Annotated in this window: 205 protein-coding genes and 2 pseudogenes (1 of these 207 cut by a window edge); 89 read left to right on the top strand and 118 right to left on the bottom strand. The window is 68.4% G+C overall.

Annotated features, from left to right (window positions below):
* From VPA02S_RS17450 to VPA02S_RS17435, 4 genes are all read left to right on the top strand, one after another.
* Positions 1 to 825, top strand: the 3' portion of a protein-coding gene (locus VPA02S_RS17450) for a GNAT family N-acetyltransferase (protein WP_027730866.1). It extends 54 nt beyond the left edge of the window; the window shows 825 of its 879 coding nt (coding positions 55-879); the start codon falls outside the window, past its left edge; it ends in the stop codon at positions 823 to 825.
* A 305-nt stretch (positions 826 to 1,130) separates the two neighbouring features.
* Positions 1,131 to 2,063, top strand: coding sequence for a 2-hydroxyacid dehydrogenase (locus VPA02S_RS17445; protein ID WP_062364950.1), 933 nt, complete (start codon positions 1,131 to 1,133; stop codon positions 2,061 to 2,063).
* A 163-nt stretch (positions 2,064 to 2,226) separates the two neighbouring features.
* Entirely contained in the window at positions 2,227 to 3,630 is a 1,404-nt protein-coding gene (locus tag VPA02S_RS17440; RefSeq protein WP_062364949.1) for an aspartate aminotransferase family protein, read from the top strand.
* Between the two features lie 71 nt (positions 3,631 to 3,701).
* Entirely contained in the window at positions 3,702 to 4,196 is a 495-nt protein-coding gene (locus tag VPA02S_RS17435; RefSeq protein ID WP_015865681.1) for an Lrp/AsnC family transcriptional regulator, read from the top strand.
* Positions 4,197 to 4,220: 24 nt separating this feature from the next.
* Here VPA02S_RS17435 and VPA02S_RS17430 read toward each other — a convergent pair whose 3' ends face one another.
* Positions 4,221 to 4,991 carry a helix-turn-helix transcriptional regulator gene (locus tag VPA02S_RS17430; protein WP_062364948.1) on the bottom strand — a complete coding sequence of 257 codons (771 nt, stop codon included), beginning with the start codon at positions 4,989 to 4,991 and terminating at the stop codon, positions 4,221 to 4,223.
* A gap of 107 nt (positions 4,992 to 5,098) precedes the next feature.
* Here VPA02S_RS17430 and VPA02S_RS17425 point away from each other — a divergent pair, with 107 nt between their 5' ends.
* The gene (locus VPA02S_RS17425; RefSeq protein ID WP_062364947.1) at positions 5,099 to 5,542 is read left to right on the top strand and encodes an ester cyclase; all 444 of its coding nucleotides are present in this window, start codon (positions 5,099 to 5,101) and stop codon (positions 5,540 to 5,542) included.
* A gap of 18 nt (positions 5,543 to 5,560) precedes the next feature.
* On the opposite strand, the gene VPA02S_RS17420 is transcribed toward VPA02S_RS17425, so the two are convergent.
* From VPA02S_RS17420 to VPA02S_RS17410, 3 genes are read right to left on the bottom strand one after another with little or no spacing between them, the layout of a single operon-like run.
* Entirely contained in the window at positions 5,561 to 7,009 is a 1,449-nt protein-coding gene (locus VPA02S_RS17420; protein ID WP_062364946.1) for an MFS transporter, read from the bottom strand.
* A gap of 11 nt (positions 7,010 to 7,020) precedes the next feature.
* Positions 7,021 to 7,986 carry a tripartite tricarboxylate transporter substrate-binding protein gene (locus tag VPA02S_RS17415; RefSeq protein WP_062364945.1) on the bottom strand — a complete coding sequence of 322 codons (966 nt, stop codon included), beginning with the start codon at positions 7,984 to 7,986 and terminating at the stop codon, positions 7,021 to 7,023.
* 40 nt (positions 7,987 to 8,026) lie between these two features.
* A complete protein-coding gene (locus VPA02S_RS17410) occupies positions 8,027 to 9,478 on the bottom strand; it encodes an amidase (RefSeq protein ID WP_244883564.1) in 1,452 nt (483 codons plus the stop codon).
* A gap of 6 nt (positions 9,479 to 9,484) precedes the next feature.
* On the opposite strand from VPA02S_RS17410, the gene VPA02S_RS17405 reads away from it, so the two are divergent.
* Positions 9,485 to 10,447 (top strand): LysR family transcriptional regulator, encoded by a 963-nt coding sequence (locus VPA02S_RS17405; RefSeq protein WP_244883562.1) that lies wholly within the window; start codon positions 9,485 to 9,487, stop codon positions 10,445 to 10,447.
* 72 nt (positions 10,448 to 10,519) lie between these two features.
* On the opposite strand, the gene VPA02S_RS17400 is transcribed toward VPA02S_RS17405, so the two are convergent.
* From VPA02S_RS17400 to VPA02S_RS17380, 5 genes are all read right to left on the bottom strand, one after another.
* Entirely contained in the window at positions 10,520 to 11,152 is a 633-nt protein-coding gene (locus tag VPA02S_RS17400; RefSeq protein WP_015865674.1) for a DUF4337 domain-containing protein, read from the bottom strand.
* A gap of 94 nt (positions 11,153 to 11,246) precedes the next feature.
* Positions 11,247 to 11,945 (bottom strand): HAD-IA family hydrolase, encoded by a 699-nt coding sequence (locus VPA02S_RS17395; protein WP_062364943.1) that lies wholly within the window; start codon positions 11,943 to 11,945, stop codon positions 11,247 to 11,249.
* Between the two features lie 219 nt (positions 11,946 to 12,164).
* On the bottom strand, positions 12,165 to 12,899 hold the full coding sequence (locus tag VPA02S_RS17390; RefSeq protein ID WP_062364942.1) for an amino acid ABC transporter ATP-binding protein: 735 nt from the start codon (positions 12,897 to 12,899) through the stop codon (positions 12,165 to 12,167).
* On the bottom strand, positions 12,896 to 14,164 hold the full coding sequence (locus tag VPA02S_RS17385; protein ID WP_062364941.1) for a M20/M25/M40 family metallo-hydrolase: 1,269 nt from the start codon (positions 14,162 to 14,164) through the stop codon (positions 12,896 to 12,898). Before VPA02S_RS17385 ends, VPA02S_RS17390 begins: the two co-directional genes overlap by 4 nt.
* A 9-nt stretch (positions 14,165 to 14,173) precedes the next feature.
* Positions 14,174 to 17,128 (bottom strand): FAD-dependent oxidoreductase, encoded by a 2,955-nt coding sequence (locus VPA02S_RS17380; RefSeq protein ID WP_062364940.1) that lies wholly within the window; start codon positions 17,126 to 17,128, stop codon positions 14,174 to 14,176.
* A 100-nt stretch (positions 17,129 to 17,228) separates the two neighbouring features.
* On the opposite strand from VPA02S_RS17380, the gene VPA02S_RS17375 reads away from it, so the two are divergent.
* The 5 genes from VPA02S_RS17375 (at position 17,229) to VPA02S_RS17355 (ending at position 22,008) form a co-directional block, all read left to right on the top strand.
* Positions 17,229 to 18,125 (top strand): dihydrodipicolinate synthase family protein, encoded by an 897-nt coding sequence (locus VPA02S_RS17375; RefSeq protein ID WP_062364939.1) that lies wholly within the window; start codon positions 17,229 to 17,231, stop codon positions 18,123 to 18,125.
* 52 nt (positions 18,126 to 18,177) lie between these two features.
* Positions 18,178 to 19,008 carry an ABC transporter substrate-binding protein gene (locus VPA02S_RS17370; protein WP_062364938.1) on the top strand — a complete coding sequence of 277 codons (831 nt, stop codon included), beginning with the start codon at positions 18,178 to 18,180 and terminating at the stop codon, positions 19,006 to 19,008.
* A gap of 45 nt (positions 19,009 to 19,053) precedes the next feature.
* Positions 19,054 to 19,779, top strand: coding sequence for an amino acid ABC transporter permease (locus tag VPA02S_RS17365; RefSeq protein ID WP_015865655.1), 726 nt, complete (start codon positions 19,054 to 19,056; stop codon positions 19,777 to 19,779).
* A 13-nt stretch (positions 19,780 to 19,792) separates the two neighbouring features.
* Positions 19,793 to 21,247 (top strand): dihydropyrimidinase, encoded by a 1,455-nt coding sequence (hydA, locus tag VPA02S_RS17360; RefSeq protein ID WP_062364937.1) that lies wholly within the window; start codon positions 19,793 to 19,795, stop codon positions 21,245 to 21,247.
* Between the two features lie 74 nt (positions 21,248 to 21,321).
* The gene (locus VPA02S_RS17355; protein WP_015865653.1) at positions 21,322 to 22,008 is read left to right on the top strand and encodes a GntR family transcriptional regulator; all 687 of its coding nucleotides are present in this window, start codon (positions 21,322 to 21,324) and stop codon (positions 22,006 to 22,008) included.
* 35 nt (positions 22,009 to 22,043) lie between these two features.
* Here VPA02S_RS17355 and VPA02S_RS17350 read toward each other — a convergent pair whose 3' ends face one another.
* Complete coding sequence (locus VPA02S_RS17350) at positions 22,044 to 22,730, bottom strand: RraA family protein (protein ID WP_018905955.1); 687 nt, start codon at positions 22,728 to 22,730, stop codon at positions 22,044 to 22,046.
* A gap of 92 nt (positions 22,731 to 22,822) precedes the next feature.
* On the opposite strand from VPA02S_RS17350, the gene VPA02S_RS17345 reads away from it, so the two are divergent.
* The gene (locus tag VPA02S_RS17345) at positions 22,823 to 23,593 is read left to right on the top strand and encodes a FadR/GntR family transcriptional regulator (RefSeq protein ID WP_062364936.1); all 771 of its coding nucleotides are present in this window, start codon (positions 22,823 to 22,825) and stop codon (positions 23,591 to 23,593) included.
* On the opposite strand, the gene VPA02S_RS17340 is transcribed toward VPA02S_RS17345, so the two are convergent.
* Positions 23,550 to 23,957: a RidA family protein gene (locus tag VPA02S_RS17340; RefSeq protein WP_018905960.1), complete on the bottom strand. Its 408-nt coding sequence runs from the start codon at positions 23,955 to 23,957 to the stop codon at positions 23,550 to 23,552. The two genes, VPA02S_RS17345 and VPA02S_RS17340, sit on opposite strands and share 44 nt — an antisense overlap.
* A 136-nt stretch (positions 23,958 to 24,093) precedes the next feature.
* Between VPA02S_RS17340 and VPA02S_RS17335 the strand changes: the two genes are divergently transcribed.
* The gene (locus VPA02S_RS17335; RefSeq protein ID WP_062364935.1) at positions 24,094 to 25,020 is read left to right on the top strand and encodes a LysR family transcriptional regulator; all 927 of its coding nucleotides are present in this window, start codon (positions 24,094 to 24,096) and stop codon (positions 25,018 to 25,020) included.
* 1 nt (position 25,021) lies between these two features.
* On the opposite strand, the gene VPA02S_RS17330 is transcribed toward VPA02S_RS17335, so the two are convergent.
* The 18 genes from VPA02S_RS17330 to VPA02S_RS17245 all read right to left on the bottom strand — a co-directional run bounded on the left by VPA02S_RS17330 (position 25,022) and on the right by VPA02S_RS17245 (position 41,910).
* Positions 25,022 to 25,699 (bottom strand): aspartate/glutamate racemase family protein, encoded by a 678-nt coding sequence (locus tag VPA02S_RS17330; RefSeq protein ID WP_062364934.1) that lies wholly within the window; start codon positions 25,697 to 25,699, stop codon positions 25,022 to 25,024.
* Positions 25,700 to 25,712: 13 nt separating this feature from the next.
* Positions 25,713 to 26,174 (bottom strand): Lrp/AsnC family transcriptional regulator, encoded by a 462-nt coding sequence (locus tag VPA02S_RS17325; protein WP_062364933.1) that lies wholly within the window; start codon positions 26,172 to 26,174, stop codon positions 25,713 to 25,715.
* Between the two features lie 38 nt (positions 26,175 to 26,212).
* A complete protein-coding gene (locus VPA02S_RS17320) occupies positions 26,213 to 26,599 on the bottom strand; it encodes a GFA family protein (protein ID WP_062364932.1) in 387 nt (128 codons plus the stop codon).
* Positions 26,599 to 27,402: an amino acid ABC transporter ATP-binding protein gene (locus tag VPA02S_RS17315; RefSeq protein WP_062364931.1), complete on the bottom strand. Its 804-nt coding sequence runs from the start codon at positions 27,400 to 27,402 to the stop codon at positions 26,599 to 26,601. Before VPA02S_RS17315 ends, VPA02S_RS17320 begins: the two co-directional genes overlap by 1 nt.
* A gap of 1 nt (position 27,403) precedes the next feature.
* A complete protein-coding gene (locus VPA02S_RS17310; RefSeq protein WP_015865644.1) occupies positions 27,404 to 28,198 on the bottom strand; it encodes an amino acid ABC transporter permease in 795 nt (264 codons plus the stop codon).
* Between the two features lie 9 nt (positions 28,199 to 28,207).
* Positions 28,208 to 28,948 carry a transporter substrate-binding domain-containing protein gene (locus VPA02S_RS17305; protein WP_244883560.1) on the bottom strand — a complete coding sequence of 247 codons (741 nt, stop codon included), beginning with the start codon at positions 28,946 to 28,948 and terminating at the stop codon, positions 28,208 to 28,210.
* 330 nt (positions 28,949 to 29,278) lie between these two features.
* Complete coding sequence (locus VPA02S_RS17300; protein ID WP_062364929.1) at positions 29,279 to 30,535, bottom strand: NAD(P)/FAD-dependent oxidoreductase; 1,257 nt, start codon at positions 30,533 to 30,535, stop codon at positions 29,279 to 29,281.
* Between the two features lie 61 nt (positions 30,536 to 30,596).
* Complete coding sequence (locus tag VPA02S_RS17295; protein ID WP_062364928.1) at positions 30,597 to 32,348, bottom strand: thiamine pyrophosphate-binding protein; 1,752 nt, start codon at positions 32,346 to 32,348, stop codon at positions 30,597 to 30,599.
* Between the two features lie 97 nt (positions 32,349 to 32,445).
* Positions 32,446 to 33,576: a saccharopine dehydrogenase family protein gene (locus VPA02S_RS17290; RefSeq protein WP_062364927.1), complete on the bottom strand. Its 1,131-nt coding sequence runs from the start codon at positions 33,574 to 33,576 to the stop codon at positions 32,446 to 32,448.
* Between the two features lie 135 nt (positions 33,577 to 33,711).
* Positions 33,712 to 34,638, bottom strand: coding sequence for an SMP-30/gluconolactonase/LRE family protein (locus tag VPA02S_RS17285; RefSeq protein WP_062364926.1), 927 nt, complete (start codon positions 34,636 to 34,638; stop codon positions 33,712 to 33,714).
* Between the two features lie 70 nt (positions 34,639 to 34,708).
* Complete coding sequence (locus tag VPA02S_RS17280; RefSeq protein ID WP_062364925.1) at positions 34,709 to 35,596, bottom strand: amidohydrolase family protein; 888 nt, start codon at positions 35,594 to 35,596, stop codon at positions 34,709 to 34,711.
* Between the two features lie 7 nt (positions 35,597 to 35,603).
* The gene (locus tag VPA02S_RS17275) at positions 35,604 to 36,560 is read right to left on the bottom strand and encodes a Bug family tripartite tricarboxylate transporter substrate binding protein (protein WP_062364924.1); all 957 of its coding nucleotides are present in this window, start codon (positions 36,558 to 36,560) and stop codon (positions 35,604 to 35,606) included.
* A gap of 54 nt (positions 36,561 to 36,614) precedes the next feature.
* Positions 36,615 to 37,592, bottom strand: a complete 978-nt coding sequence (locus VPA02S_RS17270) for a tripartite tricarboxylate transporter substrate binding protein (RefSeq protein WP_062364923.1) — start codon at positions 37,590 to 37,592, stop codon at positions 36,615 to 36,617.
* Positions 37,593 to 37,621: 29 nt separating this feature from the next.
* Positions 37,622 to 38,548 carry an NAD(P)-dependent oxidoreductase gene (locus tag VPA02S_RS17265; protein ID WP_062364922.1) on the bottom strand — a complete coding sequence of 309 codons (927 nt, stop codon included), beginning with the start codon at positions 38,546 to 38,548 and terminating at the stop codon, positions 37,622 to 37,624.
* Positions 38,545 to 39,234: an RraA family protein gene (locus VPA02S_RS17260; protein ID WP_062364921.1), complete on the bottom strand. Its 690-nt coding sequence runs from the start codon at positions 39,232 to 39,234 to the stop codon at positions 38,545 to 38,547. The genes VPA02S_RS17265 and VPA02S_RS17260 overlap by 4 nt, the downstream gene beginning before the upstream one ends.
* Before the next feature lie 47 nt (positions 39,235 to 39,281).
* Positions 39,282 to 40,295 (bottom strand): Bug family tripartite tricarboxylate transporter substrate binding protein, encoded by a 1,014-nt coding sequence (locus VPA02S_RS17255; protein ID WP_062364920.1) that lies wholly within the window; start codon positions 40,293 to 40,295, stop codon positions 39,282 to 39,284.
* 135 nt (positions 40,296 to 40,430) lie between these two features.
* A complete protein-coding gene (locus VPA02S_RS17250; RefSeq protein ID WP_062364919.1) occupies positions 40,431 to 41,330 on the bottom strand; it encodes a LysR family transcriptional regulator in 900 nt (299 codons plus the stop codon).
* 85 nt (positions 41,331 to 41,415) lie between these two features.
* Positions 41,416 to 41,910: a pentapeptide repeat-containing protein gene (locus VPA02S_RS17245; protein WP_062364918.1), complete on the bottom strand. Its 495-nt coding sequence runs from the start codon at positions 41,908 to 41,910 to the stop codon at positions 41,416 to 41,418.
* 370 nt (positions 41,911 to 42,280) lie between these two features.
* Between VPA02S_RS17245 and VPA02S_RS17240 the strand changes: the two genes are divergently transcribed.
* From VPA02S_RS17240 to VPA02S_RS17205, 8 genes are all read left to right on the top strand, one after another.
* On the top strand, positions 42,281 to 42,514 hold the full coding sequence (locus VPA02S_RS17240; RefSeq protein ID WP_062364917.1) for a hypothetical protein: 234 nt from the start codon (positions 42,281 to 42,283) through the stop codon (positions 42,512 to 42,514).
* 183 nt (positions 42,515 to 42,697) lie between these two features.
* Positions 42,698 to 43,180: an Hcp family type VI secretion system effector gene (locus VPA02S_RS17235; protein ID WP_012745360.1), complete on the top strand. Its 483-nt coding sequence runs from the start codon at positions 42,698 to 42,700 to the stop codon at positions 43,178 to 43,180.
* A gap of 14 nt (positions 43,181 to 43,194) precedes the next feature.
* On the top strand, positions 43,195 to 45,456 hold the full coding sequence (locus tag VPA02S_RS17230; RefSeq protein ID WP_062364916.1) for a type VI secretion system Vgr family protein: 2,262 nt from the start codon (positions 43,195 to 43,197) through the stop codon (positions 45,454 to 45,456).
* A gap of 9 nt (positions 45,457 to 45,465) precedes the next feature.
* Entirely contained in the window at positions 45,466 to 46,806 is a 1,341-nt protein-coding gene (locus VPA02S_RS17225; RefSeq protein ID WP_062364915.1) for a DUF2169 family type VI secretion system accessory protein, read from the top strand.
* Entirely contained in the window at positions 46,803 to 47,159 is a 357-nt protein-coding gene (locus VPA02S_RS17220; RefSeq protein ID WP_062364914.1) for a DUF4150 domain-containing protein, read from the top strand. Before VPA02S_RS17225 ends, VPA02S_RS17220 begins: the two co-directional genes overlap by 4 nt.
* 2 nt (positions 47,160 to 47,161) lie before the next feature.
* Positions 47,162 to 48,349, top strand: a complete 1,188-nt coding sequence (locus VPA02S_RS17215; RefSeq protein WP_155736590.1) for a hypothetical protein — start codon at positions 47,162 to 47,164, stop codon at positions 48,347 to 48,349.
* 23 nt (positions 48,350 to 48,372) lie between these two features.
* On the top strand, positions 48,373 to 48,855 hold the full coding sequence (locus tag VPA02S_RS17210) for a hypothetical protein (RefSeq protein WP_062364912.1): 483 nt from the start codon (positions 48,373 to 48,375) through the stop codon (positions 48,853 to 48,855).
* Between the two features lie 25 nt (positions 48,856 to 48,880).
* Entirely contained in the window at positions 48,881 to 49,888 is a 1,008-nt protein-coding gene (locus VPA02S_RS17205; RefSeq protein WP_062364911.1) for a hypothetical protein, read from the top strand.
* Between the two features lie 51 nt (positions 49,889 to 49,939).
* Here the strand turns inward: VPA02S_RS17205 and VPA02S_RS17200 are convergent, their stop codons facing one another.
* A complete protein-coding gene (locus VPA02S_RS17200; protein ID WP_062364910.1) occupies positions 49,940 to 50,587 on the bottom strand; it encodes an ATPase in 648 nt (215 codons plus the stop codon).
* Complete coding sequence (locus tag VPA02S_RS17195; RefSeq protein WP_062364909.1) at positions 50,587 to 50,934, bottom strand: type II toxin-antitoxin system prevent-host-death family antitoxin; 348 nt, start codon at positions 50,932 to 50,934, stop codon at positions 50,587 to 50,589. Before VPA02S_RS17195 ends, VPA02S_RS17200 begins: the two co-directional genes overlap by 1 nt.
* Positions 50,935 to 51,139: 205 nt before the next feature.
* Between VPA02S_RS17195 and VPA02S_RS17190 the strand changes: the two genes are divergently transcribed.
* The gene (locus VPA02S_RS17190; RefSeq protein ID WP_062364908.1) at positions 51,140 to 51,964 is read left to right on the top strand and encodes a universal stress protein; all 825 of its coding nucleotides are present in this window, start codon (positions 51,140 to 51,142) and stop codon (positions 51,962 to 51,964) included.
* Positions 51,965 to 51,994: 30 nt separating this feature from the next.
* Complete coding sequence (locus VPA02S_RS17185; protein WP_062364907.1) at positions 51,995 to 53,347, top strand: MBL fold metallo-hydrolase; 1,353 nt, start codon at positions 51,995 to 51,997, stop codon at positions 53,345 to 53,347.
* A gap of 18 nt (positions 53,348 to 53,365) precedes the next feature.
* Here the strand turns inward: VPA02S_RS17185 and VPA02S_RS17180 are convergent, their stop codons facing one another.
* The 9 genes from VPA02S_RS17180 to VPA02S_RS17145 form a co-directional block, all read right to left on the bottom strand.
* The gene (locus VPA02S_RS17180; protein ID WP_062364906.1) at positions 53,366 to 55,465 is read right to left on the bottom strand and encodes a PAS domain S-box protein; all 2,100 of its coding nucleotides are present in this window, start codon (positions 55,463 to 55,465) and stop codon (positions 53,366 to 53,368) included.
* Positions 55,466 to 55,469: 4 nt separating this feature from the next.
* Entirely contained in the window at positions 55,470 to 56,216 is a 747-nt protein-coding gene (locus VPA02S_RS17175; protein WP_062364905.1) for a response regulator, read from the bottom strand.
* A 129-nt stretch (positions 56,217 to 56,345) separates the two neighbouring features.
* Positions 56,346 to 57,404 (bottom strand): alcohol dehydrogenase AdhP, encoded by a 1,059-nt coding sequence (adhP, locus tag VPA02S_RS17170; RefSeq protein ID WP_062364904.1) that lies wholly within the window; start codon positions 57,402 to 57,404, stop codon positions 56,346 to 56,348.
* Positions 57,405 to 57,415: 11 nt separating this feature from the next.
* Positions 57,416 to 58,069 (bottom strand): BON domain-containing protein, encoded by a 654-nt coding sequence (locus VPA02S_RS17165; protein WP_062364903.1) that lies wholly within the window; start codon positions 58,067 to 58,069, stop codon positions 57,416 to 57,418.
* A 41-nt stretch (positions 58,070 to 58,110) separates the two neighbouring features.
* Entirely contained in the window at positions 58,111 to 58,563 is a 453-nt protein-coding gene (locus VPA02S_RS17160; RefSeq protein WP_062364902.1) for a universal stress protein, read from the bottom strand.
* A 152-nt stretch (positions 58,564 to 58,715) separates the two neighbouring features.
* Positions 58,716 to 58,886, bottom strand: a complete 171-nt coding sequence (locus VPA02S_RS31750) for a hypothetical protein (protein WP_155736589.1) — start codon at positions 58,884 to 58,886, stop codon at positions 58,716 to 58,718.
* A 52-nt stretch (positions 58,887 to 58,938) separates the two neighbouring features.
* A complete protein-coding gene (locus VPA02S_RS17155) occupies positions 58,939 to 59,313 on the bottom strand; it encodes a TraR/DksA family transcriptional regulator (RefSeq protein WP_018905982.1) in 375 nt (124 codons plus the stop codon).
* The gene (locus VPA02S_RS17150; RefSeq protein ID WP_062364901.1) at positions 59,310 to 60,818 is read right to left on the bottom strand and encodes a trypsin-like peptidase domain-containing protein; all 1,509 of its coding nucleotides are present in this window, start codon (positions 60,816 to 60,818) and stop codon (positions 59,310 to 59,312) included. The genes VPA02S_RS17155 and VPA02S_RS17150 overlap by 4 nt, the downstream gene beginning before the upstream one ends.
* Positions 60,815 to 61,342, bottom strand: a complete 528-nt coding sequence (locus VPA02S_RS17145; RefSeq protein ID WP_018905984.1) for a flavodoxin family protein — start codon at positions 61,340 to 61,342, stop codon at positions 60,815 to 60,817. The genes VPA02S_RS17150 and VPA02S_RS17145 overlap by 4 nt, the downstream gene beginning before the upstream one ends.
* A 137-nt stretch (positions 61,343 to 61,479) precedes the next feature.
* Between VPA02S_RS17145 and VPA02S_RS17140 the strand changes: the two genes are divergently transcribed.
* The 3 genes from VPA02S_RS17140 to VPA02S_RS17130 are packed head-to-tail and all read left to right on the top strand — an operon-like array spanning position 61,480 to position 62,694.
* Positions 61,480 to 61,902, top strand: a complete 423-nt coding sequence (locus VPA02S_RS17140) for a universal stress protein (RefSeq protein WP_062364900.1) — start codon at positions 61,480 to 61,482, stop codon at positions 61,900 to 61,902.
* A gap of 16 nt (positions 61,903 to 61,918) precedes the next feature.
* Positions 61,919 to 62,332: a hypothetical protein gene (locus tag VPA02S_RS17135; RefSeq protein ID WP_081247571.1), complete on the top strand. Its 414-nt coding sequence runs from the start codon at positions 61,919 to 61,921 to the stop codon at positions 62,330 to 62,332.
* Between the two features lie 20 nt (positions 62,333 to 62,352).
* On the top strand, positions 62,353 to 62,694 hold the full coding sequence (locus VPA02S_RS17130; protein ID WP_062364898.1) for a hypothetical protein: 342 nt from the start codon (positions 62,353 to 62,355) through the stop codon (positions 62,692 to 62,694).
* Positions 62,695 to 62,843: 149 nt separating this feature from the next.
* On the opposite strand, the gene VPA02S_RS17125 is transcribed toward VPA02S_RS17130, so the two are convergent.
* The 4 genes from VPA02S_RS17125 to VPA02S_RS17110 all read right to left on the bottom strand — a co-directional run bounded on the left by VPA02S_RS17125 (position 62,844) and on the right by VPA02S_RS17110 (position 65,841).
* Positions 62,844 to 63,833, bottom strand: coding sequence for a zinc-dependent alcohol dehydrogenase family protein (locus tag VPA02S_RS17125; protein WP_062364897.1), 990 nt, complete (start codon positions 63,831 to 63,833; stop codon positions 62,844 to 62,846).
* A 3-nt stretch (positions 63,834 to 63,836) separates the two neighbouring features.
* Positions 63,837 to 64,610 carry a beta-ketoacyl-ACP reductase gene (locus tag VPA02S_RS17120; protein ID WP_218002180.1) on the bottom strand — a complete coding sequence of 258 codons (774 nt, stop codon included), beginning with the start codon at positions 64,608 to 64,610 and terminating at the stop codon, positions 63,837 to 63,839.
* Entirely contained in the window at positions 64,556 to 65,209 is a 654-nt protein-coding gene (locus VPA02S_RS17115) for a BON domain-containing protein (RefSeq protein WP_062364895.1), read from the bottom strand. Before VPA02S_RS17115 ends, VPA02S_RS17120 begins: the two co-directional genes overlap by 55 nt.
* Before the next feature lie 122 nt (positions 65,210 to 65,331).
* Positions 65,332 to 65,841 (bottom strand): Rossmann-fold NAD(P)-binding domain-containing protein, encoded by a 510-nt coding sequence (locus tag VPA02S_RS17110; RefSeq protein WP_062364894.1) that lies wholly within the window; start codon positions 65,839 to 65,841, stop codon positions 65,332 to 65,334.
* Positions 65,842 to 66,053: 212 nt separating this feature from the next.
* Between VPA02S_RS17110 and VPA02S_RS17105 the strand changes: the two genes are divergently transcribed.
* Positions 66,054 to 66,845, top strand: a complete 792-nt coding sequence (locus VPA02S_RS17105) for a Crp/Fnr family transcriptional regulator (protein ID WP_062364893.1) — start codon at positions 66,054 to 66,056, stop codon at positions 66,843 to 66,845.
* Between the two features lie 48 nt (positions 66,846 to 66,893).
* On the opposite strand, the gene VPA02S_RS17100 is transcribed toward VPA02S_RS17105, so the two are convergent.
* The 5 genes from VPA02S_RS17100 to VPA02S_RS17080 all read right to left on the bottom strand — a co-directional run bounded on the left by VPA02S_RS17100 (position 66,894) and on the right by VPA02S_RS17080 (position 71,582).
* Entirely contained in the window at positions 66,894 to 67,775 is an 882-nt protein-coding gene (locus tag VPA02S_RS17100) for a ChbG/HpnK family deacetylase (protein ID WP_062364892.1), read from the bottom strand.
* The gene (locus VPA02S_RS17095) at positions 67,768 to 69,381 is read right to left on the bottom strand and encodes an ArnT family glycosyltransferase (RefSeq protein ID WP_062364891.1); all 1,614 of its coding nucleotides are present in this window, start codon (positions 69,379 to 69,381) and stop codon (positions 67,768 to 67,770) included. Before VPA02S_RS17095 ends, VPA02S_RS17100 begins: the two co-directional genes overlap by 8 nt.
* Positions 69,378 to 70,412, bottom strand: a complete 1,035-nt coding sequence (locus VPA02S_RS17090; RefSeq protein ID WP_062365390.1) for a glycosyltransferase family 2 protein — start codon at positions 70,410 to 70,412, stop codon at positions 69,378 to 69,380. The genes VPA02S_RS17095 and VPA02S_RS17090 overlap by 4 nt, the downstream gene beginning before the upstream one ends.
* On the bottom strand, positions 70,409 to 71,035 hold the full coding sequence (locus VPA02S_RS17085; RefSeq protein WP_280512840.1) for a phosphatase PAP2 family protein: 627 nt from the start codon (positions 71,033 to 71,035) through the stop codon (positions 70,409 to 70,411). Before VPA02S_RS17085 ends, VPA02S_RS17090 begins: the two co-directional genes overlap by 4 nt.
* Before the next feature lie 97 nt (positions 71,036 to 71,132).
* Positions 71,133 to 71,582, bottom strand: a complete 450-nt coding sequence (locus VPA02S_RS17080; protein ID WP_062364889.1) for a hypothetical protein — start codon at positions 71,580 to 71,582, stop codon at positions 71,133 to 71,135.
* A 319-nt stretch (positions 71,583 to 71,901) separates the two neighbouring features.
* Here VPA02S_RS17080 and VPA02S_RS17075 point away from each other — a divergent pair, with 319 nt between their 5' ends.
* The 3 genes from VPA02S_RS17075 to VPA02S_RS17065 all read left to right on the top strand — a co-directional run bounded on the left by VPA02S_RS17075 (position 71,902) and on the right by VPA02S_RS17065 (position 73,810).
* The gene (locus tag VPA02S_RS17075) at positions 71,902 to 72,315 is read left to right on the top strand and encodes a hypothetical protein (RefSeq protein ID WP_244883558.1); all 414 of its coding nucleotides are present in this window, start codon (positions 71,902 to 71,904) and stop codon (positions 72,313 to 72,315) included.
* A 209-nt stretch (positions 72,316 to 72,524) separates the two neighbouring features.
* A complete protein-coding gene (locus VPA02S_RS17070; protein WP_062364887.1) occupies positions 72,525 to 73,106 on the top strand; it encodes a cytochrome b in 582 nt (193 codons plus the stop codon).
* Entirely contained in the window at positions 73,103 to 73,810 is a 708-nt protein-coding gene (locus VPA02S_RS17065) for a VIT1/CCC1 transporter family protein (protein ID WP_062364886.1), read from the top strand. Before VPA02S_RS17070 ends, VPA02S_RS17065 begins: the two co-directional genes overlap by 4 nt.
* 3 nt (positions 73,811 to 73,813) lie before the next feature.
* Here VPA02S_RS17065 and VPA02S_RS17060 read toward each other — a convergent pair whose 3' ends face one another.
* From VPA02S_RS17060 to VPA02S_RS17050, 3 genes are read right to left on the bottom strand one after another with little or no spacing between them, the layout of a single operon-like run.
* Complete coding sequence (locus VPA02S_RS17060) at positions 73,814 to 74,251, bottom strand: DUF6691 family protein (protein ID WP_062364885.1); 438 nt, start codon at positions 74,249 to 74,251, stop codon at positions 73,814 to 73,816.
* A 12-nt stretch (positions 74,252 to 74,263) separates the two neighbouring features.
* Positions 74,264 to 74,698, bottom strand: a complete 435-nt coding sequence (locus tag VPA02S_RS17055) for a YeeE/YedE family protein (RefSeq protein WP_062364884.1) — start codon at positions 74,696 to 74,698, stop codon at positions 74,264 to 74,266.
* Between the two features lie 2 nt (positions 74,699 to 74,700).
* Positions 74,701 to 75,027, bottom strand: coding sequence for an ArsR/SmtB family transcription factor (locus tag VPA02S_RS17050; protein ID WP_062364883.1), 327 nt, complete (start codon positions 75,025 to 75,027; stop codon positions 74,701 to 74,703).
* 69 nt (positions 75,028 to 75,096) lie between these two features.
* On the opposite strand from VPA02S_RS17050, the gene VPA02S_RS17045 reads away from it, so the two are divergent.
* On the top strand, positions 75,097 to 75,990 hold the full coding sequence (locus tag VPA02S_RS17045) for an MBL fold metallo-hydrolase (protein WP_062364882.1): 894 nt from the start codon (positions 75,097 to 75,099) through the stop codon (positions 75,988 to 75,990).
* 80 nt (positions 75,991 to 76,070) lie between these two features.
* Positions 76,071 to 77,579: a thymidine phosphorylase family protein gene (locus VPA02S_RS17040; RefSeq protein WP_081247569.1), complete on the top strand. Its 1,509-nt coding sequence runs from the start codon at positions 76,071 to 76,073 to the stop codon at positions 77,577 to 77,579.
* A gap of 108 nt (positions 77,580 to 77,687) precedes the next feature.
* On the opposite strand, the gene VPA02S_RS17035 is transcribed toward VPA02S_RS17040, so the two are convergent.
* From VPA02S_RS17035 to VPA02S_RS17010, 6 genes are all read right to left on the bottom strand, one after another.
* The gene (locus tag VPA02S_RS17035) at positions 77,688 to 79,445 is read right to left on the bottom strand and encodes a PHA/PHB synthase family protein (protein ID WP_155736588.1); all 1,758 of its coding nucleotides are present in this window, start codon (positions 79,443 to 79,445) and stop codon (positions 77,688 to 77,690) included.
* Between the two features lie 49 nt (positions 79,446 to 79,494).
* A complete protein-coding gene (locus tag VPA02S_RS17030) occupies positions 79,495 to 79,767 on the bottom strand; it encodes a hypothetical protein (RefSeq protein ID WP_310649292.1) in 273 nt (90 codons plus the stop codon).
* A gap of 62 nt (positions 79,768 to 79,829) precedes the next feature.
* Entirely contained in the window at positions 79,830 to 80,180 is a 351-nt protein-coding gene (locus VPA02S_RS17025) for a hypothetical protein (RefSeq protein ID WP_062364879.1), read from the bottom strand.
* Between the two features lie 148 nt (positions 80,181 to 80,328).
* Complete coding sequence (locus VPA02S_RS17020; protein WP_081247568.1) at positions 80,329 to 80,532, bottom strand: YgaP family membrane protein; 204 nt, start codon at positions 80,530 to 80,532, stop codon at positions 80,329 to 80,331.
* Between the two features lie 108 nt (positions 80,533 to 80,640).
* Positions 80,641 to 81,537 (bottom strand): ribose-phosphate pyrophosphokinase, encoded by an 897-nt coding sequence (locus VPA02S_RS17015; protein ID WP_062364878.1) that lies wholly within the window; start codon positions 81,535 to 81,537, stop codon positions 80,641 to 80,643.
* Positions 81,534 to 82,049 carry a universal stress protein gene (locus VPA02S_RS17010; RefSeq protein ID WP_062364877.1) on the bottom strand — a complete coding sequence of 172 codons (516 nt, stop codon included), beginning with the start codon at positions 82,047 to 82,049 and terminating at the stop codon, positions 81,534 to 81,536. The genes VPA02S_RS17015 and VPA02S_RS17010 overlap by 4 nt, the downstream gene beginning before the upstream one ends.
* 140 nt (positions 82,050 to 82,189) lie before the next feature.
* On the opposite strand from VPA02S_RS17010, the pseudogene VPA02S_RS31420 reads away from it, so the two are divergent.
* Positions 82,190 to 82,324, top strand: a pseudogene (locus VPA02S_RS31420) (universal stress protein); the annotation flags it as partial.
* Positions 82,325 to 82,341: 17 nt separating this feature from the next.
* Here the strand turns inward: VPA02S_RS31420 and VPA02S_RS31415 are convergent.
* Together VPA02S_RS31415 and mgtA are read right to left on the bottom strand one after the other, a co-directional pair.
* Positions 82,342 to 82,425: pseudogene (locus tag VPA02S_RS31415) on the bottom strand (universal stress protein); the annotation flags it as partial.
* A gap of 71 nt (positions 82,426 to 82,496) precedes the next feature.
* A complete protein-coding gene (gene mgtA, locus VPA02S_RS17005; protein WP_244883556.1) occupies positions 82,497 to 85,085 on the bottom strand; it encodes a magnesium-translocating P-type ATPase in 2,589 nt (862 codons plus the stop codon).
* A 225-nt stretch (positions 85,086 to 85,310) separates the two neighbouring features.
* Between mgtA and VPA02S_RS17000 the strand changes: the two genes are divergently transcribed.
* The 3 genes from VPA02S_RS17000 to VPA02S_RS16990 are packed head-to-tail and all read left to right on the top strand — an operon-like array spanning position 85,311 to position 87,385.
* A complete protein-coding gene (locus VPA02S_RS17000; RefSeq protein ID WP_062364875.1) occupies positions 85,311 to 86,135 on the top strand; it encodes a universal stress protein in 825 nt (274 codons plus the stop codon).
* A gap of 15 nt (positions 86,136 to 86,150) precedes the next feature.
* Positions 86,151 to 86,549 carry a hypothetical protein gene (locus VPA02S_RS16995; RefSeq protein ID WP_062364874.1) on the top strand — a complete coding sequence of 133 codons (399 nt, stop codon included), beginning with the start codon at positions 86,151 to 86,153 and terminating at the stop codon, positions 86,547 to 86,549.
* Positions 86,546 to 87,385 (top strand): universal stress protein, encoded by an 840-nt coding sequence (locus VPA02S_RS16990; protein WP_062364873.1) that lies wholly within the window; start codon positions 86,546 to 86,548, stop codon positions 87,383 to 87,385. The genes VPA02S_RS16995 and VPA02S_RS16990 overlap by 4 nt, the downstream gene beginning before the upstream one ends.
* 168 nt (positions 87,386 to 87,553) lie before the next feature.
* On the opposite strand, the gene VPA02S_RS16985 is transcribed toward VPA02S_RS16990, so the two are convergent.
* A complete protein-coding gene (locus VPA02S_RS16985; RefSeq protein ID WP_062364872.1) occupies positions 87,554 to 90,262 on the bottom strand; it encodes a bifunctional acetate--CoA ligase family protein/GNAT family N-acetyltransferase in 2,709 nt (902 codons plus the stop codon).
* Between the two features lie 171 nt (positions 90,263 to 90,433).
* On the opposite strand from VPA02S_RS16985, the gene VPA02S_RS16980 reads away from it, so the two are divergent.
* The 7 genes from VPA02S_RS16980 to VPA02S_RS16950 all read left to right on the top strand — a co-directional run bounded on the left by VPA02S_RS16980 (position 90,434) and on the right by VPA02S_RS16950 (position 101,926).
* Positions 90,434 to 91,891: an efflux transporter outer membrane subunit gene (locus VPA02S_RS16980; protein ID WP_062364871.1), complete on the top strand. Its 1,458-nt coding sequence runs from the start codon at positions 90,434 to 90,436 to the stop codon at positions 91,889 to 91,891.
* Positions 91,888 to 92,958, top strand: coding sequence for an HlyD family secretion protein (locus tag VPA02S_RS16975; protein ID WP_062364870.1), 1,071 nt, complete (start codon positions 91,888 to 91,890; stop codon positions 92,956 to 92,958). Before VPA02S_RS16980 ends, VPA02S_RS16975 begins: the two co-directional genes overlap by 4 nt.
* Positions 92,925 to 95,744, top strand: a complete 2,820-nt coding sequence (gene rbbA / locus VPA02S_RS16970) for a ribosome-associated ATPase/putative transporter RbbA (protein WP_081247566.1) — start codon at positions 92,925 to 92,927, stop codon at positions 95,742 to 95,744. Before VPA02S_RS16975 ends, rbbA begins: the two co-directional genes overlap by 34 nt.
* A gap of 4 nt (positions 95,745 to 95,748) precedes the next feature.
* Entirely contained in the window at positions 95,749 to 96,879 is a 1,131-nt protein-coding gene (locus tag VPA02S_RS16965) for an ABC transporter permease (RefSeq protein WP_062364868.1), read from the top strand.
* A gap of 118 nt (positions 96,880 to 96,997) precedes the next feature.
* Positions 96,998 to 97,843 (top strand): universal stress protein, encoded by an 846-nt coding sequence (locus VPA02S_RS16960; RefSeq protein WP_062364867.1) that lies wholly within the window; start codon positions 96,998 to 97,000, stop codon positions 97,841 to 97,843.
* 62 nt (positions 97,844 to 97,905) lie between these two features.
* The gene (locus VPA02S_RS16955) at positions 97,906 to 100,398 is read left to right on the top strand and encodes a cation-translocating P-type ATPase (RefSeq protein ID WP_062364866.1); all 2,493 of its coding nucleotides are present in this window, start codon (positions 97,906 to 97,908) and stop codon (positions 100,396 to 100,398) included.
* 16 nt (positions 100,399 to 100,414) lie between these two features.
* A complete protein-coding gene (locus tag VPA02S_RS16950; RefSeq protein ID WP_081247565.1) occupies positions 100,415 to 101,926 on the top strand; it encodes a bifunctional aminoglycoside phosphotransferase/ATP-binding protein in 1,512 nt (503 codons plus the stop codon).
* A 43-nt stretch (positions 101,927 to 101,969) separates the two neighbouring features.
* Here VPA02S_RS16950 and VPA02S_RS16945 read toward each other — a convergent pair whose 3' ends face one another.
* Genes VPA02S_RS16945 through VPA02S_RS16920 form a run of 6 tightly spaced genes read right to left on the bottom strand, consistent with a single transcriptional unit; the run spans position 101,970 to position 107,779 of the window.
* Positions 101,970 to 103,166: an NnrS family protein gene (locus VPA02S_RS16945; RefSeq protein ID WP_062364865.1), complete on the bottom strand. Its 1,197-nt coding sequence runs from the start codon at positions 103,164 to 103,166 to the stop codon at positions 101,970 to 101,972.
* A 2-nt stretch (positions 103,167 to 103,168) separates the two neighbouring features.
* Complete coding sequence (locus VPA02S_RS16940; RefSeq protein WP_244883552.1) at positions 103,169 to 104,287, bottom strand: DUF8744 domain-containing protein; 1,119 nt, start codon at positions 104,285 to 104,287, stop codon at positions 103,169 to 103,171.
* Positions 104,288 to 104,322: 35 nt separating this feature from the next.
* Positions 104,323 to 104,667, bottom strand: coding sequence for a metal-sulfur cluster assembly factor (locus VPA02S_RS16935; RefSeq protein WP_062364863.1), 345 nt, complete (start codon positions 104,665 to 104,667; stop codon positions 104,323 to 104,325).
* On the bottom strand, positions 104,664 to 105,131 hold the full coding sequence (locus VPA02S_RS16930; RefSeq protein WP_062364862.1) for an Rrf2 family transcriptional regulator: 468 nt from the start codon (positions 105,129 to 105,131) through the stop codon (positions 104,664 to 104,666). The genes VPA02S_RS16935 and VPA02S_RS16930 overlap by 4 nt, the downstream gene beginning before the upstream one ends.
* Positions 105,132 to 105,149: 18 nt before the next feature.
* Positions 105,150 to 107,453, bottom strand: coding sequence for a nitric-oxide reductase large subunit (locus VPA02S_RS16925; RefSeq protein ID WP_062365387.1), 2,304 nt, complete (start codon positions 107,451 to 107,453; stop codon positions 105,150 to 105,152).
* A 35-nt stretch (positions 107,454 to 107,488) separates the two neighbouring features.
* A complete protein-coding gene (locus VPA02S_RS16920; RefSeq protein WP_062364861.1) occupies positions 107,489 to 107,779 on the bottom strand; it encodes a DUF2249 domain-containing protein in 291 nt (96 codons plus the stop codon).
* Positions 107,780 to 107,908: 129 nt separating this feature from the next.
* Between VPA02S_RS16920 and VPA02S_RS16915 the strand changes: the two genes are divergently transcribed.
* Positions 107,909 to 108,325 carry a hypothetical protein gene (locus VPA02S_RS16915; protein WP_062365386.1) on the top strand — a complete coding sequence of 139 codons (417 nt, stop codon included), beginning with the start codon at positions 107,909 to 107,911 and terminating at the stop codon, positions 108,323 to 108,325.
* Between the two features lie 12 nt (positions 108,326 to 108,337).
* Here the strand turns inward: VPA02S_RS16915 and yihG are convergent, their stop codons facing one another.
* The 15 genes from yihG to VPA02S_RS16840 all read right to left on the bottom strand — a co-directional run bounded on the left by yihG (position 108,338) and on the right by VPA02S_RS16840 (position 127,575).
* Positions 108,338 to 109,210, bottom strand: coding sequence for a 1-acylglycerol-3-phosphate O-acyltransferase, YihG family (gene yihG / locus VPA02S_RS16910; protein ID WP_062365385.1), 873 nt, complete (start codon positions 109,208 to 109,210; stop codon positions 108,338 to 108,340).
* Positions 109,210 to 109,848, bottom strand: a complete 639-nt coding sequence (locus tag VPA02S_RS16905; RefSeq protein ID WP_062364860.1) for a nitroreductase family protein — start codon at positions 109,846 to 109,848, stop codon at positions 109,210 to 109,212. Before VPA02S_RS16905 ends, yihG begins: the two co-directional genes overlap by 1 nt.
* Entirely contained in the window at positions 109,845 to 112,235 is a 2,391-nt protein-coding gene (locus VPA02S_RS16900; protein ID WP_062364859.1) for an adenosylcobalamin-dependent ribonucleoside-diphosphate reductase, read from the bottom strand. Before VPA02S_RS16900 ends, VPA02S_RS16905 begins: the two co-directional genes overlap by 4 nt.
* On the bottom strand, positions 112,232 to 113,464 hold the full coding sequence (locus VPA02S_RS16895) for an NAD(P)H-dependent flavin oxidoreductase (protein WP_062365384.1): 1,233 nt from the start codon (positions 113,462 to 113,464) through the stop codon (positions 112,232 to 112,234). The genes VPA02S_RS16900 and VPA02S_RS16895 overlap by 4 nt, the downstream gene beginning before the upstream one ends.
* Before the next feature lie 46 nt (positions 113,465 to 113,510).
* Positions 113,511 to 114,338 (bottom strand): peptidylprolyl isomerase, encoded by an 828-nt coding sequence (locus VPA02S_RS16890; protein ID WP_244883550.1) that lies wholly within the window; start codon positions 114,336 to 114,338, stop codon positions 113,511 to 113,513.
* A 53-nt stretch (positions 114,339 to 114,391) separates the two neighbouring features.
* Positions 114,392 to 115,186, bottom strand: coding sequence for a respiratory nitrate reductase subunit gamma (narI, locus tag VPA02S_RS16885; RefSeq protein ID WP_062364857.1), 795 nt, complete (start codon positions 115,184 to 115,186; stop codon positions 114,392 to 114,394).
* Positions 115,183 to 115,866, bottom strand: coding sequence for a nitrate reductase molybdenum cofactor assembly chaperone (narJ, locus tag VPA02S_RS16880; protein ID WP_062364856.1), 684 nt, complete (start codon positions 115,864 to 115,866; stop codon positions 115,183 to 115,185). The genes narI and narJ overlap by 4 nt, the downstream gene beginning before the upstream one ends.
* A 16-nt stretch (positions 115,867 to 115,882) precedes the next feature.
* Positions 115,883 to 117,415 carry a nitrate reductase subunit beta gene (gene narH / locus VPA02S_RS16875; protein ID WP_026284171.1) on the bottom strand — a complete coding sequence of 511 codons (1,533 nt, stop codon included), beginning with the start codon at positions 117,413 to 117,415 and terminating at the stop codon, positions 115,883 to 115,885.
* A gap of 14 nt (positions 117,416 to 117,429) precedes the next feature.
* The gene (locus VPA02S_RS16870; protein WP_062364855.1) at positions 117,430 to 121,218 is read right to left on the bottom strand and encodes a nitrate reductase subunit alpha; all 3,789 of its coding nucleotides are present in this window, start codon (positions 121,216 to 121,218) and stop codon (positions 117,430 to 117,432) included.
* A gap of 33 nt (positions 121,219 to 121,251) precedes the next feature.
* Complete coding sequence (locus VPA02S_RS16865) at positions 121,252 to 122,904, bottom strand: MFS transporter (protein WP_062364854.1); 1,653 nt, start codon at positions 122,902 to 122,904, stop codon at positions 121,252 to 121,254.
* Complete coding sequence (locus tag VPA02S_RS16860) at positions 122,901 to 124,160, bottom strand: MFS transporter (protein ID WP_062365383.1); 1,260 nt, start codon at positions 124,158 to 124,160, stop codon at positions 122,901 to 122,903. Before VPA02S_RS16860 ends, VPA02S_RS16865 begins: the two co-directional genes overlap by 4 nt.
* Positions 124,161 to 124,453: 293 nt before the next feature.
* Positions 124,454 to 125,674, bottom strand: coding sequence for a 5-demethoxyubiquinol-8 5-hydroxylase UbiM (ubiM, locus tag VPA02S_RS16855; protein ID WP_062364853.1), 1,221 nt, complete (start codon positions 125,672 to 125,674; stop codon positions 124,454 to 124,456).
* Between the two features lie 66 nt (positions 125,675 to 125,740).
* Entirely contained in the window at positions 125,741 to 126,409 is a 669-nt protein-coding gene (locus tag VPA02S_RS16850) for a hemerythrin domain-containing protein (RefSeq protein WP_062364852.1), read from the bottom strand.
* Between the two features lie 33 nt (positions 126,410 to 126,442).
* Positions 126,443 to 126,910, bottom strand: a complete 468-nt coding sequence (locus tag VPA02S_RS16845) for an OsmC family protein (protein ID WP_062364851.1) — start codon at positions 126,908 to 126,910, stop codon at positions 126,443 to 126,445.
* An 86-nt stretch (positions 126,911 to 126,996) separates the two neighbouring features.
* On the bottom strand, positions 126,997 to 127,575 hold the full coding sequence (locus VPA02S_RS16840; RefSeq protein ID WP_062364850.1) for a Rossmann-fold NAD(P)-binding domain-containing protein: 579 nt from the start codon (positions 127,573 to 127,575) through the stop codon (positions 126,997 to 126,999).
* Between the two features lie 155 nt (positions 127,576 to 127,730).
* On the opposite strand from VPA02S_RS16840, the gene VPA02S_RS16835 reads away from it, so the two are divergent.
* On the top strand, positions 127,731 to 127,961 hold the full coding sequence (locus VPA02S_RS16835; protein ID WP_155736587.1) for a hypothetical protein: 231 nt from the start codon (positions 127,731 to 127,733) through the stop codon (positions 127,959 to 127,961).
* Between the two features lie 29 nt (positions 127,962 to 127,990).
* Here VPA02S_RS16835 and VPA02S_RS16830 read toward each other — a convergent pair whose 3' ends face one another.
* Positions 127,991 to 128,740 carry a Crp/Fnr family transcriptional regulator gene (locus tag VPA02S_RS16830; RefSeq protein ID WP_018906049.1) on the bottom strand — a complete coding sequence of 250 codons (750 nt, stop codon included), beginning with the start codon at positions 128,738 to 128,740 and terminating at the stop codon, positions 127,991 to 127,993.
* A gap of 22 nt (positions 128,741 to 128,762) precedes the next feature.
* Positions 128,763 to 129,305: a hypothetical protein gene (locus tag VPA02S_RS16825; RefSeq protein ID WP_081247564.1), complete on the bottom strand. Its 543-nt coding sequence runs from the start codon at positions 129,303 to 129,305 to the stop codon at positions 128,763 to 128,765.
* A 446-nt stretch (positions 129,306 to 129,751) separates the two neighbouring features.
* Here VPA02S_RS16825 and VPA02S_RS31745 point away from each other — a divergent pair, with 446 nt between their 5' ends.
* The gene (locus VPA02S_RS31745; protein ID WP_155736586.1) at positions 129,752 to 129,910 is read left to right on the top strand and encodes a hypothetical protein; all 159 of its coding nucleotides are present in this window, start codon (positions 129,752 to 129,754) and stop codon (positions 129,908 to 129,910) included.
* A 27-nt stretch (positions 129,911 to 129,937) separates the two neighbouring features.
* Here the strand turns inward: VPA02S_RS31745 and VPA02S_RS16820 are convergent, their stop codons facing one another.
* From VPA02S_RS16820 to VPA02S_RS16805, 4 genes are all read right to left on the bottom strand, one after another.
* A complete protein-coding gene (locus tag VPA02S_RS16820) occupies positions 129,938 to 130,771 on the bottom strand; it encodes an OmpA family protein (protein ID WP_018906052.1) in 834 nt (277 codons plus the stop codon).
* Between the two features lie 30 nt (positions 130,772 to 130,801).
* Positions 130,802 to 137,992: an ESPR-type extended signal peptide-containing protein gene (locus VPA02S_RS16815; protein WP_062364847.1), complete on the bottom strand. Its 7,191-nt coding sequence runs from the start codon at positions 137,990 to 137,992 to the stop codon at positions 130,802 to 130,804.
* A 731-nt stretch (positions 137,993 to 138,723) separates the two neighbouring features.
* Complete coding sequence (locus tag VPA02S_RS16810) at positions 138,724 to 139,158, bottom strand: DUF4019 domain-containing protein (protein WP_062364846.1); 435 nt, start codon at positions 139,156 to 139,158, stop codon at positions 138,724 to 138,726.
* A gap of 203 nt (positions 139,159 to 139,361) precedes the next feature.
* Entirely contained in the window at positions 139,362 to 141,182 is a 1,821-nt protein-coding gene (locus VPA02S_RS16805; protein WP_230537899.1) for a sensor histidine kinase, read from the bottom strand.
* Between the two features lie 223 nt (positions 141,183 to 141,405).
* Between VPA02S_RS16805 and oxlT the strand changes: the two genes are divergently transcribed.
* A complete protein-coding gene (oxlT, locus tag VPA02S_RS16800; protein ID WP_062364844.1) occupies positions 141,406 to 142,758 on the top strand; it encodes an oxalate/formate MFS antiporter in 1,353 nt (450 codons plus the stop codon).
* An 81-nt stretch (positions 142,759 to 142,839) separates the two neighbouring features.
* Here oxlT and VPA02S_RS16795 read toward each other — a convergent pair whose 3' ends face one another.
* Positions 142,840 to 143,601: a response regulator transcription factor gene (locus tag VPA02S_RS16795; protein WP_062364843.1), complete on the bottom strand. Its 762-nt coding sequence runs from the start codon at positions 143,599 to 143,601 to the stop codon at positions 142,840 to 142,842.
* 79 nt (positions 143,602 to 143,680) lie between these two features.
* On the opposite strand from VPA02S_RS16795, the gene VPA02S_RS16790 reads away from it, so the two are divergent.
* A complete protein-coding gene (locus VPA02S_RS16790) occupies positions 143,681 to 143,905 on the top strand; it encodes a VOC family protein (protein WP_218002179.1) in 225 nt (74 codons plus the stop codon).
* Positions 143,906 to 144,077: 172 nt separating this feature from the next.
* On the opposite strand, the gene VPA02S_RS16785 is transcribed toward VPA02S_RS16790, so the two are convergent.
* Both VPA02S_RS16785 and VPA02S_RS16780 read right to left on the bottom strand, forming a co-directional pair.
* Positions 144,078 to 145,154, bottom strand: coding sequence for an alkene reductase (locus tag VPA02S_RS16785; protein ID WP_027729722.1), 1,077 nt, complete (start codon positions 145,152 to 145,154; stop codon positions 144,078 to 144,080).
* A gap of 62 nt (positions 145,155 to 145,216) precedes the next feature.
* The gene (locus tag VPA02S_RS16780) at positions 145,217 to 146,017 is read right to left on the bottom strand and encodes an SDR family NAD(P)-dependent oxidoreductase (RefSeq protein WP_062364842.1); all 801 of its coding nucleotides are present in this window, start codon (positions 146,015 to 146,017) and stop codon (positions 145,217 to 145,219) included.
* A gap of 111 nt (positions 146,018 to 146,128) precedes the next feature.
* On the opposite strand from VPA02S_RS16780, the gene VPA02S_RS16775 reads away from it, so the two are divergent.
* The 3 genes from VPA02S_RS16775 (at position 146,129) to fusA (ending at position 149,319) form a co-directional block, all read left to right on the top strand.
* Positions 146,129 to 146,656 (top strand): MarR family winged helix-turn-helix transcriptional regulator, encoded by a 528-nt coding sequence (locus VPA02S_RS16775; protein ID WP_062364841.1) that lies wholly within the window; start codon positions 146,129 to 146,131, stop codon positions 146,654 to 146,656.
* Positions 146,657 to 146,777: 121 nt separating this feature from the next.
* Positions 146,778 to 147,131, top strand: coding sequence for a GFA family protein (locus tag VPA02S_RS16770; RefSeq protein WP_062364840.1), 354 nt, complete (start codon positions 146,778 to 146,780; stop codon positions 147,129 to 147,131).
* A 127-nt stretch (positions 147,132 to 147,258) separates the two neighbouring features.
* Positions 147,259 to 149,319, top strand: coding sequence for an elongation factor G (gene fusA / locus VPA02S_RS16765; RefSeq protein WP_062364839.1), 2,061 nt, complete (start codon positions 147,259 to 147,261; stop codon positions 149,317 to 149,319).
* 150 nt (positions 149,320 to 149,469) lie between these two features.
* Here fusA and VPA02S_RS16760 read toward each other — a convergent pair whose 3' ends face one another.
* A complete protein-coding gene (locus VPA02S_RS16760) occupies positions 149,470 to 150,366 on the bottom strand; it encodes an AraC family transcriptional regulator (protein ID WP_062364838.1) in 897 nt (298 codons plus the stop codon).
* Between VPA02S_RS16760 and VPA02S_RS16755 the strand changes: the two genes are divergently transcribed.
* Together VPA02S_RS16755 and VPA02S_RS16750 are read left to right on the top strand one after the other, a co-directional pair.
* Positions 150,325 to 150,927: an ester cyclase gene (locus VPA02S_RS16755; RefSeq protein WP_244883545.1), complete on the top strand. Its 603-nt coding sequence runs from the start codon at positions 150,325 to 150,327 to the stop codon at positions 150,925 to 150,927. The genes VPA02S_RS16760 and VPA02S_RS16755 overlap by 42 nt on opposite strands.
* A gap of 245 nt (positions 150,928 to 151,172) precedes the next feature.
* On the top strand, positions 151,173 to 151,682 hold the full coding sequence (locus VPA02S_RS16750; protein ID WP_018906066.1) for a DUF1993 domain-containing protein: 510 nt from the start codon (positions 151,173 to 151,175) through the stop codon (positions 151,680 to 151,682).
* Positions 151,683 to 152,089: 407 nt separating this feature from the next.
* On the opposite strand, the gene VPA02S_RS16745 is transcribed toward VPA02S_RS16750, so the two are convergent.
* A complete protein-coding gene (locus VPA02S_RS16745; RefSeq protein ID WP_062364836.1) occupies positions 152,090 to 153,538 on the bottom strand; it encodes an IS1182 family transposase in 1,449 nt (482 codons plus the stop codon).
* Positions 153,539 to 154,108: 570 nt separating this feature from the next.
* Here VPA02S_RS16745 and VPA02S_RS16740 point away from each other — a divergent pair.
* Entirely contained in the window at positions 154,109 to 154,444 is a 336-nt protein-coding gene (locus VPA02S_RS16740; RefSeq protein ID WP_062364835.1) for a hypothetical protein, read from the top strand.
* Between the two features lie 221 nt (positions 154,445 to 154,665).
* Here the strand turns inward: VPA02S_RS16740 and VPA02S_RS31740 are convergent, their stop codons facing one another.
* On the bottom strand, positions 154,666 to 155,049 hold the full coding sequence (locus VPA02S_RS31740; RefSeq protein ID WP_155736585.1) for a hypothetical protein: 384 nt from the start codon (positions 155,047 to 155,049) through the stop codon (positions 154,666 to 154,668).
* An 811-nt stretch (positions 155,050 to 155,860) separates the two neighbouring features.
* On the opposite strand from VPA02S_RS31740, the gene VPA02S_RS16735 reads away from it, so the two are divergent.
* Positions 155,861 to 157,306 carry an IS1182 family transposase gene (locus tag VPA02S_RS16735; RefSeq protein WP_062364834.1) on the top strand — a complete coding sequence of 482 codons (1,446 nt, stop codon included), beginning with the start codon at positions 155,861 to 155,863 and terminating at the stop codon, positions 157,304 to 157,306.
* A gap of 239 nt (positions 157,307 to 157,545) precedes the next feature.
* Here the strand turns inward: VPA02S_RS16735 and VPA02S_RS16730 are convergent, their stop codons facing one another.
* Positions 157,546 to 157,989 (bottom strand): hypothetical protein, encoded by a 444-nt coding sequence (locus VPA02S_RS16730; protein ID WP_062364833.1) that lies wholly within the window; start codon positions 157,987 to 157,989, stop codon positions 157,546 to 157,548.
* A gap of 133 nt (positions 157,990 to 158,122) precedes the next feature.
* The gene (locus VPA02S_RS16725; RefSeq protein WP_244883543.1) at positions 158,123 to 158,869 is read right to left on the bottom strand and encodes a FadR/GntR family transcriptional regulator; all 747 of its coding nucleotides are present in this window, start codon (positions 158,867 to 158,869) and stop codon (positions 158,123 to 158,125) included.
* Positions 158,870 to 159,039: 170 nt separating this feature from the next.
* On the opposite strand from VPA02S_RS16725, the gene VPA02S_RS16720 reads away from it, so the two are divergent.
* The 8 genes from VPA02S_RS16720 (at position 159,040) to VPA02S_RS16685 (ending at position 167,182) form a co-directional block, all read left to right on the top strand.
* Positions 159,040 to 160,230 (top strand): ABC transporter substrate-binding protein, encoded by a 1,191-nt coding sequence (locus VPA02S_RS16720; RefSeq protein WP_062364832.1) that lies wholly within the window; start codon positions 159,040 to 159,042, stop codon positions 160,228 to 160,230.
* An 88-nt stretch (positions 160,231 to 160,318) separates the two neighbouring features.
* On the top strand, positions 160,319 to 161,419 hold the full coding sequence (locus VPA02S_RS16715; RefSeq protein ID WP_062364831.1) for an ABC transporter ATP-binding protein: 1,101 nt from the start codon (positions 160,319 to 160,321) through the stop codon (positions 161,417 to 161,419).
* Positions 161,416 to 162,279 (top strand): ABC transporter permease, encoded by an 864-nt coding sequence (locus tag VPA02S_RS16710; protein WP_062364830.1) that lies wholly within the window; start codon positions 161,416 to 161,418, stop codon positions 162,277 to 162,279. Before VPA02S_RS16715 ends, VPA02S_RS16710 begins: the two co-directional genes overlap by 4 nt.
* 2 nt (positions 162,280 to 162,281) lie before the next feature.
* Positions 162,282 to 163,124 carry an ABC transporter permease gene (locus VPA02S_RS16705; RefSeq protein WP_015865589.1) on the top strand — a complete coding sequence of 281 codons (843 nt, stop codon included), beginning with the start codon at positions 162,282 to 162,284 and terminating at the stop codon, positions 163,122 to 163,124.
* A gap of 11 nt (positions 163,125 to 163,135) precedes the next feature.
* The gene (locus VPA02S_RS16700; RefSeq protein WP_062365382.1) at positions 163,136 to 164,338 is read left to right on the top strand and encodes a mandelate racemase/muconate lactonizing enzyme family protein; all 1,203 of its coding nucleotides are present in this window, start codon (positions 163,136 to 163,138) and stop codon (positions 164,336 to 164,338) included.
* Between the two features lie 22 nt (positions 164,339 to 164,360).
* Complete coding sequence (locus tag VPA02S_RS16695; RefSeq protein ID WP_244883541.1) at positions 164,361 to 165,317, top strand: aldose 1-epimerase; 957 nt, start codon at positions 164,361 to 164,363, stop codon at positions 165,315 to 165,317.
* A complete protein-coding gene (locus VPA02S_RS16690) occupies positions 165,310 to 166,215 on the top strand; it encodes a dihydrodipicolinate synthase family protein (protein ID WP_062364828.1) in 906 nt (301 codons plus the stop codon). The genes VPA02S_RS16695 and VPA02S_RS16690 overlap by 8 nt, the downstream gene beginning before the upstream one ends.
* 1 nt (position 166,216) lies before the next feature.
* Entirely contained in the window at positions 166,217 to 167,182 is a 966-nt protein-coding gene (locus VPA02S_RS16685) for a Bug family tripartite tricarboxylate transporter substrate binding protein (RefSeq protein WP_062364827.1), read from the top strand.
* 61 nt (positions 167,183 to 167,243) lie between these two features.
* Here VPA02S_RS16685 and VPA02S_RS16680 read toward each other — a convergent pair whose 3' ends face one another.
* The 4 genes from VPA02S_RS16680 to VPA02S_RS16665 all read right to left on the bottom strand — a co-directional run bounded on the left by VPA02S_RS16680 (position 167,244) and on the right by VPA02S_RS16665 (position 170,177).
* Entirely contained in the window at positions 167,244 to 167,813 is a 570-nt protein-coding gene (locus tag VPA02S_RS16680) for a dihydrofolate reductase family protein (protein WP_062364826.1), read from the bottom strand.
* Between the two features lie 415 nt (positions 167,814 to 168,228).
* Positions 168,229 to 168,732, bottom strand: a complete 504-nt coding sequence (locus VPA02S_RS16675) for a hypothetical protein (RefSeq protein WP_062364825.1) — start codon at positions 168,730 to 168,732, stop codon at positions 168,229 to 168,231.
* Between the two features lie 239 nt (positions 168,733 to 168,971).
* Positions 168,972 to 169,367, bottom strand: a complete 396-nt coding sequence (arr, locus tag VPA02S_RS16670) for an NAD(+)--rifampin ADP-ribosyltransferase (RefSeq protein ID WP_018907183.1) — start codon at positions 169,365 to 169,367, stop codon at positions 168,972 to 168,974.
* Positions 169,368 to 169,496: 129 nt separating this feature from the next.
* The gene (locus VPA02S_RS16665; RefSeq protein ID WP_062364824.1) at positions 169,497 to 170,177 is read right to left on the bottom strand and encodes a hypothetical protein; all 681 of its coding nucleotides are present in this window, start codon (positions 170,175 to 170,177) and stop codon (positions 169,497 to 169,499) included.
* Between the two features lie 195 nt (positions 170,178 to 170,372).
* Here VPA02S_RS16665 and VPA02S_RS16660 point away from each other — a divergent pair, with 195 nt between their 5' ends.
* Positions 170,373 to 172,010 (top strand): alpha-amylase family glycosyl hydrolase, encoded by a 1,638-nt coding sequence (locus VPA02S_RS16660; RefSeq protein ID WP_062364823.1) that lies wholly within the window; start codon positions 170,373 to 170,375, stop codon positions 172,008 to 172,010.
* A 4-nt stretch (positions 172,011 to 172,014) separates the two neighbouring features.
* Here the strand turns inward: VPA02S_RS16660 and VPA02S_RS16655 are convergent, their stop codons facing one another.
* Genes VPA02S_RS16655 through VPA02S_RS16640 form a run of 4 tightly spaced genes read right to left on the bottom strand, consistent with a single transcriptional unit; the run spans position 172,015 to position 178,746 of the window.
* Entirely contained in the window at positions 172,015 to 174,303 is a 2,289-nt protein-coding gene (locus VPA02S_RS16655; protein ID WP_062364822.1) for a CocE/NonD family hydrolase, read from the bottom strand.
* Complete coding sequence (locus VPA02S_RS16650; RefSeq protein ID WP_062365381.1) at positions 174,300 to 176,063, bottom strand: ABC transporter ATP-binding protein/permease; 1,764 nt, start codon at positions 176,061 to 176,063, stop codon at positions 174,300 to 174,302. Before VPA02S_RS16650 ends, VPA02S_RS16655 begins: the two co-directional genes overlap by 4 nt.
* Entirely contained in the window at positions 176,060 to 177,451 is a 1,392-nt protein-coding gene (locus tag VPA02S_RS16645; RefSeq protein ID WP_062364821.1) for a glycoside hydrolase family 15 protein, read from the bottom strand. Before VPA02S_RS16645 ends, VPA02S_RS16650 begins: the two co-directional genes overlap by 4 nt.
* Positions 177,448 to 178,746 (bottom strand): glucoamylase family protein, encoded by a 1,299-nt coding sequence (locus VPA02S_RS16640; RefSeq protein WP_062364820.1) that lies wholly within the window; start codon positions 178,744 to 178,746, stop codon positions 177,448 to 177,450. Before VPA02S_RS16640 ends, VPA02S_RS16645 begins: the two co-directional genes overlap by 4 nt.
* Positions 178,747 to 178,880: 134 nt before the next feature.
* Here VPA02S_RS16640 and VPA02S_RS16635 point away from each other — a divergent pair, with 134 nt between their 5' ends.
* Positions 178,881 to 181,025 (top strand): glycoside hydrolase family 3 N-terminal domain-containing protein, encoded by a 2,145-nt coding sequence (locus VPA02S_RS16635; RefSeq protein ID WP_062364819.1) that lies wholly within the window; start codon positions 178,881 to 178,883, stop codon positions 181,023 to 181,025.
* A 113-nt stretch (positions 181,026 to 181,138) separates the two neighbouring features.
* The gene (locus tag VPA02S_RS16630) at positions 181,139 to 181,474 is read left to right on the top strand and encodes a cupin domain-containing protein (protein ID WP_062364818.1); all 336 of its coding nucleotides are present in this window, start codon (positions 181,139 to 181,141) and stop codon (positions 181,472 to 181,474) included.
* A 1-nt stretch (position 181,475) separates the two neighbouring features.
* Here VPA02S_RS16630 and VPA02S_RS16625 read toward each other — a convergent pair whose 3' ends face one another.
* On the bottom strand, positions 181,476 to 182,621 hold the full coding sequence (locus tag VPA02S_RS16625; RefSeq protein WP_062364817.1) for a mandelate racemase/muconate lactonizing enzyme family protein: 1,146 nt from the start codon (positions 182,619 to 182,621) through the stop codon (positions 181,476 to 181,478).
* The gene (locus VPA02S_RS16620) at positions 182,618 to 183,343 is read right to left on the bottom strand and encodes a GntR family transcriptional regulator (protein ID WP_062364816.1); all 726 of its coding nucleotides are present in this window, start codon (positions 183,341 to 183,343) and stop codon (positions 182,618 to 182,620) included. The genes VPA02S_RS16625 and VPA02S_RS16620 overlap by 4 nt, the downstream gene beginning before the upstream one ends.
* 92 nt (positions 183,344 to 183,435) lie before the next feature.
* Between VPA02S_RS16620 and VPA02S_RS16615 the strand changes: the two genes are divergently transcribed.
* The 10 genes from VPA02S_RS16615 (at position 183,436) to VPA02S_RS16570 (ending at position 203,734) form a co-directional block, all read left to right on the top strand.
* A complete protein-coding gene (locus VPA02S_RS16615; RefSeq protein ID WP_062364815.1) occupies positions 183,436 to 184,206 on the top strand; it encodes an ABC transporter permease in 771 nt (256 codons plus the stop codon).
* 17 nt (positions 184,207 to 184,223) lie between these two features.
* Positions 184,224 to 185,039, top strand: coding sequence for an ABC transporter ATP-binding protein (locus VPA02S_RS16610; protein WP_062364814.1), 816 nt, complete (start codon positions 184,224 to 184,226; stop codon positions 185,037 to 185,039).
* Between the two features lie 33 nt (positions 185,040 to 185,072).
* A complete protein-coding gene (locus tag VPA02S_RS16605; protein WP_062364813.1) occupies positions 185,073 to 186,077 on the top strand; it encodes an ABC transporter substrate-binding protein in 1,005 nt (334 codons plus the stop codon).
* Positions 186,074 to 187,699: a GMC family oxidoreductase gene (locus VPA02S_RS16600; RefSeq protein ID WP_018907197.1), complete on the top strand. Its 1,626-nt coding sequence runs from the start codon at positions 186,074 to 186,076 to the stop codon at positions 187,697 to 187,699. The genes VPA02S_RS16605 and VPA02S_RS16600 overlap by 4 nt, the downstream gene beginning before the upstream one ends.
* Positions 187,700 to 187,912: 213 nt before the next feature.
* Positions 187,913 to 189,598: a ShlB/FhaC/HecB family hemolysin secretion/activation protein gene (locus VPA02S_RS16595; protein ID WP_018907198.1), complete on the top strand. Its 1,686-nt coding sequence runs from the start codon at positions 187,913 to 187,915 to the stop codon at positions 189,596 to 189,598.
* Positions 189,599 to 189,619: 21 nt separating this feature from the next.
* The gene (locus VPA02S_RS16590) at positions 189,620 to 198,460 is read left to right on the top strand and encodes a hemagglutinin repeat-containing protein (protein ID WP_062364812.1); all 8,841 of its coding nucleotides are present in this window, start codon (positions 189,620 to 189,622) and stop codon (positions 198,458 to 198,460) included.
* Between the two features lie 68 nt (positions 198,461 to 198,528).
* Positions 198,529 to 199,191: a response regulator transcription factor gene (locus tag VPA02S_RS16585; RefSeq protein WP_018907199.1), complete on the top strand. Its 663-nt coding sequence runs from the start codon at positions 198,529 to 198,531 to the stop codon at positions 199,189 to 199,191.
* Positions 199,101 to 201,062 carry a sensor histidine kinase gene (locus tag VPA02S_RS16580; protein ID WP_062364811.1) on the top strand — a complete coding sequence of 654 codons (1,962 nt, stop codon included), beginning with the start codon at positions 199,101 to 199,103 and terminating at the stop codon, positions 201,060 to 201,062. Before VPA02S_RS16585 ends, VPA02S_RS16580 begins: the two co-directional genes overlap by 91 nt.
* A 61-nt stretch (positions 201,063 to 201,123) precedes the next feature.
* The gene (locus tag VPA02S_RS16575) at positions 201,124 to 202,422 is read left to right on the top strand and encodes an aspartate carbamoyltransferase (protein WP_018907201.1); all 1,299 of its coding nucleotides are present in this window, start codon (positions 201,124 to 201,126) and stop codon (positions 202,420 to 202,422) included.
* A gap of 100 nt (positions 202,423 to 202,522) precedes the next feature.
* A complete protein-coding gene (locus tag VPA02S_RS16570) occupies positions 202,523 to 203,734 on the top strand; it encodes a CaiB/BaiF CoA transferase family protein (protein WP_062364810.1) in 1,212 nt (403 codons plus the stop codon).
* A 28-nt stretch (positions 203,735 to 203,762) separates the two neighbouring features.
* Here VPA02S_RS16570 and VPA02S_RS16565 read toward each other — a convergent pair whose 3' ends face one another.
* From VPA02S_RS16565 to VPA02S_RS16545, 6 genes are all read right to left on the bottom strand, one after another.
* The gene (locus tag VPA02S_RS16565) at positions 203,763 to 204,089 is read right to left on the bottom strand and encodes a type II toxin-antitoxin system RelE/ParE family toxin (RefSeq protein ID WP_018907203.1); all 327 of its coding nucleotides are present in this window, start codon (positions 204,087 to 204,089) and stop codon (positions 203,763 to 203,765) included.
* The gene (locus VPA02S_RS16560) at positions 204,086 to 204,355 is read right to left on the bottom strand and encodes a ribbon-helix-helix domain-containing protein (RefSeq protein ID WP_015865565.1); all 270 of its coding nucleotides are present in this window, start codon (positions 204,353 to 204,355) and stop codon (positions 204,086 to 204,088) included. The genes VPA02S_RS16565 and VPA02S_RS16560 overlap by 4 nt, the downstream gene beginning before the upstream one ends.
* A 121-nt stretch (positions 204,356 to 204,476) precedes the next feature.
* Positions 204,477 to 204,635, bottom strand: a complete 159-nt coding sequence (locus VPA02S_RS31995; protein WP_018907205.1) for an HHHH-motif protein — start codon at positions 204,633 to 204,635, stop codon at positions 204,477 to 204,479.
* Between the two features lie 102 nt (positions 204,636 to 204,737).
* Positions 204,738 to 205,061 (bottom strand): BrnA antitoxin family protein, encoded by a 324-nt coding sequence (locus tag VPA02S_RS16555; RefSeq protein WP_018907206.1) that lies wholly within the window; start codon positions 205,059 to 205,061, stop codon positions 204,738 to 204,740.
* Positions 205,048 to 205,230 carry a hypothetical protein gene (locus VPA02S_RS16550; RefSeq protein ID WP_018907207.1) on the bottom strand — a complete coding sequence of 61 codons (183 nt, stop codon included), beginning with the start codon at positions 205,228 to 205,230 and terminating at the stop codon, positions 205,048 to 205,050. The genes VPA02S_RS16555 and VPA02S_RS16550 overlap by 14 nt, the downstream gene beginning before the upstream one ends.
* A gap of 90 nt (positions 205,231 to 205,320) precedes the next feature.
* On the bottom strand, positions 205,321 to 206,280 hold the full coding sequence (locus VPA02S_RS16545) for a Bug family tripartite tricarboxylate transporter substrate binding protein (protein WP_018907208.1): 960 nt from the start codon (positions 206,278 to 206,280) through the stop codon (positions 205,321 to 205,323).
* A gap of 138 nt (positions 206,281 to 206,418) precedes the next feature.
* Here VPA02S_RS16545 and VPA02S_RS16540 point away from each other — a divergent pair, with 138 nt between their 5' ends.
* Complete coding sequence (locus VPA02S_RS16540) at positions 206,419 to 207,300, top strand: SMP-30/gluconolactonase/LRE family protein (RefSeq protein ID WP_062365380.1); 882 nt, start codon at positions 206,419 to 206,421, stop codon at positions 207,298 to 207,300.
* Positions 207,301 to 207,432: 132 nt separating this feature from the next.
* Here VPA02S_RS16540 and VPA02S_RS16535 read toward each other — a convergent pair whose 3' ends face one another.
* Positions 207,433 to 207,669, bottom strand: coding sequence for a DUF2281 domain-containing protein (locus VPA02S_RS16535; protein ID WP_018907211.1), 237 nt, complete (start codon positions 207,667 to 207,669; stop codon positions 207,433 to 207,435).
* Between the two features lie 256 nt (positions 207,670 to 207,925).
* On the opposite strand from VPA02S_RS16535, the gene VPA02S_RS16530 reads away from it, so the two are divergent.
* Entirely contained in the window at positions 207,926 to 209,059 is a 1,134-nt protein-coding gene (locus tag VPA02S_RS16530) for an AAA family ATPase (RefSeq protein WP_027730955.1), read from the top strand.
* Positions 209,060 to 209,433: 374 nt separating this feature from the next.
* On the opposite strand, the gene VPA02S_RS16525 is transcribed toward VPA02S_RS16530, so the two are convergent.
* The 3 genes from VPA02S_RS16525 to VPA02S_RS16515 all read right to left on the bottom strand — a co-directional run bounded on the left by VPA02S_RS16525 (position 209,434) and on the right by VPA02S_RS16515 (position 212,281).
* Entirely contained in the window at positions 209,434 to 210,243 is an 810-nt protein-coding gene (locus tag VPA02S_RS16525) for a hypothetical protein (RefSeq protein ID WP_155736583.1), read from the bottom strand.
* A 10-nt stretch (positions 210,244 to 210,253) separates the two neighbouring features.
* Positions 210,254 to 210,601: a TA system antitoxin ParD family protein gene (locus tag VPA02S_RS16520; RefSeq protein WP_018907170.1), complete on the bottom strand. Its 348-nt coding sequence runs from the start codon at positions 210,599 to 210,601 to the stop codon at positions 210,254 to 210,256.
* Positions 210,602 to 211,372: 771 nt separating this feature from the next.
* Positions 211,373 to 212,281 (bottom strand): LysR family transcriptional regulator, encoded by a 909-nt coding sequence (locus tag VPA02S_RS16515; RefSeq protein WP_018907169.1) that lies wholly within the window; start codon positions 212,279 to 212,281, stop codon positions 211,373 to 211,375.
* Positions 212,282 to 212,383: 102 nt separating this feature from the next.
* Between VPA02S_RS16515 and VPA02S_RS16510 the strand changes: the two genes are divergently transcribed.
* The 11 genes from VPA02S_RS16510 (at position 212,384) to VPA02S_RS16460 (ending at position 223,634) form a co-directional block, all read left to right on the top strand.
* Entirely contained in the window at positions 212,384 to 213,475 is a 1,092-nt protein-coding gene (locus VPA02S_RS16510) for an LLM class flavin-dependent oxidoreductase (protein WP_018907168.1), read from the top strand.
* Positions 213,476 to 213,500: 25 nt separating this feature from the next.
* Positions 213,501 to 214,436 carry a flavin reductase gene (locus VPA02S_RS16505; protein ID WP_018907167.1) on the top strand — a complete coding sequence of 312 codons (936 nt, stop codon included), beginning with the start codon at positions 213,501 to 213,503 and terminating at the stop codon, positions 214,434 to 214,436.
* 30 nt (positions 214,437 to 214,466) lie between these two features.
* Positions 214,467 to 215,627: an acyl-CoA dehydrogenase family protein gene (locus VPA02S_RS16500; RefSeq protein WP_018907166.1), complete on the top strand. Its 1,161-nt coding sequence runs from the start codon at positions 214,467 to 214,469 to the stop codon at positions 215,625 to 215,627.
* Between the two features lie 3 nt (positions 215,628 to 215,630).
* Complete coding sequence (locus VPA02S_RS16495) at positions 215,631 to 216,743, top strand: acyl-CoA dehydrogenase family protein (protein ID WP_018907165.1); 1,113 nt, start codon at positions 215,631 to 215,633, stop codon at positions 216,741 to 216,743.
* A complete protein-coding gene (locus tag VPA02S_RS16490) occupies positions 216,740 to 217,501 on the top strand; it encodes an enoyl-CoA hydratase/isomerase family protein (protein ID WP_018907164.1) in 762 nt (253 codons plus the stop codon). The genes VPA02S_RS16495 and VPA02S_RS16490 overlap by 4 nt, the downstream gene beginning before the upstream one ends.
* A gap of 1 nt (position 217,502) precedes the next feature.
* The gene (locus VPA02S_RS16485; RefSeq protein WP_062364809.1) at positions 217,503 to 219,635 is read left to right on the top strand and encodes an acetate--CoA ligase family protein; all 2,133 of its coding nucleotides are present in this window, start codon (positions 217,503 to 217,505) and stop codon (positions 219,633 to 219,635) included.
* Positions 219,632 to 220,390: an SDR family NAD(P)-dependent oxidoreductase gene (locus VPA02S_RS16480; protein WP_018907162.1), complete on the top strand. Its 759-nt coding sequence runs from the start codon at positions 219,632 to 219,634 to the stop codon at positions 220,388 to 220,390. Before VPA02S_RS16485 ends, VPA02S_RS16480 begins: the two co-directional genes overlap by 4 nt.
* Entirely contained in the window at positions 220,387 to 220,761 is a 375-nt protein-coding gene (locus VPA02S_RS16475) for a VOC family protein (protein WP_018907161.1), read from the top strand. The genes VPA02S_RS16480 and VPA02S_RS16475 overlap by 4 nt, the downstream gene beginning before the upstream one ends.
* Positions 220,762 to 220,834: 73 nt before the next feature.
* Entirely contained in the window at positions 220,835 to 221,383 is a 549-nt protein-coding gene (locus VPA02S_RS16470; protein WP_018907160.1) for a nuclear transport factor 2 family protein, read from the top strand.
* Positions 221,383 to 222,621, top strand: a complete 1,239-nt coding sequence (locus VPA02S_RS16465; RefSeq protein WP_062364808.1) for an SDR family NAD(P)-dependent oxidoreductase — start codon at positions 221,383 to 221,385, stop codon at positions 222,619 to 222,621. Before VPA02S_RS16470 ends, VPA02S_RS16465 begins: the two co-directional genes overlap by 1 nt.
* Before the next feature lie 23 nt (positions 222,622 to 222,644).
* Complete coding sequence (locus VPA02S_RS16460) at positions 222,645 to 223,634, top strand: Bug family tripartite tricarboxylate transporter substrate binding protein (RefSeq protein ID WP_062364807.1); 990 nt, start codon at positions 222,645 to 222,647, stop codon at positions 223,632 to 223,634.
* Positions 223,635 to 223,998: 364 nt separating this feature from the next.
* Here the strand turns inward: VPA02S_RS16460 and VPA02S_RS16455 are convergent, their stop codons facing one another.
* Entirely contained in the window at positions 223,999 to 224,337 is a 339-nt protein-coding gene (locus tag VPA02S_RS16455) for a type II toxin-antitoxin system RelE/ParE family toxin (protein ID WP_038108164.1), read from the bottom strand.
* Positions 224,325 to 224,612: a CopG family ribbon-helix-helix protein gene (locus VPA02S_RS16450; protein WP_018907156.1), complete on the bottom strand. Its 288-nt coding sequence runs from the start codon at positions 224,610 to 224,612 to the stop codon at positions 224,325 to 224,327. Before VPA02S_RS16450 ends, VPA02S_RS16455 begins: the two co-directional genes overlap by 13 nt.
* Positions 224,613 to 224,803 lie beyond the last annotated feature (191 nt).

Below are 224,803 nucleotides of genomic sequence, written 5' to 3'. Positions count from 1 at the left end.
ATGACGGCCGCCGACCTTCCACAGGCGCATGCGCTCTCGGCCGAACTGCGCTGGCCGCACCGTCCCGCGGACTGGGAGCAGGTGTTCCCGCATGCCGATGGCATTGCAGTGGAGCGCGACGGCGAGATCATCGCGACCGGCCTGCGCTGGCGCTGGGGCCAGCGCCACGCCACCATCGGCCTGGTGATCGTCACGCCCGCCTGCCAGGGCCGCCGCATCGGCCATCGCCTGATGAGCGCGCTGCTCGATGGGCTCGAGGACCGCACGGTGCTTTTGCACGCCACCGCGGAAGGGCGCGGACTTTATGAGCGGCTCGGTTTTGTGCGCGCCGGTGAGGTGCGGCAGCACCAGGGCATTGCGCAGCCCGCGCCGCTGGTTGCGCTGCAGCCCGGCTGGCGCCTGCGGCCGGCGGGCCTCAACGAGCTGCCGGCGCTGCAGGCGCTCGACGCGGCCGCGCGAGGCATGCCGCGCGATGCGCTGGTCGCCGAGCTGCTGCAAAGCGCCGATGCCTGCGTGGTGCTCGACCACGACAACGAGCCGAAGGGTTTTGCGATGCTGCGGCGCTTCGGCCGCGGCCATGCGATCGGCCCGGTGGTCGCGCCCGATGCCGAGGGTGCGAAGGCGCTGATCGCGCATCTTGCAGGCTTGAACGCCGGCCACTTCACGCGCATCGACATCGACTTCGACAGCGGCCTGGCCGAATGGCTCGAGAGCATCGGCCTGCTGCGCGTGGATGCGCCGACGACGATGGTGCGGGGGGAGCCGCTTGCTGTTGCATCGCAGGGGCCTTCGCTGTTTGCTCTTGTTACTCAGGCTGTTGGATAGTTTTTTTCAGGGCGCGCTCCCGCCGACGGGGTATCTTGCTCCGCGAATGTCCCCCGCCTTCGGCTCCTCCTTGATTTCGCTGCGCAAGGCACCCCATCGGCGGGAGCGTGTTCAGAGCACTGGTTGATCAGCGGTGCACAACGAGCGTGCCCCGGTGCACAGGGCATCGGGTGCTCCCCGCAGCGAAATCAAGGAGGAGGGCGAAGCCCGGGGGACATTCGCGGAGGGGAGTACCCGGTGGCCTGTGCACGCGCCCCCGAACAGAAGACCCCTGAACACAACAAGCACACCCAATACACCTCACCATGAAGACCACCTTCCTCTACAAGTCCGACCCCGTACGCGGCCGCCAATGGGCCGAAGTGTTCGGGCAGCGACGCCCCGACATCGACTTCCGCATCTGGCCCGACATCGGCGATCCGGCGCAGGTGCGCTTTCTCGCAGCCTGGGTGCCGCCGGAAGACATTGCAGAACGCTTTCCGAATCTGCAGGTGCTGTTCTCTTCGGGCGCAGGTGTGGACCAGTTCGACTTCGCGGCGCTGCCCGCCGCATTGCCGGTGGTGCGCATGGTCGAGCCCGGCATCGTGCAGGGCATGGTCGAGTATGTGACGCATGCCGTGCTCGGCCTGCACCGCGACATGCCGCAGTACCGCCGCCAGCAGTTGGAAGGCCAGTGGCAGCCGCTGCCGGTGCGGCCCGCGAGCGAGCGGCGCGTGGGCGTGCTGGGGCTCGGCTCGCTCGGCCAGGCCGTGCTCGCGCAGCTGGTCTCATTGGGCTTCGACTGCGCGGGCTGGAGCCGCTCGCAGCATGAGGTCGATGGCGTGCAATGCCACGCGGGCACCGACGAGCTGCCCGCCTTTCTGGCGCGCAGCGACATCCTCGTGTGCCTGCTGCCGCTCACCGATTCGACGCGCGGCTTTCTCGATGCCAGGCTCTTCTCGATGCTGCCGATGGGCGCCGGCCTGGTGCACGTGGGCCGCGGGCCGCACCTGGTCGAACATGACTTCCTCGAAGCGCTCGCCAGCGGCCGCATCGGCGATGCGGTGCTCGACGTGACCGACCCCGAGCCGCTGCCGCCCGCGCACGCCTTCTGGCGCCATCCGCGCATCCAGCTCACGCCGCATATCGCGAGCATGACGCAGCCGCTGAGTGCCGCCGAAGCCGTGCTCGGCAACCTGCGCCGCCTCGAGGCCGGCGAGCCAATGGTCGGCCTCGTGGACCGCGCCAGGGGCTACTGACGAGAAGCAAGAGAAATGGCCCGCCGCATGATGTGCCGTGGCGGAGCGCATAACCGCAGCCTGCTTCGCGCAGCACCCCCAAAGCAGCACCATGCCATGCGGCACGCGGCCTAAGCTCGAGGCATCGAAAGCTTCCTTCGCTCTCGCTTCACTCGACACCGCCATGACGCACCCCACCGCATTGCCTCGCCACGCCACGCTCGACGCCATCGACCGTGCCCATCTCATCCACCCCGTCTCGCCCTGGCGCACGCACGAGCAGCGCGGACCCACCGTGCTGGCCTCGGCCCGCGGCGCATGGCTGACCGATGCCAACGGGCATGAACTGCTCGACGCCTTCGCGGGCCTGTGGTGCGTGAACGTGGGCTATGGCCAGGAGAGCGTGGTGCAGGCCGCGGCCGAGCAGATGCGGCGCCTGCCGTACGCCACCGGCTACTTCCACTTTAGCAGCGAGCCGGCCATCCGCCTCGCGGAAAAGCTGGTGCAGATCGCGCCCGCATCGCTGACGCGCGTGTACCTCACGCTCGGCGGCTCGGAGGCGGTCGATGCCGCCGTGCGCTTCATCGTGCAGTACTACAACGCCATCGGCAAGCCGTCAAAAAAACAGTTCATCGCACTGGAGCGCGGCTACCACGGCTCCTCGTCCACCGGCGCGGGCCTCACGGCCTTGCCCGTTTTCCATCGCGGCTTCGACCTGCCGCTGCCCACGCAGCACTACATCCCGTCGCCCAACCCGTACCGCCATGCCCATGGTGCCGATCCGCAGGCGCTGATCGCCGCGTCGGTGGCCTCGCTGCGCGCCAAGGTGGCCGAGCTCGGCGCGGACAACGTCGCCGCCTTCTTCTGCGAGCCGATCCAGGGTTCGGGCGGCGTCATCGTGCCGCCCAAGGGCTGGTTGAAAGCCATGCGCGATGCCGCGCGCGAGCTCGATATCCTGTTCGTCGTCGACGAGGTCATCACGGGATTCGGCCGCACCGGTCCCATGTTCGCCTGCGAGGCCGAAGGCGTGGAGCCCGACCTGATGACCATGGCCAAGGGCCTGACCTCGGGCTATGTGCCGATGGGCGCGACCATGATGTCCGAGAAGGTCTATGCCGGCATTGCCGACGGCACGCCGGCGGGGGTGCCGGTCGGCCATGGCGCGACGTACTCTGCCCACCCCGTGAGCGCCGCGGTCGCGCTCGAGGTGCTGCGGCTGTACGAAGAGGGCGGGGTGCTCGCCAACGGCCAGCGCGGCGCGGCGCACTTCGCGGCCGGCCTCGATGCGCTGCGCGCGCATCCGCTGGTGGGCGATGCGCGCCACCGCGGCCTGCTCGGTGCGCTGGAGCTGGTGAGCGACAAGCAAGGCAAGCGCGGCTTCGATCCGGCGCTGGGCCTCGCGGACCGCATCTTTGCCGCGGGCTACCGCAACGGCCTGGTGTTCCGCTCCTTCGGCGACCACATCCTGGGCTTTGCGCCGGCGCTCACCTTCACCGAGGACGAGTTCGCCCAGATGTTCGCGCGCCTGAAGAAAACGCTCGACGAGGTGCTGGACGCCGCCGACGTGCGCGCCGCGCTGGCGGCCTGAGCGGGAAAGCACTGCCCCGCGGCTGCGCCGGCAAAGCAGAATCGGATCCTCCTTCGTTTTTCAGGACCGCCATGTCTGAAGCTTTCAAGATCGACCGACTCGACCTGCGCATCCTGGCCCAGCTGCAGCAGAACGGGCGCATGACCAACGTCGACCTCGCGGATGCGGTCGGCCTGTCGCCCAGCCCCTGCCTGATCCGCGTCAAGCGCCTGGAGCAGGCCGGCTACATCGCCGGCTACGGCGCGCACCTGCGGCTCGAGAAGCTCGGCGACACGCTCACCGTGTTCACCGAGGTCACGCTGCAGGACCACCACCGCGAGGACTTCGTGCGCTTCGAGGCCGCGATCCGAGAGGTCGACGAGGTGCTCGAATGCCACCTGGTGAGCGGCGGCTACGACTACCTGCTGCGCTTTTTGACGCGCGGCGTCAACCACTACCAGGAAGTGATCGAGGAACTGCTCGAGCGCAACATCGGCATCTCCAAGTACTTCAGCTACATCGTCATCAAGTCGCCGTTCATCAAGACGCATTGCCCGATCGAGCGGCTGTTTCCGCATCCGCGCTGACTGGCGAATGGCTGCGAGGCCAGATCAGCAGTACTCGCCGCCTTTCAGCAGGCGCCGAGGCGCCTGGCCGGTCACGGAACGGAACTCGCGGATAAAGTGCGACTGGTCGGCATAGCCAGCCTGGACAGACAGCTGTGTGAGGCTGGGTGCCTCGTCGTACAGCGACAACGCATGGCGCATGCGGATGATGGAGGCGAGTTGCTTTGGTGTCGCTCCGACAGTACGGCGGAATCGTTTTGCCAGCCAGTCGACGCTGACGCCCAGATCCGACGCAAGCGCTGCGATGCGGATCGTACCGACGCTCTTCTCGATGGCTCGCAGGGCCTCGCTCACCAACGTGTCGGCGGGCCGCCTTCGTCGGGCGAGAAGAAAGCGCTCCAGGCAATTCACGCGCTGCAGATCGTCCCCGGCCGCAGTCATGGCCGAGCAAAGACCTGCCAGGTCGGCATCCGCCACCAGGGAGGCAAGATCGATCGTGGTGCCGAACAGGCCTTCTGCGGGCAGGTCGAAGAACTGCGCAGCGCCCGCAGGACGGAAAGCAGCAAGCACGATGCCACCGCCGGCCGAGGTGTGCATCGAACGTGCGGTGTCGCGCAATCCCGTCAGCGTGGTCTGGGGCAGGCGGCGTGTCTTCGGCCCATCCAGTTGCTCGGCATAGCCGCCGTAACGAATGCCAAGCAGGATGCTTGGCTCCGGCATGAGCAGGCGAGTGGCGGCCTCGGTGGTTTCGACGATCACGAAATTCCGCACCTGGTCTGCGAGGGCGAGGGTGGTTGGCAGCAAGCGCATGCGCATTGGCCGATGGTAGCGGGGCGCCCTTTTTTTGTGTGACTCACTGATTTTGTTCAATTGCCGAACGCGCGTGCTGCCTAGCATGGAGTTCCACCCATTCAGGAGAAACCATGCAAGACGATGTGAAGGCCCGAAACAGCCAACTGATCCGGGCACTCTATGAAGACTGGTTGTCGCACGGGCGCTTCGAGGAGCTGCAGGACTCGATCGCGGATGACTACGTGGGGCCCAACGGCGAAAGAGGCGCCGCAGGCTTTGCGACGACCATGAACGGCTTGCGCAGCGCCTTTCCGGACATCCGCTTCCAGGTCGAGGACCTGCTCGCCGAGCCGGACAAGGTCGCAGTGCGCTGGCGCTGGCAGGCCATTCACGCAGGCGAGTTCCGCGGCCTGGAAGCGTCGCACCGCCGAGTGGAGAACACAGGCATTGCCATCTACCACTTGCGCCACGGCAAGATCGTGCGCTCCTGGCTGGAAACCGACCGGCTGGGTGCGCTGCAGCAGATTGGCGCACTTCCTGCCGGCGTGGGTGCTTCGCCTCCGCGCAGCAACTAGGGCCTGTTGCCGTGTCCTTCACGCTGATTGCAGCCGGCCGGCTTGACGCCGGGTATTCGCGATCAGGGCCGCGCCGGCAAAGCAAAGGACCGCAAGCAGCACCAGCGCAGAACTGGCCCCTTGGGTAAAGGCCGCCACATCCAGGTTCGAAAGCCCCGGGCCGCCATTTCCCAGAATCATGCGTTGCGAACCGGAAGGAAGCTGCGCCATCGCCACGCTCAGCGTCAGCGCGGTGCCGATCATGATGCCGGTGTTCTGCAGCGTCGACCGGACGCCGTTGGCGATGCCCCGGCGCCGGGGCGCCACGCTCTGGAGGATCGATGTGTTGTTCGGTGTCACGAAGCTCCCGATGCCCAGGCCGAGCAGCCAGAGGCACAGCGACAGCTGCACGGTGCCGATCGCCGGCTGCAGCAGCGCGGCCAGCAGCGCCAGGGCGCATCCTGCGAGCAGCATGCCGGCCACGCAGATGGATTCGGGCCTGAAGCGCCGCGTCAGGGCGCCCGCCAGCGGCGCAGCCATCAGCATGCCGAATGCCACCGGTGCAATGCGCAGGCCCGCCTGCGATGGCTGCAGGCCCGCGCAGGCCTGCAGGTACAAGGCCACCAGCAGCAGGGGCGCCGCCTGCGTCATCGACAGCAGCAGGATGCCCGCGTAGGCGGTCCGGCGTCCCGGGTCGCTGAACAGCGAGGGGTCGACCAGCGGGCTGGCCACGCGCATCTGAACGCCGGAGAAGAGGGCGATGGCGCACAGCCCCGCGAGCATGAAGACCCACACCGGCGTGCTGGTCCAGCCGCGGGTGCCTGCCATCGAGAGCGCATAGGTCACGCATCCGATGCCGACGAGCGACAGCGCCGCGCCTGCGAGGTCGAAGCGTTCGGCCCCGGCGGCCGCGCTGTGGGGCAGCACCTTCCAGGACCACGCCAGCACGCCAAGCCCGATCGGCACGTTGAGCATGAAGAGAACGCGCCAGCCCCACCACGACACGACGAAGCCGCCCGCCAGCGGGCCGACGACCTGGGCCAGCGCCGCGACCATCGCGAGCACGCCCAGTGCCAGCCCCATCCTGCGGCGGCCGAAGGCGTCGCCCACCAAGGCGCTGGCGTTGGCCATGACGCCGGCCGCGCCGACGGCCTGGGCGATGCGGCTCGCCAGCATCAGTTCTGCGCTGGGTGCGAGGGCGCATGCCGCGCAGGCGGCCACGAAGAGCCACAGCCCCGCGAGGAAGAGCCGGCGCCGTCCCCAGAGATCGGCCAGGCGTCCGAAGCTCAGGATGCAGACGGTGCTGACCAGCATGTAGGACAGCAGGATCCAGCTCGCCTGCGCGGGCGAAGCATGCAGGCTGCGCGCCACGGCCGGCAGCGCGACGTTGAGCGCGCTGAGATTGAGAAAGCACAGCAGCGCGCCCGAACTCGCGGCAACGAGCACCGCCCAATCGGCCCTGCCGGCGTCGTGATCCTCGTCGGCCATCGTCGGTCGATTCAGTCTTCGCTCCTGAACCCCGAGGCCTTCACGATGGGGCGCCAGTACGCGCGGTCCTCGTTCATGATCCGCGTCACTTCCGCGCCAGGGAGCCCCGTCGGCTCCAGGCCCATGCGATGGACCTGCGCGCGCACCTGCGGATTGCGCATGGCGGCGAGCAGGGCCGCCTCCAGCCTGGTGGCCACCTCCTTCGGCGTTCCTGCCGGCACGAAGGCGGCATAGGCGGCGTTGGCGCGGTCGAAGGCGTCGTAGCCCGACTCCTTGATCGTCGGAACGTCGGGCAGCCAGCTCAGCCGCCGGGTGCCTGCAACGCCCAGGATCCGCAGCTTGCCCGCGCGGTGGAGCTCGAGCTGGCTGGCGAGCGCGTCGGCGGCGAGCGGTACGTGGCCGCCGACGATGTCGGTCGCGAGCGGCGCGCCGCCCTTGTAGGTGACCGGCGCGAGCGGCACGCCGATGGCCTTGGACAGCTGCAGCACGCTGAAGTGCAGTCCGCCGCCGAGGTTGGTCAGCCCCACGCTGGCGCCGGCGGGGTTCTTCTTGATCCATGCGACGTATTCGGGGACCGTCTTGAACGGCTGGTCTGCGCCGGCGGAAAGGACGCTGGGCACGATCGCCAGGTGCGCGACCGGGATGAAGTCCTTGTCGACGTCGTAGTTCAGCCGTGCATAGGTCATCGGAAAGAGAACGAAGGGCGGCGTCGAGCCCAGCAGGATGGTGCGGCCGTCGGGCCGCGCGGCCTTGACGGCCTCGATGGAAATGCGCGTCGAGGCGCCGGGCCGGTTCTCCACCAGCACGGGTTCCTTGAGCGTGGTGCGCAAGTCCTCGGCCAGCGAACGCGCCAGGCTGTCGAGCGCGCCACCGGGCGGAAAGCCGATGACTAGCCGGATGGGCGCATCGGCATGCGCGGCGGCACCGGCCAGGGAGATCGACGCAGCGAGAAGAAGTGTCTTGAGGAAAGAGGCCATGGTGGGTACCTGCTGGGTTGAGAACGAAACGGGGGCGGACTCAGAAAGCGAGGGTCGGCAGCGCGTTCGCCGGACGGTGCGCGGCTTCGAAGGACGACGCGGCCTGCAGCAGCTGCTGGTCTTCGCGGAACCGGCCGACGAGCTGCATGCCGATGGGCAGGCCGTCGCGGCCCGCACCGCACGGCAGGCTGATGGCGGGGTGGCCCGTGAGGTTGAAGGGCATCGTCCATGGGAACCAGTTCGCCCGCACTTCGGCATACGCCTCGCCGTCGATCTCGATGCTGCCGAACAGGTCCTGGTCGATCGGCAGCGCCGTGCGCGAGAGCGTCGGCGTGAAGATGAAGTCGTGGCTCTCCAGCTGGGCCTGGACCTTGCGGAAGAGCACGGTCCTGGCGAACATGGCCTGCTGGAAGGCGACACCGTCGACGTGCTCTGCGAGCGCGAGCTGCTGCAGCAGGGACGGGCTCAGCTGGTCGGCATGCGCAGCGGCCAGCGGCGCGAAGCGGCCGCGCCAGCTGGTGTGGTTGATCACCCGCCACACCGGCTCGACGTCATAGCCGTCGCCGGGCATCTCTTCGAGCTGCGCGCCCATCGAACGCAAGGTGGCCAGCGCAGCTTCGAAGGCGGCGGCGACGTCGGCGGAGATCGGGCGTCCCGCGGGTGTTGCGCAGTAAAGAATCCGCTTGCCGCGCAGATCGCCGCCGGGCTGCAGCGCGTCGAAGTAAGGCTGCGCCGGCACACCCAACGACCAGGGATCGGACCCATGGGCGCCGGTCATGGCCTGCAGCATGAGCGCGGTGTCGGCCACGTTGCGCGTGGTGGGCGTCACGTAGGTGTAGTTGCCGAAGGCATCCTGCACCTGGCTGTGGGGCACCACGCCCAGGCTCTGCTTCAGGCCGACCACGCCGTTGCAGGCGGCGGGAATGCGCGTCGAGCCGCCGCCGTCGGTGGCAATGGCCAGCGGCGCGATGCCGGCCGCAATCGATGCGGCCGCCCCGCCGCTCGAGCCGCCGCTCGTGCGCGTCGCATCCCATGCGTTGCGGGTGCTTCCGAACAGGGGCGCGTCGGTCAGGCACTTGGCGCCGAACTCGGAGGTGGTCGTCTTGCCGATGAGGATGGCGCCGGCCTGGCGCATGCGCGCCACGGCCACGGCGTCCTGCGTGGGGACGTGGTCGCGATGCAGCAGCGAACCGTAGGTCGTCCTGACGTTCGCGGTGTCGACGATGTCCTTCACCGTGAAGGGCAGGCCGTGCAGCAGGCCCAGCGGCTCGCCCCTCATCACGGCGCTTTCCGCCTCGCGGGCCTGCGCCATCGCCTGCTCGTGGCACAGCGTGATGAAGCAGTTCAGCTGCGGCTGGACGGCGTCGGCGCGGCGCAGGACTTCCTGGGTGATCTCCACCGGCGAGAGCTTTCGCTGCGCGACCAGCGTGCGCAGCGCCACGGCGGACAGCTCGCAGATTTCAGACTTCGGAAGACGCGGAAACTTTTTCATGCGCAAATGATTGATGCGCGGCAACATCGAGTCCAATACTGTTTTCTTGAAAAGGCATACGACCAGCGTATGGCAGCACCGGATTTCAGAACGCTCCGCTACTTCGTGGCCGTGGCCGAGGAACGCGGCGTGGGCAAGGCGGCACGCCGGCTCAACATGGCCCAGCCGCCGCTGTCGGTCCACATCAAGAACCTGGAGGCCGCGGTGGGTACGCCGCTGTTCCGCAGGGCGGCGCGCGGCATGGAGATCACCGATGCCGGCCATGCGCTCTTTCAGCGTGCCAAGGAGGCGCTGCTGCTTGCCAACGAAGGCTTCGATGCGGCACGGGCGATCGGCTCGGGCAGCAGGGGCCGGCTCACCGTCGGCACCATGGTCGTGCTGTCCTACCTGGTGCTTCCTCGCCTGGAAAACACGCTTCGGGCGAAGCTGCCGGACGTGGAGATCCAGTATGTGGAGCTGAACGCTGCCAACAACGTCTCGGCCCTCACTGATTCGGAGGTGTCGGTGGCGATCTGCATCCCGCCCATCGCCCACGCGGGCATTGCGACCGAACGCATCGGAACCCAGCCGCTGATGCTCGCCGTGCGCGCGGATTCGCCGCTGGCCCGCATGTCCAGCATTCCGATGGAGCGGCTGTCAGGCATGCCCCTCATCGGGCTGCCCGTGCCCGATGGCGACGTCGACAAATCGCTCATTGCCTCGATGCTTCGGCGGCACGATGTCAGCATGCCGATCGCGCAGCGAGTCGAGACCATGGTGTCGGCGTTGGCGCTCGTCCTTGCAGGCAGGGGCGTGGCCATCCTGCCCGCCTGCGCCCGGATCGGCCGGCCTCCGGGCGTGGTGTTCCGCCCCTTGCGGAACGTCGATGCAAGGATGGACATCGCTGCCTGCTGGCGCAGCGATTGGCAGAGTCCGCTCATCGAACCCTTCCTGGCCTGCGCGCGCGCCTCGCTGCGGCAAGCTGCGTAGCGAAGCGGAGGGCCGGGAGGAAGCCGGGGCGGCAGCTGCATGCCTCGCCTCCGGCTCGCGCCGGCCTGGCTGCTAGATGTGAAACGCAGCCAGCACCCCCACCACCAGCCCCCCGGCCGCCACGCCGAACATCGCGCGCTCCAGCCATTTCTTCTTCGTCAGCAAGGCAATCGCGGCCAGCGCGATCGACACCTGCAGCACGGTCGTCGCCTGGGCCCAGCGATGGTGCTGGTGCATTTGCTCTTCCGACTGGGCGTCCCATTGGCTCGCCTCGGCTTCCAGCTTCTTCGCGGCGGCCTGGATGTCGGTCTTCTCCTGGTCGTAGCGCGCCACCTTGAGCTGCCAGTCCTGCCTGCGAGCGTCGTCGGCCGCGGTGTCGCGCGCGAACTCCGCGAGCGCCTGCTTGGTGCTTTTCGACTGGAAGTAATTCCACTGGTTCGACGCCTCGGTCTTCTTGATCGCGGCGTTGTTCTTGTAGAGGCCGGCGTTCGCCTGCGTGGCCCCGCCCATGTACGAGAAGATCGCACCGACGGTGGCGATCACGGCGGTACACACCGCGATCTTGCTCGTCATGCTCATGCCACCGGAAGGCGAGGCTGCCCCGCCGTCCGCATGGCCATGGCTGTCGCCATGGCCGCTGCCGGATGCCGCGTGTTCAAGTTCGTGGTCGTGCGGGCCGTGCACGTGAAAGCCGTGTCCTGACATGGGATCCTTGCTGAAATGGGTTTTCGGAGCGCGTGCGAGTATGCCTTGCCAGCAGGCGAAAGCATTCATTCGCTGCGCGCGGAGACCCAAATGGTCAGCGGCCCGCCTCGACCGCATCCGCCAGTTCGGCCAGCGTGTGGAAGTGGTAGTCAGGCTCGGTGCGTTTCGACTCGATGGTGCCTCCGGAGCCCTTCTGCGCATGGCGGCGCTCGATCCAGCAGGTGGTGATGCCCAACTCTTTGGAGATGCCGATGTCGTGGTACTGGCTTTGCGCCACGTGCAGGTTGTCGGCCTGCCTGAAGCCCCAGGCGCCCTCGAAGCGGCCGCGTGCGTAGGCGAAGTAGCGTGCGTCGGGCTTCTCGCACAGCGCATCGTCGCAGCTGAGCAGCATGTCGAAGGGCGAGCCCAGCGTCTTGTCGAAGTGGGCCAGCGCCCATTGCTGGGCATTGGTCATCGTCACCAGCTTGAAGCGCTTGCGCAGCCGCTTCAGTGCCTCCACCGAATCCGGGAAGGCCGGCCATTGCGCCACCGAATCGCGCAGGCCGCGGGCCAGCGCATCGCTGTCGGGCAGGCCCAGCGCGGGGGCGATGGCGTGCCAGCAGCGCTCCAGGTCGTCGGGGTACCAGCCGGCGTGGCCGTCGGCGCGGGCCTGGCGGTAGGCGCCCAGGAATTCGTCGTCGCTCACGCGCGCATCCGGCACGGCCGAGCGCAGGTAGGCGAGCATGCCGCCCTCGAAGTCGATCAACGTGCCGACCACGTCGAAGGTGAGGACCTTGAAATCTTGCAGGGACATACGAGAGAAGCTCCAGTGGGAGGGGCAGGAAATCGCCGCGGCGGCAACGGGCGAGGGGGCTGCCGGGCGTCTGTACGTCACGAGCATAGGAGCTTCGGCGGGGCGGGGCAGGCCGAACTCGGCGTGCGATCCAGCACAGGATGTCGCAGTCTTGCCGAAGACGGCATCTTCTTTGGCACGGCCGCGTGTGCGGAGCGGAAGCCGGGTGCCGGACGCTGCTCAGTGCTGCAGGATCTTCGAGAGGAACTGCTGCGCGCGGTCGGAGCGCGCAGCCGCGTTGCCAAAGAACTCCTCCTTCGGGCAATCTTCGACGATGCTGCCGCGGTCCATGAAGATCACGCGGCTGGCCACCTTGCGCGCAAAGCCCATCTCGTGGGTCACGCACATCATGGTCATGCCTTCGCACGCCAGCTGAACCATCACGTCGAGCACCTCGTTGACCATCTCCGGGTCGAGCGCGGAGGTGGGCTCGTCGAACAGCATGGCGATCGGGTCCATCGCCAGTGCGCGTGCGATGGCCACGCGCTGTTGCTGGCCGCCCGAAAGCTGCGACGGAAACTTGTGCGAATGGGCTTTCATGCCGACGCGCTCGAGCAGTGCCATGGAGCGGGTGCGCGCCTCGCTCGACGAGCGCTTGAGCACCTTGACCTGCGCGATCGAGAGGTTCTGCTCGATCGAGAGATGAGGAAACAGCTCGAAGTGCTGGAACACCATGCCCACGCGCGAGCGCAGCCGGTTGAGGTCGATCTTCGGATCGCCCACCGAGGCCCCGTCGACCGTGATGCTGCCCTGCTGGAAGGGCTCCAGCGCGTTCACGCATTTGATCAAGGTGGACTTGCCGGAACCTGAAGGCCCGCAGACCACGACGACCTCGCCTTTGCGGATACGCGTCGTGCAATCGGTCAGCACCTGGAACGCGCCGTACCACTTGCTCACCTGGTTGATGTCGATCATCGGGTTTCCTTTGGCAGGACCATGAGATGCAACAGCGTGTTCGCAACGACGAGGGTCGCCTTGCGCAGCTCGTCGAGGGGAACCCGTTCGTCGGCGCGGTGGCCGTTGGCTTCGAGCAGCGACTCGGGGCCCGCGCCGTACATCACGGTCGGGATGCCAGCTTCGCTGTAGAGGCGCGCGTCGGTGTACAGCGGCACGCCGATGGGCGTCACCGGCTTGCCCATGACCGCGCTCGCCTCGCGGCACATCAAGGCGGCAAACTCAGCCGCACCGGGTGCGGGCGCGAACGGGCGGGCCAGCAGGATCTGCCGGATCTCGACGGCGATGCCCGGCAGCGTGGCGCAGGCGCCTTCGATGACCTGCCGCAGTTCCGCCTCGACCGCTTCGGGCGTCTCTTCCGGCACGATGCGGCGGTCGATGCGCAGGCTCAGCGTGTCGGCGACCACGTTGGTGTTGATGCCGCCCTGGATCAGGCCGACCACCATCGTCGGATGGGTGATGCCGGGGGTCTGCGAGGGCCGTGCGGCCAACTGGTCACGGTAGCGGTAGAGCGCGGGCAGCAATGTCGTAGCAGCCTCGATCGCGTCGGCGCCCGTGTCGGGCCGCGCGGCGTGCGCCGACTTGCCGCGCAGGATCACTTCCAGGTGCAGGCAGCCGTTGTGCGCCACGACCACGTGGTGCGAGAAAGCGGCGGAGATCACGTAGTCGGGGCGGCTCAGGCCCTGCGAAAGAATCCAGCCGGGTCCGGTCATGCCGCCGGTCTCTTCGTCATAGGTCAGGTGCAACTCGACCGTGCCGGCCAGCGGTGTGCCGCTGGCGCGCAATTGCTTCAGCGCGCGCAGCGCGAAGGCGTAGGTGGTGAAGTCCGACTTGGAAACCGCCGCACCGCGCCCGTACAGCCATCCGCCGCGCACCTCGCCGCTGTAGGGCGAGCCGGTCCAGCCCGAGCCCGGCGGCACCACGTCGCCGTGCGCGTTCAGGGCAATCACCGGCCCGTCGCCGAAACGCTCGCGCACGATGAGGTTGGTCACGCTGCGCATGCCGTGCTGCTGTGCGAACGCGGGCGGCACGACATGGCGTTCGACCACCAGGTCCATGCCCTCGAGCAGGCGGGCCGCCACTTCGGCATGCGGCGCGCAATCACCGGGCGGGTTGTCGGACGGGCATTGCACCAGCTGCGCCAGGGTCTCGACCTGTTCCTGGAAGTGGCTGTCGATGAATTGGCGCAGCACGTCGCGCGCTGGGGCTTGGGAGTGGTCAGTCATGGAGTTCTGTCAAAGAAACCGGTCGATCCGGAAAGGCGTGATGTCGATGTCCGTGCGCCCGTGCACGATCAGGTCGGTGACCAGGCGCGCGGCGATGGGCGCCAGGGTGTAGCCGTTGGAGGTGACGGCGTTGTAGAAGCCGGGCACACCGGGCACGTCGCCCAGGATCGGAGCGCCGTCGATGTTGACGTTCATGCCGGCCCAGCAGCGCACCATGTGCAGGCCGCACACAGCTGGCAGCACCTGCCGCGCGACCCACAGCCCGCCCTCGATGCTGGCGCGTTCGGCGCGGTTCAGCCGCATGCCTTCATGGAAGGCCGCGGTCCAGCCGCCGCCGATGATCAGCCCGCCGGTGGCCGCCTGCTTGAGGCTCAGGTGCCGGTCGGCATGCGCCACCAGGTGGTTGACCAGCGGCGGCGCGGGCTCGGTCACGATCATCTGCAGCGGTGCGCCCTTGACGGGAATCTGCACGCCGAGCATGTCGCCCACCGTGCTGGACCATGCGCCGCTGGCGTTCACCAGGCGGCCCGCGTGGATGACGCCGCGCGAGGTGTGGACCACGAAGCCGCCGCCGTCGCCCGGACGGCGTTCGATCCGGCGTACATCGCAGCCTCGCAGGAAGCGTGCGCCCTGCTGCTGCGCGAGAGAAGCCACGGCATAGGTCGCGCGCAGCGGGTTGATCTTTCCCTCCATGGGACAGAGTTCGGCCCCCAGCAGCTGCGGCGACAGCGCGGGCGACAGGCGGCGCAGCGTGGCCGCGTCGATCACCTGCGCCTCGATGCCGTGGCTGCGCTCCAGCGCGGCCTTGGCCTCGATGAAGCGCATGCCGGCTTCGGTGTCGGCCACCATCAGTCCGCCGGTGATCTTGATTTCCAGGTCTTCGCCGCTCTCGGCCTCGATCTCCTGCCACAGCCGCACCGACATCGGGCCCAGCGGCAGCGTGGCCGCGGCCGGACCGCCGCCTTGCTGCGCCTTGGCCCCGAAGTCGAAGGACAGCAGCTGCACGTGCAGGCTGCCCGCATTGGCGCCCGAGGCCTGGAGGTTGATGTCGTCGCGGTCGACCACCGTCACGTCCTGGCCCGCCTTCGACAGATAGTGGCCGAGGCAGGAGCCGAGCACGCCGGCGCCGATGACCAGCACGTCGGTGCGCAGGGTTTCGAAGGGTGCGTGTTCGACCGGGCGCGCGAGATTCGGCGTGATGGCCGGCTTGTGGCCGCCCCATTCGGGCTTCTCGAAGCCCAGCGCGCCGGCCGGCACGGGCTTGGCCGGCGGGCGCGGCGCGAAGTACTGCTCGACCTCCAGCGGCCGCCCCGTCATCTCGCTCACCAGCTTGGCGGCCGTGACCGCGCAGTAGCGCCCCTGGCAGCGGCCCATGCCGAGCCGCGTGTTGCGCTTGAGCGCTGCCAGCGTGTCGCGGCCCGCGCGGATCTGTTCGCGCACGGAGCCGAAGCTGATTTCTTCGCAGCGGCACAGCAGCGTGTCGTCGCTGACGGCAGCCAGTGCCACGGGCGGCGCGTTGTACAGCGACCAGAGGGCCTGCTGGAAGCACTCGGCCCGCTGGAGCTGGGCCGCCGTCCGGTCGGGTGCGGCCGTTGGCTTTGCCGGCAGTCCGAGCTTGCGCGCCGCGGACCGCCCGGCCAGCGTGCCGCGTGCCAGCGCGACGCGCGAACCGCCGAGGTCCGCGCCGTCGCCGGCCACGAAGACATCTTCCAGGCTGGTGGCGCCGTCGCCGGCGGTCACGGTCGCGAGATAGCCGAGGTGCCGCTCGACCACGCGATGCTCGCAGCCCAGCATGCGTGCGAGCTCGGTCGAAGGGATGAAGCCGTAGCCCAGGCACAGCGTGTCGGCCTCGAAGCGCCGCATCGGCGCTGCCGTGCGCTGGCCCTGTGCGTCCAGTTCAACCACATGCACCGCCTGCAATTCGCCGTCGCCTTCGGCCGCTGCCACCGCGTGGCGCCACAGCACAGGCACCTTGTGCGCGCGCAGCTGCCGCAGGTAGCCCCAGCCCTGGCGCACCAGGTCGGGCGCGGTGCGGGCAGTGGTCAGCAGGTGGCGCCAGTCGCGCACCGAGGGGCGGGCCGCCGATTCGAGCACCGCGACCACGTGCGCACCGCCGGCCAGCAGTTCCGCGGCAAGTTGCAGGTTGAGCGGACCGTTGCCCGCGACCACCACGCGCCGGCCCGGCGCGACGCGGTAAGCCCGCGCCAGCGTTTGCGCGGCGCCGGTGGTCATCACGCCGGGCAGCGTCCAGCCCGGAATGGGAACGGGCCGCTCGTAGGCGCCCGGGGCGATCACGAGTTGCCTGCATCGGATGTGGGTGGCGCGCCCGGCGATCAGCGCGCTGACTTCATGCGCCGAGAACGCAGCCCAGACCTGCGCGCCCTGCGCGATGGCCACGCCGGCCGCGCGCACGTCACGCTCGAGCGCGAGGCCCTTTGCGAACTGGCGATCGACGGGGCGGGGCGCGTGGTGCGAGGGGGCCAGCGGCTTGTAGAACTGGCCGCCGGACTGCAGCCGCTCGTCCAGCACCAGCACGCTGGCGCCGGCCTGGCGTGCGGCCAATGCCGCCGACAGGCCGGCCGGTCCGGCGCCCACCACCAGCACGTCGACGTCTTGCGCGGCCGGCTCCGCATCGGCGGGTGGCGTGAGCGGCTGCAGGGGGTCGGCCGGTGTGCCCGCCGGCATGGCGGAGCGGATCTGCTGGCCCTCCGCCACCTTGGCCAGGCAGGCGCGCTGGCTGGCCACGCCGTCGATCGTCACCAGGCAGTCGAAGCACGCCCCCATGCCGCAATAAAGGCCGCGGCGCCCGCCGCCGCGCGTGTGCCGCATCTGGCGGATGTGGCTGGCCGCCAGTGCAGCTGCCACGGTCTCGCCCTCGAGGCCGTCGATGGCCTGGCCGTCGTACCAGAAGCGGATCGTCCGGCCACCGGCGGCAATGGAGCTGTGGGTCAGTCGGGCGCTCATGAGCAGGTGCGATGAAAAACTGCTTGGATATACTGAATGTATACGTATACTAATCGTACACGATCATTCAGTCATCCGATTTTTCACCGAGGACCGACCCATGGCAGCGTTTCGAGGCACCTATACGGTGCTGATCACCCCGATGACCGCCGACGGAAAGCACGTGGACGTGCCTGCGCTCAAGAAGCTGGTCGACTGGCAGATCGAAGAGGGCATCCACGGGCTGATTCCGCTGGGCAGCACCGGGGAGTTCCTCTCGTTGACGCCCGAAGAGCGGCAGCTGGTGATCGAGACCTGTGTGCAGACGACCGCAAAACGCGTGCCCGTTCTGATCGGCACCGGCGCGGAGTGGACCGACGAGTGCGTGCGGCTGAGCCGCGAAGCCGAGGGCATGGGCGCCGACGGCGTGATGATCATTCCGCCGTTCTACAGCTCGCCCACCGACGACGAGCTGTTCGAGCACTACCGCAAGGTGGGCGAGGCGATCAACGTGCCGATCATGGTCTACAACAATCCGGCCACGGCCAATGTGGACCTCAAGCCCGAGCTGGTGGCGCGCCTCTCGCGCATCGACAACTGCAGGTACATCAAGGAGTCGACGCTCGAGGTCACGCGGGTGCGCGACATCATCGAACTCTGCGGCGACCGCATGACGGTGTTCGCGGGCATCCTCGGCTACGAGTCGTTCTGGCTCGGCGCCCAGGGCTGGGTGGCGGTGTGCTCCAACCTGATTCCGAAGATGTCGGCCCGCCTGTTCGAGCTGGTGGCCGACGAGCACGACATGCCCGCCGCGCTGGCGCTCTACAAGCAGATGCTGCCGATCGTGCGCTGGGTCGGCGGCCACCGCTACGTCGCCGCATCGAAGGACGGCCTCTCGATGATGGGCCTGCCCGTGGGCAAGCCGCGCGCGCCGCGCCTGCCCCTGCCTGAGGCCGATGCCGCCGACCTGCGGCGCGCGCTCGGCCAGCTCGGCCTGCTGGACTCCATCGCGCCTTGAGCTCCCTTTTTGCCACCACGCCGCCTCGTCCAACCTCCACCAGGAAATCACCATGAAACTGCTCCCCGCTCTCGCTTCGGTCGCTGCTCTTTTCATTCTCGGGATCGGGGCCGCGAACGCCCAGGCCTGCAAGTCGCCCGTGCCTGATGCCGCGCTGGTGAAGAAGGGCACGCTGACGATGTCGATCAACCCGACCCTGCCGCCGATGCAGTTCGTCGACCAGACCGGTGCGCTCAAGGGCATGCGGGTCGAACTGGGCGAGGCCATTGCCAAGCGGCTGTGCCTCACGCCCGAGTACGTGCGCATCGAGTTCTCGGCCATGATCCCGGGCCTGCAGGCCGGCCGCTGGGATGTCATCAACACCGGCATCTTCTACACCGATGAGCGCGCCAGGCTCATGCAGATGCTGCCCTACGAAGACCAGGCCATCAGCATCAGCACCGCCAAGGGCAACCCGCTGAAGATCGGCAAGCCCGAGGACCTGTCGGGCAAGAGCATCGGCGTGGAGATCGGCGGCTTCGAGGAGCGCAAGGCGCGCGAGCTCGACAAGCAGCTGACCGACAAGGGCCTGAAGGGCATGACCATCCGCACCTTCGAGAACTTCGCGATGGCGTTCCAGGCGCTGCGCGCCGGCCAGGTCGAGGTGGCCCTGTCGATCGACTCCACCGGTGCCGAGTACCAGAAGCGCGGCGACTTCGACCGCGTGCTGCAAGGCCTGTTCCCGACGCCGGTCGCGCTGGCCGCCAAGAACAAGGAACTGTCCATTGCGGTGGCCAAGGTGCTCAACGACATGAAGGCCGACGGCTCCTTCAACAAGCTGCTCGACCAGTACGGCGTCAAGGCGACCGACGGCGCCGTCGTCGTCAAGGGACCGGCGAGCTGAGCGCCCTCGCTGCGCACCATTGACTTCGGCAACCAAGGAACTTCCATGGGACAAGGCTGGAACTGGTCGGGCTTCTTCGGCTATCTGTTCAACCCCTACATCCTGAGCGGTGCGTTCACCACCCTGTGGCTGACGCTGGCGGCCATTGCAGGCGGATTGGTCGTGGGATGCGCCCTGGCCCTGGCCAGGCTGTCGCGCCATGACTGGCTCGCCGCGCCGGCGCACTTCTACATCTGGGTGTTCCGCGGCACGCCGCTGCTGGTCCAGCTGATCATCATCTACACCGGGCTGCCGCAGCTGGGCCTCAAGCTGTCGGTGGTCGAGTCGGCGCTGCTCGGGCTGATCCTCAACGAGGCGGCCTACCTCGCCGAAGTGGTGCGAGGCGGCATCCAGTCGGTGCCGGCCGGCCAGACGAATGCGGCGCGCGCCGTCGGCTTCAGCAGCGCACAGAGCATGCGCTACATCGTGATGCCGCAGGCGATGCGGCTGATCATCCCGACGCTGGGCAACAGCATCAACGGCCTGCTCAAGACCACGTCCATCACTTCGGTGATCTCGATGGAAGAGCTGCTGCGCCGCACCCAGGTGCTGATCCAGGAGAAGTTCATGGTGCTGGAGCTGTTCATCGTGGCCGCCATCTACTACCTGCTCATGACGACGGTGTGGGACGTCATCCAGCGCCGCATCGAGCGCCACTATGGCCGCGCCTACGGCAATGCGAGCGAGCCCGTGGCGGCAGCCACGGCCGACGTCGTGCTCGAGCAACGCTAGCCGGGAGCCCGTCATGCAGCCCTACGACCTGATCCTTCGCAACGCCGACATCGCTACCGTGGGCGACCGCTACCGCGCCGACATCGGCGTTCGCGACGGACGCATCAGCGCCATCGCCCGGCAGCTCGACGGCAGTGCCGCGCGCGAGATCGATGCGGCCGGCCGGCTCGTCACGCCCGGCGGCGTCGACGGCCATTGCCACTTCGACCAGCCCACCGGCGACGGCTCGCGCTTCTCCGACGACTTCTTCACCGGAACGCGCTCGGCGGCCTGCGGCGGCACCACCACCGTGCTGCCCTTCGCCGCGCAGCAAAAGGGCGGCAGCATCCAGGACGCGGTCGACGACTACCACCGCCGTGCCGACGGCAAGGCAGTGATCGACTACGCCTTTCACCTGATCGTCGCCGACGCCACCCGGGACGTGACGCAGCGCGAGCTGCCCGCGTTGATCGAGAAGGGCTACACCTCGTTCAAGATCTACATGACCTACGAGGACCTGAAGCTGGACGATCGCCAGATCATCGAGGTGCTTGCGGTGGCGCGCCGGCAGGGCGCAATGACGATGATCCACGCGGAGAACAGCGACTGCATCGCCTGGCTCACCGAGCAGCTGCTGGACGCGGGCCTCACCGCACCGCGCTACCACGCGAGTTCACGGCCGATGGCCGTGGAGCGCGAAGCCACGCACCGCGCGATCGCGCTGGCGGAACTGATCGACACGCCGGTCCTCATCGTGCATGTTTCGGGCCGCGAGGCCGTCGAGCAGATCCATTGGGCGCGCGGGCGCGGGCTGCCGATCTTTGCCGAAACCTGTCCGCAGTACCTGTTCCTGAGCGCGGAAGACCTGGGCATCGATCCCGACGATCCCATGCACGGTGCGCGCTGCATCTGCAGCCCGCCGCCGCGCGACAAGGCCAACCAGCAGTTCATCTGGAACGCCCTGGCGAGCGGCCTCTTCACGGTCTTCTCATCCGACCATGCGCCGTTCAACATCGACGGCCCCGACGGCAAGCGCGTGGCCGGCGACGACGCTTCCTTCGATCGCATTCCGAACGGCATTCCCGGCGTCGAGACGCGCATGCCGCTGCTGATGAGCGAGGGCGTGCTGGCCGGGCGCATCGACGTGCACCGCTTCGTCGAACTCACGGCCACCAACCCGGCGCGCATGTACGGCCTGTATCCGAAGAAGGGAACGATCGCCGTGGGAGGCGATGCCGACTTCGTCGTCTGGGATGTCTTCGAGGCGGGAAGCGAGAAGGTCATCGCCAACGACATGCTTCATCACGCAGCCGACTACACGCCCTACGAAGGCATGCGGCTGCGGGCCTGGCCCGCAGTCACGGTCTCGCGCGGGCGGGTGGTGTGGCAGGACGGCGTCTTTTCGGCCGAACCGGGTTCGGGGCAGTTCCAGCCCTGCCTGCGGCCGCGCGCGCCGAACGCCGGCAGTCCGCTGGACAAATGGCTGTGAGACCATTCGTCCCCCGGCGGTCGGCCTGCTAAGCTTTTTCGACACCGCCTGTGGAAACCTTTTTTTGTCCTCGCATGCCCAGTCTTCCCAGTCCGGCCCAACCCGCCACCATCACCATCGCACCGCTCGAGGTGCGCTCTGCCAGCCTGGCCGAACAGGCCTATGCGCGCCTGCGCACCTTGATCCTGGATCGTCAGATCTCGGCCGGCAGTCCCCTGCAGGAAGGCCGGCTCGCGGAAGAACTCCGGATCTCGCGCACGCCGATGCGCGAGGCGCTGGTGCGCCTGGCCGGCGAAGGGCTGCTGGTGCGCCGCGATGCGCGTTCCTATGCGGTGCGCGCACTGGGCACCAAGGAATACTTCGACTGCATGCGAGCGCGCGAGATCATCGAGGGCGAAGCCATCGTGCTCGCCATCGACAAGATCAGCGACGCGCAGATCGATGCGCTCGAGGCCGACCTGAAGTCCCTGGACGCCGGTGAGCATGACGAGACCGAACACTGGCATTTCGATGACAGGTTCCACCTGCTCATTGCGGCGGCCAGCGGCAACGTCGTGCTGCCGAGGCTGGTCGAGGAGCTGCGCGTGAACGCGCGTCTGTTCCGGCTGCACAGCCCGCTGCATCGCCAGCGCGAAAACCACGACGAGCACGGCGAGATCATCCATGCGCTGCGAGCGCGCGATCCGGCGCTGGCACGCAACGCCATGTGCGCGCATTTGCGCAGCCTTCAGGAGGACGTCAAGCGCGCGATCGTCGGTTGACGGCGCCGGTGCGGCCGATGTGCGGCCGCCCCTCCTCACATCACCCCGAAGGTCTTGAACGCCTCGACCGTGCTCATGCCGTTCTTGATGGCTTTTCTCACGCTGCTTTCCGTATCGGCCTTCTCCAGCGCGAGGCTGATCGCCTCTTTCTCCGCCTCGCGCGGAATGATCAGCACGCCGTCCTGGTCGCCGAAGACGATGTCGCCGGGGCGAACTCGAATTCCCCGGATCTCCACCGGCACGCGATAGTCGACGACCTTGCCTCGCGGGCCCTGGTCCTGGGCATAGCCGCCAAGCGAAAACACCGGGAGGCCCAATTCGAGCACCTCCGCCGTATCACGGGAATACCCGTCCAGAACGGCGCCGGCTGCTTTCAGATGCAGGGCGCGCGTGGTCATCAGGCCTCCCCACAGCGCGAACTCGGGAGCCGACCCCGTTGCCACGTAGACCTCGTTCGGCGCGAGATCGTCCAGCGCCTCGAAAAGCAGACCGAAAGCCTGCCGGCTCAGCGGCGACTTGCCCTCGGGTTCGGAGCGCGCAAAGCAGTGGGTCTCCAGCACGGGCATGGCGCGGCCCGCCACGACCATGGAGCGTTCGACCGGCTTGATGGCCGGGGGCAGGAACTGGTGCATGAAACCCAGGGTGTCGAGGATGTCGCCGACCACTGCAGGGAACAGGCGCGCGCGCATCAGGGCGAACAGTTCGTCATCGTCTTTCCACATTGCTTCTTGCCTCCTGAAGAAATGCGGATTGGACCCATGGCGGCACGCGTGCACAACCTGTCCACCTGTATGATAGGTAAGGAGACCGACGCATGACCGCACACCCCTTCGTCCTGGGCCGACTGGAGAGAACTTCCCTCGCAGAGCAGGCCGTTCAGAGCCTTCTGCAGCGCATACAGGACGCGAAGCTCGGCCCGGGAGCATCGCTGCCTTCGGAAGCGCGCCTGGGTGAGTTGCTCGGAGTGAGCCGAACCGTCGTGCGCGAGGCGCTGAGGACCCTCAAGGGCTTGGGTGTGATCGACATTTCGAACGGCAAGAGCCCGACGATTCGCCGCGAGCTGGACGCGGCTGCGCTGGCCGTCTACTTTTCGCGCGCCGTGCAGGTTCTGGACAATTCCACGGAGGACTTGATGGACGTGCGGGCAAGCCTCGAGGGCCGCGCTGCAGCATTGGCAGCGCTTCGCCGCACGCCGGAGCAACTGGCCCGGATGTCTGACCTGGTGATCCGGATGCAGGCGCAGCTTCGCCGTCCCGCGGCGTACGCGTCGCTCGATATGGAGCTGCACCTGGAAATCTCGCGGGCGAGCGGAAACCTGCTGCTGTTCCAGATCATCGGATCGATCCGGGCCTCGCTGGAAGCGCAGGCGCGCCAGGGCATGGAACGGCGCAAGACGCAAGCAAGCCTGCAACAGGTGCAGGATGCCCACGTCGAACTCGTCGAGCGGATCGGCAACCGGGACGCAGAGGGTGCGAGCCGATGCATGCTCTCGCACATGGAGAGTGCGCTGAGGGTGCTCCCGGTCCAGGGCAGACCGTCCGTCAGCCACCCGCGCGCTCGTCCGGAAGCTTCGCGATCACCTTGATCTCGAACTGGAAGCCATAGAGCCAGGTCACGCCGATGCCCGTCAGCGTCGGGTGCGGCGCCTCGCCCCAATATTCCCCAACCACCTTCCAGATGGTTTCGAACTTCGATTCAGGGTCGACGATGAAGACCGTCACGTCGACCACGTCGTCGAAGCTGCAGCCCGCGGCCGAGAGGATCGCGTTGAGGTTGTCGAACGCGAGCCGGACCTGCGCCTCCAGGTCGGGCTCCGGCGAGCCATCGGGCCGGCTGCCGACCTGCCCCGACACGAACAGAAAACCGTTGGAGCGGATGGCGGGCGAATAGCGGTTGCGTTCATAGAGCGCCTGGCGGCCGGCGGGAAAAACAACGTTGCGTGCAGACATGGTTCGGCTTTCTTTCTTTCTTTCTTGGAAAGGGAGGTTGCGATCGATGGACTCTAGAAGCGCGCGGTCGCCAGATAAACAGGCAGGACGCACAATGACTGTTTGCTCAGCCCAAACAATCGACCGAGGCACAGCGATGGACCGATTCGATGCGTTGCAGGCCTTCGCCCGCGTGGTGGAGGCGGGCAGCTTCACCAAGGCGGCGCAGACGCTCCACATGAGCAAGACCACCGTGACGCAGCTGGTCCAGCAACTGGAGGCGCGGCTGCGCGTGAGGCTCTTCAACCGCACGACGCGCCAGGTCAGGGTCACGGCCGAGGGCGCGGCCTACTACGACCGCGTGGTGCGGCTGCTGGCCGACCTGGAGGACGCGGACGCCAGCCTGCTGGGCGCCTCGGCCTCGCCGAGGGGGCGCCTGCGCGTGGACGTGCCCACCCCGTTCGCCCGCATGATCCTGGTGCCTGCGCTGCCGGCGTTCCATGCGCGCCATCCCGAGATCCAGCTCGAACTCGGCGTGAGCGACCGCATGGTCGACCTGATCGGCGACAACGTCGATTGCGTGCTGCGCGGCGGCGAGCTCACCGATTCATCGCTGACGGCGCGCCGCGTGGGCGAGCTGCGGCTCGGTGTCTTTGCGGCGCCGTGCTACCTGGAACGTGCCGGCACACCCGCGCACCCGAGCGAGCTCGAGGGCACCCACCACCGCATCGTGGGCTACCTGAGCACGCGCAGCGGCAAGGTCGCGGCGCTGCGCATGCAGCGTGGCGCCGAGCACATCGAACTGCAGGGCCGCTACGTGGTCGCGGTCGACGACGGCAATGCCTACCTCGCGGCCGGCGTGGCGGGCATGGGCGTTCTCTGGCTGCCGCACTACATGGCCGCGCCCCACGTGGCCCAGGGCGAGCTGGTGCCGCTGTTCGAGGGCTGGCACTGCGGCGCGATGCCGATGTACGTGATGTTCCCGCCGAACCGGCATGCCAGCGCGAAGCTGCGCGTGTTCATCGAATGGATCGACGAGCTGATGGCGCGCCATGCGCCGATTGCTGCGCTTGGGGATGCCTGAATCACTCCGGCGAGCGTTCGCGCCAAGCCTCCAGGATCATCGTCTCGATGTCATGCACTTCGCGCCCGACCGCCGCAGCCACGGCCTCCCGGTAGGGCGGCATGTTCGTGCATTCGAGCACGATGCGCTCGACGGAAGGGAAGGCCTGCACCAGGCGCACCGCCGCCTCGACGACATTGCGCTGCGCTTCGGCAAGGTCGAGCACGGTGTCGTTGTCCAGGATGCGGCGATGGAATTCGCAGCCCGGGCGCACGCCCATGACGGGCGTTCCCGCGGGCACGCCGGCAGCCTGCAGGATCTGCGGCGTCAGCGATTGCGCATCGAAGGTGACGATGCCCGGACGGGCGCAGTGCCGCACCTGCAGCAGGCTCGAGGTCAGCACGGGCACCGGCACCGCCTGCGAGAGCACGTCCTGGTAGGCAGCCAGGAAACCGCAGCTGGTGGTGATCATCGACGCGCCTTCCGCGGCCAGCCGCACCGCGGCGTCGACGAAAGGCTGGACCAGTCGCGGATCGGCTTCTTCGACGATGCGCCTGGGCGACGCACCCTGCACGGTGAGAAAGCGCACCGGGATGCCGGCCCGCGCATAGGTCTGCGCGTTGCCGACATCGCCCGGCGGCCGCGGAAAGCGCGTGTCGAGCATCAGCACACCGAGAAAGCCAGGCGCAGCGTCGTTCATGTCAAACAGGAACTCAGGAGACCGAGGGAAGGGCGCTGCGCCGGTCGATCTTCCGGCTCAGGACGATGGAGGTCTGCGTCTGGTTGATGCCCTCCAACTGGCCGAGCTGGTCGAGCAGGACATCGAGCTTTTCGGGCGTGTCGCAGCGCAGGAAGACCATGTAGTCGAACTGGCCGCTCACGGCCGAAAGCTCCTCCACTTCGGGCACGCGCTCGAGCGCCCGGATCACCGCGGGCGCATTCTTCGCATTGACGCTGAGCCCGCAGATCGCGCGAACGGCCGCATGCTCGAGCTTGTGGCCCAGGCGCACGCCATAGCCCGCCACGATGCCTTCGCGCTCGAGCCGCGCGATGCGCGCGACCACGGTGGTGCGCGCGATCTTGAGCTTTCGCGCCAGGTTGGCGGCGGGCTCCCTGGCGTTGGCCTGGAGCAGGCTCAGCAGGTGCCGGTCGAGGTCGTCAAGTTTTCCATCCATCGGGGTGTCTCGTGAAGTTCTGGCGTTTGACCGGCATGCTACGGCACTGCGGCCCAGCCGCGGCCGTCGTGCAGGGAAAGCTCGATGCGCACATCCTGCAGCGCGTCCACGCAATGCAGGTTGACATTGACCTCGTCGGGGGCCGAACGCGGGTGGCAGTGCGTATGGATGCCGCAGGTCCTGCAGAAGAGATGGCGTGCGCGCATCGTGCCGAAGCGGTAGCTCGACAGCTGCTCCGCGCCCGCGAGCAGGCGGAAGTTGTCGGCTGGCACGCGGTGGTGCAGCGCCGCCTTGCGCACGCAATAGCTGCAGTTGCAGCTCACGCCCTTGTGCGACGCCAGCACGAACTCGAAGCGCACCGCGCCGCAGTGGCAGCGCCCCTGCTGCCACGCGGGGGCCTCTGCGGGAGGAGCCTCGCCGGCCACTAGGCGATGGCGGCGGCAACGGCGGGCTCGGGCGTGCCGGCGGACGCCTTGAAGCGGCCGAGGAACGCGCGCGTCGACTCCTGCTGCGGGTTGTCGATGACGATGCCGGGCGGTCCGCATTCCGCGACAACGCCGTCGCGCATGAAGATCACCTGGTCCGCCACCTCGCGCGCAAAGCCGATTTCATGGGTGACCAGGATCATGGTCATGCCTTCCTTCGCCAGGCTCTTGATGACGGTCAGCACTTCTCCGACGAGCTCGGGGTCCAGCGCCGAGGTGGCCTCGTCGAAAAGCATCACGTTCGGCTTCATGGCCAGCGCGCGGGCGATGGCCACGCGCTGCTTCTGCCCGCCCGAGAGCTTGTCGGGGTAGTAGTCGGCGCGCTCGAGCAGCCCCACCTTCTGCAGCAGCGCCCGGGCCTCGGCTGCCGCCTGTGCCTTGGGCGTCTTGAGCACCGTGACCGGGCCTTCCATGACGTTCTGCAGTGCGGTCATGTGGGGAAACAGGTTGAAGTGCTGGAACACCATGCCGGTGGAGGCGCGGAACTTCGCGAGCTTGCGCTCGCTCGGCAGTGCGGTGTCGCGTCCGCTGAACTGGATCGCCTGGTCGCCGACGGCGATGCGTCCGCCGTCCGGAACCGTCAGCAGGTTGATGCAGCGAAGCAGGGTGGATTTGCCGGAACCCGAAGGCCCGATCATCGCGACCACCTGGCCGCGTTCGATCTTCAGCGAGATGTCCTTGAGGACCACGTGGGCGCCGAAGGACTTTCGAAGGCCTGCGATCTCGATCACGGCTTGTGTCATGTCAGGCTTCCTTGGCAACGCCGTATTCCATGCGCTTGGCCCAGATCGTGATGGGCAGCAGCACGGCGAAATAGGCGATGGCGATGAAGGTGTAGAGCTCCAGCGGCCGGTAGGTGTCGTGCGCGATCACCTGGCCCTGGTACAGCAGGTCCGGCACGGCCAGCACCGAGAGCAGCGAGGTGTTCTTCAGCTGCATGATCGACTGGCTCATCAGCGGCGGCACCATTTTCTTGAACGCCTGCGGCAGCAGGATGCGGCGAAGCAGCTGCAGGCGCGTCATGCCCAGCGCCTTGCCGGCCTCGGTCTGGCCGGCCTCGATGGAGATGATCCCGCCGCGCACGATCTCGGAATAGAACGCGCCGCCATAGAGCGTCAGGCACAGGGTGGCGGCGGCCGTGGCCGAGAGTTCGAGGCCGGTGAGCACGGGCAGCGCGTAGTAGAACCACACGAGCTGCACCAGCACCGGCGTGCACCGGAACACCTCGATGTAGGCGCGCAGCGGCGCCGTGATGTACGGGTTGGTGGACAGGCGCCCCAGGCCGGTGACCACGCCCACCAGCAGCCCGAGCACCACGCAGACCACCGTGAACAGCAGCGTGTAGAGCAGCCCGCTGATGAGCAGCGAGCGGTACTTCCACAGCACCGCGAAGTCCCAGTCGTAGCCCGCGGAAGCCGCGCTGGCGCCTGCGAAGTGCTTGACCAGCGCCCAGGCGCCGGCCAGCGCGAGCACCACCATCAGGGCCATGCCCAGGCGGGAGCGCGAGCGGGGCGCTCCCTGCGATTCGGCGTATTCCATGGCCCGGCCTCAGAACTTGATTTCGGACGGGAAGGCGCTGGCCGGAACGCCGGCGAGTTTTTCCATGTTCTTCAGGATCACGCTGCGGACCTCGCCCTTGGCGCGAACCTCGCCCAGCCAGGCGTTGACGGCTGTCTGCATGGCCGGATCGGCTTCCTTGCGCAGGCCGATGCTCACGGGTGCGGTGTAGATCGGCGTGGGGATCTGCATCACGCCCACGTTGGCGCGCTTGGCCAGCAGCGGCTGCGCCAGCAGGATCACCAGGATCTGGCAGTCGGCGCGGCCGGCCTGCAGCGCGAGCGTTGCGGAGCCCGAGTTCTCCAGCCGCTGGACATCGGCCTTCGGCAGGATGCGCGTGGCGAGCTGGTCATGGCTGGAGCCCACGTCGACCACGATCTTGTTCTCGGGTGCGTTCAGCTGCTCCCAGGACTTGGTCGGGAAGCCCTTCTTGCACACGGCGGTGTAGGTGTTGTCGAACAGGGTGTCGGAGAAGTTCACGACCTCCTTGCGCGCCGGCGTCGGCGCCATGCCGAACATCGCATCGATCTTGTTCGACTGCAGGTCGAGCACCGCGTTGCCCCAGGTGGTTTCCACATACTCGACCTTGGCGCCGAACTTCTTCGCCAGGCTCTCGGAGAAGTCGGGCCCGAAGCCTTCCCACTTGCCCGAGACCAGGTCCTTGCTGAAGTACGGAATGGCCCCGGCGATCGCGCCCACCCGCAGGACCTTGGTCCGTTGGACGCGGGTCATCGAGCTTTCCGGCTCCTGGGCGACGCTGAGGGTGAGGGTGCATGCGCTCGTCAGCGCGAGGAGGGTGCGAAGGATCGCTCGTTTTGTAGTCATGGGGTCTCCAAGCAAAAAGCTCGCCATTTGAATAAGAAGGAAGGCTTCGACTCGCGAATGAAGTCTAGGAGCCATGATAGTCACGAGCAATGCGGCACTTCGTCAGGATCGCGCGAAGTTTTCGTCATACCGTCATCGCGGTCATGCGAAACGACCGATTCCGTTGGACGGCCCTTGAATGTCCGGGTCGCACCATGGGCACGCCCCGGGTGCCAGATCGGTGCACCCCAGCCGGCTTCAGCCCAGGAAGCGTGAAGGCCGGAACGGCGCGGGATCGAAGGCACAGGCTTCGCCGGCCATCATCGCGCCGAGGAGCGAGGCCGTTCCGGGAGCGGTGTTGAAGCCGATGTGCTGGTGGCCGAAGGCGAGCCAAAGGCCTGGGCGGCCAGGGCATTCGCCGATCACCGGGCGGCTGTCCGGCAGCGTGGGACGGCTGCCGAGCCAGGCTTCCTTGTCAAGGCGCTCTTCGAGCGGAAACGCCTCGCGCGCTGCGCGCTCGGCCAGGTCGAGCTGCGCGAGGTTCCGGGGCGCCTCGCGATCGGTCAATTGCACACCGGTGGACAGGCGCAGGCCTTGTTCCATCGGCGACAGCACATAGCCGCCGCCGGTGTCGTAGACCGGCCGCCCGAGCGAGGCGCCGCCAGCGGCCCCGTAGTGCATGTGGTAGCCGCGCTCGCACGCCATCGGCACCGACAGGCCCAAGGCCTTCTTCGCGAACTCCCGCGTCCACGGCCCCAGCGCGAGCACGACGCGCGAGGCCTCGTGGAGCGTGCCGCCGTCTTCGCTGAGCTGCCAGGCATCGCCTGCATCCGGTCGGCGCAGGCCGCCGATCGATGCCTGCCGGATGCGGCCTCCGCGGGCAATGAAAAGCCTTGCATAGGCCTCGACCACCTGGCCCGGGCTGTCCACCGACGCCGTGTCCTGGATCCACAGCGCGCGCGGGAACAGCGGCTTCAGGTGCGGCTCGAGCTGCGCGAGCTCTCGCGCATCGAGCACCTGCGTCGCGATGCCGAATTTCTTGAAAGTGTCCCGCGAGCGCTGGCTGGCGAGAAAGCCTTCCTCGCTGCGGTAGAGAAAGAGCCACCCGTTCGTGCGCAGGCGGTGCGCCGCGCCCGCTTCGCCCAGCAGCCGCAGGTGCTCCTGCGTCGAAAGCCGGATCAGGGCATCGAGCGCCGCGGTCGTTTCATGAAAGACCGCCGCGCGCGCATTGGCCAGGAACTTCAGCGCCCACGGCAGGTTCTTCGCGAGGAAGAGCGGGTTGTAGCGAAAGCCCGCGGAGCTGTTCTTCAGCAGCCTGGGAAGCGAAGACCACAACCCCGGATGGTTGAACGGCATCAGCGAGCTCCGGGCGATCACGCCGGCATTGCCGTAGGAGGTTTCGCGGCCCGGCGCGGCGCGGTCGAAGACCGTCACGTCGAAACCCCGCCGCTGGAGCTCGAGGGCACACGACACGCCGACGATGCCGGCGCCGAGCACGGCAACAGTGTTCTTCATTCAGGCCAATCGGTTCATTCGCCGAAAAGTCTATCGCGAACCGCCGGCGCCGCGATCGGGTCTACAGATAGGCCACGTCCTCCGGCGCGAGCGCCAGCGGATCGAGCTTCTTCTTCGCGAGCCAGGAATACACGGGCGGCACGCGGTCCGCGAGCGATTCGATGTGGATGTCGATGAGGCAAGGGCCGTCATAGGCAAAGGCTTCATCGAGCGCCTGAATCAATTCACCGGGCGTGGCGGCCGTCCAGGCCTTGATGTCGAAGGCCTCGGCAATGGCCTGGCCGCGCGGCGGCAGGAAGTCCACGCCAAAGCATTCATCGTGGCCCTTGAGCCGGTGCAGCCCCTTGATCCAGCCGAAGCAGCCGTTGTTGAAGAGCATCAGCAGCGCCGGCACCTTCTTGCGAACCAGCGTCTCGAGCTCGCCGACGGCCATGTTGAAGGAGCCGTCGCCGAACATGCCGATCGGCCGGCGGGTCTTGTCGGCATACCAGGCGCCGACCACCGCGGGAATCGCCGAGCCCAGGCCGCCGAAGGCACGCGGAATGACGAAGCGCGTGCGGCGGTCGCCGATGCGCAGGAAGCGCGTCATGTAGGGCGTGGGTGTGCCGGCATCCGAAAGAATGTGCACGGCCTGGCCGTACTTCTCGAGCTGCTTGCCAAACTCGCGCACCACGCGCTCGGGCCGCAGCGGCACGTCGTCCAGCGAGAGCACGCCTTCGGCATGGTCCCAGAAGTTCGCGCGGTAGGTGTTGAGATGGTCGACCCAGGGCGTGTGTTTCGAGCCATCGAAATCGACGGGCGCTTCGTCCAGGATCTGCGTGAGGACCAGCTGCGCATCCGCGGCGATCGACAGCAGGTTCTCGTAGTTGTTGGCAAGGTGCTCGGGGTTGATGTCGATCTGCACCACGCGCTTGTTGAGCGTCGATTTGGGGAAGGTCCAGCCCACGGTGACGACGGAGCCCATGCGCGAGCCGACGAAGATCACCAGGTCCGATTCCTCGAGCGCGCGGTTGGCATGCGGATGAAAGCCGTTGTCGCCGATGACGCCGATGGCCAGGCGGTGATCGTCGGGCAGTGCGCCCTGGCCCGTGATCGTGTTGACCACGGGCACGTTGAGCTTGGCGGCCACCTCGGTGAGTGCGCTGCCCGCGCAGGAGCGGTTCACGCCGCCGCCCGCGACGAACAGCGGCTTCGAGGCTTTCCGCAGCAGGGCGAAGAACTCATCCACCTTGCCGGGCGCGGGTGCCATCGGAAAGGCTGGGAAGGTCTTGCATTCGGGCTCGGCGTGCAGCGAGATGGCGTCGGGGTCGATCTCCGCCAGCAGCATGTCTTCCGGAATCTGCAGGTGCACGGCGCCCGGCGTGCCGGAGCAGGCCACGCGGAATGCGCGGCGAATGATCTCGGGCAGCTTCTCGGGCGACTTCACCTGCACCGACATCTTCGTGACGGGTTCGAACAGCCTGGCGCAGTCGAGCTCGGTGATCATGCCGCGGCCTTCGCCGGGCAGCGGCAGGTCGATGGTCAGCAGGATGACCGGCACCGAAGAAGCATTCGATTCCGCCAGCGGCGGCAGCGAGTACATCGCGCCGGCGCCCGAGGGGCATTCGAAGATGCCGGGCCTGTCGGTCAGCCGCGCATAGGCGTCGGCCATGTAGCCGGCCGAGCGCTCGTCGCGGGCCATGACGTGCTCGATGTCGCCCTGGCGGCGCTGCAGCGCCTCGTAGAACGGCACGTTGGTGTCGCCGGGCACGCCAAAAAGCACGTCGACGCCGTAGTTGATCAACATCTGCACGAGCACGTCTGCACCACGCATGGCAAAACTCCAGTCCGGATTGAAAAAGAAGAAAGAGAGACAGGGGCGGGCCGGGGCCTTGCGCTCCCCGGCCGCGGCTTGCGCGAAGCACTCAGGCTCAGGCTTCAGCGAGCTCCTGCGGCGAAGGGCTGGAGGCGCTCACGCCGAGTCCCTGGTAGTAGTGGCCCACGCGCGTCGAGAGAAAGGCCTCGAGCGGCGCCTGCTCCTGCCCGACGAAGCCGGCGCGGGGCAGCTTGCCCTGCAGCAGCAGCTCGAACACGCCGACCACGCCGGCCGCCGTGGTGAGCTCGATGGCGGTGCGGTCCTTGCCGCGAAGCCTGGCGCCGAACACGCGGCCCAGACGGGTTTCCTGCTCGAAGCGGCCGCCGCGCATGCCCGAGGCCGACGCGAACACGATCACCACGTCTTCGCGGCTGTGCGGCACCGCATGCTCGAGCACCTGGCGCAGCAGGTCGCGGCGCTCGATCAGGCGCAGGTCGTGCAAGAGGAAGTTCATCGCATCGCGATGGCCCGGATAACGGATGGTCTTGTAGTCGAGGTTGCGCACCTTGCCGCGCAGCGTCTCGCACAGCGTGCCCAGCCCGCCCGAGGTGTTGAAGGCCTCGAAGGCCTCCGCGTCGAGCGTGAAGGTCTCATGGCCCTCGAGCGCCTGCACCGAGACGAGCTGGCCGTTCACGATCGCATCGCAGGCGTTGCAGTATTCGTTGATGACGCCGTCGATGCTCCAGGTGAAGTTGTAGCGCAGGCTGTTGGTGGCATTGCGCGTGAGCGCACCGACGCGCAGGCGCAGGTCGTAGAGCTCGTCGAAGTGCCCCGCCAGGTGGCCGCCGAGCATGCCGATCACGCCGGGCGCGAGGCCGCTTTGCGGCATCAGCACCGACGTGGCTTCGTCGGAAAGCTGGCGGATCGCATGCGTGGCCGCCACGTCTTCCGTGAGGTCGAAATAGTGGACGCCCAACCGCGCCGCCTGCGTGGCCACGCGCGCGGCCAGGAAGAACGGCAGCGCGTTGATGACCACGGTGTGCGCGGCCAGTTCGCCGGCCAGCGCGGCTTCGTCCTCCACGTTCAGCGTGATCTGCCGCACCAGCGGATCGTTGGACGGCGTGCCGGTGCGCTGGTCGGCCAGCGTCACCGGGATGCGGTGGTATTCGGCGATCATGTCCGCCACCGTGCTGCCCACCTTGCCCGCACCCAGCACCAGAACATTCTTGACTTGCAGCTTCGACATTTTGTTTCTCCAGAAAGGAGCGACGGCTCCGTAGAGAAAATGTAGAAGCGAAGGCTGGCAGGCGGTAGAGAGCAGAACGGCGAAGGCGGCAGTCTTCTCGACGTTTCGACGAAGGGGCGTGACGTTTCGGAGGACTCAGGCTCCGCGCCGCCCGCGGTGCAGCATCAATCCCGGCGCGTCCAGCTGCGTCATCAGAATGTTCCCATGGGTCGAATCGGTCACGTAGAGCGTGCACCGGTCCTTTCCGCCGAAGGCAAGGTTCGTCGTGGAAGCCCCCGCCGGTCCCCGAAGAACGACGATCGGCTCGGCACGGGCGTTCAGCAGCCAGACATAGCCCAGGCCCGGGTTGGCGACGATCACGCGTCCTTCCGCGTCGACCGCCAGGCCGTCGGGTCCGCTCGGACCGTACGAGGTGAAGAACTGGCTTACCTTGGCGACGCTGCCGTCGGCCAGCAGCGGCACGCGCCACACGCAGTTGCCGCGCGTCACCGCGAGATAGAGCAGCTTGCCGTCGGGCGAGAGCGCCACGCCGTTCGGGCTGGGCACGTTGCCCAGCAGCAGATCGAGCTGGCCGTCCGGCCGCAGCCGGTAGAGGCGGCCCGTGGGATCGTGCAGCCCGGTCTGGCCCTGGTCGGTGAAGTAGATGTTGCCCTGCGCGTCCAGCACCAGGTCGTTCACGCCCTTGAAGCGCTCGGTGTTGCGCCGCTGCAGGTGAGGCGTGACGGCGCCGCTGCGCACGTCGATGTGCATCAGGCCGTTCTTGTAGTCGGCGACGAGCAGCGTGTGCGCGTCCAGGAACTTCATGCCGTTCGGCTCGCCGTCGTATTCGGCCACCGGGGTCCACGCGCCGGCCGGATCGATGCGGAACACGCGGCCGAACGGGATGTCCGCCACGTAGAGGTTGCCGGCCTCGTCGAACACCGGCCCCTCGAGAAACGAGTCGGTGACCTGGCCGCCGCGGTTGGCGTCGGCCCAGGCGCTGGGCTCGCGCCGGCGCAGGGCGTCGGGCATGCGCGTGAACACTTCGAGTTCTCGGACTTCGGGGGGCTGCAAAAGGAACAAGGGTGTCTCCGTCGCGGCGCCGGCGCCGGCGCCGCAGGGTGTGAAGGAAGGTGCGGCGCGTTCGTGGCGGTCAGGCCTCGCCGAAGCCGTAGAGCCGTGCCGGGTTGTCGACGAGGATACGGTCCATCACGTCGTCGTCGCCGCACCAGGCGCGAAGCACGTTCACCAGGCCGGCGTCGTCGACCGTGCCCGGTGCCTCGGTGGTGTGGGGCCAGTCGCTGCCCCAGAGCATGCGCTCCGGCGCGGCCTGCACCAGCGCCCGCCCCAGCGCATGGGCGTCGCCATAGGCCGGCGCGCCCTCCCGCGAGCGCATGTAGACGCCGGACAGCTTCACCCAGGTGTTGCCCCTGTCGAGCAGCCGGCGCAGCGTGGCGAAGGCCGCGCCGGCCGGCCCTTCGGCGGGATCGATGCGCGCCATGTGGTCGATCACGAGCGAGGTGGGCAAGGTCTCGAGCACCGGCGCCAGTTCGACCAGCTGCCCGGGGTGGACGAAGACCTGGATGTGCCATCCCCGGTGCGCCGCCTTGCGTGCGAGCGCCGTCAGCATTTCCGGCGTGGTGGTGCCCCAGGATTGCGGCGTCACGAAGTTCACGCGCAATCCGCACACGCGCTGCGCCGCGAGGCGCTCGAGCTGCGCATCGTCCACCTCGGCGCCGACCACCGCGACGCCGCGCGCGCTCGTCCCGAACTGCGCCAGCGCGTCGAGCAGGCAGGCGTTGTCGGTGCCGTAGGTCGAGGGGTTCACGACCACTGCGCGCGACGTTCCCAGCCGCTGCTGGAGCTGGCGATAGGCGGCGACCTCGGCGCGGGGCGGCTGCCGCTTCCAGTGCCGCGAGGGCGCGAACCGCGGATCGAAGATGTGCATGTGGCTGTCGCAGGCGTTGGCGGGCAGCCTGCGCGACGGGCGATCGAGCCCGACCGAATGCGGCACGGGATGCGTGAGCGGAAGATCGGCCATCGGCGCGTCAGTCGAGCTTGATGTTGCCCTTGCGGATCACCTCGGCCCACTTCGCGTCTTCCTTCTTCAGGAAGGCCGCGAACTCGGCCGGCGTGGAGCCGACGGCCTGCACGCCGACGTCGGTGAAGCGCTGCTTCACCTCGTCTTCGTTCAGCACCTCGACCAGCGCCTTGTGCAGCTTCGCGGCGACGGGCTCGGGCGTGCCGGCCGGCAGCAGCAGGCCGTTCCACTCGAAGGCCTCGTAGCCCGGCACGACCGATTCGGCCACCGTCGGCACATCCGGCAGGCGCCTGGAGCGCTCGGGCGATGAGATCGCGAGCGCCCGCAGCTTGCCCGAGGACACCAGCGGATAGGACGCCGCGATGGTGCTGAACATGAAGTCGACCTGACCGCCGGTGACATCGACGATGGCGGGTCCGCCGCTCTTGTAGCCGACGTGCACCATGTCGAGGTCGAGCCGTTGGCGCAGCAGCTCTGCCGCCAGCCGCTGCACGGTGCCGCTGCCGCCGGAGGCGAAGTTCAGCTTGCCCGGCGCGGCCTTGGCCTTGGCGGCCAGGTCCTTCACGTCCTTGATCGGCGACTCGGCCCTGACGATGAGGATGTTCGGCGCCAGCGAGACCAGCGCCAGCGGCTGTAGCGCATTGGCCGCATACGGCATGCGCGGAAACAGGTGCGGATTGATGGAGTAGGGCGTGGCGTCGTAGAGCACGGTGTAGCCGTCGGCCGGGGCCTTGGCGGCAAAGCTCGCGCCGATGGTCCCGCTCGCGCCGGGGCGGTTGTCGACGATCACGCTGGTGCCCAGCTTCACGCCCATGCGCACGGCGAGCACGCGCGCCAGCGCATCGGCCGAGCCGCCGGGCGCGTAGGGGACGACCAAGGTGATCGGACGCTCGGGAAAGGCGGCATGCGCCGAGGCTGCAGCCAGGAAGTAGATCGCCAGCACGCGGCGGATGAAGGTTTTCATGTGTCGTCTCGATGAATGGTTGGGTAGGCAGGAGCAAGAGCGCAGCGCATCCGCTCACTCTGCTTTCAGGTCGAGGGCGCGTGCGAGCTCGCCATAGGCTTTCACTTCGTTGGCGAGCTGCGCGCCGAACTCGCCGGCACAAGTGCTCCGCGCTTCCATTCCAAGCATCCGGAACTTCTCCACCGTCGCGGGCGCGCTGGCAAACTCGGTCGCCACGCGCCGCAGCGCGGCCAGGACCTGCGGCGGCGTTTGCGCAGGTGCCAGCAGGCCATACCAGGCGTCGGCGGAGTAGCCTTTGATGCCGGCCTCCTCGAAGGTCGGCACGCCCGGTAGCAGTGCCGAACGCTTGGGCGCGGCGACCGCGAGTGCGCGCAGCTTGCCGGCCTGCACCTGCGGGAGGACCGACCCCAGGGTTGCAAAGGAACTGTCCACCTGTCCGCCCATCAGGTCGGTCATGGCCTGGGCTGCGCCCTTGTAGGGAATGTGGTTCATCGAGGTGCCGGTCAGCCGCGTGAACTGTTCGCTCGCGAAATGGCCGGAGCTGCCGCTTCCCGGCGTGGCATAGGTGCGCTTGCCGGGCGCTGCCTTCACCTCCCGCAGAAACTCGCTGACCGTGTTGGCGGCCATCGTCGGCCCGACCACCAGCACCGTCGGACTCACTGCCAGCGAGCACACCGGGGCGAACGAATGGACCGCATCGAATTTCACCCGATGGCTGTAGAGCGCCGGGATCATCGTGTGGTTGGTCGCGCCCAGCAGCAAGGTGTAGCCATCCGGTGCGGCTGCGGCCACGGCTTCCGCCGCCAGGATCGTGTTGGCGCCTGGCTTGTTGTCGACCACGAAAGGTTGGCCGAGCGCGCGTGCGGCATGCTCGGCGAAGGCGCGCGCGACGGCGTCGGTCGGGCCGCCCGCGGAAAAGCCCACAAGGATTCGTACCGGCTTGGCGGGCCACGCGGTCTGTGCAGCGGCGGGCAGTGCCGCGCACAGCCCCATTGAAACGGCCAGCGACACCGTCGCCAGATGGATCTTCATAGCTTGTCTCTCGTTGTTGGAAGCGGTGTTCAGTTCGTGGCCGCCTGCCGCGCGAGCACCTGCAACACGTTCTTCGCCGCACCGACGCCCATGTTCACATAGGCATCGCTGGTCACGCCGCCGATGTGCGGGCTCAGCACGAAGTTCTTCTCGCCCTGGAACGGATGGCCGGCGGCCATGGGCTCGACCGCAAAGCTGTCCAGGCCCGCCATGCCGACCTGGCCCGAGCGCACCGCGGCCAGCAGCGCCGCCTCGTCGACGAGGCCGCCGCGCGCGGTGTTCACCAGGATCACGCCGCGCTTGCACCGGGCCAGCGTGTCGGCGTTGACCAGGCCGCGGTTGTCTTCCGTCAGCGGGCAGTGCAGCGAGATCGCATCGGACTCCCGCCAGATCGCTGGCAGATCGACGGCCGTCACATGGGGCGGAAGATTCGCGGCATAGGGATCGAAGCCGATCACGCGCATGCCCAGCGCATCGGCCATGCGGGCAAAGCGCAGTCCGATCGCACCCAGGCCGATCAGCCCGATGGTGCGGCCGCCGAGCTCGAGGCTCTTGTGCGTGGCCTTGTCCCAGTGGCCGGCATGCATGCGCGCGTCCAGCGCCACCACCGACTTGGCGCAGGCCAGCAGCAGGGCCAGCGCCTGCTCGGCCACCGCGGCGGCGTTCGCGCCCACGGCCGCGACCACCTCGATGCCGCGCGCCTGGGCTGCGGCCTTGTCGATGGTGTCGGTGCCGCTGCCGTGCTTGGAGATCACGCGCAGCGAGGGCGCCGCGTCCATCACCGCGGCGCCGACCTTGCCGTAGCGCACGATGATGGCCACGGGGTCGTGCGCGCGGCACAGCGCCACCAGGTCGTCCTCGGTCGGCGTCTTGCCGGCGTAGACGATCTCGTGGCCCTCGAGCAGTGCGATGGCCTGCGGCGCGAGGTCGGCGCCGGTCACAAGGATGATGCTCACAGGGCCTCTCCCTCCTTGAGCACGCCGGCCGTGCGCAGCGCGCTGTTGAGCCACTTGGCCGCGGTGTCGCCTTCCTTGATGGCGGCAATGCGTGCGGCCTCGTCGCTGACCTTGCGGGCCGCAGCGGGCAGCAGCGCCTCGATCTTCTCGCGCTCCACCACCACCACGCCGTCGCCGTCGGCAATCACGAAGTCGCCCGAGCGCACGGTGACGTCTCCGACCGAGATGGGATGCCCGATGCGCCCCGCGATGTTCTTGGTCGGGCCATTCGGGTTGGTGCCCACGCAGAACACGGGGTAGTCCATCTCGTCGATCTCGAGGCTGTCGCGGCAGGCGCCGTCCATCACCACGCCCGCGATGCCGAGCTTCTGGCAGGCCGTCATCATGATGGTGCCCATGAGCGCCGAGCCCTGGTCGCCCTTGCCGTCGATCACCAGCACGTCGCCGGGCCTGGCCATCGCGATGGCGGCGTGGATCATCAGGTTGTCGCCGGGGCGCACCTCCACCGTGAAGGCGGGGCCGGCCAGCTTCATGCGCGGGCGCAGCGCCTGGATGCGGCCATGCATCGCGCCGCGGCGGCCGGCCACGTCGGCCAGGATGGCGGGCTGGAATTGCGCGGCCTGCGCCACGATGTGCGCGGGCACGCGCTCGAAATTGCGAATGATGTCGGGAGGGTTGGAGGACATGGTTTCTCTTGGAGGAATGAAGAGGGGAGTTCGGTGCGGCGTGCGCCTCAATCGACCTTGGCGCCCGAGTCCTTGACGACCTTGCCCCAGCGCACCGTTTCTTCGCGGATGTAGGCGCCGAACTCCTCCGGCGTGCTGCCCTTCACCTCGGCGCCCTGGCTCGCGAGCTTGCGCTTGACCTCGGGGTCTTGCAGCGCCTTGTTGAACGCCGCGTTGAGCCTTGTGACCACGTCTTTCGGCAGGCCGGCCGGGCCCGCAACGCCGAACCATGTCGCGGCCTCGAAGCCCTTGTAGCCCGACTCGTCCACCGTTGGCGCGCTCGGCAGGTCGGCGGTGCGCTTGCGCGAGGTGACGACGATCGGGCGCATCTTGCCGCTCTTGATGTGTCCGATCAGCGTCGGCACCGAGGACATGTACATCTGGATCTGGCCGCCGATCAGGTCGGTCGATCCCTGCGCGGCGCCCTTGTAGGGCACGTGCGTGAACCTGACGTCGGCGGTCTTCTGGAAGAGCTCGGTCGCCAGGTGCGCCACCGTGCCGCTGCCAGAGCTCGCGTAGTTGAGCGCCTCGGGCCTGGCCTTGGCTGCGGCCACCACGTCGGCCAATGTCTTGTACGGCGAGTCGGCCGCCACCACCAGCACCAGCGGTGCGCTGGCAACGAGGCCGATCGGCGCCAGATCCTTCTCGGGGTTGTAGGGCAGCCTGGCGTAGAGCGTGGGATTGATCGCCAGGTTGCTGGTCTGGCCGAGCACCAGCGTGTAGCCGTCGGGCGCCGCCTTGGCGGCCGCATCGACCCCGAGGTTGCCGCCCGAGCCGGGCTTGTTGTCGATGACGATCGACCAGCCGTTGCTGGTGGCGACCTTGTTGGCAACTTCACGCGCAATCAGGTCGGTGCCGCCCCCGGCTGGGAACGGCACGATCAGCCGGATCGGCCGCGACGGATAGGAGCCCTGCGCAAAGGCGCCGACGGGTGCGAGGAGGGTGGCGCCGGCAACCAGTGCTGCGGCGGCGATGGCGAGACGACGACGCGAAGCGCCGGCACGAAGCGGGAATGAGGGCATGAACTTGTCTCCTGTGGCCGAACTGCCCGGCCCTGTGAAGCGGGTCCGGTGCGTTCGATGGAGGCAAGTATTCGCGCTGGTTGGCTAGCGGTCCAATCGATAATTTCTTGGAATCGATAAATGCTGCTTGGGGTATCAGCGCGATCGAAAACGCCCGTGCCTGGCCAGCAGCACCACCAGGCGCTGCGCTGCCGGCGAGAGGTATCCGCTCTCTCGGTAGGTGACGACCATGCGCCGGCGCATGGTCACGCCCCGGACCTTGACCTCGCGCAGCGCCGCGCCCGAGCGGCCTTCCTGCAGGTGCAGCCGCGAGATGAAGCTCAGCAGGCCGGTCTCGTCGATCAGGCTCGGCAGCATCAGCAGCATCGTGCTTTCCACCTGCACCTGGGGCCGCGGCAGGTGGCTGCGGTCGAAGGTCTGGTCCAGCCAGTCGCGCGTTGGCGCGCCGGGCGGCTGCAGCACCCAGCGGTAGCCGGCCAGGTCCTTGAGCGTGGGCCTGGCCTTCTTGAAGATCTCGTGCGAGCTGGTCGCGGCAACGACGATCGGGTCCTCGGCGAGCAGCTTCGAGGTGAAGCCAGGCTCCTGCGTGCCCTCCGTGCCGACCATCAGGTCGATCTCGCCGGCCCGCAGCAGCGGCGTCAGGATGTCGCCCAGCGCCACCGTCGTGCGCAGCGTGATGCCCGGCGCCTCGCCCATCAGCTCACGCGCCGCCGGCGGAAGCAGGAACTGTGCGGCCGTGGGCACGATGCCGATGCGGATGTTGCCGGCCAGGCCGCGGCCGATGTCGCCGATCTCGCGGCGCGCGCTCTCCACGTCAAAGCGCGTGCGCTGCGCCCACTTGAGCAAGGCCTTGCCGGCGGCCGTGAGGCGGATGCCGCGGCCCGTTCGCTCGAACAGGGCCGCGCCGCAGGCCTCCTCCAGGCGCTTGACGCAGCTCGTCAGCGCAGGCTGCGTGCGGTGCAGCCGTTCCGAGGCGCGGCCCATGTGCTCGAGTTCGGCAATGACCTCGAAGTACTGCAGGTCGCGCAGGTCCAAAAAAACATCTCCTGGTTTGCTCTTGCGCGACGCGTGGCGTCGGCTGTTCGCAATATAGCGCCCTGCATCCTGGAAAGAAGGTGCGTCAGTTGATCCGGGCGTTGCGGAATTCCAGTTGCTCGAAGTTGCTGCCCGTGAAGTCGACCTGCTCGCCGAACAGGCCGTCGGCCTGTACGGTGGTTCCGGTGCAGCCCAGGATGGCAACCCGGGTCCAGTGGCTGCCGTCGAAATTCAGCCCCTCCCACTGGCAGTTGCTGAATCGGCAACCGCTGAGCCGGCTCTGCCGAAACTGGGATTGGGAGAACACGCAGTGGGTGAAGACGCAGTCGGTGAGGGCGATGCTCTCCAAGTCGCAACCGGAGAAGTTGCAGCCCGTGAACCCGCAGGAGCGCCAGACCGCCTGCCTGAAGGTGGTGGCCGTGAAGCTGCTGCCATTGAAAGTGGAATTGGCGAACTGGGCCAGGTTGAGATCGAGGCCGGCATAGGCAAAGCTGTCGGCCTGCCCGACCAGTCCGGCGGGCGCGCCTCCCATGCCTTTGCGCCAGAGGTCGTGGTCGGTGATGATTTGCTTGGAACTCATGAGTTGAAGAATGAGGGAGGAAATGGGCGCCAGCAACTGGCACGAACCGATCGTCGGGCCTCGCTTTATCGCATGCCGCCGCGTCAGCACACGAAAGTAGCAATGCATGCAGCTGGATGGATGCGCAACGCGTGAAAAAACGCACGCGCCAGCCGGGTGGATGAGTTTCGCTCGGTTACTCCGCAGTGCGCGGCCGTCCATCGCAAAGTCATCTGTCCTTCACGCCGGTGGGCAATACTGCAATGGATGCTCGTCGGCGCTGGTAGAGGTTGCCTTTGGCGCCCGCCTGCAGTGCGGGTCCTCGAGGCCGGCGGCATCCTCTTCATCGATCGCACATCAGGGCGATCACTGAACAAGGAAGGAGATTGCCATGACCATGGACCTGCTCCGAAGCATCGCATCGACCCGCCTGCCCAAATCGATCACCTCGCCTGAAGACATCGACAGGGTCAGGATTCTGAGAGCCGCCGGACTGGTGGTTGCATTCGTTCCCGCACCCTCGCGCCCACTGACTCTCTCGGGCATCGAGAAAGCCGCGCAGGTGCTGACCATCACGCAGAAGGGCTACGACGAGCTGCGGCGATCCTGCAATTCGCATGAATGAAGGCGCCGAAAAAATAATTCAAAAGCAATATCGCACCGGAAATTACTTCGTATTGCTGACGGAAAAAATTCACGAACGAGTTTTAAAAAAATCTTGAGGACAGTTTTGGTCATGCACGAGTAACGGACCCTTACTAGAGTCACGGCTGAGCAATGACTCTCAACGACCTCAGGAGAAATCACCATGGCAGTAGACATGTTCATGCGCGTCGAGGGCGCGAACGGCGAATCCAAGGACTCGAACCACAAGGACTGGACGGATATCAAGTCGTTCGCATGGGGAGCCACGCAGCCTGGCAACATGGTCAGCGGCGGCGGGGGCGGTGTGGGCAAGGCGAGCTTCAACGACCTGCAGGTGCTCGCACGCATCGACAAGGCGGCGCCGTCGGTGATGAAGAACTGCGCGAGCGGCAAACACCTGAGCAAGGTGGAAGTGTCGGTGTGCAAGGCCGGGGGCTCGCAGATCGAATACACGCGCGTCACGCTGGAAGAAGTGCTGGTCACCTCGGTGCAGTACTCGGCGGAGCAGGGCGGTGATGCGGTGCTGGTGCAGTTCGCCTTCCAGGCGGCCAAGGTCAAGCAGCAGTACTGGGAGCAGACCGACAAGGGCGGCAAGGGCGCCGAGACCGTGCTGGCCTGGAACATCAAGGAAAACCGGGAAGCCTGATTGATCCGGATCCCATGCCGACAGCTTCCGCGCAGCTGGCGCGTGTTCTCAGCATTTCATCGTCGGCCATGCCCATGCTGGGCGGCGAGCCGGCCCTGGAGCCCATCGCCATCGAAGGCGACGAAGGGCTCAGCAGGCTGTTCCACTACACCCTGACGCTGGCCACGCCCGAGCAGCCCGGCTACAACGAGCGCCAGGCCGCCAACGTGGCCATCAAGCAGCTGGTGGGCGAGGCGCTCACCGCGCACATCGTGCTCGACGGGCGCCCGGGCGCGGGCCCGCAGCAGCGCCACCTCTCGGGCCTCGTGACGCGCGTGCGCTTCCTGCGCCTGGAGAACCGGCGCGCGCTGTACGAAGCCGTGATCGAGCCCTGGCTCACCTTGGCCACGCGCACCAGCGACTACCGCATCTTCCAGAACCAGCACGTGCTGGACATCGTGCGCGAGGTGCTCGGCAAGTACGGCCTGCCCTTCGACGTGCGGGCGACGCGCAGCTATCCGGCGCGCGAGTTCCAGGTGCAGTACGGCGAGAGCGACCACGACTTCGTCGCGCGGCTGCTGCACGAGTGGGGCCTGTACTTCTTTTTCGAGCACGAAGAGAGCAGCCACAGGCTGGTCATCGTCGACGACATGGCGTCGCACCAGCCCTTTGCCCATGCAGGCTACCAGCGCATTCCCTTCCATGCAGCGGAAGCCACCGTGCGCGAGGAGCACTGCGACCGCTTCAATGCCTGCGAGGCGCTGCAAAGCGGCCGCTGGGTGACCAGCGACTTCGACTTCAAGCGCCCCAAGGCCGAGCTGCAGCAGGTCAGCGCCATGCCGCGCAAGACGGCGCAGGCCACCTGGGAGCGCTACGGCTGGCCGGGCGACTATGTGGTGGAGTCCGAAGGCGAGCAGCTGGTGCGCACGCGCATGGAAGAGACCGGCAGCCAGGGCGAGCGCGCCAGCGGCTCGGGCAACCTGCGCGCGGTGGTGCCGGGCTGCCTCGTCACGCTGGAGCGCCATCCCCAGAACGAGTCGAACCGCCAGTACCTGGTGACGGACGCCCGCCTGCGGCTGCAGGATGTGGGCGATGCCAGCGCGCAGCAGGAGTTCGAGTGCCGCGTCGATTTCGAGGTGGTCCCGGCGAGCAAGGTGTTCCGCGCACCGGCGCCGCCGGTGCCCAGGCCGCGCACCACCGGCCCGCAGACGGCGATCGTCACCGGCCCGGCCGGGCGCGAGATCTGGACCGACGAATACGGCCGCGTGAAGCTCAGCTTCCACTGGAACCGCTACTGCACGAAGGACGAGAACAGCTCGTGCTGGGTGCGCGTGTCCTCGCCCTGGGCCGGCACCAACTTCGGCGGCATCCAGATTCCGCGCATCGGCCAGGAGGTGATCGTCGACTTCGAGAACGGCGATCCCGACCGGCCCATCGTCACGGGACGCGTCTACAACGCCGACAACATGCCGCCGTGGACCCTGCCGGACAACGCCACGCAAAGCGGGCTGCTCACGCGCAGCTCCGAAGGCGCGACCGATGCCAACGCCAACGCGCTGCGCTTCGAGGACAAGAAGGGCCAGGAGCAGCTGTGGCTGCATGCGGAGCGCAACCAGGACATCGAGGTCGAGCGCGACGAGACGCACTGGGTGGGCAACGACCGCACCAAGACCATCGACCACGACGAGACCGTGCATGTGAAGCACGACCGCACGGAGACCGTCGACCACGACGAAACCATCACCGTGCACAACAACCGCACCGAGACGGTCGACGGCAACGAGACGATCACGATCCACAAGAACCGCACCGAGACCGTGGACCTCGACGAGACCATCACGGTGCACAAGAACCGCACCGAGACCGTCGACCTGAACGAGACCATCGGCATCGGCATGAATCGCACCGAGACGGTGGGCATGAACGAGACCATCGACATCGGCGACAACCGCGTGGTGACCATCGGCGGCAACAAGGCCGAGACGGTGGCCCTGGCCAAGGCCGAGACCATCGGCCTTGCCAAGGCGCTGACCATCGGCCTGGGCTACCAGGTGTCGGTGGGCGCGGCAATGAACACCAGCGTGGCGCTGATGCAGACCGAGCAGGTCGGGCAGTCCAAGCGCGTGGACGTGGGCCAGACGCTGACCCTGCAGGCCGGCGACCGCATCCAGCTGGTGTGCGGCAAGAGCTCGCTGGTCATGACCTCGGATGGCATGGTCACCATCAACGGCTCGTCGTTCGACTTCTCTGCCAGCGGGCCGGTGCAGGTCAGCGGCAAGGACATCGATCTCAATTGAGCGCGCTCCGTGGAGTTTCGCAATCTCACGCCCTTCGATGCGCTGTGCTTTCGCGCTGTCGATCAGGCCGATCGCGGCTACCGCGTCATTGCGATGAAGGTCGGCTATCGGCTGCGGCGCGATGCCTCGGGCCGCTGGAAGGCATGGGTCGACGACGATGATCCCGCGCCGCTGACGCTGGCCGATGAATACTGGGGCGAGGTCGGCGCCTCCAGCCCGCGCGAGGAAAGCGACCTGGCACCGTACAAGCCGCGCTGCGACGTGATCCTCAATGCCACGGCGCATGCGCCTGGCGGCATGGCGGCTTCCGAATGGGAAGTGCGCCTCAAGGTGGCCTCCAGGCGCCAGTGGATGCGGCCGCCCGAGCCGCCGAGGCCCTTGCACCCTGGCGCGCGATTGACGCCGCGCCAGCAGCAGGAGTGGGACGACGCGAAGCGCTGGACGCTGGCCCTGTCCACGCTCCACACGGTGCTCGACAAGAGGCTGTCGGTTCGCGGCCCGGCCGTGCTGTACCGGCGCGGCGGGCGCGAGTGGGCCCGCACCCATTCCGAACCCATTGCCAGCCTGCCGATGCGCTGGGAGCATGCCTTCGGTGGCCGCAGCCTGCTGCGCAAGGCCGATGCGCCCGAAGGCGAGCCGCCCCTTCGAGACGAGGTGTGCTTTTCCAACCCGCTCGGCCAAGGCTGGATCGAGCAGGGCTACCTCGAGCAGGCGCGCAAGGCGGGACGGCCGGACGTCGAGCGGCTGCTGGCGCCCCAGATCGAACCGGCCGGCATCTGCCTGCAGCAGCCGGTGGTCGCGCGGCATGCGGATGGCCCCCAGGACGCGCGCGCCATGGCCCAGGCGGCCGGCCGCTACGGCCAGGCCCCCGCGGGGCTCGGCGTGGTCGGGCGGGCATGGGCGCCGCGGCTCGCTCTGGCCGGCACCTGCGACGAGCAATGGCTGCAACACCGCCATCCGGGGCTGCCCGGGGATTTCGACTTTGGCTACTGGAATGCGGCGCCGGCCGATCAGCAGGTTCCCTATCTGTCGCCCGACGCCCGGATCGATCTGTGGAACCTCACCGATCCGGCCCTGACGCCGGACGGCCATCTCTCGGTGGCGCTGCCGGGGCATCGCGCCCTCGTGCTGCTGCGGCTCGACAGCGGCGCGCTCGTGCCTATGCCGATGATGACCGACACGCTGCTGGTGGATGCGCAGCAGCTGACGCTCACGCTGGTGCATCGGCTGTGCCTTCCGGCCGATGCGCCGCTGCGCGTCGCCGAGGCGCGGTTCGAGACCGACCCGCAGGCGCCGCTGGTTCGCCCTGCGCGTGCGGCCGGAACCGGTGTGCCGGAGCCCGTGCGATGAGCGCCAACGTCGTCGCGCGCAAGCAGGGAGGTTGGAAGGTCGTGAGCATCGCCCCCGACTTCTGCAAGACCCCCATGGGCAGTTCGATTCCGCCGGTTCCTTATCCGGTGACGGCGCAGCTCCAGGCCACGACGGGCATCGCCAGGAGCGTGCGCGCGAACGGACATCCGGTGGTGGTCTACGACATGAGCATCGTCCCCACGACGATCGGCGATGCCGCCGGAACCGCCAAGGGCGTCAAGAGCGGGACCGTGCAGGGCAAGTGCTATCCGAAGGATCACAGCAGCACCGTGCGTGCCGAGGGCAAGCTGGTCGTGCGCCATGACGATCTCTTCTGGATGAATGGGAGATAGCGGTGGTCGTAACCCTCAACGTTGGCAGAGGGAAGATTGCCCGAGCACTTCCAAATGGCAATACGCTGAACGTTCAGCCGAATGCAGACACAGTCAATGTTCAGGAATGGATTGGCCAGGACGGACTTGGAGAGCGGATTTCAGATCGCTATCTGAGCTATGACGAATACGACGAGTACCGGCGCCGGAATCCGGATCTCGATCTTCCCGAATACCACCCGCCCAAGATCCGCAAGCCCGGCACGAACGCCAACGGCAACACCGTCGGCGCCGTGGTGGGGGAGACGCCTTCGGCGAAAGTCCAGGCGGCGCAGGCCAACCCGCCCGTGCAGGCCGAGACGCCCAAGGAAGAGGGCTGGTGGGGCAGCTGGGGCAGCTCGGTGGTGCACACGGTGCTCGACGTCGGAGGTGCCATTCCGGTCGTCGGGATCTTCTCGGACGGCCTCAATGCGGGCATCTACGCGGCCGAGGGCGACTACGCCAATGCGGCGATCTCCGGGGTTTCGGCCGCCGCCAATCTGATCCCCGGCGGCGGAGCCGCCGCCAAGGCCGGCAAGCTGGCCTATGCCGGCGGCAAGATGGCCCTCAAGGAGGCGGAAAAGGAAGTTGCCGAAGGTCTTGCGAAGAAGACCGCAAGGGAACTCGAGGAAGCGGCTGCAAAGAAGACCGGAAAAGAGGCGCAGACCGGCGGCGGCGGGTCGAAGAACAACGACACGCAGGTCAAGAAGAAGGTCAAGCCCAAGCCGAAGTGCGGACAGCAAGGTCCTTACAAGGATCGCAACAATCACGACAATGCCGGGATGAACTGGGATCACGTGCCGTCCCAGGCAGCGCTGCTGAAGGCGGCCCGCCAGACCAAGGGCGCGGCCCTGACGCCCGCGGAAATCAAGGCCGTCGTCGACAACGCGCCGACCATTGCGATACCGGCCCAGCTTCATCAAAAGCACAGCGAAACCTATGGCGGGCGGCAGCATCAGAGTGTCGACGGCGTGAAGCGTCCCGCGCGGGACGCGTCGGATCTGCAGCGGGCCGCCAAGGAGAACACCGATAAGATTTTGGACGCCATCGACAAATACGATCCCGGCTGCAAGGGGGCCTATCGCGATGCCGCCAGGAAAATCACGGACATGACCAACGATGACTGGAAGAAATGGCTCAAGAAGACCATGAAATCCGCATCGGAAGACTGAACAGGACAGGAGCAGGAACGACCATGACGCTGAATGAACTATTGCCTTTCTTTGGTGCTTCAGAGCTGGATGCAGGGCTCGCGCAGCTGCTGAAATCCGCCGGCTCGGACATCGGCTCGATTTCCAAGAAGAAGCTTCGCGTGCAGGGCATGGAGGGCATCGAACTCCACGACAAGGGCCTGGCGCTGACATTCAATGAGCGAGAGGACTACATCGAGACCTACGGCACGCCCAAGGATGCGGGCGAGGCGATCCTGGTGGCCGCGTTTGCCTATGGCGCGGGCAGCAAGACCTTCAAGCCCTATGCGGGGCCGATTCCCTTCAGCAAGGGCCCGATCGCCAATCGGGAAGATGCGCTTCGCGAATTCGGTGCCCCGCAGCAAACCGAGGAAGAAGACGATGTGGTGGAGTGGGACCAATGGATCAAGGACGGGCTGCAGGTGCGCACAACGTACCGGGACGATGGTTCGGTGAAGAACATTTCGTTCTCGGTCCCCTTCAAGTAAAGCCTTGCGCGCACCGGTTCGATCGATGAACAGCCAGGCCAGCGCTTTCGAAGCCGCCAACTACCTGCTGGGCCGCGCCTGGGAGGACGCCCGGGTGCAAGCGCTGGTCGAAGGTTGGGAGCAACTCGACTGGATGGATGACGAAGATCTGAAGAAGGCTCGAACGGATCACCGCCTGTCCCTGATGAATCCGGCGCAAGGCATCTACCTGTTCTTTACCGATCCTGGCAGCCACGAAGCGTGCTACGGGGCACCTTCCGGCAAGGGCGGCCTGATACTGAGCCGGGTCTCGCTGCTTTTGCACTTTCATCCGCGATGGACCCCGTATGCGGGAAGCCTGCCGCTTGCGCTTCACGCGGACGACATTGCTGGCGACGTGCTGCAGCGCCTGGGCCAGCCGGCGGAGCTCTGGCGAGTCGGGCTGAACGTCTCGAAGGCGCGGTGGTCGTCGGCGCAGGCCGAGGTCGATGTGAGCTTCGAGCGCGGCACGGGGCGGCTCAAGCTCGTGACGATGACGCGGCCTCGCGTGGCGCAGGCGCCCGTCATTGCCGTGCCATCACCCGAGCAGCTGGCAAGGCAATTCGGGCGACCTCTGGCCGAGTTGCAGCATGACGCGCATTTCGCGCCTTTTTCCCTGGCCCGAAGGGCCCGCGAGATCGCGGAGTACGGCGAGGCCGACTGCTCGGAGGAGCTCGGCATCGAGCTTTATTTCAAGCCGGGCGCGGAGATGGCTGACACCGTGCCCGGCGCTCCCCGAAATGCCGAACCCTGTCTGAGTGGACTGCGCTACCGCGCAGACCTGGACTTTCAGAGCACCGGCTACGCAGGTCCCCTGCCGTGGGGCTTGCGGATGAGCGATACCCTGGATGTTGCGATGGCCAAGGCCGCATCGCGCCCGTTCAAGGAGGCCTTGAGCGACGTCGACGGCTATCAGCTGTGGCGCACCGAGCTTTGCGACGTCCACGTGCTCTACAGTTTCCTGGAAGACCGCATCTACCGCGTCACCTTGCTGGCGCATGGATGCTATGACTAGAAGCCCGGGCACGGTGCGACCGGCTGCCGGGGCACGCGCCGCGGCAACGCGTCAGCCCAGCAGCTCGATCGCCGCCTGAACAATGGGCCGTGCCCAGGCCGGCGTGGCCGCGAGCGCGGCCAGGTCGCCCGGCTGCGGAAAGACGGGCTCGCCCGCGCTCAGTTCGAGCACCAGCACCGGGTCCGCAATGTCGCCGCCGGGCGGTGCCTCCGCGCTGTTGTCGAAGACCTGCAGCCGCGTGAGCTTGGGCAGCAGCTTGATGAGGTTGGCGCGCGAGGCGATCCAGCGCTCGCGGATCTTGGCCTCCGGAATGTCGTGGCCGCCGCGCGCCACGCGCGCCCGCACGCGGGCGATGTGCTGCTCGGGCGAAGAGAGCCCGCAGAAGATCATGACCACGTCGTGGCTCGACGCGGCGCGCGCGAGCAGCGCGGGAATGGTGCTCGCGCCCAGCGTGGTCTCGAAGGCGTAGTTGGAACGCTGCGAGATCGCGGCCTCCAGCCGCTCGCGGCCGAGGTTCCATGCGCGGGCGTTCGCCTCTTCGGGCGTGAGTCCGAGCTGCGCGATGAGCTCCCGCGCGCAGGTGTCCGGGTTGAACCAGGTCAGGCCGTGCTCGGCGAGCAGGGCGCCGCCGACCGAGCTCTTGCCCGCACCGTTGACGCCGGCCAGCACCAGGATGAAGGGGCGGGCGGCCGCCGCCATCAGAAGGTGTCGCCTGCCTTGGGACGGCGCCCGAGCTTGCCCTTGGCGGCGAACAGCTTGCCCACCTGCGCGGCCGCTTCGGGCTGCTGCAGCACGCCCAGGCGCACGTCGAAGCGGCGCCCGAGTTCGTCGAGCACCGACTGCTCGCGCGCCTTGAGCGCCTGTGCGTCTTCCACCAGCTGGTTGTAGGTGGCCGCGGTCAGCAGCACCATCTCCACCGTCGAATGGTTGGTCACGGCCAGGCTGCCGGTCTTCTGGACCTGGCGGACCACGTCGCCCCAGCGGTTCTTGACCTGGGATGCGTTCTGACGCGGCAGTTCATCGAGATTGGGCAGGATGGCGGCCATGGGGTGCTCCTTTGGCGCCATTATGGCAAAAATAGCAAAAATGGACAAAAGGCCCGAGAGAAGCCATTTTTTGGCAGGCCGGATGACGCTGCCGTCGCCCGGATTGATATGGCGCAAGGCCCGCGCCGTCCGCGGAGCCTAAGGTCTGCGAATACGCCCGCACATGGGTCGCCACATGGGCCGCATTTCCTAAGGAGCTCCCGCCATGCAGACCCCCAAATCGATTCTCCTGCACCTCGACGGCTCGGCGCGCACCGCGGAGCGAATCGCCTTCGCGCGCAGCCTGGCCGAGGCTTTCGACGCGCAAGTGACGGGTGCGCCGTGCACCCTGCCCGCGCTCATGCGCTATCCGTTCGCGCTGGAGGGCGCTGCAGAGGCCGTCGCGATCATGCAGCAGAGCGACAAGGCCGCGCGGGACAGGATGTACGCGAGCTTCACGGCCCAGGCCGCCGGCTCGCCCCGCATGCACTGGACCGAACAGGAGAGCGACGCGCCATGGGGCTTCGCCCGCCGCGCCCTGTACGCCGACCTGGTGATCCTGGGGCAGCGCCATCCTGAAGATCCCATGGCCTCCGAACTGCCCGGCGACTTCCTGCCGCACCTGCTGGTGGAAAGCGGACGGCCCGCACTGGTGCTGCCCTATGCGGGGCCGCTGGTTGCGGCGCCCGGCACCGTGCTGCTGGCATGGAAGGAAACCCCCGAGGCCGCGCGCGCGGTGTCGGCCGCGCTGCCCTGGCTGCGCACTGCCTCGCGGGTCCACGCGGCCTGCTATGGCGAGGACGCCGGAGCATCCCTGAAGCAGCTGCAGCGCTATCTTGCCGGGCAGGGGGTTGCCGATGTCTCGCCGCATGCGGACGGCAGCGGCGAAGGGGACGCCGGCAACCGGCTGCTGTCCTTGGCTGCGGATCTTGGCGCGGGCATGCTCGTGATGGGCTGCTACGGCCACAGCCGGGCGCGCGAATGGATACTGGGCGGCGCCACGCGCACGATGCTCGAGTCGATGACGCTGCCGGTGCTGATGTCGCACTGACGGCGAACTGTCCCAACTGCAGGAGCAGCCATGCGCATCGATTTCCTGGGGGGCACCGGCACCGTGACCGGTTCCAAGTACCTGCTGACGCACGAAGGCCGGCGGCTGCTGGTGGACTGCGGTCTGTTCCAGGGGCTCAAGCAGCTGCGGCTGCGCAATTGGGACGCGCTGCCCTTCGACGCGTCGGCCATCGACGCCGTGCTGCTGACGCACGCCCACATGGACCACAGCGGCTTCGTGCCGCGGCTCGTGAAGCTCGGCTTCGATGGAAAGGTGTATTGCACGGCCGCCACGCGCGAGTTGTGCGAGCTGCTGCTGCCCGATTCGGGCCGGCTGCAAGAGGAAGAAGCCGACTTTTCCAACCGGCACGGGTTCTCGAAGCACAAGCCGGCGCTGCCGCTCTACACCGAGCAGGAAGCGCGTGCCGCGCTGAAGCGCTTCGAATGCGTCGCCTTCGACGAAGAATGCTCGCCTTGGCAGGGCTGGTCATGGCGGCTCGCGCGCGCCGGCCACATCCTGGGCGCGGGCAGCGTGCGCGTGGCATGGGAGGAAGGCAGCATCCTGTTCTCGGGCGACCTGGGCCGCAGCGACGACCTGGTGATGCGGCCGCCGCAGCAGGCCGCGCCGGCGGACTACGTGGTGGTGGAGTCCACCTATGGCAACCGCCGGCACCTGCAGGCGGATACGCTCGGCGAACTGGCCGCGGTGATCAACCGCACGGCCGCGCGTGGCGGGGTGCTGGTGGTGCCGGCCTTCGCGGTGGGCCGCGCCCAGACCCTGCTGCACTGCATCCAGCTGCTCAAGCGCGAAGGCCGCATCCCGGACATGCCGGTGTACCTGAACAGCCCCATGGCCGCGGATGCCACGCGCCTCTACAAGGCGCACCTGGACGAGCACCGCATGAGCGCCGAGCAATGCGCCGAGATGAGCGGCAAGACCATCATCGTCAACACGCTGGAAGAATCCAAGCGCCTGAACAGGCTGAGCTCTCCATCGATCATCGTGTCGGCCAGCGGCATGGCCGCCGGCGGCCGCGTGCTGCATCACCTGAAAGCCTACGCGCCCGATGCGCGCAACACGATCCTGTTCGCGGGTTTCCAGGCTGCGGGCACCCGCGGCGCGGCGCTGGTGGGCGGTGCGGATTCGGTCAAGATCCATGGCAGCTACGTGCCGGTCCGCGCCGAAGTGGCGAACCTCGAGACCCTGTCCGCCCATGCCGACCGCGAACAGCTGCTGGCCTGGCTCTCGCCGCAGAAAGCGCCGCGGCGTGTGTTCGTGACGCACGGGGAGCCCGTGGCCGCCGATGCGCTGCGGCTGGCGATCGAGGAGCGCTACGGCTGGCCGTGCACTGTTCCGGAATACCGCGAATCGCGGGAGCTGTGAAGGGGCTGCAGCCGCCGGCTAAGGCCGTGCGGCCGCCAGCACCCTGGCCAGGGCACGCGCGAGTTCGCCGCGCGTGTAGGGCTTGCGCAGCAGCTCCCAGCCTTGCGGCACGTCGCGGTCGGCGTCGAGCAGCTCCGACGAGAAACCGGACATCAGGAGAATGGCGAGCCGCGGAAAGCGCTGCTGCGCCTCGGCGGCGAGCCGGGTTCCGCGCATGCCGGGCCCGAGCGCGATGTCGCTGAGCAGCACGTCGAAGGAATCCGCATCCGTTTCCATGCTCAGCAGGGCCTGCTCGGCATTGGCCGCGGTCACCACGCTGCAGCCGAGCGTCACGAGGAAGGTGTGGACGACGCGGCGCACTTCGGCGTCGTCCTCGACCAGCATGACCCGCAGGCCGGCGGGAACCGCCTGCTCGCCGTCTTCTTCCTCCGGCGCCGCGGGGACCGGCTCGTACAGCTGGGGAAGATAGAGCGTCACGGTCGTGCCTGCGCCCGGCTGCGTGGCGATGGCCACCGCGCCCTTGGACTGCTTCACGAAGCCGTACACCGTGCTCAGGCCCAGGCCGGTGCCGCGGCCGGCTTCCTTGGTCGTGAAGAAGGGCTCGAAGGCGCGCTCCTTCACTTCCTCGGTCATGCCCGTGCCGCTGTCGGCCACCGAAATGGCAACGAAGCTGCCGTGTGCATCATGGTCGCTGAGTTCGTTGTGCACCTCGGGTGGCAGCGCGCCACAGGCTTCGGCGCGAAAGTGCAGCGTGCCGCCTTCGGGCATGGCGTCGCGCGCGTTGATGGCAATGTTCAGCAGTGCCGATTCGAGCTGTCCGGGATCGGCGAGCACCGGCGGGCAGCCCGGCGCGGTGTCGATCGCGATGCCGATGCGCTGGTCGAGCGTGCGCCGTAGCATGTCGGCCAGCGAGTGCAGCATCGCATGCGTGTCCACCGCGTTGGGCTGCAGCATCTGCCGGCGCGAGAACGCGAGCAGCTTGCCCGTGAGCTCGGCGCCGCGCCGCGAGGCCCGCGCCGCGGCGCCCACCAGCTGCTGGGCGTAGCCGTCCTGCGCGATGGCGGGCAGCTCTTCGAGCACCTGCAGATTGCCCTGGATGATGGTGAGCAGGTTGTTGAAGTCGTGCGCGATGCCGCCCGTGAGCTGGCCGACGCTTTCGAGCCGCTGGGCATGGCTGAGCGCCTCTTCGGTCTGCACCCGCTGCAGGCTGGTGGCCAGCAGGTTGGAAAGCGATTCGAGGAAGCGCAGCTCCTCGTCGCCGAAGCGCTTGGCCTCGCGTGATCGCACGGCCAGCACGCCGATGAACCGGCCCCGGTCGTAGAAGGGCACGGCCAGCGCGCTGACCAGGCCGGCATCGAGATACGCCTGCGGCACCGCGAAGCGCCGCTCCTGGGCGTAATCGGGCACCACCACCGGCTTGCCCTCGGCAAAGACGAAGCCCGGGGGCGTGTTCGCATGGCTGGCAATGCGCGCGCCGATTTCTTCTCCGGGCACCAGGCCCACGCCGCTGGCCACGCGGAATTCGAGGCGGCTGTTCTCCAGCAGCAGCACCATGGCGACCTCGACCTCCAGCGCTTCCGCCGCCATGGCGGGCACGTGGTCGAGCACCACCTGCAGGTCGCGGGTGTCCACGGCCAGCCGGCCGAGTTGCGCGAGGTAGTCGCTGTAGCGCGCCCGCTGCAGCGCCTGCTTCACGCGGGGATAGGCGCCGATGTCGCGGATGGCGGCCACCACGAAGGGCAGGCCCTGGCTCTGCAGCGGACTGAGCGCGATCTCGACCATCACCTCGCTGCCGTCCTTGCGCTTGGCGACCAGCTCCATCTGCGTGCCCATGGGCCGGGGGCGCGGCGCCCGGCCGTAGGCCTCGCGGTAGGAAGCGTGGCGCGGGCGGATGCTGTCGGGCACGAGCGCATCGACGTTCAGGCCCACCAGTTCGTCGACCGCGTAGCCCAGCAGGCTGGCTGCCGCGGGGTTGGCCAGCACGATGCGGCCGCCCTGGTCGACCAGCAGCAGCGAGTCGGGATAGGAAAGGAAGAGCGAACGGAAGACGCTGCTCTCTTCGACGCCCGAAGGCAGTCCCGGCAGGGTGGGGGTGATCGGGGAAGAGGGCGGGTTCATCGGCTCAGCCCTGGGTGACGGGCGGAACCAGGATGTAGCCCGCGCCCCGCACCGACTTGACGATCTGCGGATCGTCCGGATCGGCCTCGATCTTCTTGCGCAGCCGGCCGACCTGCACGTCGATGGTGCGGTCGAACGGAGCGGCTTCGCGCCCGCGGGTCTGCTCGAGCAGGAAGTCGCGCGAGAGCACGCGCCCGGGGTGGCGCGCAAAAGCGCAGAGCAGGTCGAATTCGCCGCCGGTGAGCGCTACGTTCTGTCCCTGCGGGTTCGTGAGGCTGCGCGCCGCCAGATCGAGCTGCCAGCCGGCGAAGCGCAGCCGGTCGGAAGTCCCTGCGGCGAAGGACGCCGGCGCGGCTGCCGGGACGGCAGGGGCATCGCCCGGCGCCAGGCGCCTGAGCACGGCCTTGACCCGCGCCACCAGCTCGCGCAGGTCGAAGGGCTTGGTCACGTAGTCGTCCGCGCCCACTTCCAGGCCGACGACCTTGTCCACCGCATCGCCGCGTCCGGTGACGATGACCAGGCCGCAGCGCCAGTTTTCGCGCATGCGCCGGGCAATGGAAAAGCCGTCCTCGCCGGGCAGCCCGAGGTCGAGCAGCACGAGGTCGGCCGGATCGCTGTCCATCAGCGCCATCAAGGAAGGGCCGTTGTGCAGCTGGGTCACGCGAAAGCCGTGGCTCTGGAGGTAGCTGGCCAGCAGTTGCGTGATGTCGATCTCGTCGTCGAGCACCGCGATGTGAGAGGCGGATTTCATCCGGGAAGCGTGGATTCGAAGCCGAATGTCACAGCATTGTTAAGAACTGTACAAGCGTAGCACGCACGCCTTGCACTTTGGCTCGTGCCGGGCAGGCTTTCGGGCTCCTGCCCAGTGCCTGCATCGCGGTCAGGGGTTCGCCGGCGCAGCCTCTGCTTGCCCACTGTCGGAGATCCGCATCACCACGCGGCCCTCGATGCGGCCCTGCCGCATGCGGTCGAGCACGGTGTTGATGTTGTCCAGGCTGTCCTCGGTGCAGACGGTTCGCACCTTGCCTTCGCCGGCGAACTCCAGCGCTTCCTGCAGGTCCTTGCGTGTGCCCACGATCGAGCCTCGCACCGTCTTCGCGTTGAGCACCATGTCGAAGATCGGCAGCGCAAAGTCGCCGGGCGGCAGGCCGACGAGGGCCATCGTGCCGCGCTTGTGCAGCATGCCCAGCGCCTGGCCGAAGGCGCTGCGCGACACCGCCGTGACCAGCACGCCGTGCGCGCCGCGCAGGCTGCGCTGCAGCTCCTTCACGGGATCCTGCGTGGCGGCATTGATGACCATGTCGGCGCCGAGCGACTTCGCCAGCTGGAGCTGGCCGTCATGGATGTCGACGCCCACCACGTGGAAGCCCATGGCCTTCGCGTACTGCACGGCCAGATGGCCGAGACCGCCGACGCCCGAGATCACCACCCAGTCGCCCGGCTTGCAATCGAGCTCCTTCAGGCCCTTGTAGACCGTGACGCCTGCGCACAGCACCGGCGCGATCTCGGTGAAGCCCACGTTGGTGGGCAGCCGCCCGATGTAGCCGGGGTCGGCCAGCACGTATTCGGCGTAGCCGCCGTTGACGGTGTAGCCGGTCATCTGCTGCTCGTCGCACAGCGTTTCCCAGCCGGTGATGCAGTGTTCGCAGTGGCCGCAGGCCGTGTGGAGCCAGGGCACGCCCACGCGGTCGCCTTCCTTCACGCCCTTGACGCCAGCACCGATGGCCGCGACGAAGCCCACGCCCTCGTGCCCCGGAATGAAGGGCAGCGAAGGCTTCACGGGCCAGTCGCCATCGGCGGCGTGCAGATCGGTGTGGCACACGCCCGAGGCGACCACCTTCACGAGCACCTGGCCGGGCGCGACCTCCGGAATGGCGACTTCCTCGATCTGCAGGGGCTGGCCGAATTCCCGTACGACGGCAGCCTTCATGGTTTGCATGGACTTGTTCCTCAGGCCTCGACGGCCAGTTCGTTGACTACCGAAACCACTCCTGGCGCGGACCAGGCGGCGCCGCGCACCGCGTCCAGCTCCGCCCAGGAACGCACCTTGCCGCGCAGCACGACCTGCGAGCCGTGCACGTCGACCGCCACCTGCCGCGGCGCGTCGTGGAACACGCGGATGAGCGCATCCTGCACCTGCCGTTCCACGTCCGCGGAACACGTCTGCAGCCTGATCTTCACCAGGTTCGTGATGCCGGTGACGCCCAGCAGGTTGCGAACCGTCGATTCCGCGGCCCGGCGCTGGTAGTCCCACTCGACTTCGCCGGTCAGCGTGACCCATCCGCCCTCGACCATCGGCCGGACCGCGTCGCGGGGCACCTGCACGTTCCATTCGAGCGCCTGTCCGGCGGCCTGTGCGATGTCGGCATCGGTGCGTTCAAAGCCGGCGGCCAGCTTCACCGAGGTTTCGACGGCCAGCGCCTTCACGCCGCTGACGCGCTGCACCGCCCGTTCCACCGCGAGTTTTTCGGCATAGCTGCCGATATGGCCCGTCAGCGTGACCACCCCGTGATCGACGATGACACCCACATTCGCCGAAGCGACGGCCGGATCCCATTCGAGTTCGGCCTGGATGTCGGCCCTGAGCTGTGTATCGGATTTCATTGGATTCCTGTTCCTTGATGAGTATTGCTGGGCTCTTGCGATCAGCCGCCCGCTTCCTGCCGCACCAGCAGCACGGGCACCGGACTGCCGCGCACGACGAGATCGGCGTCGCTTCCGAGCGCAAGGCGGCTGAAGCCGCGCCGGCCGTGCGTGCCCATCACGACCAGGTCACAGGCGGCTTTTTGCGCCTCCTCGATCACGACGTCGGCAATCCGTCCGCGCGTGACCTCGCGCAGGATGGTGTCGACCTCGACTTCCGACTGCGTTGCGGCGGCCTTGCCGGCCGTCAGCACGGATTCCCCGTACTCCCGCAGCTTCTGCAGGCTGGCATCGAAGCTGGAGATGGTCGACATTTCCATCAACATCGGAAAGTCGTCGATGACGTGCAGCAGGCGCAGTTTTCCTTTTTGCTCGGCCGCCAGGCGGATGGCCTCGCGCAACCCGCGTTCCGCAGTGGGGCTGCCGTCGATGGGTACAAGAATGCGGTGGTACATGGCGCTGTCTTCCTTTGGGCCGGGCTGAAGGGAGGTTCGCCACCGGCCGATCGGCGAACGCTTCGATTTTTCGGCCGGGCCGCAGGCGCGGGCTTGCGTCATGTCAAGCCAGCGGCAGGGAACTGTGCGGAGACTGGCAGCCACACTCCACTTCATGGTGGATCCGGCATGTACCAGCGCACTCTTCCCGCGGTCACGATGACCACGGCGCGGGTGCCGAGCGCGCCGGGTTCTCCGACCAGCCCGGCCACCGTGTGCGCCGGCGCGCAGAACACGGCGACCGAGGCCGGCGACAGCAGGCGATCGAGACGGCGGATGCTCAATGGAATCTCCGGATGGTTCGGCCCTTGCCCGGCTCGGCGAGGCCGGCACCGGTCAGCGGCGGTGGCCCGCCTCCGCCAGCGCCTGGCAGGCGGCGCAGCGGATGGCCATGGGCTGCGCCAGCAGGCGGTCGCGCGGGATGTCCTCGCCGCAATCGATGCACAGGCCGTAGCGGCCTTCGGCGATGCGTTGCTGCGCCTGTTCGATCTGGCTCAATCGCAGGCGGTCGACCTCGATCTCCGCGAAGCGCACGTCGTCCTGCCGCTCGCTCTCGGCCTCGTCGGCATGGCTTCGCACCTCGTGTGCATCGTCGGCCGTGCCTGGCTGCAGGCCCGGGGTGCTTTCGCGCAGCTCCTGCAGGACCTGGCTCTTCATGAGTTCGAGTTGCCGGGCCAGCATGTCGCGGTCGGTGGCGTTCAGATGTTTCATTGCGTTCTCGTTGAAATCGGCGTTCGAAGAAGAGGTATTGCCGCGGCGGCCCGTTGTTCCGGCATGCGCACCGCGACATACGCCAGGCGCCCGTCGCGCAGCACCAGCAGTGCGATCGGCCGGCCGGCCGGCATGCGCGACAGGGCCTGCCTGAACTGGTCGACGCGGTCGAGGCGCATGTCGTTGAGGGCCACGATGAAATCGCCGGCGCGGATGCCTTCGCTGCGTGCGAGCCCGGTGGCGTCGCGCACCAGCAGGCCGCTGTCGATGCGAAGCTGCGCTTTCTGCGCCGCGGACACTTCGCCCAGGCTCAGGCCCAGGCCATCGCTCCATTCAGGCGCGGCGGCGGGCAGCAGGGCGGTCCTGGCCACCGGCTGCTCCGAGGGCGTGATCCAGACGGTGCGCTGCGCGCCGTGGCGCCAGACCTCCATGCGGCTGCGGTCGCCCGGGACACGGTCCTCGATCTGGCGCAGCAGTGCGGTCAGGCGCGAGACCGCAAGGCCGTCGAAGGCCGTCACGATGTCTCCCTGCACGAGGCCGGCCGCATGCGCCGGGCTGTCGGCTTCGACGCGGACCACGAGTGCGCCGGCGGCTGCCGGCAGTGCGAACGACTGGGCCAGCTCGGGCGTGATCTCCTGGAACTCCGCGCCCAGGTGGGCGCGCCGGACGCTGCCGCGCGCGCGCAGCTGCGTCGCGATCCGCATCGCCAGGTTGATGGGCACCGCGAACGACAGGCCCATGTAGCCGCCGCTGCCGCTGTAGATCATCGAATTCATGCCGACGACCTCGCCGCGGCTGTCGAAGAGCGGGCTGCCGGAACTGCCCGGGTTGATGGCGACGTCGGTCTGGATGAAGGGGACGTCGCCGGCGCCGCCCACGAGGCGGTCCACCGCGCTGACCACGCCCGCCGTGACGCTGCCGTGGAATCCGAACGGCGCGCTGATGGCCGCCACCCAGTCGCCCGGCGCAAGCCGCGAGGAGTCTCCGATGACGGCGGCGGACAGGCCCGTGGCGTCGATCTTCAGCAGGCCGACATCGGTGCGCTTGTCGGCGCCGACCACGCGTGCCGTGAAGTGCCGGCCGTCGTCGAGACGGACCTGGGCCTCGTCGATGTTCGCGACCACGTGCGCGCTGGTGAGGATCAGGCCGTCGCTGCTGATGATCACGCCGGAGGCCAGGTCGCGGATCTGGCTGATGCGCACGCTGGCCGGCAGCGGCCAGGCGAGGCGGTCGGCGAAGTCGCGCTCGGGCGCGATCTCCAGTTCGATGTCTTCCGGATTCTGGTCGCGTCCGATGCGCAGCGTGCTGATGTCGACGACCGAAGCGCTGCGGCTTGCGACAAGCGAGGAAAAGGCCGGTGCCGGGGACGGGCCCGTGCCCGATGGCGGCGCCGCGACCGGTGCGGTTGCGGGCGCGGTGGCGCAAGCTGCGAGCACCGCGAGCAGGCCGCCGCATGCGGTGGCAAGAATGATGCGCCGGATCGACCGCACGGCAGGCCCGGTCAAACCGCCTGGGGCGACAGCACGACGGGCCGGACTGCCGACTGCGTGCCCTCGGCACTGCGCACGGCCGTGCCGAAGGCCTGCAGCCGGGTGGCGAAGCTGCCGCTGTCGACTTCGCGCGTGGTGAACGCCGTGTCCAGGATTGGCGCGCGGCCGATCAGCCGGCTGATCTCTGCCACGGCATGGGGCGCGCCGCTTCCCCCCATGACCGAGATCACCGCCACGTCGGGCAGGTGATGGCGCCGCGTGCCGACGAAGCTGCGCATCGGTCCGGCAAGGCGCTGTCCCCAGATCGGCGACACCAGCACCACGGCGTCGAAGTCCTTCGTCTTCGGACCGTCGCAGCGGATCGCCGGGTGTCGGCGAAAGAGTGAATCGAGCAGGCAACGAAAGCTGCCGAGGGCGCCGGCGCGCGGCCGGATCTCGGCGATCTCGGCCATGGGCCAGCCCTGCTGGCTGCACAGCAGCTGCGCCACCTTGCGCGACGTTCCCGTGTAGGAGTAGACGACCACGAGGATCTTGTTCATGGCTCACCCTTGGTGTGTGTTCATGGAGCAATCAATGTAGGCCGCGCGCGTCGCGACTGCCTTGATCTGGAACAAGACGCAGCTGCCGGCCGGCGGCGAACATCCGCTCATCTCCAAAGAGCCAACAAAGGAACCTCATGAAAATCCTTCTCGCCGTGGACGGCAGCGAATACACGGCTCGCATGCTCGACTACCTGGCTGCGCACAAGGAGTGGTCGAACGCAGGCCATGCCTTCACGGTCTTCAATGCGGTGCTTCCGGTGCCCCATCGCGCGGCGGCCTTCGCGGGGCCGGATCTCGCGCATACCTACTATGAAGACGAGGCACGCGTCGTCCTGGAGCCGGTGCGCGCCGCGCTCGCTCTTCACGGCATCGGGGCGGCGTTCGCCCACAAGGTCGGCCACGCCGCCGAAGAGATCGCCAACTTTGCGGAGCACGGAAAGTTCGACCTCGTGGTCATGGGATCGCACGGGCAGGGTGCGCTGAAGAACCTGGTGCTGGGGTCCGTGGCAATGAAGGTACTGGCCCGCTGCACGGTGCCCGTGCTGCTGGTGCGCTGAACACAGGAGAATCGCCATGAACACACTTCGCACATTGGGATCGATTGCACTGGTCTTCCTGGCCGGCTGCACCGCGCTGACTTCGGCGGACGATCAGAAGGACAAGGATCATCTGCTGCACCATCCGCCTGCAGCGACCGCGACCGCGCCCGCGCCCGCGGCGATGAAGTCGGACCAGCAGATGGCGCAGATGCGCGAGATGCACCGGAAGATGATGGCCGCCAGGACCCCCCAGGAACGCCAGGCGCTGATGGCCGAACACATGAAGGCCATGCAGGGCGGGATGTCGATGATGTGCGAGATGGGCGCCGCGCCGGCCCCGCAGTCCGGCGCGCCCTCCGACGACATGATGAAGCGCTGCATGGCCATGAAGGACATGACCATGCAGATGATGCAGGACCGGGAGCGCCTCCAGCCGCCTGCGCGGTAGGCCTGCGCACCGGCGCGATCATGTCCGGCGACTTCACCTTCCCGCTGGCGCTTTGCAAGGCGCAGTGGAGTGTTGGCCTGCACACGCCCGCGATGCTCGAGACCTGCGGCGCACAGTGCCTGTCGCTGGGCGCGCACATGCTGCAGGACCGCAGCGCCCAAAGCCGCGCCGCGCCGCTTCGCGGCCTGGACCCGCTGTCCTTCGACGTGCGCCTGCCGGAAGAAGTGATGCTGCATGCCGGGGGATCCGTGCTCATCCTGCCGCGCACAGGCCGCTTCGATGCGGTTGGAGACAAGGTGCTGGTGGCATGGCACGGGACGGGGACCGCGAGGCGGCGTTCTCGGTGCGCGGCGCTGCGGTGAAGCCGAGGGCTGGCTGCGGCGGCACGGCATCGAAGCCGCGGTAGAGCATCGCGCAGGCTGCGCGAGCGTCTTCTCGGGGGCGTCTCGCGCGATGTGCTGGCCCGCGCCTGCATTCCGGTGCTTTGCGCGAGGTCACCTGCGGCGCCCGTTCAGGGCACCAGGACCGCGGCCCCTTCGATCCGGCCGGCGCGCAGGTCGGCCAGTGCCTCGTTGGCCTGCAGCAATGGATAGGTCTTGACGTGCACCTGCAGCGGATGCGCCTGTGCGAAGGCCAGGAACTCGCGGGCGTCGGCGCGGGTCAGGTTGGCCACCGACACGATGCTGCGCTCTTCCCAGAGCCAGCGATAGGGAAAGGCCGGGATGTCGCTCATGTGGATGCCGCCGCACACCACCCGGCCACCCTTGCGCACCGCTCGCAACGCCGCCGGCACCAGCTCGCCGGCGGGCGCAAAGATGATGGCCGCGTCCAGCGGCTGGGGCGGGCATGCGTTCGAGCCGCCCGCCCATCGGGCGCCGAGGCTGCGCGCGAAGGCCTGCGCCTCGTGGTCGCCGGGCCGGGTGAATGCATGGACCTCGCGGCCCTGGACCACGGCCGCCTGCGTCACCAGGTGCGCCGCGGCGCCAAAGCCGAAGAGCCCCAGGCGGTGCGCGCCTTCGCCGGCCGCCTTCAGGCTGCGCCAGCCGATCAGGCCGGCGCACAGCAGCGGGGCGATGCGCGCGGCATCCGCTTCGGGCAGGGTCAGCGGCAGGCAGAACGCCGCCTCGGCGATCACGTGGCTCGCGAAGCCGCCGTCGCGGTGGTAGCCGGTGAAGCGCGGCGCATCGCACAGGTTCTCGCGGCCGTCGATGCAGAAGTCGCAGCAGCCGCAGCTGTGGCCCAGCCATGGCACACCCACGCGATCGCCGATGCGACAGCCCTCCACGCCGGGGCCGAGCGCCTCCACGACGCCGACGATCTCGTGCCCGGGCACGATCGGCAGAACGGGCAGCGGCAGGTCGCCATCGGCGATGTGCAGGTCGGTGCGGCAGACCGCGCAAGCCAGCACGCGCAGGCGCAGTTCGCCCGCACCGGGCACCGGGGTTTTGCGCCGCTGCAATTCGAGCGGCAGCATCGCCGCGCCCAGGACCATGGCGTGCATGGTTCAGGCCATGTACTTGCCGCCGTCGATCGACAGCGTGGTGCCGGTGATGAACCCTGCGTCGTCGGAGGCAAGGAACACGATGCCGCGCGCGATCTCGGCCGGCGTGGCCAGGCGGCCGGCCGGAATGCCTGCCAGGATGCGCGCCATCACCTGGGAATCGACCGCTTCGACCATGGCCGTGTCGGTGTAGCCCGGGGCCACCACGTTGGCCGTGATGTTGCGCGCGGCGCCTTCGAGCGCCAGCGACTTCGTGAAGCCGATCAGCCCGGCCTTGGTCGCTGCGTAGTTGGTCTGGCCCAGCTGGCCGGACAGGCCGTTGACCGAGCCGATGTTCACGATGCGCCCGAAGCGCCGCTCGCGCATGCCGCCGATGACCGCGCGGCACATGTTGAAGCAGCCGCCGAGGTTGACGTCGAGCACCTCTTTCCATTGCTCGAAGCTCATCTTGTGCAGCATCGCATCGCGCGTGATGCCCGCGTTGTTGACGAGCACCTCCACCGGGCCGAGCGCCGCCTCGACGCGCGCCACGCCCGCCGTGCAGGCGGGCGCATCGGCCACGTTCCAGGCAAAGGCGGCAATGCCGGTGCGCGCGGTGAATGCCTCGGCAACCTGGGAGCGGCTGCCGTGGTTGACCGCCACGCGATAGCCGGCAGACTGCAGCGCCTCGGCCGTGGCCGCACCGATGCCGGAGGTCCCGCCGGTGACCAGCGCGACGCGTGTCAATTGCCCACCACGAGATCGTTCACGACCAGCGACACGCCCGGCGCCGCCCATGCCGCGCCCTGCACCGCATTGCGCTCGGCCCAGGAGTGGACCCTGCCGCGCAGCGTGACCTGCGAGCCGGTCACCGTGATGGCCAGGTGCTTGGCCTCGCGCTCGGCCTGGCGCGCGAGCGCATCGTGGATCTTCTTCTCGACGTCGGCGGGGCTGACCTTGGGTGTGACCCTGACGAGGTTGGACACGCCCCTCACGCCCATGAGGCTGCGCACCGCGGTCTCGGCGGCGCGGCGCTGATAGTCCCAGTCGACCTCGCCGTTGAGCGTGAGCCAGCCCTTTTCCACCATCGGGCGGATCCTGCCCTCAGGCACCAGCACATGCCATTCGAGCGCACGCTCGGCGGCAATGGCGACGTCGGCGTCCGTGCGCTCGTGGTCGAACGGCAGCCTGACCGACACCTCGACGGCCATCGCCTTCACGCCGTGCACGCGCTGCACCGCGCGTTCGATGGCGTGCTTCTCGGCAAAGTTCGCCAGGTGGCCGCTCAACGTGACCACGCCATCCTTGACGGCCACGCCGACATCGGAGGCCTTGAAGGAAGGATCCCAGGCCAGCTCCGCCTGGATGTCGTCCCGCAATTGCGCATCGGTTTTCATGAGATTTCCTTGCAGTGAATGGGGCATGGATCGGGCCGCGAAGAATCGGCGGCGGCCGGGCACTCACTGTAGGAACGCCGTGCGCCCGCGGCATTGCGCTGGATCAACTCGCGCGTTCCGTCTCAGCCGACGCTGCCCAGCAGCAGCGCCTGCAGCACGAAGCGCCGGTTGTCCGCAGGGGAGGTCCGTTCGTCGAGCAGGTCGGCGAGCTGCGCGGTGGCGTGGCTTGCGCATGCAACGCCGTCGTAGACGGGGATGCCCGCATGCCGGCCGATCTGCCGCACGACGTCGGGTGCCATGCCCTGGCACTCCAGCGCGTCGTAGAAGCGGCCCAGCACGCGCGCGGTGTGTTCGACCTCGCCGGGGCTGCCGAGGCTCGAAAGCGCGGGCCGGATGGTCGCCACATGCGCGCCCAGCTCCTTGGCAGCTCCCAGGAACAGCACCTGGCTCTCGCTGCCGTCGTTGCTCTCGTCGCACAGGAGGCCGAGCTTCTTCCCCTTGAGTTGCGTCGAGGGAATGCCCCGCAGGCATGCCGTCTGCAGCAGGCGAGCGCGGCTCACCAAGGCCGTCTCGTCCTCGGGCGACAGTGCATGGAAGGCCGAGAAATTGTGATTCTCGAAGGGAAAGAGCATGGGCCCCCTGGATGTGAGCACCAAAGACTACCTCCGGAAGGCATGCCGGCCTTGATGCAGATCAAGGCCGGGCGCGCCGGCGCTGATACACGCCGGACACAAAGCATTCACCGAGCGTTACCCACCGATTCCGGCGGTTGTCACTGTGTTGCCTGGCGCTTCCTAGCATTCGTCCATCGACCCGCGACCAGACAACACCAGGAGTTCTTCAAATGTTCAACCCGTCACTGACCCAAGCCGCCGCACCCGCGATGAACGGATTCATCGCCGCACGCGCAGCAATGCCGAAGGCCGGCATCGCGGTCCACGAGCGGGCCAGCCGGAAGCTGGTGGAGACGCAGCAGCTGCTGAAGGAGCGCCTGGCCCCGCAGCGCCGCGTGGTGCATGCCGGCGACGTGATCTACCAGGCCGGCGAGCAGTTCGGCAATCTCTACATCCTGAACTCGGGCTTCTTCAAGATCGTGAATCTCTCCGCGGACGGGCGCGAGCAGGTGGTGGGGCTGAAGTTCCGCGGCGACTGGCTCGGCTTCGACGGCATCGCCGCCAACCATTACTCCTGCGACGCCGTGGCCATGGACACGGGCGAGGTCTGGGTCGTTTCCTACGAGGCGCTGCTGGCCGCATCCCTCGCGGAGCCTGCCTTGCTGCAGGTGTTCCACACCGCCATGAGCCGCGAGATCGCCCATGACCGCGATTCGCTAATGTCGGTGTGCACGCTGCCGGCCGATGCGCGGGTGGCCGACTTCCTGCGCTACTGGGCCGAATCGCTGGCCGAGCGCGGCATGCGCACCGACCAGATCACGCTGCGCATGACGCGCGCCGAGATCGGCAACTACCTGGGCATGACGCTCGAGAGCGTGAGCCGGGCCCTGTCGCGCCTGGCACGCGACAAGGTGATCGAGTTCGTCGAAAAGGGCCGCCGCGACGTGCAGATTCCCGACGTGGGCGCCTTGTCGGCCTTCGTGCAGCGCTGCCTGGCGCCGGCGCCCGCGATGCTGCAGTAAGGATCGGCGCTCGAGCGCTGCCGGCGGCCGGCCGGCAGGACCGCCGCGTTATTCGGCGGCCTGGGCAAAAGCGGGCTCATCGATCCGCAGCATGCGCGACAGCGGTGCGATGTCGACCTCGCCGGAGGGCGTGGACACCGGGACTTTCAGCTCCCGCAAGACGGCGTATTCGTGCAGCCGCGCGGCGCCGTGCGGGTCGCTTGGCAAGAGGCCGGCGGACGGGTGGCACATCAGCACGTCGCCGCTGCGGCTGGCGGCGATCCAGGCGGACAGGCGCTGCCGGTAGTCGGCCGCACTGCCCGAAAAATCGTAGACGCCGAGCAGGCCGCGGCTCACCGGAATGCCGTGCTGCCGCGCGAGCGCGCGCAGGCTGGCGCCGCCCAGCGCATGGATGATGCCGGCCTTGATGCCGCCGGCCGCAGCGCCCGGGGCCGCCGCGGCGGTGCAGCGCAGCCACGGCCGCGGCATCGGGTAGCGCCGCACGATTTCCTCGACCAGCAGCTCGCGCACCACCGGCAGCTGGTGCACATGCCGGTGCCCGTCGACGAAGGCGGGCGGGCATCCCATCGCATCCTCGAAGCGGTCCAGCTGGTTGCGGATGTCGGCGCGCAGCGCCTGGGCGTCGACGGTTCGCATGCAGGTCCTCGCGATCAGCCCCGCCAGCCCGGGCTCGGCGCCGTCGGCAACGGCCGGCCGCGTGAGGTCCAGGTGCAGGCCCACGTCCAGCCGGCTCGCATCGAAGCGTCTCAGCGTCCCCGCACCGCCCTGCCAGGCGCTGCGGCGCACCATGCCGCTGGTGGCGGAGATCTTGCCGTGCTCGGCGAGATCGAAGACGGCCGAGTTGATGCCCGCGCTCATGCCGAAATCGTCCGCGCAGATGCAGAGATGGCGCGAAGCCGCAGGCGGCTGCGTCCCCGTTGCCTCAGTCATTGCCGTCCGTCTTCTTGTCCGCCGGCTTGGGCATGGCGGCCGCGGGCGCCCCGGGCGAGAGCTCCAGGCAATGCGGATCGCGCGCCGTGCTGCCGGCGAATCGCCACACCGCGATGCGCTCGTTGAACGCGACCAGCTGCGCGCGCGCCAGCCACGGGTTCGCCAGCTGCGCGTTGCTGGGCCCGACCAGCCAGCTGGTGCGCGGGCTGCACAGCGTGCCTGCCAATCGCGACCGCTCGACGAGTGTGGCGGCCGCGCGTGCGGGATCGAAGCGGCCCGCGTCCAGCAGCTCCTTGTGCCAGTTGTCGCGGCCCTCGTCGCCGGCCGCCTTCCAGTCGGCCGAGACGAGCACCGGATTGCGCAGGCGCCAGTAGAACGGCAGTTCGTAGGTGTAGCTGTCGAGCATCACGACCAGGTCGCCGGGCGCCGCGGCCAGCTCCGCCGGAAGCCGCAGCCGCGCGCCGGGCGGCGTGGCGTAGGCCACGATCGCCGCGACGCAGGCCACGCATACGGCCGCAGCCGCGAGGGTCATGGCGCGCAGCCTGGGCAGCAGCGCTTCCAGCGGCCGGCCCGCCAGCACGCGCTGCGCGATCAGGTACGCCAGCGGCGGCAGTGCCGGCAGCACATAGCCGATCAGCTTGGAACGCGGGATCGAGAAGAAGACCACGATGACCGCGAGCCAGATCCACATCAGCCAGTCGATGTCGGAGAGCCGGCGTCCTGCAGGCGGCGCCTCCTGGCGCCGCGGCACGAGCAGCCAGCCGAACCAGGGCAGCGTGAGGCCCGCCAGCACCGGCAGGTAGAACCAGAACGGGTGCTCGTTGTTGAAGCCCGAGGACGCGAAACGCCGGAAGTGCTGCGTGACCACGAAGTAGTCGAAGAACTCCGGGTACTTCATCTGCATCGCGACGAACCACGGGCCGGCCACCGCCAGCAGCAACGCCCATCCCGGCAGCCAGGCGGCCAGGCGCAGCACGGCCCTCTTGCGCGTGACCGCGCACCAGGCCAGCAGCACCGCCGCCGGAAGCACCGCGCCGATCAGCCCCTTGGCGAGCAGACCGGCCGCGGCGAGCAGGTAGGCGCCCGCCAGCATTGCGCGCCAGGGTTCGCCGCGCTCCCGGGCCAGCACGGCGCCGGCGCCCAGCAGCACCGTGCCCGCGATGCAGCCGGCCACCAGCATGTCGAGATTCGCGAACTGCGCACCCAGGAAGAAGAAGGGCGTGGTCACGAGCACCAAGGTGGACAACAGGGCGAGCCGCACCGTCGACCAGCGGCGCAGGAAGAGGAACAGCGCCGCTGCCGCCGTGACCGCACCCAGGATGGAAGGCAGCCGGGCCGCCCATTCGACGGGGCCCGCCAGCGCCATCGCGCCGGCGCCGATCCAGTAGAAGAGCGGCGGCTTGTGGAAGAACGGCAGGCCGTCGAGCCGCGGCACCAGCCAGTCGCCGGAATACAGCATCTGCAGCGCCACGCCGGCGTAGCGCCCCTCGTCGGGCGCCATCAGCGGGCGAACCCAGGCGGTGGCGATGAGCCAGGCGAAAAGGGCCGCGGCGAGCCACAGCGGCTGGGGCGATGTCCACCCCGCGGCGTTGCCGGGCCGCTTCATGGCTGCTGCGCCTCGAGCCCGACGCCGCTTTCGCGGCGGACCACGTAGAGCGGCCGGCCCTTGACCTCTTCGTAGATGCGCGCCACGTACTCGCCCACGATGCCGGTGAAGATCATCTGCACGCCGATGAAGAACATCAGGCTGACCACGATCGTGCTCCAGCCCGAGACCGGATTGCCGAACATCAGGTGGTCGAGGATCACGTAGACGCCGTATGACAGCGCCGGCACGGCGAACAGCAGCCCCACCACGCTCACCATGCGCAGCGGCCAGGTGGTGAAGGCGGTGAGCCCGTCGATGGCCAGGGCGAACAGCCGCCGCGCGTTGAAGCTGCTGGCGCCCGCGGCGCGCGGCCTGGGCGTGTAGGGCATGGCCACGGCCCGGAAGCCGACCCATGCATACAGGCCCTTCATGAAGCGGCTGCGCTCGGGCAGGCTGATCAGTGCATCGACCACCCGCCTGTCCATCAGCCGGAAATCGCCTGCGTCCTGCGGCACCGCGAAGCGGTCCGACGCGTTGAGAAGCCGGTAGAAGATCCGGCTGCCGATCTGCTTGAGGCGGCTCTCGTCGCTGCGCTCCTGGCGCACCGCATAGACCACCTCCGCACCGGCCTTCCAGTGGTCCAGCATGGCGCGGATGAGCGACGGAGAGTGCTGCAGGTCGCCGTCGAGCACAACCACCGCGTCACCTGCAGCGGCTGCCAGGCCTGCGGAGAGCGCCGCCTCCTTGCCGAAGTTGCGCGACAGGGAGATGCACCGGAAGCCGGTCAGTTCGCACCAGGCCTGGGCCACGGCCGCGGTGTCGTCGGTGCTGCCATCATCCACGACGATGATCTCCCAGCGCATTCCCGTGGCCCAGAGTGTTTCTTCGAGCAGAGGCAGCAATTGCCGCAGGTTGGCCGCTTCGTTGAAGCACGGGATCACGCAGGAAATGCTGCGTTGCTGCGTCCCGGTCGCGCCCTGCGCGTGCGGGGCAACGATAGGCGCGGGCGCGGGCGCGGACGCGGGTTCGGCAGCGGTCGAGGAGATCATGAAGGCCTCCACAGCGAACCGGCCGCGTCCTTGCCGCCGGATGCGCCGCCGGTTCGCGGCAGGGCAAGATGCACGCACCATTGCACGAGGGCCAGCGCCGCGGCGATCACGCCGGCCAGCAACAGGCCCGCGATGATGTCGAGCGGGAAATGGACGCCCACGTAGATGCGTGCCCACCCGGTGGCGGCCGCCAGCGCAAGCAGCGGCAGGCCAAGCGCGCGCAGGCGGGGGCGCAGCAGGAAGGCCAGCGCCACCATGAACATGACGGCCGCATGCGCGCTGGGAAGGCTGCCGCGTCCCCCGTGTTCGATGTAGGCCGGCGACAGCGCCAGCACGAAGGGCCGCGGCATGTCCAAAGACAGTGCGATGGCATGCGCGATCGCCGATGTCGCGCCCGCGAGCGCTGCCACGATGCACAGGTAGGCGCGTTCGGCGCGATGGCGCCACAGGGCTGCGATGACGATTGCCCCGCAGAGCCAGCTGCCCCAGAGCGCGAGGGCGATTGCGAGGCCAAGGACCCACGGCGTGGGCCGGGGGCCGGCAGCGATCCATTGGAACGCGGCGAAATTGAGGGCGTTCACGGGCGCCCCCGCGCACGCACGGCGGCGCGGGATGCGTCGCATGAGCAGGAGAACGGAAACATCGCAATTACCTTTCGACGGAGCAGGAAGGCCCGCGCGCGGCGCGCAGCGGGAGGCCCGGCGCGCGAGGCGCCGCTTCTCAGATCGCCGAAGGGGGGGCGGTGGTGGGCGGCAGCCGCCGCCACGATTGCGCGGGCGGCGGCGCGCCGCTGTGGTGTGGCACGCGTTCGGGGATGTCGCGCGTGGCGGGCGCCGTCGGCCGCGCCAGCACCACCACCAGGGGGGCCAGCGCGAGAACCAGCGCAAGCAGGGTGTCCAGCGCGGAGCTCAGCGCATGGGGAAGGTCGATGCTGGCCGGGGCCTGAGCAAAGACCGTCGTCTCCCGGTCGGTCGCATGATCCGGCCGGTCATCGGCCTCGAACTGGGTCGTGGCGCTGGCGTTGCGCACCCTCAGCCCGGGCTCGTCTTCCAGGCCGTCGCACCGGAAATGAACCGCGATGAAGGGCTGCAGCAGAAGCAGCGCGATGCCCGCCACGCACCACAACCTGCGGTGCGCTTCGGTGAATCGGCGGATGCATGCCAGCAACATGCGCGGATGCTAGTTCCGCCAAGTGAACGGAACCTGAGCGGGCTCGTCAGCATCCCGCAAGGTCGCGCTGCTTCTTCCGGGGCATGCAGGCGACGGGGATCTGCGCCTTTGCGGATACACAACAAGACTGATTCCTTTTGGCATCCCAGGCCTATTGGCCGGCTTTGCTTTGTTCTTTGGTGCAACCCCCTTAGGCTTGGCGCATCGGGCCCCATTTCGCGGCTCGGCGAGAAGCCGCCGCCGAGGCGTGCTGAAAAGAACGGTCTCAGTAATGCGAGTGGAATTGTCGAACCAGCGCCAACGTCGACGTACGGGATCCGTGGCGTGGTGGTGGGTGTTCGCCCTGGTGCTGACGGCGCTGCAGCCCTTCATCGCCATTCATTTCCGCGACGATGGATGGGAGGACGAGCCGGGCTTTCGCATCCGCGCCGTGAGCTCCACTGTGCAGTTCGAACCCGACGAGCGGCCCGGTCACGCCGCCATTGCGGAAACCACCGTGTTCGTGCCGCCGGGCGCGAGCATCGAGCAGCCCGACGTATTCCGCGACGGGCTGTCCGGCTTGATGCTTCTTGTCCTGGCGCTGCTGCCGCTGATCCTGCCGCTGCTGCGGGTCCCGCGGCTCACGGCCTCGCGCGTGCCGCCCGAGCGCCTCGACGCACGCAACCGGGCACCTCCGCCGGCCACCGCCTGGCTGAGGCTCCCGCCCGGAACCGCGCCGCCTCTTGCGAGCTGACCCGCGGCTTCGCCATGCGATGCCGGTCCTGCTGCGCGCGTCCGCGCTGCGCGGCGACCTTGTTCATTTTCCAAAGGCTCTCTCGTGAATCCATCGTCAAACCCTGCCTGCGCCTACAGCGCTTCAGGCATCCCGCTTCCTGCCGCCACCGAGCCATTCGGCGCCGGTGTCCACGACGGCCGTGTCTTTCACCTGTGAAGGCGCTCGACATGGCCTGGAAAAACTCGACATCCCGCTACGGCGCAGCGGTCATCGGCCTGCATTGGCTGATGCTGCTGCTGCTCGCCGCCGTCTACGCCTGCATGGAACTGCGCGGCTTCGCGCCCAAGGGCAGTGAATTGAGAAGCGCCATGAAGTCCCTGCATTTCCTGCTGGGCCTGGGCGTGCTCGCGCTCGTGCTGCTTCGGCTCGCCGTGCGCTGGAGCGCGGGCGCCGCGCCCGGCATCCATCCCGCGGTGCCGGACTGGCAGGACAGGCTCGCACGGCCCATGCACTTCGCGCTCTACGTCTTCATGATCGCCACGCCCATCCTGGGCTGGATGACGCTGAGCGCGGAAGGCCAGCCGATCGTGCTGTTCGGCCTGCCTGTGCCGTCGCTCGTCGATGCCAACGAGGCCCTGGCCGACCAGCTGCAGGACGTGCACGAAGCCCTGGCCACCGCCGGCTATTTTCTGATCGGCCTGCATGCGGCGGCTGCGCTGGCCCACCACTACCTCTTTCGCGACGACACGCTCTCGCGCATGCTGCCCCGGCGCGGTTCGCGCCAAGAAGCCCATGGCAGGGACAGATGAAATCATTCCACTATCGCGCCCATCCCGAGCGCCACCGCACCGAACACATCGGCTGGCTTCGGGCGGCCGTGCTCGGCGCCAACGACGGCATCATCTCCACGGCGAGCCTGGTCGTGGGCGTCGCGGCGGCCCATGCCAGCCACGCCAACATCCTGACGACGGCCGTGGCGGGCCTCGTGGCCGGCGCCATGTCGATGGCCGCGGGCGAATTCGTCTCGGTGTATTCCCAGGCCGACACCGAAACCGCGGACCTGGAGCGCGAACGCCACGAACTCGCCTCGGAGCCCGAGGCCGAGCAGCGGGAACTGACCGCGATCTATGTGCGCCGCGGGCTCGACTACAAGCTCGCCAGCGAGGTCGCCACGCAGCTGATGGCGCACGACGCGCTGGGTGCGCATGCACGCGATGAACTGGGCGTCTCGGAAGCGCTGAGCGCGCGACCGCTGCAGGCGGCGCTGGCTTCCGCAGGCAGCTTCGCTGCGGGTGCGGCCATGCCGCTTGCCGTGGTGGTGCTGGCACCGCCGGCATCGTTGCTGGCGTGGACCATCGGAACCGCCATCGCCTTCCTGGCGCTGCTCGGTGCCATTGCCGCGAAGATCGGGGGCACACCCGTCGCGCGAAGCGTCTGGCGCGTGGCCTTCTGGGGCACGCTGGCCATGGGAATCACGGCGGGGGCAGGTGCCGTGTTCGGCGCGCCGGCCTGAACGTCACGGCGTCCTGGCCCGGGCGTCGCCGGGCAAGGCCTGGATCAGCTCGTATCCCATCATGCCCGCGAGCATCGCGGCGACGAAGACCAGCGCCTTCACCTCCCCCATGCCAGCGGCCACCAGCCCCGGGCCCGGACAGAAGCCCGCCACGCCCCAGCCGATGCCGAACAGCACGCTGCCCAGGACCAGGCGGCGATCGATCGCGCGCGCGGCCGGCAGCCGCATCGCCGCGCCGAGCAAGGAGCGTGTGCGGCGCCTCGCCACCGCGAACGCGACGGCGCCGACGGCGATCGCGCCGCCCATCACGAAGGCAAGCGACGGGTCCCAGCGCCCGCCAAGATCCAGGAAGCCGAGCACTTTGGCGGGGTTGGCCATGCCGGAGACGATCAGGCCCAGGCCGAACACCAGGCCGGCAAGAAACGAAGTGAAGAGGGTCACGATGGGTTCTCCTCAAAGATCCAGCAGATGGCGCATCAGGAACACGGTCAGGAAACCGGCACCCATGAAGACCGCAGTCGCCGCCAGCGAGCGCGGCGACAACCGCGAGAGGCCGCACACGCCGTGGCCGCTCGTGCAGCCGGATGCATAGCGCGTGCCCACGCCGACCAGCAGGCCGGCCGCGACGAGCGCAACGTAGCCGGCATCGATCTGCGGCCGGGGCCACGGCGCGACGACCGCATAGGCCATGGGCGCTGCGACCAGCCCGGCCACGAACGCCAGGCGCCAGGCCACGTCGCCGCGCACGGGGCGCAGCAGCCCGCCGACGATGCCGCTGATGCCGGCGATGCGGCCATTGAGCAGCACGAACATCGCGGCGGCCGCGCCAACGAGCACGCCGCCCGCCAGGGCGGTCCAAGGGGTGAATGCAGGCCAGTCGATCGTCATCGTCATTCTTCCTTCGGGCAGTAGATCCGGTAGAGCAGGGCAAGGATCTCGAGCAGCGCGGGGTCCGCCACGGCGTAGAAAACGTTCTTGCCCTGGCGGCGCGTGGTGACCACGCCCTCGTTGCGCAGCACGCCCAGCTGCTGGGACAGCGTCGGCTGGCGGATGTCGAGCTGCGCTTCGAGTTCGCTCACGCACATTTCGCCCTGGGACAGCTGGCACAGCAGCAGCATGCGGTCCTCGTTGGCCAGGACCTTCAGCATGCCGACTGCGCGCGCCGCGGCGCCGCGCAGGATCTCGGGATCGAAGACGGGGTGGTGGAGTGATTTCATGGTTGACGACATTATATAAACATATATATTATTAATCCATAGATCATTGGTCGACCCCGCGAGCTCTCCATGAACAACACCCCAGCTTCCATCCAGGCCTTCTTCGATCCCCGGACCGGCACCGTCTCCTACCTCGTGTGGGACCCGGCCAGCCTGCGCGCCGCCGTGATCGACCCGGTGCTCGACTACGACTTCAAGTCGGGCCACACCGGCACCGCGTCCGTGGACCGGGTGCTGGCCTGCGTGGCCGAGCACGGGCTGCAGGTCGACTGGATCCTGGAGACCCATGCCCATGCCGACCACCTTTCGGCAGCCAGCCATCTGCAGGAGCGGCTCGGCGGGTGCATTGCCATCGGCGAGCACATCCGCACGGTGCAGGCCACCTTCAAGAAGCTCTTCAACCTGGAGCGCGGCTTCCTGCCCGACGGCAGCCAGTTCGACCACCTGTTCAAGGACGGCGAGACCTTCCGCATCGGCGCCATCGAAGCCACGGCCCTGCTGGTGCCCGGCCACACGCCCGCCGACATGGCCTACCTGACCGGCGGCGCGGTGTTCGTCGGCGACACGCTCTTCATGCCGGACCTCGGCAGCGCGCGGGCCGACTTCCCCGGAGGCGATGCGCGCCAGCTGTACGCATCGATGCGCCGGCTGCTGGACCTGCCGCCCGAGACACCGGTGTATGTCTGCCACGACTACCCGCCGCCATCGCGGCCGGCGCAATGGCAGACCACCGTGGCCGAGCAGCGCGCCCGCAACATCCACGTGCGCGACGGCATCGGCGAGGACGAGTTCGTGGCCATGCGGCGCGCACGCGACGCCACGCTCGAAGTGCCGACGCTGATCCTGCCGTCGATCCAGGTCAACGTGCGAGCCGGCCGGCTGCCGCCGCCCGACGGCAACGGCGTGTCCTACCTGCGCATTCCGCTCAACGCGCTGCCGGTTCGCCGCACCGCCGCCGACTGAGCCCTGGAGACTGCGGGCTTGACGGGCATCAAGTCCCGGCTGTGCGGCGCATGCCAAGCTCCGTTCGGAAAAGGAGCGCCATGTCGTCACCCAACCGCCTGCTGGCCCGCCGCGCCGGCATCGACACGTACCAGCAGGCCGTGGTCTACATGCGCAGCGACTGCGCCGTGTGCCATGCCGAGGGCTTCCAGTCGCAGGCGCAGGTCGAGGTGATCGCCAAGGGGCGCCATCTGTTCGCGATCCTGCACCAGGTGAACAGCGACTGGCTGCGCGGCGACGAGATCGCGCTGTCGGAAGCGGCCTGGGCCCTGATGGGCGCCGCCGAGGGTGAAGAACTGGTGGTGCGTCACCCGCCGATCCTCGATTCGCTGGCGCACCTGCGCAGCAAGGTGCATGGCGGCAGGCTGGACTACGCCGCGGTGCGCGCGCTGATGGAGGACGTGAGCCGCGGACGCCTTCCCGACATCCACCTGGCGTCCTTCGTGACGATCTGCGCCGGCCGCGGCCTCGACCTGGACGAGACCGTGGCGCTGACCCGCGCCATGGTCGACGTCGGAGAGCGCATCGACTGGGGCACGTCGCCCGTGATGGACAAGCACTGCATCGGCGGCCTGCCGGGCAACCGGACCACGCTGCTGGTGGTGCCGATCATCGCGGCCTGCGGCCTGGTGATGCCCAAGACATCGTCGCGCGCCATCACCTCGGCAGCTGGCACGGCCGACGTGATGGAAACGCTCGCGCCGGTCGACCTGGACCTGCCGGCGATGCGCCGTGTGGTCGAGCGCGAAGGGGGATGCGTCGTCTGGGGCAGCGCCATGCGCGTGAGCCCCGCCGACGACGTGCTGATCCGCGTGGAGCGGCCGCTCGGCATCGACAGCGAAGGCCTCATGGTGGCCTCCATCCTGTCCAAGAAAGCCGCCATGGGTTCGCAGCGCGTGCTGATCGACATTCCAGTCGGCCCTCTGGCCAAGGTACGCAGCGATGTGGCCGCCGGCCAGCTCTCGCACAGCCTCGTATCGGTGGGCGCTGCGCTGGGCCTGCAGGTGCAGGCGGTGTTCACCGATGGCAGCCAGCCGGTCGGCCGCGGCGTCGGCCCTGCGCTAGAGGCGATGGACGTGATGGCGGTGCTCGAACGTGCCGCCGATGCGCCGGCGGACCTGCGCGAACGCGCGCTCCTGCTGGCTGGCCTGCTGCTCGAACTGGCGGGCAAGGCGGCGCCGGGCACCGGCAATGCGCTGGCGCGCGCGGTGCTGGACGACGGGCGCGCGCTGGCCCGCTTCATTGCCATCTGCGAAGCGCAGGGCGGGCTGCGCGTGCCGCCCAAGGCGGCCCACACGCACTGCGTGACCGCGCCTGCGGCCGGGGCGGTGGCGGGCATCGACACCCGCCTGGTGGCGCGCATGGCCAAGCTCGCCGGTGCGCCGCGCGATCCGGCGGCGGGCGCCTCGATGCACGTGCGCGTGCAGGACCGTGTCGCTCGCGGCCAGCCGCTCTTCACCTTGCATGCCGGGAGTCTCGGCGAGCTCCAGTACGCCTTGAGCTTCGTGCGCTCGCAGCTGCCCGTCGTGCGCATCGGGGCCGTTTCCTGAGGCGTGCCTGGGTGAAAGAGGGCGAGGGTGGCAGCGGCCCGGGCCGCGAACATTCGAGGAGCTTTCCAGGCCGCCCCGAGTGGCCCGCGGGCCGGCAAGGCCGGCTGGTCAGCGTGCAAGAACGTAGGTGCCCGGCGCGTCGCCGATCGGTGGGTAGCCGCGCCGCGGCGACCCCATGGCCGGCGGCCGGCGCCGGGGTCCCGAATGGTCGGCCAGCCACTGCTGGAAACAGGGCCACCAAGAACCCGTCGTTTCCTGTGAGCGCGCGAGGAACTCGTCCGGTGCGAGGTAGGGCGCGTTTTTCGTCCGCTTGAGCACCCGGTGGCTGCGATGCGGGTGGCCCGGTTCGCTCAGGATGCCGGCGTTGTGGCCGCCTTCGGTGAGCACGAAGCTGACTTCGGTGTCGCACAGCAGGTTGACCTTGTACACCGACCGCCAGGGCGCCACGTGGTCGGTGCGGGTGCCGAGCGCGAACACCGGCACGTCGATGTCGTTCAGCGAGACCGGCCGCCCGTCGACCAGGTAGTGCCCCTCGGCCAGCGCATTGTCCAGGAAGAGGCTGCGCAGGTAGTCGGAATGCATGCGGTAGGGCATGCGCGTGCCGTCCGCGTTCCACGCCATCAGGTCGTTCATCGGCACGCGTTCGCCCAGCAGGTAGTTGCGCACGAGGGGTGCCCAGAGCAGCTCGCCGGGGCGCAGCGCCTGGAAAGCCGCCGCCATCTGCCGCGCGTCCAGGTAGCCCTGGCGCGACATGATGTCTTCCAGGAACGCCAGCTGGCTTTCGTCGATGAACAGGCCCAGTTCTCCGGGTTCGGTGAAGTCGGTTTGCGCGGCCAAGAGGGTGAGCGTGGCCAGGCGGCCGTCCCGGTCCCGCGCCATGGCGGCCGCGGCGATGGCCATCAGGGTCCCGCCGAGGCAGTAGCCCACGGCATGGACGCGGCGTGCGGGCAACACGGCCTCGACCGCGTCGAGGCTCGCCATGATGCCCAGGCGCAGGTACTCGGCCATGCCGAGCCGCGCATCCGCCGCCCCGGGGTTCTTCCAGGAAATGGCGAAGACCGTATGCCCCTGGGCCACGAGATGGCGGATCAGCGAGTTGTGCGGCGAGAGGTCGAGCACGTAGTACTTCATGATCCAGGCGCTGACCACCAGGACCGGCTCGGCATGCACCGTCGGCGTGGCCGGGGCGTACTGGATGAGCTCGATCAGCTCGTTGCGCAGGATGACCTTTCCCGGCGTGAGCGCGACTTCGTGCCCGGGCCGGAACGATGCGGCCTCTGCGGGCGGCGGGCCCCATGCCGCGCGGCCCGCGTCCTCGAGCCAGTGCATGGCGCCATTCGCCAGGCTGGTGCCGCCGGTGGCCGCGGCCTTGCGCAGCACCTGCGGATTGGTGATCGCGCCATTGGCGGGCGAGAGCAGCTCCAGCCATTGCCTTGCCAGGAAGGCAACCAGCTGCTCGTGGTGGCGGTCCACGCCGGGCACGCCGTGAATGAAGGTGCGCAGGCGGTGGGCGGCAGCTTCGTGGGCCTGGCGGTAGAAGCTGAACGGCCAGGCGTCCCATTCGCCGCCCGACAGGCGCGGCTCGTGCGCCGGGTCGGGTGCCTGGACGACGGCCCCGTCGATACCGGCCCGCACTGCGCGCCCGGGCTGCGTCGCCAGGTGAATGGCCCAATCCGACCACGCCAGCATCTGTGCGGCGGGCGACAGGCCCCCGCCCAGGTGCCCCCAGAGCGCGTGCAAGGTTCTGTCCAGTTCGTCGGGCGCTTCGTTCATGGTGGTGTTCTTCGGGAAGGTTCGCGCGTCCGCGTGAAGGCCGGGACACCGCGTCGCCGGTGCGTCCGGCCTGGCCGAATGTAGGGACCGCATGCGGCGGTGGCCTTGCGCTGAATCAATCAAGACGCGCCGCGCCCGGAGCTCAGTGCGGCCGGCTCGCCCGCACCTCGGGCCAGGAAAGCTCCAGCCCCATCACTGCGCGTGCATACAGGTAGTTGTTGAGCATCCGCTCGCTGAGCGAGTCCATGTCGACATGGCCGATCGCGTCGCAGGGAAAGGCGAAGGCGCGCTGATTGGCGAACAGGGGTTGAAACCGCAGTTCGTAGCCGCAGGATGCATGAGGTGTGTCCATCTTGGTCTCCTTGAGCGCTTGCGTTGGCACCGGCCGTTGCAAGAGGAAGACGAACGGCGCCATCTCAATCTAGACCTCGTGCGTGGCGGCATCATCAATGCTGCGCATCAGACGGAAACAAGGTGTCAATCGTCGGTATCGGCGCGACCTGGCCTGTGCCGGAAACTGCTGAACCAGGCGGCCAGCTGCGCGAGATCCAGCGCCGCGCTGCCCGAGCGCGGGCGCCCCCGACACGGCGGCGGGAGCGGCGTGTCTTCCTCGACCACGTTCGTGCGCAGCGCTTCCCATCCGTGGGGTGTGATGTCGAGCACGGTGGCCGGGGCCTGCCGCAGACAGCGGTCGCAGCCGATGTGCGGCGATGGAATCAGCACCCTGATCAGACCGGCGGCGTCCAGCAGGCGCAACCTGTCGATCATCGCGGCATCGGCCCTGGCGCAGGGCAGCGGCGCATCGGACAGCTCCTTCAGGAGATTCATGCACATGGACGCGTTCCCGAGCGCTCAGTCGAGCGTGATCCAGAAGACGAACATGTTCAGCGCAAGCCAGGCTCCCGCTGCGAGCAGTACCGCAGCCAGCGCGACCGCGAGCCACTGGAGCGGGGGCATGGCCGGTCTCGCCACGCGTTCAGCGCCTGGCGCGAGCGCAGGTGCTGAAGCCGAAGAGCGAATAGAGCGGGCAGGTGCCGATCACCCCGGTCAGCAGCGGCACCACGCCGACGTAGCCCCACCGGCCTACGATTTCCGTGGCCGCCAGCACGATGAGCAGCGTACCGCCGCCCACGCGCGCCGTGCGCTCCAGGGGACCGATGTTTTTCGACAGGAAGGACATGCGTTTCTCCTTGTGGGCAGGAGAAGATCTTGTGCGGCGCAAGCCTGTCCGGTGTTGAGGCAGATCAAGGATTCGAGGTTCCGGACTGCATCGGACGCATCCGAGCCCTCAGGCGGGCAGCAGCGTGCGGACGCCCGCGGCAATGGCCGCGGCGAGCGGGATCCGGTTGGACGGGTGGCGGATGGTGTCGCAGCTGACGATCTCGCCCGCACCGGCCGCGCGCAGGTCCTCGAATGCGGTCTGCGCGAACACCGCATGCACCGCCACGCACACAGGGGCGGCGAGCCCCGCCTGGCGCAGATGGCCGACCGTCTCGATCATGGTGCGGGCGGTCGAGACGATGTCGTCCACCAGCACCGGCGTGCGCGAGCGCCAGCGCTCGACATCCGGCAGCGAGACCTCGACATCGCGGTCGCCTCGGCGCGTCTTGCGCAGCACGACGAAGGGGGCAAGGGCATGCTGCGCCACGGCGCCGACCCATTGGGCGCTTTCCTCGTCGGGACCGATCAGCAGGGGGTCGCGCACATGCTCTCGAATCCACTGCGCCATGCTCTGCGCGGCATGGACGGCGTGCGCCGGAACGCTGCAGACCTGGGACAGGTCGGTGATCCGGTGCAGGTGGGGATCGACGGTCACGAGCCAATCGACACTTCGCGAGATCCATGCGCCCACATGGTGGGCGCTGATCGTCTCGCCGGGCTGGAAGCGACGGTCCTGCCGCATGTAGGCCAGGTACGGCGCGACCAGGCCGACCGACCGCGCGCCGGCTTCCCGCAGCGCCGCCGCCAGCAGGAACAGCGGCACGAGCTTGTCGTCAGGCCGGTCGAGCGTGCAGACGATGAACGTCCCCCGGCCATCGACCGGCGACTCGATGCGCACGTAGGACTCGCCATCGGGAAAGCGCCGCACCGTGGCGACGCCGCGTTCCAGCCCGAGGCGGATCGCCAGCTCTTCGGCGAGCTGTTCGTTCCCGGGCATCGCGATCACGACGCCGGGCGCGGTCATTCGAAGGCCAGGGCTCCCGTCGGCAGATGCACGCGCAACGGCTTCTCCGCCTCGGGCTTCGATTGGGCTTCCGGCGCACGCACGAGCAGGACCGGCACGGGCGCGTAGCGCAGGATGTGTTCCGCACAGCTGCCCATGATCGCGCGCCCGACGCCTCGGCGGCCGTGCGTGCCGAGCACGATCAGGTCCGCAGGCCACGTGGCGGCTTCCTGGGCGACCAGTTCATGAACCGGTCCGGACCGCCTGTCGCACAGCACCGTCTCGACCCCGATGCCGGCCGTCTTTGCCGAGTCCCTGGCTTCCTCGAGGAGGCGATCGCCGTTCTCGCGCAGCACCTTCAGCAAATCCCCGGCGTAGCCATAGGCATCCACGGCAAGCGCGAACGAGAGGTCGTCGATCGCATGAAACACCCGTAGCCGTCCTTGCGTCAGCTTCGCGAGGCGGATGGCCTCGTCCAGCCCGCGCCGCGCCGTCGGGCTGCCGTCGATGGGAACAAGAATTCGCTGGTACATGGCGGACTCCTCGGATTGCGGGTTGAAAAGACCGTCAGTATCCGAAGGACGGCGCCCCGCGCCTTGAGGTGGCGCAAGACAGGTCGACAGCGCCGCGGCGAACATCAGGCCCTCCCGCATTTCGAACGGAAGGAGACGCCATGAAGATTCTGCTTGCAGTGGACGGCAGCGACTACACGCGGAGAATGCTCGGCTACCTGGCCACGCACCAGGAGACGCTGGGCTGCGGTCACGACTACACCGTGCTCCATGCGGTTCTCCCGCTGCCGCACCGGGGTTGAGGCGCCGCAGCCTGGGCGGCGAGCGCGATGGCACTCGTGACGGCCTTCTTCGAAAGCGCGGAACCGTCGGTGGCGACAAGGATGCGTTTGAACATGAGAGGTCTCCGAGCGTGTCTGCCGCGAGCTTAGGCAAGCCGCGGCCGCGGCTGCATCGCAGCGGGATGGATCAGGCCCGTGCCTTGCGGCGGGGCGGATGCCCGCGCGTCCTCGAAGGCGCGGCGGCCGCCAGCCGGGCGTAGAAGAATCGCTTGGCCATCTCCGCGAGCGCCAGGTACGCCACCAGCATGCCGGCCAGCCAGGCGAAGAAGATCGCGGGCGGCGGCTCGAAGTGGAAGAACCTGGCAAGCGGCGAAAAAGGCAGCAGCAGCGCGGCCCCCACGACGAAAAGCGATGCCAGCGAAAGCGCCGCGCCGGGCCGGCTGGCCCAGGGCTTGCCTCGCGTGCGGATCACGAAGATCACCAGCACCTGCGTGGCCAGCGACTCGACGAACCAGGCGGTACGGAACAGCGGCGCCTGTGCGTGCAGCACATGGATCAGCAGCCAGAAGGTCAGTGCATCGAAGGCCGAGCTGATCGCACCGAACAGCCACATGTAGCGCCGGATGAACTTCATGTCGAGGGTGCGGGGCCGGTGCAGGTCGGCGGCATCGACGCGGTCGAGCGGAATGGCCGCCTGCGACAGGTCGTAGAGCACGTTGTTGAGCAGGATCTGCGCCGGCAGCATCGGCAGGAAGGGCAGCAACAGCGAGGCGCCCGCCATGCTCAGCATGTTCCCGAAGTTGGAACTCGTGCCCATCATGATGTACTTCATGACATTGCCGAAGGTGCGCCGCCCTTCGAGCACGCCCTCGTGCAGCACCGCAAGGTCGGGGTCGAGCATGACGATGTCGGCCACCTCCCGCGCCACGTCGACCGCGCTGTCCACGGTCAGCCCCACGTCGGCCGAGCGCAGCGCGGGGGCGTCGTTGATGCCGTCGCCCAGGTAGCCGACCACATGGCCGCGCGCCCTGAGCGCCAGGATGATCCGGTTCTTCTGCGCGGGGTTGACGCGGCAGAACAGGGTGGTGCGGCCCACGCGGGCGCGCAGCGCGGTTTCGTCCATGGCCGAGATTTCCTGCCCGGTCAGCACGCCCGCCACGGGAATGCGCAGCAGGGTGCACAGGTGCTGGGTCACCAGCTCGCTGTCGCCGCTCACGATCTTCACGTGGACGCCGCTCCTGGCCAGCGCGGCCATGGCTTCGCCCGCGCCGGCCTTGGGCGGATCGATGAAGGCGGCGAAGCCGGCGAACACCAGCGCGCTCTCGTCGCGCACGTCGGCATGCGGATGGTCCGCGGGCACGTCGCGCCAGGCCACGCCCAGCACGCGCAGGCCCTGGCGTTCGAGCGCATGGCAGCGCTCGCGCAGCTGTACCAGGGCGGCCGCGTCCAGCGGCGCCAGCGACCGGCCTTCGTCGCGCTCGAAGCGGCTGCACAGGGCCAGCACGTCGTCTGGCGCGCCCTTCACCACCAGCCAGCGCGCATCGCCGCGGTCGAGCAGCACCGAGACGCGCCGGCGCTCGAAGTCGAAGGGCACCTCGTCGATCTTCTTCCAGGCCGCGGTGTCCATCGGGTGCGCCAGCACCGCCTCGTCGAGCGGGCTTTTCAGGCCGCTTTCGAAAGTGCTGTTGAGGTGGGCCAGCATCAGCACCCGTGCGCTGTCGCGGCCGTCCGCATCGGCGCATCGGGCGAGGCTGATGCGCGCTTCGGTCAGGGTGCCTGTCTTGTCGGTGCACAGCACATCCATCGCGCCGAGGTTCTGGATCGAGGCCAGGCGTTTGACGATGACGCGGCGCGCGGCAAGGCGCATGGCGCCGCGCGAGAGCGTGACCGACACCACCATCGGCAGCAGCTCGGGCGTGAGCCCGACGGCGAGCGCCACCGCGAACAGAAAGGCGTCGAGCAGCGGCCGATGCAGGATCACGTTGACCAGCAGCACGAACAGCACCAGCAGCAGGGTCAGCCGCATGATCATCATGCCGAAGCGGTGCATGCCGATCTCGAATGCGGTGGGCGGCGGTTCGGCCTGGAGGCTGCTCGCCACTTCGCCGAGCGCGGTGTGCGAGCCGGTGGCCATGACGCCGACGCGCGCGCTGCCGCTGATCACCGTGCTGCCCATGAACACCGCGTTGAGCGCGTCCTGCAGCTCGGCGGCGCGGCCCCCGGCTGCGCCCGGGTGCTTCTCCACGGGGTAGGACTCGCCGGTCAGCAGGCTCTGGTTGACGAAGAAGTCGCGCGCCTCCAGCACCAGGCCGTCCGCCGGCACCCGATCGCCCGCCGACAGCAGCATCAGGTCGCCCGGCATCACCTCGGTCACCGGAATCTCCCGCACGGCGCCGTCGCGCAGCACGCGCGCGCGCAGCGCCACCGAAGCGCGCAGCTTCTCGGCGGCGCTGCTGGCGCGGTGCTCCTGCACGAAGTCGAGCGTCACGCTCAGCAGCACCAGCAGCACGATGATCCCGGCGTTGGCGATGTCCCCGGTGGCCGCCGAGATCGTGCTGGCGGCCAGCAGCACGAGCACCAGCGGATTGCGCAGGCGCGCGAAGAATTGCAGCGCCAGCGAGCGCTTCGCCTGCGGCTCGAAGCTGTTCGGGCCCCAGCGCGCTCGCGCCTCGTCGGCCTGCAGCTGCGACAGGCCCCAGGTGGCGCCCGCGCTCGCGCCGCGCCACCATGGCTCGGGAACGGAGGCGTCGGGGCTGGCGTGCGAAGGGAGGGTCACTGCAACCGGATGTCGTCGCAACGCCGGGCTGGCGACGCGGAACATTCTTCCATCGAAGCTGGACAAGGCCCAAGACTAGGCATGCCTGCGCGCGCCGGCCTTGCGCCCGATCAAGCATCGGGCGCCGCGGTGCGCAAGCTCGCGGGCGGTTGATCCAGCGCAAGGCCGCGCGGGCGGGGCGGCCTAAGGTCGGCCCATCGCATTGCGCAAGCTCCAGGAGCCTTCATGCAGACCCCGAAATCCATCCTGCTTCACCTCGACAGCTCGGCGCGCACGGCGGAGCGCATCAAGGTGGCCGGCGAACTGGCCGAGGCCTTCGAGGCCGAAGTCACCGGCCAGCCGTGCACCCTGTCCGCGCTCGTTCGCTATCCGTTCGCCATCGAGGCCGCGGGGGAAGCCGTCGCGATCATGCAGGAGATCGACAAGGGGGCGCGCGACAGGATGTACGCCGCCTTCATGGCGAACAGCGCGGGCGCGCGGCGCCTGCGCTGGGCCGAGCCGCAGAGCGACGGCCCCCTGGGATTCGCCCGGCGCGCGCTCTATGCCGATCTGCTGATCCTGGGCCAGCGCGACAGGAACGGCCCGATGCAGGGCGAACTCCCCGGCGACTTCCTGCCCAGCCTGCTGGTGCAGAGCGGCCGGCCGGCGCTGGTGCTGCCGTATGCGGGGCCGATCCGCCCCATCGGGCGCACCGTGCTGGTGGCGTGGAAGGAAACGCGCGAGGCCGCGCGCGCGGTGAGCGCGGCGCTGCCGTGGCTGCGCACGGCGTCGCGCGTGCATGCCGTGGCCTACGGCGAGGACGCGCAGGCCTCCTTGCAGGACCTGCAGAACTATCTGCGGGTGCAGGGGGTCCGGAACCTCGAGCTGCACCCCGGCGGCGGCGATGACGAGAGTGCCGGCAGCAGGCTGCTTTCCTTCTCGGCCGACCTGAGCGCGGACCTGCTGGTCATGGGCTGCTACGGCCACGGCCGGGCGCGCGAATGGGTGCTCGGCGGCGCCACGAAGTCGATCCTGCAGTCGATGACGCTGCCCGTGCTGATGTCGCACTGAGCGGGACCCATCGCCATGAGCACCGAATTCACCTTTCCCTTGGCGCTTTGCAAGGCGCAGTGGAGCATCTGGCTGCACACGCTCGAAATGCTGGAGACGGCGGGGGCGCAGTGCCTGGCGCTCGGATCCCACGCGCTGCGCGACAGCGCGGCCGAAACCCGTGCCCAGACCGACGCGATCGCCCGGGCCGGGGGCTGGCAGGCCCTGGCCACGCTGCCGATGAATGCGTTGTGGTGCTCCGCGGCGCCACACGCCTCGGCGGCTTGTGCATTCGACCGGCCGGCGATCGGTCCGACGACGGCCGCGGCGCCGCACTTGGTTGCCGCGTCGGCGTCCCGGCGCGCCGTGGTGGCCGACGCACTGCGCACGCTGAACGCCGCGCTCGCGGCCACGCCCTCCCGAAAGAAGCCATGACGCTCTCGACCATCGCCGTGCACCTCGACCACACCGAGCGGTGCGAGGCCCGCACCTTGCTCGCGGTCCGGCTGGCAAGGCAGCACGGCAGCCATCTGCTCGGCCTCGTGCCCACGGGTGTGCCATCCGAGGCGGCGGCATTCGCACAAACGGGGGACGCCGTCTCCCTGGTGGCTGCGGCCGCGCTGTACCAGCGCCGGCGGGCCGAGGCCGTGGCGCACGTGTTTCGCTGCCGGCTGCGCGAGACGGGCCCGCTGCCCTGCGAAATCCGGCTGGCGGATGGCGACCCAGTGGAGGCCGTGCTGGCGCATGGCCACGCGAGCGACCTGGTCGTCGTCGGACAGGCAGACCGGCAGGCGGCGGTGGACGCCCGGGCCCGGCAGCTGCCCGAAGAGATCATGCTGCATGCGGGGCGGGCCGTTCTCATCGTGCCGCGTGCGGGGCGTTTCGAAGGTGCTTTGAGCCGGATCCTGGTGGCCTGGGATGGCGGCAGGGAGGCGGCGCTCTCGGTGTCGGGCGCGCTGCCGCTGCTGCGCGCGGCGAACACCGTCACCGTGGTGTCGATGCGGGAAGACGGCGGCGCCGACTCGGCCGGCACACCTTCTGCCGGCGAATTGGACGGCTGGCTCCTGCGGCACGGCATCCGGGCCGTTTTCGATTGCAGTGCGGTGGCCGGGAGAACCGGCGATGCCCTGCTGGCCCACGCTTCGGCGCGGAAGGCCGACCTGATCGTGATGGGGGGCTTTGGGCACGCCCGGTCGCGAGAGCGGCTCCTGGGCGGCGTCACGCACGACGTTCTTGCGCGCACTCCCATCCCCGTCCTCATGGCCCATTGAAGCGAAGCCGGCCCGCCAGATGCGGCCGAGCAGCGTGGCCTGCTTCCTGTGGGTGCCCGCGGCAAAGGCGATGCCGCCCAGCGCCATGGCGAGCGGGACCAGCAGGAAGCGAAGTCGTCCGGATGTCATGGTGTTCTCCTCGGTCGAAATGAAGCCATGGGAATTCGTTCATGCGCCACAGCGGCTGTCCGGCCGCGGCGGCGTTGCGGTGGCCGAAGTTCCGAGCCCCATCACCATCCGCCGCAGGCCGGAGCCCGGCGGCTCCGCCGGATCGGCCTTGAAGCCCATCGCGGTGGAAAGCTTCAGCATGCGGGTGTTCTCGCGCAGCACGAAGCCGACCAGGCGCTCGATGCCGCGGTGGCGCGCATGCTCGATCAGGCGCTCGAAGAGCAGCGTGCCCAGCCCTTGGCCCTTGAGCTCGGAGCGCACGATGATCGCGAATTCGGCTTCCACGCGGTCGGGGTCGCTCACCGTGCGCGCCACGCCCAGCGTCTCGGCGCAGCCCTGCGCATCGAGGCCCTCGGCGATGAAGGCCATCTCGCGGTCGTAGTCGATCTGCGTGAGGCGCGCGAGTTCGCTGCGCGGCAGTTCGCGGCGGGTCGAGAAGACGCGCATGCGCACGTCCTCCGGCTCCAGTGATTCGAGGAAGCGCCGGTGCTGCGCCTCGTCCTCGGGGCGGATCGGCCGCACCACGATCGGACGGCCGTTCCAGACCTGCGTACGCACCCACTGCGCCGGGTAGGGCAGGATGGCGAAGCGCTCGGCGCCCGCCACCGGCGTGCGCGAGAGCCGGACGCGCGCATCGAGCGCCAGCGCGCCGTTCTCGTCGACCCACAGCGGGTTGATATCGAGCTCGGCCAGCTGCGGCAGGTCGGCCAGCATCTGCGAGACCGCCACCAGCACGTCGTACAGCGCATCGAGCCGGGCGGGCGGGTGGTCGCGGAAGCCGGCCAGCAGGCGCGCGACGCGGGTGCGCGACACCAGCTCGTGCGCCAGCGCGCGGTTCAGCGGCGGCAGCGCGATGGCCGTGTCGCCGACCACCTCCACTGCGGTGCCGCCCTGTCCGCAGAGGATCACGGGACCGAACACGCTGTCGATGCTGGCGCCGACGATGAGCTCCTGTGCATGCGGGCGGTGCACCGCGGGCTGCACCGTGAAGCCGTCGATCCGCGCCAGCGGCCTGGCGCTGCGCACCGCATCGAGCATCTCGCGCGCGGCGGCGGCCAGCGCGGCGTCGCTGCCCAGTCCGAGCCGCACGCCGCCCACGTCCGACTTGTGGGTGATGTCGCGCGACAGGATCTTGAGCGCCACCGGATAACCCAGTCCGCGCGCCGCCTCGACGGCGGCCTCGGCCGTTGCCGCAACCGCCAGCGTGGGCACGACCTCGATCCCGTAGGCCTTCAGCAGGCCCTTGGCCTCCTGTTCGCCCAGCCACTCGCGGCCCTCGGCCAGGGCGGCGTCCAGCGGCGGGCGGACTGCGGCGCCGTCGGGCGCGGTGTGGGGGCTGGCGCCCGGCGCCTCCATCAGGACCTCCTGGTTGCGCCGATAGGTCTGCAGCATCGCGAAGGCGTGCACCGCCTCTTCCGGCGTGGCGTAGTCGGCGATGCCCGCGTCCTCGAAGAGCTTGCGCGCCTGCGCGACCGCGCTGTCGCCGAGCCAGGCGCTCATCACGCGCGAGGCATGGCTGCGCGCCAGCGGCAGGCAGGCGCGTGCGATGTCCTCGCTGCGCACGATGGCGGTCGGCGCATGCATGAAAAGCACGGCGCCCGCCGCATCGTCGGCCAGAAGGGCCGAGAGGGTTTGCGCATAGCGCTCGGCCGGCGCGTCGCCGATGATGTCCACGGGATTGGCGTGCGACCAGTGGACCGGCAGGACGGCATCGAGGCGGGCCAGAAGGGCGGCGTCGGGCTCCGCCAGCGCCACGCCTTCGTGCGCGGCCGCGTCGGCGGCCATGACGCCGGCGCCGCCGCCATTGGTCATGACCGTGAGCGTGGTGTGCCGGTGGCCGCGAAAGCGCGACAGCGTCTCGGCGGCAATGAACAGTTCCTGCAGGGTGTCGACGCGCAGCATGCCGGCGCGCCGAATGGCCGCGTCGTAGACCGTGTCGGAGCCGGCCAGCGCGCCGGTGTGCGAGGCGGCCGCCTTCACGCCGTTGCCGGCGCGCCCGGCCTTGACCACGATCACCGGCTTGTTGCGCGCGGCGGCCCGCGCGGCCGACATGAACTTGCGCGGCGATTCGATGGACTCCACATAGAGCAGGATCGAGCGCGTGCGCGCGTCGCTGGCCAGGTGGTCGAGAAGGTCGCCGAAGTCGACGTCGCAATGGTCGCCCAGCGAGATCAGGTGCGACAGGCCGATGCCGCGGCTGCGCGTCCAGTCGAGCACGGCCGTGACCAGCGCGCCCGATTGCGAGACGAAGGCCACGTCGCCCGCCAGCGCATCGCAGTGCGCGAAGCTGGCGTTCAGGCCGATGTGCGGGCTCAGCAGCCCCAGGCAGTTGGGGCCGAGCAGCCGCAGCGTGAACGGGCGCGCCGCGTCCAGCGCGGCCTTCTTCTGTTCTGCGCTCAGCCCTGCCGTGACGATCACCACCGCGCGGGTGCCGAGCGCGCCGAGTTCGGCGACCAGCGGCGCCACGGTGGCCGCGGGCGTGCAGATCAGCGCCAGGTCGGGCGCTGCGGGCAGATGGGCCGCCGCGGCGAAGATGGGCACGCCGTCCAGCGAGGAGTGCTTCGGGTTCACGCCGTGGACCGGCCCCGCGAAGCGGCCGGCGCGCAGGTTGCGCCAGACCGTCGCACCCACGCTGCCGGCTCGGTTGGAAGCGCCGAACACGGCGACGGAAGCCGGCGACAGCAGGCGGTCGAGATGGCGAATGCTCAAGGAAGGCTCCGAAGTGGGCGCCCATGGTGCCGCTCGGCACCGGCTGCCGGCTTGACGCATGTCAAGCTGCGGCGAGAGCGCAGGGCCAAGCCCGGGCACCCGGCTGCGAGCGGCGCCTCGACCTTGCGTTGGATCAATGCATGCCTCGCCCCTGTCCGCGACCATCGCCGCATGGCAAGCAAATGGCGAGGACGACACGGATCGGGAGGTGGCCACGCGGCCCGGTGGATCGCCGCCGTGGCGGCGGTGTGTGCACTGGCGGGCTGCGCGTCGCCGGCGCGGGATGATCCCGCGCCGCCCGCTGTGGTCCCGCTGTTCCCCGGCCAGGCGTGGCCGTCGGGCGCGGATGCGCTGCAGCTGAAATGGCAGGATTACTTCGTCGATGCAAGGCTGCGCGAACTGATTGCGCTGGCGCTCGAGAACAACAGGGACCTGCGCATGGCGCTGCATCGCTCGGCCCAGGCCCGCGCGGTGTTCGAGGCACAGCGCGCCGAACGCTTTCCGGTCATCGGCCTGTCGGCAGGGGTGGACCGCTCGCGCGTTCCGGGCGACCTGAACCTGACCGGAGCGCCTGTGATCGGCAGCAGGCATGAAGCGGGCCTGGGCGTCGCCAGCTGGGAGATCGACCTGTGGGGGCGCCTGCAGAACCTGCAGGGCGCGGCGCTGGAGAACTTCCTCGCCACGCAGGCCGGCCGGCGCGCGGCCGCGGCCAGCCTGGTGACGCAGGTCGCGGGCGGCTATCTTGCGCTGCGCGAGACCGACGAGCGCCTTGCGCTGGCGCGCCGGTTCACGGCCAGCCGCGCGGAGAGCCTGCGCATCTTCACCCGCAGGATGGAGGAGGGTGCCACCTCGCGCCTGAACGTCACGCAGGTCGAAACGCTCTGGATGCAGGCGCGCGCCCTCGGCGCGCAGCTGGAGCAGTCCCGCGCAGCCCAGGCCCATGCACTCGCGCTGCTGGTCGGCGCGCCGGCCGACCTGGCGCCAGCCGCCGACCTGCTCACAGAGCGCGACCCGGTGGGCGACGCGGACCCGGGCCTGACTTCGGACATGCTGCTGCACCGGCCCGACATCGCCGCCGCGGAACACCAGTTGCAGGCCGAGGACGCCAACGTAGGTGCCGCGCGTGCTGCATTCTTTCCGCGCGTTGTCCTCACCGCATCGGCAGGCACCGCCAGTGCCGAGCTCGAAGGGCTCTTCGCCTCGGGCAGCCGCGCGTGGGTCTTCTCGCCGCATGTGTCGCTGCCGCTCTTCGACGGGGGCCGCAGGCGTGCCAACCTCGGCATGGCCGAGGCGCGACGCCAGCAGGCGGTGGCCAACTACGAGAAGACCGTGCAGGAGGCCTTCCGCGACGTTGCCGATGCGCTCTCCGCGCGCCGCTGGACCGCCGAGCAGGCGGCCATCGCGCAGGGCGCGCTCGCCGTGCAGGCCGAGCGCGCCCGCTTGGCGCAGCTGCGCTACGACCACGGCGCCGCCGCCTACCTCGAAGTGCTGGATGCACAGCGCGACCTGCTGGCCGCCGAGCAGCAGCGGGTGCAGGCGCGCAGGCTCGCATTGGCCGGCCGGGTCGGCGTCTATGCGGCGCTCGGCGGCGGCTCGCTTTCCATGACCCTGGCATCGGAGGCCCCATGAAGATCGAACCGCGCAAGCTGCTGCTGATCGCGGTCGCAGCCGTCGTTGCGGCGGGCGCGGGCGGGTACCTCTGGACGCACCTGCACCGCAGCGGTCCGGGCAGTGGCTTTGCGAGTGGAAACGGCCGGATCGAGGCCACCGAGTTCGACATCGCGAGCAAGCTGGGAGGGCGGGTGCGCGACATCCAGGTCGAGGAGGGCGACGTCGTCGCGGCCGGCCAGGTGCTCGCCCACATGCAGGTGCAGACGCTCGAGGCGCAGCGCGACGAGGCCTGCGCTCGGCAGGCCCAGGCGATCGTCGGCATCGGCAGCGCCGAGGCGCAGGTCAACGTGCGCGAGAACGAGCGCGACGCGGCCATCGCGCTGGTGGTGCAGCGCGAAAGCGAGGTCGACGCCGCGCGGCGCCGGCTGAAACGTTCCGAAACCCTGGTGCAGGAGGGCGCCGCTTCGGCACAGGAGGTGGACGACGACCGCGCCCGCGTGCTGGGCGCGCAGGCTGCATTGGCCGCGACGCGCGCCCAGGTGCAGGCGTCGAAGGCGGGCCTGCTGGCCGCCCGCGCGCAGGTCAGCGCCGCACGCTCGATGGTCACGGCCGCCGAAGCGACCGTCGCCCGCATCGACGCGGACATCGACGACAGCGCCCTTGTCGCGCCGCGCGGCGGCCGGATCCAGTACCGGATCGCCGAGACGGGCGAGGTGGTCGGCCCGGGCGGCAAGGTGCTCAGCCTGGTGGACCTGTCGGATGTGTACATGACCTTCTTCCTGCCCGAGGCCATGGCCGGCCGGCTCGCCCCGGGTGCCGAGGTTCACGTCGTGCTCGACGCCGTGCCCGAGTACGTGCTGCCCGCGCGGGTCTCGTTCGTGGCCAGCGCGGCGCAGTTCACGCCCAAGACCGTCGAGACCGCGAGCGAGCGGCAGAAGCTCATGTTCCGGGTCAAGGCGCGGATCGACCGCGACCTGCTGCGCAAGCACCTCGCGCACGTGAAGACCGGCCTGCCGGGTGTCGCCTGGGTGAAGCTGGACCCGGCGGCCGAATGGCCGGACGGGCTGGCATTGAAGGTTCCGTGAGCCAGGCCGCCGCCGAGCATGCAGCGTCGGCGCCGTCCGACGTGGCGCGCCTGGAGCAGGTCGTGCTTCGGCATGGCCGCACGATGGCGCTGGGCGGCATCAGCCTTGCGATTCCGGCGAACCGGATGGTCGGGCTGATCGGGCCGGACGGCGTCGGCAAGTCGAGCCTGCTCTCGCTGCTGGCCGGCGCGCAGGCGGTGCAGCAGGGCCGCGTGCAGGTGCTCGGCGGCGACATGGCGGTGGCGAGCCATCGGCGCGGCGTCTGTCCGCGCATCGCCTACATGCCGCAGGGCCTGGGCAAGAACCTCTATTCCACGCTTTCCGTCGAAGACAACCTGCAGTTCTTCGGCCGCCTGTTCGGCCACGGCGCGGCCGAGCGCCGGCGCCGCATCGATGCGCTGGCCCGGACCATGGGCCTGGTCCCGTTCCTGGCCCGCCCGGTGGGCCAGCTGTCGGGTGGCATGAAGCAGAAGCTCGGCCTGTGCTGCGCGCTGATCCACGATCCCGAGCTGCTGATCCTGGACGAGCCGACGACGGGCGTCGATCCGCTGTCGCGCAGCCAGTTCTGGGCGCTCATCGCCGGCATCCGGCAGGAGCGCAGCGCCGCGGGCCGGCCATTGAGCGTGATCGTCGCGACCGCCTACATGGAAGAGGCCGATGCCTTTGACTGGCTCGTGGCCATGGATGCCGGGGCAGTGCTGGCCACCGGAAGCTCCGCCGAACTGCGCGCACGCACGGGCACGGCGTCGCTCGAGCAGGCCTTCATCGGGCTGCTGCCGGAAGGCAGGCGCGGCGAGCCTGGCGAACTGGTGGTGCCGGCGCTGCCTGCCTCGGGCGGCGAGGACATCGCGATCGAGGCCCAGGGCCTGACCATGCGCTTCGGCGACTTCGTGGCGGTGGATCGCGTGGAGTTCCGGATCCGCCGCGGCGAGATCTTCGGGTTTCTCGGCTCGAACGGCTGCGGCAAGACGACCACGATGAAGATGCTGACGGGCCTGCTGCCCGCCAGCGAAGGCGAGGCGCGACTGTTCGGGCGGCCGGTATCCTCCGGCGACCTCGATGCGCGGCGGCGCGTGGGCTACATGTCGCAGTCGTTCTCGCTCTACGGCGAGCTCACGGTGCAGCAGAACATCGTGCTGCATGCGCGCCTGTTCCGGGTACCGGAGGCGAAGGTGCTCCCGCGCGTGGCCGAACTGGCCGCGCGGTTCGGGCTGGAGGGCGTGCTCGACCGCCTGCCGGACAGCCTGCCGCTGGGCATGCGCCAGCGGCTGTCGCTGGCCGTGGCGATGGTGCACCGCCCGGAAATACTGATCCTGGACGAGCCGACCTCCGGCGTCGATCCGGTGGCGCGCGACATGTTCTGGCGTCTCATGATCGACCTGGCGCGCAAGGACGGCGTCACCATCTTCATCTCGACCCATTTCATGAACGAGGCGGCGCGCTGCGACCGCATCTCGCTGATGCATGCCGGCCGGGTGCTGGTGACGGACGCCCCCGCGGCCATCGTCGAGCGCAGCGGCATGGCGACGCTGGAGCAGGCGTTCATCGCGCGGCTGCAGCAGGCCGCGGGCATCGGCACCGAGCCGGCGGCCATGGAGCCAGCCCCGCCTTCCAAGGACCCGGGCGGCGAGCGCCCCGCGGCCCGCGCGCATGGCCCGCTTGGGTTCAGCGCCGCCCGGGCCTGGAGCTTCTCGCGCCGAGAGGCGCTCGAGCTGCGGCGCGATCCGGTGCGCGCCACGCTCGCGCTGCTGGGCACCGTGATCCTGATGTTCATCATCGGCTACGGCATCAGCCTGGACGTCGAGAACCTCAGCTACGCGGTGCTGGACCGCGACCAGACCGAGCTGAGCCGCAACTACGCGCTCGATCTGTCCGGTTCGCGCTATTTCCTGGAGAAGCCGCCGATTGCCGACTACGCCCAGCTGGACCGGCGCATGCGCAGCGGGGAGCTGGCGCTGGCCATCGAGATTCCTGCGGGCTTCGCGCGCGACCTGCAGCGCGGCCGCCCGGCGCAGATCGGCGCCTGGGTGGACGGGGCCATGCCCGCGCGTGCCGAAACCGTGCGCGGCTACGTCCAGGCCATGCACCAGGCGTGGCTGCTCGGTGTCGCCGAGCGCCGCCTCGGCCTGCATCCGGCGGCGTCCAGCACGATCGAGGTGCGCTTTCGCTACAACCCCGACGTGCGCAGCCTGCCGGCCATGGTGCCGGCCGTGATTGCGCTGCTGCTGATGATGATTCCCGCGATGCTCGCGGCGCTTTCCGTGGTGCGCGAGAAGGAGCTGGGCTCGATCGTCAACCTCTACGTCACGCCGGTCACGCGCGCCGAGTTCCTGCTGGGCAAGCAGCTGCCCTACATCGGACTGGCCATGTTCAACTTCCTGACGATGTCCGCGCTTGCGGTGACGCTGTTCGGGGTGCCGATCAAGGGCAGCTTCGCCACGCTGGCGCTCGGCGCGCTCCTGTTCACCACGTTCTCGACCGGCTTCGGCCTGCTGTGCTCGACCTTCACGCGGACCCAGATCGCGGCGATCTTCGTGACCATGATCGGGTCCATCGTGCCGTGCATCAAGTTCGCCGGCCTGGTCGACCCGGTGTCGTCGCTCGAAGGTGCCGGTGCGTTCATCGGCCGCATCTACCCCGCCGCGCACTTCCTGACCGTGAGCCGCGGCGTCTTCGGCAAGATGCTCGGCCTGTCTGATCTCGTTCCGCAGTTTCTCTGGATGCTTGCGGCCGTGCCGGTGGTCCTCGGGCTGTCGATCATGCTGTTGAAGAAGCAGCAGGGCTAGCCCCATGAGACTGCCATCGCTTTCGCATGTGCTGCGGCTCGGGGTGAAGGAGCTGTGGAGCCTGCTGCGCGACCCTGCGATGCTCGTGCTGATCGCCTATTCGTTCACCGCGGCCATCTACATCGCCGCCACGGCCATGCCCGAGAGCCTTCACCACGCGGCCATGGCCATCGTCGACGAGGACGGCTCGGTGCTTTCGGCGCGCATCGCCTCGGCCTTCTACCCGCCGCATTTCAAGACGCCGACGCTGATCTCGCTGGACGAGGTGGACGCGGCGATGGACAGCGGCCGGCAGACCTTCGTGCTCGACATACCGCCAGGGTTCCAGGCCGACGTGCTGGCCGGCCGCGCGCCGGCGGCGCAGCTGAATGTGGACGCCACGCGCATGAGCCAGGCCTTCACCGGCAGCGCCTACATCCAGCAGATGGTGGCGGCAGAAGTCGCCGAGTTCGTGCAGCGCTTTCGCGGCGATCCCGTGCTGCCGGCGGAGCTTGCGATGCGCATGCGCTTCAATCCGAACCTCGAGGCGGCGTGGTTCGGCTCGCTTTCCGAGCTCATCAACAACGTGACCATGCTCTCGATCATCCTGACCGGCGCCGCCCTGATCCGGGAGCGCGAGCACGGGACCATCGAGCACCTGCTGGTCATGCCCGTCACACCGGCCGAGATCGTGCTGGCGAAGATCTGGTCGATGGGGCTGGTCGTGATGGTGGCGGTTGGCGTCGCGCTGGCGGTGGTGGTGCGCGGCGCGCTGCGGGTGCCCGTGGAGGGCTCGATCGCGCTGTTCATGGCGGCCACCGCCTTGCATCTGTTCGCGACGACTTCGATGGGCATCTTCATGGCCACCGTGGCCAGGTCGATGCCGCAGTTCGGAATGCTGCTGGTGCTCGTGCTGGTGCCGCTGCAGATGCTCTCCGGAGGCAGCACGCCGCGCGAGAGCATGCCCTCGTTTGTCCAGGAGGTGATGCTCGCGGCGCCGACGACGCACTTCGTGTCGGCCGGCCAGGCCATACTTTTCCGCGGTGCGGGCATCGGTGTCGTGTGGCCGCAGTTCGCCATGCTCGCGGCCTTCGGCTGCGTGATGTTCGCAGCCGCATTGGCGCGATTTCGCAAGACCATCAGCCTGATGGCCTGAAGAATCCCCGCCGCGCTGGCTTGATCGGCATCAAGCCGCCCGAGCGGTGCGCGCCCGAAGATTCGTGCACCGCCCACATCCCGCGCCGGGGCGCGCGCATCACCGAGCAGGCTGCCTCATGAACTTCAGAACCATCCTCGTTCACCTGGACCGCTCCGGCCGCAGCGCGGCGCGTGCCGCACTGGCGGCCCAGTGGGCCAAGGCCCATGAAAGCCACCTGGTCGGACTGGTTCCCACGGGCTTGCATGGCGGCGTGGTCCCGGCCGGGACCGTCGCCGTGGGCATGACCGACTACATCGCCGATGCGGCCAGCCGCCTGCGGCTGCGGGCCGAGGCCGTCGCCCGGGAATTCAGGGAGGGCATCCAGGAGTCGGGCCCGCTGTCGTACGAGGTTTGCCTGGCTGACGGAGGGGCGGTCGATGCCCTGGTCCGGCACGGCCGCGCGAGCGATCTCCTGGTGCTCGGACAGGACGGCGACGGCTCGGATGCGGCGGACGCCACGGCACGCGGCCTGGTGCCGCAGGTGCTGGTGGAAGCCGGGCGCCCGCTGCTGATCGTGCCGTGCGTCGGGAACTTCAACGCACCCGCGAAGAATGTCGCGGTCGCCTGGGACGGTTCGCGGGAATCCGCGATCGCCATCCATGCGGGCCTGCCGGCGCTGCGGCGCGCAGCGCGCGTGACGCTGATCTCCTGCAGCCATCCGGGCGGTGCGGACGACGAGCGGCGGCTCCTCGTTCCAGAAATGCTCCAGTTCCTTCTCAGGCATGGCGTGCGCGCGAGTGCGCAGCGCGAGGTAACCGAGATCGACATTGCCGATGCGTTGCTGTCGCGCACCGCGGAGCTGGGCGCCGACCTGCTCGTGATGGGGGGATATGGCCATTCGCGCTTGCGCGAGCGGGTGCTGGGCGGCGTCACGCGGCGGATCCTCGCGCAGATGGCCGTGCCGGTCCTGATGGTGCACTGAGCCGGCCGCGGGCGCGCGCCGGCACGGCAGGCCCGCTCCCACGCAACCCAAGAAAGATCTCCGTGCGCGACAACCCGCCCCCGGGCCTGGCCGACGCCGAGGCCGCACGGCGCTTGCGCCGCGACGGCCCGAATGTCCTGCCCTCCGTTTCCCGCAAGGGCCTGGCCCGCATCGCCTGGGGCGCGCTGACGCAGCCGATGTTCATGCTGCTGCTGGCCGCCGCAGCGCTCTATGCCCTGCTCGGCGACCTGAGCGAGGCCGGCATGCTCGCGGTGTCCGTGCTGCTGGTGGGCGGACTGTCGATCTACCAGGAGCAGCGTACCGAGCGGGTCCTGGAAGCGCTCAAGGACCTGTCCAGTCCGCGCTGCACCGTCGTGCGGCAGGGGCGTCCCGTACGGATCGCGAGCCGCGAACTGGTGCGCGGCGACTGCCTGCTGGTGAACGAAGGCGACCGCCTGTCCGCCGACGCGCGGCTGGTCGAGGCCGTCGGGCTGCAGGTCGACGAATCCTTGCTCACTGGCGAGTCGATGCCGCTGGCCAAGCGTGCCGGTGGCCCGGGCGGCAGCGAGGGCCGGGCGGACGTGCTCCTCGCGGGCAGCCTGGTGGTGCGCGGCGACGGCGTGGCCGAGGTGACGGGCACGGGCGCCCACACCGCGCTGGGCGCCATCCACCGGTCCATCGCGCAGCTCGCGCCGCGCGCCAGCCGGCTGCAGGACGAACTGCAGCAACTGGTGCGGCGGGTGGCCTGGCTCGCGGCCTTCACCTGCCTGGCCGCGGCCACCGTGTTCGCGCTGCGGGAGGGCTCGTGGACCCAGGGCCTGCTGGTCGGGCTGACGCTGGCGATGTCGCTGATCCCCGAGGAGTTCGCGGTCGTCTGGAGCGTGATGCTGGCGCTCGGCGGCTGGCGTCTTGCGAAGTCGAACGTGCTTACCCGCCAGCCCCAGGCCATCGAGGCGCTCGGCACCATCACCGTGCTGTGCGTGGACAAGACCGGCACGCTGACGCGAAACCGCATGGCGCTGGCGGCCCTGCACGACGGTGCCGGCGAATGCGAGTTGCACGAAGCGGGCGAGGCGGCGGCGCAGCGCTTCCATCGCCTGCTGCAGGCCGCGGTCCGCGCCAGCAACGCGGAGGGCGTCGAACCGATGGACCGGGCGGTGCGCGCGGCCGCCGAGGCTGCGGGCCTGCGCTCCGATCCGGCCTGGGCGCCCGGCGTGCGCCGGGGGATCCGCGAGGGCTCGCCCTACGTGGTGCATTGGTGGCACGCGCCCGGCGTGCCCGGCGAGGCCGTGGCGGTCAAGGGCGCGGCGGAGGCCGTGCTCGGTCTTTGCGGCGCCGATCCGGCGCTGGCGCAACGGTTGCGCGAGGCGGCCGACCGCTGGAGCGCCGCCGGCCTGCGTGTGCTCGCGGTGGCCGAGGGCCGCGCTGCCGCGCCCGGCGACGACGCCGCGCTGCCCGAGGGCCTTCGGCTCACGCCGCTGGGCCTGCTCGGCTTCATGGATCCCTTGCGCGACGAAGTGCCCGCTGCCGTGCAGGCGTGCCGGCGCGCGGGCGTGCGCGTGGTGATGATCACCGGCGATGCCGCCCTCACGGCGCGGTCGATCGCGCGGCAGGCCGGGCTCGTCGATGGCGCCGCGGCGCATGTGATGACCGGCGCAGCGCTCGCCGCCATGGACGACGACGCGCTGCGGGATTGCGTGCGCGAGGTGCAGGTGTTCGCGCGGGTCGATCCGGCGCAGAAGCTGCGCATCGTGCAGGCCCTGCAGCAGCGCGGCGAGGTCGTCGCGATGACGGGCGACGGCGTCAACGACGCGCCGGCGCTCAAGGCGGCCGACATCGGCGTCACGATGGGCCAGCGCGGCACGGATGTCGCGCGCGAGGCCGCCTCGCTGGTGCTGACGGACGACAACTTCACCTCGCTGGTCGACGCCGTGCGCGCCGGCCGGCGCATCTTCACCAACCTGCGCAAGGCCCTGGGCTATCTCTTCGCGGTGCACGTGCCCATCGTCGGCGTGGCGCTGATCCCAGTCGTGCTGGGCGGGCCGGTGCTGCTGCTGCCGCTGCACGTGGTGCTGCTGGAGCTGCTGATCGACCCGGCCTGTTCGCTGGTCTTCGAGGCCGAGCCCGCGCCGGACGACAGCATGGACGTGCCGCCGCGCCGCAAGGAGGACACGCTGTTCTCGCTGGGCTCGGCCGGCCGCGCGCTGGCGCTCGGCGGGCTTGCGTTTGCCGGCGTGGCGCTGGTGCAATGGGTGTGCCGCGAGCGCGGCGCTTCGCCGGAGGTGCTGCGCCTGGCGAGCCTGGGCTCGATCGTGCTCGGCAACCTGTTGCTGCTGGTGTGGTTCCGGGGGGCCGGCTTCGGGCGCACGCACGCCAACGCGGTGTTCCATGCGCTGCTGGTGGGCGTCTGCGTGGTCTGGGTCCTGCTGACCGGTGTGCCGGGCGTCGGCGCACGGTTCGGCCTGGCGACCCTGCCGCCGCACTGGGCCCTGTGGGCCGCGCTGCCGGCCAGTTGGGCGGCGTGGCGCCTTTTCGTTGATTCTCATCGCCATTGAATCGGAAACAGGACAGATGGACACGACACTGGTGCAGGCGCTGCGCGAATCACTGCAGCGGGAAACCGGCGCGCGCGTCGAGCTGGTCGAGACGCACATCTCGTGGGTGCTGCTGACGGCAACGCACGCCTACAAGCTCAAGAAGCCCGTGCGCTTTCCCTTCGTCGACTTCGCAAGCATCGCGGCGCGCAAGCATTTCTGCGAGGAAGAACTGCGCCTCAACCGGCGTTTCGCACCGTCGCTGTACCTGGACGTGGTGCCGGTGTGCGGCGCGCGCGAGGCGCCGCGGCTCGGCGGCGACGGCGTGTCGATCGACCACGTGGTCCGCATGCGGCGCTTTCCGGAGTCGTCGCTGCTGCGCAACCTGCTCGCGGCCGGGCGGCTGGAGCCGGCCTGGCTCGACGGCTTCGCGCGGCGGCTGGCGGCGCTACAGGGTGCGGCCGAGCGCGTGGTGCCACCGTCCGCATTCGGCGCGCCGGACGCCATCGTTCGTGCGGCCGTCGATGTCGTGAGCCAGCTGCTCGTGCAACGCAGCGACAGCCGTCTCGCGACCCTGTCCGCATGGATCCGCGAACGCGCGCAGGCACTGCACATGGCCTGGATCGCGCGCCAGCAGAGTGGCGCGGTGCGCGAATGCCACGGCGACCTGCACATGGCCAATGTCGTCCTGGTGGACGGCGAACTCACCGCCTTCGACTGCATCGAGTTCGATCCCATGATGCGCCGGATCGACGTGATGAGCGACATCGCATTCCTCAGCATGGACCTGAAGGCCCATGGCCGCCCCGACCTGGCGTTCCGCTTCCTGGATGCGTGGCTGCAGCACAGCGGCGACCATGCGGGCCTGCAGGTGCTCGGCTTCTACGAGGTGTACCGGGCGCTGGTGCGGGCCATGGCCGCGGGCCTGGGGCCGCAGGCCGCATCGAAGCCCGACTACCTGGCCTGCGCCGCACAGTTGGCGCACAGCCCGCGGGGGCGGACGCGCCTGTTGATCACGCACGGGTTCTCGGGTTCCGGCAAATCGACCATCGCCTCGCAGCTGCTGTGCGCTGCGGGCGCGGTGCGCATCCGTTCCGACGTGGAGCGCAAGCGCCTGTTCGGCCTCGATCCGCTCGCCCGCTCCGCCGAGCGGGGCCTGGCCATCTACGGCGCGGAGGCCACGCGGCGGACCTTCGAGCGCTTGCGGGCCTGCGCGCGCGACGCGTTGCTGGCAGGGTATCCGGTGATCGTGGATGCGGCCTTCCTGCGCAGCGCCGAGCGGCGCAGCTTCCAGGTGCTGGCGGCCGAGCTCGGCCTGCCTTTCGCGATCCTGGACTGCCGTGCCGCCGAAGCGGTGCTGCGCCGCCGCGTGGCCGAACGCGGAGCCGAGGGCACGGACGCGTCGGAGGCCAGCCTGGAGGTGCTGGCGCGCCAGCTCGCAGTGCACGAGCCCCTGGAAGCCGACGAGCGCACGCTGGCCATCGAGGTCTTCACCGAGGACGCAGTGGACATCGCGGCGCTCGAGGCGCGCTGGCGCGCGAAGACTTGATCTCCGCTGGCCGAAGCGCAAGGCTCCTGCGTGCAGGGGGCGCTCAGCCGGGCTTGCCGTCCGCCCGGGCCCGGGTCAGCACCGGCCAGTAGCGCACCGCATAGAGGCCGAAGCCCAGGCTCCAGAATGCGGCGGAACAAAGCACCGCGGCGACCGTGTGCGCCGGCGCGGCCAGCGGCACGAGAATCCGCACCAGCGCGGCGAGCAGAACCAGCACGAAGCAGGCCGTGTCGACCTGGTCGGCGCGCAGCACCCGGCCGGTGTGGCCGCGCGACGTGCGCACCATCATGCCGATGATGAGTCCGCCCGCGGCGCCCACGGTCAGCGCATGGGTGGCGAGCGATGCCGGCACCGCGCCGTGCAGCGCGAGCGCCCGCAGTGCGAGGTGCACCGGAATCCATGCGTAGGCCACGTGCAGCACCAGCACCAGCGTATTGGCGGGCGCCTTCCAGGGCCGCCAGAGCAGCCAGCGCACCAGATGCGCGAGCGCCGCTGCCAAGGCGAGCGCCGCTCCGGCGACCGGTGGCAGGCCCGTGGCATCAGCCAGCAGCAGCGCAAGCACCAGCCCCAGCGCGGCCTTCTCGACCAGGGCGTGCCGCGTGGCGCCGGCGCCCGAGATGCCGTTGTTGGTGAACATCGGCACCACCCGGCCCGCCATCACGGCCATGATGAACAGCAGCACGTCCAGCGCCACCTGGATGCCCAGCCACGCCGGCACCTCGATCACGCCGAGCGCCGACAGGTGAAAGGCGAATGCGGCGCCCGAGAGCAGCAGCAGCAAGCCGACGAAGAAGTAGTTGCGCCGGTTGCGCGCGGCCACCAGCGGGCGCGCCAGCGCCAGCGCGCAGGCGAGCGGAAACGCCGCGTTGGCCACGGCGGCTGTCCACGCAAAAGGCGTGAGCACGAGCACGCGGCCCGCCACCCAGACCAGTGCCAGCGCCGCCAGCAGCAGCCCCGTGGGCGTGGGCTGCCCCGACCAGTTGCGCCCCGCGGTGAAAAGGAATCCGACGATCACCGCGAGCGCGAAGCCGAACAGCATCTCGTGCGCATGCCACATCGGCCCCTGCAGGTAGGCGCCGGGCAGCCAGCCCGCGAACTGCATCGCCCACAGCGCGATGGACAGCGCCGCGAAGCCGCTGGCCAGCAGGTAGAAGGGCCGGAAGCCGAGCTGCCACAGCGCAAAGGCCGGTGTCCGGGTGGAAGGAGGCTGTGCAGGTTCGAGCGGAATGAAGGATGCCACGGTCAGTCCTTTCGGGCGCCCTCGGCGCCATGTTGGATGCGCCACGCAACGGCCGCGCCGGCCACCGTGACGGCAAAGAAGACAATCGCGGCCGCATTGAGCGAAGCGCCGGCGGCGCGCAGCGGATCGCTGAAGCTCCCCAGCACCAACCGCACGACCAGCGACAGGTGCAGCGCGGCCAGCGGCAGGTAGAAGAAGGCGCCGAAGTGCAGCTTGATGCGCGCGATGGCCGGCAGCACGACCGGCGCATGCCCCATCACCATGCTGACGACGAAGCCCAGCCCCAGCGCGTGCAGTGCGATGTCGCGCGTGGGCCCTCCGAGCGCGGCCGCGGCCCAGGCCGCGCCGGCGATGCCGAGCCAGGCATAGCCGCCCAGCAGGCACACCGCCATGTAGCGGCTGATGCCGTGCGTGGCCACCGTGCGCCGCGCGATGTCGAACACCGCGAGCCACACGGCCAGCAGCGCGAGCGCCGTGCCGTAGGCGAGTCCGCCGGCGCGCGGGGCCGTGCCCGACCATGCGGCGCCGGCCAGCAGCAGCGCCAGCACCGCCTGCAGCGTCAGGCTGGCCGCGGGACGCCGGCGCATGAGCCGCGTCATCTCGAGCCGTTCGGCCGCGATCGTCATGACCAGGAAGGCGAACCACCACGGGAACACGGCGCCGCCGTCGCGGCCGATTGCGAGCATCAGGTTGCCGACCGCCCACGCCGCCGCGCCGGCCGCGAGCAGCAGCGTGTGCGCGGCGCGCTGGCGCCGCACCACCACCGCGTTCACCGCCAGGAAGCACACCGCCGCCGCCACGCCGAGCCACGCGCCGGCGGCCTGCTGCCCGAAGACCAGGCACAGCGCGCCGGTGCCCGATGCCAGCGGCGCCGCGAATGCCCAGCGATGCTTGACGGCCACCGCGCGCTCGATGCCGACCACGGTGCCCAGGAAGCCGCAGATCATCAGTGCGGCATGCACCAGCAGCAGCTGGCCGGTCCAGGCGAAGGAATGCGGGTCCGGCACCGCGACACCGAGCCGCCAGAGTCCGCCCGCGATGCCGCCCACCAGCGACGCGCCGGCCAGCGCGCCGAACAGCACGCGCGCGAGAGCCCGGCCGCGCATCGGCGATGTCTTCATTGGCCGTCCCCTGCGGGCGGCGGGGCTTGCAACGCCTACCATCCCATGAACTTTCTGGCGCCGGCACTCATGCGCTCGGGGCTCCAGGGCGGCTCCCACACCAGCTCGACGCGGATCTGGAGCTCGGGCGGCACCACCTTGTCGAGTTCGGCTTCCGCCTCGTCCATGATGAGATCGATCACCGGGCAGGCCGCGGAGGTCATCGTGAGCCGCACATGCGCCATGGCGGCATCCACCGTGACGCCGTAGACCAGGCCCACGTCGACGATGTTCATCGAGATTTCCGGATCGACCACGCGCGCGAGCGCTGCTGCGAGCGGCTCGCGCAGCGGCTCGGGCCCTTCGTACGGGAAGGCGGCCGTGTCCGCGGGCGAACTCACGCTGCCTCCCGTTCGGCGTGCGCCGCGCCGATGCGGCCTGCCAGGAACACCGTGGCCAGCGCCTCGCGGTTGCGCACGAGGTCGGCCAGCGTGTAGCGCTGAAGCACCGCGTGGAACGCCGCCACGGCTTCGCCCAGGATGCCCTGCAGGCGGCACAGGCCGGTGATGCGGCAGGCGCCGCCGCCTTCTCCAAAGCACTCCACGAGGGCGCCGCCCTCGGTGCGCTGCACCACGTCGCCGATGTTGATCGCCTCGGGCGGCTTCGCGAGCGCCAGGCCGCCGCCCTTGCCTCGGACGTTGGCCAGCCAGCCCTCCTTGCCCAGGAAGTGCACCACCTTGGTCAGGTGATGCTCGGACACCGCAAAGGATGCGGCGATCTCGCCGATGGTGGCGCGGCGCCCGGGCTGCGCGGCCAGGTAGATCAGCACGCGCAGGCTGTAGTCGGTGAAGGCGGTGAGCTTCATGGCTTCGATCGCGCCGCGTCACTGCTCGGCCACATGGCCTGCCTGGACGGCAAGGCCCTTGGCGTGCGGCCAGGCTTGCGGCGCAGCCTGCACCGCCGGACGGCGCAGCAGCCGCAGCGCATAGGCCGCGAGCAGCACCGCGCCCACGGCAAAGACGACGTCGCCCGGCACCCGCATCCACACCAGCGCCTCCATCACGCGGGAGTGCACGAGCTCGGCCGAGCGCGCGAACCACAGCCCCTGCGTGACGCTGGCCCAGGCCTGGTAGATGCCCGCGGGCAGCAGCGACAGGAACACCATCATCGCCAGGCCGATGTTGAGGCTCCAGAACGCCGGCTTGAGCAGCCGGTCGGCATGCAGCTGGCGCTCGTAGAGGCCGCGCAGGCAGAACAGCATCAGCCCGATGCCCAGCATGCCGTAGACGCCGAAGAGCGCGGCATGGCCGTGCGCGGCCGTCATGTTGAGCCCCTGCACGTAGTAGAGCGAGGCCGGCGGATTGATTGCGAAGCCGAGCACGCCGGCGCCAATCGTGTTCCAGAAGCCGACGGCCACGAAGCACATGACGATCCACTTGTAGGCGCCGAGCCAGGGCATGGCCTGCGAACGGCGCCATGTCTGCAGGGCCTCCAGGCCGATCAGCGTGAGCGGCACCACTTCGAGCGCCGAGAACACGGCGCCCACGGCGATCACCGAGGTCGGCGTGCCGGTGAAGTAGAGGTGGTGCAGCGTGCCCAGGATGCCGCCGAACAGGAACACGATGGTCTCGGCGATGATGGCGCGGTTGGCGCTCTCGGTACGCACCAGCCCCAGGCGCGTGAAGATCAGCGCGACCACCGCGGTGGCGAACACCTCGAAGAAGCCCTCCACCCAGAGGTGCACCAGCCACCAGCGCCAGTACTCGATCATCGAGTAGTGCGTGTGCTGTCCCCACACCAGCGAGGTCGAATAGAAGCCGCCGATGCAGGTGGCCGACAGGAACACCATCGCGATCAGGCCGCGCGAGGCCGAAGGCTTGACCAGCGCGGGCCACAGCGCACGGCCCAGCAGGAAGACCCAGAACAGCAGGCCCACGAACAGCAGCACTTGCCAGACACGGCCCATGCTGGTGTATTCGAGGCCCTGGTTGCCGAGCCAGAAGCTGAAGTCGACGCCGCGGTGCTGCAAGGTGCCGAGCCAGCCCGTCAGCGTGGAGCCGACCACGATGGCGATCAGTGCCCAGAACAGCACGTCGACCCCGAGCTTCTGCAGCCTGGGCTCGCGGCCGGACAGCAGCGGCGCGATGTACAGGCCCGTGGCCAGCCACGCGGTGGCGATCCAGAAGATGCCGATCTGCGTGTGTACTGTGCGGCTCACCACGTAGGGCAGCAGCTCGGCCAGCGGAAGGCCGAAGAACGAATCGCCCTCGACCGCGTAGTGCGCCGTGACGATGCCCATCGCGATCTGCAGCAGCATGAGGCCGATCACCGCGAAGAAGTACTTGCGCGTGGCCTTCATCGAGGGCGTGGCCACGGCGCCCAGCAGCGGGTCCGCCTGGGGCGGCTGCGCTTCGGCCTCGTGCCGCTGGCTGCCGTGCAGCCACAGCATGGCCGCAATGGCCGCCAGCAGCAGGCAGATGCTGGCCATCGACCAGACCGCGGCCGAGCTGGTCATGGTGTTGCCCACCAGCGGCTCGTGCGGCCAGTTGCTGGTGTAGCTGAGGCCCGTTTCTCCGGGCCGGTCGGTGGCCGCGGCCCAGGAGGTCCAGAAGAAGAAGGCGGTGAGCGCCTGGCGATCGGCGCGGTCGGGCAGCGTGCCCGGCGTCATCGCGTACTGGCTGCGCAGCGTGGCGAGCGAGCTGTCGTCGCCGAACAGCGCGTCGTAGTGCGCCGCCACCTCGCGGATCGCTTGCGCGCGGTCGGCCGGCACGGTGATCACGCCGCTGGCTGCGTCGTAGGTGTTGCGCCGCATCTGCTCGACCACCGTGGCCGCGAGCGCGCCGCGGTCCGCCGGGCTCAGCGAGTCGAAGTCCTTGCGAAAGGCCTGGGCGTGGCGGTTGCGCAGCGCCACGGCCTCGCGGTGCAGCCAGTCGGCGGACCAGTCGGGCGCGACGTAGCTGCCGTGCCCCCACACCGAGCCCAGCTGCTGCCCGCCGGCCGACAGCCAGACCTGCTGGCCACGCCGGATCTGCTCGCCGGTGAAGATCTGCTCGCCGTCGGAACTCGCGACCGCGCTCGGGATCGGTGGCGCGGTCAGGTAGATCTGCACGCCCAGGTAGCCGAGCGCACCGAACGACAGCACGAAGATGAAAGCGAGCCAGCGCCACAGCCGGTTGTTGTTGCTCATGATGTTTCCTTCTTGGGAATCCGGATCGATGGTGCTCACGCGCCGCCGCATCCACCGCAGCAGCCGCCGCTCGCATGCGCGTCGAAAGCCGGCACCTTGGTGATGGCCACGCGCCAGACCGTGGGGCCCTGCTCGAGGTAGTTCCATGCGAACCGGTCGGGCCACTGCGACTGGAACTGCGCATACAGCGGCCGGGGATCGTGGTCGTTCACCAGTTCGATGGCGCTGCCGACGTCGAGGGCGGCAAAGGTGGAGAAGATGTGCGCATGGCGAAAACGCGGCTCGAGCCTGCGGACATCGACGATGGAGGAGGGTGCGGATTTCATGGGTTTTCCTCGGTGGGAGCGAAGGGATCTGAAAGGTGTATTTCGGATGCACCTATGCTAGGAAGGCGCGTGCGGCGCCCCTTGATCTGCATCAACATCAGGAGCGAAGGCAGCGGCGACGCTCGCGGCATGCCTTCCTCTTCTTCGTCCTCTCTTTTCGACCAGCTGCTGCAGGCCGCGGCGGCCCAGCCCGAGCCGCAGCGCCTGCTGTTCGTGTTCGCCGAAGCCGAATTGCCCGGCGACGCCGATGCGGCGCAGCGTGCACGTTTCGAGGCGGGGCAGGGCGGCGCGCTGACGCCCGTGGCCTGCGTGGAAAAAAGCCTGCCGGAGCTCAGCACCTTTGCCGCACTGGTGGCCGAATCGCGCCGCGCGAGCCTGCCGTGGCGCGTGATGTTCGCGGCCGGCCTGTCCGGCGCGAACGGGCAGCCGCCCTCGGCCGAACGCATCGACAGCGCGCTCGAAGCCATGGTCGAGGGCGTGCGAAGCGGGGCCTTCGGCGGCTATCTTGCGCTCGACACCGAGGGCCGGCCGGTGCGGTTCGGCTGAGGCGCGCCCCAGCTACTTTCGAGCGCCGCGGCGCGCCGCCAGCCGCTCCTGGATCAGGCGGTCCTTGTCCTGCCACTGGGCTTCGATCCACTTGCGGGTGTGCGCGCGGCGCGCCTTGTCGCCCGACGGGCTCGTGCCCAGCAGATGAGGCGGAATGGCGCGCTGGCGGACATCGACCGCCACGGCCCGCACGTCGCCGCTGAGGAGCGCCCAGAAGCTCGGCGTCCCTTCGGGGTAGACGATGGTCACGTCGAGCATCGCCTCGAACTGCCCGCCCATGGTGGCCAGCGCCACGCCAAGGCCGCCCGAGCGGGGCTCGAGCAGATGGCGGTAGCTGCTGTTCTGCGCGGCATGCTTGGCCGCGGTGAAGCGCGTGCCCTCGACGAAGTTGATGACGGCCGTCGGCACGCGCTTGAACTTCTCGCAGGAGCGCCGCGTGGTCGCAAGGTCGCTGCGACCGGTGCCGCGGCCGCGCTTCATGAACGGAAAGTCGAGCGCCCACCACGCCAGCCCGATGACCGGAACCCAGATCAGCTCGCGCTTGAGAAAGAACTTGAGGAAGGGAATGCGCCCGTGGAAGATGCGCTGCAGCACCAGGATGTCGACCCAGCTCTGGTGGTTGCTCGACACCAGGTACCAGCCGCGCGGGTTCAGGCCCTCGACGCCGCGGACCTGCCATGGCATGGGGCATGCGCTGGCGATCCATGCGTTGTTGACGGCGACCCAGCCGCCGGCCAGCGCGTTCAGCGCCCGGTCGCAACCGGCACGCACGCGGTCGGCCGGCACCAGCAGCTTCACCAGCGCCGGCGGGACCATCAGCGCGAACGCGAGCAGCGTGTTCAGGCCGAGCAGCAGCCCGTTGAGCGCACCGCGCACCGAAGGCATCAGCCGCATGGCGAAAGCTCCGGCCCGCCGCCCAGTTCGCGCGTGTAGCGGCTGGGCGCGGGCCGCGCAGGACCGGCCTTCGGCGCCGTCACCGAACCCACGCTGACGAAGCACAGCGGCTCGTCGTGCCGACCGAGCGCGAACAGGGCGCGCAGTTCGTCCGACTGCAGCGCCTTGCCGCTGGTGAGCGCCGAGCCGTAGCCCAGGGCGGTCGCGGCCAGCAGCATGTTCTGGATGGCGCATCCGGCCGACAGGATGCGCTCGGCGGCCGGGATCTCCGCGTTGCCGGGGCCCATCCGCACGATCGCGAGCATCAGCAGCGGCGCGCGGAAGGCCTTCTCGCGCGCCTGGCCCTGCTGCTCGGGCGTGGCGGCGTCGTCGCGCTGCAGCAGCGCCTGCGCGAACACGTCGGCAAGCCGCTCGCGCTGCGGCGGCGGAACGACGACGAAGCGCCAGGGCACCAGGCCGCCGTGGTCCGGCGCCGAGGCCGCGGCGCCGAGGATCTGTTCGAGTTCGGCACGGTCGGGTCCGGGCGCACCGAGCCGCCTGGGCAGCACGGTGCGGCGCGCCTCCATCAGCGCGGCCAGTTGCCGCGCACTCGCGGGCGGCTCGGCCGCAGCATGGGCCACCGCATTCATCCGCAGCTTCCGAGATGGCCGCACTGCGTGCAGTAGTCGCAGCCGTCCTTGCGGATCATGGCGTGGGCGCCGCATTCGGGGCACTTGGCGCCTGCCATCGGGGCCGCCGCGGCCACCGGCGCTGCCGGCACGTCCGGTGCCGCGAGCGCCTGGCCCGCGCGGCGCGCGATCAGCTGCTGGATCGCATAGGCGATGGCGCCCGCTTCGGAGTCGTGCCACATCGGCACCTGGGTGCCGTCGGCCTTCGGGTGGTGGCCCAGGCGCACCGGCCCGCGGTCCCAGGCGACCTTGCGCATGTCGGCGAGCGCGCGTTCGAGAAAACCGCCGCGCGCAGCCAGCGAAAGCAGCCGCATGCTCGCGGTGATCCATTGCTGCGATTCGCCGCTCTGGCCCACCGGCATGAAGAATTCCACCGCCCGCTCGCGGCCGTCGGCCAGCGGCAGGAACGACACCACCAGGTAGAGCGTCTGCCGGCCCTGCTGCGTCCAGTACTCGATCTTCTCGGCGACGGCATCCAGCGCGCCCTTCGGCCGGCTCTCGATCATCGCGCGCATCGGATCGGCGGCAATGCGGGCCTCCGGCTGCGCGGCCGGCGCGACCTCCAGCACGGCGCCCAGGATGCTGTTGGGCCGGTAGGTGGCCAGGCCCTTGAGGCGGGCGGTCCAGGCCTGCAGGTAGAGGCCCTTGAAGTCTTCGTAGGGATAATCGGCGGGCACGTTCACCGTCTTCGAGATGGCGGTGTCGACGAAGGGCTGCACCGCTTCCATCATCGCCAGGTGGCCGGCCGCGGGCATCGACTGGGCCGAGACGAAGTACGCCGGCAGCCGGTCGGTGTCGCCGCCGAGGAAGCGGTACAGGCGCCAGGCGTGGTCCTCCACGTCGTACTCGGTGGTGCTGCCGTCGGCCTCGCGTTTCTTGCGCCGGTAGCTCCACGAGAACGCCGGCTCGATGCCGTTGGAGGCGTTGTCGGCGAAGGCCAGGCTCACGGTGCCCGTGGGCGCGATCGAGACCAGGTGGCTGTTGCGGATGCCGTGCATGCGGATCTGCTCCTGCAGCGCCGGATCCAGGCGGCTCGCGAAGCTGCCGCGCGCCAGGTAGCGCTCGGCGTCGAACAGCGGGAACGCGCCTTTCTCGCGCGCCAGCGCCACCGAGGCGGCGTAGGCCGCATCGCGCAGGCAGCGCGCGATGCGCACCGCCATGGCCCGGCCCTCGGGCTGGTCGTAGCGCAGGCACAGCATGGCGAGCGTGTCGCCCAGGCCCGTGAAGCCCACGCCGATGCGGCGCTTGGCCATGGCCTCGGCGCGCTGCTGCGGCAGCGGCCAGAAGGTGAGGTCCAGCACGTTGTCGAGCGCACGCACCTGCAGCGCCACGGCTTCGCCGAAGCGCGCGAGATCGAAGTGCGCCGCACCGCCGATGCCGAACGGATGGTCCACGAAGCGCGTCAGCACGATCGGCCCGAGGTCGCAGCATCCGTACGGCGGCAGCGGCTGCTCGCCGCAGGGGTTGGTCGCCTCGATGTGCTCGCAGTAGCGCAGGTTGTTGTCGTTGTTGATGGTGTCGGTGAACAGGATGCCGGGCTCGGCGAAGTCGTAGGTTGAGCGCATCACCAGGTCCCACAGCTCGCGCGCCGGCAGGCTGCGGTAGACCCAGCTGCCGTCGGCGGTCTGCGCTGCGCCGCGCGCGATCAGCTCGGCGCCGGGCCTGGCGCTGTGCACCAGCGGCCACTCCTCGTCATCCGCCAGCGCACGCATGAACTTGTCGCTCACCGCCACCGACACGTTGAAGTTGTTCCAGCGCCCCGGCGTGCGCTTGGCCGTGATGAAGTCCAGCACGTCGGGGTGGTCGATGCGCAGCACGCCCATCTGTGCGCCGCGGCGCGCGCCCGCGCTCTCCACCGTGGCGCAGGAGCGGTCGAACACGTCGATGTAGCTGCACGGGCCCGACGCCGTGGACGCGGTGGTGCGAACCTGCGCGCCGCGCGGGCGGATGCGCGAGAAGTCGTAGCCGACGCCGCCGCCGCGGCGCATGGTCTCGGCGGCTTCGCGCAGCGCCTCGTAGATGCCGGCGTAGCCACCGGCGTCCTGGCCCTGGATGCAGTCGCCCACCGGCTGCACGAAGCAGTTGATCAGCGTGGCCTCCAGCTCGGTGCCCGCGGCGCTCATGATGCGGCCGGCGCCGATCGCACCGGCGCGCAGGTTGGCGAGGAAGCGCGCCTCCCATGCCGCGCGCTGCTCCTCGGCTTCGACCGAGGCCAGCGCACGCGCCACGCGCGCGAACAGGGCCTCGGCATCGGTCTCGCCCGGCTTCAGGTATTTTTCATGCAGCACGTCGCGGCTGATGGGCTGCACGGGCAGCGGCTCCATGTTGCTGGCGTCTTCGCGCTTCATGCCGCGGCCTCCCCGGCCAGGCCGGCCGGGCGGATGCCGCCGAGCAGCCACCGCATCAGGTCGCGCACGGGACGGATCTCGCTGCCGAAGGGCAGCGCCCCCGCGCCGCGGAAGAACAGGCCGCGGTCCAGGTGGCCTTCCAGCGCGTGCCCGAGTGTCTTGTCGATGCAGAACTGGCCCCAGCTCGGGGTGCCGTCGCGCAGGCCGCAGTGCGCCAGGCAGTCGAAGCGCATGGTGCAGCTCTCCTTCTTGTGTGCCTTGTGCTGCAGCCGCTCCTCCAGCCGCAGGTACTTGTCGAGCCACGGCGTGCGCACCGCGCGCGCGGGCAGGCCCGCGGTGCTGACGAACTCGACGATGTCGGCGGGCTTGGCGTCGGCCAGCACCTGCTTGAAGGCCGGGTGCGCATCGCATTCGGCGGTCACCGCGAACGCGGTGCCCAGCTGCACCGCCGCGGCGCCGATGCCCTGCAGGCGCCGGATGTCCTCGAGGCTGCCGATGCCACCGGCCGCGATCAGCGGAATGCGCCCCTCGATGCCGGCCGTCTTGAAGAACTCGAGCACCTGCGGAATCGCGACGTCGAAGTCGAAGCGCGGGTCCTGCAGGTCGGCGACCTTGGCCGCGCCCAGGTGGCCGCCCGCGAGCCGGGGATGCTCGATCACGATGGCGTCGGGCAGGCGCCCCTTCTTCTCCCATTTGCGCACCACCAGCTGCACGCCGCGCGCATCCGAGAGGATGGGGATCAGCGCCACCTCGGGATGGTCGCGCGCGAGCTCGGGCAGGTCCAGCGGCAGGCCCGCGCCCACCACCAATGCGTCGATGCCGCAGGTCATGGCATGCCGCAGGTAGGCCTCGTAGGCGGTCAGCGCCTTCATCACGTTCACGGCGACCAGGCCGCGCCCGCCCGAGAGCTCGCGCGCCCGTGCGATCTCGCGGCCCAGCGCCTCGAGGTTGGCGGCGTCGATGCGCTGCCCGGCGTCCGGCTCGGCGTTCAGGTGGGCCGTGCGGGCCATCAGGTCGGGATGCAGCCGGCGCAGGTCGACGGCCGAGATCGTGCCCATGCCGCCCAGCCCGGCGACGGTGCCGGCGAGGCGGCCGGCCGACACGCCGACACCCATGCCGCCCTGGATGACAGGAAGGCGTTCGACACCCTTGAGGCGCCAGTTGCGCAAGCCCGCATCGCGCGAAAGCGCTTGCAGGGCGACTGCTGTTTCGTCAGAGGATCGATCCATCATGTTCCACATCAGGTTGATAGGGGCCGGTGCCGGCCCTGGCGGTTCACTGCACCAGCGGGGAGTCCGCCCCTTCGAGCACCAGGCCGCTCAGCTCGGCGCGGCCGGCCAGCAGCTGCATGTACTGGTGCAGCGCCTTGGCGCGCGACTGCTGCGCGAGCTGCACCGCGATGCGCGGGCCCACCTCTTCGAAGGATTGCTGCCGCCCCGCATCGCGCGCGAGCACCTCGACGATGTGGAAGCCGTAGCGGCTGTGGACCAGCCGTGGATGCAGGCCCGGCGCGTCGAGCCGGTCGGTGTTGTGGAACAGCTCGGCCGTGAGCTCGTCGGCGCAATCGTCCGGCCCGATCCAGCCGAGGTCGCCGCCGTCGGCGCCGCTCGGGCAGTTGGACAGGGTCCGCGCGAGTTCGGCGAAGCGGCCGGGCGCGGCCTCCCTGTGGCGCAGCTCGAGCAGGGCCTGCTCGGCGCGCGCGGCCAGCGCCGCCACGTTGATGCCGTCCGTCACCGCAAACAGGATGTGGCGTGCATGCACGCGGCGGCCGATCGCGAAGTGCGCGCTGCGCGCCGCGTAGTAGCGGCGGCATTCGTCCTCGCTGGCCGCGGGCACCTCGATCTCGTCGTCGAGCATCTGCTGGATCACCGCCTGCTCGCCGTTGCCCAGGCGGGGTGCCAGGCGCGCATCCGAAGGCGGCAGCAGCCGGCGCGCGACGGCCTCTTGCCGCAGCAGCTCGGCCCAGGCCAGCTCGCGCAGGCTGTATTCGTCCGGGCGTTCGCCCGGCAGGTGCAGCGCGACGCCGTTGATCGCCGCGCATGCGGTCTCGGTCGGGGTCACGCTTGCGGCCGCCTCGATGGCCACCGGGGTTGAAGTCGGCACGGGCGCCGCGGTTTCGCGGCACTGGCAAGCGCCGCCGCCGCATCCGCCGGCGCTCACCGGGCCACTCCCGTCGACTTGGCCACGGACCCGGCCGGCACCGCCTTTGGCGGCGAATGAGGCGCGGCACTCGGCGCGGCCGCCGATGCCGGCTTGCGCGGTGCCAGCGCACGGCGGCTGCGCACCACCTGGTAGGGCCGGAAGACATAGCCCACCGTCGCAAAGCCGCTCCAGACATGCACCAGCCGCGTGAACGGGAAGATCAGGAAGATCGACATGCCGAGGAACATGTGGGCCTTGAAAACCCAGCTTGCGCCGTCCAGCAGTTCCACCGCGCCGCCGCGGAAGGTGACGATGCGCTGCGCCCATTCGGCCAGCAGCACCATCATGCTGCCGTCCAGATGCTGGGCCGACAGCGGAATGGTGGCCAGGCCGAGCGCCAGCTGCAGCCACAGCAGCACCAGCAGCACGATGTCGCTGGTCCTGGAGTTGACGCGGATGCGCTCGTCGCCGAGCCGCCGGTGCAGCAGGATCGTGACGCCGGCAAAGCCCAGCAGGCCGGCCACGCCGCCCGAGATCATCGCCATCAGCTGCTTGCTGCCGGCGCCGATGAAGGGCTCGTACAGGAAGTGCGGCGTCAGCATGCCGACGCTGTGGCCGAAGAACAGGAACAGCACGCCCACGTGGAACAGGTTGCTGCCCCAGCGCAGCTGGCCGGCGCGCAAGAGCTGCGAGGAGTCGCTCTTCCAGGTGTATTGGTCGCGGTCGAACCGGATCAGGCTGCCGATGAAGAAGACGCTCAGGCAGATGTACGGATAGATGCCGAAGAGAAAGTTGTCGAGGGCGTTCATATGCGGGCTCCACGGGCGGCGGGCGCTGCCGCCTTGCGAACGATGTGGATCGGCTGCGCAGCGCCGGGCCGGGCCTGGCCCTGCGTGCTGCAGCCGTCGAAGACGATGGGCTCGGCCCAGCTCTCGTCGATCGGCTGGTCGTCGGCCACGGCCACCGCTTCGGCCTTGTGGCCGGCCAGCTCGATGACGGCGGCCAGCACGCTCGCATAGGCGCTCTCGCGCTTGCGCAGCGCGCTGAAGATGGACGCCAGGATGTGCGCCATCTCGCCGAGAAACGCACGCGCCACCGCCGGTGGCTGCGTCGATGCGAACTCGAGCAGCACGCACAGGTGGTCGGGCGCTTCATGGGGTCCGAGCAGCAGCCCCGACTTCTCGTAGGTCTGGACCAGGTCGATCATGGCCGGGCCGCGCTCGCGCGAGTCGCCGTGCACATGCTCGAACAGGTGCAGCGAGGTGCTGCGGCCGCGGTCGAACAGTTCGACGAACTGCGTCTCGGCCTCGATCGGGTCGACCGAGACCAGCGCGCGGGCCAGTGCCCGCAGCTCCTTGCGGCGCGCCGGCGACAGCGCCGCTTCGGCGTCGATCGCATCGGCCAGCTGGGGCATGAGCGCGCGCGCCTCGGCGTCGGGATAGCCGAGCAGCAGGGCGAGCGCGCGAAGGGTGTGGCGTTGGGTTTTCATCGTTTCGCTCCCGGCGTCAGACCTTGGCGTGGATCGGAATCGTGCGGCGCTTGGCGGCGCCGAACAGGCTGGCCTCGGAGCTGCCGTCGGAGCAGCCGTTGCCGAACGAGAAGCCGCAGCCGCCCTTCATGTCGAAGGTGTTCTCTGCGTACTCGCGGTGCGTCGAGGGGATGACGAAGCGGTCTTCGTAGTTGGCGATGGCCATCACCTGGTACATCTCTTCGACCTGGGCGGCGCTCAGGCCGACCTGCGCCAGCACGGCCGGGTCCGCGAAGTCGTCGACGTGCTTGCCGCGCTGGTAGGTGCGCATGGCCAGCATGCGCTCGAGCGCACGGATCACCGGTTCGGTGGCGCCCGCGGTCAGCAGGTTGGCCAGGTACTGCACCGGGATGCGCATCTGCGTGACGTCGGGAATCGCGCCCTTGGCGCCCACATGCCCCGCGTTGGCGGCCGCGGTGATCGGCGACAGCGGCGGCACGTACCAGACCATCGGCAGCGTGCGGTACTCGGGGTGCAGCGGCAGCGCCACCTTCCACTCCATCGCCATCTTGTAGACGGGGCTCTTCTTCGCGCCTTCGAGCCAGGCCTCGGGGATGCCGTCGCGCCGGGCCTGCGCGATCACTTCCGGATCGTGCGGGTCGAGGAAGATGCCGAGCTGGGCTTCGTACAGGTCCTTCTCGTCCGGCACGCTGGCCGCTTCCTGGATGCGGTCGGCGTCGTACAGCACCACGCCCAGGTAGCGGATGCGCCCGACGCAGGTTTCCGAACAGACGGTGGGCTGGCCGGCCTCGATGCGCGGGTAGCAGAAGATGCACTTCTCGGCCTTGCCGCTTTGCCAGTTGTAGTAGATCTTCTTGTAGGGGCAGCCCGAGACGCACATGCGCCAGCCGCGGCACTTGTCCTGGTCGATCAGCACGATGCCGTCTTCCTCGCGCTTGTAGATCGAGCCCGAGGGGCAGGAGGCCACGCACGCCGGATTCAGGCAGTGCTCGCACAGCCGGGGCAGGTACATCATGAAGGTGTTCTCGAACTGGCCGACCATCTCCTTTTGCACCGCGTCGAAGCTGTCGAGGTTGGCGTCCTTGCTGCGCTTGGCGAACTCGCCGCCGAGGATCTCTTCCCAGTTCGGGCCCCACTCGATCTTCTCCATGCGCTTGCCGGTGATCAGGCTGCGCGGGCGCGCCGTCGGCGGCGCCTTCATGGCAGGCGCCGACTGCAGGTGCTCGTAGTCGAAGGTGAAGGGCTCGTAGTAGTCGTCGATCTGCGGCAGGTTGGGGTTGGAGAAGATGCGCATGAGCAGGCTCCACTTGCCGCCCTGGCGCGGCTCGATCGAGCCGTCGGGCTTGCGCACCCAGCCGCCCTGCCACTTGCCCTGGTTCTCCCATTCCTTGGGGTAGCCGATGCCGGGCTTGGTCTCCACGTTGTTGAACCAGGCGTACTCGACGCCGGGCCGGCTGGTCCAGACGTTCTTGCAGGTGACCGAGCAGGTGTGGCAGCCGATGCACTTGTCCAGGTTCAGGACCATGCCGATTTGCGCGCGTATTTTCATCGTGGGTACCTCGTTCAGGCCGCGGTCGCGGCAGGCACGGTGGCCACGTCCGCGGGCGCGTCGAGCCAGTCGACCTTGTTCATCTTGCGCACCACCACGAATTCATCGCGGTTGGTGCCGATGGTTCCGTAGTAGTTGAAGCCGTAGCTCAGCTGGGCGTAGCCGCCGATCATGTGCGTGGGCTTCAGCACGATGCGGGTCACCGAGTTGTGGATGCCGCCGCGCGTGCCGGTGATCTCGGAGCCGGGCGTGTTGATGATCTTCTCCTGCGCGTGGTACATCATCACCATGCCCGGATTGACGCGCTGGCTCACCACCGCGCGCGCCGCAATGGCGCCGTTGATGTTGAACAGCTCGACCCAGTCGTTGTCGACGATGCCAGCGCTCTTCGCGTCGTCCTCCGACAGCCACACCACCGGCCCGCCGCGGTTGAGCGTGAGCATCAGCAGGTTGTCGGTGTACGTGGAGTGGATGCCCCACTTCTGGTGCGGCGTGATGAAGTTGAGCTGGATCTCCTTGTTGCCGTTGCTGCGGATGTTGTGGATGTCCTTCGTGGTCTTCAGGTCGACCGGCGGGCGGTACACCGCCAGGCTTTCGCCGAAGGCACGCATCCACGGATGGTCCAGGTAGAACTGCTGGCGGCCGGTCAGGGTGCGCCATGGGATCAGCTCGTGGACGTTGGTGTAGCCCGCGTTGTAGGAGACCTTCTCGCTCTCGATGCCGCTCCAGGTGGGCGAGGAGATGATCTTGCGCGGCTGCGCCTGGATGTCGCGGAAGCGGATCTTCTCGTCCTCGCGGTAGATCGCCAGGTGCGTGTGGTCGCGCCCGGTCTGCTTGCCCAGGGCCTTCCACGCCTTCACGGCCACGTGGCCGTTGGTTTCGGGCGCCAGCTGCAACACCACCTCGCAGGCGTCGATGTCGGTGTCGATGCTCGGCATGCCCTGCGTGGCGCCGGCATCGGAGACGCGGCCGTTGAGGTTGCCGAGTTCGTCCACTTCCACTTCCGTGTTCCAGCCGATGCCCTTGCCACCGTTGCCGATCTTCTTGAGCAGCGGGCCCAGCGCGGTGAAGCGCTTGTAGAGGTTCGGATAATCGCGCTCGACCACGGCGATCTGCGGCGCGGTCTTGCCGGGGATCAGCTCGCACTCGCCGCGCTTCCAGTCGGCCACGCCGAAGGGCTGCGCCAGTTCGGCGGGCGAGTCGTGCATCAGCGGCGTGAGCACCACTTCCTTTTCCACGCCGAGATAGCCCGGGCACATGGCGCTGAAGGTGCGCGCGAAGCCCTTGTAGATCTCCCAGTCGCTGCGCGCCTGCCAGGCCGGGTCGACGGCCGTCGACAGCGGATGGATGAAGGGGTGCATGTCGCTGGTGTTGAGGTCGTTCTTCTCGTACCAGGTGGCGGTTGGCAGCACGATGTCCGAGTAGAGGCAGGTCGTGCTCATGCGGAAGTCGAGCGTCACCAGCAGGTCGAGCTTGCCCTCGGGCGCCTTGTCGTGCCAGACCACTTCGGTCGGCTTGGCGTCGTCCGGCCCGAGGTCCTTGCCCTGCACGCCGTGCGTGGTGCCCAGCAGGTGCTTGAGGAAGTACTCGTGCCCCTTGCCCGAGGAGCCCAGGATGTTGGAGCGCCACACGAACATGTTGCGCGGCCAGTTCGAGGGGTGGTCGGGGTCTTCGCAGCTCATGCGCAGCGTGCCGTCCTTCAATGCCTTCGCCGTGTAGGCCGCGCCGTCGATGCCGGCGGCCTGCGCGTCGCGGGCCACCTGCAGCGGATTGGTCTGCAGCTGCGGCGCCGACGGCAGCCAGCCCATGCGCTCGGCGCGCACGTTGTAGTCGATCATCGTGCCGGCGAACGCGGCCTTGTCGGCCAGCGGGGACAGCACTTCCTCCATGCCGAGCTTCTCGTAGCGCCACTGGTCGGTGTGCGCGTAGAAGAAGCTCGTGGAGTTCATCTGCCGCGGCGGGCGGATCCAGTCGAGCGCGAAGGCCAGCGGCGTCCAGCCGGTCTGCGGGCGCAGCTTTTCCTGGCCCACGTAATGGGCCCAGCCGCCCCCGCTCTGGCCGATGCAGCCGCACATCATCAGGATGTTGATGACGCCGCGGTAGTTCATGTCGCTGTGGTACCAGTGGTTCATGGCCGCGCCGATGATCACCATCGACTTGCCCTGCGTCTTCTCGGCATTGGCCGCGAACTCGCGCGCCACGGTGATGACCTGGTCGCGCGGCACGCCGGTGATCTTTTCCTGCCAGGCTGGGGTGTAAGGCGTGTCGTCGTCGTAGCCGGCGGCCGCCATCTCGCCCGGCAGGCCGCGCGCCAGGCCGTAGTTGGCGGCCTGCAGGTCGAACACGGTGGCGACCAGCGCGGTCTGGCCTTCCGCGCCGAGCGCGACGAGCCGCACCGGCACCGTGCGCACCAGCACGTCGCTTTGCGCATTGTTCGGGAAGTGCTCGCTCTCGATGCCGCCGAAGTAGGGGAATCCGATCTGCGCCGGCTGGATCGCCGCGGCCGCATCGTCGAGCAGCGACAGCGTGAGCTTCACCTCTGCGCCGTGCTCCGCCTCCTTGGCTTCGAGGTTCCACTGCCCGGCATCGGCGCGGCCGTCCGCGCCCCAGCGAAAACCGATGGCGCCTTGCGGCACCACCACGCGGCCGTCCTCGGCCAGCGCGACGGTCTTCCATTCGGGGTTGTTCGGCTGCCCGAGGCGGTCGTCGAAGTCAGAGGCCCGCAGATAGCGGTCGGGCACCATCACTTGTTCGCCCGAGGGCAAGGTGTGCGGCTTGAGCATCACCAGCATCGGCAGGTCGGTGTAGCGGCGCGCGTAGTCGTCGAAGTAGGCGCTGCGCCGGTCGAAGTAGAACTCCTTGAGGATCACGTGGCCCATGGCCATCGCGACCGCGGCGTCGGTGCCCTGCTTGGGATGCATCCACAGGTCAGACAGCTTGGCGACCTCGGAGTAGTCGGGCGTGATGGCGACCGTCTTGGCGCCCTTGTAGCGGACCTCGGTGAAGAAGTGCGCGTCCGGCGTGCGCGTCTGCGGCACGTTGGAGCCCCAGGCGATGATGTAGCTCGAGTTGTACCAGTCGGCCGATTCCGGCACGTCGGTCTGCTCGCCCCACACCTGCGGGCTGGCCGGCGGCAGGTCGCAGTACCAGTCGTAGAAGCTCATGCACACGCCGCCGATCAGGCTCAGGTAGCGGCTGCCCGCGGCGTAGCTCACCATCGACATGGCGGGGATCGGCGAGAAGCCGATGATGCGATCCGGCCCGTGGCGGCGGATGGTGTGGATGTTGCTGGCCGCGACGATCTCGTTGACCTCGTCCCAGCCCGAGCGCGCGAAGCCGCCGAGGCCGCGCACGCTCTGGTAGCTGCGGCGCGTGGCCTCGTCCTGCACGATGGAGGCCCAGGCCTCGACGGGCGCGAGCGTCTTGCGCGCTTCGCGCCATGCCTTGAGCAGCGCGCCGCGCACCATCGGGTACTTGACGCGGTTGGCGCTGTACAGGTACCAGCTGTAGCTGGCGCCGCGGGCGCAACCGCGCGGTTCGTGGTTGGGCATGTCCCAGCGGGTGCGCGGATAGTCGGTCTGCTGGGTTTCCCAGGTGACGATGCCGCCCTTGACGTAGATCTTCCACGAGCAGGAGCCCGTGCAGTTCACGCCGTGCGTGCTGCGCACGATCTTGTCGTGCGCCCAGCGCGTGCGGTAGGCGTCCTCCCAGGTGCGGTCTTCGCCGGTGACCTGGCCATGGCCGTCGGCGAAGGATTCGCGCGGCTGCGCGAAATAGGTCAGGCGGTCGAGAAAGTGGCTCATCGTGGGTCTTTCATACGAATTCGATTGGCTGGCTCAGGGGTTCTTCACATAGGCGCCGCGGCGCAGGTAGAACCACCAGTTGAGAACGAGGCACAGGGCATAGAACACGGCAAAGCCGTACATCGCGTGCTGCGGCGTGCCGGCCTTGATCTGGGCGCCGATGACCACGGGCGCGATGAAAGCGCCGTAGCCGGCAATGGCCGAGGTCCAGCCCAGCACCGGGCCGGCCTTGGCGCGGTCGAAGATCACGCCGATGGTGCGGAAGGTGGAGCCGTTGCCGATGCCGCTGGCCGCGAACAGCAGCACGAACAGCAGCATGAAGGGCAGGAAATACTGCTCCGGCTGCGGCGAGCCGTAGGCCAGCAGCATCACGTAGCCCACGGCGGCCGAGGCCACCACCATCACCGCGGAGATCGCCTGCGTGACGATCGAGCCGCCCACCTTGTCCGAGATCCAGCCGCCCACCGGGCGGATCAGCGCGCCGACGAAGGGGCCGATCCACGCGTAGGTGAAGGCCGAGGGCGCGTTCGGGTTCTTCAGCGTGTGCTGCAGCACGCCGGCCGCGTCGGGCACGTGGCTGATGCCGAAGATCACCGCGATCGACAGCGGCAGCGCCATCGAGAAGCCGATGAAGGAGCCGAAGGTCACGATGTACAGCGCAGTCATCGACCACGTGTGCCTGTCGCGGAAGATCTCGAACTGCTTGGCGATGTTCTCCTTCATCGTGCCGAACGCGGCGAGCTTCATGGTGAACAGCGTGGCCACGATGATCAGCGGCATGGCCACCCACATGTTGAGCAGGCCCAGGCCCGTGGGCGCCGGCAGGTACAGGTACAGGCCCGCGATCGCCGGGGCGAACGACAGCGTGTACAGCCAGGTGATCTTCAGGAAGGCCTGGACCGGGCCGCCGGTGTCGGGCGAGACGGTGCGCAGGTTGTTCATGCCGAACCAGCACAGGATCGACAGCGGCACCAGCGACAGCACCCAGGCGAAGCCCGCGTTCTGGATCCAGGTGGGCGTGCCGGCGGTGATCTTGCCCATGATCCAGCCGCTGTCCTTGAGCAGCGTCATCGGCTCGCCGCCGATGCTGCCCAAGAGGCCCACGGTCATCACCAGCGGGATGACGATCTGCATGGTCGTGACGCCGAAGTTGCCGATGCCCGCGTTCAGGCCCAGCGCGGTGCCCTGCAGGCGCTTGGGAAAGAAGGTGCTGATGTTGGACATCGAGCTGGCGAAGTTGCCGCCCCCCACGCCCGACCACAGCGCCATGAGCTGGAACACCCACAGCGGCCACTCCTTGTGCTGCAGCGCGATGCCGGTGCCGATGGCCGGCGCCAGCAGCATTGCCGTGGTCAGGAAGATGGTGTTGCGCCCGCCCGCCAGGCGGATCAGGAACGCGGCCGGAATGCGCATGGTGGCACCGGCCAAGCCGGCGATGGCGGTGAGCGTGAACAGCTCGGCCTGAGTGAAGGGAAAGCCCAGGTTGTTCATCTGCACGGTGATGATTCCCCACATGCCCCACACCGCGAAGGCGCACAGCAGGGCGGGCACCGACAGCCACAGGTTGCGCCATGCGATGTGCCGGCCGGTGCTTTCCCAGAACTGCTCGTCCTCGGGGCGCCAGTCGGCGATGTCGGCGCGGCCGCCGGCCGTGCCCGGGGGAACGGCGATGGTGCGGGTGCTCATGATTTGGCTTCCAGGTTGAGTTTCGAATGGCGTACGCCGCCCATCACTTGGGTGCCGCGCACTTCGGTCCAGTACATCCAGACGAGGGAGACCCACACCACGCCGTACATCAGCATGAAGGCGCTCGAGCGGATGCCGGTGAGGTCCATCAGCGCGCCGAACATCACGGGCAGCACGAAGCCGCCGAGGCCGCCGGCCAGGCCGACGATGCCGCTGATCGCGCCGATGTTGGCGGGGTAGTCGTCGCTGATGTACTTGAAGACGCTGGCCTTGCCGAAGGCCATCGCGATGCCGAGCACGAACATCAGCGCGGTGAAGCTGTAGACGTTCAGCCCGATGTGGAAGGTGCGCGGGCCGTTCACCGTGACCAGCGTGAGATCGGTCTGCGGATAACTCAGCAGGAACAGGCAGATCCAGCACACCCACATCACCCACCAGGTGACGCTGTGCGCGCCGTACCGGTCCGACAGCCAGCCGCCCGCGGCGCGCAGCACGCCGCCCGGCAGCGAGAAGCAGGCGGCCAGCAGCGCGGCGACGCGGATGTCGAGCCCGTATTCGCCGACGTAGTACTGCACCATCCACAGCGAGATGGCGACATAGCCGCCGAACACGATGCTGTAGTACTGGCAGTAGCGCAGCACACGCGGGTCCTTGAGCGTGCCCAGCTGCTCGGCGAAGCCGGCGCTGCGGCCCACCAGGTGCGCGGGGTCGCTCGCACTCAGCAGCCAGAACAGGACCGTGGCACCGAGCATGATCGCCGCGTACACCTGCGGCACCACGGCCCAGCCGACGGCCACCACGATGGCGGGCGCCACGAACTTGTTGACGGCCGCGCCCGAATTGCCGGCGCCGTAGATGCCCATCGCAAAGCCTTGCCGCCCGCGCGGAAACCAGCGCGCCACGTACGGCGTGCCGACCGAGAAGGCACCGCCCGCGAGCCCAACGAACATGCCCAACACGATGAAGTGCCAGTACTGCGTGGCGTAGGACATCAGCCAGATGGCGGGCACGGTGGCGGCCATCAGCAGCGTCATGACGATGCGGCCGCCGAAGCGGTCGGTCCAGATGCCCAGCGGCACGCGCACCAGCGAGCCCGTGAGCACCGGCATGGCCGTGAGCAGGCCGAACTCGGTCGCGTTGAGGTCGAGCGCCTTGCGGATCGGGATGCCGATCACGCCCAACATCATCCAGACCATGAAGCAGACGGTGAACGCCAGCGTGCTCACCGCGAGCACGCGCCAGGCCTTGGCGGGCACGGCCTGGGTGGCCGATGGCGGCGAGAGTGGGGGGCTGGTTGCGGTGGCGCGCTGCTGCACGGTGGGTCTCCTGAAAGGCTGACCGGAGCTTAGGAAGGGGGCATTGCGGGCGGCTTGATCCACATCAAGCGGTGGTGCTTGCGTGCCGATCGTTGAGCGGCATCAAGCGCAGCTGCGGGAGATGGCGCGTCAGTTGAGGGCCCGGCATGAAGCGCATGGCCGGACGATGGATGCGCCGCTGGCGCGCCATCTGCGCGAGCGGCGGGCCGGCCCGGGGGAGCGTCGCTGCGCGCCTAGACCGCGGCGCCGGGAAGTTGCAGTCCGCCGCGTCCCGTGAGGCGCGCGGTGATCGCCGCCTTCAGCGGCGGTAGATGCTGCGCGCCGCGAAGGAGCAGCTGCCGCGCCAGCCGCTGCGGCACGCCCGTGCTGGCATAGAGTTTCGCCACGGCGTTGGTGCCGTGATAGACGGGCGCGGCATCCCGCCGGTGCGCGCGCTCGTAGCCCGCCAGCACCGCGGCATTGCCGATGTCACGGCCGGCCGCGCGGGCGGCGCAAAGCGCATGGACCAGCGACGCGACGCTCTGCAGGCCGAGGTTGTAGCCATGCGCCGTGACCGGATGCATGCCGACGGCCGCGTCTCCCACGAGCGCGCTGCGCTGGCCCACGAAACGCCGGGCATAGGCGGCGACGAGCGGATAGGGAAAGCGCTCGCCCAGCAGCTGCATCCGGCCCAGGCGGCTGCGGAACTGGCGCTCGACCAGCATCGCGAATTCGCTTTCGGACAGTTGCATCAGCCGTTCGGCGGCCGCGGCGTCGGCGGTCACCACGACCGACGAGACATGGCCGACGGCGGGCAGCACGGCAAGCGTGCGCTCGTAGCCGAAGCACTCGTAGGCCACGTCGTGATGCGGCAGTTCGTGCTGCATCCGGCAGACGATCGTGGTGCGGCCGAAGTCGTGCATGTCGGCCGCGATGCCGAGCTGCTTGCGCGACCACGAGAAGCGGCTGTCGGCCGCGACGAACAGCCGGCCCTGCAGCTGCTGCGGCAGGCCCGGCGAGGTTTCGAAGTCCAGCTGCACGTGGCCGGGCTCGGTGGCCACGCGCAGCACGTGCGCGCGGTCGATCAGGCGCAGCCCCGGGCGCTCCGCCGCGGCCGCAAAGCTGACGCGGCGCAGCGCATGGTTGGGCACGATCCAGCCCAGGCGCTCGGCGCCGGGGCCGCGCGGCGCAAAGCTCAATGCCGCGTCCTGCCGGTCGCCATCGACGACGCGTGCTTCGCGGATGCAGCCGATCTCTTCGGGCAGCAGGCGCTGCCACAGTCCCAGGGTGCGCAAGGTGGCCACGCTGGCGTGCGTCAGCGCGATGTCGCGTCCATCCTCGGGGGGAGCGGCGAGCGCTTCGCGCGGCTGCGCGTCGAACACGGTGGCGGTGAAGCCGGCGTCGGTGAGCGCAATGGCCAGCGCCAGCCCGGCCGGGCCGGCGCCGACGATGAGGGCGTCACGTTCTTGCTGCATGCGGAGTCCTGCGGAGGTGAAGGCAGGAATTGTTGGGCGGGGCGGCGCCGCGCGCCTTGACGGGCATCAAGGCCGCAGCCGCCGCGGGGCGGGGGCATCGCCCGTGTACACCGGAAGCGCGGTGCCCGCGAATGCCTCGAGCACCGAGCCGACGTTGCCGCCAGCGTGGAGCGCGGCGACGATCGTGCGGAACAGCGGCTTGTACGCTTCGTCGGCCTCGTGGCCCGCGAGCGGATCGCGGTTCATGCGGAAGGCGGCATCGAGCTCGGCCCATTCGCCGTCGCTCAGCACCGATTCGGCGAGCGGCAGGATCTGCGTTTCCTCGACATGCATGTGGGCCAGGTAGAAGTCGGCGTAGTGCCGCATCAGCTGCTCGAACTTGTCGCGCCGCATCTCGCACTGGGCCGTGCCGCTCATCGTGCGGAACCCCAGCAGCGCATGCTCGAGCTCGCGGATGGCGCACTCGCCGTGCGCATGCTCGCGCTCGAGCCGGTCGAGTACCGCATCGGTCTGCGCGCTGCGGCCGCGCAGCTTCGGAAACAGCAGCAGGCTCTCCTTCGGATGGTGCAGTTTCTCCGGGAACTCGTCGACGTAGAACAGCATGGCCTGCAGCGCGTCGAAGTCGGGCAGGGTGCCGTGCCGCCGGTGCTCGCGCAGCAGCAGCGTGATCGAGCGCAGCATGGCCGACAGGGCGCGGTGCTCGTGGCGGATGATGGTCAGGCTGTCGTGGGTCATGGGGCACCTCCCGCGGGGACCGGGGCCCGCTTTTCAGGTTGTCAGCAACGCACCGCTGTCGTCGAAGACGCGCACCTCGACCGGAATGGCGGCGCGCACGCTTTGCGTCACGACGCAGAAGTCCTCGAACTGGGCCAGGGCCCGGTCGAGCTGCCTGAGCGTCGCTGCCGCAACCCCAAGCCGGATGGCGACCTCGATGCCCGCCACGCGCAGCCGGCCCTGGGCATTGCGCGACAGCGTGGCATCGGCCGTGGTGCGCATGGGGACCGCCTCGTTCCTGAACTTGCGCAGCGAGAACAGCAGGCTGGACGACAGGCAGTTGGCCACCGCGGCCACCAGCAGCTGCTCCGAGTCCGGGTTGGCCCCCGTTCCCAGCGGCGGCTTCACGTCGGTCAGGAGCGCGGCCGCGCCGGGCGTTCCGAAATCGACGGCAAACCGGTAGGCGTCGCGCAGCACCAGTGTGATGTGCCCGGTGGGTTCAATGGTCGTCGGGGTCTTCATGGCGAGGCCAGTGTGGAGCCCGTGCCGCTGCGCGGGCTTGACGTGGCGCAAGGACCGGCGAAGGAATACCCGGAGGGCGCCGGGGCTCAGCTGCCGGCCATCGAGGCAAGCAGCATGGCCTGCAGCACGAAGCGATGGTTCTGCGCGCGCTCGGCGGCATGCTCGCCGAGACAGGCGGTCCGTGCCCGCACATCGGCCGCGCAGCCGTGTTCGCGCAGCGTCATCAGGTCCGCCAGCACCGAGGCGGGATGGTCGATGCCTTCGAGGTCGTCATAGACCGGCACGCCCGCATGCTGTTCGATCTGCCGTACTTCGGCAGGCGTCAGGGAGGCGCAATCGATGGCGTCGTACAGCCGGCCGAGCATCTGCGAGAGGTGGCGGAACTCGGTGCCGCCCGGATCGACCGGGGGACCGAGCCGCACATGGGCCACCCGCGCGCCCAGGTCCAGTGCGGCGCGATGCAGCGCCGACATTTCCGCATCGGCCGGCCGCTGGCGCAGCAGGGCGATGTTCTTGCCCGCCAGCGGCCGCTCGCCGGCGCGGCCTGCAAGCGATGCGGCCTTCAGCCGGCAGGTGAGTTCGTGCACGGCCGAAAGATCGCCGGCCAGGAATTCGCCGCCGGCGTGGAGGCCGGGACTGTGCGGGGAGCTCAGGGTCGATTGCATGACGACCGCAGCCTATAGCCCGTGCCGCCGCAATCCTTGACGGGCATCAACTCGCCGCCATGGCGGGAACATCTCTTCGAGTTTTTTTGCCGCGGCAGGTGAAGAAGATCACAGCCTGCCGCGCGATGCGAAGCCACGTCGGCACGATGGCCCGCATGAACCACAAGCGCCAGCCGCATCACGGCGGTCCCTTCATCAACTGTTCATGCGGGCTCGCGCACCTGGAGCGCATCCATCGGCATTGGTGGATGAAGATCCTTCCCTGGCTGCGGTTCTATTGCTGCAGCCGCTGCGGAAAATCGCAGCTGGCATCGAAGCGGGCGGTCAGCTTCGCGGTCACGTCTCTCAGGAGTGGAAGCGAGGCGGCCCAGGTGCCTGCGCCCTGATCGGGGCCGCTGGCGATGCGCCGGGCAGATCAATCCCGCTTCGGTCCGGCGTTGCCCGTGTCTTCCGGCATGGTGAACAGCTCGGGGTCGAACATGGGATGGGCTTCCTCGGCTTGCTCGGCGGGCGCATCCGGAAGCAGGCTGCCGAAGTCCGTCGAGGCGAAGTTCGGCGGGATGTGGATGCCTTTCTCGTCGCGGCGGACCAGGCCGCGGCTCTCCAGGTCGCGCATGGTCTTGTTGACCACCTCGCGCGAGAGCCCCGAATACGATGCGATGACCGCCTGGGTGATGCGCTTGTCGTAGCCGCCGCTGCCCGCAGGGGCCAGCTGGGTCAGCTCGTGGAGCACGCGGCCGACCAGGTTCTCGGCCGACAGCGACGAGATCCGGCGCAGCTGGCCGCGGATCATGGTGATGCGTTTCATCGCGACCTCGAGCAGGCCGATGGTCACCTCGGGGTAGGTCGAGCACAGCCTGCGGATCGCGGCGATCGGCATCAGGTAGACCGAGGAGGGCAGGGCCGCAACCAGGGTCGAGGTGGTCTGGTAGCGGTCCTCGCCCAATGAAGGGCCGAGGAAGAAATCGCCCCTGCGGATGAAGTCGGTCGTGACATCCCGATCGACGGCGCGCAGCAGGCCGCTGGCCACGCAGTAGATGCTGTCGGTCCAGGTGTCCGCGAGAAGCACCGTCTCGTTGCGCCGGTAGGACCGCAGTTCGCTGCTGCGGATCAGGGCGGCCCGGTCGGCGGGCGGCACGCTGGCAATGAGGGGATGGAGGTACATGGCGAAGGTTATGTCGGCCACCTCATTTGCAGTCCGCCTGAAGCAGCCGGAACAGCGCCTCGATGCGGTTTTGTTCTTCGGCCTCGTGCAGGGCGCGGCCCCGCAACCAGAGTCTTCCGGCTTTTCTCTCGACATGCACGTCGTAGACGCGATCGACGCAATCGACCACGACATCCGGCGCGAGCCGCTCCTGCGCGGCCCACAGGGCCAGTTCGATCTCCGCCGCGCCCAGGCGCCTGGACGCGCGCATTGCGATCCAGTCCGCATGCAGCCGCGGCAGTGCCGTCATGCCGCGCACCTTGAGCGGCTCGCTGCCGAGCTTCGCCAGCAGTTCCTCGAGCTGCCCGCCGCCGGAGCGCTGCGCGGGCGTGGAACCGGCCGTGCAGGCGGCGCTGGTGCGCAGCAGGAAGCAGTCGTCGCGCAGGCAGCTCAGGTCGGTGTCGGCCGAAGCCAGCAGGCTCGCGCGGATCCGGCGCCGGATCTCGCGGCTGACGTCGGCGGCAACCTCCGGCCCATCGGCATCGACCAGCTGCGCGAAATTGGCGATGAAGAAGAGTGCGCACACCCTGGCAGGCAGGGCGCTGCGGTTTCGCTCCCTCGCTGCCGCCGCAGCGGCGGCAGCGCGATGTTTTGCGGGCAGCAAATGCGCCAGGGCCGCACGCCACCGCGGCCCGAAGAGCCTGTTTTCCATTCGCGGCAGGGCGATCGCTGCATCGCCTGCGTGACACCACTTTCTCTGCATTTGGCATGCCCCTGAATCGTTGAACCATTTCTTGGATCCGCTCGTGAGCGGTCCTCAGGGGAATGCTACGGAGCAACATGCGGCTTGGCATCGGGTTTCGAGTCGCGGATGTGTTCCGAATCACAATCAGACACAATTGGCGTTCGGCCTCTTGCGGTTCGCGCAAATGTTGGAGATGGACGGGGTCCGCCGCCGCTGCTGGAGGCGTTTCAAGTTCATTGTGTGGGACCGGGTGCTGGGCAGCACTCCCACAAAAAGGTGAGTGGCCGATGCGCGACAGGAGAGGTGCGCGGCTGCGTCCGGCAAGCCGCTCCCGGCGCATGGCCGGGCGCCTGGACCGCTGGTTCTACGGCCGGCTTCGCAAGCTCAGGCGGGGCACGGCTGTTCGGGCGGTGGCCATCGTGTCCATCGCGATCGTGCTTGCCTGAGGCGCGAACCCGCGCGGTGCTTGCTGCTCAGCGTTCCGCGAAGACCTCGATCTCGACGCGGCGGTTGGGTGCCAGGCAGTCGATCAGGGCCGCGCGCGCCGTTTGCGTGCACTGCACCTTCGGCTCGGATTCGCCCTTGCCTTGCACCTGTATCTTCTGCGCCGGCACGCCAGCCTGGACCAGGTAGTCGCGCACGGTGTTGGCGCGCGCCAGCGAGAGGGCGCTGTTGTAGGCCTGGCTGCCGAGCCGGTCGGTGTAGCCCGTCACCTTGACGGCATCCGCCGCCTTGATGTCGCCGGCCAGCGCATCGAGCTTGCGGCGGCCCTCCGGCAGCAGGTCGGCGAGCGACCGGCCGTCGAAGCGGAACAGGCCATCGGCACCCAGCGTGGTGCGCCGCGGTGCCGCCGGGCTCGCGGCGGCCGGCCGTTCGGCCGCCGGCAATGCGCGCACCGCCAGCACGTCGGCGCAGCCGGCCGGCAGCCAGTGGAAGGTCTGCGCCTTGTAGTCCTTGTCGAATATCGCCTTGTACTGGCAGGTGGTCACGCCGCCGCCGGGCTTGCGGAAATGGAAGATGTAGTCCCACTCGCGCGGGCCCGCCATGCCTTCGCGGAAATGCGGACGGCCGAGCAGGTCGTACAGCTGGTCCTTGGTGACGCCGGGTGCCACGGCGCGCAGGTTGTCCAGGTTGGGGAAGGTGCCTTCCTTGAGCCATGCATCGTTGTCGATGTTGGGGAAGATCACTTCGGTGGCCTTGCCGTCGTCGGTGATGCCGCGGCTCACATAGGAGCTGCAGCCCTGCAGCAGCAGCAGTGCCGCGGCGCCCGCTGCAATGGCCGAGAAGCGATGGATGTGCGTTGTCATGATGTTGTTCCTCTTTGTGATGCCGCCGGCCTACCAGTGGAAGCCCGCACCGGCCGCCACGCCGACCTTGCCGCGCGTGTTGGCCGAGCCGCTGAACTTCACGACCCACCGGCCGTTGTCCGAGAGCTTCGACACGCCGATGGCAAGGGCGGCCTGGCCGTCGAAACCCGCCACGCCCGCGGACACCATGCTCTTGCCCGGGATGTAGGCCTGCGGCATGGTGGCCATGGCCATCGCGCCGGCCGCGCCTGCGCTCGCATCCTTGGCAATGCTGCGGATCTCGCCGCCCAGGGCGTTGACGCGCGCATCGGTGTAGGCGTTGGCCCCCGCGATGCCGCTGTTGAGCTGGTTCACGTTGACCGCATCCGTGCCCGCGACGCCGGGCGCCACGTTGTGCACCGTGACCGGCCCGGTCGCGTTGCTGCCGCCCATCGACACGCTGTTGTAGTTGATGGAGCCGTCGGGGTTGGTGTCGTACTTGACGGTCGACTGGTCGATCACCGCCACCTGCCCCTGCACGCCGCGCAGCTGCGAGACGTTGACCGCATCGCTGTCGGCCGAGCCCGCGGCCACGCCGGTGATCTGGCGGAACTGCCCGTTGGCCGCATCGCCCACCGACACCGCCGCCAGCGTGCTGGTGGTGGCGCCAATGGCGATGCGCTGCGCCTCGGTGGCCGTGGGCGGCACGTAGCCGGCCACGCCCGCGGCGGTGGAGGCCACCGAGCCCGCGCCCAGTGCCACGCCGCCGGCCTGCGTCACGCTGCTGCCCGCGCCCAGCGCCACGCCCTGCACGGCCGCGGCCGAAGACTGCGTGCCCAGCGCAATGGAGTCGGCCATGTGCGAGGTCGCGCCCTGGCCGATTGCCACGCCGCCCGGCGCGGTCTGCTGCACCACCGCGCCGTTGCCGATGCCGATGCCGTTGTTGCCGTTGACCACCGTCTGCGGGCCCACCGCCACCGACTCGGCGCCGATGGCCAGCGAGTCCGCGGCGTTCGAGTTGGCATGGAAGTACAGCGTCGGCGTGACCGCGAAGGAGGTCAGCGCGCCCGCGAGCTGCCGCACCGTGACCGCGTCCTGCGCCTGCGTGCCGTCGGCCACGTTGGTGATCTGGCGGTAGCTGGTGGCGCTGCCCAGCGACAGGGCGCCCAGCAGCGCGCGGTCGGTGGTGTTGTAGCTGATCAGCGAGCTGCCCGCCGGAATGCTGCCGGTGGAGGGTGCCACGAAGCGGTCGGACACGGCGCCCGAGCCGATGGCCACCGCGCCGGCGACCGTTGCGCTCGCATCCTTGCCCGAAGCAATGGCGTCGGCCCCCGTCGCGCCCAGGTTGTCCTCGTTGCCCCCGCCCGTGGAGTTGACGCTGTAGTACCTGATCTTGTTGGCCGTGACCGTGGTGCTGAGGTTCTCGATCGACTGGTTGGTGGCGAACAGCTGCGAGCCGTTGATGGCATCGGTCGAGCCACCCGAGATCCGGCCCGCCGCCACGTTGGTGATGGTGCGCTCGGCGCCCGCCGCACCCACGCTCACCGTGCTCCCCGGCGTGGTGCCGGCGAAGTTGTAGGTCGTGCCGTTGATCACCGTGCTGGCCGTGCCCACCGCCGCCAGCGTGGTGGAGCCGCCGCCCAGCGCCACGTCGTTCGCGTTGTTGGCGACCGCGTTCGGGCCGATGGCGACCGAGTCGGTGCCCAGCGCCTGCGAATCGGGCAGCGTCGAGGTGGCGTGGAAATACTTGATGCCCCCGCCGTTGTTGATGTCGCCGATCGTGTTGCCCAGATTGGTGATCTGCGTGGTGTTCGCCGTCACCTGCTGGTTGGTGGCGAAGAGCTGCGAACCGTTGATGGCATCGGTCGAGGTGTTGGAAAGCCGGCCCGCCGCCACGTTGGTGATGGTGCGCTCGGCGCCCACGCTGCCCACGCTCACCGTGCTGCCCGGCGTGGTACCGGCAAAGTTGTAGGTGGTGCCGCCGATCACCGCGCTGGCCGTGCCGACGGCCGCGGCCGTGGTGGAGCCCGAACCCAGCGCCACGCTGTTGGCGTCCGACGCCGTGGCCCCGAGGCCGATGGCCACGGCCGAGGTGCCGGCCGCCGCCGCGTTCTTGCCCGACGCGATGGCGTCGGCTCCGGTAGCGCCCAGGTTGTCCTCGTTGGTGCCGCCAGTGGAGTTGACGCTGTAGTACTTGGTCTTGTTGGTGGTGACCGTGGTGCTCAGGTCCTCGATCGACTGGTTGGTGGCAAACAGCTGCGAGCCGTTGATCGCATCGGTGGAGGTGCCGGAGATCCGGCCGGCCGCCACGTTGGTGATGGTGCGCTCGGCGCCCACGCTGCCCACGCTCACGGTGCTCGCGGGCGTGGTGCCCTGGAAGTTGTAGGTCGTGCCGTTGATCACGGCGTTGGCCGTGCCCACCGCAGCAGCGGTCACGGAGCCCGAGCCCAGGGCCACGTCGCCCGCACTGGCAGCCGCCGTCGCGGCATTGCCGATGGCCACGCTGCCTGCCTTGCCGGCCGCACCGGCGGTGGAGCCATTGCCCAGTGCCACCGATCCCTGGCCGATCGCCTTGTTGCCATTGCCGATGGCGACCGCGCCGTTGGCCTGGTTGGCCGCGGTGGCCGTGGCCGTGCCGTCGCTGTTGGCAATGTTGTTGGCGCCGCCGGTGAAGGCACCGGTGCCGCTCGCATAGCTCGGGTCGCCGATCACCACGGCGCCGTCGCCATAGGCCGTGTTGCCCGAACCGATCGAGATGGCCTTGCCGCCCGTGGCCGTCGCGCCCTTGCCGATGGCCACGGCCTCGGCCGAATCGGCCGTCGCGCCGCTGCCGATTGCCACGGTGTCCGCGGCGCTGGCGCGCGAGCCGTTGCCCATGGCCACGCCGCTGGCACCGGCCGCCGAGGCGTTCACGCCGGCTGCCAGGGCATTGATGCCCGTGGCGCCGTCGTTCGCATAGTTCCCCTGCTTGGTGCCGTTGTCGTTCACGCTGTAGTAGCGGATCTTGGCCCCCTCCACCTGCGTGTTCAGCTGGCTCACGTTCACTGCATCGGTGGGCGCCACGCCGGGCGCCACGTTGGTGATGACCGTGTTGCCGGCGTTGATGCCGTTGATCGTCACGCTCGGACCGCCCGCAATCGTGAGGCCGTTGTTGTTCAGCACCGTGCCGCCCGTGGTCACGCTGGTGAAATTGGGCGTGGCACTGGTGGCGATCTGCACCTCCGCGCCGTTCTGGGTGATGGCGATGTTGTTGCCCGCCGTGTAGGTGGCGGTGCCGCCCGGCGCGATGTTCTGCACGCTGGTGCCCGTGGCGGTGCCGGTGCCGGTCTGCGCCGTGGTCACGTTCCAGCCCTTGCCGGCAGTGGTGGCCACGTCGTCGATGGCGGCGTTGGTGGCGAACAGCTGCGAGCCGTTGATCGCATCGGTCGAGGTCTGGGAGATCCGCCCGGCTGCCACGTTGGTGATCGTGCGCTCGTTGCCCGCGCTGCCCACGCTCACGGTGCTCGCCGGCGTCGTGCCCTCGAACTTGTAGGTCGTGCCGTTGATCACGGTGCTGGCCGTGCCGACGGCCTTGCTCGTCGTCGAGCCGGAGCCCAGCGCCACGTCGCCTGCATTGGCGCCCGCCGATGCACCGGAGCCCAGCGCCACGCCATTGACCGTGCTGACCGCGGCGTTGGTGCCCATGGCCACGCTGCCCGTCGCTGCCGTGGTGGTGCTGGCGCCCACGCCTGCGGCAATGGAGTTGATGCCCTGCGCGCCGTCGTTGTTGATGTTGCCCCCGGCCACGCCGTTGTCGTTCACGCTGTAGTACTTGGTCTTGCTGGCCGCGACCGTGTCGGTCAGCTGGTCCACGTTCACCGCATCGGTGGGCGCCACGCCGGGTGCCACGTTGGTGATGACCGTGTTGCCGGCGTTGATGCCGGTGAGCGTCACGCTCGGGCCGCCCGCGATCGTGAGGCCGTTGTTGTTCAGCACCGTGCCGCCGGTGGTCACGCTGGTGAAGCTGGGCGTGGCGCTGGTGGCGATCTGCACTTCCGCGCCGTTCTGCGTGATGGCGATGTTGTTGCCCGCCGTGTAGGTGGCGGTGCCGCCCGGCGCGATGTTCTGCAGGCTGGTGCCCGTCGCAGTGCCGGTGCCGGTCTGGCCCGTGGTCACGTTCCAGCCCTTGCCGGCGGTGACGCCCACGGCATCGATCGCCGAGTTGGTGGCGAACAGCTGGCTGCCGTTGATGGCGTCGGTCGAGGTGCCGGAGATCCGGCCGGCCGCCACGTTGGTGATGGTGCGCTCGGCGCCCGGAGCGCCGACACTCACCGTCGAAGTCGGCGTGGTGCCCTGGAAGTTGTAGGTCGTGCCGTTGATCACGGTGCTGGCCGTGCCGACGGCCGCGGCCGTCACCGAGCCCGAGCCCAGTGCCACGTCGTCGGCCTGGGCGGCCGTGGCGCCAACGCCGAGCGCGAGCGCATTGGCAGCGCTTGCATTGGCCCGGTTGCCCACGGCAGTGGCATTCGCCGCCGACGCAATGGTGCTCGATCCGAATGCAATGGCGTTGTCGCCGGAGGCATTGGACACCGACCCGATCGCGGTGGCGTTGGAGCCTGAGGCGTTGGCACGGTTGCCGACGGCAATGGTGCTGACATTGCTCGAATCGGATTGGAGTCCCAGCGCAATCGAGGACTTTCCGGAGGCGCTTGCCAACGGGCCAACGGCCGTGGCTTGTGTGCCCGCCGCCAGGGTGCCCACGCCAGCCGCCAGCGCATTGGCGCCGGTCGCGCCGTTGTTGGTGTAGTTCCCCTGCTGCACGCCACCGTCGTTCACGCTGTAGTAGTGGGTGGGTGTGCTGGCCGCGATCGCCTGCACGGCCTGGTTGGTGGCGTAGAGCTGCGAGCCGTTGATGGCGTCGGTCGAGGTCTGGGAGATCCGCCCTGCCGCCACGTTGGTAATGGTGCGCTCGGCACCCAGCGCGCCGACGCTGACCGTGCTCAATGGCGTGGTGCCGGCGAAGTTGTAGGTGGTTCCGCCGATCACGGCGCTGGCCGTGCCGATGGCCTTGCTCGTCGTCGAGCCCGAGCCCAGTGCCACGTCGTCCGCGTTGTTGGCCACCGCCGTGTCGCCGAACGCCACCGCGCCGGCGGCCAGCGCGCTGCTGGTGCTGCCGATCGCCACGCTGCCCTGGCCGACCACCGTGTTCTGGTAGCCGATGCCGACCGCGCCCTGCGCCGCCGTGCCGGGGGTGCTCACCGCTTGGCCGCCGCCGCCCACCATGTTGGTGTTGCCCATCGCCACCGAACCATTGCCGGTGGCGGTGTTGTCCAGGCCCGAGGCAATCGCGCCGTTGCCGGTGGCGGTGTTGGGATCGCCGATTGCCACGGCGCCGTTGCCGCTGGCGACGTTGCCCGAGCCGATGGCGACTGCGCGGCCGCCGGTGGCCCGGGAGGCCCGGCCGATGGCGACTGCATCAGCTGCATCGGCGACGGATTCACCGCCGATGGCGATGGCATTGGCGCCCGATGCAAAGGCACCCAGGGTGGCATTGCCGCCGATGGCGAGCGAACCCACGCCGGTAGCGCGCACGGCAGTCGCGGCGGTGGTCCCGCCCGAGCCGAGCGCGGTCGCGTTGTCGGCCGCCGCATTGGCCCGGGTACCGGCCGCCAGTGCATCGAGGCCGGTCGCCCGGCTTCCGATCCCCATGGCGACAGCGCGATCTTGCGAGGCGGTCACGTCCGTGCCGATGGCGATGGCGCTCTCTGCCAGGGCACCCGCTCCTGCAGCCGTGCGCGCGCCAAGATTGATGGAATTGACCGCCGATGCGATCGCCTGGGTACCGATGGCGATGGCGTTGATGCCGCCTGCAGTGGCGAGGGTGCCTTGCGCGAGAGTGTTTGCTGCCGATGCCTTTGCCTGCGAACCGAGGGCGATTGCATTGTTCGCGCTCGCATTCGCGCTCAAGCCGATCGACGTGGTTCCGTTGCTCGCCACGCCGATGCCTGCGTTGGTGCCGATGGCGATGTTGTCGTTGCCGCTCACCAAGCTGCCTGCCGAAGCGTCCAGGTTGGCGTCGTAGGCGACCGTGCCGTCACCCGAGCCGAAGGCGACGTTGCGCGTTCCCGTGACACCCGAACCTGCGCCTCGCATCACGCTCGCAATGCCTCCGCCCATGGCGGTGTTCTGCGCGCCGCTGACCAGCGTGCCGGCGGCAATGCCCACGGCGGTCGAACCCGTATTGGCGACCGTCGAGCCTGCGCCGGCGCCCTGGCCGACCGCCACAGTGCTGGTCCCGACAGCGACCGCTTGCGCACCGAGCGCGAGGGAACTGTTCCCCAGGGCCCGGGCGCTGTTGCCGACGGCGGTGGCTGCGTCGTCGCTTGCCGTTGCCAGATGTCCTATCGCGGTGGCATTCACTGCGGACGCGCTAGCCTGAGTTCCTTGCGCGACGGCGTCCTGCATGCTTGCAGATGCCTCGGCGCCAACGGCGATGCTGCGCAGCCCGGTTGCGGCCGAGTTCGTACCGACGGCGAGGGCATCGGTGTTCGTGGCATTTGCGACGACCCCGATCGATGTCGCGTTGATACCACTCGTGCTGGAGCGGGCGCCGATCGCGACTGCACCGGTCGAACCTGACGTGGTGGCTTGCAAACCAATGGCAACGCTGTTCGCAGACTGCGCGTTCGCATCCTGACCCATGGCGACTGCCGCCTGTCCGGCGGCGTTTGCTCTGATGCCGATCGCCGCGGCGTTGAGCGCGCTGGATTGAGCCAGGGTTCCGATGGCAACGGTATTGCCCGCGCTGGCGGTCACATCCGTGCCGATCCCGATAGCACCCGCAGCCAAGGCGCCGGTACCGGCGGCGGTACGTGCGCCCAGATAGATCGAATTGATGCTTGTGGCATAGGCCCCAAAACCCAAGCCGATGGCATTCTGTCCTGTGGTATGGGCGGCATACCCCACTGAGAGCGCACCAAGCACATCAGCAGCCGCGAGAGAGCCCAGCGCGGTGGCTCCGATGCCCGCGGCCGAGGAGTTGAGACCCATGCAGGACGCCGTGCCGCTGTACGCATTCCAAGGCGACACATTGCAGTTCACCGACTGCGCCTGCGCTGAGGTCGATAGCAATCCGAGCACGCTCGCCGCCGCGGCAAGGGCCACCCGGCTGCCGCCTCGCTTGCCACGCGCGCGGGTGGTTTCGGATGCGGCCACCCAGGCGCCCAACGCCTCGTTCCAGATGCTGCGGTACGACTTATTCATGCATTTCTCCTCGATTGTTCAAGACGCCAAAAGCCCTGCTCCAAGGCCAATGGAATCCCCGGACGGCACATGCCAATAAAACTTTAGAAATAGTTGTAAAACTATTTAATCAACTGCAATTAAACAGAAACATTTTTTGGCGGATCTTAAGAGATTGCGGGGGAATGCAACTGGCGTGTGGCGGATTCACGTCATTGTCATATCGCCGCAATTAAGGATTTTTATTGGACCGATCTTATGAATAGTAATGTGAATTTATTATTAATTAAATCGCATAACATAATATTCGGATGCTTTTATTTGGAAATTCCTATTGATAATTCCATACAAATAGTAATACAAAGTTTTTAAAAGTTATTTTTATTGCCACGGATTTCAGTAGTTTTCGATTGAAAATTTATATCAATTCATCAATGGCGGTAGCGCACCGAACCGGCGCGCCCCAAATTGGCCGGCACTGAATTGATGCGCACCGAATTGGCGCAGGCGACGAAATGCCGGGCGCGAGCTGTTTTCGGTGCTGAGGGTTGGCCGAGGCCGAGGGAGATGGCGCTGCCAGAAAGGCGGCGAGCTGCTGCCGATGGCTGCGGCCCGCGCTCAGGAGGCGGTGCAGCGATCGCTGGAGGGGGTAGGGGAGATTGCTGCTGCGAACGCCTGCCGCTTGGGGCATTCGCCAGGCAGATGCGCCGCGGAACCGCGGCGCATCGAAGGGAGCGGCTTGGGGGAGCGGCTTAACGCAGCACGTAGCCGCTCAGGCGCCACGTGCCGCTGGAGTCGAGGCGAAAGCTCGTCATCTCGCGCACCACCCGGTTGCTGGCGTTGGCAAAGCGGGTTTCGTATTCGACGTTGATGTATTGGCCGGCCACATCGGGATCTTCGTTTGCAACCATTTGGCGATTGACCGAAATCCACGTGCGCTGCTGTGCGGCACCGAGCGGCGACCGCGACGCCTCGACCTGGCGAACGAACTCGGGACGCGCCACCCGCTTTTTGGTGGCGGGGCCCGAGCCGTCCCAGAGTTCGCCGATCTTGCCCTGGTCCACCAATTGGATGGCCTGCAGGCCGCCGCGAACCATGTTCGTCGGGTCGGCGTCCTGGGCCGAGGCCGCGCTCATCCAACTCGCCAGGAATGCGGCGCCGAGCAGCAATTTGCTTCTTGAGGTCATGTCAGGTCCGGGAGTGATATTAATTTCAATATGTAAGTATGCCGATTTGCATGTGGCACTTTCATGGTGCCGTTCGTTTATAGCACCCCGGGATTGAGGCGCGAATGCATATGCCGGCCTGCGATTGCGCCATGACGGGCGATTAAAGAAACCGCCCGACCTTTCCATTGCCATTGAAGGACGAGTCTTTTGCGGATTCCGCCTCAGGCTGCGCCCGCATGCCTCCACCGCAGCGAGACGCGGGTGCCTTCGCCGCTGCGGCTCTCGATGCGCAGATGGGCGCCGATGGCGTCGGCCTGCTCCCGCAGCCCCACGAGCCCGTAGTGCCCGGCGGCGCCCGCGCTCGGCTCGAAGCCAATGCCGTCGTCGGCGATCTCCAGCTCGATGCCGTCGCTCCCCATGCGCTGCAGCCGGATCAGGAGGCGTGCCGCGCCCGCGTGCCGCTCGACGTTGCGCAGCACTTCTTCGCACATGTGGAATACGGTTTCTGCCGGCTCGGCCGCAAGGGCGGACAAGGCGGGGTCGATCCGGCAGTCGAGCTCGATGCCGGAGCGCTCGCCCAGGCTCTTGCCCAACTCGGCCAGCGCTGCGCCCAGCCCGATGTCGCGCACCGGGTTGCTGCGCAGCTGGTCGATCGCGCGGCGTGCCTCGTCCAGCCCGTCGCGCGCCGCCCGCTCGGCGCGCACCAGTTCGTCCGGCAGCGCATCGGGCCGGTTCGATGCCAGGTGCTTGAGCACGCGGATCTCGGTGAGCATCGCCATCATGGAATGCGCCAGCGTGTCGTGCAGTCCACGCGCGAGCCGCAGCCGCTCGCGCACCACCGCGGCATCGCGCGATTCCTGCGCGAGCCGATTGATCTCTTCGGTGCGCTGCCGCACGCGTTCGTCCAGCTCGGCGTTGAGCCGGCGCAGCTCGTCGCGTTCGCGCTGCAGCGTGTCCAGCAGCCGGTCGAGCGCGCTGCCCAGCCGCGCGGCTTCGTCGGCGCCTTGCGGCACCTCGATGCGCGTGGCGCTGCCGGCCAGCACCGCGTCGGCCGAATGGGCAATCACGCTGACACGGCGCGTGAGCCGGCGCGCCATGACAATGCCCGCAACCGCGGCGGCCAGGCCCAGCAGGCTCAGCACGATCGAGATGCGCCATTCGATGGCAGTCGCAAACGCCGCGACCGATTCGACCGGCTGGATCACCACGGCCTGCCAACCGAGCCGGCGCAGCGTGCCCTCGCGCGCATTGGGCGGGGTCGCGATCAGGTAGGGCCGGTTGTCCAGCAGCCGCCTTGTGCGGATGCGCATGGGCAGATCGGACCCGTCGTTGCCCAGGCCCGCGACCACGGGATCGAAGGGCGTGATCGGATCGCCGGCATCCTGCCAGCGCTGCCCCAGGAGCGCGCTCGGCCCGTGGCGCACGATGCCGTCGCGGTCGATCAGCAGCCATTCGCCCGGCGATGCGCGGATCTCGGCCATCATCTTCTGCACCCAGTTCCAGCGGAGGTTCGCGGCCACCACGCCGATGATCGCGCCGTCTGCATTGCGCACAGGCGCTGTGAGCTTCAGGAAGCGCTCCTGCGGCGAGCGGCCTTCTTCGATCCATGCGGCGTCCAGGCCCTGCGAGATCCATGCGTGCTGATTGACGTTCTGGCCGACCACCTGTTCGTCGGTGGCGGCGACGATGAAGCCGTCGGCATCGGTCACCGCCAGCCAGATCAGGTCGGGCACGCCGCGGCGCACCGCCTCGAGCGAGCGCTTCAGGCGTGCGCCTTCGCTGCGCTGCACGTCCTCGGACAGCATGGCCGCCACCACGCTGACGGCCTGCAGGCGCAGCAGCAGCGCGGTGTCGAGTTCGGCGCTGACGTGCTCGGCCGCGGCCTCCAGGCGCTGGCCGTGCTGCTCGAGCAGCGTCGCACGCACGAAGCTGCGCAGCCACAGGTTGGCCGCGAGCGCCAGGCACAGGGTGAGCGCAATCAGCAGCCAGCCGATCGCGGCAGCCATGGAGCGCCGCGGGTCGATGCGACGTGCGAGGTTCATTGGCTGCGGATTCTCGCAGCCGGTGGCCATGACTTTCGGCATGGGTACTTCCCCCGAGTCCTCGGGGTTTGTCTCGATCCGCCGCGTGACTTCCGGCAGGCGCGCCGGCGGCGGTTTGCGGCAACAGTTGCACCCATCGCGATCCGTGCCTGCAGCGCGACTGAATTCCAACCCTGAACGTGCCGCGACGCGATCGGCGCGACAACGAATGGAGACCCAACGAATGAATCCCACGTCCCTCACACAGGCCGCATCCGGCGCGCCGCCGCGCCTGTTCGACAACCGCTGGCTGCAACTGGCCGTCGGCATCGTCTGCATGATTGCCACGGCCAACATCCAGTACGCATGGACCTTGTTCGTGCCGGAGATCCAGGGCAAGTTCGGCTGGGAGCGCGCATCGATCCAGATTGCCTTCACCATCTTCGTGCTGGTGCAGACCTGGCTCGCGCCGATCGAGGGCTACTTCATCGACAAGTTCGGCCCGCGCCTGATCGTGGCCTTCGGTGCGCTGTTCATCGGCGCGGCCTGGGCCATCAACTCGCAGGCCACGACGCTGATGGGCTTCTACATCGGCGCGGCCATCGGCGGCATCGGCGTGGGTTCGATCTACGCCACCTGCATCAACAACGCGCTCAAGTGGTTCCCCGACCGGCGCGGCTTGGCGGTGGGCCTGACGGCCGGCGGCTACGGTGCCGGCTCGGCCGCCACCATCCTGCCGATCGCCGCGATGATCGAATCGTCCGGCTTCCAGGAGGCCTTCCTGTTCTTCGGTTTGCTGCAGGGCTCGCTGGCCTTTGCCGCTGCCTGGTTCCTGCGCCAGCCCAAGGGCAACGAGGTGCGCGGCTCGGCCAAGGTCGCGCAGAGCCGGCGCGACTACACGCTGGGCGAAGCGCTTCGCACGCCGCTGTTCTGGCTGATGATCCTGATGTTCTCCTGCGTGGTCACCGGCGGCATGATGGCCGTGGCGCAACTGGGCGTGATCGCACAGGACCTGGGCGTGAAGAACTTCAAGGTGGACCTGTACTTCGTCACCATGGCCGCGCTGCCGCTCGCGCTGATGCTCGACCGTGTCATGAACGGCATCTCGCGCCCGCTGTTCGGCTGGATCTCCGACCACATCGGCCGTGAGAAGACCATGGTGATCGCCTTCACGCTGGAAGGCATCGGCATCATCGCGCTGGGCTACTTCGGCCACAACCCGTGGGCCTTCCTGATCCTGTCGGGCGTGGTCTTCCTGGCCTGGGGCGAGGTGTACTCGCTGTTCTCTGCGCTGGCGGGCGACGCGTTCGGCACCAAGCACATCGGCAAGATCTATGGCGTGCTGTACTGCGCCAAGGGCGTCGGCGCGCTGTTCGTGCCGCTCGGCAATTTGATAATGGAAGCCACCGGCACCTGGTCGACCGTGCTCTACACAGTCGCAGCGCTCGACCTGTTCGCCGCCTTCCTGGCCATCGTCGCGCTGCGGCCGATGCTCGCAAGGCACACCGCCAGCAATGCCGCCGCATCGCATGCGCCTTCGCCGGCACCTGATCTCGCGATGCCCGGCGGCCTGTCGCCTGCAGGCCGCACGGCCTGATCGGCACCCGCTGCCAAGCTAAACACTGCCAAGTCCAGCGCACCCGTGGAACCGGCTTTGCCGGGCTACCGGGTGCGCTTCTTATTTCTTCAACACCAGCACTGCCAGTTCGGTGCGCGTGTTCGCGTGGAGCTTCTGCATGATCCGGCTCACGTGGTTCTTTGCCGTTCCCTCGGCCAGGTTGAGCGCCGTGGCGATCTGGCGGTTGCCATAGCCCTTGGCGATCAGTTCGAGCACGGCGGCCTCGCGCTCGGTCAGCGGTTTGGTCGTCGCCGTCGAATCGGACTGCGATGGCTCGCCGGGCGCGGTGGCTTGCGCCGCGGTGCGGGGATCCGGCGCCGGCGGGGAGGGCGGCTCCTGCGCGACGCGATCGGCCAACAGCCGGAACTGGTCCATCACCTTGCGCGCGATCTGCGGCGTGAGGCGCGACTCGCCGCGATGCACGGCCCGCACGGTGTCCAGCACCTCTTCTTCCGAAGCGTCCTTGAGCAGGTAGGCCTGCGCGCCGGCACGCACCGCGTCGAAGACCAGGTCGTCGCGGTCGAAGGTGGTCAGCACCATCACGCGCGTGTGCGGCAAGGCAGCCGAGATCTCGCGCGTCGCGAGCACGCCGCCCTTGCGCGGCATGTGCAGATCCATCAGCACCACGTCGGGCAGCAGGCGGCGGGCCAGCTCCACGGCTTCCACGCCGTCGGCCGCCTGGCCGAGCACCTCGATGTCCGGCGCGGCGTCCAGCAGCATGGCCATGCCGCGACGGATCAACGCCTGATCGTCGGCAATCAGCACGCGGATTTTCGGCGCGGTCTGCGAAGAAGAGGATGACGGTTCGGCGATGGTGCTCATGGCAGCGCCGATTGTGCCCCGAGGTACTCCGGGCCCGTCACAATTTGCCGTGTCGACTGCTACGCAAAAAGGAAATCCGATGCTGCATGTGGATGACGTCGATGCACTTTATGAAGAATTCGTCCGGCGCGGCGCGTTGATAAAGCAGGCGCCCGCAGACAAGCCGCATGGCATGCGCGAGTTCTCGGTCACGACGCCTGACGGACACCGACTCATGATTGGCCAGGACCTTATCGAGGGCGGGAAGCTGACGAGGACTTCGAAGCAGCGGGAGACGGGTTGGAGCCCGAAGCTCCAGGAATAGTCGTCTTCGCGCTGATGGCGTACTGCTGCAACTACAACCGTGCGGCCGTCGACGATCTCGAACAGTGCGACGCGGCCCGTGTGGCCAAACGAGATCACCAGCTCGCGCAGGGATCTCCATCGGATTGCGTGCACCCGCTGGAGTGGAAGCGGGGTGCACATAACCGCGAGCCTTAGCCCGCCAGCGTCGGATAGTCCGTGTAGCCCTTGGCGCCGGGCGTGTAGAACGTCTCCGGCGCAGGCGCGTTCAGCGGCGCGTCCTGGCGCATGCGGTCGACCAGGTCGGGGTTGGCGATGAAGGCCCTGCCCATGGCCGTCAGGTCTGCGCGGCCTTCGCTCAGGGCCTGCAGTGCGCTGGCCTTGTCGAGGCCGCCGGCAAGGATGAAGGGGCCGTCGAACGCGGCCCTGAGGTCGGTCTTCAGCTTGGCCGGGACGGGCGGGGTGCCCAGGGCCGAATGGTCGAGCACGTGGACGTACATGAGGCCGAGCGCGGAGAGCTGCTTCACCAGCGCCAGGTACTGTTCGTCCACGCCTTCGAACGCGCCGGTGCCATTGAGCACGCCATGCGGCGACAGGCGGATGCCCACGCGCTCCGCGCCGATTTCCTTCACGGCCGCACGCGCGACCTCGAGCACCAGCCGGTTGCGCCCTTCGGCCGTGCCGCCGTAACCGTCGGTGCGGCGGTTGACGTTGGCGTTCAGGAACTGCTCGAGAAAGTAGCCATTGGCCGCATGCAGTTCGATGCCGTCGAAGCCGGCCTCGATGGCAAGGCGCGCGGCCGTGGCGTATTCGCCGATCGCCACCTGGATGTCGGCCTCGGTCATGGCGCGCGGCGGCGTGTGCGGCTGGTTGCCTTGCGTATCCGTCCACATCTGGCCGGGGCATGTCTCCGACGACGAGCTCAGCACCTCGGCACCGGCCGGCAGGTTGTCCGAGTGGGCCACGCGGCCGGTGTGCATGAGCTGCACGACGATCCTGCCGCCCTTGGCATGCACTGCGTCGGTCACGAGCTTCCAGCCTTGCACCTGGGCATCATTGAACAGGCCGGGAATCCGGGCGTAGCCCAGGCCGTTGGGCGAAGGCGAGGTGCCTTCGGTGATGATGAGCCCGGCGCCCGCGCGCTGGGCGTAGTAGGTGGCCATCAGGCTGTTGGGCGTGTTGTTCTCGGCCGCGCGGCTGCGGGTGAGCGGCGACATCACGGCACGGTTCTTGAGCGGGGTGGCGCGCAGGGAGAAGGCGTCGAAAAGCATGGACTGTCCTGAAGAAAAGGGGAGTGAGAAGAAAGGAGGGGATGGCCTTGGCCCGCAGCGGCTCAGCCGATCCGGTAGCGCGGGGCCGGCGTTCCCACCTGGGTGGCGGCAAACAATGCGGAGCGCGCCGCCTCGTACTTGTCCCACAGCGTTGCATCGGCGACCGACGGCCACGTGACCGCTTCGCCCTGGTCCCATCCCGCGAGCGCCGCATCGACCATGTGCTCGGTGGTCATCAAGGCGTCCTTGTTGAGGGCCGCCAGCGGCACGCCCGACAGGTCCCAGATCTCGGTGGCCGTCGAGGCCGGCAGGACCAGCTGGACCTTCACGCCGGTGCCGGCCAGCTCTTCCTGCAGGCCCCGGCTGTATTGCAGTACGAAGGCCTTGGTGCCGCTGTAGACGGCGCTGATCGGCAGCGCGTGGATGCCCAGCACCGAAGCGATGTTGATGATCACCCCGTCGTTTCTGGCGATGAAGGCGGGCACCACCGCCTGGGTCAGGCGCGTCAGCGCCGTGATGTTGAGGGCGATCTGCGACAGCGCGTCGCCCGCAGACCTCTGTGCCACCGGTCCCAGCCGCGCAATGCCGGCGTTGTTCACCAGCACGCGCAGGTCGGCGCGGGTGGACAGGATCGTCTCGATCCGCGCCAGGTCTTCGTCCTGGGTCAGGTCGGCAACGACTGGCTCGGCCTTGATGCCGTGCGCCTTCGAGACCTGTGCGCAGAGGGCTTCGAGGCGGTCGGCGCGACGGGCGACAAGAATGAGGTCATAGCCGCGCGCGGCGAGGCGGTCCGCATAGACGGCGCCGATGCCGGAGGAAGCCCCGGTGACAAGAGCGACTTTCCTAGAGCTGGGATGTGTCATGGATGGCTTTCGAATAAAATTTGAGGGCTCAACCAAAAAAGTTGAGGGCTCAAATGTAGAAGCGATCCGCCACCGGCTGCCGTTGGTGCAGCACTCAACCATTTTTAAGACATGGGAATAAAAACCAAAGCCGTCGACGCGAAGTGCAGCCTGGACAAGCCGGCCGCGGATCAGGATGTCCTGGGTGGCCGCGTCTGCACGAACACGGCGCTGCGCCTGGCCGCCCGCCGGCTGGGCCAGCTGTATGACGAAGCGCTGGCACCGCTGGACCTCAAGGCCACGCAACTCGCGCTCATCGCGGAAATCGACAAGCTCACGGTTGCCGCCCCGCAAGGGCCGACGCTGCAGGACCTCGCAGCCCGGCTCGCCATCCAGCTGTCGGCGCTGACCCACGCGCTCAGGCCACTGGTGCGCGACGGCTTCGTCGAGTTGCGTGCGGACGCCAAGGACCGGCGCACCAAGCACGGCGTGCTCACGCCGCAGGGCAAGGCCAAGTTGTCCGAAGCGGTGTGGCGCTGGGCCGCGGCAAACGACCGCGTGGAGGCCGTGCTGGGCCCTGCCTCGGCGGCGAACCTCCGGGCCCTGGCCGATCAGGTGTCTTCCGACGCGTTCCTGGCGGCATACAGGTCAGAGGATTGATCGGCCCGCCGCATCCCCGGGGCCCCGCCACGGCCGAGCGCGGCAGCCTTCGCAATGAGCGTTCCGTCTTCGACAGCTGCGGCCTAAACTGCGGCCCGCACAACTTCTGTTCGGAGGACCGATGACGACGAATTACCAAGGCAGCTGCCACTGTGGCCGGATCGCCTTCGAGGTCGAGGGCGACATCCAGGGGGCGATGTCATGCAACTGCTCGATGTGCCAGCGCAGGGGATCGCTGCTGTGGTTCGTGCCGCACGACCGGCTCAGGCTGAAGACGCCGCCCGAGGACATCAGCACCTACATGTTCAACAAGCATGTGATCTCGCATCGCTTCTGCGCGGTCTGCGGCATTCATGTCTTTGGCGAGGGCACCGACCCCAAGGGCAACAGGATGGCGGCCATCAACATCCGCAGCCTCGAGGGCATCGACCTGGAAGCGGTGCCGGTGCAGCATTTCGACGGGCGTTCGAAGTAGGTCCTGGGGCAGCCACCCGCTTGCGCCGGCACGGCCAATCCCGTACGCTGGCCCGGCGTCCACGCGCAGCACCCGAGCCCTGGCGGGCCGCCGGGCCGGCCTTGCGGGCGCGTAAGGAGTGCATGCCATGCCAAGCCGATCGAACGGCCTTGCGGCCGAAATGCAGGCCGTGCGAACGTTGGCGCTGGTGGGCGCCGCAGCCGCCGGCAAGAGCTCGCTGGCCGAGAACCTGCTGCACAAGGCGGGCGCCATCGCGGCCTGCGGCAGCATCGAGCGCGGCAGCACCGTCAGCGATCACGACCCGCTCGAGCGCCGCATGCAGCACTCGCTCAACGCATCGGTGATGCACCTCACGCACGGCGGCACGCGCATCCACCTGATCGACACGCCCGGCGGGCCCGACTTCCTCGGCCAGAGCCTGCCGGCGCTGGAGGCGGTCGAGACGGCGGCGGTGGTCATCAATGCCGCGACCGGCATCGAGCCGATGACGGTGCGCATGATGGAGTACGCGGCCTCGCGCCACCTGGCCCGCATGATCATCGTCAACAAGATCGACTCGCAGGGTGTTTCGCTGGCGGGCCTGCTGGCCGACATCCAGGCCACCTTCGGCCGCGAATGCCTGCCGCTGAACCTGCCCGACGGCGTCGGCCGGCAGGTGGTGGACTGCTTCTTCAACCGCTTCGGGCAGTCCGACTTCGGCCCGGTCGAGGCGGCGCACCGCGCGCTGGTGGAGCAGGTGGTCGAGGTCGACGCCGCCTTCGTCAACCGCTACCTCGAGGAAGGCGACGTGGACCCGGCCGAGCTGCACGCGCCGCTCGAACAGGCACTGCGCGAAGGCCACCTGATCCCGGTGTGCTTCGTCTCGTCGCGCAGCGGCGCCGGCGTGGCCGAGCTGCTGGACGTGATCGTCAAGCTGCTGCCCGACCCGACCGAGGCCAACCCGCCGGACTTCATCATGGGCGAGGGCGCAAAGGCCCAGCCCATGGAGGCCAGCCCCGACCCGTCGCTGCACGTGCTGGCGCATGTGTTCAAGGTCACGGTCGACCCCTATGTCGGCAAGATGGGCATCTTCCGCGTGCACCAGGGCACGATCACGCGCGACAGCCAGCTCTACATCGGCGACGGCCGCAAGCCCTTCAAGGTGGGGCACCTGTTCATGCTCCAGGGCAAGGACCATGTGGAGGTGTCGCATGCGGTGCCGGGCGACATCGTGGCGGTGGCCAAGGTCGAGGAGATCCATTTCGATGCCGTGCTGCACGACGCTGCGGAGGACGCCCACGTGCACCTCGCGCCCCTGCCGTTCCCGGTGCCGGTGCATGGCCTGGCCGTGGAGCCCAAGCGACATGGCGACGAGCAGCGCGCCTGGGAGATTCTCGGCAAGCTCGCGGCCGAGGATCCGTGCCTGCGCATCGAGCATGTGGCCGCGACCAACGAGACGGTGCTCTACGGGCTTGGCGAGCTGCACCTGCGCATCGTGCTCGAGCGCCTGCGCGAGGTGTACCGCTTCGAGGTCCAGACGCGGCCGCCGCGCATCGCCTACCGCGAGACCGTGAGCGCGCCGGCCGAGGGCCACCACCGCCACAAGAAGCAGACCGGCGGCGCCGGCCAGTTCGCCGAGGTCTTCCTGCGCATCGAGCCGCTCGCGCGCGGCGCGGGTTTCCAGTTTGGGGACGAGGTCAGGGGCGGCGCGATCCCGGGCCAGTTCATTCCCGCGGTGGAGAAGGGCGTGCGCGAGGTGCTGGCGTACGGCGCGATCGCAGGCTACCCCGTGGTCGACGTGCGCGTGGTGGTGTACGACGGCAAGCACCACAGCGTCGACAGCAAGGACATCGCCTTTGCGACCGCGGGCCGCAAGGCCTTCATGGCCGCGATCCGCGAGGCCCGGCCGGTGGTGCTCGAGCCGATCGTGCAGATCGAGATCGCCGTGCCCGAGCATGCCGTGGGCGACGTCACGAGCGACCTGTCGGCTCGGCGCGGCCTGGTCACCGGCACCTCGGGCCAGGGAGGCGGCACCGTGGCCATCGGCGGGCAGGTGCCCGAGGCCGAACTCGCCAGCTACCAGTCGCGGCTCAATGCAATGACCAGCGGCCAGGGCCGCTACACCATCGCGCTGTCGCACTACGAAGCGGTGCCGCCGACGGTCCAGCAGGCGCTGGTGAGCCAATACCAGGTGCGTGACGAGGACTAGCATCGCGCCTGCTGTCCACGCTGTACCGAGGCGGCGTGTGACGCCGACCATTGAACGGCGGCACCATGCGTCGGGCTCGAACGCCAAGAGCCCAGTAGCCCGTGCGCGAGATCGAATGCAACGTCCGATCCGAGTCGACGGGTATCGCGGCTACAACGAGACATCGAACCGACGGCGGAAGTCGCCTGGCGTGCATCCTTCAATGCTGCGAAAGAACTTGGTGAAGTTGGTCGCCTCATCGAAGCCAAGCCGCTGCGCGATGGCGGAAATCGGCATCTCCGTATGTACGAGCAGGCGCTTGGCTTCCAGCGCAAGGCGCGAGGCAATAAAGGCCTTCGCACCGACGCCAGCCACCGCACTGCAGACGCGAGTAAGAGTCTTCTCGGAACATCCCATGGCATGTGCATAGCGCGAAACGTGATGCCACTGATGCACCTTCGCGTCCAAAAGCCGTTTGAAAAGACGAAAGCGCTCTGGCGCGTCGGCCGATGCTCCAGCGGGCGGCTGTTGCTCGGTGTGAAAGATGTGCAGCCGCATCACCAGCGTTGCCAGTTCACTCTGGAGCAGCCAGTTCAGCAGCGGTTGCCGGGCTTCGAGCGCGCACTCCTCCTCGAGCCGCGCGAGCGTGTCGGCCAAGAACCGACCCGTCGACCGATCGAGGCGCAGATGGCCAGGAAGCGCATCGATCAGTTCAGGCATCTGAAGGCGTTCCTCGCCTTGCGAAGCCTGCAGCAGTTCGGGTCTGAACAGCAGGAGGTTTGCGTCCCAACGGCTTCCCGGGCCGAAGCGGTGAACCTGTCCGGGCCGGATGGTCAGCAGCGATCCCGCGCCACACTCGATGTGCCTGAAGTCCACCACGGCGCGGCATTTCCCGCGTCTGACGTGCACGAACATGTGAAAGTCGTAGCGGTGGTGACGCTGGAGGTGGGCTTGGGGCACCCTTCGTCTTAAGTCCGACATAGAGAAGACCTCGAGATCCAGTGTGCTCTCGGCCGAGGGCCGATATTGGACCTGCTCGATATCGATGGGTCTCGTTCCGCGCGGCATCGACCCATTCTGTCCGATATTCACCATTCAGCAACCGACTTTGATCGCGTCGAACACGCCGGCAACTCGAACAATATGGGTACGCGGGCACCGGGCGGCCACCAAGCTCCGCGTCCCATCCCGATAGACATTCCGAGGCGACAGATGCAAACCACAAACCGACAGTTCATGACTCGCTTCGTGGAGTTCATCAACACAGCGGACCCGCGGCTCGCCACAGAGTTGGTTTCTCCGGACGCCGTGTTTCAAGTTCCTGGGCGCGCCGAACCCGTGCACGGGCCACAAGGCTACCTGGAGATCATCGGGATGATGCGCGGCGGATTCCCCGACGTTCAATGGACTCTTGAGGAAACCGTCATCGAAGGCGATGTCATCGCTGCGCGATTCACGATGCGTGGGACGCATCGCGGAGCTTTTTTCGGCGTGCCTCCCACAGGCAAGACGATTGCCGTGCAAGCGCTGAACATCTATCGACTCTCGGCCGGGAAGATCGTCTCCGAAGTGGGGCAACCGGACCTGCTCGGACTGATGCAGCAGATCGGCGCGTTGCCGCGTTCCTGAGGCCCAAGGCTGGACCAAAGGACCGCTTCCGGCCGATCGCGGTCTGTCGTTCGTCTGCTATTGACGTCCGCTTCTTGCCAGTGAACTGCCCTTCAACGCGGCTGCTCCGACTACCAGTGGAGGAAAAGCTGGCCACAAAAGCCGGGGCGATTCAGTTCGCCCTGTGCTGTTAGCCTTACATGGTCGGCAGGGCCTCTGCCACGCCAACTCCGGCCATCGTGCCCAATTTTAGAACTGAACTCACTATGACCAGCCCGCTGTACAACGCCTCCGTTCCCGTCATGCAGCAGATGCTGCGCGCCCTGTCCGACGTGCTCAAGAAGGCCGAAGACCACGCGACGCAGAAAAATATCGATCCAAATGCGCTGCTGCAGGCGCGGCTGTTCCCTGACATGTTTCCGCTGGTGCGTCAGGTACAGATCGCCGCAGACTTCTCCAAGGGCATTGCCTCCCGCTTGGCTGGTGCCGAGGTGCCGTCCTGGCCCGACACTGAGGTCAGCTTCGCCGACCTGCAAGCGTTGATCGCCAAAGCTTTGGCCCACATCGGCTCCTTAAAGTCTGAGCAATTTGATTCAAGCGAGAGCCGCGAGATCGTATTGCGCCCCGGCACCCCAAAGGAAAAGAAGCTGACCGCAGGCGCATATCTTCTGCACTATGGACTGCCGCAGTTTTTCTTCCACGTGACCACCACCTATGCCATCTTGCGCCACAACGGTATTGAGATCGGTAAGCGCGACTACATGGGTGCCTACTAACCCAAAACAGACAGGAGTTCAGCCACTCTGGCCACTGCCGCTCGATAGCAACTAGAGCCTCCGTCGCTGCGCGAGTTCAGCTAACCCTAACTTGCTTGACGCCTGGTCAACGCTGACCAAATGCCTACTGCGTTAGTCTGTGAATTACACAGTCGACCCGTTGCGAGCGTTCGACATTGGTCTGCTGATGGCGGCTATGCAGCGATTGCCGACATCCGAAGGGCTCGTGCGAATGGGTCCTATCGGCCGAGGCTGTGTGGAAACGCTCTCGGCGCTCCAGTATGCCGAGCATCCGCGTCACGAGGGCCACCGCCAGCCTCGCAGGCCATCCAGTCGTCGTAGACGGGCACGAATGGATTTGAAGCCCAGCGGGCCCTCTGCGCGCCGTTGAAGCGCGGTAAAGAGGCTCATGCCCCCACCAGCCGCACCGCCTTCATCATTCTTCTCATTCCCAGGATGGCGATCACTCGCTTGATGTTGTAAGCCAGCACATGCAGGCTCATCTCGGTGCCCACATGCGCCAGCGTCTTCGTCAGGAAGTGCGTCGAGCCCATCCAGTGCTTTACCGTCCCGAAGACATGCTCCACAGTGCGCCGTCGCAGGGTCATGGCCTCGGGCTTCTTGTCCAGGCGCTGCTGCACACGCTCGAGCACCTCTTCATGTTCCCATCGGCGGATGCGTCGGTAGTCGCCTGTCGTGCATTGGTCTTTGATCGCGCATGTGGGGCAGGCGCTGGTCCAGTAGACATGGGCGTTGAGCCCGTTCTTCTCCAGCGTGCTGAACCGGTAGATGGCCCACTCGCCTGCAGGGCACTGGTACTCATCGTCCTTCGCGATGTAGATGAAGTCGCTCTTGTCGAAGCGCCCCTCGGCCTTGGCATTGGAAGTCATCGGCTTGGGAACGAAGGCCGTGATGCCCGCGTCCTCGCAGGCCTTGAGTTCGGTGCCGTTGAAGTAGCCACGGTCGGCGAAGGCCTGCAGCTTCTTCGTGTCCATGGCCTCACGTGCGGCCTTGGCCATCTTGCTCAACTGCGCCCGGTCGTTGCCGATGTTCGTCACCTCGTGTGCCACGATGAGATGGTGCTTGGCATCGACCGCCGTCTGCACGTTGTAGCCCACCAGGCCCGAGCCCTTGGCCTGCGAGTTCATCGAGCGGGCATCGGGGTCGGTGGTGGAGATCTGCCCGTCGGGCAGCTTCTTCAATTGCTCCTGGGTCTCGTCGAGCTGGCGCATCTGCGCGCGCAGGGTTCGGATCTTGTCCTGCAGGCGTTCGGTCTTCGCTTCGACCTCAGCAGGCTGTGTGCGATCCGCCGTCTCCACCGTGTCCAGGTAGCGCTGGATGCTCTGCTCGATCTGGCGCTGGCGCGCATCGATCTTGGCGGGCGTGACATTGCGGTCGCGGCTGTTGACGGCCTTGAACTTGCTGCCATCGATAGCCACGATGGCTTGCGTGAAGAGTTTGAGCTCGCGGCACAGACCGATGAAGCGACGGCAGACATTGCGAATGCCCGCGCCGTTGTCGTGGCGGAAGTCGGCAATGGTCTTGAAGTCGGGCGCCAGGCGCCCGGTCAGCCACATGAGCTCGACGTTGCGCTGCGCTTCGCGTTCCAGGCGCCGGCTGGACTGGATACGGTTCAGGTAGCCGTAGATGTAGAGCTTGAGAAGCACCGCCGGGTGGTACGCAGGCCGACCGGTAGCAGCTGGGTCCACGCCTTTGAAGCCGAGTGCCTGAAGATCAAGTTCCTCGACGAAGGCGTCGACGACTCGCACCGGGTTGTCTTCGCCGATATAGTCATCAAGACATTCCGGCAACAGCGCGACCTGCTGTCGGTCTTCGCCCTCGATGAATCGCTTCATGGCCACCTCGCTTGGAACGGTGCATCGATTTTATTTTTTGATGGGCGGGATTGGGAGTCTTTTCACACAGCCTCGGCCAAGACCAGACGTCCAGCGCCACATCTATGAGCATCGCCTTATGGCTTCTTCTGTACGCTGCGAATTCGCTGTTCGTATATTGGGTTGTATGGGCCGGAGGTGCGGCGAAATTTGAGGGATGGCGCTCGCTCCTCATCGTCGACTGGCTGCCAGCCGTCACCTGGACCTCGGAGCAAATCGCGCTCTATACGCTTCTGATTTGGGCTGGCCACACACTTTGGTTCCTAGTCGGCCTGTTCGTCCCACAAGCAAGAACATTCTTTTGGTAGCGGCCCGTAAGCGACGCTCATCGCCCGTTGCAAACCACCAGGCTGAGTGCCCGCTTTTCTGCGAAGCTTCGATGACTGCAACGGGCCCGAAGCCCGGTGACCCTCACAGGCTACAGTCAGCCACAACCAGACGTTCGTCACGCCCTCCCAGTTTTGCCTTGGCAGTGCCTGGCGTGCACGCCGCCAGAGGCTAGACTGGCGCCATGACTGAGAGAAGCGCAAGATGAAAACCCTGCTTCGGCGCCGGACGCTCTGGATTGCCGTCAATCTGCTTGGCATGGCCGTCTATCTAAAGTTGGCATCCGCCTTGTGGGTGGTTTCCGGCGAGGAAGGCATGCCACGCGGACCCGGCGACGCCTTTTACTGGCTGTTCTTTCTCGTCCCGGTCCTCGCGGCTTTCACACTTGTGAATTCCATGGCTCTCCTCATTATCCTCGGTCGATTCAGACGGAATGGTGGCCGTGTAGCTCTGGCTGTCTGGTTTGCGGTCGCAGTGCTGTGGGCTGGAACGGTCGTGATTGACCATCAACGCCAAGTCATCGACGCAGAGTTCTCCTAGCCCAAAGTGGGAGAGGACGGCCTTCGGCCAAGAGCCGACACTCACCGCCTCCCCTCAATGGACCTGTTCTGCGGCCAATGAAGCACCGATTGTCTGATGCCCGCAAGGCTTATCTCAGTAGGCCCTTTTCCCACACCGGAAGGTTCTGGGGCGCCGCAGCGGTGGCATGCGTTGTCGCTCCACTGGGATATTGGAAGCTGGCGCCCCTGGAGGCAGGACACCTAGCCGTACTTGCGTTCTATCTCGCTTTCGCCGTCGCAGTCGCCCTGCTGGTCGTCGTCGTCCGAAGGTGGCTCCGGCCGCTGAGGGCTGTTCTCGATAACACCTTTCTGGACGTCACAGCTGGGGGAGTATCGAAGGAAACGCCGAACTCCCGCACCTGGCTTCTGGCGAGTCCTGACATCGGCCGAGCAAGCCTCTACTGGCAAGGCAACAACCTGGTGCGGGTGGTTCTTCATGCAGACAACGGCGACGTTGAGGTACACGGTCTCGAAGACATGGCGGGTTTCGTTGCCGACCTCCGCCGAACGTTTGTCCGATTGCACTGCAGCGACGTGCGGGCAGGTTAGAGCAGCGACGGGCAGAATGCGGCCAAAATCAGCCATTGAGACGCCCGATGAAAGGGCGTTTAAAGGCACGAATTGACTAACGCACACTATTGCCCTAACTGCGACGCAGAGGTTTCATCGGGGGCCAAGTCGTGCCCAACGTGTTTCGCCGACTTCGGCTCTAACAGTACTTGGAAACCGGTCACGTCCAGATTGAGACGCGCTTCACCAAGGGCACCCATCTTCTCCGGCGAACCGAAGATAGTTCATGCTGCGCAGTCGATTGCGATTTTTGCCATCCTTGGACCGGTGGGGGGTCTTTTTTTGGTGGCTGTCCTATACAAATCTTCTGGTGACCTTGCTTTCGCCTTTCACCCTTTCGCAATCATTGGAGCGTTTGCTGTTGGCGGCGGTCCGGCATTAATCGCTGGCTTCCTATACTGCGTTGCGGCGCTTGGCTTGGTCGCCTTGTTTCCTCAGTTGAAAATTCGCATCCTCGCCGGTGCTGTCATCGGCGTCCTCGCTGGGTATGCGGGTGTTTGGGCATACTTCCACCTGGTGCTTCAAGCCGGTCCAAGCCGTGCGGCACGCGTAGACGAAGTGGCAAATCTCTCGTCGTGCGTAGGCCTACTGTGCGGGGCTGTTTCGGCTTGGCTCGTTCCGGTCGGCAGGTCGGGCGCCGGCAGTTCTCCTTCAGATGCATAGCAGGATAGAAGTTGACGGCTACCGCGCTGAGTACTGCGGCGTCCGCGAACGGCAGCTTTCGAGAGTAGCGGACTTCTGCTTCGGGCCGAGGCCGTGTGAAAACCCTTCCCCAAGCGCCAGTCCAAAAATAAAATGAGGTCACCCGTTTCCAGCGAGGTGGCCCATGAAGCGATTCATCGAAGGCGCGGACCGATACCAGGTCACGTTGTTGCCGGAATGCCTTGACGACTACGTTGGCGAAGACAACCCGGTGCGCATCGTCGATGCGTTCGTCAACGAATTGAATCTAGGCGCTCTCGGCTTCGAGGGTGCAGACCCTGCAATCACTGGCCGCCCTGGATACCACCCATCGGTTCTGCTCAAGCTCTATATCTACGGTTACCTCAATCGCATCCAGTCCAGTCGTCGACTGGAGCGCGAAGCTCAACGCAACGTTGAGCTCATGTGGCTTACCGGTCGCCTGACTCCCGACTTCAAGACCATTGCCGACTTCCGCCGCGACAACGGAAAGGGCATCCGCAATGTATGCCGCAGCTTCATCGTGCTGTGCCGTCAAATGAAGCTCTTCTCTCAAGCCGTGGTGGCCATCGACGGGAGCAAGTTCAAAGCGGTCAACAGCCGCGACCGCAACTTCTCCCCGGGCAAGATCGAAGCACGCAAGGAGCAGATTGAGCAAAGCATTCAGCGTTACCTCGATGCGCTGGAGACCACGGACCGCGTCCAGCCAGCCGACTTCGAAGCTAAGACCGAGCGCCTGCAAGAGAAGATCGGCAAGCTGCGCGAACAGATGCGGCAGCTCGATGAGACGAGGGAGCAACTCAAGAGTGAACCGGGCCAGCAGCGTTCGTTAACGGATCCAGACGCGCGCTCAATGCTTCAGTCCGGCAAGAGCACGGGCATCGTTGGCTACAACGTCCAGACAGCAGTCGACGGAAAGCACCACCTCATCGTCGCTCACGAAGTCACGAACATCGGCAATGACCGAACTCAGTTGACCAAGATGGCAGTGGCCGCACGCGCGGCAATGGGTAAGACCAAGTTGCAGGCCTTCGCAGACCGCGGCTACTTCAACAACCTGGAGATCAAGGCTTGCGAGGATGCAGGGATCACTGCCTTCGTACCCAAGCCGATGACCTCCAACGCGAAAGCGCACGGGCGCTTCGGTAAAGCCGACTTCGTCTACATCGCGAAGGACGATGAGTATCGGTGCCCTGCCGATCAGCGAGCCATCTATCGGTTCAGCAGATTGGAGGACAACCTGGACTTGCGTCTCTACTGGTCCAGTGCCTGTCCAGGCTGCGCCCTGAAAGATCAGTGCACGACCTCATCCTTCCGACGCATCCGCCGCTGGGCGCATGAAGCCCTGATAGATCGAATGCAGCAGCGCTTGGACCGCAGGCCCGACGCGATGACACTGCGACGCGCGACCATCGAGCATGTGTTCGGAACGTTGAAACACTGGATGGGCTCAACGCACTTCCTGATGAAGACGATGGCTCACGTTGGGACGGAGATGAGTCTCCACGTGCTCGCCTACAACCTCAAGCGGGTGATGAGCGTCTTGGGTATTGCGAAAACGATGAAGGCGATGCGGCTGGCGGTAACGTGAGGCCCTTTAGGCTCTCATTTGCGCCTCGATAGAAGGTCACTAAGGCCTCAAGTCGATCTCAGACGCGTCTCGGCGCTGCACGATGGCGCTGGCCTCAGTACGCCGTTATTCGCATCGAGGTGTTGCACGTTTCTACACAGCCTCGGCCCAAACCGGCTGTACGGATTTCTCCAAAGCTGACCTTCAAATTGGCGCGATGCAAGCGGGCTCTGGCCGCGACCGGTGACGGCGGCAGGGGCCTACGGTTGCTCCCCAGCCGTCGGGTCTCCCAGCCACCAGCGCATGGTGCGCGCGGCAGCAATCTCTCCGTCACTCAAGCCCTCAGTCGCTTGCACAGATGCGAGCGCATCGATTGCCGCCTGCTTCCCAAGCACTCGGGCGAAATACTGGGGAAGTTGCTCGACGCTGAGGTCGTAGCTCGGCAGGGACGCTCGTATGCATTCGACCAAGTCAATTTCCTTGGTCGGCTCTGCTGTATCGAGCAATCTGCCGGCCAGCTCCTGCCGCTGAGACCGCAACTCTTTGGGTGCACTCTCGACGAAGACCGCGAACAGGCCTGCAAAAACCTCAGCGGGTGCACAGCGGCCCAGCCGCGACCGGAGAAAAGCGAGTTGCTGCGGGTTGTCCGCTCCGAAGCGGTCTGCCGACTGGAGCACGGCGGCAAGAACCTCATCACGTTTCATTGGCCGTCCTTCAACTTCTGGTTATGGCCGATAGTACCCATTCGCACGAGCCCTTCGGATGTCGGCAATCGCTGCATAGCTGCCGCGCGGGTAGGGATGGAGCAAACCTTGTGGGCGGCCAGGCCGTCGCGCTCTACCGCAATTTCGCTGCGTCGAAGATCCGTCGCTTGGCGTTGAGGATATGGAGCCGTGTTGCCTCGGCGGCGTCGGCCGGGGATCGTTTCTCGATGGCGTCGAGGATCTGCTGGTGCTCCATCTGGACCAGCCGGACACGCTCGACGGTCATCTTCGATCGCACGCTGCGCGCCAGTTCCATGAATTGCCTGATGGGCGCGACACTCGTTTCGACGGCGGCCACGAAGAACTGGTTGTGCGAGGCCCTCGCGATCGCCCTGTGGAAGCGGACGTCGTCTTCGATGCCTTTGTTTCCACCCTCCATGGCCAGGGTCTGCGCTTCCAGGCAGGCTCTGATCGTCGTCAGGTCGTCGGCAGTGCGGAACTCCGCCGCGGCGGCCGCCGCCCCCGATTCAACAACTGTGCGGTAGGCGTAATACCGCTCGATGTCCGAATAGTTCCTGATGGGGGGCATGCTCGATGCCGGTGTCCCGGGGGCCCGCACGACCTGGCTGCCGGAGCCGCGGCGGGACTCGATGATCCCGTCCGATCGCAGCCTCGACAGTGCCTCCCGGACGGTCGGCCGCGAGACTCCAAATTGCGAGGCCAGTTCGCTTTCCGTCGGCAGCTTTTTGGAGTCGACGTAGTCCCCGCGCAGGATGGCTTCGACCATCCGGGCGTAGATCTGGTCGGGCAGTGTGCCGCCATTGACGTCTAGCAAGTGTTCCGCCATCGAACCGATACCCTGGGAATCTTTGTCAGACAACTATAGCAAATCTTCCGAACTTGACGAGAACAGCGAGTGGCTCTCCCGCAGCACCCTTGCTCCTCCAGAGGTTGGCGTGTGTCCGCGGGGCTCAGCGAAAACCCGGATGACAACTCGAAAGTTGTCTTACAAGATTCCGCCTGCCAAGCCCATCCATCAGGAGATTCCGAATGCGCCCAGTTTCCCTCTCACGGCATCGCCGCGCCCTCATTGCGGCCGTTCTCGGGGCGGCGAGCTGTGCCGGCATCGGCCTGGTCCAGGCGCAGGAGATGCCAAAGTCGCCGGTGGTGATCAACGTGATCGACGCCGCCGGCAATCTGGCGCTGACGCAGGGGGCGTTTGAGGCCTACCAGGCGCAGAACCCCAAGCTGGTCTCCAAGTTCACTTTCACCAAGGCGCCCGCCCCCGAGATCCCGGCCAAGATCAAGGCGATGCAGAACGCGGGCCGCAGTGACATCGACATGATCATTGTCGGCACCGATGCGCTCGCGGCCGGCCTCGAGATGAACCTGTGGGTCAAGTTGTTCCCCGACTACGCGGCCAAGTTCCCCAAGCTGCAGGAGAACTACCTTCCCAACGCCTACAAGATGCAAGCGCTGGCGAAGGACCACGGCCTGGCCATCGTCTTCATGCCTGCCGGCCCGCTGGTCGAGTTCAACCCCGACAAGGTCAAGACGCCGCCGACGACGCCCCAGGAACTGCTGGCCTGGTGCAAGGCCAATCCCAACAAGCTGATCTATGCACGGCCCGCCAACTCCGGTCCGGGGCGCACCTTCTTGATGGGGCTGCCCTATCTGCTGGGAGACAAGAACCCTGCCGACCCGATCAATGGTTGGGACAAGACCTGGGCCTACCTGAAGGACCTCGACGCCTGCATCGAGTACTACCCGACGGGAACCGCAGCCGTGATGAAGGAACTGGGCGAAGGCTCGCGCGACATGACGCTGACGGTGACGGGTTGGGACATCAACCCCAGGGCGCTGGGCATCGTGCCGAAGAACTTCCAGGTGCTGCCCTTCAAGGGCATGACGTGGGTCAACGATGCGCACTACATCGTGATTCCCAAGGGCGTCCCGCCGGAGAAGCAAGCGGTGGTTCTCGACCTGATGGCTTTCCTGCTCAAGCCGCAGCAGCAGGCGATGACCTATGACAAGGGCTACTTCTATCCGGGCCCGGCGGTCAAGGACGTGCCGCTGTCGCTGGCACCCAAGGACAGCCAGGACGTGATCAAGGAGTTCGGACGGCCTGACTACGACAAGTGGCTGGCCCAGTTCCCTCATGCCGTGCCGCTCGAGACCAAGGCCATGGTCGATGCATTCCGCCGCTGGGACCAGGACATCGGCACCCGCAAGACCAAGTGATTCGCGGCGCGCACCGCGCGCCCGACCGATGCTGCACGCGTCCATGTGGGCGCTTGCAGGCTGCTTCTTTCCAGGATTGTGTCTCTCCATGACTTCAGACTTTTCCGAGCTGCGCCTCGATGGCGTCACGCGCCGCTTTGCGGCGGGCAAGGGCGTGCAGAGCTTCACCGCGCTCAATGCCTTGACCATGACGGTCAAGCGCGGCGAGTTCATCGCGCTGCTTGGACCCTCGGGCTGCGGCAAGTCGACGGCCCTCAATTGCCTGGCCGGGCTGCTGCCCTTGACGGATGGAGGCATCTGGCTCGACGACACCCGCATCGATGTGCTGCCGCCTGAAAAACGGGGCTTTGGCATGGTGTTCCAGAACTATGCGCTCTTTCCGCACATGAGCGTGGCGCGCAATGTCGCGTTCGGGCTGGCGATGCGCGGCGTGCCAGCCGCCGAGTCGGCGCAGCGCGTGAAGCGGGCGCTGGACCTGGTGCAGCTGAACTCGCAGGCGCACAAGCTGCCCGGCCAGTTGTCCGGCGGACAGCAGCAGCGGGTCGCGATCGCCCGGGCGATCGTCATCGAGCCGCCGCTGGTGTTGATGGACGAGCCCTTGTCGAATCTCGACGCCAAGTTGCGGCTGGAGATGCGCGCCGAGATCCGGCGCATTCACCGCGAACTGGGACGATCGACGATCTACGTCACCCACGACCAGGACGAGGCGCTGTCGCTGGCCGATCGCGTCGTCGTCATGAAGGACGGCGTGGCACAGCAGATTGCCGAGCCACAGCGCATCTACGCGGAGCCGGCCAACCTGGACGTGGCCCGCTTCATGGGCTATCGCAACCTGGTGGAACTGGACGTGCGCTCGGAGAGTGGCGCGTCGGTGCAGCTCGCCGGCAGCGGCCTGGCGCTCAACGCGCGGGCGATGCAGCCACTCGCCAGCGGCAAGGCGATGCTCGCGATCCGGCCCGAGGAATTCGACGTCGTCTCTTCACCGGTGGACAACAGCTTTGCCGCCCGGGTGCTCAATGTCGAATACTGCGGCCACGACAACATCGTCGACGTCGAGGTGGCCGGCGGGCTCAAGCTGATCGTGCGCACGACGGCGCGCCTGCGGGTCGGCGATCCGGTCATGCTGGCCATTGCGCCGGACAAGGCGCTGGCCTATTCCGTCGATGCAGCCGCGGGCATGGTGCCATGAGCAGCGCCAGCCCGTCTTCGTTCGACCGGTCCCTGCTGCTGCTGGTGCCGGCGACGCTCTTCATGGTGGTGCTGTTCGTCTATCCGTTCCTCTACGGCTTGCAGCTGTCGTTCCATCCGATGGAAGGCAACTGGCTGGCGAACTACACGCAGTTCTTTACCACCGGCAACCTGCGCGACACGGTGTGGACCACGCTCAAGCTGGCCATTCCCGCCACCGTGATCAACGTCGGCGCGGCGCTGCCGATCGCCTATCAGATGCGCCACAGCAGCCGCTTCCAGAAATTGATCACCACGCTGCTGGTCATTCCGTTGACGCTGGGCACCGTCCTGATCGCCGAGGGCATGCTCGGCTACTTCGGCCCCAAGGGCTGGCTGTCGCAGTCGCTCCAGTGGCTGCACATCTACGAAGGCCCGATCCGGCTGACGCACAACTACTGGGGCGTCCTGATCTCGCTCGTCATCTCGGGTTTCCCGTTCGCGTTCCTGCTCACGCTGTCGTACATCACCGGCATCGACCCCAACCTGCCACGCGCTGCCTCGACCCTGGGCGCAACGCCGTGGAACCAGTTCCGGCATATCTATCTGCCGCTGCTGGTCCCGGGGCTGGCGATGGCCTTCGCGCTGTCGTTCGTGCAGGCCTTCTCGGTGTTTCCGTCGGCGGTCCTGCTCGGGTCGCCGGCCGGTGCCACCCGAGTGATCTCGATCGCGGCATATGAGGCCGCCTTCGAGCGCTACGACTATTCCATGGCTTCGGCCGTCGCGATGCTGATGGGCGTGGTGCAGCTGTTCGTCGTTGCCGCGGTCCTGGGCGCGCGCGGGATGTTCTATCGGGGCCCCGTCTCCGGCGGCAAAGGTTGACCATGGATACGCATCGCCTGCTGATGAAACTCTGGAAGTCACTGGTTGCACTGGTGATGGGCTTCTTCATCGTCAATGTCGCACTCATGGTGGCCGCGGTCGGCACCAGCTCGGTGGCCCGCCGCTGGCTCGGCACCTGGCTGCCCGATGGCTACACGTTCAACTGGTACCAGACCGCCTGGCAGGAGTTCCAGCTCGACAGCGTGCTGTGGGTCACGATCGAGGTGGTCGCCGCCGTCGTGTTCCTGTCGATCCTGATCGGCGTGCCGGCGGCCTACGCGCTGGCGCGGCGCAACTTCCGCGGCAAGAACCTGCTGATGGGGCTGTTCCTGCTGCCGCTGATGATCCCGCCGATCACCTACGGCATTCCGCTGGCGACCGTGATGTACCAGGCGCACATCGCGGGCACCATCTTCGGCGTGATCCTGGCGAACATGATTCCGGCCGTGCCGTTCATGATCCTGGTGATGACACCGTTCATCGAGCAGATCGATGCCAACCTCGAATCCGCCGCCCGCGTGTTCGGCGCCAACACCTTCAAGCTGTTCTGGCACGTGCTGTTGCCGCTGCTGGCGCCGGGCATTCTGGCGGCCTCCCTGCTGGTGCTGGTGCGCACCATCGGCATGTTCGAGCTGACCTTCCTGACGGCCGGCCCGGATTCGCAGACGCTGGTGGTGGCCCTGTACTACGCGGTCTTCGCGGCGGGCGTTCGTGCGCCGCAGTCGGTCGATGCAATGGCGATGGTCTACATGGCGGTCACGCTGGCCTGGCTGCTGATCGCGCTGCAATTCGTCAACCCGACGCAGCTGGTCAGCCGCGTCAAGGAACATCCAAAAACGGCCTGATGCCGCCCTCCATGAAGATCACGCAAGTCGATACGGTCCACGCGGCCGCCTATCCCAACATCCTGTGGGTGCAGATCCACACCGACACCGGCCTGGTGGGCCTGGGGGAAACCTTTCGTGGCGCCCAGGCCGTGCAGGCGCAGATCCATGAACTGGTCGCGCCCTACCTGCTGGGAAAGGATCCGCTCGCCATCGAAGCCCACAGCCAGCACCTGCTGTACGGCTATATCGGCTTTGCCAGCAGCGGCGCCGAAACGCGCGCCGCTTCGGCGGTCGACATCGCGCTGTGGGATCTGTTCGGCCAGGTCACGCAACAGCCGCTCTACCAGTTGCTCGGCGGCGCCGTGCGCGAACGCGTCCCGGTCTACAACACCTGCGCGGGCTACACCTACAACAAGGCCCCACAGCGTCGCTCGGTGACGCAGGCCAGCGCCGACGTCGCGCCCGAAGGGCCTTACGAGGACCAGGTTGCATTCGTCAAGCGCCCGGCGGCGTTGGCCGAAAGCTTGCTGTCCGAGGGCTACAAGGCGATGAAGATCTGGCCCTTCGATCCCTTCGCCCAGGCCAGCGGCGGGCAGTCGATTTCGGCCCGCGACCTGGACACTGCGCTCGAGCCGTTCCGCGAAATCCGGCGCGCTGTCGGCTACGAGATGGACATCATGGTGGAGCTCCATTCGATGTGGAACCTGCCGATGGCCGTGCGGATCGCGCAGGCGCTCGAGGAGTTCAAGCCCTATTGGGTTGAGGACCCGATCCAGATGTCCAACCTCGACACGATCGCCGAATTCCGTTCGCGCACCCGCATTCCGGTCTGCGGCAGCGAGACGCTGGCCACCGTCCAGCCATTCATCCAGCTGCTCAAGAACAATGCGGTGGACTATGTGATGCTGGACCTGGGCTGGGTCGGGGGTCTCTCCGAAGCCAGAAAGATCGCGGCCCTGGCGAAGGCTTTTCACAAACCGGTCGCGCCGCATGACTGCACCGGCCCGGTCGTGCTCGCGGCGTCGCTCCACCTGGCGATGAGCACGACCAACGTGGTGCTGCAGGAAGTGGTGCGCGCTTACCTGGGAGGCTGGTATCGCGAGCTCGTGACGCAATTGCCCGATGTCCGCGCCGGCCATGCGACGGTTCCGCCCGGCGCGGGCCTGGGCCTGGCGCTGTCGCCGGCGCTGCTGCAGCGGCCTGACGTGACCATCCGCAGTTCGAAGTCGTGAGCGGATGGCGATGCATCTGAACGTGACGCCCGACACCACGCTGTGCAGCGGAACGCTGACGGCGACGCTGGCGCCGGCTGCCGGCGGACGCGTCACCAGCCTCAGCTCCCGCGCAACCGCGGGCGAACGAATCGACTGGCTGGTGCCGCTCGACGACGCCGTCCGCGCCGGCGGTTTCGAATCCACCCAGTGGCCCAAGGCCGGCTGCTATCCCCTGGTTCCGTTTTCGAACCGCATCCGCGATGGCCGCATCGCCGGCACGCAGGGCAGGGTGCAGTTGCCGCTTCATCCGGGGGAACGGCACGCGCTGCATGGCGTCAGCCAGCAGCGTCCATGGCACCTCGAGCGGCACGCAGCGGACCGCGCCACCATGACCTATGTCCATGTGCCGGGGGACCACGACTGGCCATGGGCTTTTCGGGCCGAGCAGGTGGTGGAGCTCGACGCCGCAGGCATCACGCTGAGCTTGCGGGTCACCAACGACGACCGGGAGCCGATGCCGGGCGGTTGCGGCTTCCATCCCTATTTCCCGGCCCAGTTCGCGCACGGCCTGCAGTTCGATGCGCGCACCGTCTGGCCGGCGGACGCCGAATTCCTCGCGAGCACGCCGCAGCCGACCGGTCCGGCGGACGACTACGCGTCGGCGAAGGCCTTGCCCGATGTCGAATGCACCCGCTACTACGGCGAATGGAACGGACAAGCGCGAATGGCGGCGGCCGACGGCCTCGCCATCGAACTGCTGGCCAGCGCCGCGCTGCAGCACCTGGTGCTGCATCGGCCGGGTCCGGGAGCGTACTTCTGCGTTGAACCGGTCTCGCATGTCGCGGACGCCGCCAACCTGGCTGCGGCGCGCGCCGACACCGGCTGGCGGGTGCTCGCGCCCGGCGAGGCGATGGCATGCAGCCTGCGCCTGTCGGTCTTTCCTCTGTCGAGCCAAGCCTCGCCACCATTGACTACAAGAGATCGACAACATGACTGAATCAACAGCTTCCCTCAGGACCGCCCTGGACGGCATCTCAGGCATCCTGGTGACGCCCTTCGACGATGCGGACCACATCGCGCCCGATCGCCTGGGCCCCGTCGTCGACCGCGCCATCGAGGCCGGCGTCCATGTGCTGGTGGCCAACGGCAACACCAGCGAGTTCTTCGGCCTGACCATGGCGGAGGCCGAGCGCATGGTGCATGCCGCGGCGGAACATGTCCGTGGCCGCGTGCCCTTGCTGGGTGGCGTGGGGCGTAGCGTCCACGACGCCTGCGCCCTGGCGCGCGCCTCACGCAAGGCAGGTGCCGCTGCCCTGATGGTGCATCAGCTGACGGACCCTTTCGTCGCCCCCAGCGGTGTGGTCACGTATGTGCGCCGGGTTGCCGACGCGGCGGACGGCCTGCCTGTCGTGCTCTATCTGCGTGACGACGCGATCGGTCTGCCGGTGATCGAAGCCCTGTGCCGAATCCCGCAGGTCATCGGCGTGAAATGGGCGTCGCCCACGCCCTTGCGCCTGGTGCAGGCCATGGCGCAGGTGGCCGATCGCGGCCTGGCCTGGGTGTGCGGACTGGCCGAGCCCTGGGCCCCGCCGATGTATGCGGTGGGCGCCCGCGGCTTCACCTCGGGGCTGATCAACGTGCGGCCCGACCTGTCCGTGCGCATTCACGCCGCGCTCGCGAAGGGAGATCACCGGCTGGCGATGGAATTGATCGGCGGCATCGCGGCCTTCGAGGAATTGCGCACGCATGAGCGCAACGGCTCGAACGTGAGCGTGGTGAAAGCGGCGCTGCAATACGCCGGGCGCGACTGCGGCGCGGCCCGGCCGCCCAGCACCTGGCCGCTGCCGGACGCGGACCTGGCGCAGCTCAAGCAGTTGGTCGACGGCTGGCAATAGCATGGAACGCCGATTCTTCGCCGCCATCCTGTTCGGCCTTGTCGCTGCTGCGGGCTGGCCTGTTGCCGCACAGACCTATCCAGCCCACCCGGTGAAGCTGGTCATCCCGGTTCCGCCCGGCGGCAGCGCGGACGTGGTCGGGCGCCTGCTTGCCAATGCGGCGTCGGCGGAACTGGGCCAGCCCGTCATCGTCGACAACCGTGCCGGAGCCGCCGGCAGCGTGGGAACGGCGTCGGCGCTGAAGGCGCCGGCCGACGGCTACACGCTGGTCCAGTGCAGCATCGGCAGCTGCGCCATCAATCCGAGCCTGTACAAGAACGTCGGCTACGACCTGTTCAAGGACATGACGCCGGTGATCCTGCTGGGCGCATCGATCAATGTGCTCACCGTCAACAACGAGGCGGGCATCCGCAGCGTGAAGGAACTGGTCGATCAGGCCAGGCGCCAGCCCATGGCCTACGCGTCTTCGGGCGTGGGCGCGTCCAACCACCTCGCCGCCGAGTTGCTCAAGAAGATGGCGGGCATCGAGCTGACGCATGTGCCGTACAAGGGATCGGGGCCTGCCATCACCGACCTCATCGGCGGCCAGGTCCCGGTGTTCTTCGACAACGAGCCTTCCATCCTGCCCTTCATCAAGCAGGGCAAGGTGCGTGCGCTGGCGGTGACGGGCAAGACGCGCTCGGCCAATCTGCCGGACGTCCCGACGATGGAAGAACTGGGTTTTGCCGGCTTCGTCATCGAGCCGTGGTACGCCTTCGCGGCCCCGGCGGGCACGCCTGAGCCGGCGATCCGGCGGCTCAATACCGCGTTCAACAACGCGCTGAATCAACCGGCGGTGCGCGACAGGATGGTCGCCATGGGCATTACCCCGGCGGGCGGCTCGCCCGAAGTGCTCGGTCGCCTGATCCGCAGCGAATACACACGCTGGGCGGAGTTGATCCGCGTGCAAGGTATCAAGGGAGATTGAGGGCCAGACGAACGCGGGGCGCCCGTACTTCTGCGTGAAGGTACTCTGGACGTGCACCCAATCACTGGGAGCCTTCATGTCGGCGCCGGTAATGCAATGCGACCGCGCCGTTGCTGAGCGGCCTCGCCGAGACCAGCTCGAGCCGTCGCGTGTTGGGCAGCCCGCTCTGGTACAGGGTCGGGCCGTGGCCGGCGATCCTGGGGTGAACGAGAAACTTGTATTCGTCGATCAGATCCAGCCGGTCCAGCGCGGTCGCGAGCTTGCCGCTACCGAGGAGCACGCCGGCCGGAGTGGCGTCCTTGAGCTTTTGCACGCCCGCTCGCAAGTCGCCCGCGATATGGTGGCTGTTGGTCCACGGAAAGTCCTTTCGCGTCGACGACACGACGTACTTCGGCTTGGCCTCCAGCTTGACCGCCCATTCGCGCACCGCCGGCGGTGCCTCCACATCGCCGCGGGCGACCGCTGGCCAGTAGCTCTCCATCATCTCGTAGGTGACGCGGCCCCAGAGCATCGCCCCACCTTCGTCCATGAGACGGGTGAAGAAGGCGTGCGTCTCGTCGTCGGCGATTCCCTCCTGGTGGTCGACGCAGCCGTCCAGCGTGACATTGAGGCTGAAGGTTAGAAGTCCCATGCGAGTCTCCTCCGGGTTAAGCGGTCCACTGGACTGTGGCTTGTCGACGAATACCTGCTCGGTCTGCTGGGCCGACTGTTTTGGGGCGCGGGGCGGCACCGTGAATGACCCGTTCGTGGCCTGGACTTCGCGTAAGAGCAGAACGTGATGCCAGCTTGCGTTGCTTCATAAAGCACGTTGCCGGCATACAGTACTTCAATGGTCGCGGCGCCCGAAAGAGGTTGCAGTTCAGATCCGCAATCAAGGATGCGCAGCCGAACATCCTGTCCGTTCGCCCTCATCTGGAGGTACGCAAAGCTTGAATACCGACTTGCCCGGCGCTCGATGCCCACGACCACCCCTTGCGCTGCTGAGAGGCCCTGCAACTGCGGCAAGGCCGTAGAGAAGCGACAACCAGCGCGACATGCAAAATGCCTTATCCGTTGATGCGAACGACAACAGTCTCTCCTTGGGCCACGTGGCCCTTGAACCAATCCTTGCCACCTTGCTTCGCAATGGCTTGCTCGCAGGAGCAACTCGAAAGACTGAGATAAAAACGTTCAGGACGCCAGCTGTTCCAGGTGGCACCCAGCGAAAGGAGCTCACCGTCGGCCCCGAAGCTGGCAACAATGGGCGGCTCTGCACCGACAGCCAGTTGGAGTGACGCGCTCGGGCGCTGGCGCTCCAGCTTCGTGGGCTGAGGAGGATTCTCGGCCAGTTCTATCTCGTATTCGGCCTGCGCCACGAGGTGCTCTTCGGAATCGGTGGCGACATCTTCTGTAGGCAAGGTCGCTTCATCGACGCTCGCCAGCGTCAAGTGCAGCTCGTCACCTTCGGCCAGGACCATCTCTTCAATCCATTGCACGTGGGACTGACGTTCGTTGCCAAGGTCCCGCATCCCGCCGATGCGCAGGATGGCTGGGTGTTCGCTGTCGACCAAGGTGCTCAGATGCAATGAAACAAGAAGCGCATCTGCGGCTCCCGCCGTCACAACAGGCAGACCATTGCATCGAACTTTGAACGCTTGTATAGGAGGTCCAGGCGAGAGGATTGGAGAGGCCGGCGAAGGGTAGCTGGCCGACTGTAGCCGAAGGCTGAGCGGGCATCCTGGTTCGAAGCGGGCTTTGCCCTTTCTCCAAAGCGCCCTCGGGGTCAGGTGACGATTGTTGGCAGGCGCGATTAGTTAATGATCTCCCCCATGCCCGCGCGTACGCGCTCCCTGAGCTGCCGGATGTACTCCGCATCAAACAGTTCCCACGTGTCCAGTTCGCCGACGATACGAAGCGGCTCCCGGCTGCGGTACGAGCGTGTGGGATTACCCGGAAACTTCTTGTCGGTGACGTTGGGATCGTCCTCGAACGCGCCCGTGGGCTCGACGACGTAGACGCGTCGACGGCCGTCGCCCTTCGCCATTTCGGCGGCCAGCCCGGCACCCTTTGGCCAGGCGGTGAAGTAGATGTGGTTCATGACGACGTCGCCGTCGTAGTTTGAGCGGAAGCCTGCGGTGAGCAGGTCGCCCACCTGGAGGTCCGCCCGTGTGCCGTGGAAGTAGGGGCCGGTGTCCAAGACAGCCATTCGCAGGTCGCTCCTTTTTGACTTCGTGCTGGATCACGTAGGTGCGTCCGTGAAGCGCTTCGAATCTCAAGCGGATATCCTTTGCCCGGAATTGCGGGCGCGTCGTGAGCGCCCGCCCATCTGACAAAGTCAGTTCGCCGCGAAGCAGTACATCAGCCCGGCGCTCCCGCTCATCTTGAGTTGGTCGACGCTGCAGCCGCGCGTACCGTGCGAAGAATTCCACGACGCATTGGCTACCGGATCGGGATTGGTGCCCTTGTGGTCGTGATGGCCCACGATGGCGGAGCCGCCGTCGCTTTTGGTCCAGTTGCCGCATGTGGTGTCCTTGCCGGGATCGGGCACGGCCAGGGTGCCGTCAGGGCGCGAGCCGGTGAGGATGTCGTGGCGGTTGACCGGATCGCCGAAGCCGGAGACAACCTCGCCCTTCTCGGTCAGCGAAGTGTCCTTGCCGACCTTGGCGTTGGCGCTGTGCAGGTCGGCCACGCTGGTGGCGACGACCACTCCCTTGGCATTGGTCCAGGGACCGGTGCCGATCCGGTCGCGCGCATTGACGGCCGGCTGGCCGTTCGCGGCAGTGGTGCTCAGATAGGCGCGCCACGTTTTGTTGCCCGCCCCTGCACTCGTGGCCAGCGACTGGCAGAAGCGGTCGGCTCCGGCCAAGCCTCCGAGGTCGCCGCCCTTGCCGGGGTTGGCGCTGGTGATGAAGAAGCTCATGGGGTTGCCGCTCGATGAACGCATGGCACCGCAACCGATGATCAGTGCGGTGGCTGCGACGGCGGCGCCAGTGGAAAGAAGCAAGCGGCTGGACATCGGGAGACTCCTGGCTGTATTGGAGCCGGGAGGCTACCGCACCGTCGTGCCAGCGGCAACCCGAGCCTGCCCTCCCATGCGGCAACCGCAGCATCATTGCAGCGGAAGGACGGCGGCTTTTGGGCCGACTTCGGCCGGCCACGACGCTTTCTGGAGACAATGGCTCCTCTCGAAACCGGCCATGAGAGGATCAAGATGTCAGCCGACGACTGGTGGAAGTGCGGAATCGTCTATCAGGTCTATCCGCGTTCGTTCCAGGACAGCAACGGCGACGGCATCGGAGACCTGGATGGAATCCGCGCGCGGCTGGATCATCTGGTCTCGCTCGGTGTCGATGCGGTCTGGATCTCGCCGATCTATCCCTCGCCGATGGCCGACTTCGGCTACGACATCTCCGACTTTTGCGGCATCGATCCGCGCTTCGGCACACTGGAGGGTTTCGATGCGCTGGTGCAGGAGGCGCACGCGCGAGAGCTCAGGATCATCCTGGACTTCGTGCCCAACCACACCTCGGACCATCATCCGTGGTTCATGCAGAGCCGCAGCGCGCGCAGCGATCCGCGGCGCGACTGGTACATCTGGCGTGACCCGGCGCCGGGCGGCGGGCCGCCCAACAACTGGCTCAGCAATTTCGGCGGCCCGGCCTGGGCCTTCGATCCGGCCACCGGCCAGTACTACGCCCATTCCTTCCTGAAGGAGCAGCCCGATCTCAACTGGCGCAACCCCGAAGTGCGGACCGCGATGTACGAGGTGCTGCGCTTCTGGCTTCGGCGTGGCGTCGACGGATTCCGCGTCGACGTGCTCTCCCAGATCATCAAGGACGCGCAGTTCCGCGACAACCCGCCGAACCCGGATTTCATCGAAGGCCAGGACCCCTTCTTTCGCTGGCAGATGCTCTACAACACCGACCGGCCGGAGGTGCAGCCGATCGTGGCCGAGATGCGCCGCGTGGTCGACGAGTTCAGCGACGCACGCTCGTCGCGCGTGCTGATCGGCGAGCTCTACCTGCCGCTCGCGCGCCTGGTCGCCTACTACGGACTCAACACCGACGGTGTGCTCGAAGGCGTGCAGCTGCCCTTCAACTTCCAGCTGATCGCGGCCGAGTGGCAGGCGGCGCGCATCGACCGCCTTGTGCGCGACTACGAAGCCGCCTTGCCCGCCGGCGCCCAGCCGAACTGGGTGCTGGGCAACCACGACAGGTCGCGCATCGCGAGCCGCGTCGGGCCGCAGATGGCACGGCTCGCGGCCATGCTGCTGCTCACGCTGCGCGGCACGCCGACGCTCTACTACGGCGACGAGATCGGCATGACGGACGTCGCCATTCCCGCCGATGAGGTGCAGGACCCGTTCGAGAAGAACAAGCCCGGCATGGGCCTGGGGCGCGACCCGGAGCGCACACCCATGCAGTGGAGCGCCGCAGCGCATGCGGGCTTCACGACCGGCACGCCGTGGCTGCGCCTGGCAGCCGACTGGCCCACGCGCAACGTGGAAGCGCAGTCGCAGGACGCGGGATCGATGCTGGCGCTCTACCGGCGCCTCATCGCGCTGCGCCGCGCGCAGCCTGCGCTGAACCGGGGCAACTACGAAGCGCTCGATGCCGACGGCGAGGTGCTGGCCTATGCGCGCAGCTTCGAAGGACGGCGGCTGGTGGTGCTGTTGAACTTCGGCGCCACCCCGGCGCCGATCTCGCCGGCGTTGATGCCGCGCCAGGCGATCGTGCTGGCATCGACCGATCCTGCGCGCGCCGAGTCGATCGAGGGGCCGCTGGAGCTAGCGCCTTGCGAAGGCGTCGTGCTCGGCGCCCTGAACGGCAAGGCTCCGGCGACACGCTGAGCGATCAAGGCGTGCCGGCCTGGATCTCGACGTAGCTGCGCGCGTGCCAGCGCACGCGAAGAGGCCACTTCGCGTCGGCGATGGTTTCCGAATTCACGTCCTTGCCGCTGCCGTAGTTGACCTGCCGGTCGGGCCGCTTGTTGAGGCCGACCAGCAGCACGATGCGGCTGCCCGCGGCAAGCTTGCAAGCGGTCACGCGCTCGGCGGTGAACGCAAGCAGCTGGCGCTCGCCGGCCCGCAGAAGCCTGCGGCGCACGCGATGGCCTGCGTAGCTGGCGCGGAAGTCGTAGGGATCGAACAGCAGCTGGTACTCGCCGCTTTCCGTCTGCTCGTACAGCGAGATGCTGAAGTCCACGTCCTGCCGCGAGGGCGTGATGTCGAACACGCCCTGCAGGCTGCCGGCGATCTCGGTGTCCTGCGGAAGCGGATCGCTGACAAAGCGGATGCTGTTGCGCGCCGGCAGCTGCGCCGCGCGCAGCGCGTCCGGCCACGGAATGCGCATGTCGCGCCGGTCGGCAAGGTCGACCGAGAGCCGCGTGCTGCCACCGCCTTCTTCGGACGGCGACGGCAACAGGCGGTGCGGCTCGTTGCGCTCGCGGGTGTCGAGGTAGAAGCGCAGCCGCGTGCGCTGCGGCGCATCCAGCGCCGGCACATGGCGCCACTGGTCCGCGCCCATCACCTGGTAGTTGACGCGGTCCATCAGCAGGGCGGGCTTGTTCGCGCCCTTCAGGATGTGGTCGAGCCACTGCAGGCGCAGCTCGGGCAGGTCGACGCGTGCGGCGGGGTCGAGCGTGTAGCCGCGCAGCGTGGCCGCCGTGCCGTGCCGGATCGAGGCCGCGTCGTAGGGGCCGAGCAGCAGTGTCGTGTCGGCCTGCGGCCGGTGGCGGCGATGCTCCTGATGGAAGTAGAGCGCGCCGGCGTCCGCGCCGTAGTAGCCGGCAAAGCTGAGCACCGGAATGTCGATGCGCGCAAACTGCTCCGCCGACGGCAGGAACTTCTGCCAGTAGCGATCATGGCTCGGATGCGTGAGCCAGGTCCGGATCAGCCGGCTGCGCTTGCCCAGCAGGACGCGGTCCACGTCCCAGTAGGGGCGATGGCCGCGATACCAGCGCGCGTCGAGTGCCTGCCATGCCGTGTCCGGGTCGGCATCGACGCCGGGCCGCAGGGGCTCGCCCTCCGCGTGCTCCTCGGCCCAGCGCACCATGGCGTTGCGGAAGATCTGCCCGGCCATCGGAAAGTCGATGCCCGGCGCCATCGGCGCGATCGTGGCAATGGCCTTGAGTGCGGCCGGTCTCCTGCGGGCGGCGGCCCAGGCGGCATAGCCGGAGTAGCCGTCGCCGATCATGCAGACGCGGCCGTCGCTCCATGCCTGCCGGGCAATCCAGTCGATGACGGCGGCGGCGTCTTCGCCGTCGCGAACGAACGGCCACACGGCGCCCTTGCCGTCGGGCGTGCGTCCGCGCACGTACGCCGTGACGCCGACGTAGCCCTTGGCGGCGCTGCGCTGGGCGTCGTCCTCGGCCGGATCGAGCGTGAAGCGCAGCAGCGTCGGCAGGGCGCCCGGCACATCATCGGTGCGGCCGGGCCGAACCAGGCGCGCATGGATGACAGCGCCGCGCACGGGAATCCTGAGGTCGGCCTCCGCCACGTAGCGGTTGCGGTTTTCCGCCGCGAACAGTTCGGGCAGCAGCGCACCGAAGCTGCGGCGCGACTCGTACGAATGCCAGGTCCGCACGAGCGCCAGCGCGTCGTCCTGCGGGAGGCTGCCCTTCGCGCGCCAGAGATCGAAAGCCCGGCGCAGCGGCTCTGCATAGACCGCAGCCGGGATCTCGAGCCGCGCCATGATGGCCTGGGCTTGCGCATTGTCGAGCGGCGACACCAGTTCGCGGAACGCGCGCGCATAGGCTTCGGCGAAGCCGAGGCGCTCGTTCGCTTCGAGTGCGCGCGCACGGGCGTAGATGCCGTCGAGGATCGCGCGCTGCACCAGGTCGTCGAACGGCTTGCCCTGGCGGCGGGTGCGCAGGGCCCGGCTGCTGTCGGAGGCTGCACGGTAGGCGCCGCTGACGATCTGCAGCGCGGTCAGGTTGGCCAGGAAGACGTCGGTGTCCGCGTCCTGGTACACCGGCAGGATGCGCTCGGCCAGATCCCGCATCAGGTCCGCCGCGGCGGCATCCTGGGGATCGCGCGGCGGCTTGAAGCCGAAATCCGCCGCCCAGCTCCACGCGGGCAGCGCAAGCATCAGCCGCACGAGGGCGCGGCGCGCACGGCCGACGGTGGACCCAAGGTGTCTCATGGCCGCTGCTCCTCGCGCACGGTGTTCGCCGGCGCCTTGACCAGGTGCACCACCTGAGTGAACAGCCGGTCGCGCGCTTCTCCGGCCGAGCCGATGTGGACGATGCCCGTGTGCTCGAGCTTGCCCAGCAGGTCGATGATGAGTTCGCGCGTGTCGTCGTCGAACGCGCCGAAGGCCTCGTCCATCACCAGCCAGGGCGGCGCCTGCAGCACCACGCGGGCAAAGCCCAGCCGCAGCTGCTCGTCCATGCTGAGCTCGCTCTCCCAGCGGCCCGTCTTGTTCAGCAAGGGTTCAAGGCGCTGCAGGCCCACGCTCGCCAGTGCGGCCACCATGGCTTCCCTCGGGTAGCTCGACGGCTCCATCGCATACGACAGCACCTCGGCCAGCGTGCCGCGCGGAATGTAGGGCGTGCCGCGCGGCATGTAGTGGATGGTCTCGCCGGCGGGCCGGCGCACGGTGCCGGAGCCCCAGGGCCAAAGGCCCGCGAGCGCCCGGAACAGCAGGGTCTTCTCGGTGCCGGGTGTGCCGAGGATCAGGACGCGCTGGCCGCGGTGCAAGACAAGGCCCGGCGCGTCCAGCCGATCGTGGCCGGTCCAGGAGCGGACCTCGAGCGCGTCGATCGCGAGCGCCCCGGCTTCCCCCTCCTCGTAGGCGATGCGGCTGCCGCCTGCGCGTGCCTCCAGGTCGGACGCCAGCATGCGGCGCAGGTCGGCAACGCGCAGCAGCGTGGCGCGCCAGTCGGCAATGATGCTGAAGTTGTCGACGAACCAGCGCAGCGACGACTGCGCCTGCGTGAAGGCCGCGGCGGCCATCATCAGGCCGCCGAACGACACCTTTCCCGAGAAGTACAGGGGCGCGGCCACCAGCGTCGGCGCAATGATGGTGATCCAGCCGAAGCCCGCCGTGACCCAGGTCAGGTTGGTCAGCCCGAGCACCACGCGCGACGTGGCGCGCAGGACGTCGCCGAAATGCATGGCGACGCGGCGCTTCTCGTCCGCCTCGCCACCCGCCAGCGAGATGCCGTCGAGGTGCTCGTTGATGCGCGTCAGCGAAAAGCGCAATTCGCCCTCGCGCGCGTAGCGCTCGGCGTTGCGCGCGATCAGGCCGCTGCCGACCCAGTAGGTGACCAGCGAGCCGGCGATCGCATAGGCAATGGCCGCCCACAGCATGAAGCCCGGCAGCACATGGTCCTTGCCATTGAAGAAGAGGCTGAAGTCCTTGGAGAGGACCCACAGCACGCTCGCAAAGCTGCCGAACAGCATCGCTGCCTGCAACAGGCCCACGCCAAGGGTGACCGACAGATCGCACAGCTTCAGCGTGTCGTCGTGCATGCGCTGGTCGGGGTGGGCTCCCATCGGGCCGCTGGCCTGGAGCCAGAACGCCCGGCGCGGCTGCAGCCACAGCCCGACGAGGTCATTGACCACGGCCTCGCGCAGCTTCAGCTGCAGGGTTTCGCCGAGCCACCGCTGCGCCACATTCAGGACCAGCAGCGCCCCCGCAATGATCGCGAAGACGCCGACCTGCACGACGAATTCGCCGAGGTCGCGGCGCGAGATCGCATCGTAGAACGGCTTGTTCCAGCTGTTGAGCTCGATCTGCCCGTACGCCGTGAGCGCGACCACCACGACGATCGCACCCATCAGCGCGACCAGCGTTTTTGCGACCGGCGATGCGCGCAGGGCGCCGAGCAGCTCGCTGACCTGACGGAAGAAACCGGTCCTTGCAGCCGGCTCGACACGGTTCTCTGTCCGCGCGCTCATCGCTGCCGCGACGCCTCGCAGGCGGCGGCCGCGATGCGGCGCGCCGAGACACACGAAATGAACGCGGCGTGGCTCCAGGCCAGTTGCTTGGCCGAGGTCTGCGCGCCGCTGCGCTGGTCGAACTGTTCCGACAGGTCGCCGCCGGCCGGCGTGTACGCGCGCACGGTGGCGAGGTAGGCGTCGCCGCGTTCGAACCAATGGCGTGCATCGCCGCCCATCGCCGCGGCAGCACGAAAGCAGAACTCGGCCGCGCCGAGCGTCGAGAAGTAGTACGCGCCGCCCGAGTAGTACACATCGCCGCCATACCGGCCCATTGCCGCGCCACGGTCTGCGGCGCGGCCGTGGTTGATGGGATAGGCCGCATCGAACAGCGCGTCCAGGCGCGCCAGCGTGGCCTGCATGCGCGGATCGGCCGGTCCATGCGCGGCCTCGGTGCCGAGGCTGTGGATCGCCGACAGGATCACCGCGATGTCCAGCGCCTTCGGACCGGGCCGGCCGTCCGTGAGCGCGCGCGAGCGGTAGTAGCCGGGCGCCGCGCCGCGTTCGCCGCGTTCGTCCACCCAGTAGCCGTCGAGCAGGCGCAGCACCGCGCGCGACTCTTCCCGGCAGCGCTGCGCCTGCGCCGTGTCGCCCAGGCCTTCCAGCCATGCCGCGCCTTCGGCCAGCGCCGCACCTGCGACACGCAGCGTGTAGTAGTGGTGGCCGAGCTCCTCTTCCCAGATGTCGTAGGACGGCTCGCGCCAGCGGCGCAGCGTGAAGTCCAGATCGAAACGGATCAGCTCGGCAGCTTCCGCCAGCAGCGGCGCGTCCAGGTGGCCACCGGCCGCCCAGCGCAGCAGCGCCAGCGCGCGCAGCGGCGCGCCATCGTGCTGGGGGCGATTCCATCGGCAGACATCGAGCGTGCCGTCGGGGTTCACCCGCGTCTCGGCGGCCACCAGGTCGCCGAAGGCCTTCGCAAGGTCATGGTCCTCGCGCAGGTACTGCAGGAGCTCGGGGGCCACGCACGCGCTGCGGTTCTCCACCGCAGCCGCCGCGCGGCCGTCGAGGCGGTTCAAGTCCAGGCTGAAGCGGATGAAGTCGCGCAGGTGCTGCAGGGCTTCGTCGCCGATGTGCCCCTCAAGGTAGAGCAGGCGCAGTGCATCGATGACCACGGCGGAATCGCGGAACCAATGAAAGAAGTAGTCCGGGTCCGGGTTGTAGTCAGCAAGGACGGGCGAAGCGACGATGGCGCCCGCGATCGGCCGCACGGTCTGGCCGAAGCCCGGCCGGTGCTTGACGACCGACACCGGCGAAATGCTGGACAGCATCGCCGCCGCCGAATGGCGCAGCTGTGTTTCGAGCCAGGGCTCGAATGCCGGGTCTTGCGGGCTCGCCACGCTGAAGCTCACGCCGCCGACGCCCCGAGATGCGGGCTGCTGAAGTCCAGGGCGCGCAGCCCGGCCTGCACTTCGGGCACGCTCATGAACAGTTTCCACAGAAGGCCCGTGCGATGGTTTTCCATCATCACGACGATCGGGCCCTGGTCGATGGCAAGGAAGGTATTGGCGAACCAATCGCGCCGTTCGCAGAACGCATCGACGAAGCCGTAGTCCCGCCACACCCGCTCGCCATGCACGGTGAGGAAGTGCCGCAGCACCCGCATCACCTCGGCGGGCGCGTAGGGCAGGCTGGCCAGCGCGGCCGTCGGCGAGATGGTGCCGTTGTCGTTGTTCGGATCGTGCGCAAGATAGCCGTCGGGGTCGTCGCTCGCGGTCAGGCCCCAGCACGATTCGCCGTAGCCCGGGAAGCCCCGCGGATTGGCGATGCAGTGGGCGCGGTTGATCCGCACGTGGCGCGTGTTGAGATCCCAGTAGTCGGCGTAGCGGTCCCTCAGGCCGCGCGGATCGAGGCCGCAGAACGAGTAGTGCGCAAAGAACAGCGGGCCGGCGTTCGGCGGGCCCAGCGGCAGTTCGATGCCGTGGTACGAGTGGCCGTTGAGAAAGTCGGGGCCGGAGGCGAAGCCGCGGTGGTAGACCTTCGGATCGATCGCATGGCGCGGCGCGGCCGCCGCCAGGAAGTAGGTGATGAGGCACTCGTTCCAGCCGTGCACCTCATGGTTCATGGCCCAGCCGTGGTTCGGGCTCCAGTGCCAGTACAGCACGTCGCGCCCGCCCTGGGTGAACCAGTTCCATTCGACCTCGTGCCACAGCGTGTCGATGTCGGCGCGCAAGCGGCGCGCCATGGCCGTGTCCTCGCTGAAATACTGGCGCGCGCAGAGCAGGCCCATGCAGAGGAACGAGGTCTCGACCAGATCGCCCGCGTCGTCCTTGGGGCTCATCGGGATCGTTGCGCCGCTCGCCCCGTCCATGAAGTGCGGAAAGGCGCCGTGGTAGCGCCTGGCGCGCAAGAGGGCGTCCCGCATGCGCCCCAGGCGCTCGAGCGCCGCATCCCGCGTGATCCAGCCGCGCTCCACCGCGACGATCAGGGCCATGATGCCGAAGCCGGTGCCGCCGATGGCGACCCTCTCGTCGGCCAGGTCTTCACCCGTGGCGCCCACGAGCGTGCGACGGTCGAGCGCCAGGCCGCTGGCGGCATCCGCACCGTCCCAGAAATAGCGGAAGGTCTGCCGCTGCACGGCGTCGAGCAAGGCTTCATCAGGCAGGGCTGCCAATGCCTTCGGGTTCCTGTCATCCTTCTTCAACACGCATGGCTCCTTTCGTTGGTGGTCCCGGGCGTCACGTTTGGTTTCGCCGAATCGTCGGCGGCGCCACACAGCCGAGGGCTCTCTGCCCGCAGCATGCCATCATTAAGCCCCTTGGGTCCTATTCGAAATCCCTGATGAGCCGCATCGACACACTCATGGCCCGGATGACGCTGGCCGAAAAGCTGGGTCAGCTGACGATGACCGCCTCCAGCTACACGGTCACCGGACCGGTGCTCGCGGGGGACTCCACGCAGTCGATCATCGACGGCAGCGTCGGCAATCTGCTGAACATGGTCGGTGCCGGCCCCACGCACGAGATGCAGCGGCTGGCCGTCGAGAAGTCGCGGCTCGGCATTCCGCTCCTGATCGGCCTGGACATCATCCACGGCCATCGCACGCTCTTTCCGATTCCGCTGGCGGAGGCCGGAAGCTTCGACGAAGACCTCTGGGAGCGCACGGCGCGCGAGGCCGCGCGCGAAGGCGCCGCCGACGGCCTGGCGATGACCTTCGCGCCGATGCTCGACGTATCGCGCGATCCGCGCTGGGGCCGCACCGCGGAAGGACCCGGCGAAGACCCTTGGCTGAACGCGCGCATCGCAGAGGCCAAGGTGCGCGGTTTCCAGGGCGCCGACCTGTCGTCGGCCGAATCGCTGGCCGCCTGCGCGAAGCATTTCGTCGCATACGGCGCAGTCACCGCGGGGCGGGAGTACGCTGCGGTGGACATCTCCGAGCGCACCCTGCGCGAGGTGCATCTGCCGGGCTTCGAAGCAGCGGTGCGCGCCGGCGTCGCGACGCTGATGCCCGCGTTCACCGATCTCAACGGCGTGCCGATGACGGCGCACATCCCCCTGCTGCGCGACTGGCTGCGCGGCGAGATGGGCTGGGACGGCGTCATCGTCAGCGACTACAACGCGATCGCGGAGCTGATCAAGCACGGCGTCGCGGCCGATCTCGTCGATGCCGCGGTACTGGCGCTGAAGGCCGGCGTCGACATCGACATGATGGCCGACGCCTATCGCAAGGGCCTGCCGATCGCGCTCGAACAGGGCCGGGTGACGATCGAGGAGATCGACGCAAGCGTGCGCCGCGTGCTGCGGCTCAAGGAGCAGCTCGGCCTGTTCGACGACCCCTACCGCCGCGGCGCAACGCCGGAACCCGCGGCAGCCGTTGCCGAACGGCACACGGTGGCGCGCGACGCCGCGCGCAAGGCCATCGTCCTGCTGAAGAACGAGCGGGACACGCTGCCCTTGCCTGTGGCACCGAAGGCACTGTGTGTCGTCGGCCCGCTGGCCGATGGGAGCACCGAGATGAAAGGCCCGTGGTGGGGCGCCGGCGAACACGAGCCGGCCGTCAGCGTGCTGGCCGGCCTGCGCGCCGCGCTGCCGCAGGCCGACATACGCCATGCGCCAGGCGTCGCCATCGAGGGCGGCGACGACAGCGGCATCGAAGCGGCCATCGCGCTGTGCGACGGCGCCGACGCGGTCGTGCTGTGCCTGGGCGAGCGCGCCACCATGAGCGGCGAGGCGGCGAGCCGCGCCACGCCCGCGCTTCCGGGCCGGCAACAGGCTTTGGCCGAAGCGGTGACGGCGCGCGCCCGCGCGCTCGGCATTCCCGTCGTCGCCATCTTGTTCTCGGGCCGGCCGCTCGTCGTCCCCTGGCTGGCTGAAAACGCCGATGCACTGCTGGCTGCGTGGTTCCTCGGCGTCGAGGCCGGCCATGCGATTGCCGACGTGCTCACGGGCCGGGTGTCGCCCAGCGGCCGCACGCCGATGAGCTGGCCGCGCGCGCTCGGGCAGGTGCCGATCCACTTCGGCCAGCGTCCCTCCGGCCGGCCGATGAATCCCGCCGACCACTTCACGAGCAAGTACCTGGACGTGCCCAACACGCCGCTGTACGACTTCGGCCATGGCCTGACCTACGGCCGGTTCGACTACGACGCGCTCCAGGTCGAGCCGCGGCGCGTGCGCGAGCAGGACCTGCTTGCGATCAGCGTCAGCCTGCGCAACGTCGGCGTGCGCGAGGCCGAGGAGACGGTCTTCCTGTTCGTTCGCCACAAGCTGAGCCGCGTCACCCGGCCGCTGCTGGAGCTCAAGGGCTATGCAAAGCTGCGCTTGAAGCCGGGCGACGTTGGCTCGGTGAATCTGGCGTTGCCGGCGGGCGAATTGCGCAATCTCGGGCCGGACCTGCAGCCCGTGTTCGAGCCGGGCGAAGTCGAGATCCTCGTCGGGCCGAGTGCCGAGCCATCAGGCTTGCTGCGCCAGACCGTCGAGTTGTATTGAAACCCTGCGGATGTCGTCGCCGATGCCGGCGAAGGTCCGGTTCCGGAGGTGGACCGGTCGTTCCGGAGAACGGCCCTCTGGACAGCGCCCGCGCGCGTTGCCACACTGCCCGCATGGCACTTTCTCACGCATCCTCCGGCCAGGTCGTGAACCTCGGCGCGCTCGACGGACAGGCGACGGAAACCTGCGCACTGCTGAAGGCCCGCGACATCGAGCTCATGTGGCTGGTGCTGCCGGCCGGCAAGCGGGTGCCTTCGCATGCCGTCTCGACCTCGATGAGCTTGCAGTGCATGCGCGGCAAGGTCGAGGTGCAGCTGGATGGCGACGTGAAGCTGCTCGAGGCTGACCAGGTCATGTACCTGGCGGGCGGCGTGCCGCACGGCCTGCATGCGCTGGAAGATGCCAGGCTGCTGATGACCGTCGTGCTGCCGGCCAGCCGCACCGACTGAGTCAGCAGCCCGCCGCGGCCAGCTGCGCCACTGCGTCCAGGTCGGGCGCCACGCCGATGCCCGGATGCTCGCCCAGGCTGCAGCGGCCTTCCGTCACGCGCGACAGCGCTGGCGCAAGCGCAGTGCGCAGCGGATTGGGATTGGCGTCGATCTCGAGGATGCCGCCGCCGCCGGCCGCGGCCAGCAGATGGGCCGAATGCAGCAGGCCGATGCCGCCGCCGAGGTAGTGCGGACAGTAGCGCAGGCCCGCGGCCTGGCCGCGCGCGATCACGGGCCAGCAGCCCGAGATGCCGCCCCATTTGGCGCTGTCGGGCTGCAGCACCGAGAGCACGCCTTGCGCAATGGCGGCATCGAAGGCCGCCGGGCCCGCGATGTTCTCGCCGGCCGCGAGCGGAATGCCCGTGGCCTGCGACAGCTGCTGCCACTCGTGCCACGGCCGGTCGGCGCGCAGCGGCTCTTCGAGCCACCCGAGGTTGAAGGCCTCCAGCTGCGGCGTCATGGCGCGGGCCTCGTCCAGGCTCCAGGCCTGGTTGGCGTCGGTCATGAGCGGCAGGTCGGGGCCCAGCACCTCGCGCATCGCGGCGAGGTTCGCCAGGTCGCGCTCGCGGCCGAAGCCGATCTTGAGCTTGAACGCGCGGTAGCCTTCGGCGAGCCGCGCCGCGGCCAGGTCCTGCGGCCGATCGGGATTGATGCCGCTGGCATAGACGCCCACGCCATCGTGCGCGCCGCCCAGGTAGCGCCACAGCGGCTGGCCGGCGCGGCACGCGCACAGGTCCCACAGCGCGAGGTCGATGCCCGCGATCACCTGCGCCATCGGGCCCGGCTCGCCGGACTGGATCGCGAGCACGGCGGTGCGCTGCGTCAGCCAGTCGAAGGCTTCGGCAGGGCCGTCGAAGGCGCGGCTCGCCAGCAGCGGCGCCATCACGCTGTCGACGAGCTTCGCGCGGTGCTCCGCGCCACAGGAAGGAAAGTTGCACCAGACTTCGCCCCAGCCGGTGGCGCCGTCGCGGTCTTCCACGCGCACGAAGACGGCCGGCCGGTCATGCATGGTGCCGAAGGAGGTGCGCACGGGCGTGGCGATCGGGCAGCGGAACACGAAGGCCTCGACGCGCGCGGCATGGACAGGGGAGAGGGGCAGCGGCTTCATGGTTTCAGGTTCATTTCGACGCGGATGGCATCGCCGCGGTAGGTGACGTCGGCCAGGTAGATCACGGTGTCCTCCGCGTCCTTGAAGATGCGGCGCACCTCGGCCACGGGCGCGTTCATCGGCAGCTTCAGCAGCCCGGCCACTTCCATGTCGGCCGTGCCGATGGTCAGCACCTGGTGCGCCGCGGCGATCTTCACGCTCTTCATCGCGATCAGCAGCGGGATCACGGTCCTGGTGCGGAACTTCTCGGGCGCCTTGCGGAAGATGCGTTCGTCCAGGTAGATGTTGATGACGCAGTAGGCGCGGCCGTCGCGGAAGTGCACGCGGCGCATGAAGGCGTAGCGCGCGGCGGGCTGCCCTTCGCCCGGCGCGAGCGGCGGGGAGGTCGCGGCCTCGTCGATGTTCATGATCTTCGGCTGCGTGTCCTCGTAGACGCGCGCCAGCTCGTCCAGGCTGGTGACCACGCTGATGAAGCGGTCGCGGTTGGGCAGGCCGGTGACGAAGGTTCCGCGGCCCTGCTGCGGCGACACCAGGCCCTCGCGCGCGAGCAGGTCGATGGCCTGGCGCACCGTGACGCGCGCCACCCCGAATTCCGCCGTCAGTTCCTCGAGCGAGGGCAGCCGGTGCTCGCGCGGCCAGATGCCGCGCGCGATGCGCTGGCGCAGCAGGTCCGCCAGCTGGTGGTAGCGCGGCATCGGGCTGTCGAGAAACTTAGAAGACATGTTTTATCGATCAAACGTATGGTCTATAGTATGACAGACCTATTGAGACGCAAGCCTTCGGGCCGACGTCCGCAACGAGAGACAAACCGCCGATGAGAAGCTCCTCTTCCCCGCTGACGCGCGCGCTGCTGATCGTGGCGCCGTGGCTGTTGATCCTCGCGCTCTGGTACGCCATCCGCGCGAGCGGCCTGGTCAATCCTGCACTGGTGCCAGCGCCGCACATGGTGCTGGCCAAGTTCGTCGAGCTGTCGCGCGGCAGGCTGTGGGAAGACATCTACATGTCGACGCAGCGTGTCTTCGTCGGTGTGGCGCTGGGCGTGTCGCTGGCGGTGCCGGTGGGCTTCTGCCTTGGCTGGTACCGGGGCCTGCGCAGCTTCATGGACCCGGTCATCAACTTCTTCCGCGCGCTGCCGCCGATTGCGCTGATTCCGCTGGTGATCGTGTACTTCGGCATCGGCGAGGCGGCCAAGACCGCGATTCTTTTCTATGCCTCGTTCTTCGCGGGCGTGATCGTCATGTACGAGGGCATCGCGCAGATCAGCCCGATCTACATCAAGGTGGCGCGCACGCTGGGCGCCAGCGACGTCGAGATCTTCGGCAAGGTGATCGTGCCGCTGACCATCCCGCACATCCTCACGGCGGTGCGCGTGGCGCTCGGCGTGGCGTGGGCCACGCTGGTCGCGTCCGAGCTGATCGCGGCGCAGCAGGGCCTGGGGGCGCTGATCCAGAACGCCTCGTCATTCTTCCAGCTCGACATCATCTACGTGGGCATCATCTGCATCGGCGTGATCGCGCTCGTCATGGACCTGCTGCTGCGCCTTGCGACGCGCCGGCTGGTGGCCTGGCAGGACCGCATCGCCTGAAGGAGGGCCGCTTCGCCATGACGCCACAGCAACCCATCCGCATCAGATTCGACCACGTGTCGGTGGATTTTCCGACCGAGCATGGCCCCATGCGCGTGCTCGACGACGTGTCGTTCGACATCCGCAACGGCGAGTTCGTCTCGATCATCGGCCCCTCGGGCTGCGGCAAGACGACGATGATGAACATCGTCGGCGGCTTCGTCCAACCCACCAGCGGGCAGGTGCTGCTCGATGGAAAACCGGTGGCCGCGCCCGGGCCCGACCGCGGCGTGATCTTCCAGGAGTACGGCGTGTTCCCGTGGCTCACGGTGCGCCAGAACATCGAGTTCGGCCTGAAGCTCTCCGCGAACCGCGTGCCGGCCAGCGAGCGCGAGGAGATCGTGCAGCGCTACATGCAGCTGATGGGGCTGTCGGACTTTGCGGGGCATTTTCCCAAGCACCTGTCGGGCGGCATGCGCCAGCGGCTCGCGATTGCGCGGGCCTACGCGGTGCGGCCGGAGTTCCTGCTGATGGACGAGCCCTTCGGCGCGCTCGATGCGCAGACCCGCTCGGCCATGCAGGACCTGCTGCTGCAGGTGCTGCAGAGCGACGGCAAGACCGTGATGCTGATCACGCACTCGGTGGAAGAGGCGATCTATTTGTCCTCGCGCATCGTCGTGGTCACGGCGCGGCCGGCGCGCATCCGCACCGTGATCGACATTCCCTTCGGCTATCCGCGCGCGGAGAACCTGCACGAGGACCCGCGCTTCGCCGAGCTGCGCGCCCACATCCGCGAGCTCGTCATGCAGGAATACGCCGCGCAGGCCAGGCAGGCCGTGCGCATGTCGGACTAGCTGCTTTCACCACCCCGCCACAGGAGACACACCATGGCCCTTCGACGCAGACAACTGATCCAGGCCGCCGCCGCCGGCGCGGCCGCACTGGCCGGCGGCATGCCGGCCTTCGCCCACGCGCGGACCAAGGTCAAGGTGGGCTACCTGCACACCCCGGCCGTGGACGGCCACATCTGGATCGGGCAGGAGAGCGGCGCCTTTGCGAAGCAGGGGCTCGAACTGGAGATGATCCAGTTCACCACCGGCCTGGAGCTGTTCCAGGCCATGATCGGCGGCAGCCTGGACATGCTGTCCACCGGCGCCGTGGTGTCCAACTTTCCGGCGCGCGGCCAGGGCAAGGTGTTCCTGATGAACAACATCGAGTATGCGACGGCCCAGCTGTGGGTGCGCGAGGACGCCGGCATCAAGACCGTGGCCGACCTCAAGGGCAAGCAGATCTCCACCACCACGGGCACCACGGCGCACGTGTTCCTGGACCGCGCGCTGCGTTCGGGCAAGCTGGATCCGGCCAAGGACGTGAAGCTGGTCAACCAGCGCATGACCGAGGCCGTCACCTCCTTCATCTCCGGCGCGGTGCCCGCGGTGGCGCTGTGGGTGCCCTTCGATTCGGTGATCCGCCAGAAGCTGCCGAGCGCGCGCAAGCTGATCGATGCCTCGGCCTTCTTCCCCGAGGCCGCCATCATGGGCGGCTGGGCCGCGCGCAACGACTACTACGACAAGAACCGCGCGGTCATCGCCAAGCTGATCGCCGCATGGGCCGAAGTCAACGACGTGGTCACCGGCAAGCCCGACGCCGCGGCCGAGATGCTGCAGAAGACCCAGTACAAGGAAGTGCCGCTGGCGGACTTCAAGGAGCAGTTCAAGGCCTCCAAGTACTACACCACCGCCGAGTGGCGCACGCGCTACCAGGACGGCACGGTCACCAAGTGGCTGCAGCAGGTGACCGACTTCTTCGTTGCCAATGCCAACATCCAGGGCGCGCTGAAGGCCGAGCAGTACTTCGACGCCAAGCCCTTCCTGGAGACCGTCAAGGCATGACGGCGGGCGCCGGCGGCTACGACTACATCATCGTCGGCGCCGGTTCGGCCGGCTGCGTGCTGGCCAACCGCCTGAGCGCCGATGCACGCTGCCGCGTGCTGGTGCTCGAGGCGGGCGGGGAGGGCGGCGCCTTCTGGCTGCGCATGCCGATCGGCTACTTCCGCACCATCTACGATCCGCGCTATTCATGGCAGTTTGCCGTGGAGCCGCAGGAGGCCACGGGCAACCGCGCCATCGTGTGGCCGCGCGGCAAGGTGCTGGGCGGCTCCAGCGCGATCAACGGGCTCTTGTACATCCGCGGCCAGCATGCCGACTTCGACGACTGGGCCGCCGTGGCGGGCGCGACGGGCTGGAGCTTTCGCGAGGTGCTGCCGTACTTCAAGAGATCCGAGCGCTACCAGGGCGGCGAGAGCGAATACCACGGCGCCTCGGGCGAGCTGTGCGTCTCGGACCTGCGCAACGAACATCCCTACTGCGCCGCCTGGATCGAGGCGGGCGTGCAGGCCGGCCACGGCCGCAACCCGGACTTCAACGGCGCGCGCACCGAAGGCCTGGGCGCCTACCAGCTGACGCTGCGCGGCCACTGGCGCTGCGATGCGGCCACGGCCTTCCTGGCGCCGGTGCGCGCCCGGCCGAACCTCAGGGTGCTGACCGGCGTGCACGTGACGCGGGTGCTGATCGAGCAGGGCCGCGCGGTCGGCGTGGAATGGCTGCAGGACGGCGAGCTGCGCAACGCGCGCGCGGACACCGAGGTGCTGCTGGCCGCGGGCGCGCTGCAGTCGCCGCAGCTGCTGCAGCTGTCGGGCGTGGGCCCGGCCGGCCTGCTGCGCGCCCATGGCATCGCGGTGCAGGCCGATGCGCCGCAGGTCGGCGAGAACCTGCAGGACCACTACCAGGCGCGCGTGATCGTCAGGCTCAGGAAGCGCATGTCGCTGAACGACCAGGTGCGCAACCCGCTCGCGCTGGCCACCATGGGCGCGCAGTGGCTGTTCCGCCAGCGCGGCCCGCTCACGGTGGGCGCGGGGCAGGTCGGCGGCATGGTCTGCAGCCCGCATGCCGAGGGCGGCCGGCCCGACGTGCTGTTCAACGTGATGCCGCTGTCGGTCGACAAGCCCGGCGATCCGCTGCATCGCTTCTCGGGCTTCTCGGCCTCGGCCACCCAGTGCCGGCCGCTGTCGCGCGGCACGGTGCAGATCCGCTCGGCCGATCCGCTGGCGCCGCCGCGCATCGTTTCCAATTACCTGAGCGATCCGCACGACGCCAAGGTGCTGGTGGCGGGCCTCAGGATGCTGCGCGAGATCTACCGCCAGCCGGCCTTCCGCGACCTGGTGACGGACGACGAATACCTGCCGGGGCGCGAAGCCGCCGACGATGCCGCGCTCGAGGCCTTCGCGCGCCACAAGGGCGGCACCGTGTTTCATCCCGCGGGCACCTGCCGCATGGGTGGCGATGTGCGGTCGGTGGTGGACTCGCAGCTGCGCGTGCGCGGCATCGAGCGGCTGCGCGTGATCGACGCCGCCGTGATGCCGGCGATGGTGTCGACCAACACCAATGCTGCGTCGATCATGATTGCGGAGAAGGGGGCGGCGCTGGTGCGGGAGGCGCAAGGGGGCCAGCCGTGAGGCCGCCAGGCACAAATCACCGGATTCCGTGATTCCCAGAACTGCAGCCACATGTAACAGTTCGCGGCCTTAGGAAGCCACGCTGAGGTCCCTTGCGGGGCGCGCATTCCGCACTCGGTGCCGGCTTCGCAACGGACCCGAACCATGCCCTTCGCCCAGCGCCGGCGCCGCCCCTTGCGGCAGACACAAAAAATACATGTACTGACACTTTGTGTGCTGACCGCGGTGGCCCTGCCGGCGCAGGCGCAGATCGACCCGGGCGCGCTGGACCGGCAGAACCAGCTCATCGAGCGCCAGCAGCAGGAGCGGCTGCGCCAGGACCAGGAGCGTGCCTTGCCGCAGCGCCCGCCGCCGGGCGGCACCGACCTGAGGTCCATCGAGCCGAAGGTGTCGGTGCCCGACCTTGGCGCGCCGTGCCGCGACATCCGCGAGATCCGCATCGGCGGCGCGAGCCGGCTGCCCGAGGACGTTCGCGCCGCCATCACGCGCGACTACGCGGGCCGCTGCCTCGGCGCAGCGGAGCTCGAAGCCGTGCTGGCGGCGCTCACCAAGAGCTACATCGACCGCGGCTTCATCACCACGCGCGCCTACCTGCCCGCGCAGGACCTGCGCGGCGGCGTGCTCGAGATCGCGGTGGTGGAGGGCCGCATCGAGCGTTTCGAACTGCAGCAGACGGGCCGCAGCGCCGGCGCGGTGTCGATCCGCGGCGCCTTTGCGGCAAGCCCCGGCGACCTGCTGAACCTGCGTGACCTGGAGCAGGGCATCGACCAGCTCAACAGCCTGTCCTCGAACGAGGCCACGCTGGACGTGCAGCCCGGCAGCCAGCCCGGCCGCAGCGTGGTGGTGGTGCGCAACAAGGCGCGCCTGCCGGTGCATCTGTTCACGAGCTACGACAACACCGGCACGCCGGCCACGGGTGAGAAGAGCGCTTCGGCCACGCTCAGCCTCGACGGCCTGCTGGGCTTCAACGAGCTGATCGCGATCACGCGCCGCCAGTCGGTGCCGCACGACCGCGAGCACAACTCGGCCATGACGGCGCTGCGCGCCTCGGTGCCCTTCGGCTACAGCACCTTCAGCCTCGACGCGAGCGAAAGCGCCTACACCAACACGCTGGTGCTTCCGAGCGGCAGGAAGCTGGCTTCCGAAGGGCGCACCGCCACGCAGAGCCTTGGCGTCGACCACGTGGTGTACCGCGATCAGGCGAGCCGGTTGTCGATGTCGGCCCGGCTCGCGGTGCAGGACAGCCGCAACTTCCTGGGCGGCGAGTTCCTTTCGGTGAGCAGCCGCACGCTGAGCACGCTCGACCTCGGCGCCGCGGCCTTCACCCAGCTGGGCGGCGGCGTGCTGAACGCCCGCCTCGGCTTCGTGCGGGGCCTGTCGATCCTGGGCGCGCTCGAAGACCAGCCGGGGCTCTCCGACAAGCTGCCGCATGCCCAGTTCAGCAAGTTCACGCTCGACCTGGGCTACAGCCGCCGTTTCGAGGCCGGCGGCCAGCCGCTCGTGTGGTCGAGCCAGTTCAGCGGACAGCACAGCCGCGACACGCTGTACGGCTCGCAGCAGATCCTGGTGGGCGGCATCGCCTCGGTGCGCGGCTCGCTGCTCAACACGCTGAGCGGCGACAACGGCTACTACTGGCGCAACGAGCTCGCCTGGCCCTGGCAAACCGTGGCGGCTGGCGAGGCGCTGACGGGCCGCGTCTACGCCGGCTACGACTTCGGCCGCGTGAGCAACCGCGCGGACGGCGTGCCCTCGGGCTCGATGTCGGGCGCCACGCTCGGTGCCTCGCTGCTGTGGCGCGGGCTCAGTGTGGACGTTTTCGCTTCGCGCGCCCTCCACCTGCCGGCCCCCATGAAGCGCGAATCGACGCGCGTCGGGGTGCGCCTGTCCTATTCGCTCTGAACCCGCGCTGAAAGGCCTCTCATGAACCACATCTATCGCGTCGTCTGGAATGCCGCTTCCGGCTGCTGGGCCGCCGTCGCCGAAAGCGCACGCGGGCACGGCAAGGACAAGGCCAGCAAAAAGCGTTCGCGCCTGGCCGCGGCGGCGGTGCTTGCGGCCGCGCTGTCGGCTGCGCAGGCGCAGGTGCCTTCGGCCGTGCTCGCGCCCGGCGGCCAGGCCACCATCTACGTCTCGCCCAACGGCACGACGGTGGTCAACATCAATGCCGCCAATGCGGCCGGGCTGTCGCACAACCGCTATCAGCAGTTCAACGTGAACGCGAACGGCCTGGTGCTCAACAACACGACGAGCGCGCAGCAGATCAACTACCAGTCGCAGCTTGCCGGCCAGCTGCTGGCGAACTTCAACATAGTCGCGCCGGCGAACGTGATCCTCAACGAGGTGGTGAGCAACAACCGCAGCACGCTGGCCGGCTTCACCGAAGTGCTGGGCAACAAGGCCGACGTGGTGCTGGCCAATCCCTACGGCATCACCTGCTCGGGCTGCGGCTTCATCAACACCGACCGGGTGACGCTCTCGACCGGCGTGCCCTTCCTCGCCGCGAACGGCGCGCTCGGCGGCTTCAACGTCAACCAGGGCAACATCCTGGTGACGGGCAGCGGCCTCAATGCCACGGCGCAGCAGGTGCTGGACCTGGTGACGCGCTCGGTGCGGCTGGAGGCCGCCGTCAACGCGAAGGACCTGGGCATCTTCGCGGGGCCGAACCGCTGGGACTACGGCACGCGTGCCATCACCGGCAGCGCGGATGCGCTGGGCAGCGCACCGGCCTACGCCATCGACAGCTCGGCGCTGGGCGGCATGTACGCCAACCGCATCCGCCTGATGGCCACCGAAGCGGGCGTGGGCGTGCGCATGCTGGGCGACGCGGCGGCCAGCGCCGAGGACTTCACGCTCTCGGCGGCCGGCCGCATCGAGCTGCGCAACCGCCTGTCGGCGCAGCGCGACGTGCTGGTGGCGAGCAGCAGCGCCGATGCCGCGGCCATCGCGCTGGTCGATGCCACGCTGACGGCCGCGCGCGATGCCCGGCTGAGCGCGGCGCAGGGGGGCCTGGCGCTCGAGCGCGCCTCGCTCATTGCCGGCAATGACCTTGAGGCGAGCGCAGCGCGCATCGACGCGGGACAGGGCTCGCGCCTGCAGGCGGCCGGCGCGCTGGAGGCCCGCGCCACCGCGGGCGAGCTGGCCCTGGGCGCCGCGGCCGTGCGGGCCGGCGGCGACCTGCACCTGGCCGCGGCCGGCCTGCTCTCGACCGCGGCCGGCGACGGCCAGGGCGTGCAGAGCCTTGGTGGGCAGCTTGCCATCGAGGCCGGCCAGGGCATCGCCAATGCCGGCACGATCACGGCCGACCAGGGCAACGTCACGCTGCGCGCCAGCGGCCTGATCACCAACAGCGGCCAGGTCAACGCGGGCCGCAACCTCGACATCGCCGACGCTGCGGGCGGCGCGACACAGGCAGTCGACAACCGCGGCAGCCTGCTGGCGGGCCAGTCAATGGCAACGCACGCCGCGGCCATCGACAACAGCGGCTGGATGCAGGCCGGCAACGCCAACACGATCGAGGCCGCGAGCCTGCGCAACAGCGGCAAGGTGATTGCGACCAGCGGAAGTGCCACGCTGCACCTGGCGGACACGCTCGCCAACACAGGCAGCGTGCGCGCGGCCCAGGACGTCATCGTGGCCGGCCGCGAGGGCGCCGCGGCCGTGCAGAGGCTGGACAACGGCGGCGACCTGCTCGCCGGCCGCGCCATGGATCTGAACGCCGCCGCGCTGAGCAACCAGGGCGGCGGCTGGATCCAGGCGGCCACGGGTTCGGCCGTGCGCGCCGGCACGCTCGACAACGCTGGCACCTGGCTGCTGTCGCAGCAGGCCGGCGCCAGCGACCGCATGGACATCGCCGGCACGCTGCTCAACAGCGGCGTGGTGCAGTCCGCGGGCGAGCTTGCGGTCACGGCCGGCGCACTGGACAACCGCCGCGCCATCGCCGCCGCCGGGAATTTGGGCGCCGACGTTTCGGGCGGCATCCGCAACGCCGGCGGCGCCGTGCTGCAGGCAGGCGGCACGCTCTCGCTCGCGAGCGGCGGCGCCTTCGGCAATGCGGCGGGCGGCACGCTCATCGGCGCCAACGTCGCGCTGAGTTCGGCGCAGGGCCTGGACAATGCCGGCGTGGTGGACGCCACCAGCGGCGGCGCGGCCGTGCGCGTGGATGGCGCCATCGCCAACAGCGGAACCATCCACGCCACAAGCTCGCTCGGCATCGCGGACCGCAGCGGCGGTGCGGCCGAGGCGTTCGGCAACAGCGGCAAGCTGCTCTCGGACGGCAGCCTCTCGCTGGCCGCAGACAGCGTGCGCAACGAGTCCGCCGGATGGATCCAGGCCGCGGGCGGCAGCCGCGTCGACGCCGGCGCATTCGACAACGCGGGCACCTGGCTGCTGTCCACGCAAGGCGGCGCGGCGCCGAGCCAGGTGAACGTGGCGGGCCTGCTGGCCAACCGCGGCACGCTGCAGGCGCTGGGGGATGCGAGCTTCAGCGCGAGCCGCATCGACAACCAGGCAGGGGCCCTGCTGCGCACCGGCGGCCGGCTGCAGGCCAACGTCAGCGCGGCCGACGGCCTGGGCAACGCCGGCACCATGCAGGCCGGCAGCACGCTCGGCGTTTCGGGCACCGGCAGCACGCTCGCCAATGCGGGCCTGATGCTGGGCGACAGGCTGGCGATCTCGGTCGGCGAGATCTCGAACGCGGGCACGATCCAGGGCGGCAGCGCCGCGGACTCCAGCATCGCGGCCACGGGCAGCGTGGACAACCAGGCCGGCGCGACCCTCACGCTGGCCACCGCGAGCAGCGGCGGCGGCACGCTGTCCGGCCAGCGCATCGCCAACGCGGGCATGCTGCAGTCGCTGGGCGCGCTCACGCTCGGCGTCGGCAACGGCGGGCTCACGAGCCAGGCCGACGGCACGGCGGGGCACGGCGACATCGTGGCCAACGGCGCATTGACGCTGCAGGCCCTTGGCGCCAACAGCTACACCGCCACCGTCGGCGGCACGCTGCAAAGCGGCGGCCTGCTGCGCGTGGCTGGCGATGCGAATTCCACGCTGGCGCTGAACGGCAATGCGCTCGGCGATTCGATCGACGTGGACATCGGCAACGTGAGCGTCGGCGCGCGGGCGGCGATGGTGGCGCAGTACACGCTCGATCTCGACGCCGCCGCGCTGTCGCTGGCGGTCGAAGGCAGCGGCGCGGACGCCAGGACCGGCCGCATCCTTGCCGCGGTGGACACCGGCCGCCAGGGCAGGGGCACGGTCCGCGTCTCGAATGCCTTCACCAACGACGGCCTGCTGTTCTCGGCGCACGACCTCGAGGTGCAGGCGCCCTCGATCACGGTGGGCGCGACCGGCGCGATCTCGGCGCTCAACGACCTGGAGGTGCATGCCAACGGCGGTACGCTCGACCTCTCGGCCGCCACGCCCAACGCGCAGGCAGGCAACCTGAACAATGCAGGCCTGCTGTATGCGGGCCGCATGCTCACGGCCCAGGCCAACGGCACGCTCGTCAATACCGGCGACATCCACAGCGACGACAGCCTTTCGCTGCGCGCGAACACGCTGCTCAACAGCCGCATCATCGACGCGGGCAACGACATCGCGATCGTGGCGGCCACCCTGAAGAACGAGGTGCCGGGGCTCGAGCGCATCACCACGCGCGGCCCCGACAGCGCGCACACCGCGATCGCCTCGCGCGACGACGTCCACAAGGGCACCGCGGATGGCGGCAACAAGGACGAGGCCACGCTGTACCAGTACAGCTACACCACCACGCAGTCCTACTCGGAGCCGCCGCCGGAGGTCGCGCCGCAGATCACGGCCGGGCGCCACATGCAGCTGGCCTTCCACGAGGGCCGCAACATCGGCGGCACCATTTATGCCGGCGCGAGCATGAACCTGCAGGGCTTCTCCTACGACGCCGCGCAGGCGAACGGCGCGCTGCATACGGGCCTGGGCATCGTGGACGATGCGGGCCACGGCTTCCAGCTCGGCGGCGCGAAGTTCACCAACGACAACCTCGCGCTCACCACCACCACGCACGTCGTGCGCTACTCGCGCACGACAAAATACATAGCGCTCGGTCCCGAGATCGACTATAGAGACCGCCTGTGCGACCGCAACGGCACATGGGACGCAGTCTGCTACACCAGCGGCTACGAAGACAGCCCGCAGTCGTCCAGCGCCAACAACGTGCTGAGGGCGGGCCTGTACACCGCGAGCCTGCGCGGCTCGGGCTTCAGCCTCGTCAACAACGGCTCCACGGCGCAGGACGTGGGCAGCAACCAGAACCTCGACGGCGTGCGCGAAGCTGCGGCGCCCGCGTCGACCAACACACCGCGCACGGTCGGCCAAGGCGCGTTGCCCGGCAGCGCCGTCGGCCGGGGTCCCAGCATCGCCGCCGACGCTGTTGGCGCCGCGGCCTTTACCGGCAGCACGGGCACGCGCCCGCTGCCGGCCATGTCCTTCCTGGACGCCAATGCCGCCAACGGCGTGCGGGGCACCTCCTTCGGCGGCATCAACATCGCGTTGCCGGCCAACCCCAACGGCTACTTCGTGACCGCGCAGTCGCCGGGCGCGAGATACTTGGTGGAAAGCAATCCGCTCTACCTCGCGGGCACCGCCTCGGTCGGGTCGGACTACCTGACCCGCCTCCTGGGCTACGACGCCGACAAGCTGTCGATGCGGCTGGGCGATGCCAGCTACGAAGCCTGGCTGGTCAAGCAGCAGATCATCAAGCAGACGGGCAGTGCGGTGCTGGCAAGCTACCAGGGCGCGGACACGCAGATGAAGGGGCTGATGGAAAGCGCCGCCACGCAAAGCGGCTCGCTGGGCCTGGTCTACGGCAAGGCGCTCACGCCCGAGCAACAGGCTTCGCTCAGGCAGGACATCGTGTGGATGGTGCAGACCGAGATCGGCGGCAAGACCGTGCTCGCGCCGGTGGTCTACCTCGCCCAGGGCACCAGGAACAAGATCGCCAGCGGCGCCGTGATCTCGGCGCAGGACGCCGACCTCAGCCTCACATCGCTGACCAACACCGGCGGCACCATCGTGGGCGGCCGCTCGCTGGTGATCGCGTCGGCCGGCGACATCACCAACCTGTCGGGCCTGATCAAGGGCGGCAACGTGAGCCTCAGCTCGACGCAGGGCAGCATCGTCAACAAGACCGCCAGCGAGGGCGGCGGTGGCGAGCATTTCTACAACACGGTGCTCGGCAAGACCGCGGGCATCGAATCGACCGGCACGCTGGCGCTGGACGCGAAGAAGGACATTGCGAACCTGGGCGCCACCCTGAACGCCGGCACCGATGCGAGCCTGAAGGCCGGCGGCAACGTGACCTTCGACACCATCGAGAAGAAGGAAACGAGCAGCACCTTCTCGAACATCCAGGTCAAGCACGGCAGCGGCACCAAGGACAGCACCACGACGAGCATCACCCAGGTGAAGTCCGGCCTCACGGTCGGCGGCAACCTGGCGGCGCAGGCCGGCAACGACATCACGCTGGCCGGCACCGACGCCAAGGTCGGCGGCAATGCCGACCTGCAGGCTGGCAACAACCTCAACATCATCGCGCGAGAGAACACGACGACGACGCACACCGAGACCAAGGCGAGCGGCTTCGGCATGAACAGCTCGCTGTACGGCACCACAAAGACGACCGAGGATTCGCTGTCGGTGCGCAACGTGGGCAGCAGCCTCGAAGTGGGCGGCAACGCCAGCCTCGCCGCGAAGAACGACATCACCGTCCAGGGCTCGAACGTCGACGTCAAGGGCGACGGCAAGATCAGCGCCGCCAACGTCAACGTGCTCGCGGGCCGCAACTACGACGAGACCCACACCACGACCACGAACACGGGCGTGATGCAGGTCGGCGCCTCCGGCAAGGGTTCGGCCAGTGCCGCCGCGGCATCGAAGGCCGGCTCGGGGCGCGGGCTCGCCAATGCCTCGGCCGAGGCGTCGGCCGGCGCGGCAGGCAAGGGTGCCGCGGGCCTGGCCTTCAGCTCGACCACCACCACGACCACCGACACCACCGACCTGCGCCACGTCGGCTCGAACCTGAGCTTCGGCGGCAACCTCGCAGTGGATGCCTCGAAGGACCTCACGCTGCAGGGCTCGACCGTCAATGCCGGCGGCAACGCGGCGGTGAACGCGCAGAACGTGAACCTGCTTGCGGCGGAGGACAAGAAGACCTCCAGCACCAGCACGACCACCACCAAGATCGGGCTGATGGCCAGCACCGACAACAAGGCGCAGTCGGGCGTGGGCGCCGCGGCCTCGGCCGCCGGCGGCAAGGGCAACCCGAACGCAGGTGCCGATGCGCAGGCCGGTGCCTCGGCCACCAGCGAGAACCACCTGGACGTCTTCCAGCAGACCAAGAGCACCACGCGCACGCTCGACACCACGCACCAGGGCTCGGCCATCAACGCCAAGGGCAATCTGGATGTGACGGCGCGCGACGGCCTGACGCTCGAGGGTTCGACCATGAGCGCAGGCAGGGACATGACGCTTGCGGCAACCGACATGAGCTTCAAGGCGGTGGACGACGTGCACCAGGTGTCGACCACCAGCAGCAGCACCACCGCGGGCCTCTATGCATCGGGCAAGGCGCAGGCCGGCGCGAGCGCCGAAGCCGGCGTGGGCATCGGTGCCAAGGCGGGCGCCCAGGCCAATGCCTCGGCCACGGGCGAGGTGGGCCTGTATGGATCGAACACGAGCGCGAGTTCCGTTGAAGGCTCGACGACAGCCGTGACCTCCGGCCTCTCGGCCGGCAACAACATCACGCGCAAGGCGGCCAACAGCATCACCGACGTGGGCACGCGCATCGAGGGCGGCGGCAACCTCGACCAGTCGGCCAAGACCATCACCAGCCTGGCGGCGGCCGACACCACCTACGCCTCCTCGGAGAGCACGAGCCACACCGCCAAGCTCGGCGTCTACGGCGAGGCCTCGGCCAGCGTCTCGGCAGAAGGGCAGGTCGGGCCGGGCGCCAGCAAGCAGTCGATGAACGTCGGCGTCGGCGGCGGCGTGAAGGCGAGCTACGAGTACGGCAAGGAAGCGGCGCAGTCCAACAGCAGCACGGCGGTCGTCTCCACCATCAGGATGGGCGGCAGCGTGTCCAGCAGTTCCAGCGGCAAGACCACGCTCGAAGGCACGCAGATTGCGGCGGCGAAGGACGTCACTCTCGAGGCCGGCTCGCTCGACTACAAGGCGGCGCAGAACACGGGCAGCAGCAGTTCCAGTTCGACCAGCGCGGGCGGCTCGGTCAAGGCCGACATCGTCAACAAGGGCGGCAGCGCCGAAGTCAGCTACCAAGGCGAGAAGAGCAGGGAGAGCACCAGCACCGCAGTGGCCGGCGGCATCGCGAGCGGGGGCAATCTGACCATCAAGACGCAGGGCGACACGCGCCTGGAAGGCACCCACATCGCCGCAGGCGGCGCGGCCACCGTCGATGCAGGCGGCAAGCTCGACTTCGAGGCGGCAAAGAACACGGCCTCCTCCAGCAGCGAGCAGGTCGGCGTGGCAGCCGGCGTCACTGCGACCAAGAAGGGCGGCAGCGGCAGCGTGGACGTGAGCGTCGGCAAGTCGCGCAGCAGCCTCGACCAGGACGTGGCGGGCAGCATCTCGAGCGGCAGCGGACCGCTGACACTGCGCAGCGGCGGCGACGCCAGCTTCACCGGCACGGCCATCGCCAGCACTGCCGGCGACGTGACGGTGGCGGCCGGCGGCAACCTGGCGATGAACGCGGCGCGCACCATCGCCAGCAGCGAGTCGCTCAGCGTCGACGTCTCGGCGGCGGGCGGCGGCGGCAACAAGGAGAAGGTCATCGCCACGGGCAACACCTTCGTCGGCAGCACGCCGGCCGACAAGGGCACGGCCGTCAACCACCGCAGCGGCGCGGCCTCGCTCGGCGTCGGTTCCTCCAAGTCCGACAGCAACACCGCCACGGGCGGCGGCATCACGAGCGGCGGCGGGAAGATCAGCCTGTCCTCGGGCGGCAATACCTCGCTCGAGGGCACCCAGGTGGCGGCCGCCAACGGCGTGGCGGTCGATACCGGCGGCAGCTTCGAGACCAAGGCGGCCGTCAGCACCAGCAGCTCGCAGGTGGTGGGCTTCTCGGCCTCGGCCTCCGGCTCGACCATGACGCCTTCCAGCAAGACGGGCGCCAAGACGAATCCTCCGGCCGGAGCGCCTGCGCCTGCGCCGGCCCCGGCTCCTGCAATCACGGCACCGCCCGCGCCCGCGCCCGGCACTGGCAAGCCGCCGGCCACGCCGCCTCCCGCAACGCCCGGGTCCGGCAAGCCGCCGGCGGTTTCCCCTCCGCCCACGCCCGGCAGCAGCGGCAAGCCACCGGCCGTACCGCCGCCGCCCACGCCTGCGCCGAAGCCTCCCGCTTCTCCCTTCGAGCAGCAAAAGGGCGGCGGCATGGCGAACGTCTATATGGACAAGCAGAAGAACACCACCGTGCAGAACACCACGATCAGCGGCGGCGCGGGCGGCATCGTCGTCAACCAGGGCAAGTCCACGCCCGGCGCGCAGCAGATCAGCGCCAGCGTGCCGCTGCCCGCCGCCATGCCGCCGGGCAAGGCGCCCAAGGCCCTGACCAGCGACGGCAAGCCGCTGCCCGCATGGCTGAAGTTCGACCCCAAGACCGGCACCTTCCAGGGCAAGCCGCCGGCCGGCATCAAGGGCGAGCTCAAGGTCAACGTCAGCGTGCCGCAGGCCGATGGCACGACCAAGACGGTGCCGATGCGCTTCTCCGGCCAGTGAGACACGGAAGTTGTTGAGAGAATCCAGGCCCGCCCTGCCGCCGGCATGGCCCGATGAAAGAAGAACGCTTGTTGCTGAACGTCCTGATCGTCGATGACGACGAACCCGTGCGCTCGCGCCTGCAGCGCATCGTCTTGGAGGTGCACGGCCACGCGCTGTGCGTGCAAGCCGATTCGCTGGCGCAAGCACGGGCGCAGCTGGCCCTGCGGCGCTTCGATCTCGCGCTGGTCGACGTCGGCCTGCCAGACGGCAGCGGCATCGAGCTCGTGGAATGGATGCAAACGCATGCGCCGCAGACCGAGTCGGTGATCGTCTCCAGCCTTGGCGACGACGCGACCGTGCTGCGCGCCATTCGCGGCGGCGCCACCGGCTACCTGCTGAAGAACGGCGACGATGTGGAGCTGGAGCTCTCGCTGCGCAGCATGCAGCGCGGCGGCGCACCCATCGACCCCGTGATCGCGCGGCGCATCCTGCACCTGATGGCCACGCCGCCGGCCGGGCAGATGGTTAGGATGGCGGCCGCGCCGGCGGACGAGGGCCTGCTCAGCGAACGCGAGGTCGAAGTGCTCGAACTGGTGGCGCAGGGACAGAGCAATCGCGAGATCGCGCAAAGCCTGTTCATCTCGGTCAACACCGTCGAATGCCACGCCAAGAACATCTATCGCAAGCTCGCGGTGCACTCGCGCGCCGCGGCCGTCCACAGCGCCCGCGGACGCGGCCTGCTGCCCTGATCCCGCGCGGCCGCGTACTGCAGCAGCTGCTGGCGGGCCTGCTGTTCCTGTGCCTGCTTGCGGGCCTGGCGCCGGCCGCCGCGCTCGATGCGCCCGGCTTCGAACGCATCGAGGCCGCACGCGCCGACCCGGCGAGCCCCGACGCGCCACCGGCCGGGGGGTGGACCGCGGTCACGCTGCCCGACGCCTGGGCCGAGCGCTGGCCCGCGCACGATGGCGTGGTGTGGTATCGCCTGCGGTGGAATGAGCCCGCCACGGCCGGCGTGCCCGCGCCGCGGGGCCTCGCGATGGACTATTTCTCGATGGCCGGCGCGGTCTACCTCAATGGCGCGCTGCTGGCGCGCGACCCGCAGCTCGATGAGCCGCTGTCGCGCAGCTGGAACCATCCGCGCCACTGGCTGCTGAGCGCGCCGCTGCTGCGCCCCGGGCCCAACGAGCTGCTGGTGCGTGTCTCGGGCCTTGCGGCCTATGCCCCCGGTCTGGGCCCGGTGATGGTGGACAGCCCGGCCGCGGCCGACGCGCACTATCGGCATGAGCAGCTGATCCGCGAGTCGCTGCACATGCTCAGCCTGGGCATCACGCTCGCGATGGGCGTGCTCTACGGCCTGTTCTGGCTGCTGCGGCGCAACGAGACCTTCTACGGCTGGTTCAGCCTGTTCTCGCTGCTGTGGGTGCCGGTGGGCTACAACTACATCGCGCGGAGCACCTGGCCCTTCGGCAGCACCGACACCTACCAGGCCGTCAACATGTCCGCCCTGGTGCTGAGCACCGCCGCCTTCCTGATGTTCGCGCTGCGCTTCTGCGGGCTGCGGCGGCGCCGTGCGGTGCAGCTCATCGGCGGCGCCACCGGCCTGACCACGGCCGCGCTGTGGCTGGCGCCGCACGCGCTGCTGTCGCCGGTGCGCGGCGCCGCGGTGGTGGTGGCGCTGGCTACCTACACACTGAGTGCCTGGATCATCTGCCGCCATGCGCTGGCCTCGCCGCGCAAGCGCGAGGTGCAGGCGCTGGCGCTGTGCACCCTGCTGCCGCTGGCGGCCGGCACGCACGACGTGCTCGTGTTCCACGGCGTGCTGGCCACCAACCTCTACTACACGCCCTGGTCCTCCAGCGCGATGCTGGTGGGCATTTCCTTCGTGCTGACCTGGCGCTTCGTGGTCGGCATGCGCCTGGTCGAGCATTTCAACGACGAGCTGCGCCACCACGTGGAGGACGCCACACAGCGCCTGTCATCGGTGCTGCACCGCGAGCACGCCACCGAACTGCAGAACACACGGCTGGCCGAGCGCATGAACCTGGTGCGCGACCTGCACGACGGCCTGGGCATGACGCTCAGCGGCCACATCGCCTCGCTCGAAAACCGCGACGCGGCCGGGCCCGACACCGCGCTGTGGGCGCTCAGGGAAGTGCGCGACGACCTGCGCCTGATCATCGAGAGCTCGGCCCTGGACGACACCGACCGGCTGTCCGAACGGCTCGCCCCGCTGCGCCACCGCACGACGCGCGTGCTGGAGGCGGCCGGCATCGAATGCACCTGGGCGCTGCAAGGCCTGGACCAATGCCGCCTCGACGACCGGCGCGGGCTCGACTTCCTGCGGCTGCTGCAGGAAGCGCTGGCCAACGTGCTCAAGCACAGCCGCGCCTCGAAGGTCCGCATCGGCATCGAGGCCGCCGACGGACAGCTCTCGCTCGCGGTGGCCGACAACGGCAGCGGATTCACCGCCGGCCGCGACGGCCACGCCGGCATGGGCCTTCGCAACATGGAAGCGCGTTCGCGCCGGTTGAACGGCACGCTCGACATCCGGCCGACGCCGGGCGGGACCACGGTGGCGCTGCGCTTCCCGGTGGAGGTTCTGGAGGATGGAGTAAGGTAAAAAATATACGCAATGAGTATATTCTTCTAGGAATAATAAGCGCATAGCGTACATTTGAGGCATGAGCCAACAGCAAGACCTCCTGCGCGACGCGATGCGCCGCCTCAATCTCACGCGCGATGCGTTCTCGGAGCGGCTGGGCGTGCGCCGCCGCGCGCTCGACACCTGGCTGCTGCCGTCCGATTCGAGCGAGTCGCGCGCGATGCCGGAGATGGTCGGCAAGTTCGTTGCCGAGATTCTTCAGCGCGAGGCGCTCGACACCGGCGTCGGTTCGGTAGGCGCAGGTCAGCAGCGCCCGCTCGCCCAGCGCATCGCGGCTGAAGGCAAGCCGCAGCTGCTGTCGGTCGCGCAGTTCGACCGCGGCAGCCTCGAGGACCTGTTCCACGTGGCCGACGTGATGCAGCCGATCGCGCGCCGGCAGAAGGTCACGCGCATCCTCGAAGGCGCCGTGCTCGGCAGCCTGTTCTTCGAGGCCAGCACGCGCACGCGCGTGAGCTTCGGCGCCGCCTTCTGCCGGCTGGGCGGCACGGTGTGCGACACCACGGGCTTCACCTTCTCGTCGATGGCCAAGGGCGAGTCGATCTACGACACCAGCCGCGTGATGAGCGGCTATGTCGATGCGCTGGTGGTGCGCCATCCCGAGCAGGGCTCGGTGGCCGAGTTCGCGCGCGCCACCAACATCCCGGTCATCAATGCCGGCGACGGTCCCGGCGAACACCCGAGCCAGGCCATCCTCGACCTGTACACCATCCAGCGCGAGTTCTCGCGCATGGGCAAGCTGGTCGACGGCACGCACGTGGCGCTGGTCGGCGACCTCAAGTACGGCCGCACCGTGCATTCGCTGATCCGGCTGCTGGCGCTCTACCGCGGTCTCAAGTTCACGCTGATTGCGCCGCCCTCGCTGGAGATGCCGGCCTACCTGGTCGAGCTGGTCGCGCGCAACGGCCACGTTGTCGAGCAGACCTCCTCGCTGGCGCAGGGGCTGCGCGGCGCCGACGTGGTCTACGCCACGCGCGTGCAGAAGGAGCGGTTCGCGAACGGAGAAACGCTGGAGGGCTACACGCCCGAATTCCAGGTGTGCAAGGCCCTGGTGGACGCAGCCTGCAAGCCCGACACGATCCTGATGCATCCCTTGCCGCGCGACGGGCGCCCGGGCGCGAACGACCTGAGCGTGGACCTCAACCACGATCCGCGGCTGGCGATCTTCCGGCAGACCGACAACGGCATCCCGGTGCGCATGGCGATCTTCGCGGTGCTGATGGGCGTGGAGCAGCAGGTGGCGCGCTCGATGCGCGATGCCAGCTGGCGCTCGCCCGCGCACATCGGGCCCGACGATGCCGACTTCGACGGACTCGACTGAAACTACAAAGCACCTTTTCATGCGCCGGTGCATGGCGGCAGGGGTGCGCTCCTAGACTGGGTCTTCTGGCGCCCGGGGCGGGCGCCCCGAGGACCGTCGAATGAAGAACCACCTTTCCATGCAACCCCTGGCCGGCGTGCGCGTGCTCGACCTGTCGCGCGTGATGGCCGGCCCGCTGTGCGGCATGGCGCTGGCCGACCTGGGCGCCGACGTGATCAAGGTCGAGCATCCCGAACGCGGCGACGACACGCGCGACTGGGGCGTGCGCATCGGCCGCCACAACACCTCCTACTTCAACAGCTGCAACCGCAACAAGCGCTCCATCTGCGTCGACCTGCAGGACGAGGACGGCCAGGCGCTCGTGCGCGAGCTCGCGGCGCAGTGCGACGTGGTGATCCAGAACTTCAAGTACGGCGGCGCGCAGAAGATGGGCCTGGGCTACGAGGACTTGCGCAAGCTCAATCCCGGGATCATCTACTGCTCGATCTCGGGCTACTCGGTGCTGGGCCAGGAGAAGGCGCGGCCGGGCTACGACCTGGTGATCCAGGGCGAGACCGGCCTCATGGCGATGAACGGCGAGGAGGGCCAGGGGCCGCTCAAGTTCGGCATCGCCGCGGTCGACATGTTCACGGGCATGTATTCGGCCCAGGCGATCCTCGCGGTGCTGTACGAGCGCACGCGCACCGGAGAAGGCCGCCACATCCAGATGTCGCTCTACGACAGCGGCATGATGATCACGTCCTACTACGGCCTGACCGCCTGGCTCAACGAGGGCGATCCCGCGAAGTTCGGCAACTCGCATCCGTCCATCGTGCCCTACGGCGTGTTCGAGGCCGCGGACGGCCCGCTGGTGATCGCCGTCGGCAACAACAGCCAGTTCAGGAAGTTCTGCGACGAGGTGATTCTTTGCCCCGAGCTGCCGGCCGATCCGAAGTTCGCCACCAACACCGAGCGCGCGAAGCACCGCCACGAGCTGCTGCCGATCCTGCTCGGCCGCATCGCGCAGTTTTCGCGCGCCGACCTGCTCGCGCGCATGGACAAGGCCGGCATTCCGTGCGGCGAGGTGCTGGGCCTGTACGAGGCGCTGCAGTCCGACCGGACGGCGCAGGCCGGTGTCTGGCACCGGTTCGAGGACGCGGAAGCCGGCGCGCAGGCCGTCCATGCGCCGCCCTACGTCATCGACGGCGCGCGCTCGGATGTGCGCCATCCTCCGCCGCACCTGGGGGAGCACACGGCCGAGGTGCTGCGCGAACTGCTGGAGATGGGGGAGGGCCGGTTCGAATCGCTGGCGCGCAGGAGCGTGATCCGATGAAGCCGGCGATGCTGCAGCATCAAGGCGCTCAATGCTCCAGGTCGTCCCCGAAGTCCTCATCCAGGATGGTTTCGTAGTCCTGGCCGCCATAGAACACGCCGATGATGGACACCTGCTCGGCGTCCACGAAAAAGGCGATCACTGCGCGTTTTCTGTAGTTGATGATGCGCAGGCCGGGCCGCACATCGTCGCGCCTGGTGCCACGGTGGGGGAAGGCACGCAGGCCCTCGCAGTAGGTCACGATGGCCTCGGTGTACCGCGCAGCAATCTCGGGGGAAGCTGCGGCAGCGATGTAGCTGTACAAGGCCGCAAGCTGTTCCTCGGCCTCGGGAGAGAACGCGACGCGATAGCTCACCGCGCCTTGGCGTGTTCAGCGGCCAGGCGTGCGCGCACCTGGTCGGCCGTGACAGCGCGGGACGGATCGGCTTTCAATGCATCGTAGGCGGGGCCGACCTGGCGGTGCAGCCAGGTTTCGACGGCGCGATCACGCGCCAGGAGCGCTCGCAAGCCGTCGCGGATGACTTCGCTTTCGGTGGCGTACTCGCCAGCGCGCACCTTGGCTTTCACCACGTCGGCCATTTCGTTGGGCAGGGTGATGCTCAGTTGCTGCGTCGTGCGCATGGTGAACTCCCCGGTCAAAGCAGTAGGATTTAATCCTATCAAAAACAAGGGGAGTGATCAACTCTGGCCCGTAGGAGTGTCATTCGACAGGGGTTCCGCAGGCGCAGCGGCGTCTGGTTGTTCAGCGGACCCAGTGGCAGACGCGGTGGTGATGGTGCGCATTCCACTTGCACACCTTGTGCGCCCGATGGTGGGGCGCGGCGGAAGCGATCGTCGGTGCGAAGGCGGCCAGGGTGGCGAACGCAACGACGCCGGAGAGGACAAGCTGCTTGATCTTCATGATGTTCTTTCAAAGCAAATGACGGAAGCACGCGTCGCGTGAACGACGCAGCTTGAATAACGCTTGACCCCGATCTCCAGACGACTTGTTGAAGAGGAGTGATCAGCTTCGCTCTGGCGCTCTGTGCGAGCGTCTTGGACGAGTGCGGGGGGTCGCCTTCGCCACGAACACATCGCGCAGCGCGTCATTCGCGCGCGTCTGCCAACCGGGCCCAGCCGCCTTCAATGCCTCCAGAACAACTGCATCCAGCCGGATGGCGGTCGACACCTTGGCGTCGGCCTTCACACTGCCAGCAGGCCGGCCACGCTTGCGCGCCTCGATCTGCGCGGGCGTGTGCACGGCCGCATGCTCGCCGCGCTTCATTTCTCCCATGGACTGGAGCAGGTCCTTCTCGAACTGCGCCATTTCCTTGTCAATCTTCGGCATCGATCGCCTCCTTCAATTTCAGCAGGATCGCAGCGGGGATGTTGTCGAACTTGGCCTTCACGTAGACCAACAGCAGTACCAGATCGTCCTGCTCGTTGCGGTTGAAATAAATCACACGGGCGCCGCCGCGCTTGCCCATGCCGGGGCGCGACCAACGCACCTTGCGCAATCCGCCGGTGCCTTAGAGATTAATCCGTGTGCAGGGGTTATTCTGTAACTACAAAAAAAGAAGGCCGACGTCGCGCCTGGACGGCATTATTCAGTGCGACTGCTTCGGCAAGTTCAGCCCGCGCAGCACGGGAAGCCAGCGGTCCGCCTCGGCCTTGATGAACTTGTCGAGCTCCTCCGGCGTGCCGCCGCGCGGCTCCATGCCGATGGCGCGGGCGCGCGCCACGAAGTCGGGGTCGGCGATCACCTGGTTGACGGCCTTGTTCAGGCGCTCGATTGCGGGCCGCGGCGTGCCGGCGGGCACCGAGAGCGAATACCAGAGCGTGGCTTCCATGTCGAAGCCCTGCTCCTTGAAGGTGGGTGCGTCGGGCACCTGCGGCAGGCGCTTCGAATCCATCACGCCCAGCACGCGCAGCTTGCCGGCCTTCACGTAGGGCAGCGATCCCGTGATGGAGGTGCCGTGGATGTCGATCTGGTTGCCCAGCAGGGCTTGCAGCGCGGGCGCATCGCCGTTGAAGGGAATGTGCAGCGTGCTGAAGCCTTGTTCCTTCTCGAAAGCGATGGGCGCGAGGTTGGTCAGGATGGCCGCGCCCGGCGAACCGCGGTTGATCTTGCCGGGGTTCTGCTTGGCATAGGCCACCATTTCCTTGATGTTCTTGTAGGGCAGGTCGGTGCGTCCGACGACGATGGCGGGCTGGTAGGCGATCTGCGTGACGGCCGCAAAGTCCTTCGCGGGGTCGTAGGGCAGCTTGTCGTAGAGCACGCTGTTGTTCGCGAGCGTGCCCAGCGAGGACACGAGCACCGTCTGCCCGTCGGGCTTGGCGCGCGCGACGTAGTCGGCGGCGAGGATGCCGCTTGCGCCGGGCTTGTTCTCGATGATGACGTTCAGGCCCTGCTTGTTGAGCTCCTGGGCCAGGATGCGGCAGTACTGGTCGGTGCCGCCGCCGGCGGCAAAGGGCACGACGATGCGGGTCACCTGCTGGGCGAGTGCGGGCGCGACGAGCGCGCAGGCACCCAGCGCCAGCCCGATCACGAGTTTGCGGTAGCTCATTCTTGTCTCCTGTTCCGGCCCGGAATCGGGCTCTGGAGCCAGTCTAGGTGGCCGCCCTTGGCGCTGCGCTGCACGAAATGAAAAGCAGCTTTGCGGGAAGCGCCGGCAGCGCACAGCCCGGCCCTGCACACTTCGCCGATGACCGTGCAGATCACCAGAATCGGAACCACCCGGGACCAGCTGGGCGAGAGCCCTTGCTGGGATGCCGACGCGCAGGCGCTGAACTGGATCGACGCGCTGGGCGGCGCGCTGTGGCGGCTGCAAGCCGGAGCCGGGCAGGCCAAGCGGCATGAGCTGCCGGCGCCCGTGGGCTCGATTGCGCCCTGCCGCGGCGCGGCCGTGGTGGTGGCGCTGCGCAACAGCTTCGCGCGCTACGACTTCGCCACCCGCACGCTGGAGCCGCTGGCCCGCATCCCGGTGGACCACCCGAAGGTGCGCTTCAACGACGGCAAGTGCGACGCGGCCGGCCACTTCTTGGCCGGCACCATGCACGTCGCCCGCCGGCCTGGCGAGGCGGTCATCGGAGGCCTCTACCGGTTGCGCACCGATCGCCGGGTGGAGCAGCTGGCCGACGACATCGGCTTTGCCAACGGACCCTGCTTCAGCCCCGACGGCCGCGTGCTGTACCTGGCCGATAGCCTGGAACGCACCATCTGGGCCTGGGACTACGACCCCGACGGCCCGCTGCGCCACAAGCGCATGTTCGCGAGGACGTATGAATTCGATTCGGGCCCCGATGGCGCGACGGTCGATGCGGAGGGCTTCGTCTGGACCGTACTGACCCGCGCCGCCAAGCTCGCTCGCCTTGCGCCCGACGGCAGGCTGGAGCGGCTGATCGATCTGCCTGCGAGCTATCCGACGAGCATCTGCTTCGGCGGGCCGCACCTGGACTGCATCTACCTGACCAGCATTTTCCGCAGCGCGCGCCTGGAAGGGAACAAGACGCACGATGGCGGGCTGTTCCGGATCGAAGGGCTGCCTGCGCCGGGGCGCCTGCCTGATCGATTTGGAGGCTGCTAGCGCGCTGAGCTGGAAGTTACGAGCAGGACCTCTCGACGATTTTCACGTCCATCAGTTGGCGCGGCAGGCCGGCGGAGGTGATGACCGCGACGAGCAGGTGGGTGTCGACCACGAAGCGCACGGCGCCTGGTCTCAGGCGCCTGGGCGGCGCGCCTTGCGGGCGGTCTGCACTTCTTCCTCGATCTCGTCCTCCGACAGCGGTGCCAGGTTCAGTGCATCGAGCTTGGTCATGGCTTCACCCAGGCGCGCCGCGGCCGCCGCGCGCTCCTCGTGTGCGGCCAGGAACTCGACGAAGTCCACCACTTCGGCCAGGCGGCCGGGCGGCAGTTGCTTCAGGCGCTTGAGCAGGCGAGCCTCGATGGCAGTCATGGGGTGGTTCCTCGCTCGGGTATGCGTCGGTTGATTTTCGGTTGCACCACGGCTCGGTTCAACTTGCTCGAAGCCTGCTGTTCTTTGCCATGAATGTCCGAGACGGCGCTTAATGTCTGAGACAAGCCTTATCAGCCGGGACGAACGTGGGCGGCGTGGAGGCGGTCCTGTCCCCTCCTGTGACGAAGGCGGCGCGAGCACTATGAAAAATTAAACATGATTTCAATAATTATGAGATCCGACTATAATTTTTCGTATGGAACTGAACCAGATTTGGCACTGCCCCCGACCGGAGCTCGCAAAGCGCTACCTGGCCCTGTTGCAAGCCGGGCCGGTTGTGAGTACGACCATTTTCGCCCCTCGGCGCACTGGGAAGACGGTGTTCCTGCGCAAAGACCTGACGCCAGCAGCCGACGCTGCCGGCTTCACCGTCGCATACGTGGACCTTTGGCAGACGAGGTTGAACCCCGGCATCGCGATTGTTCGGGGACTGGAGGAAGCGCTCACGCCGAGGACGTTGGCACAAAGGGCGCTTCACAAGCTGCATGAGCCGGTCAAGAAGGTCAAGGCATCTGGCAGCGCGGGTGAGTTGAAGGGCGCCATCGAGGTTGAGTTGGGCGACGCGAAAAAGGAAGCCACTGAACTCGCCCTGCGTATCGAAGAACTCGTTGTCAAGCTCGTTTCCAAGAAGAAGCTTCTGCTCTTGGTCGATGAAGCTCAGGAACTCGCACGAAACAAAGAGAATGAGCTGATGGCAATGGCACTGCGCACCGCCATCACCAAGAACAGCGACAAGCTGCGAGTCGTATTCACCGGCTCATCGCGCACGCAGCTCGCCAACGTCTTCTCCAACAGCACCGCGCCACTCTTCTCGGTGGGCGCCACTGTTCAAGAGTTCCCGCTGCTTGGCAGAGAACTGGTCGAATTCGTCGCAAAGAAGTTCCAGGTCGCCAGCGGGCGAACCCTGGACGTCGCCGCAGGATGGACGGCCTTCCAAGAATTCCACCAGCAGCCCGAGCCATTTCTCTCGGTGGTCGTGGCCATGCTCATGGACCCGTCGCTCACCTTCGAGCGCGCAGTGGCAACCGAAAAGGCAGAGCAGGACAAGGAGGAAAACCACGAAGGAACCTGGGCGTCGCTCGATGCGATGCAGCGCCAGCTCCTTTTGCTCTTCGCCAACGACCCGCATGCCAAACCATTCGGAAAGGCGGCGCTTGCGAAGCTTGCCAAAGCTCTCGGCGTCCCTTCGCTCGCGCCGTCCGACGTGCAGTATTCGCTCAACAACTTGAAGTCCAAGACCATCATCTCGAAGGCGCCGGGCGGTGTGCATACGTTCGAAAGTGCGGCGTTCGAGCGCTGGGTCAGAACGTTGGCGCCCGTGAATCCCTAGCCGAGCGAGAGGGACCAGCTTCTCTTCGACATAGCCACGCAACCTCGGGCTCCACCAGAATGCACGAGATGCCGATCCCACGGCCAGCTAGTACTGCCTGGCGAACTTGGTCCAGCTTGGAACCTCGCTTCGCGTCAGTGCGCTTCAAACTGATCATGGATGATTGAGATACATTGAATCCCTCGCTTGCGTGCATCCGCTGCGCGTCAACGATGGCGCTGAAACAGCGTCTGCGACCAGCCCGAAACAGGCGTCCACGATCGCTGAATGCCCACCACGATCGCCGGAGCTGACGCCTGATCTCGCGTCAGCTTGGCAGCGACGTCGCCGTCACGAGGACAACGGCGCGATGCAAGACAGTCGACGCAAATGGACTACGACAGTGCCGAAGGAGGAGGACTCCCAGATTCGCGCAGGACCTGCCTCTCGGTTTTCGCTTTCTGAACAAGATCGAGTTGCCTGGAGTGCACCGGTGAGAGTGATTTCAAGAACTCCACATCCACGGCGTCCAAAATCTCCATCTGGCGCTCTGACAGGAGACGCCGCCCGACTCCGCTGCGCGCCAGCGCGTAGACCCGCCGGATCTTGCCTCCGAGCCTCTCGGTGGACTTCGGGTCCTGGGCAATGCGACGTAGAGCCTCGCTAGCCACTTGGATCGCCCACTGCGCCTGCGTGAGTACGTGTGGGCCTTTCTCTTTGAACAGGCCCACAGCGTTTTGCACGCGGGACTCAAGAACGTCGAGTGGGTCCATCATGCGAATGAAACGACCTGGGCGCCATTCAGCCTCGACGCTGTCCGCGATCACCCTTTTGGTGAAGAGCGTCGACTTTTTGAGGTTGGCGCCAGCATAGAGCTTGTGCAAAACGTCAATGTTGCGTTCCTTGCCTCCCGCCGTGGGGAGTCTCAGTTGCGCGACGATCGCCGTCATGCTGCTTTTCTTCGGCAGCACGACGCGGGCTTTGATCGTCTCGGCAAGCTCAATCGCTCGTGCCACCTTGCCGAGTGCGTCACCATCATTCGAAATCGCGGCACCTTCCGCCACGATGCCGAATCGATCCATCCAGAAAGCGAGTGCTTGCCCGCCAACAAGAACCATGTCGGTGCCCATGTTGGATAGGAAGAGATCGACCGTCTCTTTGTCTAGAGGACTTTCGCCGGCAGGAAGCACAGGCTCAGTGGCCACGAATTCATCCTCAGTACGGAGAGTCCGTGAGCTTGACGCGGCGTGCAACGCCGTCCGAAAACCAACTCAGTTGCGCTTGCGTGACGCGGCCGCTTCGCGCATTGGCCATGTCCGACGACTGGCGCTCACGTTTGAAGGCCCAGAGGTCGAAATCGCCGGGAGCCTTCGCTGCCTCCCCCTCGGCGTGACGTTGCAGGAGCCGAGCAACTTGAGCCACCGTCAGGCCGCACTCTTCAAGGGCTGATCCGATGCGAGCCCAATGCTCAATCTGCTGAGCAGCCGAACGCGACATCAAATTGCCCTGCTCGCGGGCGATCCGGAAAAGTTCGGCGTCAACACGGATGGAGTTCGAAGACATAGGAAGTCAGGAAGTCGCGTTTTGTGGCATTTTACCACGGCCCCTAGCCTGCGCCGACGCAGGGGCGTGGCTCGGACATTCGCTCCGATCGGCATCGAGTTGATGCACGTGCTGAGCAAATCTTCGCGATGAGGTGTGCGTAAGGGCCAGAGCAAAGCCGCCTTCACCCGGTTCGGTGCTGTGCTGCGGAAAGCGCGGGGTTCTTGGGTCCTTGACTTCGAAATGGCAGGACTGCGTCGCTTCTATCTTGGGCACCCGCTATGCCACGACGTCGGGGACCACGTGGACCGGTACAGCCGTTTGTGGAGCAAGGCGAACGCCGAGTGTTGATTGCCACCGCAAATTGAGGATCAGAGATCAGCGCAATACAACACTCTCCGGCTACGTTGCGTATCGGAAGCATCTGCAGCGGTCATCTTCACTGGCCCCCACTCACCAGAGACGCATCAAAAACGGATCGGTGAAGCAGCAGCAACCGCAACTTTGGAGGAGTGAAAATGCGCATCTACGCTGCCTACGCTGCCTACGCTGCCTACGCTGCCTACGCTGCCTACGCTGCCTACGCTGCTTCAGCTAGGTGCAGATGCTCTTCTGCATCCCGAGTGACAAGCCTGCGTGCTGTGGCAGCTTTCGCACGCGGGTCTCGGGCATCGACGGCGAAATGCAAAAAGCTTGGCGCCGGGCGGAAAAACCGGACGGGCTGCCCCTCAACCCGGTGCCTCGCGCGCGACGCCTTTCCGCTGCCGGCGCCGCTCCCAGCCAGCCCGTGAATTAGCGCTTCTCGCTTCGAAGCGCATCGGCCACGAAGTCGACAAAAGCGCGCACCTTCAGCGGCAGCACGCGGCTCTGCCGGAACACCGCGAAGACGCCGTTGGAAAAAGCCCGCACCGCAAAGCGGTAGTCGGGCAAGAGCCGCACCAGCGTGCCGGCCTGCAGGTCGCCGCGCACGGTGGCTTCCGACAGCAGCGCCACGCCCATGCCGCCGATCGCGGCCAGGCGCAGCAGCTCGCCGTTGTTGGCGCTCAGCACGCCCTGGATCACCAGCTCCTGCTGCTCGCCCGCCTCGTCGATGTACTTCCAGGTGATGATCTCGCGCTCGCGCCGGTAGGTGAGGCAGCGCACCTGGGGCAGGTCGCTCGGATGCCGGATGCGCGAGTAGGTCTTCACGAAGGCCGGGCTGGCCACCAGCACCTCGTCGCTCGACAGCAGCCGCTTGATGACGAAGCCCGAATCGGTGGATTCGCCGGTGCGGATGTCGACGTCGAAGTCGTGCTCCACCAGGTTGACCGGATGCTCGGAGAGCTCGAGCTCGACGCGGATGTCCGGATACAGCTCCGCGAAGCGCGGCAGCAGCGGCGCCAGCACGCGCAGGCCGATGTGGGTGCGCGAATGCACGCGCAGCCGGCCCTCGGGCCGCTGGCGCGCGTTGTGCACCACCTGCTCGGCCTCGCTCATGAGTTCCAGCACCGCCTCTGCCCGCTCCAGGAAGGCTTGGCCCGCCTCGGTCACCTTGAGGTTGCGGCTGGTGCGGTCCACCAGCTGCACGCCCAGTTCCTCTTCCAGCGCGCTGATGCGCCGCGAGATGGTGGCCGGCGACAGGCTGAGGCTGCGGGCCGCCGCCGAGAGGCTGCCCTTCTTCTGGGTGGCCACGAAGATGCGCAGCGAATCGAGCGCCTTCATTTCGAAAGACGCAAAGAAGGTGTGCGTTCGCTGGTGATCCGCAGGGCCCCCGAGTTCCTACGATGGACCTCAATCAAAACCAGCCAACCAGGAGTCACAGCGATGGATTTCGGAATCTTCATTCTGATGCAGCAGCGGAACAAGCACAAAACCTCCCACCAGATCCTGCGCGACGCCGTCGAGCAGACTCGCCTGGCGGACGAACTGGGTTTTGGTGCCGCATGGTACGCCGAGCACCACTTCAGCAACTACGGCCTGTGCTCCTCGCCGCTGACCATGATCGCGCACTGCGCCGCGGTTACCCGCAACATCCGGCTGGGCACCGGCATCGTGGTCGCGCCGCTGTACACGCCGGCGCGGCTGATCGCGGACGTGGCGATGGTCGACCAGCTGTCCGACGGCCGGCTGAACCTCGGCATCGGCTCGGGCTACCAGCACTTCGAATTCGAGCGCTTCGGCGTCTCGCTCGAATCCGCCAAAGGCCGCACCTTCGAGATGCTCGACATGCTGGAGGCCGGCCTCACGCAGCCCAAGTTCAGCTACGAGGGCGAGTACTACCGCCAGCCGATGAGCGCCATCAGCCAGCGCGCGGTGCAGCGACCCACGCCGCCGATGTGGATCACCAGCGTCGACCCGGCCTTCCTGTCGCGCGCCGTGAAGTCCGGCCACCATGTGTTCGTCTCGGGCGGCGACGGCGGGCTGGAGAAGCTGGCCGCCACCCGCGCGCTGATCGACCAGGTGGCCGCGGCCGAGGGCAAGGACCCGGCCGGCGTGCAGGTCGGCCTGCTGCGCGCGGCCTACGCCAGCAACGACAAGGACGAGGTGGAGCGCTACCTGGAGTGCGCGCGCTACCAGCGCCGCATTGCCGTGAGCCTGAAGCGCCGCACCGCGCAGATCGCCGACGACTACCAGGTCGAGGAAGGCATCGTCGAGGGCGAGCCGAGCCTGGACGAGATGCGCGCGCTGCTGCCCGTGGGCAGCGTCGACACGGTGATCGAGCGCGTGGTCAACGAGATCCGCACGCTCAAGCCGGTGCACTACTGCTTCCAGACGCAGATGGGCGACTTCGACCACAAGACGATGCTGCGCCAGCTCGAGACCTGGGGCAAGGTCATCATCCCGGCGGTGCAGCAGGAGATCGCCAACGATCCACCGCACCGTCCCGCGGCGCGGCCCGAACTCGCCGCGGCCTGAGCCCGGCCGCCAGGAGACCGACGCCATGTCCGAAGCCGCCGAAGGGATCCGCCCCGCCATCGAGCCCGCGCAGCTGCGCCAGCTGCTCGGATGCTTTCCGACCGGCGTGGCCGTCATCACCACCTGCACGCCGGACCGCCAGCCGGCGGGCCTCACCTGCAATTCGTTCAGCTCGGTGTCGCTCGACCCGCCACTCGTGCTGTTCAGCCTGCGCAATGCGAGCCGGCTGCTGCCGACCTTCCAGGCCGCCGACGGCTTCGTCATCAACATCCTCTCGCAGCAGCAGGACGCGCTGTCGGGCCGCTTTGCCTCCAGCAAGATCGAGGACAAGTTCGATGGCGTGGCCTGGCGCGCGGGCCGGCTCGGCATGCCGCTGATCGACGATTGCCTGGCCAGCTTCGAATGCCGCATGCATGCCGCCCACGAGGCCGGTGACCACACCATCTTCATCGGCGAGGTCCGGCACCTGGGCGCCGGCGTGCCCGACCAGGCGCTGGTGTTCTACAAGGGCGCCTACATGATGCTGGCCGAGTCGCTGCGCAAGCTCGTCGTGGAAGGGCGGCTCGGAGACGCCGACATCGACGAGGCCTACCGCACGCTCTACGGCACCCTGCTGCGGCTGGCGAGCGAGCGCGCCACCGAGACCGAGCTGGACGCGGTGCACCAAGCCGCCGACGCCATCGAGGGGCACCCCGACGACGCACCGCTGAAGGAGCGCATCGCCTCGGCGAGCGCCTTCTTCTCGTCGATCGCGGCCGCCGGCCACAACGAGGCGCTGACGCTGATGGCGCAGACCATGACCAGCGTGCTGCGCGAACGCATGACGCACGTGCTCTCGGTGCGTCCGCGGCCGGATCTCTTTCCGCTGCGCCGCAAGGTCGCGCACGCGCTGCGCCGGCGCGACCCCGAGGGCGCCGCCGCCGCGCTGGACGAACTGATCACGCAGCTGCGCAAGGGCTGAGCCCTTTTCCAATTTCCAACAGGAGACAAGATGTCCATCGACTACGCCGGCTTCCGGCGCGAACTCGAAGCGTTCGCGCGCGACGCCTGCCTGCCCGAGATCCGCGCCGTGGTCGCGGCCGGCCAGAAGATCACCAAGCGCGAATACCAGGCTTGGCAGCAGATCCTGAATGCCCGCGGCTGGGGCGCGCCGAGCTGGCCACGCGAAGCGGGCGGCACCGGGTGGGACATCCGCCAGCGCCTGATCTTCGAGGAGGTGATGGCCGAGAACGACTGTCCGCCGCTCTACCACCATGGGCTGGGCCACATCGGCCCGGTGATCATCCGCTTCGGCACGCCCGAGCAGAAGGCCCGCTTCCTGCCGCGCATCCTCGACGGCTCCGACTGGTGGTGCCAGGGCTATTCGGAGCCCGGCTCGGGCTCCGACCTGGCCTCGCTGTCCACCAGCGCACGGCTGGAGGGCGGCGAGTGGATCGTCAACGGCCAGAAGATCTGGACCTCGCATGCCCACGAGGCCAGCATGATCTACATGCTGGTGCGCACTTCGAAGGAAGCGAAGAAGCAGGAAGGCATCTCGCTGCTGCTGGTGCCCATGGACACGCCGGGCATCACCGTGCGCCCGATCAAGACCATCGACGGCTGGCACCACCTGAATGAGGTCTTCTTCGACGAGGTGCGCGTGCGCGCCGACAACCTCGTCGGCGAGGTCGGCAAGGGCTGGACCTGCGCCAAGTTCCTGCTCGAGCGCGAGCGCCTGCCACCGGCCAACGTCGCGCGGCTGGAGCTCATGCGCCGGCAGGTCACGCGGCTGGTCGAGGATGCGAGCCGGGCCGCCGCGGGCCGGCGCGACTTCAGCGGCCTGCACCACAAGCTGCTGCTGTGCGAGGCCGACGTGAAGGGAGCCCGCGTGATGATGGCCGAGGCCACCGACGACCTGATCCACCAGCGTCCGCTGGGCGTGCAGCCTTCGGTCATCAAGATGACCTGCGCCGACGTGGCGCAGCGCCTGACGACCATTGCCCTCGATGCGGTCGGCCCCGACGCGGCGCACCGCTTCCTCGCCGAGGCCGGGGAGGACGTGCCCGACGCCACCTGGATCCAGAACTACATGTTCACGCGCGCCCGCACCATCGCCGGCGGCACCTCCGAGGTGCAGCGCAACGTGGTCGCCAACGAATTGCTGGGAGCCTGAGCCATGTCCACTTCATTTCCATCGCTCTTTCCCGGCATGCTGCTGGACGCAGCCAGCCGCTATGCCGAGGACCACATCGCGCAGCAGATCCAGGGCGACCCCGTGCGCGAGCTGGGCTGGACCGCGACCCTCGTGTCCGAGGAGGCCGGCGGCGTCGGCGGCAGCCTGAGCGACCTCGCTTCCATCGTCGAGGGGCTGGCCACGCACGGCCTGCAGCTGCCGGTGGTCGAGACCTGTGCCGTCGTGCCGCTGCTGCTGCAGGCGGCCGGCGCCGAGACGGCCCGTCGCTGGCTGGAGGCGGTGGCCGAGGGCAGCGCGCGGATCGCGCCGATGACCGCGCTGTCCGCCACGCCCGAGGACCCCGCCATCACGGCCCGGCACCTGGACATCGGCTACGCGCTGAGCGGCGCGGTGCAGGGCGTCGACCTGACGCTGCCCGCCACGCACTACCTCGTGCCCGCGCAGCTGGACGATGGCGACGAGGCGCTCTTCCTGGTCGATGCCGAGCGCATCGGCCCGCCGAAGGTCCGCTACCGGACGATGGAAGGCCGCCTGGGCGCCGACTTCGCGCTGGAACGGCTCGCGGTGCCCGAGGGCGCCTGCATCGCACGCGGCGCTGCCGTGCGCGCGGCGCGCGCCAAGGCGACCGACGCCGCCTTGCTGTTGACCGCCGCCGACACGGTGGCCGCGCTGGCCACGCTGATCCGCCAGACCGTCATCCACCTGAAGGAGCGGCGCCAGTTCGGCGTGGCGCTTGCGAGCTTCCAGGTGCTGCGCCATCGCGTGGCCGACATGTACGTGAAGTACCTGGGCGCCAAGGGCCTGGTGATCCACTGCTTCCATGCCTGGGAGCAGAACGCGGCCGACCTGCGCCGCACGCTGCGCCTGGCCAAGGTGTCGCTGGCCGAGTCGGCGCGCGCCTGCGCCGAAGCGGCCATCCAGATGCACGGCGGCATGGGCGTGAGCGAGGAGGTGCTGGCCACCCGCACGGCGCAGCGCCTGATCGCCTCCGAGTTCCGCTACGGCGACCGGCTGCTGCACGCCGCGCTGCTGCTGGCGCCGCATGAGCCCGCGCCGCAAGTTTCTTTTTCCAACCAGACCGGGAGTGTGCGATGAGCATCGAACTGGAAGTTTCCGAATACATCGCCGTCGTCCGGCTCGACAAGCCGCCGGTCAATGCACTGGACCGCGCCACGCGCCGCCGCCTGATCGAGATCTTCGACGAGGTCTCCGAGCGCGCCGACGTGCGCGTCGCGATCCTCACGGGCACCGGCAAGTTCTTCTGTTCCGGCGCGGACCTCAAGGACCGGCCCGATGCGCAGAAGGCCGGCGACTTCCTCGACCACAACCGCTGGACGCGCGAAACGGGCAATGCGATCCGCGAATGCGCCAAGCCCGTGATCGCCGCCGTCAACGGCCCTGCGCTGGGCGCCGGCTTCGGGCTCATGGCGGCCTGCGACATCTTCCTGGCGAGCGAGGACGCCACCTTCGCCATGCCCGAGATCAACGTCGGCCTGGCCGGCGGCGTCTCGATGCTGCGCACCATGTTCGGCCGCTCGTTCACACGCCGCATGTTCTTCACCGGCATGAAGGTGCCCGCCGCCGAACTGTACCGCCGCGGCGTGCTCGACGAGGTGGTGCCCGGCGATCGGCTGATGCCGCTGGCCATGGAGATCGCGCAGGAGATCGCCTCCAAGGCGCCGCTCGCCGTCGCCTATGCGAAGCAGGCGGCCAACATGATGGACCTGATGCCGCAGCGCGACGGCTACCGCTTCGAGCAGAACATCACCATGGCGCTGGCCAGGACCGAGGATGCGCAGGAGGCCCGCAAGGCCTTCCTCGAAAAGCGCAAGCCTGTCTACAAAGGTCGTTGAGATGCAGGCAACGCAAGTGGGCCACGGCCTCGACGCGCTGTTCAAGCCGCGCTCGATCGCGATCTTCGGCGCCTCCGACGACGTCACCAAGATCGGCGGCCGGCCGCTGCAGTTCCTGCAGAAGTACGGCTATGCGGGCGGCATCTATCCGATCAACCGCAAGGGCGGCCTGGTGCAGTCGCTGCAGGCTTATGCGAGTGTGGCGGAACTGCCCGAGGTGCCCGAGCTCGCAGTGATTGCGGTGCCGCCCGCGGGCGTGCTCGACGCGGTGCAGGACTGCGCGCAGCGCGGCGTGAAGGCCGCGGTCATCCTGTCCGCAGGCTTCTCCGAAATGGGCGAGGAGGGCAGCCGCCTGCAGGCGCGCATCGGCGAGGTGGCGCGCGCCAGCGGCATGCGCATTGTCGGCCCCAACTGCCTGGGCGCGATCGGCGTGCCCGACAAGAGCATTGCCACCTTCTCGGTGGCGCTGGAATCGTCCTTTCCCGCGGCGGGCTCGGTGGGCATCGTCTCGCAGAGCGGCAACCTCGGCAGCTTCACCCTGCGGCTGGCCGGCGAACGCGGCCTGGGCGTGAGCCGCATGCTGACCACGGGCAACGAATGCGACGTGGACATTGCCGACGCCATCGCCTCGCTGGCGGCCGATCCCGGCACCTCGGTGATCCTGTGCTGCATGGAAACCTGCCGCGACGGCGCCAAGCTCATGCTGGCCATGGCGATGGCCCGCGAGGCCGGCAAGCCGCTGGTGGTGCTCAAGGTCGGCGTCTCCGAGGCGGGCAGCGCGGCCGCGGCCTCGCACACCGGCGCGCTGGCCGGGTCGGACGCGGTGTTCGATGCGGTGCTGCGCCAGGGCGGCGCACTGCGCGTGCCCAGCATCGAGCTGCTGCTCGAGGTTGGCCATGCGCTGTCGGTGGCCGGTCCGGCGCGCGTGCCCGGCGGCCACCGCGTGGCGGTGCTCACGGCCTCCGGCGGCTTCGGCGTGCTGCTGGCCGATGCGGCCAGCGCGCAGGGCCTGGCGCTGCCCAAGCTCGCGGCGCAGACGCAGGCGCGCATCGTCGCGGCCGTGCCCTTCGCCGCGCCGTCCAATCCCGTGGACATGACGGCGCAGGTGTCGAGCCGGCCCGAGGTGCTGGCCCAGATGCTCGATGCCGTGGCGCGCGACGACAGCTGCGACGCGCTGATCCTGCAGTCGGCCAACGCCTTCCATGTGCCGCGTCTGCGCGACGTGTTCCTGGAGGCGCTCGCGCAGGTGCGCAAGGACCATCCCGCGCGTCTGATCCTGCTTTGCGCGCGCGCTCCCGAGGACGTGCGCGCACGGCTCAACGCGATGGGCTTTCCGGTGGTCGAGGGCATCGATGCGGCCTGCGCGACGGTGGCGGCGTTGCTGCGCTTCGGCGCGCGCGATGCCGCACGGATTGCTGCGCCGGCCATCGCACGCGCGCCGCTGGGCGCCGCGGCCTTCGCCACCGAGGCCAGCGCCAAGGCGGTGCTGGCCGAGGCGGGACTGCCCGTGCCGCGGGAGGCGGTCGCGCGCAGCGTCGACGAGGCGCTCGCCGCCGCGCGCGAGATGGGTTTTCCGCTGGTGCTCAAGATCGTCTCGCCCGACATCGCGCACAAGACCGAGGTCGGCGGCGTGTTCGTCGGCGTGCGCTCCGAAGCGCAGCTGCGCGAGGAATACGGCCAACTGCTGGCGCGCGTGGCGTCGAAGGCGCCCGGCGCCCGCATCGCCGGCGTGCTGGTCGCGCAGATGGTGCAGGGCGGCGTCGAGCTGATCCTGGGCGCCAGGAAGGACCCGGTGTTCGGCCCGATGGTGATGGCCGGCCTGGGCGGCATCTTTGCCGAAATCTTCAAGGACGTGGCGCTGCAGCCGGCGCCCGTCGACGAGGCGCAGGCCACGGCGATGCTGCGCTCGCTCAAGGCCTTTCCCCTGCTCGACGGCGCGCGCGGCCGCCCCAAGGCCGACGTGCAGGCGGCCGCGAGGGCCATTGCGGCGCTGTCGCGCTTCGCGGTGCGGCATGCGGACAGCGTCTGCGAGATCGACATCAACCCCCTGGTGGTGCTGGAACAGGGCCGCGGCGCGCATGCGCTCGACGCGCTGCTGGTGCCAGAGGAACACGCCGTGAAAGGCAAGCAATGAACATGTCTTTGTCAGGCCGCACGGCCTTCATCAGCGGCGCGGGCCACGGCATCGGCCGTGCCACCGCCCGCGCCATGGCGCGCCTGGGCGCCACCGTCGGCATCAACGACCTGAAGCCGGAGTTCGTGGAGGAGGCCGTGGCCGAGATCCGCGCGCTCGGCGGCCAGGCCATCGGGCTGCCCTGCGACGTGTCGACGCGCGACGGCATGCGCGAGGCCGTGGCGCAGTTCGCGCGCGATGCGGGCCGGCTGGACGTCATGGTCAACAACGCCGCCTGGGTGCGCTACCAGCCGCTGGCCGAGATCACGCCGGAGGTCATGGACCGCATGGTGGAGATCGGCTTCAAGTCGGTGATCTGGGGCATCCAGGCCGCGGCCGAGGCGATGGATCCGGAGCGCGGCGGCTCGATCATCAACGTGGCCTCCATCGCGGCCTTCAAGTCGCCGATGCGCTCGGTGGTCTACAGCGGCATCAAGGCCGGCGTGCTGGGCATCACGCGCGCATCGGCCGCCGACCTGGGCGCGCGCAACATCCGCGTGAACGCGGTCGCGCCCGGCGCCGTGCCCACCGAAGGCACTGCCAAGCACCGCAATGCGGAACTCGATGCGCGGCGCATCGGCCGCACGCCGCTCGGGCGGCTGGGCACGGTCGAAGACATTGCCGACGCCATCTGCTTCCTGGCCGGCGACGCCTCGCGCTTCTTCAACGCGGACGTGCTGCGGCTGGACGGCGGTGCTTCGGAGACATCGCTGTGAGCGCCGCCGTTCAATCGCCCAAGCGGGTGCAGAACGTGTTCGTCGTGGCGAAGCAGCCGGCCAGCCTGCATGCCTTCTACGAAGGTGCGCTGGGCCTGCCGATGACGTTCCGCGATGGCGACCGCTGGATCCAGTACGGCGTGGGCGGCACCAACGTGGCGCTGGCCAGCGCCGAGGAGGCCGCGCCCGCCACCAGCGGGCTGGTGATGGTGCTGGAGGTGGACGACTTCGAGGGCGCGACGGAGCGCATCGGCGCGGCCGGCGGGCAGGTGCTGGGCCTGCGCGACATGGGCAGCCACGGCGCCGTGCTGTCGCTGCGCGATCCCGAGGGCAACCTGGTGCAGCTGTTCCGGCGCGCAGCGCCCGCATGAGCGCCGCGCCGGGCCGCCCCAAGCAAGCTCGCTCCCGCCTGGCGGGAAGGCGCGCAGCGCCAAGGGTGCACCAGTGAGTGCCGCTGCGCACGGGCCGGCAACGCTGCAGGAGTTGCTGGACCGCGAGGCGATCCGCGACTGCTTGCTGCGCTACTGCCGAGGCATCGACCGCTGCGACGAACAAGCCCTGCGTTCGGCCTACTGGGAGGACGCCACGGACTGCCACGGCGCCTGGAACGGCAGCGCCGCCGGCTTCATCGATCAGGCGCTGACCAAGCTGCGGCAGGGCGGACGCCGCGTCCACCAGATCGGCAATGTGCTGATCGAGCTGCACGGCGATGCCGCGGCGGTGGAAAGCAGCTTCTTCGCATTGCAGGCCACGGCCGCGCAGCCCGAGCGCGAGACCTTCCTGTGCGGCCGCTATGCGGACCGCTTCGAGCGCCGCGGCGGCGAGTGGCGCGTGGCCGCACGCACCGTGATCTACGACTGGATCGAGGAGCGCACGCGGCCCGAGCTGAAGCAGGACGACGCCGCCTTGTTCGGCGCGCGCCAGCCGGTGGGCACCGCGGCGCCGCACGACGCCGTCTATGCGCTGCTGCGCGCAGTGCGGGGCGGTGCCTGATGGCGACGGTACTGCTCACCGGCGCCGGCGGCGGCATCGGCCGTGCGGCGGCGCTGGGCCTCGCGCGCGCCGGCTGGCACTGCGTGCTGGTCGATGCCGATGCGCAGGCGCTGCAGCGCCTCGAAGCGCTCTGGCCCGCCGAGGCCGAGCGGCCGCTCGGCCTGGTGGCCGACCTGACCGATGCCGCGCGGATCGAGCGCCTGGGCCAGGAGATCCCGCCGCTCGATGCCCTCATCAACAACGCAGGCCTGTCGGCCGGCGGCACCGAGGCCACGTCCGCCCCCGACGACGGCACGGCCGCACGCCTGCTGGCGCTCAACCTGTCGGCCCCGGCCCGCATGGTGCAGGCCTGCGCGCCGCGGCTTCGGCCGGGCGCGCGCGTCGTCAACGTGGCGTCCGGCGCGGGGCTGCGCGCCATTCCGTGGCGCGGGCTCTACAGCCCGAGCAAGGCCGGACTGATCGCGCAGGGCAGGGCGCTCGCGCAGGCCCGGCCCGATTGGACGGTGACCACGCTCGCGCCGGGCTTCGTGCGAACCGAGCTCGTGCAGCGCCTGATCGATGGTGGCCGGCTGAACCCGGCGCAGGCGGTCTCGAAGATTCCGATGGGCCGGATGGCCGAGCCCGAGGACATGGCCGAGGCGCTGTGCTTCCTGGCCGGCGCGGATGCGCGCGTGCTCACCGGGCAGCTGCTGGTGCTGGATGGCGGCTCCTCCATCTGCGGCGGCAGCCAGCCCTTGCCGCCATGCGCGCATGCGCCGTTGCCGTTGGAGGCACCGCTGCAGCCGCATTGCGAGGCGGTGCGCGAGGCGCAGTGGCAAGCAGCGCTGGACGAGTGGGCGCGTTCGCATGCGGACCGCGCCGGCATCCAGAGCTACCCCGCCGTCATCGACGGCCGCGCTCTCGATGCGCCGCCGGGCGCGCAGCTCGATGCCGTGCTCGATGCGGCCCGCCGCTTCCGCGCGCGCCATGCGGCGCTGGCCAGCCTCACGCTGCTGTTGCCGCGGCCTGCTGCGCGGTTGCCCTGGGAGCTGGCCGGCGACGCCGAAGCCGCCCGCATGCTGGTCGCCACGCTGGCCGCCGAATGGGGCGCGCATGGACTGCGCATCAACGCACTCGAACTGCAGCCCGGCCTCGCACCGGACGGCTGCCTGCCGCTGCTCGGCTACATGGCCGGCGCGCGCGCGCAGTTCCTGACCGGGCAGGTGCTGCGGCCCGGCGCCGGCGCGGCCGAACGCTGAACCAAAGACAAGGAGACCTCCGCATGATCGACACCCTCGTTTCCCGCCGCCGCCTGCTGGCCGGCGCGGGCCTGCTCGCGCTGCAAGCGCGGCTGCACGCCAGCGAAGCCGGCGGCTGGCCGGCACGGCCCATCCGCATGGTCGTGTCCGGCCCCGCCGGTGCGGGCTCGGACATCTTCGCGCGCCTTCTGGCCGGGCCGCTGCAGCAGGCGCTCGGGCAGCCCGTGGTGGTGGACAACAAGCCCGGCGCCAACGGCCTGATCGGCAACGATGCGGTCGCCAAGGCACCGCACGACGGCTACACGATCCTGCTGTCGCCGTCCTCGGCCATCGCGATCAACCCGGTCATCCAGCCGAAGATGCCCTATGACGCGCAGAAGGACCTGCTGCCCGTCGCCCAGGTCGGCGCCGCGGGCATCCTGCTGGTGGCGAACCCGGCCACGGGCCTCGCGTCGCTGGCGGACCTGGTGCGCCATGCCAAGGCCAACCCCGGCAAGCTGGCCTATGGCTCCTGGGGCAGCGGATCGACCGGCCACCTGGTGATGGAGGGCCTCAAGGCGCAGTACGGCATGGACCTGGTGCACGTGCCCTACAAGGGCGTCTCGCCGCTGCTGAGCGACCTGCTGGGCAACAGCATCGGCGTGGGCTTTGTCGACATCGCGTCGCCGGTGCCCCACATCCGCAGCGGCAAGCTGCGGGCACTGGGCTGCACCGGCTCCGCGCGCGGGCCGGCACTGCCCGACGTGCCCACGCTGACCGAGCAGGGCTACCGCTTCGATGCGGACGGCTGGTACGGCGTCTTCGCGCCGGCCGGCACGCCGCGCGAGGTGGTGCTGCGCCTGAACCAGGAGATCAACCGCATTCTCTCGGCCGACGAGATCGTCCAGAAGTTCGCCGCGCAGAACATGCCGCGCCCGCCCGTCAAGGATGCCGACCAGTTCGCGGCCACCGTGCGGCGCGATCTTGCGGCCTGGCAGTCGCTGGCCAAGGTTGCCAGGCTGCGGCTCGACTAGCGCTCGCCCGAACTATTTGGCCGTAGCCTCGTACCGGACACCCACGACGATTGATTGCCAGGAGTCACCTCTTGAACACCGTACAGATCGCAAGCAAGGCGAATGCGCCACGCATTTCCTCGTGCGGTTGATTTTGGTGCTGCACGGCGCTGCTGTTGCTTCTCTGCCCGGCTCCTGCCGTCGCCTCCCTCGCCAGGCGCTCGCCGATTCCGGCTACCCGGCGTTCTCGTGCCGATGCGTCGGCGAGGATAGGCCTCACGCTGCTGGTCGTTCCGTTCGCAACGCAGAACATCGCCCCGCGGCGGTACGTGCTGGCGACCCAGACGGCGGCGCGTGTCTGGCGAGGCCCCGAAGAAGTTTGAGGTCAGGGAGGCGGCAAGCCTTCGCCTGAGCCGCCCGAACCCGGCTCATAGCCTGCCTCCCGCTGGTGGCGCAAGGCCAGCACCGTGACCACATCCCCCTCGCCAGCGTAGCGGTACAGCGCCACGTAGCCACTTGCGCCAAAGTCGATCACCCACTCGCGGTATTCAGGCGGCAGATCCTCCAGCGGCCGGCCCACCATCGGCTGTTTGCGCAGGACCTGGACTGCCTTGATGATGGTTTCCCCCGCACGCGCGGCAACTGCCGGGCTCTTCGGTCGCAGAAACTCCCGCAAGCGCTCCAGATCGCGGAGTGCCGCCGGCGCGAACCTCACTTGTGGCATGCAGGCGCTGGCAACTCTTCGTCAGTACCCCAGGTTTCCAGCCAGGCAACCATCTCGTTATCCGAGACGTGCAGACCGGTCTCCTCGAACTCTGCCCATGCGGCCACCGCGTCCTGGTGCAGGGCTTGGCGCCTTTCTTCGCGATCGACGTACTGGGCAATGGCCTCGCGCATCAGCCAATGCGGCGCTCGGTGGCGCGCCGTGGCCAGGCGCTTCAGGCGCACTTTGAGTTCGGGGTCGAGCTTGACCGGCGTCGGGCTGATGGCGGTATTCATAGGTAATACTCTACCAATGATGCCTTGGCCAGCCAACAGGCGCGCCTCGATGGCCACACAACGTGCAGTGCATATGTTGCAACGCGATGGCTCAGGCTGCATGCGGTCCTGCCCGGATACGCTGCGATTCGGGACATGGGCGGCGGTCAGCCCAACCCGCGCCAAGCGCGATTCAGTATTTCATCCCGTTC

This window comes from Variovorax paradoxus NBRC 15149, assembly GCF_001591365.1.
Classification (GTDB): domain Bacteria; phylum Pseudomonadota; class Gammaproteobacteria; order Burkholderiales; family Burkholderiaceae_C; genus Variovorax; species Variovorax paradoxus.
Note: the sequence above shows the minus strand (reverse complement) of the source record. Positions and strands in the feature narration are given on the sequence as shown.

Coding starts and splice junctions, on each gene's coding strand:
- VPA02S_RS17445 (WP_062364950.1), top strand. CDS start 1,131: ATGAAGACCACCTTCCTCTACAAGTCCGACCCCGTACGCGGCCGCCAA.
- VPA02S_RS17440 (WP_062364949.1), top strand. CDS start 2,227: ATGACGCACCCCACCGCATTGCCTCGCCACGCCACGCTCGACGCCATC.
- VPA02S_RS17435 (WP_015865681.1), top strand. CDS start 3,702: ATGTCTGAAGCTTTCAAGATCGACCGACTCGACCTGCGCATCCTGGCC.
- VPA02S_RS17430 (WP_062364948.1), bottom strand. CDS start 4,991: ATGCGCATGCGCTTGCTGCCAACCACCCTCGCCCTCGCAGACCAGGTG.
- VPA02S_RS17425 (WP_062364947.1), top strand. CDS start 5,099: ATGCAAGACGATGTGAAGGCCCGAAACAGCCAACTGATCCGGGCACTC.
- VPA02S_RS17420 (WP_062364946.1), bottom strand. CDS start 7,009: ATGGCCGACGAGGATCACGACGCCGGCAGGGCCGATTGGGCGGTGCTC.
- VPA02S_RS17415 (WP_062364945.1), bottom strand. CDS start 7,986: ATGGCCTCTTTCCTCAAGACACTTCTTCTCGCTGCGTCGATCTCCCTG.
- VPA02S_RS17410 (WP_244883564.1), bottom strand. CDS start 9,478: ATGAAAAAGTTTCCGCGTCTTCCGAAGTCTGAAATCTGCGAGCTGTCC.
- VPA02S_RS17405 (WP_244883562.1), top strand. CDS start 9,485: ATGATTGATGCGCGGCAACATCGAGTCCAATACTGTTTTCTTGAAAAG.
- VPA02S_RS17400 (WP_015865674.1), bottom strand. CDS start 11,152: ATGTCAGGACACGGCTTTCACGTGCACGGCCCGCACGACCACGAACTT.
- VPA02S_RS17395 (WP_062364943.1), bottom strand. CDS start 11,945: ATGTCCCTGCAAGATTTCAAGGTCCTCACCTTCGACGTGGTCGGCACG.
- VPA02S_RS17390 (WP_062364942.1), bottom strand. CDS start 12,899: ATGATCGACATCAACCAGGTGAGCAAGTGGTACGGCGCGTTCCAGGTG.
- VPA02S_RS17385 (WP_062364941.1), bottom strand. CDS start 14,164: ATGACTGACCACTCCCAAGCCCCAGCGCGCGACGTGCTGCGCCAATTC.
- VPA02S_RS17380 (WP_062364940.1), bottom strand. CDS start 17,128: ATGAGCGCCCGACTGACCCACAGCTCCATTGCCGCCGGTGGCCGGACG.
- VPA02S_RS17375 (WP_062364939.1), top strand. CDS start 17,229: ATGGCAGCGTTTCGAGGCACCTATACGGTGCTGATCACCCCGATGACC.
- VPA02S_RS17370 (WP_062364938.1), top strand. CDS start 18,178: ATGAAACTGCTCCCCGCTCTCGCTTCGGTCGCTGCTCTTTTCATTCTC.
- VPA02S_RS17365 (WP_015865655.1), top strand. CDS start 19,054: ATGGGACAAGGCTGGAACTGGTCGGGCTTCTTCGGCTATCTGTTCAAC.
- hydA (WP_062364937.1), top strand. CDS start 19,793: ATGCAGCCCTACGACCTGATCCTTCGCAACGCCGACATCGCTACCGTG.
- VPA02S_RS17355 (WP_015865653.1), top strand. CDS start 21,322: ATGCCCAGTCTTCCCAGTCCGGCCCAACCCGCCACCATCACCATCGCA.
- VPA02S_RS17350 (WP_018905955.1), bottom strand. CDS start 22,730: ATGTGGAAAGACGATGACGAACTGTTCGCCCTGATGCGCGCGCGCCTG.
- VPA02S_RS17345 (WP_062364936.1), top strand. CDS start 22,823: ATGACCGCACACCCCTTCGTCCTGGGCCGACTGGAGAGAACTTCCCTC.
- VPA02S_RS17340 (WP_018905960.1), bottom strand. CDS start 23,957: ATGTCTGCACGCAACGTTGTTTTTCCCGCCGGCCGCCAGGCGCTCTAT.
- VPA02S_RS17335 (WP_062364935.1), top strand. CDS start 24,094: ATGGACCGATTCGATGCGTTGCAGGCCTTCGCCCGCGTGGTGGAGGCG.
- VPA02S_RS17330 (WP_062364934.1), bottom strand. CDS start 25,699: ATGAACGACGCTGCGCCTGGCTTTCTCGGTGTGCTGATGCTCGACACG.
- VPA02S_RS17325 (WP_062364933.1), bottom strand. CDS start 26,174: ATGGATGGAAAACTTGACGACCTCGACCGGCACCTGCTGAGCCTGCTC.
- VPA02S_RS17315 (WP_062364931.1), bottom strand. CDS start 27,402: ATGACACAAGCCGTGATCGAGATCGCAGGCCTTCGAAAGTCCTTCGGC.
- VPA02S_RS17310 (WP_015865644.1), bottom strand. CDS start 28,198: ATGGAATACGCCGAATCGCAGGGAGCGCCCCGCTCGCGCTCCCGCCTG.
- VPA02S_RS17305 (WP_244883560.1), bottom strand. CDS start 28,948: ATGACCCGCGTCCAACGGACCAAGGTCCTGCGGGTGGGCGCGATCGCC.
- VPA02S_RS17300 (WP_062364929.1), bottom strand. CDS start 30,535: ATGAAGAACACTGTTGCCGTGCTCGGCGCCGGCATCGTCGGCGTGTCG.
- VPA02S_RS17295 (WP_062364928.1), bottom strand. CDS start 32,348: ATGCGTGGTGCAGACGTGCTCGTGCAGATGTTGATCAACTACGGCGTC.
- VPA02S_RS17290 (WP_062364927.1), bottom strand. CDS start 33,576: ATGTCGAAGCTGCAAGTCAAGAATGTTCTGGTGCTGGGTGCGGGCAAG.
- VPA02S_RS17280 (WP_062364925.1), bottom strand. CDS start 35,596: ATGGCCGATCTTCCGCTCACGCATCCCGTGCCGCATTCGGTCGGGCTC.
- VPA02S_RS17275 (WP_062364924.1), bottom strand. CDS start 36,560: ATGAAAACCTTCATCCGCCGCGTGCTGGCGATCTACTTCCTGGCTGCA.
- VPA02S_RS17270 (WP_062364923.1), bottom strand. CDS start 37,592: ATGAAGATCCATCTGGCGACGGTGTCGCTGGCCGTTTCAATGGGGCTG.
- VPA02S_RS17260 (WP_062364921.1), bottom strand. CDS start 39,234: ATGTCCTCCAACCCTCCCGACATCATTCGCAATTTCGAGCGCGTGCCC.
- VPA02S_RS17255 (WP_062364920.1), bottom strand. CDS start 40,295: ATGCCCTCATTCCCGCTTCGTGCCGGCGCTTCGCGTCGTCGTCTCGCC.
- VPA02S_RS17245 (WP_062364918.1), bottom strand. CDS start 41,910: ATGAGTTCCAAGCAAATCATCACCGACCACGACCTCTGGCGCAAAGGC.
- VPA02S_RS17240 (WP_062364917.1), top strand. CDS start 42,281: ATGACCATGGACCTGCTCCGAAGCATCGCATCGACCCGCCTGCCCAAA.
- VPA02S_RS17235 (WP_012745360.1), top strand. CDS start 42,698: ATGGCAGTAGACATGTTCATGCGCGTCGAGGGCGCGAACGGCGAATCC.
- VPA02S_RS17230 (WP_062364916.1), top strand. CDS start 43,195: ATGCCGACAGCTTCCGCGCAGCTGGCGCGTGTTCTCAGCATTTCATCG.
- VPA02S_RS17220 (WP_062364914.1), top strand. CDS start 46,803: ATGAGCGCCAACGTCGTCGCGCGCAAGCAGGGAGGTTGGAAGGTCGTG.
- VPA02S_RS17210 (WP_062364912.1), top strand. CDS start 48,373: ATGACGCTGAATGAACTATTGCCTTTCTTTGGTGCTTCAGAGCTGGAT.
- VPA02S_RS17205 (WP_062364911.1), top strand. CDS start 48,881: ATGAACAGCCAGGCCAGCGCTTTCGAAGCCGCCAACTACCTGCTGGGC.
- VPA02S_RS17200 (WP_062364910.1), bottom strand. CDS start 50,587: ATGGCGGCGGCCGCCCGCCCCTTCATCCTGGTGCTGGCCGGCGTCAAC.
- VPA02S_RS17195 (WP_062364909.1), bottom strand. CDS start 50,934: ATGGCCGCCATCCTGCCCAATCTCGATGAACTGCCGCGTCAGAACGCA.
- VPA02S_RS17190 (WP_062364908.1), top strand. CDS start 51,140: ATGCAGACCCCCAAATCGATTCTCCTGCACCTCGACGGCTCGGCGCGC.
- VPA02S_RS17185 (WP_062364907.1), top strand. CDS start 51,995: ATGCGCATCGATTTCCTGGGGGGCACCGGCACCGTGACCGGTTCCAAG.
- VPA02S_RS17180 (WP_062364906.1), bottom strand. CDS start 55,465: ATGAACCCGCCCTCTTCCCCGATCACCCCCACCCTGCCGGGACTGCCT.
- VPA02S_RS17175 (WP_062364905.1), bottom strand. CDS start 56,216: ATGAAATCCGCCTCTCACATCGCGGTGCTCGACGACGAGATCGACATC.
- adhP (WP_062364904.1), bottom strand. CDS start 57,404: ATGCAAACCATGAAGGCTGCCGTCGTACGGGAATTCGGCCAGCCCCTG.
- VPA02S_RS17165 (WP_062364903.1), bottom strand. CDS start 58,069: ATGAAATCCGATACACAGCTCAGGGCCGACATCCAGGCCGAACTCGAA.
- VPA02S_RS17160 (WP_062364902.1), bottom strand. CDS start 58,563: ATGTACCACCGCATTCTTGTACCCATCGACGGCAGCCCCACTGCGGAA.
- VPA02S_RS17155 (WP_018905982.1), bottom strand. CDS start 59,313: ATGAAACATCTGAACGCCACCGACCGCGACATGCTGGCCCGGCAACTC.
- VPA02S_RS17145 (WP_018905984.1), bottom strand. CDS start 61,342: ATGAACAAGATCCTCGTGGTCGTCTACTCCTACACGGGAACGTCGCGC.
- VPA02S_RS17140 (WP_062364900.1), top strand. CDS start 61,480: ATGAAAATCCTTCTCGCCGTGGACGGCAGCGAATACACGGCTCGCATG.
- VPA02S_RS17135 (WP_081247571.1), top strand. CDS start 61,919: ATGAACACACTTCGCACATTGGGATCGATTGCACTGGTCTTCCTGGCC.
- VPA02S_RS17130 (WP_062364898.1), top strand. CDS start 62,353: ATGTCCGGCGACTTCACCTTCCCGCTGGCGCTTTGCAAGGCGCAGTGG.
- VPA02S_RS17125 (WP_062364897.1), bottom strand. CDS start 63,833: ATGCACGCCATGGTCCTGGGCGCGGCGATGCTGCCGCTCGAATTGCAG.
- VPA02S_RS17120 (WP_218002180.1), bottom strand. CDS start 64,610: ATGGGCGGCGCCGGGCGTGTCGCTGGTCGTGAACGATCTCGTGGTGGG.
- VPA02S_RS17115 (WP_062364895.1), bottom strand. CDS start 65,209: ATGAAAACCGATGCGCAATTGCGGGACGACATCCAGGCGGAGCTGGCC.
- VPA02S_RS17110 (WP_062364894.1), bottom strand. CDS start 65,841: ATGCTCTTTCCCTTCGAGAATCACAATTTCTCGGCCTTCCATGCACTG.
- VPA02S_RS17105 (WP_062364893.1), top strand. CDS start 66,054: ATGTTCAACCCGTCACTGACCCAAGCCGCCGCACCCGCGATGAACGGA.
- VPA02S_RS17100 (WP_062364892.1), bottom strand. CDS start 67,775: ATGACTGAGGCAACGGGGACGCAGCCGCCTGCGGCTTCGCGCCATCTC.
- VPA02S_RS17095 (WP_062364891.1), bottom strand. CDS start 69,381: ATGAAGCGGCCCGGCAACGCCGCGGGGTGGACATCGCCCCAGCCGCTG.
- VPA02S_RS17090 (WP_062365390.1), bottom strand. CDS start 70,412: ATGATCTCCTCGACCGCTGCCGAACCCGCGTCCGCGCCCGCGCCCGCG.
- VPA02S_RS17085 (WP_280512840.1), bottom strand. CDS start 71,035: ATGCGACGCATCCCGCGCCGCCGTGCGTGCGCGGGGGCGCCCGTGAAC.
- VPA02S_RS17080 (WP_062364889.1), bottom strand. CDS start 71,582: ATGTTGCTGGCATGCATCCGCCGATTCACCGAAGCGCACCGCAGGTTG.
- VPA02S_RS17070 (WP_062364887.1), top strand. CDS start 72,525: ATGGCCTGGAAAAACTCGACATCCCGCTACGGCGCAGCGGTCATCGGC.
- VPA02S_RS17065 (WP_062364886.1), top strand. CDS start 73,103: ATGAAATCATTCCACTATCGCGCCCATCCCGAGCGCCACCGCACCGAA.
- VPA02S_RS17055 (WP_062364884.1), bottom strand. CDS start 74,698: ATGACGATCGACTGGCCTGCATTCACCCCTTGGACCGCCCTGGCGGGC.
- VPA02S_RS17050 (WP_062364883.1), bottom strand. CDS start 75,027: ATGAAATCACTCCACCACCCCGTCTTCGATCCCGAGATCCTGCGCGGC.
- VPA02S_RS17045 (WP_062364882.1), top strand. CDS start 75,097: ATGAACAACACCCCAGCTTCCATCCAGGCCTTCTTCGATCCCCGGACC.
- VPA02S_RS17040 (WP_081247569.1), top strand. CDS start 76,071: ATGTCGTCACCCAACCGCCTGCTGGCCCGCCGCGCCGGCATCGACACG.
- VPA02S_RS17035 (WP_155736588.1), bottom strand. CDS start 79,445: ATGCGGTCCCTACATTCGGCCAGGCCGGACGCACCGGCGACGCGGTGT.
- VPA02S_RS17030 (WP_310649292.1), bottom strand. CDS start 79,767: ATGGCGCCGTTCGTCTTCCTCTTGCAACGGCCGGTGCCAACGCAAGCG.
- VPA02S_RS17025 (WP_062364879.1), bottom strand. CDS start 80,180: ATGAATCTCCTGAAGGAGCTGTCCGATGCGCCGCTGCCCTGCGCCAGG.
- VPA02S_RS17020 (WP_081247568.1), bottom strand. CDS start 80,532: ATGTCCTTCCTGTCGAAAAACATCGGTCCCCTGGAGCGCACGGCGCGC.
- VPA02S_RS17015 (WP_062364878.1), bottom strand. CDS start 81,537: ATGACCGCGCCCGGCGTCGTGATCGCGATGCCCGGGAACGAACAGCTC.
- VPA02S_RS17010 (WP_062364877.1), bottom strand. CDS start 82,049: ATGTACCAGCGAATTCTTGTTCCCATCGACGGCAGCCCGACGGCGCGG.
- VPA02S_RS17000 (WP_062364875.1), top strand. CDS start 85,311: ATGCAGACCCCGAAATCCATCCTGCTTCACCTCGACAGCTCGGCGCGC.
- VPA02S_RS16995 (WP_062364874.1), top strand. CDS start 86,151: ATGAGCACCGAATTCACCTTTCCCTTGGCGCTTTGCAAGGCGCAGTGG.
- VPA02S_RS16990 (WP_062364873.1), top strand. CDS start 86,546: ATGACGCTCTCGACCATCGCCGTGCACCTCGACCACACCGAGCGGTGC.
- VPA02S_RS16980 (WP_062364871.1), top strand. CDS start 90,434: ATGGCAAGCAAATGGCGAGGACGACACGGATCGGGAGGTGGCCACGCG.
- VPA02S_RS16975 (WP_062364870.1), top strand. CDS start 91,888: ATGAAGATCGAACCGCGCAAGCTGCTGCTGATCGCGGTCGCAGCCGTC.
- rbbA (WP_081247566.1), top strand. CDS start 92,925: ATGGCCGGACGGGCTGGCATTGAAGGTTCCGTGAGCCAGGCCGCCGCC.
- VPA02S_RS16965 (WP_062364868.1), top strand. CDS start 95,749: ATGAGACTGCCATCGCTTTCGCATGTGCTGCGGCTCGGGGTGAAGGAG.
- VPA02S_RS16960 (WP_062364867.1), top strand. CDS start 96,998: ATGAACTTCAGAACCATCCTCGTTCACCTGGACCGCTCCGGCCGCAGC.
- VPA02S_RS16950 (WP_081247565.1), top strand. CDS start 100,415: ATGGACACGACACTGGTGCAGGCGCTGCGCGAATCACTGCAGCGGGAA.
- VPA02S_RS16940 (WP_244883552.1), bottom strand. CDS start 104,287: ATGAAGACATCGCCGATGCGCGGCCGGGCTCTCGCGCGCGTGCTGTTC.
- VPA02S_RS16930 (WP_062364862.1), bottom strand. CDS start 105,131: ATGAAGCTCACCGCCTTCACCGACTACAGCCTGCGCGTGCTGATCTAC.
- VPA02S_RS16925 (WP_062365387.1), bottom strand. CDS start 107,453: ATGAGCAACAACAACCGGCTGTGGCGCTGGCTCGCTTTCATCTTCGTG.
- VPA02S_RS16920 (WP_062364861.1), bottom strand. CDS start 107,779: ATGAAATCCGCACCCTCCTCCATCGTCGATGTCCGCAGGCTCGAGCCG.
- VPA02S_RS16915 (WP_062365386.1), top strand. CDS start 107,909: ATGCCTTCCTCTTCTTCGTCCTCTCTTTTCGACCAGCTGCTGCAGGCC.
- yihG (WP_062365385.1), bottom strand. CDS start 109,210: ATGCCTTCGGTGCGCGGTGCGCTCAACGGGCTGCTGCTCGGCCTGAAC.
- VPA02S_RS16905 (WP_062364860.1), bottom strand. CDS start 109,848: ATGAATGCGGTGGCCCATGCTGCGGCCGAGCCGCCCGCGAGTGCGCGG.
- VPA02S_RS16900 (WP_062364859.1), bottom strand. CDS start 112,235: ATGAAGCGCGAAGACGCCAGCAACATGGAGCCGCTGCCCGTGCAGCCC.
- VPA02S_RS16895 (WP_062365384.1), bottom strand. CDS start 113,464: ATGGATCGATCCTCTGACGAAACAGCAGTCGCCCTGCAAGCGCTTTCG.
- narI (WP_062364857.1), bottom strand. CDS start 115,186: ATGAACGCCCTCGACAACTTTCTCTTCGGCATCTATCCGTACATCTGC.
- narJ (WP_062364856.1), bottom strand. CDS start 115,866: ATGAAAACCCAACGCCACACCCTTCGCGCGCTCGCCCTGCTGCTCGGC.
- narH (WP_026284171.1), bottom strand. CDS start 117,415: ATGAAAATACGCGCGCAAATCGGCATGGTCCTGAACCTGGACAAGTGC.
- VPA02S_RS16870 (WP_062364855.1), bottom strand. CDS start 121,218: ATGAGCCACTTTCTCGACCGCCTGACCTATTTCGCGCAGCCGCGCGAA.
- VPA02S_RS16865 (WP_062364854.1), bottom strand. CDS start 122,904: ATGAGCACCCGCACCATCGCCGTTCCCCCGGGCACGGCCGGCGGCCGC.
- ubiM (WP_062364853.1), bottom strand. CDS start 125,674: ATGCAGCAAGAACGTGACGCCCTCATCGTCGGCGCCGGCCCGGCCGGG.
- VPA02S_RS16850 (WP_062364852.1), bottom strand. CDS start 126,409: ATGACCCACGACAGCCTGACCATCATCCGCCACGAGCACCGCGCCCTG.
- VPA02S_RS16845 (WP_062364851.1), bottom strand. CDS start 126,910: ATGAAGACCCCGACGACCATTGAACCCACCGGGCACATCACACTGGTG.
- VPA02S_RS16840 (WP_062364850.1), bottom strand. CDS start 127,575: ATGCAATCGACCCTGAGCTCCCCGCACAGTCCCGGCCTCCACGCCGGC.
- VPA02S_RS16835 (WP_155736587.1), top strand. CDS start 127,731: ATGAACCACAAGCGCCAGCCGCATCACGGCGGTCCCTTCATCAACTGT.
- VPA02S_RS16830 (WP_018906049.1), bottom strand. CDS start 128,740: ATGTACCTCCATCCCCTCATTGCCAGCGTGCCGCCCGCCGACCGGGCC.
- VPA02S_RS31745 (WP_155736586.1), top strand. CDS start 129,752: ATGCGCGACAGGAGAGGTGCGCGGCTGCGTCCGGCAAGCCGCTCCCGG.
- VPA02S_RS16820 (WP_018906052.1), bottom strand. CDS start 130,771: ATGACAACGCACATCCATCGCTTCTCGGCCATTGCAGCGGGCGCCGCG.
- VPA02S_RS16815 (WP_062364847.1), bottom strand. CDS start 137,992: ATGAATAAGTCGTACCGCAGCATCTGGAACGAGGCGTTGGGCGCCTGG.
- VPA02S_RS16810 (WP_062364846.1), bottom strand. CDS start 139,158: ATGACCTCAAGAAGCAAATTGCTGCTCGGCGCCGCATTCCTGGCGAGT.
- VPA02S_RS16805 (WP_230537899.1), bottom strand. CDS start 141,182: ATGAACCTCGCACGTCGCATCGACCCGCGGCGCTCCATGGCTGCCGCG.
- oxlT (WP_062364844.1), top strand. CDS start 141,406: ATGAATCCCACGTCCCTCACACAGGCCGCATCCGGCGCGCCGCCGCGC.
- VPA02S_RS16795 (WP_062364843.1), bottom strand. CDS start 143,601: ATGAGCACCATCGCCGAACCGTCATCCTCTTCTTCGCAGACCGCGCCG.
- VPA02S_RS16790 (WP_218002179.1), top strand. CDS start 143,681: ATGCTGCATGTGGATGACGTCGATGCACTTTATGAAGAATTCGTCCGG.
- VPA02S_RS16785 (WP_027729722.1), bottom strand. CDS start 145,154: ATGCTTTTCGACGCCTTCTCCCTGCGCGCCACCCCGCTCAAGAACCGT.
- VPA02S_RS16780 (WP_062364842.1), bottom strand. CDS start 146,017: ATGACACATCCCAGCTCTAGGAAAGTCGCTCTTGTCACCGGGGCTTCC.
- VPA02S_RS16775 (WP_062364841.1), top strand. CDS start 146,129: ATGGGAATAAAAACCAAAGCCGTCGACGCGAAGTGCAGCCTGGACAAG.
- VPA02S_RS16770 (WP_062364840.1), top strand. CDS start 146,778: ATGACGACGAATTACCAAGGCAGCTGCCACTGTGGCCGGATCGCCTTC.
- fusA (WP_062364839.1), top strand. CDS start 147,259: ATGCCAAGCCGATCGAACGGCCTTGCGGCCGAAATGCAGGCCGTGCGA.
- VPA02S_RS16760 (WP_062364838.1), bottom strand. CDS start 150,366: ATGCCGCGCGGAACGAGACCCATCGATATCGAGCAGGTCCAATATCGG.
- VPA02S_RS16750 (WP_018906066.1), top strand. CDS start 151,173: ATGACCAGCCCGCTGTACAACGCCTCCGTTCCCGTCATGCAGCAGATG.
- VPA02S_RS16745 (WP_062364836.1), bottom strand. CDS start 153,538: ATGAAGCGATTCATCGAGGGCGAAGACCGACAGCAGGTCGCGCTGTTG.
- VPA02S_RS16740 (WP_062364835.1), top strand. CDS start 154,109: ATGAAAACCCTGCTTCGGCGCCGGACGCTCTGGATTGCCGTCAATCTG.
- VPA02S_RS31740 (WP_155736585.1), bottom strand. CDS start 155,049: ATGGCTGATTTTGGCCGCATTCTGCCCGTCGCTGCTCTAACCTGCCCG.
- VPA02S_RS16735 (WP_062364834.1), top strand. CDS start 155,861: ATGAAGCGATTCATCGAAGGCGCGGACCGATACCAGGTCACGTTGTTG.
- VPA02S_RS16730 (WP_062364833.1), bottom strand. CDS start 157,989: ATGAAACGTGATGAGGTTCTTGCCGCCGTGCTCCAGTCGGCAGACCGC.
- VPA02S_RS16720 (WP_062364832.1), top strand. CDS start 159,040: ATGCGCCCAGTTTCCCTCTCACGGCATCGCCGCGCCCTCATTGCGGCC.
- VPA02S_RS16715 (WP_062364831.1), top strand. CDS start 160,319: ATGACTTCAGACTTTTCCGAGCTGCGCCTCGATGGCGTCACGCGCCGC.
- VPA02S_RS16710 (WP_062364830.1), top strand. CDS start 161,416: ATGAGCAGCGCCAGCCCGTCTTCGTTCGACCGGTCCCTGCTGCTGCTG.
- VPA02S_RS16705 (WP_015865589.1), top strand. CDS start 162,282: ATGGATACGCATCGCCTGCTGATGAAACTCTGGAAGTCACTGGTTGCA.
- VPA02S_RS16700 (WP_062365382.1), top strand. CDS start 163,136: ATGAAGATCACGCAAGTCGATACGGTCCACGCGGCCGCCTATCCCAAC.
- VPA02S_RS16690 (WP_062364828.1), top strand. CDS start 165,310: ATGACTGAATCAACAGCTTCCCTCAGGACCGCCCTGGACGGCATCTCA.
- VPA02S_RS16685 (WP_062364827.1), top strand. CDS start 166,217: ATGGAACGCCGATTCTTCGCCGCCATCCTGTTCGGCCTTGTCGCTGCT.
- VPA02S_RS16680 (WP_062364826.1), bottom strand. CDS start 167,813: ATGGGACTTCTAACCTTCAGCCTCAATGTCACGCTGGACGGCTGCGTC.
- arr (WP_018907183.1), bottom strand. CDS start 169,367: ATGGCTGTCTTGGACACCGGCCCCTACTTCCACGGCACACGGGCGGAC.
- VPA02S_RS16665 (WP_062364824.1), bottom strand. CDS start 170,177: ATGTCCAGCCGCTTGCTTCTTTCCACTGGCGCCGCCGTCGCAGCCACC.
- VPA02S_RS16660 (WP_062364823.1), top strand. CDS start 170,373: ATGTCAGCCGACGACTGGTGGAAGTGCGGAATCGTCTATCAGGTCTAT.
- VPA02S_RS16655 (WP_062364822.1), bottom strand. CDS start 174,303: ATGAGACACCTTGGGTCCACCGTCGGCCGTGCGCGCCGCGCCCTCGTG.
- VPA02S_RS16650 (WP_062365381.1), bottom strand. CDS start 176,063: ATGAGCGCGCGGACAGAGAACCGTGTCGAGCCGGCTGCAAGGACCGGT.
- VPA02S_RS16635 (WP_062364819.1), top strand. CDS start 178,881: ATGAGCCGCATCGACACACTCATGGCCCGGATGACGCTGGCCGAAAAG.
- VPA02S_RS16630 (WP_062364818.1), top strand. CDS start 181,139: ATGGCACTTTCTCACGCATCCTCCGGCCAGGTCGTGAACCTCGGCGCG.
- VPA02S_RS16625 (WP_062364817.1), bottom strand. CDS start 182,621: ATGAAGCCGCTGCCCCTCTCCCCTGTCCATGCCGCGCGCGTCGAGGCC.
- VPA02S_RS16620 (WP_062364816.1), bottom strand. CDS start 183,343: ATGTCTTCTAAGTTTCTCGACAGCCCGATGCCGCGCTACCACCAGCTG.
- VPA02S_RS16615 (WP_062364815.1), top strand. CDS start 183,436: ATGAGAAGCTCCTCTTCCCCGCTGACGCGCGCGCTGCTGATCGTGGCG.
- VPA02S_RS16610 (WP_062364814.1), top strand. CDS start 184,224: ATGACGCCACAGCAACCCATCCGCATCAGATTCGACCACGTGTCGGTG.
- VPA02S_RS16605 (WP_062364813.1), top strand. CDS start 185,073: ATGGCCCTTCGACGCAGACAACTGATCCAGGCCGCCGCCGCCGGCGCG.
- VPA02S_RS16600 (WP_018907197.1), top strand. CDS start 186,074: ATGACGGCGGGCGCCGGCGGCTACGACTACATCATCGTCGGCGCCGGT.
- VPA02S_RS16590 (WP_062364812.1), top strand. CDS start 189,620: ATGAACCACATCTATCGCGTCGTCTGGAATGCCGCTTCCGGCTGCTGG.
- VPA02S_RS16580 (WP_062364811.1), top strand. CDS start 199,101: ATGCCACGCCAAGAACATCTATCGCAAGCTCGCGGTGCACTCGCGCGC.
- VPA02S_RS16575 (WP_018907201.1), top strand. CDS start 201,124: ATGAGCCAACAGCAAGACCTCCTGCGCGACGCGATGCGCCGCCTCAAT.
- VPA02S_RS16570 (WP_062364810.1), top strand. CDS start 202,523: ATGAAGAACCACCTTTCCATGCAACCCCTGGCCGGCGTGCGCGTGCTC.
- VPA02S_RS16560 (WP_015865565.1), bottom strand. CDS start 204,355: ATGCGCACGACGCAGCAACTGAGCATCACCCTGCCCAACGAAATGGCC.
- VPA02S_RS31995 (WP_018907205.1), bottom strand. CDS start 204,635: ATGAAGATCAAGCAGCTTGTCCTCTCCGGCGTCGTTGCGTTCGCCACC.
- VPA02S_RS16555 (WP_018907206.1), bottom strand. CDS start 205,061: ATGCCGAAGATTGACAAGGAAATGGCGCAGTTCGAGAAGGACCTGCTC.
- VPA02S_RS16545 (WP_018907208.1), bottom strand. CDS start 206,280: ATGAGCTACCGCAAACTCGTGATCGGGCTGGCGCTGGGTGCCTGCGCG.
- VPA02S_RS16540 (WP_062365380.1), top strand. CDS start 206,419: ATGACCGTGCAGATCACCAGAATCGGAACCACCCGGGACCAGCTGGGC.
- VPA02S_RS16535 (WP_018907211.1), bottom strand. CDS start 207,669: ATGACTGCCATCGAGGCTCGCCTGCTCAAGCGCCTGAAGCAACTGCCG.
- VPA02S_RS16530 (WP_027730955.1), top strand. CDS start 207,926: ATGGAACTGAACCAGATTTGGCACTGCCCCCGACCGGAGCTCGCAAAG.
- VPA02S_RS16520 (WP_018907170.1), bottom strand. CDS start 210,601: ATGTCTTCGAACTCCATCCGTGTTGACGCCGAACTTTTCCGGATCGCC.
- VPA02S_RS16515 (WP_018907169.1), bottom strand. CDS start 212,281: ATGAAGGCGCTCGATTCGCTGCGCATCTTCGTGGCCACCCAGAAGAAG.
- VPA02S_RS16510 (WP_018907168.1), top strand. CDS start 212,384: ATGGATTTCGGAATCTTCATTCTGATGCAGCAGCGGAACAAGCACAAA.
- VPA02S_RS16505 (WP_018907167.1), top strand. CDS start 213,501: ATGTCCGAAGCCGCCGAAGGGATCCGCCCCGCCATCGAGCCCGCGCAG.
- VPA02S_RS16500 (WP_018907166.1), top strand. CDS start 214,467: ATGTCCATCGACTACGCCGGCTTCCGGCGCGAACTCGAAGCGTTCGCG.
- VPA02S_RS16495 (WP_018907165.1), top strand. CDS start 215,631: ATGTCCACTTCATTTCCATCGCTCTTTCCCGGCATGCTGCTGGACGCA.
- VPA02S_RS16490 (WP_018907164.1), top strand. CDS start 216,740: ATGAGCATCGAACTGGAAGTTTCCGAATACATCGCCGTCGTCCGGCTC.
- VPA02S_RS16485 (WP_062364809.1), top strand. CDS start 217,503: ATGCAGGCAACGCAAGTGGGCCACGGCCTCGACGCGCTGTTCAAGCCG.
- VPA02S_RS16480 (WP_018907162.1), top strand. CDS start 219,632: ATGAACATGTCTTTGTCAGGCCGCACGGCCTTCATCAGCGGCGCGGGC.
- VPA02S_RS16465 (WP_062364808.1), top strand. CDS start 221,383: ATGGCGACGGTACTGCTCACCGGCGCCGGCGGCGGCATCGGCCGTGCG.
- VPA02S_RS16460 (WP_062364807.1), top strand. CDS start 222,645: ATGATCGACACCCTCGTTTCCCGCCGCCGCCTGCTGGCCGGCGCGGGC.
- VPA02S_RS16455 (WP_038108164.1), bottom strand. CDS start 224,337: ATGCCACAAGTGAGGTTCGCGCCGGCGGCACTCCGCGATCTGGAGCGC.
- VPA02S_RS16450 (WP_018907156.1), bottom strand. CDS start 224,612: ATGAATACCGCCATCAGCCCGACGCCGGTCAAGCTCGACCCCGAACTC.